The organism is Pseudomonas sp. NEEL19, assembly GCF_028751975.1.
In the GTDB taxonomy this organism is placed as follows: domain Bacteria; phylum Pseudomonadota; class Gammaproteobacteria; order Pseudomonadales; family Pseudomonadaceae; genus Aquipseudomonas; species Aquipseudomonas juntendi.
Genome location: NZ_CP081491.1, coordinates 339919 through 567992 on the forward strand (window position 1 = coordinate 339919; position 228074 = coordinate 567992).

Genomic DNA, 228074 nt, shown 5'->3' on the forward strand with positions numbered 1-228074 from the left:
TTCACCCGCGATGGCGATGAGTGGGTGCGCTTTCGCCTGGCGACCAAGGACGCCGATGGCAAAGTTTACGAGCACAAGGTCTCGCGTATCAGCAAGATCAAAGGGCGGGCCGATGAGGAAGACGAAGGGGATACGCCAGAAGTTTCCAAGCGCCCGGTGGTCGACCTGCAGTTGTGCCTGGGTGACGTGAAACGCACTGTTGAAGTGAACCTGGTGGACCGCAGCAACTTCAACTACCCGCTGTTGATTGGCTCCAAGGCGCTGCGCGAGTTCAAGGCGGCGGTCAACCCAGCGAAGAAATTTACTGCTGGCAACCCAGACTGCTGATACGTAGCTTGAGGGAGGGCAAACAGCTCGGGCGCTGATTGGGTCAGGATTGGGCAGTTGTTTCCTGTGGTACCCAGGTGAGGCCTTCGCGGGCACGCCCGCTCCCACAGGTACTGCACAGCTTTCGAATACTGTGCTGTCCCTGTGGGAGCGGGCGTGCCCGCGAAGAGGCCCTTCAGCCCTGCGGAGAAGTGGCGACCATCGACGGCCGCTTGCTCACCTCGGCATACCACGCGGCCAGCCCGGGCTGGTGCTCGCGCCAGCCGAGCTCGGGCTGACGCAGGTCCAGATACCCCAGCGCACAGGCCACGCCAATCGCCGCCAGGTCGAACCCGGACATCAGCTCAGGCAAATGCTCCTGCTCCAGGTTGGCCAGGCTACGGCGAATCTTGTCGCCCTGCGCCTGCAGCCAACCGTCCCAGCGCTTGTCTTCAGGCCGCAGGAAGCTTTCATAACGGCACGATACCGCTGCATCCAGGACCGCATCGGCCTGCGACACCAGCGTCAGGCGCCGCCAGCGCGCCGAGCCTTCGCGTGGCAGCAGCGGCAGGCCGACGTGCTGCTGGTCGAGGTACTCACAGATCACCCGGCTGTCGTGCAGCACGGTGCCGTCTTCCAGGCGCAGCGCCGGGATCTTGCCGATCGGGTTGTCCTGGTTCAGCTGCGGGTCGCCGCTCACCGGGCTGATGTTGACCGGCTGTAGCTGCACCCGCTGCAACTGGCCGGTTTCGTGCAGCACAACCATCACCTTGCGCACGAACGGCGACAAGGGCGAGTGGAACAGCGTCATCGTGCTCATGCTTCAGTTACCTTGCAGGCTGGGTGGCAGGCACACGCCGGTACCGCCGATGCCGCAATAGCCGTCCGGGTTCTTGGCCAGGTACTGCTGGTGGTAGGCCTCGGCGAAGTACACCGTCGGTGCCTGGTCGATTTCGGTGGTGATTTCGCCGAACCCGGCCTTGCTCAGCTCGGCCTGGAAGGCGTCACGGCTGGCCTTGGCCTGTTCCAGCTGTTCCGGGCTGGTGCAGTAGATGGCCGAGCGGTATTGGGTGCCGACATCGTTACCCTGGCGCATGCCCTGGGTCGGGTTGTGCAGCTCCCAGAACATCGCCAGCAGCTCGCGGTAGCTGACCTTGTCCTTGTCGAACACCACCAGCACTACTTCGGTGTGGCCGGTCAGGCCCGAGCAGACCTCTTCGTAGGTTGGGTTCGGGGTGAAGCCGCCGGCGTAGCCCACCACGGTGCTGACCACCCCTTCGCGCTGCCAGAAACGGCGCTCGGCACCCCAGAAGCAGCCCAGGCCGAAGATGGCGAAGTCGATGCTGCCTTCGAAGAACGGGCCGAGCAATGGGGTGTCCTTGAAGACGTAGTGGAACTCGGGCAGGCTCATTGGCGTTTCGCGGCCAGGCAGGGCCTGTTCCGCGGTAGGCATGACGTTTTTGTTCACCAGGATTTCCGAACGCAGGACCATGGCCGTTCCTCTGTGTTTAATCAGTTGGATAGGTGTTGGGGCTTTCGCGGGCATGCCCGCTCCCACAGGATGAACGTTGTGGGGAACCTGTGGGGGCGGGCGTGCCCGCGAAGGGGCCCGAATGGCTTCTATAGTGCCCGAGGTTTACGCCGCTGTCAGGCCACCGGTCCACGCGGATAGCGCTTCAACCGCTCGGCCAGCTCGCGCCCCGGGATCGGCCGGTCGAACAGGTAGCCCTGGCCCACATCACACCGGTGCCTGCGCAAGAATGCCAGCTGCTCCGGGGTTTCGATGCCCTCGGCCACCACCTTCAGCTTCAGGTTGTGGGCCATGGCGATCACTGCCGAGGTGATTTCCATGTCGTCCTGGTTGTCGGGGATCTCGTTGATGAAGCTACGGTCGATCTTGAGGATGTCGATCGGAAACTTCTTGAGGTAGCTCAGCGACGAGTAGCCGGTGCCAAAGTCGTCCATGGCCAGGGTCAGCCCCAGGGCCTTGAGTTCCTCCAGCTGGCGGTGGGTGTCTTCGCTGGCTTCCAGCAGCAAGCCTTCGGTCAGCTCCAGCTCCAGCAGGTGCGGGGGCAGGGCTTCTTCCTTGAGGATACTGCTGATCGACGCCACCAGGTCCGGGTCGGAAAACTGCTTGGGCGACAGGTTGATGGCCACATGTAGGTTGCCCATGCCAGCGGCGCGCAATTCCTGGCTCATGCGGCAGGACTGGCGCACGACCCACTTGCCAATGGGGATGATCAGGCCGGTTTCCTCGGCCACGCTGATGAACTGGTCCGGGCGGATCATGCCGCGCTCGGGGTGGTTCCAGCGCAGCAGCGCCTCCAGGCCCAGCAGGCGACCGCTGCGCAGGCACAGCTTGGGCTGGTAGAACACCTCCAGCTCGTTCTGGGTCAGCGCGCGCCGCAGGTTGTTCTCGACGAACAGCTTGTAGCTGGCCTCGGCATTGAGCACTTCGGTGAACACCTGCACCTGGTGCTTGCCGTTGGCCTTGGCCTTGTGCAGCGCCAGGCCGGCGTTTTTCATCAGGCTGGCCGGGTCGCTGCCGTGCAAGGGTGCATAGGCCAGGCCGACCGAGGCGGTAACGTTGATCAACTGGTTGTCGACGAACATCGGCTTGTCGAGGGTGCGCAGCAACTGCAAGGCCACGCCCTGGCCATCTTCCAGGATGGTGTTGTCCAGCAGCACGGCGAACTCGTTGCTGGCAAAGCGTGCCAGGATACCGCCGCTGTGCAGGCTGTTGCGCAGGCGCCGGGCCAGGCTGATGAGCAGCTTGTCGCCGGTCTGATGGCCAAGGCTGTCGTTGATGCGCTTGAAGTTGTCGATGTCTACCAGCAGCAGGCACATCGAGTGTTCGCCGTCGCGGGCAAAGCGCTCATCCAGGCTGCGAATGAACGCCGGGCGGTTGCCCAGGTTGGTCAGGTTGTCGGTGTACGCCAGGCGTTCGATGCGCTGCTGCGCCAGTTTGGTCTGGGTGATGTCTTCATAGATGCCGATGTAGTGGGTCAGCTCACGGTTGTCGCCGTACACCTTGGAAATCGACAGCTGCCCCCAGTAGGGCTCGAGGTTCTTGCGCCGGCTCTTGAATTCGCCTTGCCAGCTGTTGCCCATGGCCAGGCTCGACGGTGAGTCGAACAACAACTCATTGAGGTTTTCCAGCGCCGGCAGCTCGCCGAGGTGGCGGCCTTGTACTTCGTCGGTGCTGTACTGGGTAATGGCGGTAAAGCTTGGGTTGACGTACTCCACCCGGCCATCGCGGTTGACCAGCAGGAACGCGCTGGCGCTTTGTTCGACCGCACGCTGGAACAGGTGCAGGGCGTTGGCTGCAGCGCGGCGGTTGTGGTTGGTGATGACCTGGGCGAACTGGTCGGCCAGTTCGCCGGCGAAGGCGATTTCATCCGACTGCCAGGCTCGCGGCTGACCGGTCTGTTCCAGGCACAGCACACCCACCACCTGGCCGTCGACACGAATGCTGGCGTCGAGCATGGCCTTGTTTTCCGGGCACAGACTTCGTGCCAGCTCACGGGTGCGCGGATCATGGCCGGCGTTATGGGCATCGATGGCGCGGCTGGCGTGCAGCGCGTCGAGGTAGTCCGGGAAACGGCTGGCGTCGATGGCTTCGGGGCGGCGGTGTTCCTGGGTGTCGCGTTTCCACGCGGTGATCGGCTCCAGGCGCTGATCTTCCAGGTGCCAGATGCTGGCGCTGTCGACGTTGTAGATTTCGCAAGCGCTCTGGGTGATCAGCTGGGCGGCTTCCAGCAGCGAGTTTTCGGCACTGTAACGTTGGCGGGCCAAACGCAGGATCAGGTCCTGCTGGCCGCGCACGCGTTCCAGGTGCTCAAGTTGCTCCTGCTGGGCGCGCTGGTTCAGTTGCAGGGCCAACTGCAGGCGGTTGTTGCGCGACTCCAGGTCGTTGGCATCCTGCTCGGCGGCGTCGTGCGGCTGGTCGTCGAGCACGCTCAGGTAGCCACGCAGCAGCAGGCGGTTGTGCTGCTTGTAGGCTTCACCCGCCTCCAGCAGGCGCAGTGCGGTATTGGGCGTATGCAGGGTATAGCGCACCCGGTAGTAACCGCGCTGGGCCAGTTGCTGCTGGATCTCGTCGTGCAGGCGGTAGCGTGCCTCGGGCTCCATCAGGCTGGCGTAGGGCGCATCGAACTGTGCGCACAAGGTGCCGGCATGCAGGCCGAACTGCCGCTCGCAGGCTGGGTCCAGGTAAAGCATGGCCCAGCTGGCTTCGTTGAGCCTTTCGAAACGCAGCATGCCCAGCCGCGAGGGCACGGGTAACTGCGTGACGACCTCGGCCGCCACACGGCTGGCGGCATCGGGTTGGCTTTTCATCGAAGACTCGCTTGAAGAGGGAATGCTGCGTAGGGCCGCTGCGGGTCTGGCAAGGTTGCATCATGTGCCGAGGGCTGGCAAGCAGCCATGTGTGATGCCGTGTAGGGGTTATCGGCGGTCTGGCCGGAATCTGTAGTTTGGCCTGGTTTTTCGGCGGGCAAAAAAAGCCCCGCCAATCGACGGGGTTGAGGTACGAGCGTGGCAGCTCGAAAAAGGAACTGCCCCTGCATGCAGGGGCAGTGGGCCGCCTTACAGCAGCATGGTGCGGATGTCGCCCAGCACGTCGCCCAGGCGCTTGGTGAAGCGCGCGGCGGCAGCGCCGTTGATCACACGGTGATCGTAGGACAGCGACAGTGGCAGCATCAGCTTGGGCTGGAAGGCCTTGCCATCCCAGACCGGCTGCATGGTCGCCTTGGACACGCCAAGGATCGCCACTTCCGGCGCGTTGACGATCGGCGTGAAGCCGGTGCCGCCAATGTGGCCGAGGCTGGAGATGGTGAAGCAGGCGCCCTGCATCTCGTCCGCCGAGAGCTTCTTGGTACGGGCTTTTTCAGCCAGTGCCGCAGCTTCGGCAGCCAGTTGCAGCAGGCTCTTCTGGTCGACGTTCTTGATCACCGGGACCAGCAGGCCGTCCGGGGTGTCCACGGCGAAGCCGATGTGCACGTACTTCTTGCGGATGATGGCCTTGCCGCTTGGCGCCAGCGAGCTGTTGAAGTCTGGCAGTTCCTTGAGCAGGAATGCGCAGGCCTTGAGCAGCAGTGGCAGCACGGTCAGCTTCACGCCAGCCTTTTCGGCCACGGCCTTCTGCGCCACGCGGAAGGCTTCCAGCTCGGTGATGTCGGCGGAGTCGAACTGGGTCACGTGCGGCACGTTCAGCCAGCTGCGGTGCAGGTTGGCGGCACCGACCTGCATCAGGCGGGTCAGGGCCACTTCTTCCACTTCACCGAACTTGCTGAAGTCCACGGCAGGGATCGGCGGGATGCCGGCGCCACCGGTCGCGCCGGCAGCTGCCGGGGCGCTCGATGCCTTTTGCATCATCGCTTTGACGTAGACCTGCACGTCTTCCTTCAGGATGCGGCCGTGCGGGCCGGTGGCCGCGACTGCGCCCAGGTCGACACCGAATTCACGGGCCAGTTGGCGCACCGCCGGGCCTGCGTGGACCTTGGCGTTGCTACCGGCAGCCGGCGCGGTGGTAGCCGGCGCAGGGGCTGCCGCAGCAGGTGCGGCAGCCGGGGCAGCCTCAGCCTTGGCCGGGGCAGCGGCGGCAGGTGCCGGGGCAGCAGCAGGTGCTGCGCCAGCGACCTTCAGCTTGAAGATCAGGTCGCCAGTGCCGACTTCGTCTTCCAGCTTGCACAGGACTTCTTCGACCACGCCAGCAGCTGGCGACGGGATTTCCATGGAGGCCTTGTCGGACTCTAGGGTAATCAGCGACTGGTCGGCTTCGACGGTGTCGCCGACCTTGACCAGTACTTCGATGATCTTGGCTTTGCCCGACGAACCGATGTCTGGCACGTGGATGTCCTGCACGGCGGCGGCAGCCGGTGCAGCCGCTGCCGCTGGGGCAGGGGCGGCTTCAGCGGCCGGCGCCGGGGCTGCAGCCTCGGCCGGTGCAGCGGCTGGCGCCTCAGGGGCCGCAGCAGCGGCGCCCTCGGCTTCCAGCACCAGCAGTTCGTCGCCTTCTTTCAGGCGGTCGCCCAGCTTGACCTTCAGCTCCTTGATGACACCGGCCTTGGGCGCCGGGATCTCCATGGAGGCCTTGTCGGACTCCAGGGTCAGCAGGCTCTGGTCAGCCTCGATACGGTCACCGACCTTGACGAACAGCTCGATGATTTCACCTTCACCGCTGCCGATGTCAGGTACGCGAATGAGTTCGCTCACTTAAAAATACTCCTCAGCAGTCCAGTGGGTTGCGCTTGTCCGGGTCGATGCCGAACTTGACGATAGCGTCTGCAACAACCTTGGGTTCGATCTCGCCACGGTCAGCCAGGGCTTCCAGGGCAGCCAGCACCACGAAGTGGCGGTCAACTTCGAAGAAGTGACGCAGCTTCTTGCGGCTGTCGCTGCGACCGTAACCGTCGGTACCCAGGACCTTGAACTCTTTGCTCGGTACCCACTGGCGAATCTGCTCGGCGAACAGCTTCATGTAGTCGGTAGAGGCAATGACCGGGCCTTTGCGACCGGCCAGGCACTGCTCGACGTAGGTCGCTTGTGGCTTCTGGCCAGGCTTCAGGCGGTTGGCGCGCTCTACGGCCAGGCCGTCGCGACGCAGTTCGTTGAAGCTGGTGACGCTCCACACGTCGGCACCGACGTTGAACTCTTCACGCAGGATCTTCGCCGCCTCGCGCACTTCGCGCAGGATGGTGCCGGAGCCCATCAGCTGTACGTGGTGTGCCGCTTCGCGGGTGTCTTCTTCGAGCAGGTACATGCCCTTGATGATGCCTTCCTCGACACCGGCCGGCATGGCTGGCTGCTGGTAGGATTCGTTCATCACGGTGATGTAGTAGAAGATGTCCTGTTGCTCTTCGGTCATCTTCTTCATGCCGTCCTGGATGATCACCGCCAGCTCGTAGCCGTAGGTTGGATCGTAGGTGCGGCAGTTCGGGATGGTGCCCGCCATCATGTGGCTGTGACCGTCTTCGTGCTGCAGGCCTTCACCGTTGAGGGTGGTGCGGCCGGCAGTACCGCCGATCAGGAAGCCACGGGTGCGGCTGTCGCCAGCGGCCCAGGCCAGGTCGCCGATACGCTGGAAGCCGAACATCGAGTAGAAGATGTAGAACGGCAGCATCGGCTGGTTGTGGCAGCTGTACGAGGTACCGGCAGCGATGAACGACGACATGGCGCCGGCTTCGTTGATGCCTTCTTCCAGGATCTGGCCCTTCTTGTCCTCGCGGTAGAACATCACCTGGTCTTTGTCGACTGGCTCATAGAGCTGGCCGACCGACGAGTAGATACCCAGCTGGCGGAACATGCCTTCCATACCGAAGGTACGGGCTTCGTCCGGGATGATCGGCACGATGCGCTGGCCGATGTCCTTGTCCTTGACCAGCTGCGCCAGAATACGCACGAAGGCCATGGTGGTGGAGATTTCGCGGTCGCCCGAGCCGTCCAGGATCGCTTTCAGCGTTTCCAGCGGCGGGGTTGGCACGCTGAAGCTCTTGGCGCGGCGCTGAGGTACGAAACCGCCCAGGGCAGCACGGCGCTCGGCCAGGTACTTGGCTTCGGCAGAACCTTCTTCCGGCTTGTAGAACGGCAGGTTCTCGAGGTCGGCATCCTTGACCGGGATGTCGAAGCGGTCACGGAAGTGACGCAGGCTGTCGACGTCGACCTTCTTGGTGTTGTGCGCGGTGTTCTTGGCTTCGCCGGCACCGGTACCGTAACCCTTGATGGTCTTGGCCAGGATGACGGTCGGCTGCTCTTTGTGGTTCACCGCCTGGTGGTAAGCCGCGTAGACCTTGTACGGGTCGTGGCCGCCACGGTTGAGCTTCCAGATCTCGTCATCGGACAGGTCTTCGACCATGGCCTTGAGTTCCGGGGTGTTGAAGAAGTTCTCACGAACGTACGCGCCGTCTTTGGCTTTGTAGTTCTGGTACTCGCCGTCGATGACTTCGTCCATGCGGCGCTGCAGGGCACCGTTGGTGTCCTTGGCCAGCAGTGGGTCCCAGAAGCGGCCCCAGACGACTTTGTTGACGTTCCAGCCACCGCCACGGAATACGCCTTCGAGTTCCTGGATGATCTTGCCGTTGCCGCGAACCGGGCCGTCGAGGCGCTGCAGGTTGCAGTTGATGACGAAGATCAGGTTGTCCAGCTTCTCGCGGCCGGCCAGGGCGATTGCACCCAGCGATTCCGGCTCGTCGCACTCGCCGTCGCCCATGAAGCACCAGACTTTCTGCTTGCCGGCAGGGATGAAGCCGCGCGCTTCCAGGTACTTCATGAAGCGGGCCTGGTAGATGGCCTGGATCGGGCCCAGACCCATCGAAACGGTCGGGAACTGCCAGAAGTCAGGCATCAGCCATGGGTGCGGGTACGAAGACAGACCGTTGCCGTCCACTTCCTGGCGGAAGTTGTTCATCTGCTCTTCGCTGATGCGGCCTTCCATGAAGGCGCGGGCGTAGACGCCTGGGGAAGCGTGGCCCTGGAAGAAGATCAGGTCGCCGCCGTGTTCTTCGGTCGGGGCCTGGAAGAAGTAGTTGAAGCCGATGTCGTACAGGGTGGCGCTGGAGGCGAAGCTGGAGATGTGTCCGCCCAGGTCCGAGTCTTTCAGGTTGGTACGCATGACCATGGCCAGGGCGTTCCAACGCACCATCGAGCGAATGCGGCGTTCCATGAACAGGTCGCCAGGCATGCGTGCTTCGTGGGTGACAGGGATGGTGTTGCGGTATGGCGTGGTGATCGCATACGGCAGCTGGGAACCACTACGGGTGGCCAGCTCGCCCATACGGGTCATCAGGTAATGAGCGCGGTCTTCGCCTTCTTTGTCGAGGACCGACTCCAGGGCATCCAGCCATTCCTGGGTTTCGATTGGATCGAGGTCTTGCATGGCTTGCTCCAGGGCGGAAAGGCAACCAGAATCGATTGCCTGAGATTGCGACTGGCCTTATGGGCAGACGTCGTGAATTCTTGGATTACCGGGGTGTCGTCCGGCGCGTTGTAGTTTTACTACATTTGCTTGCGCATTTCATGCTTTTACACGACACGAGTAGTAGTAAAACTACAATTGTGCGACGTTTGGTCGCACGTTGGCTTGTGAGGAAAAACGTTCATGTTGGTTGGCATTGTGTCGCGAACGGGTGTTTCTTGATGTTTGTTGCCAATTTTGCATTTTTTTCAGCTATTTCCAACTTTTGTACGACAGTCCAACCGTGGTCCGGCTTCCCCTTGGCCGCTTTTTTCCCTCTATTTCACGCCGATCAAGGATAGACCATGCGCCTACCTTTGCCCTCCGATCTGCCTGCCAGCTTGCAGCCGCTGGTTTCTCGCAACCAGCAGTTCCTGCGCGATGCCGTGGCGGCTCACCCCGAACTGGACCTGAACGATTGCAGTGCGGCCCAGCGGCACCAGTTCGACCAGGTGGCCGCGGCCAGCGACTTCGTGCTGGGCGTGGCCCAGCGCGACCCGGCCATGCTGTTTGCCCTGCTGGCCAGCGGTGAGCTGGAACGGCGCTATGCCCCGGGGGAGCTGCGCGGGCAAATTGCCGCGGCGGCGCAGGCGGCGCAAAGCGAAGAGGAACTGGCGCGCAACCTGCGCCGCGCGCGCAACCGGCAGCAAGTGCGCATCATCTGGCGTGACATTACCCGCCAGGCGGAACTTGGCGAAACCTGCCGCGACCTGTCAGACCTGGCCGATGCCTGCATCGACGAAGCCTACCAATGGCTTTACCCGCGCCACTGCCAGCAATTCGGGACGCCCATCGGCAACCGCAGTGGCCAGCCGCAGCACATGGTTGTGCTGGGCATGGGCAAGCTGGGCGCGGTCGAACTCAACCTGTCCTCGGACATCGACCTGATCTTCGGTTTCCCCGAGGGCGGTGAAACCGAAGGGGTCAAGCGCTCGCTGGACAACCAGGAGTTCTTTACCCGCCTGGGCCAGCGCCTGATCAAGGCATTGGACCCGGTGACCGTCGACGGCTTCGTATTCCGCGTCGACATGCGGTTGCGCCCTTACGGCTCTGCCGGGGCCCTGGTGCTCAGCTTCAATGCCCTGGAGCAGTATTACCAGGACCAGGGGCGCGACTGGGAACGCTACGCCATGATCAAGGCTCGGGTGGTGGCCGGCGATCAGGCTGCTGGCGCGCAGTTGCAGGAAATGCTGCGCCCGTTCGTGTACCGCCGCTACCTGGACTTTTCCGCCATCGAAGCGCTGCGCACCATGAAGCAGTTGATCCAGCAGGAAGTCCGGCGCAAGGGCATGGCCGACAACATCAAGCTCGGTGCTGGCGGCATTCGTGAGGTCGAGTTCATCGCCCAGGCGTTCCAGCTGATCCACGGTGGGCGTGACCTCAGCCTGCAGCAGCGGCCATTGCTCAAGGTGCTGGCCACCCTCGAAGGCCAGGGCTACCTGCCGCCGGCAGTGGTGGCTGAGCTGCGCGAAGGCTATGAGTTCCTGCGTTATACCGAGCACGCCATCCAGGCCATCGCCGACCGCCAGACACAGATGCTGCCCGAGGGCGAGACCGATCAGGCGCGGGTCGCCTTCATGCTTGGCTTTGCCGACTGGCAGAGCTTCCATGACCAGCTGACGTACTGGCGTGGCCGCATCGACTGGCATTTCCGCCAGGTCATTGCCGACCCGGACGATGAAGACGGTGAAGGCGAGCTGGTGGTGGGCGGCGAATGGTCGCCGCTGTGGGAGCAGGCCCAGGATGAGGAAGCGGCTGGTCGCCAGCTGGAGGAGGCCGGTTTCAAGGCGCCTGTGGACGCTCTGCGGCGCCTGGCCGCGTTGCGCTCAAGCCCGCAGCTGCGCTCCATGCAACGCATCGGGCGCGAGCGCCTGGATGCCTTTATTCCACGCTTGCTGGCGCAAGCGGTGGAGCACGACAACCCCGACCTGGTACTCGAGCGGGTATTGCCGCTGGTAGAGGCGGTGGCGCGGCGTTCGGCCTACCTGGTGCTGCTGACGGAAAACCCGGGTGCACTGCGCCAACTGTTGACCCTGTGCGCCGCCAGCCCCTGGATCGCCGAGCAGATGGCCCGCTACCCGCTGCTGCTCGATGAGTTGCTCAATGAGGGCCGCCTGTTCAGCCCCCCACTGGCGCCAGAGCTGGCCAGCGAACTGCGCGAGCGCCTGACGCGCATCCCCGAAGACGACCTTGAGCAGCAGATGGAGGCGCTGCGCCATTTCAAGCTGGCCCACAGCCTGCGCGTGGCGGCCTCGGAAATCAGCGGCAACCTGCCCTTGATGAAAGTCAGCGACTACCTGACCTGGCTGGCCGAGGCTATCCTCGACCAGGTGCTGGCGCTGGCCTGGCGCCAGACCGTGGCCCGCCACGGTCAGCCCAAGCGCAGTGACGGCAGCCTGTGCGACCCGGGGTTCATCATCATCGGCTACGGCAAGATGGGTGGGCTGGAACTGGGCCACGGCTCGGACCTGGACCTGGTGTTCATCCACGATGGCGACCCGCAGGCGGAAACCGACGGGGCCAAGCCGATCGACAGTGCGCAGTTCTTTACCCGCCTTGGCCAACGCATCATTCACCTGCTGACCACCCAGACCAACTCGGGCCAGCTGTATGACGTGGACATGCGCCTGCGCCCGTCAGGTGCTTCGGGCCTGCTGGTCAGTTCGCTGGGGGCCTTCGAGCGCTACCAGCAGAACGAAGCCTGGACCTGGGAGCACCAGGCCCTGGTGCGGGCCCGTGTGCTGGTCGGTTGCAAGCAGGTGGGGGCTGCCTTCGAGAGCGTTCGCGCCAAGGTGCTGGGCCAGGCCCGTGACCTTGGGAAGCTGCGCAGCGAAGTGAGCGAAATGCGCGCCAAGATGCGTGACAACCTGGGCACCAAGGCCACCGCCGCCGGGACTGCAGGCAATGCCTTCGAGGCTGGCATGCCGTTCGATATCAAGCAGGATGCCGGCGGTATCGTCGATATCGAATTTATGGTGCAATACGCCGCTTTGGCCTGGGGCCACGAGCACCCGGCCATACTCCGATGGACCGATAACATCCGCATTCTGGAAGAGCTGGAGCAGGCAGGTTTGCTGCCGGCCAGTGACGCGGTGCTGTTGCGTGAAGTGTACAAGGCGTACCGCTCGGCCTCGCACCGCCAGGCCCTGCAGAAACAGGCCGGGGTGATCGATGCGGCGCAGTTTGCCGATGAACGCCGTGAGGTGCGGCGGATCTGGGGTGAGCTGGGTTTGACTTGAGAATGTTGGGGCCGCGTTGCGGCCCATCGCGACACAAGGCCGCTCCTACAGGAGAACGTATTCCCTTGTAGGAGCGGCCTTGTGTCGCGATGGGCTGCAAAGCAGCCCCAAAGGCTCATGCTTCACCACCGGTGGTACACTGTCCGCCACATAGCCTGAATATAAAGAGGGGAGGCCAGGCTGAACCGCAGCCTGTAGCCTCCCCGAGCGTTTCTGGACTAAGCATGAGAATACTGATCATTGGCCCCAGCTGGGTCGGCGACATGGTGATGGCGCAGACCTTGTTCCAGTGCCTGAAACAGCAGCACCCCGACTGCGTGATCGACGTGCTGGCACCCGAGTGGAGCCGGCCGATCCTCGAACGCATGCCCGAAGTGCGCCAGGCCTTGAGCTTTCCGCTCGGCCACGGCGCACTGGAGCTGGCCACGCGGCGGCGTATCGGCAAGTCCCTGGCCGGCCAGTACGATCAGGCCATCCTGCTGCCCAACTCGTTGAAGTCGGCGCTGGTCCCCTTCTTCGCCGGCATTCCCAAACGCACCGGCTGGCGCGGCGAAATGCGTTTCGGCCTGCTCAATGACGTGCGCAAGCTGGACAAGGCCCGCTACCCGCTGATGATCGAGCGTTTCATGGCCCTGGCCTACGCCCCTGGTGCCGAATTGCCGCAACCGTACCCGCGCCCGCACCTGCAAATCGAAGCCCAGAGCCGCGAGGCCGCCTTGGCCAAGTTCGGCCTGGAGCTCGACCGCCCGGTACTGGCGCTGTGCCCCGGTGCCGAGTTTGGCGAGGCCAAGCGCTGGCCGGCCGAACACTATGCCGCCGTGGCGGATGCGATGATCCGCCAGGGCTGGCAGGTATGGCTGTTCGGCTCGAAAAACGACCACCCGGTGGGCGAGCAGATCCGCGACCGGCTGATCCCGGGGTTGCGCGAAGAGTCGGCCAACCTGGCTGGCGAAACCTCGCTGGCCGAGGCTATTGACCTGATGTCGTGCGCGCAGGCCGTGGTGTCCAACGACTCGGGGCTGATGCACGTGGCGGCTGCGCTCAACCGCCCGCTGGTGGCCGTGTATGGCTCCACCTCGCCCGGCTTCACCCCGCCGCTGGCCGAACAGGTGGAGGTGGTGCGCACCGGTATCGAGTGCAGCCCGTGCTTTGACCGCACCTGCCGCTTCGGCCACTACAATTGCCTGCGCCTGCTGGAGCCCGGTAAAGTCATCGCCGCCCTGCACAGCCTGAGCGGGCCGGACCTGATTGATGCCGCGGCCGAGGTCGACTAAGTGCGGGTACTGATCATCAAGACCTCATCCCTGGGTGACGTGATCCATACCCTGCCGGCACTGACCGATGCCGCCCATGCGCTCCCGGGCATCCGGTTCGACTGGGTGGTGGAAGAAGGCTTCGCCGAAATCCCCAGCTGGCACCCGGCGGTCGACCAGGTCATCCCGGTGGCCATCCGCCGCTGGCGCAAGAACCTTTGGCAAACCCTCAAGAGCGGCGAGTGGAAGGCCTTCAAGCAGCGCTTACGCGCGCGCAAGTACGACCTGGTGATCGATGCCCAGGGCCTGGTCAAGTCGGCCTGGCTCACCCGCTACGTGAAGGCCCCGGTGGCTGGCCTGGACCGCTACTCGGCCCGTGAAGGCTGGGCCAGCCGCTTTTATGACCGGCGCCTGTCGGTTGCTACCGGCCAGCATGCGGTCGAGCGGGTGCGCCAGCTGTTCGCCATGGCCCTGGCCTACGACCTGCCCGAAGGCATCGGCAACTACGGCCTGGACCTCGAGCGCCTGCAACTGCCGCCAGCGGCGCCCTATGTCGTGTTCCTGCATGGCACCACCTGGGCGACCAAGCACTGGCCGGAAGCCTACTGGCGCGAATTGGCCGAGCGCATGGGCCGGCGCAAGCTGGAGGTGCGCCTGCCGTGGGGCAACCCGGCGGAGAAGGCGCGGGCCGAGCGCATTGCCCAAGGCTTGAACAATTGCCAGGTGCTCCCCAAATTGAACCTTGCCGGTGTTGCCCGCGTGCTGGCAGCGGCAAAGGCCTGCGTGGCGGTCGATACCGGCCTGGGCCACCTGGCCGCGGCACTCGATGTGCCGACCATTTCGTTATTCGGCCCGACCAACCCGGGCCTGACCGGCGCCTACGGACGGACCCAGATTCACCAGGCCAGCGACTGGCCCTGCGCGCCCTGCCTGCAGAAGAAGTGCACCTACAAACCGAGCGCCGATGACCTGGCCCGGTTCGATCTCAAACGCGAGTGGCCACTGTGCTTCACTCGCCTGAATCCCGAGCATGTGGCGAGCCGCTTGAGCGCGTTGCTGCTGGCTGAGGATGTCCGTTGATGCAACTGGCTTTCGTGCTTTACAAATATTTCCCCTTTGGCGGGCTGCAACGCGACTTCATGCGCATTGCCCTGGAGTGCCAGAAGCGCGGCCACCAGATCCGTGTGTACACGTTGATCTGGGAGGGCGACATTCCCCCAGGCTTCGAGGTGCTGGTGGCGCCGGTCAAGGCGGTCTTCAACCACCGGCGCAACGAGAAGCTCAGTGCCTGGATGGCCGCCGACCTGGCCAAGCGCCCGGTCGACCGCCTGATCGGCTTCAACAAGATGCCGGGGCTGGACGTGTACTACGCCGCCGACGGCTGCTTCGAGGACAAGGCGCAAACCCTGCGTGGCGGCCTGTACCGCCGTTGGGGCCGCTACCGGCACTTTGCCGAGTACGAGCGTGCGGTGTTCGCCAAGGACGCGCATACCGAAGTGCTGATGATTTCCGAAGTGCAGCAGCCGCTGTTCATCAAGCATTACGGCACCCCGCTGGAGCGCTTCCACCTGTTGCCGCCGGGCATTTCCCAGGACCGCCGCGCGCCGGCCAATGCCGCCGAGATTCGCGCCGAGTTCCGCAAGGAGTTCAACCTGGGCGAGGGTGACCTGCTGCTGGTGCAGATCGGCTCGGGTTTCAAGACCAAGGGCGTGGACCGCAGCCTCAAGGCGCTGGCGGCACTGCCGTCGGCGCTGCGCAGGCGCACCCGGTTGATGGTCATCGGCCAGGACGACCCCAAGGTATTCCAGCTGCAAAGCGCTACCCTGGGCCTGGGCGACCAGGTGCAGTTCCTCAAGGGCCGTAGCGACATCCCGCGCTTCCTGCTGGGTGCCGACGTGCTGATTCACCCGGCGTATAACGAAAACACCGGTACAGTGCTGCTCGAAGCGCTGGTGGCCGGTTTGCCGGTGCTGGTGTCCAGGGTGTGCGGCTATGCCCATTACATTGCCGAAGCCGACAGTGGCCTGGTGCTGGACGAGCCGTTCGAGCAGGACCAGCTCAACAGCTACCTGCAGCGCATGCTGGAAGACCCGCAGGCCCGCGCCAGTTGGTCGCGCAACGGCCTGGCATTCGCCGAAACCGCCGATCTGTACAGCATGCCGCAGCATGCTGCCGACGTGATCCTGGGGCAGAAAACCGCATGAAGCTGATACTGGCCGAACCCTTCAAACACCTGTGGGCTGGGCGCGATGCCTTCGACGCCGTGGAGGCGCTGCAAGGTGAGGTCTATCGCGAACTCGAAGGCCGCCGCACGCTGCGTACCGAGGTGGCTGGCGAGGGCTTTTTCGTCAAGATCCACCGCGGTATCGGCTGGGGCGAGATCTTCAAGAACCTGCTGACCGCGAAGCTGCCGGTGCTCGGTGCCGGCCAGGAGTGGCAGGCGATCCAGCGTTTGCATGAAGTGGGCGTGCCGACCATGACCGCGGTCGCCTACGGTGAGCGCGGCAGCAACCCAGCCGCGCAGCATTCGTTCATCATCACCGAAGAGCTGGCGCCGACCATCAGCCTGGAAGACTTCAGCATCGACTGGGCCAGGCAGCCGCCCGAGCCGCGCCTGAAGCATGCGCTGATCGCCGAGGTGGCGAAAATGACCGGCGGCATGCACCGCGCCGGGGTCAACCACCGCGACTGCTACATCTGCCACTTCCTGCTGCACACCGACCGCCCGGTGACGGCGGATGATTTCAAACTGTCGGTGATCGACCTGCACCGCGCGCAAACCCGGGCGACAATCAGCCGGCGTTGGCGTGACAAGGACCTGGCGGCGCTGTACTTCTCGGCGCTGGACATCGGCCTTACCCAACGCGACAAATTGCGCTTCCTGCGCGCTTACTTCCAGCGCCCGCTGCGGCAAGTCCTCAAGGACGAAGCCGCGCTGCTGGCCTGGCTGGAGCGCAAGGCGCAGAAACTCTACGATCGCAAGCAACGCTATGGGGATGCACTCTAATGGCGAGTTGGACACTGGCGCCGGGTTACCAACACCTGGCGGCGGACTTCGGCAGCCTCGATGCGGTATTTGCCATTCAGGGCGAACGCCTGACCCGCGACCCGCTCAGCGAGGTGGTGCGCATCGAGCGTGATGGGGTCAACTATTACGTCAAGCGGTACACCGGTGCCGGCAAGCACATGCGCCGCTACCTGGGCCGGCCGCGCATCAAGGCCGAATGGCAGAACCTCAAGCAGTTCGCCAAGTGGGGCATTCCCACCGCCGAAGTGGTGGCCTGGGGCCTGGAGCGCAATGGCCTGGCTTTTGGCCGCGGGGCGATGATCACCCGCGAGCTACCCAACACCGAAGACCTGTCGGCACTGGCCGAGCGCAACGATGCACGGCTGGCCGATCGCACCTGGGTCGACCATATCAGCCGCCAGTTGGCCCGCCATACCCGGGTGATGCACGAACACCGTTTCGCCCACAACGACCTGAAGTGGCGCAACCTGCTGGTCGATGACCACGGCACGCTGTTCTTCATCGACTGCCCCACCGGCGATTTCTGGCGCGGGTTCATGTGGCGGCACCGGCTGATCAAAGACCTGGCCTGCCTCGACAAGGTGGCCAAGTACCACCTCTCGGCTACCCAGCGCCTGCGTTTCTACCTGCAGTACCGTGACCGTAACCGGCTTGATGCGCGCGACAAGAAACGCATCCGTCAGGTACTGGGCTTTTTCGAGGGAAGGGAATGACCGACTACCTGGCCAGCGCGGAACTCGCGCTGCTCAAACGCCATGGGCTGGATGACTTCGAGGCGCTGTGGGCGCTGCAACTGGACGCCGTGGACGAGCCCAACACCGGCCGTGGTGGCTGGAGCAGCGTGTTCCGCCTGGAGCTCGAAGGCAAGGGGTACTACCTCAAGCGCCAGTGCGACTACCTGACCCGAACCCTGCACCGGCCGTTTGGCGAGCCAACCTTCGCCCGCGAATTCCGCAATATCAGCCGTTATCAGAAGTTGCACATTCCGGCCTTGCAGGCGGTGTTCTACGGTGAGCGCAAGCAGGGCGGCCAGCACCGGGCGATTCTGATGACCCGTGCCCTGGACACGTGGGCCGACCTCGACAGCCTGCTGGGCCAATGGCCGCAGTTGGGCGAGGCCGAGCGCAACGGCATCCTGCAGGCGTGCGGCCAGCTGGCGCGTACCCTGCACGGTGCCGGCCAGGTGCACGGCTGCTTCTACCCCAAGCACATCTTTCTGCGCCAGCGCCGCGAGGGTTGGGACGCCCAACTGATCGACCTTGAAAAGACCCGGCCGTTGCTGTTCGGCATGCGTGACCGCCTCAAAGACCTGGAGCCGCTGCTACGCCGCGCCCGGGCCTGGAGCGAGGCGGATGTCCGCACCTTGCTGGCCAGCTACCTGGCGCAACCCGCCGAAGGCACGCTGGTCGACACCTGGCTGCAACGCCTGACGCAACGCCGTCGTGAAAAAGAGGCCCGCTGATGCGTTTGTCTGAACTCAAGGCTGCCGGGCGTAGCCCGTCGCTGCCGCTGACCCTGACCTTGGCCGATGCCGCCGGCAGCGCCGACCTGCAACTGCTCAGCCTGTTGCGTGTACTACCGGGCCAGCGCTATGTCGGCGCCGGTGTGTGGCGCGGGACGCCAGTACTGGCCAAGTTGTTGGTGGGTGCTAACGCGGCGCGGCATTTCCAGCGCGAATTGCAGGGCGTGAAGCTGTTGGCCGGGCAGGGGCTGACCACGCCCAGGCTGCTGGCCGACGGGCTCAGGGAAGGCGAAGGTGGCTGGCTGCTGTTCGAATTCCTCGACGGTGCCCAAAGCCTGGCCGATGCCTGGGGCGCGGTGGAAAACCTGCCGGTGCTGGCCGACGCGCAGCATCAGGTGCTGGGTGAGGCGCTGACGGCCGTGGCGCACATGCACGCCAAGGGCCTTTGGCAGGAAGACCTGCACCTGGACAACCTGCTGCGCCACGCCGGCAAGCTTTACCTGATCGATGGCGCCGGCATCAAGGCCGAAACCCCTGGCCAGCAACTGTCGCGCCCGCGGGTGCTGGAAAACCTCGGGGTATTCTTCGCCCAGTTGCCCAAGCGCCTGGAGCCGTTCATCGAAGAGTTGCTGGTGCATTACCTGCTGGCCAATGCCGAGCACGCGCTGCCACTGGAAGCCTTGCAGAAGCAGGTGGACAAGGTGCGCAGCTGGCGGCAGAAGGACTACCTGGAAAAGGCCGGGCGCGAATGCAGCCTGTTCAGCGTCCAGCGCAACTTGTCGGGCTTGCGTGCGGTTCGCCGCAGCGAGGTGGGCGCCATGCTGCCAGTGCTGGAACAGGCCGATGCCTTGATCGACCAAGGCCACCTGTACAAGACCGGTGGCGCCGCCAGTGTGGCGCGTATCGAGGTGAATGGCCGGCAGTTGGTGCTGAAACGCTACAACATCAAGAACACCGCGCACTGGCTCAAGCGCTTCTGGCGCCCGAGCCGGGCCTGGCATTCGTGGATCGAAGGGCACCGCCTGGAGTTTCTCGACATCGCCACGCCACGCCCCTTGGCGGTGCTGGAGCAGCGGGTGCTGGGCCTGCGCAGCCGTGCCTACCTGGTCACCGAGTATGTCGATGGCCCAGACCTGACCGCGTGCTTTGCGCCCTACGTGGAAAGTGGCGAGGCACCGCAAGAACAGCTCGATGCGTTGGTGCAGGTGATGCAGCAACTGATCCGCGAACGCATCAGCCACGGCGACTTCAAGGGGCACAACCTGTTCTGGGACAACGGGCGCTGGTCGCTGATCGACCTGGACGCCATGTGCCAGCATGCCACCCAGCTCAGCTTCGCCCCCGCCTATGCCCGCGACCGGGCACGGCTGCTGCGCAACTGGCCAAGTGGCAGTGCCTTGCATCAGCGGTTGGACGGGCTGTTGCCGCGGCTTACCGAATAACAGTCTGGAAACGCCAGCCAGTCACTGCTTCGGCCGGGCTGGCGAACCCGGATGCGCCACTGGTCCCCCTGCCAACGCACAATGGCCCAGGCGATGGGCCTGCGGTCCGGTTGCCCGGGCATCAGCAAATGGTAATGGTTGTCCAGCAAGTGCGCGCGCAGCGGCAACGCCTGGCTGCCTGCGACCAGAAAGTACTCCCGGCCCAGGCGGTACAGCCCAGCGGTGTCGGTTGGCTCGGCGCCAGCCGGGTACGTGGGCAGTTGGCACGCTTCGAACAGCGCCTGCAAGTCGGGTAGCCCGTCATGCCACAGCACCACCGAGTCCACTACCCATTCGCCGTCTTCGCGGCGTTTGACCGGTACCTTGGTATAGGCGTCCGGCATCCGCGGGTCTACTACACGCCAGCGGTAGCCGTCGAAAGCGACCTGGTACGTAGCCCCGCTGGCATCCCTGATGTAGTAGAAGCTCAGGCCAGGGTACGGCGAGGGTTGCTCGTAGATACCTTCTTTGTGAATGCCATCGACGCGGTAACGCAGTTTTTCACGGTTGATGTTCACGCTTGCCGAAGGCGGCAACTTCAGCGGTGGAGGCGAGGGTATTCCACGCAACGCGCGGCGCATCACGGTTGTTCCACCCAGGTTGTTGACGGCGTCGTTGGCGTAGGTGAAGGCGTCGACGATGTGTTTCAACACGTCAACGCGTTGCCCTTGTTTGAAGGCCTTGTGCGCATCGATCACCGACAGGATCGAACGCCCCAACGATACCGCCACCAGTGCCCGGTTGGGCAACACGAAGCTGATCAAGTCCAGAATGAGCGTCAGCCCGCGCAAGCCGAGCTCGCCCAGCAGTTCCCGCCGGGTATTGGTGCTGGCATCGACCGCGGCCAGCATGGCATTCACTTCAGCGAGGTAGCGGGCCTGGTGGAAATCGCCGGTGATCGTCGGGCGTAGTACATGGGGCCCCATGCCGCCTTTGGTCAGCCATAGCTCGATTTGCTCACGGTCGGCCAGCGGCAGGCGGTCTTTCAGGTAATCGCGCAGGGCAGGTTGTTTGCGCAGGGTCTTGAGCATGTGCCGGGTATTGCGAAACTCACGCCAGGCACGGCGGTCGGGGGCGTCCGGGGTGTAGACGATGAAGCGGGCGAAGCCTGGGCTGTCTGGGGTGACCAGCATGATGCCTTGCAGCGTATGCCCACCGATCAGCAACTGGCGCACGCTCAGTTGCGCTACGTCTGCCTGTTGGCGGGCATGGCTTTGCGGGTATTCGAGCAAGGTGGTGATCCAGGTGAACCCGCGCTCGAACGGGTCTTCGAGAAGGTGGCCGGCATAGTGCGCCTTGGCCGCTTCGGCGCGCATGCGCGCATGGCTGATGGCGACATAACTGTCCTGCCGCCACTGTGCCTGCGGCGATGTCAGCAAGTGGGTGCGCAAGTACTGGCTGTAGCTTTCACCCACATCCAGCTCACGGACCAGCTGCTTGACCTGGCTTGGGCTGACGCCATCGACGGTCACGCCCTGCTTGTCGTGCACCCTCGCCGTCAACCAGTAGTCGATATCGAGCAAGCTGACGTTGATCAGCGCCAGCTCGTCGATGCGGTAGGTCTGCTGGACCAGCTCGATGCTGTCGCCAACCTGCGGGCGGCTGGCGACGGGTATCCACGGGCCGGTGATGCTGGGCGGCAACACGGGGCCTATGGGCCTGGCCAGGGTGACACTGACATACAGGCCGAGCGGGTCGATATCCAGCTGGTGACGTTGGCGCAGTTGCGTGCGCAGGCGTTCACGCGTCCAGGCGAGCAGGCCATTGTGGTCGACGAATTGCTCAAGGCTGAGGATACCGGGTGCCGCCGCCTTGTCGATGGCGATCACCAGCTCTTGCAGGGTTTGCATGATGTGCGTGAGGCCCTGTGCCGAGGCGTTTTTCAGCCAGGCTGGCGAGTTGCGCTCCAGCAGCAGACCGTAGCGTGTCTGTAGCGCAGAGCGGCTGTCGGCCCATGGCAGCAGATCGGCGGCCGCGGTCAGGTCCGCTGTCAGCTTGGGCCAGTCCACCGTCGCCTGCTGCGCAGCTTCCTGCCAGGCCTGGGTCAGCGCGGCGTGCTGGCCGTCGATCAAGGCCTGAACCTGCGCCTGGATCATGTCCTCGTTGAACCATTCATAGCGCAGGCGCTCGGCGTTGCGGGCGTTGTCGCGGTCGTGTTCGTTGCTCATGTGCCGCAGCAGTGGCCGGCTTTGCTGCACGTCGTCCAGGCGTTCGCAAAGCTCGGTGTGCAGCTCGGCAAGGCTATCGAATGATTCGATGCCATGGGACAGGCTGCACAGCAGCGCGTAGTCGGTGGTGTTGCGAGGGTCTGGCATGCGGCCCTCGGGCCCGCCTTCGACGATCACGAAGGTGCCGGGCAGGTAGCTCCGCCAATTGGGTGTGGTGATGTCCAGTACGGGGCGGTAGATCTGCGGCCGTTGCGCGGCTGGTAAATGCTGGCGCTGCGAGGGCAGCGGCCTGTTGGCGCAGCAGGTGACCAGCTCGGCATGGCTCGAACCCAGCGTGTGGTCATCGCTGCGCAACGCGATTTGCGCCAGCAGTTGCTGGCGCAGCAGCGTAGCCAGGCGTGCCCGCCGGCTATCACCGCTCGCGGTGCCAAGCCAGTACTGCGCAAGGTCGGCGAAGTAGCGCTGCCGTGCGTTCAGCAGCGGCAGCGACGGGTCGGGCGCTGGGGGTGGGGTGAGCAGGGCGCTCAGTTGCGCATCAAAGGACTTGAAGTGTGTCAGGCTCATGGCGGGCTCCACGGTGAACAGGCCATGCAGCTTGGTGCCAGCTGGTGATACAGGCGTGTTAGCTGTTTACCTCATTTGCCGCTCAGGCCACGGAACCCGAGCCAGGCCGGAATGCCCAGCCCCAGCCAGGCCAGGGCGTCCCAGGCGCCGTCCCCGAGCAGCGCGGCGAACAGGCCGGCTGCGCCCAGTGCGGCGATGAGCCCAGGCCAGGCGAAGATCTGCCTGGTGCTGCGTGACGTGTGGCTCACGGGCGCGCCCCCCTGCTGCTGCGCAGCTTGGTCCACCACAGGTAGAGGCCGCTGCCGAGCACGATGATGGTCAGCACGTCCAGTGCTGCCCACAGCACCTGCATGGGCCGCCCGCCGTAGTCGCCAAAATGCAGGGGTTGCGACAGGCCCATGGCATCCATGTACCAGGGGCGTTCGCCGACGGCGGTCACTTGCAGCGTGCGTGCATCGATCAGGACCGGGGTCAGCAGGTGCGAAGTGAGGTGCGTGGCACCTTTCATGAACACCGCGTAGTGGTGCTCACTGGAGAAGCGTGTACCGGGGAAGGCGATGAAGTCTGGGCGCATGCCGGGGGCGGCCTGTTCGGCGATGGCCAGCAGGTCGCTGGCCGCAGCGCGTTCGCCCAGCGGTGGGGCGTTGCGGTAGGGGGCCACCATCGCCGCCAGGCTGTCGTTGCGCCAGGCAGCGATCACCAGGTCGGACAGGGCGCTGACCACGCCGGTTACACCGACAGTCAGTGCCCAGGCCAAGGTGACGATGCCGATCAGGTTATGCAGGTCGAGCCAGCGCAGGCGCCGGGATTTGTCGTGGCGCACGCTGGCGAAGCCCAGCCGGCGCATGAACGGGGCGTACAGCACGGTGCCGGACACGATCGCGACGACGAACAGCACGCCCATGAAGGCCAGCAGCAACTTGCCCGGCAGGCCGGCGAACATGTCCACGTGCAGGCGCAGCATCAGCATCATGAAGCCACCGTTGGCGGCGGGCATGGCTACCGCTTCGCCTGTGCGGGCGTCGAGCATGAAGGTGTGCGACAGGTTGGGCTCGGTACCGGCGGTGGCGGCGGTGATGGCCACCACGCCGTCGGGTTGGTCTTCTTCATAGCCAAAGTACTGCATGACCTCGCCGGGGCGGTGCTGCTCGGCCTTGAGCACCAGCTGTTGCAGGTCGAGGTGCGGGGTGCCGGGCGGCATTTCGCGCAGTTCGGCGGCGTCGCCCAGCAGGTGTTCGAGTTCGTGGTGGAAGATCAGCGGCAGGCCGGTGAGGGCGAGCAACAGCAGGAACAGGGTACAGACCAGGCTGCTCCAGGTGTGGACCGCTGACCAGCGGCGGATGGTTGGGCTTTTCATCACGGTACCGTTTTTTGCCTGAGGAATTGGAGGGGGCCGCAACGCGGCCCCGGCTCACTCAGAACTTGTAGGTGGCGCTGGCCACGACACTCCGCTCGTCGCCGTAGTAGCAGTAGTACGAGTCACAGGTGGAGAGGTAGTCCTTGTCCAGCAGGTTGGTCGCATTGAGCGCGACCGACGCCCCTTTCAGGCTGTTGTCCAGGCGGCCCAGGTCGTAATGCACCGAGGCATCGAACACCGTGTAGGCATTGGCCTTGCCCAGCCAGGTGTTGCCTTGGTCACCATAGGTATTACCGGTGTAGCGTGCCCCCAGGCCGATGCCGAAGCCGTCCAGTACGCCCGAGTGGAAGGTATAGTCGCCCCACACCGAGGCCTGCTGGTTAGGCATCAGTTGCAGGCGGTTGCCCTTGAACTGACCATCCTGCACTTCGGATTTGGCTAGGGTGTAGGCGGCAATTACCTTCAGGTTGTCGGTAACGTCGGAAACCGCTTCAAGCTCCAGGCCGCGGACTTTCACTTCGCCGGTCTGGCTGGTGACACTGGTGTTGCCGTCGTTGCTGGTGACCAGCACATTCTTTTGAGTCAGGTCATACACCGCGGCCGAGAGCAACGTATTTGAACCGGGGGGCTGGTATTTGACACCCAGTTCCCACTGCTTGCCTTCGGTTGGTTTGAACGACTTCAGTGGGTCCGCATCGGCCTTGCTGGCGGGCTGGAAAGATTCTGCATAGGACAGGTAAGGCACAAACCCCGAATCGAAGACGTAACTGATCGCCGCGTTGCCGCTGAAGTTACTGTCGCGCTGGGTGTTGGTAGCGTCGCCTTTGTTGAAGAACGTTGTACCGGTGTGTACCCAGTCCTCCCGACCACCCAAGGTCAGCCGCCAGTTGCCCAGCGCCATCTGGTCCTGCACGTACAGGCCGGTCTGAATGGTTTTCTGGTCGTAGTCGTAGTAGGCAGTGGAACGGTCCGGTCTGCTGATCGGCAAACCGTAGACCGGGTCGTTGACATTGATGGGCGGCGCAGCGCCATAGATCGTCAGGAAATTGTTGTTGGTACGTTGGTGGTCCAGGCCGAGCAGCAAGGTGTGGCTGATGGCGCCTGTGCTGAAATCACCCTGAAAGTTGTTGTCGACGGCGAACTGGCTGATGTCCTCGTCAACGTTGGTGGTACTACGCCCCACGTTGCCTTGGTCGTCCACGACCATGCCGAACTCCGGCAAGTAGCTGTTGACGGTGATCGTCTGGAACGACAGCTCGGACTTGGTATAGCGCAAGTTTTGCCGGAACTGCCACACGTCGTTGAAACGGTGCTCGAACGCGTAGCCCAGCGCGTAGTAGGTACGGTCGTAGAATTCGTAATTCGGGTCACCCAGGTTCTTGTGGTGCGAGATCTTGCCGAACGGCATGTTGATCTTGGTGCCCTGGATCGGTCGGAACTGGCTGGTGACCCCGGTATCGTCGCGGGTGAACTGGGAGAGGAAGGTCAGCGAGGTATCTTCGTCCACGTTCCAGGTCAGGCTCGGGGCGATGTTGTAGCGCTTGTTGTCGATGTGATCGACCTGCGTACCGCTGTCACGGATCACACCGCTCACGCCATACAGCAAGCGGCCGTCGTCATCGATCTTGCCGGTGCTGGCGAAGTTGATCTGGCGGTGGTTGTCACTGCCATATTGCAGTTCGATTTCATGCGCGCTTTCGGCTTGCGGGCGGCGGCTGACCATGTCCAGCAGGCCGCCGGGTGGGGTCTGGCCATAGACCGAAGAAGCCGGGCCGCGCAGCAGCGCCAGGCGGTCGAGGTTCCAGGTTTCGGCTTTCGGGTTGGCGTACACGCCACGTGGCAACGGCAGGCCATCCAGGAACTGGGTGGGCTCGAAGCCGCGCACACGCATCCAGTCATAGCGGGTGTCGCTGCCGAAGCTGGCAGAGACGATGCCTGGCATATAGCGCACGGCGTCGTCGAGGCTATGCACGCCGCGGTCTTTCATCTGCTCGCGGGTCGCCACGGAAATGGACCGTGGGACTTCGACCAGGGCGGTGTCGGTCTTGGTGCCGGCGGCCGTGCGCTGGGCCAGGTAGCCGTCGACCGGGCCCCATGCACTTTCACTGGCGCTGCTGGCGTTCACGGTAATTTCCGGCAAGGCCAGGCTGCCCTCCGGCACCGCGACCAGGCTGTAGCTGCCCGCGCTGCTCTGCTGCAATTGCAGGCCGCTGCCCAGCAGCGCTGCCTGCAGGGCGCCGAGCCCGTCATAGCGGCCGTTGACCGGCGCCGACGTGCGACCACTGACCAGCGCCGGGTTCAGGGCCAGGGCGATGCCGGCCTGGCTGGCGATCTGGTTCAGGGCAGTGGCCAGCGGTGCACTGGGCAGGTTGTAGGCGCGCAGCGCGGATTGCTCGGCGGCGAACAAGGCAGGGCTGACCAGCGGCGCGGCCATGCCGATGGCCAGGGCCATCAGGCTGGGGCGCAGGATACGATCTACGGCACGGGACATGCGGCGGTTCCTCGACGGGTAAGTGCTTGCTGCATCCTTGCCGAGCGAGAATCGAAAAGTGACAGGGCGAATCTGAAAAAAAGTGAGAATTGTTTGTAAGAGCAGGGGCGCCTGCGATCAGGCTGCTACAGCGCTACCTGGGCGTGACCTTCACCCACCACTGGGTATGCCGCTCGACCTTCACCGGCAGCACCGGCTCCAGTGAGGCCAGTGCCAGGTCGGTATCGGTCAGCGGGAAGCTGCCGCTTACCCGCAGGTCGGCGACTGCTGCATCCACGCCCAGGTAGCCGATGCGGTACTTGCCCAGCACCGCCAGCAAGTCGCCAAGGCGTACGTCGTCGACCACCAGCATGCCGCGCGTCCAGGCATCGGCACCGGCCGGCACTGCGCTGACCTGGCCCAGGCCATCGGCATGCATCAGCACCTGCTGGCCTTCGCGCAACACCTGCTCGTCACCGCTGTTATGCGGCATGGCCGCGACCGACGCTTGCAACACTTCAAGGCGCGTGCCTGCGGCTTCACGACGTACCGGGAAGCGCGTGCCCAGTGGGCGCAAGCGGCCATCGTCGGTGCGCACCAGCAGCGGGCGTGGGTCCTGGTGGCCGGTATCGACCGAGATTTCACCCTGGTGCAGCACGATCACCCGTTGCGCACCGGCGTAGTCGATGTCTACCGCGGTGTGGGTATTGAGGCTCAACAGGGTGCCGTCGGCCAGGCGCAAGGTGCGCAACTCGCCGGTGGCGGTACGCTGGTCGGCAAGCCAGTAGCTTGGCGCCAGTGACGGTGCGCCGACCCAGACCAGCAGCGAGCCGAGCAGGAACATGCCGGCCAGGCCGCCGCCGACCTTGCCGATGCGTCGGCGCAGGCTGGCGCGCGACTGCAGCAACGCCTGGCGCGCCGGGCCGGCGGCTGCGCTGAGCCGCTGGTCCATGGCGCCGAGCTGTCGCCAGGCGCGCGCGTGTTCTTCGCTGGCGGCATGCCAGCGCATGAACTCGCCACGTTCGGCAGGGCTGTCGCTGCCGCCGTCGAGGTTGAGTTTCCAGGCAATGGCAGCTTCCAGTACACGCGACGAGACCGGTGCGTTGCTCACGTCGGCTCCCCGTACAGGGCCACGTAGCACTGGCGCATACCCTGGGCGAGGTACTGGCGCACCCGCGACACCGAAACGCCCAGGCGCTCGGCGATTTCGGCATGGCCCATGCCATCCAGGCGGTTGTGCAGGAACGCCGCGCGGGCTTTGCTCGACAGCTTGCCAAGCAGGCGGTCGATGGCTTTGAGGTCTTCCAGAATCAGGTGCTGTACTTCGGGGGAGGGGTGTTCGGCTTCCGGCACCAGTGCCAGTTCCGCGAGGTAGGCCTGTTCCAGTGCGGCGCGCCGGAAGTGGTCGAACATCAGCCCCTTGGCCACGGCTGCAAGAAAGGCACGCGGTTCGCGGGGCGAGGCCAGCTGCTCGCGGCCTAGCAGGCGCACGAAGGTGTCCTGGCTCAGGTCTTCGGCACGTTGGCGGCAGGCCATGTTGCGTTGCAACCAGGCGAGCAGCCAGCCGCGGTGATCGCGGTACAGCGTACCAACCAGATCGGCGTGTGGGCTCTGTGCAGAAGGCAAGCAGCGTCCCCCCGGAACGTATGCATTAACTAACGATAATTATTCGCGATTGTTGCAGAGGGGAGGGGGTGGGTGCAATGGACGCTTATCGGTTCGCCTGCATGGGGTTGGCCAAGGGCCTGCGGTTTCACCGGCGCTGCGTAGCCCTGGCCTCACATGCCATGGCTCTGCACCTTGCGTCGCCGCCAGCCGCGCAGGCGCTGTTCCAGTTGCAGCGGGCTGTCCAGTTGTTGGCGCCGGGCCTGGCTGAACAGGATCAGCACAAGTTCTGCGGTGACCTGGGCATCAGCGCTGGCGTGGTGGCGTTCTTCCACCTGCAGCCCAAAGCGCGCCACCCAGTCATCCAGGCCGGCCTCGCGCAGAACCGTGTCGGGGTTGAGCATCGGCGCCAGCTCGGCCACATCCAGAAACGGCGACTGCAAGCGGTAACCCAGGCTTTCTTTCAATGCCCGCGCCAGCATGCGCTGGTCGAACGGAGCATGGAATGCCAGCACCGGGCTATCGCCAATGAAGTCGAGCAGGTCCAGCAAGGCTTCAGCGGGCTCGCAACCGGCGGCCAGGGCGCTTGGCCCTAGCCCGTGAATCAGCACGCTGGCGTTGGTTTTCAGCAGTGGCCGCTGCAGGGTGCGTTCGAATTGCTGGGCAAAGTCGATGGCCCCGTCCTCGATGGCCACTGCGCCGATCGACAGTACCTGATCACGGTTGGGGTTGAGCCCGCTGGTTTCCAGGTCCAGCACCACCCAGCGCTGCTCACGCAACGTGCACACACCCAGGGGCGCAGGTTTAGGCTGCCGGGCCAGGCGCTGGCGCGTGGCAGGGTCCAGCGCGGGTGTGCCGGGGCGCAGCCAGGCGAACAGACTCATAACTGGTACCGCAGGGCCAGGCTGCTTTGCAGGCGCTGGGCCTGGCGCAGGGACTCGCGCAGGATACGCCGGTCCAGGTGGTTGAGGCTGTCCGGGTCGAGCCGGTTGGAATACGGCAGGTTGGCGCGGGTCTGGCGTTGATGCTGTTGCATGCGGGTCTGCTGGATGAAGTGATACGCCTCTTCATAGGCCGCGCCGTCCAGTGCTTCGATCACCCCTTTGGCGACCAACTGGCGCAGGCGCTCCAGGGTATTGCAGGCGCCGATGCCGTTGGCCAGCGCCAGCAGCCGGGCACCATCGACGAAGGGCGTCAGGCCCTGGACCTTCAGGTCGAGGGTGGCCGCCTTGTCACTGCCTTGGCGGGTCAGCACGAACTCGCGCAGGCGGCCCACTGGCGGGCGCTGGCGCAGGGCGTTTTCCGCCATCATGCGCTGGAATATACGGTTGTCGGCCACCTGCGCCAGCACGCCTTGGCGCAGCTGCTCGCAGCCCTGCTCGTCGCCCCACACCACCCGCAGGTCGAAGTAGATGCTTGAGCCCAGCAGGTTTTCCGGGCTGGCTTCGCGGACAAAACCGGCAAAGCGCCGCGCCCACTCGGCACGCGACAGGCACAGCGCAGGGTTGCCGGCCATGATATTGCCCGCACACAAGGTGAAGCCACACTGGGCCAGGCACTGGTTGATGTACTGCGCCAGCGGCAGCAGGCGGGCACGTACGGCATCGGCCTCGGTGCTGTCTACCGCCTCGAAAAGGATGCCGTTGTCCTGGTCGGTGTGCAGGGTCTGTTCGCGACGCCCTTCGCTGCCAAAGCACAGCCAGCTGAAAGGCACCCCAGGGTCGCCGCGTTCAGCCAGGGCCAGTTCGATGACCCGGCACACGGTATGGTCGTTGAGCAGGGTGATGATCTGGGTGATCTGGGTGGACGAGGCGCCGTGGGCGAGCATCCGTTCGACCAGTTGGCTGATCTCGCCGCGCAGCGAGACCAGGCTGTCCAGCCGCGGTGCATGGCGAATGGTGCGCGCCAGGTGCACCAGGTCGACCCGTTGCAGCGAGAACAGGTCGCGCTCCGAAACCACGCCACACAGCCGGCCGTTTTCCACCAGGCACACGTGGGCAATGTGCCGCTCGGTCATTGCCATGGCTGCGTCGAAAGCACTGGCCTGTGGGCTGAGGTAGAACGGCTTGGCGGTCATGTGCCGGGCAATCGGCGCACCCAGCTCGGCGTCCGCCGCGGCCACCACCTGGCGCAGGTCGCGCAGGGTGAAGATGCCGGTGGGGTAGCGCTGCGTGTCAACCACGACGATGCTGCCCACCTGCTGCTCGTGCATCAGCCGCACGGCTTCGCGCAGCGGCGTATCCGCGCTGCACACCACCGGGTGCCGCATGGCCAGTTCGCCCAGCGGCGTGTTCAGCGAGTACTGGGTACCCAGGGTTTCCACCGCACGCTGGCGAACCTGCTGGTTCACCTGGTCGAGCAGGCTGCTTACCCCGCGCAGGGCAAAATCCCGAAACACTTCAGACATCGAGAACACGCGGATGAACGCTGCCTTGTTCAGTTGCAGGCAGAAGGTGTCTTCGCCGGCCAGATGCTCGGTGCGGGTGGCCCGTTCGCCGAGCAGGGCGGCCAGCGGGAAGCACTCGCCGCTGGTGATTTCGAAGGTGGTTTCGACCCCCGGTTTCACCAGGTGCTGACGCTCGCCCACCACCCGGCCCTGCTTGACGATGTAGAAATGCTCGACCGGCCCGTCTGCCGGCTTGACGATGCTTTCGCCGCTGGCATAGAAGCGCAGCTGGCACTGCTCCACCAAGTAGGCCAGGTGGCTGTGTTCCATCTGGTTGAACGGCGGAAAGCGCTGCAGAAACTGCAGCGTGCCCTGAATGTTCTGCAGCACTGCGGTCCTGCCCGCCTGGCTGTAGGCGTCCTTTTTGCTCATGAAACCGACCGTATCGCTATGCCGAACTATATATATCTATATATAGGTGCCGGCCATGTTGTTCTCTGCCTCCATGGTCGGCTTGCGGCGGGGTGGTGCCCATTGGACGTAAGTCTATGAGCACACCTGTCAAAGACCCGACGAAAGGCGAACCGGGTTACGCAAGTTCTGCGGTCCTATGGCTGAAGCGGAATTTTTTTGACGAGATGGCCATGCCTGAGCAAATCGATATTCTAAGCGACGAAGAGCGCGAGGCATTGGGTATGGCCAGTGCGCCGGTGGTCGTAAAGCCGTTGGTGCTGGTGGTGGACGACAACGCGGTGAACCGTGAAGCGTTGATCCTGTACCTGAAAAGCCGGGGCATTGAGTGTGTGGGCGCGGACGGGGCCGAGGAGGCCAGGTTGTACCTGCATTTCCAGCAGCGCATCGGTTTGATGATTACCGATTTGCGCATGCAGCCAGAGGATGGGCTGGAGCTGATCCGCAAGATTCGCGAGTCGGAGCGGGCAGCGTTGTCGATCATCGTCGTGTCGGGCGACACCGATGTGGCAGAGGCGGTGGACGTGATGCACCTGGGGGTGGTGGACTTCCTGCTCAAGCCGGTGAACCTGGACAAGTTGCTGGAACTGGTGAAGAAAGAGCTGAAAATTGATTGAGGCAGAGAGGGGCTGCTTTGCAGCCCTATCGCGACACAAGGCCGCTCCTACAGGTGCAGCGCAAGTTTTGATATTTGCGATATCCCTGTAGGAGCGGCCTTGTGTCGCGATAGGGCCGCAAAGCGGCCCCCGTACGCAGGTGTGAACTTACAACCCGTTACGCGCCTTGTACTCGCGACGACGGCGGTGCAGCACTGGCTCGGTATAGCCATTGGGCTGCTTGCCACCTTCGACCACCAGCTCCACAGCCGCCTGGAACGCAATGTTGTCGTCGAAGTTCGGTGCCATCGGGCGGTACAGAGGGTCAGCGGCGTTCTGCTGGTCGACCACCACCGCCATACGCTTGAGGCTTTCCAGCACCTGCGCCTGGCTGACCACGCCGTGGCGCAGCCAGTTGGCCAGCAGTTGCGCGGAGATGCGCAGGGTGGCGCGGTCTTCCATCAGGCCGACGTTGTTGATGTCTGGCACCTTCGAGCAACCGACACCCTGGTCGATCCAGCGCACGACATAGCCGAGGATGCCCTGGGCATTGTTGTCCAGCTCGTTGCGGATCTCTTCCTCCGACCAGTTGGTGTCGGCGGCCAGCGGGATGGCCAGGATATCGTCCACCGACGCCGGGGTGCGCGAGGCCAGTTCACGCTGGCGTGCCTGTACGTCCACCTTGTGGTAGTGCAGGGCATGCAGGGTGGCCGCAGTTGGCGACGGCACCCAGGCGGTGTTGGCACCGGCCAGCGGGTGGGCGATCTTCTGCTCGAGCATGGCGGCCATCAGGTCGGGCATGGCCCACATGCCTTTGCCGATCTGCGCACGGCCTTGCAGGCCGGTCGCCAGGCCGACATCGACGTTGTTGTTCTCGTAGGCACCGATCCACTTCTCGTTCTTCATGGCACCTTTGCGCACCACGGCGCCGGCCTCCATCGAGGTGTGAATTTCATCGCCCGTGCGGTCGAGGAAGCCGGTGTTGATGAACGCGACGCGCTCGGCAGCGGCCTTGATGCAGGACTTGAGGTTGACCGTGGTCCGGCGCTCCTCGTCCATGATGCCGACCTTCACGGTGTTGCGCGGCATGCCCAGCAGGTCTTCGACCTGGCTGAAAATCTCGGCGGCAAACGCCACTTCCTCAGGGCCATGCATCTTCGGCTTGACGATGTACACGCTGCCACTGCGGGTATTCTTGCGGCTGGTGTTGCCATTGAGGTTGTGCAGGGCGATCAGGTTGGTGAACAGGCCATCCTGGATGCCTTCCGGAATTTCGTTGCCCTGGGCGTCGAGAATTGCCGGGTTGGTCATCAGGTGGCCAACGTTACGCACGAACAGCAGCGAACGGCCGTGCAGGGTCACGCTGCCACCGTTGGGCGCAGCGTACTCGCGGTCGGGGTTCATGGTGCGGGTGAAGGTCTTGCCACCTTTGCTCACGCTTTCGGCCAGGTCGCCCTTCATCAGGCCCAGCCAGTTGCGGTAGACGATGACCTTGTCGTCGGCATCGACGGCGGCGACCGAGTCTTCGCAGTCCATGATGGTGGTCAGTGCCGACTCCATCAGGATGTCTTTGACGCCAGCGGCGTCGGTGCTGCCGACCGGTGTGTTGGCATCGACCTGGATTTCGAAATGCAGGCCGTTGTGTTTCAGCAGCACGGCAGTCGGTGCCGCGGCGTCGCCCTGGAAGCCGATCAGCTGGGCGTCGTCACGCAGGCCGGTGTTGGTGCCGCCCTTCAGGGTGACCACCAGCTTGCCAGCTTCGATGCGGTAGGCGGTGGAGTCGACGTGCGACCCAGCCGCCAGGGGCGCGGCTTCGTCAAGGAAGGCGCGGGCGAAAGCGATCACCTTGTCGCCACGCACTTTGTTGTAACCCTGGCCTTTTTCGGCGCCGCCTTCATCGCTGATGGCATCGGTGCCGTACAGCGCGTCGTACAGCGAACCCCAACGGGCGTTGGCGGCGTTGAGGGCAAAACGGGCATTCATCACCGGCACGACCAGCTGCGGGCCGGCCATATGGGCGATTTCTTCGTCCACGTTCTGGGTGGTGGCCTGGAAATCGTCGGCTTGTGGCAGCAGGTAGCCGATTTCCTGGAGGAATGCTTTGTAGGCTGCGGCGTCGTGGGCCTGGCCTTTGCGTGCCTGATGGTAGGCGTCGATCTTGGCTTGCAGCTCGTCGCGCTTGGCGAGCAGGGCTTTGTTCTTTGGAGCGAGGTCATTGATGATCTTCTCTGCACCCGCCCAGAACTGCTCGGCGACGATGCCGGTCCCGGGGATGGCTTCGTTGTTCACGAAGTCGTACAGGACCTTGGCGACCTGAAGGCCACCGACTTGAACGTATCCAGTCATTGCTTGCCTCACTCTGCTCAGCTATTTCGCTCTTCTGTATTAAGCCTGTAGCGCTTCTCTAAACACGTACCAGTACTTGCCCCCGGGGAGGACCCCGAGCGCGGCTGGGTGCAGCCCGCCAGACTGGCTGGCAGACAGTGTGCGTATTTTCACAGGCGCCTTGGCAGACATCCAAACGACGTTTTGTAGTCCGCGCCACGGGATACTACATGAAGCAGTAGACGGGGCAAATCAGACTAAAAGCGCCGTTGTGCGACCCATTGGTCGCGTATGGTCACGCTGGGAGCAGGTATGTTCGCAAAAAAAGGGTGGATTGTTCCAGATAAATCTTGAAACAGTACACGATTGGCTGTGCGGATTGCCCTGCGGCAGGTTGCCGCGCCTTGCCTATACTGAGCCGATCCCCTGATTTTCTGCGCTTGGCGCGGTTCGACACGAGGAACGGCTTGTGGATCATCTTGTACTGACTGTTATCGCCCCTGACAAGGCCGGCCAGGTGGAACGTGTTGCGCAGTGCATCGCAGACCACAGCGGCAACTGGCTGGAAAGCCGCATGTCGCGTATGGCCGGGCAGTTTGCCGGGATCCTGCGGGTGGCGGTGCCGGTTGAACATCACGATGGGCTGGTGGCGGCGTTGCAGGGGCTGGCCCAGTACGACATTCGTGTGCTGGTTGCAGAGAGCGGGGTGGAACCCTCGTGTACCTGGAAGCCGATTGCCATGGAACTGGTCGGCAATGACCGGCCGGGGATCGTGCGGGACATCACTCGTTTGCTGGCGGAGTTGCAGGTGAACGTGGAACGGTTCACGACAGAAGTGCGGCCGGCACCGATGAGCAGCGAGCCGCTGTTCCATGCCGATGCCTTGTTGGCCTTGCCCCTGGCCTTGCCGCTGGACGAGCTGCAGCAGCGGCTGGAGAGTCTGGCGGATGACTTGATGGTGGAGTTGCGGTTGCGGGCGGAGGATTGAGTGGATTGGCCGGGGGCCGCTTTGCGGCCCATCGCGACGCAAGGCCGCTCCTACAGGGGATTTGGTAAAGACATCCCTTGCGGTTATCCCAGTATCACGGGGAAGGCCCTGTGGATAACCTGGGGGTTCACCTCCCTAGCCCAGGCAATGCGCCCGTTGCAGAGGTTTGCTCAAAAAACACCCAAAATCCAGCAGCTTGTGCACAAAGCACGGGGACGAGGGTGTGGATAACCTTTGGAGATGTCTCTGCAGGCCAGGTACTCCATGGCCTGCAGAGTTTTGATCGTTTTTTGATCAGGCGCGCTTGCGCAAACTTAGCCAGGCATCCACGCTGTAAATGGCCAAGCCAGCCCAGATGAACATGAAGGCTACCAGGGTGCTGGAGGACAAATGCTCATCGAACAGCAGCACCGCCTGCAGCAGTACCAGGGTTGGCGCCAGGTATTGCAGGAAGCCGAGGGTGGTGTAGGGCAGGTGCCGTGCTGCGGCGTTGAAGCACACCAGCGGTACCAGGGTCACCGGCCCCGCAGCCATCAGCCAGAGCGCTTCGCTGCTGGTGTAGAACGCGCCTTGTGCACTCATGGCCGTTGGGTGCAGCAGCAACCAGCCCAGGGCCAGCGGTACCAGCATCCAGGTTTCCACGACCAACCCCGGCAGCGCCGCAACCGGGGCCTGTTTGCGGATCAGCCCGTAGAAGCCAAAGCTCAGCGCCAGCGCCAGCGACACCCAGGGCAGGCTGCCCACCTGCCACACCTGCTGGGCCACGCCAACTGCAGCCATGCCCACTGCCAGCCATTGCAGGCGGCGCAGCCGCTCGCCCAGCAGCAGCATGCCCAGCAGCACGTTGATCAGCGGGTTGATGTAGTAACCCAGGCTGGCCTCGAGCATGCGCCCGTTGTTGACCGACCACACATAGGTCAGCCAGTTGAAGGCGATCAGCGCCCCGCTCAGGGCCAGGACCCCCAGTCGGCGCGGGTTGTCGCGCAGCTCGCGCCACCAGCCGGGGTGTTTCCACAGCAGTAGCAGCAGCGAGCCGAACAGTGCCGACCAAAGCACCCGGTGGACGATGATCTCCACCGCCGGGACGCTCTGGATTGCCTTGAAGTAAATCGGGAACAGGCCCCAGATGATGTAGGCGCTCAGGCCCAATAGATACCCGCGACGCGGGTTTGCGGCGTGCATGCAGAATCCTTGCTTAGGTAGCTAAATAAAGCGACCCCTATTGTAGACAGAGGCGTGCACCCTTTTAGAACAATTTCAGCGGGGCTTCATCCAGCGCCGCCATTTGTTCGCGCAGGGCGAGGATCTGATCGCCCCAATAGCGCGGCTGGCCGAACCAGGGGAAGCTGGGCGGGAATGCCGGGTCATCCCAGCGCCGCGCCAGCCACGCGCTGTAATGCAACTGGCGCAGCGCCCGCAGCGGTTCGATCAGGGCCAGCTCGCGCGGGTCGAAATCGTGGAACTCGTTGTAGCCGTCGATCAGTTCGGCCAACTGCCCCAGGCGCTCCTGGCGGTCGCCGGCCAGCATCATCCACAGGTCTTGTACGGCGGGGCCCATGCGGCAGTCGTCGAGGTCGACCACGTGGTACACGTCTTCGCGGTGCATCAGGTTGCCGGGGTGCAGGTCGCCATGCAGGCGGATGAGCTGGTGCGGGGTGCGGGCGTAGATGTCCTCGACCCGCTTGAGCAGGTCGCGGGCGACTGACGCGTACGCCGGCAGCAGCTCGCGGGGTACAAAGCCCCCATCGAGCACAGTGTTCAGCGAGGCATGGCCGAAACTGTCCACAGTCAGCGCTTCACGGTGAGCGAACGGTTTGCAGGCGCCGACGGCATGCAGGCGGCCAAGCAGTTGCCCCAGGCGGTAGAGCTGGTCGAGGTTGCCAGGCTCCGGGGCATGGCCGCCACGGCGCGGGAACAACGTGAAGCGAAAGCCCTGGTGCTCGAACAAGGTACGGCCGGCGTGCTGCATGGGCGCTACGACCGGCACTTCGCAATCGGCCAGTTCAGCGGTAAAGCTGTGTTCTTCGAGGATGGCCGCATCGCTCCAGCGGCCAGGCCGGTAGAACTTGGCGATCAGCGGCTGCGCCCCCTCGATGCCCACCTGGTAGACGCGGTTCTCGTAGCTGTTCAGTGCCAGCACCCGGGCATCGCTGAGAAAGCCGAGGCTTTCCACGGCGTCCAGGACCAGGTCAGGGGTGAGGGTATCGAACGGATGGGACATGGGAGCTCCGGGGGTATACGGCATGGGCTCCATGGTACAGGGTTATCCCTGTAGCGTACCCGTAGGGTTTACCCGCGAACCGCCTGCGCCACAGTCGGCCTAGGCAGGCACCCCGAGCAACACATAGGCAGGGTGGAACTGAACCCGTACCTGCTGGCCGGCCAACCAACCCGCCTCTGCCATGGCACACAGCGTTTGCCCGTTGCCCAGCGCCAACCGGACTTCATTGGGCCCGTCGGCCTCCACCAGCACGTCTTCCACCGTGGCCCGCAGGCAATTGCTCCCCGCTTCAGGCTTGTCCCCCTCGGCCAGCAACTGCACCCAGCCTGCCTTGAGTAGTGCCACCACCCTGCTGCCCAAGGTCAGCTCCAACCGCGCGGTGCTGTCGTGGGTGATCAGCGCGTCGATCTCCAGCCCGCCACCCAGCGCCAGGCTGACCCGGTCATAGCGGCCCTCACGGCGCAGGCCGCTGACCTGGCCCTGCAGCTGGTTGCGCGCGCTGGTGCGTAGCATCAGGCGCCCAAGCAAGTCGAGGTCGCTGGACTCTTCCGCGGCCTCGAGAATTTGCGCCTGCAGGGCCTGCAGCCTTTGGTACAGGCGCAATATGCGCTGACCCTCCACCGACAGCCGGGCGCCCCCACCCCCACGCCCGCCAGTGCTGCGCTCGACCAAGGGCTGACTGGCCAGGTTGTTGAGCTCATCGATGGCGTCCCAGGCTGCCTTGTAGCTGATGCCCGCCGCCTTGGCCGCACGGGTGATCGAGCCTTGCTCGGCAATGTGCTGCAGCAGTGCGATGCGCTGCGGGCGCCGGGCGATGTGCTGGGTGAGTAGAGTGGGCAAGGGCATGGGCATCCGGTCGCTGTAGGGGCCTGGGGCGAATAGTGTGGCGTAGCGGCAGGGTTATACATACCCCGGCTTTGGCGTACGCGCCAGGCAATACACATCCACCCGCTGTGCCCCGGCTTTGCGCAACACCTGGGCAATGGCCTGGGCGGTAGCGCCAGTGGTCAACACGTCATCGACGATGGCGACGTGCTTGCCAGGCAGGTCACCGGCGACCGCAAACGCCTGGCGCAGATTGCGCCGCCTGCCTTTGGCACTCAACCGCTGCTGCGCGGGGGTTTCCCGAGTGCGCAGCAGTACCCGCTCATCGCACGGTATGCCCACGTGCGACGCCAGCCAGCGGGCCAGCAGCCCGGCCTGGTTGAACCCACGCTCGCGCAGTCGACGCCTGGCCGTGGGCACAGGCAACAGCAGTTCAGGGCGTGGCAGCCCCTCGGCATAGCGGTAGCGTAGCCCTTGCCCAAGCAACTCGGCCATCAAACGCCCCAACGGCCACTGCCGGTTGTGCTTGAAGCGGCTGATCAATGTGTCGACCGGAAAGCCGAAATGCCACAGGGCAAAGACCTGTTCGAACGCCGGCAAGCAGCGGCTGCACTGGGCGCAGGCGAGGCCGGCCATGGGCAGTGGCAGGGCGCAGTAGCGGCAATGGTCGCCCAGCCAGGGCAACTCTTGCTCACAACCGACGCACAGCGGGTAGTGTTGCCCGGCAGGCGCGTCGCACAATAAACAGATATGGTTAATAAGTGAGCACTTGTAAACCAGTCGTTTCCAGTTGAGTTGACAGTTCATAGGCCATCCGTGACTATGCGAGTTATCCGTGATGCGCTGGCGGGCTTTCCTGTCCCCGCGCCAGCTTAAGCCTAAACAAGGAAACGCCGATGAGCGCCAGCACAACTGCAACAACACGTCACGACTGGTCCCTGGCCGAGGTCAAGGCCCTGTTCCAGCAGCCTTTCAATGACTTGCTGTTCCAGGCGCAGACGGTGCACCGCGCGCATTTCGACCCCAACCGCGTGCAGGTTTCGACGTTGCTGTCGATCAAGACCGGGGCCTGCCCGGAAGATTGCAAATATTGTCCACAGTCCGGCCACTACAACACCGGGCTGGAAAAACAGAAGTTGATGGAAGTGCAGAAGGTGCTGGAAGAAGCAGCGCGCGCCAAAGCCATTGGCTCGACCCGCTTCTGCATGGGCGCGGCGTGGAAGCACCCGTCGGCCAAAGACATGCCTTATGTGCTGGAGATGGTCAAAGGGGTGAAGGCCTTGGGCCTGGAAACCTGCATGACCCTGGGCAAGCTCGACCAGGAACAGACCCAGGCCCTGGCCCAGGCAGGCCTCGACTACTACAACCACAACCTCGACACCTCGCCGGAGTTCTACGGCAGCATCATCACTACGCGCACCTACAGCGAGCGCCTGCAGACCCTGGCCTACGTGCGCGATGCGGGCATGAAGATTTGCTCGGGCGGCATCCTGGGCATGGGCGAGTCGCTGGACGACCGCGCCGGGCTGCTGATCCAGCTGGCCAACCTGCCCGAACACCCCGAGTCGGTGCCGATCAACATGCTGGTCAAGGTGGCCGGTACGCCGCTGGCCGAGGAGGAAGATGTCGACCCGTTCGACTTCATTCGCATGCTGGCCGTAGCCCGCCTGTTGATGCCCAAGTCGCATGTGCGCCTGTCTGCTGGCCGTGAGCAGATGAACGAGCAGATGCAGGCCCTGGCCTTCATGGCCGGTGCCAACTCGATTTTCTACGGTGAAAAACTGCTGACCACTGCCAACCCGCAGGCTGACAAGGACATGCAGCTGTTCGCGCGCCTGGGCATCAAGCCTGAAGCACGCGAGGAGCACGCCGACGAAGTGCACCAGGCCGCCATCGAGCAGGCGCTGGTCGAGCAGCGTAGCAGCGAGATGTTCTACAACGCCGCGACCGCCTGAGATGGCTTTCGACCTGGCCGCGCGCCTCGCCGAACGGCGCGCTGCAGACCTGTACCGGCAACGGCCACTGCTGGAAAGCCCGCAGGGCCCGGAGGTGGTGGTCGACGGCCAGCGCTTGCTGGCCTTCTGCAGCAACGATTACCTGGGCCTGGCCAACCACCCCGAGGTAGTTGATGCCTGGCAAGCCGGTGCCGAGCGCTGGGGTGTCGGTGGCGGTGCGTCGCACCTGGTGATCGGCCATAGCACACCACACCACCAGGTCGAAGAGGCGCTGGCTGAACTGACGGGGCGCCCACGTGCGCTGCTGTTTTCCACCGGCTACATGGCCAACCTGGGCGCCATCACCGCGCTGGTGGGGCAGGGCGACACGGTGCTGCAGGACCGCCTGAACCATGCCTCGCTGCTCGATGGCGGGCTGCTCAGCGGTGCGCGGTTCAACCGCTACCTGCACAACGACCCGGCCAGCCTGGCCAGCCGCCTGGACAAGGCCGTTGGCAATACCCTGGTGGTCACTGACGGTGTGTTCAGCATGGACGGCGACCTAGCCGACCTGCCGGCCCTGGCCGAGGTCGCCCGGGCCCGGGGTGCCTGGCTGATGGTGGACGATGCCCATGGCCTGGGCACCCTTGGCGCTCAGGGCGGTGGTATCGTCGAGCACTTCGGCCTGGGCGTGGACGATGTACCGGTGCTGATCGGTACGCTGGGCAAGGCCTGCGGTACTTCCGGTGCCTTTGTTGCCGGGAGCGAGGAACTGATCGAGGCGCTGGTGCAATTCGCCCGCCCCTACATCTACACCACCAGCCAGCCACCGGCACTGGCCTGCGCCACGCTGAAGAGCCTGGAGCTGCTGCGCCGCGAGAGCTGGCGCCGCGAGCACCTGGCCGCGTTGATTCGCCAGTTCCGTGAAGGCGCGCAGCAGATCGGCCTGGAACTGATGGACAGCCCCACACCGATCCAGCCGATCGTGATTGGCGACAGCGCGCAGGCCTTGCGCCTGTCGCGCATGTTGCGCGAGCGCGGCTTGCTGGTCACCGCCATCCGCCCACCGACCGTACCGGCGGGCAGTGCCCGTTTGCGCGTAACACTGAGCGCCGCCCACAGCCAGGCGCAGGTGCAGCTATTGTTGAATGCATTGGCCGAGTGTTATCCACAATTGGAGAACGCCGATGCGTAATCGCCTTGTACTACTGCCCGGCTGGGGCCTGGGCACAGCCGCACTGGAACCGCTGGCCGCCAGCCTGCGCGCCCAGGACCCCCGTCTGCAGGTAGAGCTGATGCCCCTTCCGGAATTGCCCCACAGCGATGTTGAGGCCTGGCTTGAGCACCTCGACCGTAAATTGCCGGGCGATGTCTGGCTAGGTGGCTGGTCGTTGGGCGGCATGCTCGCCAGCGCCCTGGCACACAAGCGTGGCGACCACTGCTGCGGCTTGCTCACCCTGGCCAGCAACCCCAGTTTCGTTGCCCGTGGTGACTGGCCGCATGGCATGGCCGAAGACACCTTCGGCACCTTCCTCGACGGCTGCCGCAGCCATACCCAAGTCACCCTGAAGCGCTTTCGCAGCTTGTGCAGCGATGGCGCCCAGCAGCCGCGTACCCTGCTGCGCCAGCTGGGTGTCGGCGTACCGGACACCGACCCTCTGTACCTCGCCACCGGCCTTGAAGTGCTGGCCAAGCTGGATACCCGCGAAGCCCTGCAGGCTTACGGCGGCCCGCAACTGCACCTGTTCGCCGGCAGCGATGCGCTGGTGCCGGCCGAGGCAGCCAAGGCCTTGAGCGAGCTGCTGCCTGATGTGGAAGTGGGCCTGGTAGAAGACAGTTCCCACGCCTTCTTGCTGGAGTACCCGCAAGAGCTGGCGGCGGGCATCAAGAGTTTCCTGCATGAGAGTGGCGATGACTGACCTTTCCTGTCCGACCCTGCCCGGCGCTTTGCCCGACAAACGCCAGGTAGCGGCTTCGTTCTCCCGCGCTGCAGCCAGCTACGACAGCGTAGCCGCGTTGCAGCGCGCCGTGGGCTTGAGCCTGTTGGGGCAAATGCCGGCAGGCTGGCAGCCATTGCGCTGGCTGGACCTGGGCAGCGGTACCGGCCATTTCAGCCGTATCCTGGCCGAGCGGTTCGCCCAGTCCAGCGGTGTGGCGGTGGATATCGCCGAAGGCATGCTGCGCCATGCCCGCAATGAACAACGCGGGGCGCACTACCACGTGGCCGGCGACGCCGAGCGTTTGCCATTGCGCGATGCCAGCGTCGACCTGGTGTTCACCAGCCTGGCCGTGCAATGGTGCGACCAGTTCGCCAGTGTGCTGGCCGAAGCGCTGCGGGTACTGCGCCCGGGCGGCGTGCTGGCCTTCAGCAGCCTGTGCGTAGGTACCCTCGACGAACTGCGTGCCAGCTGGCAGGCGGTGGACGGCCTGGTGCATGTAAACCGCTTCCGCCGTTTCGAGGACTACCAGCGCCTGTGTGCCGCCAGCGGTTTTGAGCAGCTTGAGCTGCATCGCTCTGCGCATGTGCTGCATTACCCGGACGTACGCAGCCTGACCCACGAACTGAAGGCGTTGGGGGCGCACAATCTCAACCCTGGGCGACCGTCCGGGTTGACTGGCCGGGCACGCATGCAGGGCCTGCTGCAGGCGTACGAGGCATTTCGCCAGCCTGCCGGGCTGCCAGCCACCTATCAGGTGGTCTATGGTGTGTTGCGCAAGCCACAGGTGTAAGGGGAGCGAGATGAGCAAGGCCTATTTCATCGCCGGTACCGATACCGATGTCGGCAAGACCACGGTCGCGGCCGGTTTGCTGCATGCGGCGCGGTTGCAAGGCTTGAGCACCCTGGGTGCCAAGCCGGTGGCCTCTGGGTGCACGATGACCCCCAACGGCTTACGCAACAGCGACGCCCAGGCGCTGATTGATGAAAGCACCATCAAGTTGCCCTATGGGCAGGTCAACCCGTTTGCCTTCGAGCCTGCAATTGCGCCGCATGTGGCCGCCCGCGAGGCGGGAGTGACTTTGGAGGTGGCAGAGTTGCTGGCGGCCATGCGCAATGTGCTGCAACAAAATGCCGATTTCACGTTGGTAGAGGGGGCTGGGGGCTGGCGTGTGCCGCTTTCGGGGCTGGAGAACCTTTCAGATCTGGCGGTGGCCCTGCAGTTGCCGGTGATTCTGGTGGTGGGGGTGCGGCTGGGGTGTATCAGCCATGCCTTGCTCAGCGCCGAGGCGATCGAGCGCGACGGGCTGCAGTTGGCAGGCTGGGTCGCGAACATCATCGAGCCGCGCACTTCACGGCTGGAAGAGAACCTGGCCAGCCTGGCCGAGCGCTTGCCAGCGCCTTGCCTGGGGCGGGTGCCCAAGCTGAAGCAGGCCAGTGCAGACAAGGTGGCTGAGCATTTGCAGCTGGATCTGCTGGATTAGGTGCTGGAATACTCAGGGCCTATCAACTGGCACCGGGCCATTAGCGATTTAAACGGGCCTTTTTACCGACGGCCTGTTTTAATGGGCTGTGTTCCTATCCAGCGTCAATGGAGTCCTGACATGGAAATCACCGGTAGCTCCGCCTATTACGCGGGCCTGAGCGCTATACAAGCCGGCCAGAACCGCGTCGATCAGGCCGCCAGCCAGATCGCCAACACCACCGCCGAACGTACCGCCACCAGCCAGTCCAGCGACTTCCAGGCCGAACGCCTGCGTGCGGTCGACCGCAGCCAGCAGATGGACCTGGCCACCAGCCTGGTGCAGCAGGCGGTCGGCAAGACCGAAGTCGAACTTGGCGTAAAGGTCGTCAAGGCATCCGACGAAATGCTCGGCCGGATCATCGATACCTACGCCTGACAGAGCGCCGATTTCGAATAACACATAGCCCCTGTGGGAGCGGGCGTGCCCGCGAAAGCGTCAGCTCAGGCAACCCCATTGCCTGGTCGGGCCCTTTCGCCGACATGCCCGCTCCCACAGGGTATTGTTTTTATTGAGATTGGCATAAACGCCATTTTTCGTGGCGTAAATGGCACTATCGTCCCTCCTTGACAGAAGCCGGAGCTAAACGTAAGTTTCAAACAACTGTTTGACAGACGCCGCGGCGCACGCGGGTCACCCCACAGAACTCACCTAGAGGTTCATCGCAATGCCTGACTACAAAGCCCCCTTGCGTGATATCCGCTTCGTTCGCGACGAGCTGCTCGGCTACGAGGCGCACTATCAGAGCCTGCCGGGTTGCCAGGACGCAACGCCCGACATGGTCGACGCGATTCTTGAAGAAGGTGCGAAGTTCTGTGAGCAGGTGCTGGCGCCGCTGAACCGTGTGGGTGACCAGGAAGGCTGCACCTGGAGCGAGTCGGGCGTGAAAACCCCAACCGGCTTCAAGGCGGCTTACGAACAATTCGTCGAAGGCGGCTGGCCCAGCCTGGCACATGACGTGGAGCACGGCGGCCAGGGCCTGCCAGAGTCGCTGGGCCTGGCCCTGAGCGAGATGGTCGGTGGTGCGAACTGGTCGTGGGGCATGTACCCGGGCCTGTCCCACGGCGCCATGAACACCATTTCTGCACACGGCACCGCCGAGCAGCAGCACACCTACCTGACCAAGCTGGTGTCCGGCGAATGGACCGGCACCATGTGCCTGACCGAGCCACACTGCGGTACCGACCTGGGCATGCTGCGCACCAAGGCCGAACCGCAGGCTGACGGCAGCTACAAGGTGTCGGGCACCAAGATCTTCATTTCCGCCGGTGAGCACGACATGGCCGAGAACATCGTGCATATCGTTCTCGCGCGCCTGCCGGATGCACCGGCCGGTACCAAGGGCATTTCGCTGTTCATCGTGCCGAAGTTCCTGCCCAATGCCCAAGGCGGTGTGGGTGAGCGCAATGGCGTGAGCTGCGGCTCGATCGAACACAAGATGGGCATCCACGGCAACGCCACCTGCGTGATGAACTTCGATGGCGCCACCGGCTACCTGATCGGCCCGGCCAACAAAGGCCTGAACTGCATGTTCACCTTCATGAACACCGCGCGCCTGGGTACCGCGCTGCAGGGCCTGGCCCACGCCGAAGTCGCGTTCCAGGGTGGCCTGAAGTACGCCCGCGAGCGGTTGCAGATGCGCTCCCTGACCGGCCCCAAGGCACCGGACAAGGCCGCCGACCCGATCATCGTCCACCCGGACGTGCGCCGCATGCTGCTGACCATGAAAGCGTTCGCCGAGGGCAACCGCGCGATGGTCTACTTCACCGCCAAGCAGGTGGACATCGTCAAGTACAGCCAGGATGAAGAAGAGCGCAAGAAGGCCGATGCCCTGCTGGCCTTCCTCACCCCAATCGCCAAGGCGTTCATGACCGAAGTCGGTTTCGAAGCGGCCAACCACGGCGTGCAGATCTATGGCGGCCACGGCTTCATCGCCGAGTGGGGCATGGAGCAGAACGTGCGTGATAGCCGTATCTCGATGCTGTACGAGGGCACCACGGGCATCCAGGCCCTCGACCTGCTCGGCCGCAAGGTGCTGATGACCCAGGGCGAAGCGCTGAAGGGCTTCACCAAGATCGTGCACAAGTTCTGCCAGGCGCAGGAAGGTGTCGAGGCGGTCAAGGAGTTCGTCGAGCCGCTGGCAGCCATCAACAAGGAATGGGGCGAGCTGACCATGAAAGTGGGCATGGCTGCCATGAAAGACCGCGAAGAAGTGGGTGCGGCCTCGGTCGATTACGTGATGTATTCCGGCTACGCCTGCCTGGCCTACTTCTGGGCCGACATCGCCCGCCTGGCCGCTGAAAAGCTGGCCGCCGGCACCAGCGAAGCGGCGTTCTACACCGCCAAGCTGCAGACCGCGCGCTTCTACTTCCAGCGCATCCTGCCGCGTACCCGCACGCATGTGGCGGCCATGCTGTCGGGCGCCAACAACCTGATGGACATGGACGAAGAGAGCTTCGGCCTGGCGTACTGATTCAGCCGCTGTTGCAGAACCCGCCTGCCCTCACCGGCAGGCGGGTTTTTTTTTGTACAGGCCCAGGCCACTCGACAACACCCTGGCCGATTTGAAATTCAACTGTTCGGCTACGCTGCCGATGAAATAAGGGCACAATGCCACTATTGATCTGCCGGGTCGGAGATTACCCTTGTTTCGTTTTAACGCTGTACGTGCCAGCCACTTCCTGCCCTCGCTGCTGCTGCTGTTGGCAGGGCTCGCCGCAGCTTATGTGAGAGACCTCAGTGTGTTTTTCACATCGCTGTTCAATGTTCTGCCCACCTTGGTGCTGCTGCTGGGTGGCGCTTACTGCGCGGTGTATCGTCGGCAACGTGAGCTGTTTCTGATGCTTACGGTATACATCGCCTACTTTCTTCTCGACACCCAGACCGACTTCTACCGCGACCACGGCCGTGTGCGCGAGGATGCAGCGGTGGTCTTCCACCTGGTATGCCTGCTGTTGCCGGCATTGTTCGGCCTGTATGGTGCCTGGCAGGAGCGCACCCACCTGCTGCAGGACCTGGTGGCCCGTGGCGCCGTGCTGTTTGCCGTGGGCAGCGTGGCAGTGGCCCTTGAGCAAAGCTACCCCAAGGCGCTGCTGACCTGGCTGGCGGAGATTCGCTGGCCGACCTTGCATGGCCAGTGGATGAGCCTGATCCAGTTGGCCTACCCGCTGTTCGCGGGGGTGTTCATCCTGCTGGTGGTGCAGTACCTGCGCGCGCCGAGGCCGTTGCACGCGGCCCAGATCATCGGCCTGCTGGGCATTTTCTGGATGCTGCCGCAAACGTTCATCCTGCCGTTCACGCTGAACATCATGTGCAGCCAGGTGATGTTGATGATCGCCGCAGCGGTTGCGCACGAGGCCTACCAGATGGCCTTCCGCGACGAGCTGACCGGTTTGCCCGGCCGGCGTGCGTTGAACGAGCGCATGCAGCGGCTGGGTCGCAACTATGTCATCGCCATGACCGACGTTGACCACTTCAAGAAATTCAACGACACCCACGGTCACGATGTCGGCGATCAGGTCCTGCGCCTGGTGGCCAGCCGTTTGGCCAAGGTCACCGGCGGTGGGCGTGCCTACCGCTATGGAGGGGAGGAGTTCGCCCTGGTGTTCGCCGGCAAGACCGCCGAGGAGTGCGTGCCCCATGTGGAAGCGGTGCGCGAGGTGATCGCCAACTATGTGATGCACCTGCGCGACAAGCACAGCCGCCCGCAAGACGATACCACCGGGCGCCAACGCCGCGCCGGCAGTAGCGGCGGCACGGTCTCGGTCACCATCAGCATTGGCGTTGCCGAGCGCCAGGCTGATCACCGCAACCCCGAAGCGGTGCTCAAGTCGGCCGACCAGGCGCTCTACAACGCCAAAGGCGCAGGGCGCAATTGTGTGGTGGTGCATGGCCAGCAATCGCGGCGTGGGGCTGTACGTACTGCGTGACCAAAATAGACTAAGCGGTCTATTGATGACCCTATGTCTCGTAAATGTTGTTCGGTTACACTGGCATCAACCCCAGTGTCGCGGTACCCCGAGACCGCCCAGCCCCCACTTGCGAGAGGTTGTCATGGCTGACTATAAAGCGCCCGTGCGCGACATGCGCTTCGTACTGAATGAAGTGTTCAACGTGGCTGAGCAGTGGGCGCAGTTGCCCGGGCTGGCCGAAGTCGTCGATGCCGATACGGCCATGGCCGTACTGGAGGAGGCTGGCAAGGTGACCGCCAAGACCATCGCACCGCTCAGCCGCGCGGCCGATGAAGAGGGCTGCCACTGGGACAATGGCGCGGTGCGCACACCGGCCGGCTTCATCGAGGCCTACAACACCTACGCCGCAGGTGGCTGGGTGGGCGTGGGTGGCGACCCGCTGTTTGGCGGCATGGGTATGCCCAAGGCCATTTCGGCGCAGGTCGAGGAAATGGTCAATGCCTCGAGCCTGGCCTTTGGCCTGTACCCGATGCTGACCGCCGGCGCCTGCTTGTCGATCAACGCCCACGCCAGCGAGGCGCTGAAGGAAAAGTACCTGCCCAACATGTACGCCGGTGTATGGGCTGGCTCCATGTGCCTGACCGAACCGCATGCGGGTACCGACCTCGGCATCATCCGCACCAAGGCCGAGCCACAGGCGGACGGCAGCTACAAGGTCAGCGGCACCAAGATCTTCATCACCGGCGGCGAGCACGACCTGACCGAGAACATCATCCACCTGGTGCTGGCCAAGTTGCCGGATGCGCCGGCTGGGCCGAAGGGCATCTCGCTGTTCCTGGTGCCCAAGTTCATGGTGAACGAGGATGGCAGCCTCGGTGCGCGCAACCCGGCCACCTGTGGCTCCATCGAGCACAAGATGGGCATTCAGGCGTCGGCTACCTGCGTCATGAACTTCGACGAGGCTGTGGGCTATATCGTCGGTGAGCCGAACAAAGGCCTGGCAGCCATGTTCACCATGATGAACTACGAGCGCCTGGGGGTGGGTATACAGGGGCTGGCGACGGCCGAGCGTTCCTACCAGAATGCCGTGGAGTACGCGCGCGACCGTTTGCAAAGCCGTGCCCCCACCGGCCCACAAGCCAAGGACAAAGCCGCCGACCCGATCATCGTCCACCCGGATGTGCGGCGCATGCTGTTGACCATGAAGGCACTCATCGAGGGTGGCCGCGCGTTTTCCACCTATGTGGCCATGCAGTTAGACAGTGCCAAGTACAGCGAAGACCCTGGCGTGCGCAAACGCAGCGAAGAGCTGGTGGCATTGCTTACGCCGGTGGCCAAGGCCTTCCTGACCGACCTGGGCCTGGAGTGCGCGGTGCACGGCCAACAAGTCTTCGGCGGGCATGGCTACATCCGTGAATGGGGCCAGGAGCAACTGGTGCGTGATGTGCGCATCACCCAGATCTACGAGGGCACCAACGGCATTCAGGCCCTCGACCTGATGGGCCGCAAGGTGGTGGCCAGCGGCGGCGCCTACTACACGCTGTTCTCCGACGAAATTCGCCAGTTCATGGCCAGTGCGGGTAGCGAGCTGGATGAGTTCACCCGCCCACTGGGTGCTGCGCTCGGCCAGCTGGATGGGCTGACTGAATGGGTACTGCAGCAGGCCAAGGGCAACCCGAATGAAATTGGCGCAGCATCGGTCGAGTACCTGCATGCCTTCGGTTATGTCGCCTATGGCTACATGTGGGCATTGATGGCGCGGGCGGCGAAGGCGGGTGAGGGCGACGAGGCGTTCTATTCGGGCAAGCTGGGCACGGCGCGGTTCTACTTCGCGCGCTTGCTGCCACGGGTGGACTCGCTGGTGGCCTCGGTGAAGGCGGGCAGTGAGTCGCTTTACCTGCTGGATGCCGAGCAGTTCTAGCTGATTCAGGGGCCGCACAGCGGCCCCTGTGCTTCGCGTATCTGCGAATGCCTCTCTTGTGTAAGCCTTTTCCTACACAACGTGGTGACTTTTCACCACTGTTCTCAGATTGGATCCACGGTTAGTCTTTACCACATGGACGTTGCGCAGGAAGCGCAAAGGACAGATCAAGGATGGCGACGAAGGACCACCTGCCAGGATGGCGGGGCGATACGGATGTCACAGGGAAACAGTCTGGAAAACCCCGCTTCGGCGGGGTTTTCTTTGCGCGCGTGTTTTATCAGGCCAGCACATCCAGCGGTGATGCGCCCAGCTGTCGCGCGTCCGTCTCTTCTTCCAGCAGCGTACGCAGCAGTTCGACCGATGCCTGCTGGCGCTGGGCATCGCGGAACACCAGCCCCACCTTCAACGGTACACGCGGCTCGCTCAGCGGCTTCCACAACAGCCCTGGGTCGTCCTCGGCGGCGTCTTTGGCCCGGCCTGGCAGAATGGTTGCCAGCGCGGTGTGCGCCAGGCTGTCGAGAATACCCGCCATGTTGTTCATCTCGGCCTGCACCTGCGGCCGCCGCCCCTGGCTGGCTAACTGGGCCTGCCAGATCTGGCGGATCTGAAACTCCTCGCCCAGCATCAGCATGGGCAACTCGGCCGCCTGGCGGATGGACACCTTCTTGAAATCCTTCAGTGGGTGGGTGGCGGGTATCACCAATTGCAGCTCGTCCTCGTACAGCAACAGGCCATGCAGGCCGGGCTGGCGTGGCGGCAGGTAGCTGATGCCGATGTCCAGGTTACCGCTGAGCAGGCGCCGCTCGATCTCCAGCCCCGATAACTCGTAGATCTGCACCACCAGGTGGGGTTGGGCCTTGCGCAGCCGTTCGAGCAATTGCGGCACCAGGCTGGGGCGTACCGTTTGCAGCACACCGATGGCCAAGGTGCGCAAAGACTGGCCCTGGAAGTTGCGCATGGCCTCGTGGGCGCGCTGCAGGCCATCGAGCAGCGGCAGGGCATGGTTGTACAGGGTATGGGCCGCCAGGGTCGGCAGCAGGCGCTTGTTGCTGCGCTCGAACAGGCTCAGGTCCAGGCTGTGTTCCAGTTGGCGGATCTGTTGTGAAAGCGCTGGCTGTGAAAGCGACAGGCGCTCGGCGGCGCGGCCGACGTGGCCCTCTTCGTACACCGCGACGAAATAACGCAGTTGGCGAAAATACATAAGTAATGCTTATCAAAAATGCTGGAAAATCGAAATGGCCGTAACCCCTCTTGGCGCCTAGTCTATCGCCGTATTCCAACGGGTTACAGCGCTGAATCAGTCGATTGTTACCGTGGATGAGAAACACTTTTGATAGGCAAGACAAAATAATGAGCGGCGGCGCCAAGACCGCCCTGTGCTCGCCCCTTACCGTGCATTGGCTGGAGCCCCGATGAACCTGTTCAACCTGCGCCGCTCGGCCCCGACCGCCGCGGCCGAGCCCAAGCCTGTGCCGGTGCGTGTGCCACCTGCTGCCGAGTTGTCGCGTGACTGCCTGATGCCCGGGACCGAACGGCCTGCGCAGGTGTTCGTGCGCGGGCAGGGCTCCTGGTTGTGGGACGATGCCGGGCATGCCTACCTGGACTTCACCCAGGGCGGCGCAGTGAATAGCCTGGGCCATAGCCCCAGCGTGCTGGTCAAGGCGTTGGGCAGCCAGGCCCAGGCGCTGATCAACCCAGGCGCGGGGTTTCATAGCCGTGGCCTGCTGGCGCTGGCCAACCGCCTGTGCCAGAGCACCGGTAGCGACCAGGCCTACCTGCTCAACAGCGGTGCCGAAGCCTGTGAAGGGGCGATCAAGCTGGCGCGCAAGTGGGGCCAACTCCACCGCAATGGCGCCTATCACATCATCACCGCCAGCCAGGCCTGCCATGGCCGCAGCCTGGGCGCGCTGTCGGCGTCCGACCCATTGCCCTGCAACCGCTGTGAACCGGGCCTGCCCGGGTTCAGCAAGGTGCCGTTCAATGACCTGGCGGCGCTGCACGCCGAAGTGGATTCGCGCACTGTGGCCATCATGCTGGAGCCGGTGCAGGGCGAGGCTGGGGTGATTCTGGCGACCCGCGAATACCTCAAGGGCGTGGAAAGCCTTTGTCGTGAGCTGGGCATCCTGCTGATCCTCGATGAGGTACAGACCGGCATCGGGCGCTGCGGGGCGTTGCTGGCCGAAGAGACCTATGGCGTGCGTGCCGACATCATCACCCTGGGTAAAGGCCTGGGCGGTGGTGTGCCATTGGCCGCGTTGCTGGCCCGCGGTACGGCGTGCTGCGCCGAACCGGGCGAGCTGGAGGGCAGCCACCACGGCAATGCGCTGATGTGCGCTGCGGGCCTGGCCGTGCTGGACACCGTACTGGAACCCGGCTTCTTCGGCCAGGTGCAGGACCACGGCCGCCACCTGCGCGACGGCCTGAGCCGCCTGGCTGGGCGTTATGGCCAGGGCGAAGTACGCGGGCAAGGGCTGCTGTGGGCGCTGCAGCTGAAGGAAAACCAGGCGCGCGAACTGGTGGCTGCCGCCCTGCACGAAGGCTTGCTGCTCAACGCCCCACAAGCGGATGTGGTGCGTTTCTCTCCGGCGCTGACCGTGAGCAAGGGCAATATCGACGAAATGCTGCTGCGCCTGGCACGCGCCTTTGCCCGCTTGCATGCGCAGCAGCATGCGCGCCGCGAAGTGTCGGCGTAAGTGGCACGTTAACCAATTCTACGAACCGTCTGGCGTTCCTGCGCATCGCCCCTGGCCTGTTACATTCGGCCCGGGGCGTTTTTTTTGCCTGTGGAACCTCCAGGACCAGCGGCTAGTCTGTGTTGTAACCCCTTCAGGAGAGACTCGCATGGACTTTATCCGCATCATCATCGCCATTATCTTGCCGCCGCTCGGGGTGTTTCTGCAGGTTGGGTTTGGCGGGGCGTTCTGGCTGAACATTCTGCTGACCCTGCTGGGGTACATTCCAGGGATCGTGCATGCGGTGTACATCATCGCCAAGCGTTAGCCTGCCCAGGCTTCATTACCGGCAAGCCGGGCTCCCACAGGTTGGTGCAGTGTTCATAGCCTTCGCTGTACCTGTGGGAGCTGGCTTGCCGGCGATTGGGCTGCAAAGCAGCCCCCAAGGCTCAGCCTTCAAACACCCGGCAATAGAACTTCCACTCTTCTTCCAGCGCATGCGCCAGGTTCTGCGCCTTGCGGAACCCATGCCGTTCGCCCGCGTAGAAGTGCCCTTGCGCCTCGATCCCGTTAGCCTGCAACGCCGCCAGCATCGACCGGGTCTGCTCTGGCACCACCACCGCATCCAGCTCGCCCTGGAAGAAGATTACCGGCACCCTGATCTGCCCTGCATGCAGCAGCGGCGTGCGTTGGCGGTAGCGCTCGGCATCCAGGGCGGGGTCGCCAATCAGCCAGTCCAGGTAATCACCCTCGAACTTGTGCGTGGCACGCCCTAGCGCTATCGGGTCGCTGACCCCGTACAGGCTGGCACCGGCACGGAACACGTCATGGAACGCCAAGGCGCAGAGCGTGGTATAGCCCCCCGCGCTGCCACCGCGGATGAACGCCTTGCGTGGGTCGACCAGGCCCTGTGCTGCCAGGTGCCGGACCGCTGCACAGGCGTCGGCCACATCGCTCTCACCCCAGCGCAGGTGCAGTGCCTGGCGGTACGCCCGGCCATAGCCGGTGCTGCCCCGGTAGTTCAGGTCGGCCACGGCAAAGCCGCGCTGGGTCCAGTACTGGATGCGCGGGTCGAGCACCGGGTAGCAGGCCGATGTCGGGCCGCCGTGGATGAACACCACCAGCGGTGCGGCCCCCTGCGAACGGGCCGCCGGGTAGAAGAAGCCATGCGCCTGCTCACCATCACTGGCGTAGTGGAACGCCTGTGGCAGGCTGACGTGGTCGGCTGGCAGCACTTCGGCCCCACCGGCCAGCACGCGAACCTCGTGGTTGCTGCGGTCGATGGCAATCACCGCCGGCGGGCTGATGGGCGAGGCGGCGATGGCATAGAGGTGGTCGCCGTCGATGGCCAGGTTGCGAAAGCGGGTGTAGGCACTGGCGAAGCGCTCGGTGCGGCCATCGGCCCCGCGCACCCCCAGTTGGCCGAAGCCGTTTTCGAACCAGCTGGCCAGGTAGCTGTGTGGGCCCAATGGCAACCAGGTGCAGGTGCCCAGCTGCCAGGGGGCCGCTGCGTGGTCTGCCTGCTCGGCAGGCATCGCCTGCCACTGGCCATCGACTTCGCCCCAGGGTTGCCAGAACCCATTGCGGTCGGACAGGCAGTACAGCCGGCCTTCGCCATCGAAACGCGGCTGCTGCAGCGATTCCTCGGCAGCCGCCACGCACTGCGCGGGCAACCAGTGGCCACTGGCATCGCGCGTACGGCACATCAACCGGGTCACGGTCCATGGCTGTGCCGGGCGGTCCCATTCGATCCACGCCAGGCGCTGGCCGTCGCCACTCACCGTCGGTGCAGCATAGAAGTCGGCGCCTTCGGCAAGCACTTCGCAGCCGCCGTCGCGCAGCGCGACCAGGCGATGTTCGACCTGGTCGGCGTGGCGTTCTTCAACCGCCAGTACCTGGCCGTCGTGCCATTGCACATCGCCATAACGGCAGTTGGCATTCTGCGTCAGGGCCCGCGGTTCCAGGTCGTCCAGCGGTTGGGTATAGACCTGCTGGTCCTGCTCGTTGACGAACACCAACCCGTCGCCGCCCAAGCAGAAACTGCCACCGCCATACTCGTAGACCCGGCTGCGCACGCTGAAGCCATCCGGGGTCAGGCAGCGGGCCTGGCAGTACAACCAGTGCCAGATGCGGCAAGCCCCATCGGCTGGGCGGAATTCCAGCCAGAACAGCCCGTCGGCACTGACCTTGAGTTCGGCAAAGTCGGTGCCGGCTGCCACGGCCTGGGCCGCGCTGAATTCAGCCGCGGGCGATGACACGGGAGTTACGTTCATTGCGGAAGGTCATCTGTTCAATGGCGAGCTGGGCGCTTTCGGCCTCCTCGCGGGCCTTGAGAATGATGCCGTGGTCGGCCGACTTGGCGCACACCGGGTCGGCGTTGCGGGCGTCGCCGGTCAGCATGAAGGCCTGGCAGCGGCAGCCGCCGAAGTCCTTTTCCTTTTCGTCGCAGGAGCGGCACGGTTCGCGCATCCACTCGTAGCCACGGAAGCGGTTGAAGCCGAACGACTCGTACCAGATGTGGTGCAGGTCGTGCTCACGCACATTAGGGAACTGCACCGGCAGCTGGCGGGCCCCATGGCAGGGCAGTGCAGTACCGTCAGGTGTGATGGTGAGGAACAGGTTGCCCCAGCCATTCATGCAGGCCTTGGGGCGCTCTTCGTAGTAGTCCGGGGTGACGAAGATCAGCTTGCACGGGTTGCCTTCGGCCTTGAGTTTTGCGCGGTACTCGTTGGTGATGCGCTCGGCACGCTCCAATTGCGCGCGCGTTGGCAGCAGGCCAAGGCGGTTGAGGTGTGCCCAGCCATAGAACTGGCAGGTGGCAAGCTCGACGAAGTCAGCTTCCAGCGCGATGCACAGCTCGATGATGCGGTCGATCTTGTCGATGTTGTGCCGGTGGGTGACGAAGTTGAGCACCATCGGGTAGCCGTGGGCCTTCACTGCGCGGGCCATTTCCAGCTTTTGCGCAAAGGCCTTCTTCGAGCCGGCCAGCAGGTTGTTGACCTGCTCGTCGCTGGCCTGGAAGCTGATTTGGATATGATCCAGGCCGGCCTCCTTGAATTCGGCGATGCGCGCCTCGTTCAGGCCAATGCCGGAGGTGATCAGGTTGGTGTAGTAACCCAGCCGGCGGGCCTCGCCAATCAGCTCGGCCAGGTCCTGGCGCACCAGCGGCTCACCCCCGGAAAAGCCGATTTGCGCGGCGCCCATCTGGCGTGCCTCGGCCATGACCTTGAACCATTGTTCGGTGCTCAGCTCCTGGCCCTGGGCGGCAAAGTCCAGCGGGTTGGAGCAGTACGGGCACTGCAGCGGGCAACGGTAGGTCAGCTCGGCCAGCAGCCACAGCGGCAAGCCCACAGCGGGCGTGGGCGGCAACTCAGGCGAGGACGATCCAGTGTTCGGCACGGGCTACCTCCATGAACTGCTCGATGTCCTCGGCTACCTGGGGCACGCCGGGGAATTGCTGTTCGAGTTCGTTGATGATCGCTGCAACATCGCGCTGGCCATCGATCAGCCCACCGATCAGGCTGGCGCTGTCATTTAGCTTGATCATGCCTTCAGGGTAGAGCAGCACATGGCCTTTCTGCGCCGGTTCGTACTGGAAGCGGTAGCCGGGGCGCCAGTTCGGTACTTGGTTACGGTCGAAACTCATAGGGTGATCCCCTTGTGCCACACCCGGTCCTGGGTGACGGAGTGATAGGGCGGGCGGTTCAGCTCGTAGGCCATGCTCATGGCGTCGAGCATGCTCCAGAGGATATCCAGCTTGAACTGCAGTATTTCCAGCATACGCTCCTGGCCCGCGCGGGTGGTGTAATGCTGCAGGGTAATGGCCAGGCCGTGCTCCACGTCACGCCGGGCCTGGCCCAGGCGGGTACGGAAGTACTCGTAGCCGGCCGGGTCGATCCACGGGTAGTGTTGCGGCCAGCTGTCCAGGCGCGACTGGTGGATTTGCGGGGCGAACAGTTCGGTCAGCGAACTGCTGGCCGCTTCCTGCCAGCTGGCGCGGCGGGCGAAGTTGACGTAGGCGTCTACGGCAAAGCGCACGCCGGGCAGTACCAGCTCTTGCGAGCGCAACTGGTCGGGGTCCAGCCCCACCGCCTGGCCCAGGCGCAGCCAGGCCTCGATACCGCCGTCTTCGCCTGGGGCACCGTCGTGGTCGAGCAGGCGCTGTATCCACTCGCGGCGTACTTCGCGGTCGGGGCAGTTGGCCAGGATCGCGGCATCCTTCATGGGGATGTTGACCTGATAGTAGAAGCGGTTCGCGACCCAGCCCTGGATCTGCTCGCGGCTGGCCCGGCCCTGGTACATCGCCACATGATAGGGGTGATGGATATGGTAAAAGGCGCCCTTGGCGCGCAGGGCCTGCTCGAACTCGGCAGGGGACATCGGCAGTGCATCGCTCATTCGGCTGGCTCCTGTAAAACGCTTGACTGGCCTGGCAACTCACCCCTGTGGGTGCGGGCATGCCCGCGAACACCGGCCAAGCCGATGCCATGAACTGTATTGGCTGCTTCGCGGGCATGCCCGCTCCCACAGGGGTTCAGTGTCGTCTGGCCGTCTGTATTTACAACTCGATACTCATGCCATCGAAGGCCACTTCCACGCCCCGGCGCAGTACTTCGGCGCGTTCGGGCGATGCTTCATCAAGTATCGGGTTGGTGTTGTTGATGTGGATAAGCACTTTGCGCTGGCGCGGGAAGCCATCGAGCACTTCCAGCATGCCGCCGGGGCCGTTCTGCGCCAGGTGGCCCATCTCGCGCCCGGTGCGGGTACCAACGCCACGGCGCTGCATTTCATCGTCTTCCCACAAGGTGCCGTCGACCAGCAGGCAGTCGGCGCCGTGCATCATCGTCAGCAGCTTTTCATCGACCTGGCCCAGGCCAGGGGCGTAGAACAGCTTGCCGCCGGTACGGGTATCTTCGACCAGCAAGCCAAGGTTGTCGCCCGGGTGGGGGTCGAAGCGGTGCGGCGAGTAGGGCGGTGCGGCGCTGCGCAGCGGGAAGGGCGTGAAGCGCAGGTTGGGGCAGGCGTCGATCACAAAGCTGCCTTCGAGCTCGATGCGGTTCCACTGCAGCCCACCGTTCCAGTGGCTGAGCATGTTGAACAGGGGGAAGCCGGTGGTCAGGTCCTGGTGGACCATGTCGGTGCACCACACCTGGTGCGGGCAGCCTTCGCGCAGGCTGAGCAGCCCGGTGGTGTGGTCGATCTGGCTGTCCAGCAGCACGATGGCGTTGATGCCGGTATCGCGCAGGGCCCGGGCTGGCTGCATGGGCGCAAAGGCTTGCAGCTGCGCGCGAATGTCGGGCGAGGCATTGCACAGTACCCAGTGCACGCCGTCGTCGGACAGGGCGATGGACGACTGGGTGCGCGCCGTTGCGCGCAGGGTGCCGTCACGGTAACCCTTGCAGTTGACGCAATTGCAGTTCCACTGCGGGAACCCGCCACCGGCGGCGGAGCCGAGAACCTGGATATACATGGCCACTCTCTATGCTGTGCGAAATCCGTATCTTGAAAACGAAAACGCCCCGGCAGGCCGAGGCGTGGAACCGTAAGCCGGGCTTAGCGGTTAGCGAAGTACATGGTGACTTCGAAGCCGATACGCAGATCAGTGTAAGCAGGTTTGGTCCACATGGAGTTACTCCTTCCGGATGGGTTTTGGTTTGCTCAGCTACTACTTGGGTACCGCCATGCGCAGGAGGTTCCCAGAACTGGGATTGCGCTATCTTACAAGAAAAATTTGTACTGAAAGGTTAATTATTCGAAAAGTGCCATTGCACTTTGCGTAACAATCATGGGCTTTCGCCGTGCCAGGAAGTGTCTGGCGCGGCAGCGTTGGCCAGGCAAAGCCAGACAGCCCGCGTATCGAGCAGGTTGCTGAGCAACTGGTCCAGATCCGTCTGCCGCGTGTTCAGGATAGACCTGCGCAGGCCATCGAGCTGGCCTGGTTGTGTAGCCAGGTGTGTCTGCCATGCCCACTCGGTGACCTCCGCGTTGGCCATGGCCGGCTCGGCAAATTGGTCGGCCAAGGCCTGGCGAACCCCGGCGTCAAGGGTAACGCCCTGGCGCAGCAGGGCCGTCAGGTGGTCAAGGACCTGAACCTGGCCAGTGTGCGGAGACTGCACACCGAACAACAGGCCACCCACGCCCTCGATCTGGCGAAAGGCACTGAATACCGCGTAGCCCAGTTGCAGTTCCACCCGCAGCCTTTGGTACACCGGCCCTTGCAGTAATTGGGCGAGCAGGCGGCCGCAGGCTTCGTCTGCCGCAGGCAGTGGGCAAAACAGCAACAGGGCATGTTCACTGCCGGGGGCGCTAACGTGGTACCAGCGCTTGCTGGCCCAGCTGGGTGCTGGCGTAGGCCGCGCACCTTGGCCGGGGCACTGCTGCAAGGCAACACCCAGTGCGCCCAGCGCCCTGGCGTCGAAGCCCGTGGCCAAGCCTTGCCACTGCGATTGCTGCCACAGGCTTGCGAGGTGCTGCTGCCCCACCGAGCAATCCGTCGTTGTTTCAGGCAGGCCACCGGCTACCGCATCCGGCAGTTGCTGCAGCAACAGGCGGATGGGTATCAATGCCGGGGGCTGCGCGGCGCTGGCTTGCCAGCAGCTGGCAGGCGGTTCGCGCAGCAACCCCAAGGCCTGTTGCGTTGTGCGCAGCACCGCCGCTGGCAGCCCGGCGCAGCGCAGCTGCCAGTAAGCGCCGGCACTGGTGAATTGCAGTTGCACCGAGGCGCGTTCACAACGTTCTTGCAACGGCGCCAGGGCCTGTTCGAGCACCCGTTTCAGCGGCTGGCGCAAGGGCGAAGGCACCTGCCAGCGCAGGTACAGCGCCGCGTACTGGCGCGAGGCCGGGAGCTGGCCACTGATGGTCAGCGCCGCCGGCAGCGGCTGCGGGTTGGCATTGGGCCGTTCGGCACTGAGCATCGGGTCGGCTGGCGGCAATTGCCAATGGCCGCACTCGGCGCAGGGCAAATCATCAAGCAGCGCATCCAGCGCGTGCAGGCCTTGGGCATCCAGTTGGGCGAACGGCCGGCCTGCGCTGTCCCGGCGGGCCAGCTCCAGTGCGCTTGCGCTGTGCGCGCGGCTGCGCTGCAACGCACCGAACTGCTGGTTCAGCGAACGGCGGTCGGCTTGGCGCATGAAACTGAACCAGCCGTGCAGCAGGTCGCGGGCTTCGTCCGGGCAGGCGTTGGCACTGAGCTTGAGGTCGAGGTGCCACAGCAACTGACCGGCGAATGCATACAGTGTTTCAGCTTTGAAACTGTGCAGCCAGCCACGCTCACGCAGGGTGCCCAGCCAGGTCCCGGGGCGGCTGTCTTCAAGGCCGGTGGTCAGCAGTTCCAGCGCCTGCTCGGCGCCACTTGGGAGCTGCTGGTGCGTGAACACCAGCGGGTCGGCCGCTGCCGACAGGCAGGGTGGCTGCGCCTGAGCCACAGGCTGCCCCGCAGCGAATAGCCCGGCATGTTGGCGGCCGATTCGCTCCAGCTCATCCAGCGGTTGTGGGCCGCACAGGCTCAAGGTGATCTGCCCGCCTTGGTAGAAGCGCCGGTGAAAACCGCCGAGCGCTTGCTGGAAGCGCGGATCCTGCAGGGCCAGGGTGTAACGGTTGCCGGCATGGAATGCGCCCAGCGGATGGCCAGGCGCGGCCGCTTGCAGCAAGGCGAACTGCTGCTGGGCCTGCGGGTTGCGGGCCCAGGCGATGAACTCGGCGTGAATCACCTCGCGTTCGCGGCGCTGGCGCTCGCTGCCCAGGTCGGGTTCGGCAAGCATCTGGCACAGGCGCTCAAGGCCGCCGGCCAAAGCACTGGGTGGCACTTCGAAGAAAAAGTCGGTAGTACGTTCGCGGGTGCTGGCGTTGACTTGGCCGCCGAGGGTTTGCACGTAGCGCATCAAGCCATCGTTCAGCGCAAAGCGGGAGGTACCGAGGAAGAACAGGTGTTCGAGAAAGTGCGCCAGGCCGGGCCATTTGGCGGGGGCATCGTGGCTGCCCGCGTGCACCCGCAGTGCGGCCGCCGAGCGCTTCAGGCGCGGGGCGTGGCGCAGGGTCAGCTGCAGGCCGTTGGCGAGGGTCAGGTGGCGGGTGGCGTCAGGCATGGGGGGCTCCGGTTGCTCGGTTTCCATGCTAAACCATTTGTTCCCAGGCCCGGCCCCTTCGCGGGCGAGCCCGCTCCCACAGGTACTGCACAGGGCTTGAAGTTCACGCGGTCGATGTGGGAGCCGGCTTGCCTGCGAATGGGCCGCAAAGCGGCCCCCGTCAGCCTTGACGCAAGTGCAGCTCCTGGCGCAGATCGCTCAGGTAGGGGAAGGCTGCGCGCCCCTGCACCACCCGCTCATGCTCAAGTTCGGCCAGCAACAGGCATTCATCGTGCCCGGCCATCGCCAGCAGGCTGCCGTCCGGGCCGATGATGCTGCTTTGCCCGCAATACTGGATCTGCCCTTCTGCCCCGCAGTAGTTGGCATACACCAGATAACACTGGTTCTCCTGCGCCCGCGCCCGCACGGTCACCTGGCAGGTGAAATCGTAGGGCGCCATGTTCGCCGTTGGCACCAGAATCAGCTCGGCGCCGTCCAGTGCCAGGCGCCGGGCGTTCTCCGGGAACTCGATGTCGTAGCAGATCAGCAGGCCGACCTTCCACCCCTCCAGCTGTACCACCGGGAAGTGATCGGGGCCGGGGCTGAACATCGAACGGTCCAGTTCGCCGAACAAGTGGGTCTTGCGGTAGTTGCCCAGGCTGCGCCCATGGGCGTCGATCAATTGCACGCTGTTGTAGATCGCCCCGTCCTCGCCGCGCTCCGGGTAGCCGTAGACAATGGCGATGCGGTACGCCTGGGCGATTTCCACCACCGCCATGGCTGCCGGACCATCGGCCGCCTCGGCCAGGTGCTCCACCTGAGCCAGGCCAATGTTGTAGCCGCTGAGGAACATTTCCGGGCACACCAGCAACTGCGCGCCACGTTCAACTGCCAGCTGCGCCTGCTGGCGCAGCCGTTGCAGGTTGCCGGGTACATCCAGCGGCTGGGGATGGCCCTGGAACAGAGCAATGCGCATGTTGCCTCCTGCGTGTCAGTCGGCCAGGGCGATCGGGCCGATTTCGTCGAACACGTCGCCAGGGCCTGGGTTGTCGGGGTGGGTACGGCCACCGAAGTGGTTCATGATACCCCACACCGCATTCAGTGAAGTCTGCACCGCGCCCTCGACCCAGGCAGGTGTCCACGACACGTCGTCCCCGGCGATGAACATGCCGCGCTGTTCGGCGGGCATGTCCTGCTGCATGAAGTGCGCGTACATGCGCTGGTTGTAGCGGTAGTGGCCCGGCAATGCACCCTTGAAGGCGCCGAGGAAGTACGGGTCGGCTTCCCAGGACACGGTGATCGGGTCGCCGATGATGTGCCCGGCAATGTCGGTTTTCGGGTAGATCTTCTTCAGCGCATCCAGGGCCAGTTGTACGCGCTTTTCCACCGGGTGCGGCAGCATCTTCAACGCATCGCTCATCCACGCGTAGGACAGGCAGATCACCCCCGGTTTGTGGTCACCGTTATCGAACAGGTATGTGCCGCGGGTGAGGCGGTCGGTAAGGGTCATGCTCATCAGGTCGCGGCCGGTTTGCGGGTCTTTGTCCTTCCAGAACGGCCGGTCGACCATGACGAAGGTCTTCGAGGACTGCATGTAGCGGGTCCGGTCCAGGGCCATCCACATTTTTTGCGAGAACAGCGATTCCTCGCAGTCGATCTGCGTGGTCAGCAGCCAGGTCTGGCAGGTGGTGAGCACGGCACTGTAGTGGCGGGTGTCACCCCAGTTGTCGGTAACCGCCAGGCGCCCGTCGGCTGCGCGGGCGATACGTTTTACACCGGTACGCGGCGCGCCGCCGTGCAGTGCGCTAAGGCTGGTGCCCTGTGGCCAGTGCACGCAGCGCTCCGGTACATGGCGCCAGATACCTTGTGGCACCTGCTCAACGCCGCCGACTACCAGGTGCTGATGGTCGTCGCAGTTGGTCATGACCACGCGGAAAATTTCCAGCATCGAGTTGGGGAAGTCCGAGTCCCACCCGCCCGTGCCGAAGCCGACCTGGCCGAACACCTCGCGGTGCTGGAAGCTCAGCTTGGCGAACGAGCGCGAGGTGGCGACGAAGTCATAGAAGGTGCGGTCGTCCCACAGCGGTACCAGCTTGTTCCACAGCTCTTTCAGGCGGGTGACATCTCGGTCGCGGATGGCTTGCTGGATGTCGGAGAACTGGGCACCGCTTTCCAGCGCATCGGCCCAGGCGTCGGCCACTTCATGGAACAGTTGCGGCAGGTCGGCGGCCTTCTCGGCGTAGTAGGTCTGGCCCTCCAGGTCGATCACCGTACTGCCCGACGCCGGGGTCAGCGGGTTGGGAAAAGGCTTGGTTTCCAGGCCTAGCTTGTCCACATAGTGGTAGAAGGCAGTGGACGACACCGGGAAGCGCATGCCGCCGAGTTCGGCCACGATCCCGTCGGTGCCGTTGAAGGCTTGCGAGCGCAGCCGGCCGCCAAGCTTGGAGGCCTCGTAGACCACCGGCTTGAGGCCCAGCTTCATCAGCTCGTACGCCGCCACCAGGCCGGCGATGCCCGCACCTACGATGGCCACCTCTTCACCGTGGCGTTCAGCCGGGATACTGCCAAGGCCTGCCGGGTGTTCAAGCCAGTCGTCGAAAGCGAAGGGAAAGTCCGGGCCAAAGATGGTGATCGGCTTCTTGCCGTCGGCGGGGTGGCGGTTTTTCTTGTTCATGAAGTGACCTTGCCAGAGGGGCTGCGCGGGGAGCAGAGCCTGAGTATAGGAGATGCCTGGTGGTCATTTTAGGGACAGCGGGGTTCGTAATTAAGATGCAGAGTGTTGTCTTAATGTCGTTTTCTGAGTCGAAATCTATTTTAAAAAATACATTATGACGAACACTTGCCCGTTGTAGGAGCGGCCTTGTGTCGCGAAAGGGCCGCAAAGCGGCCCCGGCAACATCTGCTGTATGCACAAATCCTGGGGGCGCTTCGCCCCCCTTTCGCGACACAAGGCCGCTCCTACAACGGGCTGTGTAGCACTTGCGATCTGGGTGATCAGATACGTCCTACATCCATGACTTGAGATAAAGAATTACCCTACACCCGCTATAGCCCCGGTCTGGCTGCGCGGAAAATGTCTCAGGGTTAACTTCACCGGGTCGCCGTTCTAAGGGCGACTGGGTGTGAGAACCCATCATTCAACTTCGCACCAAGGCTTGTGTCATGGCAGCCGTGCGCGGGCAGGCTTTGGCCTGGCCGGATTTCCAAGTTGGCCGGTTCTCACCCCGTGCATGGCTGCCACCTATTTCCCGTGAGAAGGAGTCGGTAGGCAGTTTCCTCAAGGCTCAATTTGGGAATTGCATCATGAAACAGACGGACTCTGACCGACCCGAAAAACTCAAACCCACCGCCGAAAAGCCCTTCTGCAACTGCGAAGCCAGCCACCCGCCGCTCTTCGCCATCCGCCCCGGCATCGACGCCGCCGACGCCTTGGTCCACGCCTGTCTGCTAGCCCGTGGCCTCAACCAGATTGCCTCTGACTACGCGCAACACCACGCCCCCGAGCGCAGCCGTGACATTGTGTGGTCGATGCAGCATTCTGCCGAAAGCCTGTCGGCCATCCTTGATGGCCTGCTCGACGGTCAGGAAGCCTGACCGCCAGCCCCCTCACAGCGGCTGACCGCGGTCCACCTTGCTGCTGAGGATGATCGACGTGGTGGTTTTCTCCACCCCGTCGACACTGCCGATCTGGTCAAGCAACTGGTCCAGTTGCTCGGGTGAGTCCGTGCGCAGCCAAGCCACGTAGTCGAATTCGCCGCTTACCGCGCACAACTGCTGCACTTGCCCCATGGCACTCAAACGCCGCACCACGTCCTTGCCGGAGCGCGGTTGCACCTTGATCCCCACATACGCTTGCAGCCCGCCACCGATCACACTTTGCCCAAGGCGCACGCCATAACCGGCAATGACCTTGGTCTTCTCCAGCCGCTCCAGGCGCGAGTTGACCGTGGTACGGGCGATACCCAGCTGGCGAGCGAGGTTGGCCACGCTTTCACGGGCGTTGATCTGCAGCAGGGCGATCAGCTGGCGATCGATTTCATCCAGGGTGATAAGGCGGGCATCCGACATGGCGAGTCTCTACGGTTGGCCCGCTAGCCTAGCCAGCCAATGCCAATCAGGGCAAGGCCAGCCGCTGCCGACGCGGCCCCTGTAGGAGCGGCCTTGTGTCGCGAAAGGGGTGCGTAGCGCCCCCAGGATTTGTGCATCAAGCAGATATCGCCGAGGCCAGAGCATGCTCCGAAGCATATTGCCAGGCATGAAAAAGCCGCGCATTCGCGCGGCTTTTCAGTAGCTGGTGGGCCCACACGGACTCGAACCGTGGACCAAAGGATTATGAGTTCGGTATGAACGCCGATATCTAAGCAAAACCTTACCATCGTAAGCGTAAGTACAGCAAGGGCACAGTAGCGGGCGAAGCGATGTTTAGCGTAGATTCGCGAAATAGGAAGGAACCTACCACTGTACCTCAGCTGTACCGGTGAGAGGTCTTGACGAAAACAGCAGTGGTAAGACTTGGTCGTGGGAGCTAGCTTGGAATTTTCAACGGTTGTGCAGCCTCAGCGACAGCTGGGCATCGAAATCAGCGACCTGCTGGAAGCGGGTCCGTTGAAGCGTCTGTGCTTGGTCTCAGCATTCGTGGGGCTTAGGGCAATTTTACGTTTACGAGACTCGATTATCGAGCAGAAGGAAAGCGGCGCTGAGGTTGTCATCATCGTTGGAATAGACCTCGGGGGGACCACAAAAGAGGTTCTAGAGGAGCTTTTACGATGGGGGTGCCAGGTTTATGTGGCGCACAATGCTGTACCGAGAGCAACTTTCCATCCCAAGTGTTACATTTTTGAGGCAGAGGACAATGCGGTCGCTTATGTAGGTTCTAATAACCTAACCGATGGCGGCATGTACTCCAACTACGAGGTTGCTGCCGAATATAGCTTTGACCTGCCAGCAGACGCAGGGGCCTATAGTGATTTTTTGCAGCAGCTTTCGCCTATAACTTCCCCAGCGCAAGATATAATTCAAGAGCTGACAGCGGAATTGATAGCTGCGCTGGTGAGAAGGAATCAAATACCCACCCAGGCCGAGATTGGAGAGTTACGGAAGCGACAACGTATTGTTGTTCGCCGGGGAAGTGACGTCCCAGAGAACCCCTTCCCATCCGTGCCGACTCCTAGAGCACCATTGCTAGATAAAGCACTCCGTGGTGAAAATGACACAACGGGTGAAGCTCCAGAGGTCAATGGGGAAGGCGAAGGTCTGCCTCCTGTTGATCTCGCAACTGTGGCCAAATCTCTCGTGTGGCAGAAAAAATTACCTGCCACAGACTCTTTGCAAGTGAAGCCAGGCACTAAGCATGTAGGCGGCGTACGCTTGGTGCAAGCCAAATTTCGGGGGGGTGATGGAGAGGTTATTGATCAAACCACTTACTTTAGAGAACTGTTTGACGGTTATAAGTGGGAGCGAGAAGAGGGGCGGCATAGGAAGGCGGATCAGGAACACACGTTCATCCCAATGCGTTTGGTCATTGATGAGATCAACTATGGTGTGCGCAATTTTGAGGTCAGTCACAAGCCTGATGGTGAAGCAGGACAAGATAACTACACTACAATTTTAAGGTGGGGTCGAGATCTGAATGGTTTCATACAGGAGCAGAATATAACCGGAAAAGTTCTGCGACTGTATGAAACCGTTGGGGATGAGGCTGATTACCTAATAGATATCAGGGATCAGTGATCTTCCGATCCCTTTCGCTGCCTGCGATTCTTCAGTGATACCCAAGCATCAAAGAGCTCCTCCCCTTGATGCTTGGTGAAGCCTGCTAGTTCAAGAACTTTTAATCCGTGGCTCGTTAGCACGTCTGTCATGCTTCCAGTTCGGACGAGAGTATCTAGCCGCTGTATATCCAAATTGCTATTTGTAGGTATTGGTATTAAAAGCTTTTCAATTTCCGACGGAACGAGCTCGAGCACTCCGCCACCGTAGGTTCTACCTTCAAGTTCTGCAGAGAGTGCGGTCAAAGGATTTAGGAATGCCGTCACAAGATCCTGGGCATCTACAAATTTTGACGAAATTCGGTAAGCCGTATCAGTAGTATACGCTTCTGCAGAATTCAGGATTAATCTCGGAACATCATGAGACCTTTTCAACATGCCGATTTGGCTGCTTGAAACGGACGGCACGGTATACCAATATTTTCTGATACGGGTTTTGTATCGAGTATGCAGATCCTGCGCAATACCAATTTTTAGGTAGTCGGCCACCTCGCTGTATTTATCTGCGCTTCCTTCGGGGAACCATAGAAAATTAGACGGCAAACCTTTTTTTCTGTTTTCGGTGTGTTGTCTGTCGTCGTAAATCACCCCTGGACAATGCTCGCTTCTGCCAAACATAGGGTGCGACCAACTGCTCAGTCGGTGTGCTTTTACAGTTTCGTCATTTACGAGAAAAAAACTATTGGCCCCGGTGACAATGCCTACATCGACCTTTGCAATACTCTTAAAACGGTGAACCGTCTCGAATTGCTCGGCAGCGTCAAGGAGCTCTAGAGACGACTTGCTGAGAAACGCTTTAGTCCACTTCCCCTCTACCGTCCGCCCATTTATTGCGTTGACAGAATTAAAGATGGCCGTAGGGCTCTGCGTTAGGAACTGATCACCTCTAACTTGAACTAAACCTAGGCCGTGACCATAGTCAGATTCCGATAATTTTTTTTCGGCCATTAAAATCACGGCCCCTTGCAATGTCCCTTCGAACCAGATTTCTTCTGGATCAATGATCACGATTTTCTTGCAAAGATGCCCGAGAAGAGTTCGCAGGGACTGCGCGTGTAGAACGTGAATAATTTCCGAAGGGATCACCATCCCTAAGCGGCCACCGGGCTTTAACATTGCAATAGCTGCCATTACAAATGGCACCCACGCATTCGTGTGCTTAGTGAACTTACAGTTTAGCTGCTTAAAAATTGCTTCCGCTAAGTCCTGAAACTCCGATGGTAGGTATTGGTACCGTATGAATGGCGGGTTGCCAATAACTGCATCATATTCCTGATTGTTCATCGTGAGTTCGTCAAGAGCAACTCTCAGAAAGTCAGTGTTTTTGATGCGAGCGGAAATGTTCTTTTGGCCTGCAAGGATAGCTGCCTTTTTGGCTTCAATAGGATCGAGCTCGAAAGCCTTAACTGTGATGGACTCATCAAAGCCAGCATCAGCTAAAGCAGCAAAAAAGGCCCCGTCCCCACAGCTAGGTTCTAAAAACGTCTTCGCGTTTGACTCTTTCATCCAACGGGTGATGAATGTTGCAATTTTTACGGGCGTGTAATAGCCGCCGCGCAGTTTCTGTGCGCTTTCGTTAGCCATGAAATTCATGCTGGGTTTTTGCTCTTCAAGGAGTCTGGTAGCGATGAATATTGGTTTGAACCAAACTCAAGCATGTGCTCTTCAGCAGACTTTATAAACCAATCTTTCAGCGTCATTCCCTGTGCAGAAAGTGCCGAATAGAGGCGGTTCTTAAGCTCCACTTCTACCTCGATGACGATGCGCCCCGAGCTTCCCTTTGCCATGCTAGTGCTCCAAAAAATTTCCATGTAATGTAACATATGTTATGTGACATGGGTAGGGTTTTTGGCTGTCGATAGCCTACAGAGGCTGGTGATGCCCTGTGCGAGGCAGCGCTTGGCTGCTGCGAAAGCGCTGTCTGTCGTGTAAGGCGCTATCCCATCAGAGCTAATAGCAGCTATAGGTCGAGATCCCAGATATCGTTAGAAGATGCAAATGCCTCGAGTAAGTAATCTAGTGCGACTTCTTTTTCATTTGATGAGCCTACCTTGAATATTTCCTGGCAGAGCTCGAAAGCGTAATCGGGTTTCGAGCGAAACTCATTAATCATAAATTCTCGGTGACTGATATCTTTCATTGGTTCGGTTCTTCTCGTAAAGGATTCGCCCCATAATTTCTGTAGTGCTGCATTGCAGCCTTCGGAATTCGACAATGAGATCGTTGAAAGAGCTTCGGGGTATAGCTCCATTATCGGCTAGCGAAATTTTGAGAATGCCAGAAATACGTCCAAGATCTCCGTTTATCTTAGCTAGCTTCTCTATCGCTCCAAGGTCTGCTCTTGATCTGACGCGAATATTCATACCAAGCGCTCGCAGATAGGCTGAGCGGGACATGCCAGCATCGTTGGCACGTTCAGTTATCATCTCTTTTTCTTGTTCAGTGCCCCACACCTCAATCGGCCTTCCGCGCCTCCGAGGTGTGGCCTTACCTTTGGTGCAGTCTGTCATTGATTGTGCTCCTGTTGTCACTTTCACCCTTAGACGCGGCAGCGGTTGCGTGCCTCGCAGAGCAAGATCCGTTGAGCCGAAGGCGAATAAGGGTAGGTGGTGTGGGGGAGCAAGCGCAGCTTGTGGACCCACAACACACATCTTGCCGTCTTGTTGTAAGCGATTAAAGGAAATATAAAACGCAAAATCTACCATCTGCATTAACTTTCAATAAATTGCTTAAGTTGCCTTGAGTTGCCTTGAGTTGCCTATAGTTGCATATAGTTGCGTTTGATTTAATTAGTTTTAGATGTGTAGTCATTTCGTGTTTTCTTAGACTTTCATTCGTGCTAAAACCAACTGCATTAGTAGGAGGAAAGCCGATGCGAAGTGATAGTCTAAAGCGTATCAAGAGAAGAGCTGGGCGCGCCGAATTCTTCTCGATCAGGGAGGAGTTGGAAACGAAAATACTGCTTGGTCACACACTCAAAAATCTTTATGCCGAATATGTGGATAGATTTAGTTTTGGATATGTTCAGTTCACACGATACGTATCTCGCTACTGCAAGAAATCAAGGTCATTTGTCATGACAGGCTCACATTGGGGGCAAAAATGAAGCAAGCATTTAGATCAATAGCTGTAGCTACTATTTTTCTTCTCACGCAGCAGAACGCTTTCGCTATCTACTGCGCAAATTGTTCTACATTTTATCAGCAAATGTTTGAATATGCGGAGCAGGTCAACACGGCGCTGAACACGGCCGAACAGTTACAAACGCAGATTCAGCAGTATCAAAACATGGTAACTCAGGGCACGGGCTTGCCAGATTCGATGTTCGGCAGCATCGCGGCGGACTTAAAAAACGCGGTCAATATCTATAACCGCTCGCAGGCTCTGGGCCGCCAAATCCAGAACATGGACTCTCAGTTCCACACGGCTTTTCCCGGCTTCGAGTACTACCTGAATCAAGCAGCGAACTCGGCAGAGGTCCCGGCGCAGGATCGCTATAAGAAGTGGTCGCAACAGGGCCGCGACAACGTGAAAACGGCGATGGAAGCGACGAACCTCAATACCAGCACCTTCGAGTCCGAGGACGCTCAGCTAAACCGAATGGTGGCTCGTTCGCAGTCAGCCGTTGGTCGGATGCAGGCGATTCAGGCGGGCAATGAAATTGCCTCGCAGAACGTGCAGCAACTGCAAAAGCTGCGCGACTTGCTGGCCACGCAAATCAACATGCAGGGCAACTACATGGCTCAGCAAGGCGACCGGAAGGCTGTCAGCGAAGCAGCGGAACAACAATTCGAGGCCAGGAAAAATAACTGGGGACCTTCGGAGGATTTTTAACCATGTTTATTTCTAAGATTTTTATTGCTGTGTTGTGCATCGCTTCTGCTCTTGGTGGTGCTTTTGTGTCCGGTGTCGTGGTGTCCATCAACACTATATGCGAGATTGCTGAACGGCCTACGCCGACTGACGCTGATAAAAAATTCGAAGCCCGGAAAAACATCTGGGGATCATCTGAGGATTTCTAACTATGCAACGTTCAGCATTTATCGCGTTCATCGGTGCGGCGCTACTGTTTTCGGTCGGCACTGCTGCCGCAGCAGGAGATATAACCCAGGGCAATGAAATGAATGGTCTTTTGCGGATGCTATATGACGCCGCAAGTGAATGGTCACCACGTCTCCAGGGCTATGCACTCAAATTACTGGGCTCCCTTGCACTAATCCAGCTAGTGTGGACGTTCATGCCTCTAGTCATGAAACAAGCTGACCTAGGCGAGATTGTTGGTGAACTAATCCGTTTCTTCATGGCAGTCGGCTTTTTCTACGCCATTATTGAGCATTCCGTTCCTTGGGCGACAGCAGCAGTTAATAGCTTCCGGGAAGCGGCGGGAACGGCCAGCGGTTTGGGTCGAGCGATTCAGCCGGGTGATATGTTTGCAGTGGCTGTCGATTTCTCACGCACTATCGTAGAGGGAATCTCTGTTTTCTCTCCGGGTAAAGCGATCCTCATTGCGATTGTTGGCTGTTTAGTTTTATTGTGTTTCGCATTCATCGCGGCATTCATGTTTGTGACGCTTGTAGAGTCGTATGTCATCATCAACGCCTCCGTGCTGTTCTATGGTTTTGGTGGTTCGCAGTGGACACGCGATTTTGCTATCGCTCCGCTCCGATTCGTTATTGCAGTTGGCGCTAAGCTGTTCGTCCTAACCTTGATCGTAGGAATTATCGTCACTTCCGCGAAGTCGTGGTTAGCAGCATATACCAACGACGAAGCGTCATTGATGACATTGGCGGGCTTGGCTCTGGTATGCGCTTATCTGACTAAAACTATTCCCGAATTGATCGGTGGGATGATTAGTGGCACGTCGATGGGCGGCGGCTCGGCAATCGGTGGTATGGCGGCGGCCGGTGCGGCTGGTGCTGCGGCGGCCATTGCAACCTTTGCAACAGCAGGTGCCGCAGCTCCAGCGGCGGCAGCGATTGGTGCGGGCGGGAGTACCGCAGGCGCTGCCGGTGCGGCTGGCGGCCTTGCCGGCTCGCTCAACTCCAGCATCGCTGCCGGTGCTACCTCGGCCGGTGTGGCGGCCACCTCTGCCGGCGGCGCAGCGTCATCCGTAGGTATTGGCACCAGTACCGGCGGTGGGGTCGCCGCGAAGGTTGCGAGTTCGACCGGCTCACGTTTAGGTGGCAGCACTGCTAGTTCGACACAATCGGCTGCACCTACGCAGCCCAGCAGCGGCGTACAGCCGGCCGCCAGACAGGCAGGGAAGGCTGCGCAGGGCAACGACGAAAAAGACCCGCAAGCGACACCAAAAGGGGGATCTGTCAGCGCCGGTAACGCGCTTTCGCAATCGGCCAATGGTGGCGCAAAGATGCTTGGCGTGATGGCCTCGATGGCAGTGCCGGGTATGGAGAATGCGCACTCACTGTCTCTTGGTGCGGGATCTTCGCCGGCTATTCCTGACGGTGCTAGCTCGATCATTCCAGCCAATGGCGCGGAAACAATCGCGGAAGCTGCGCAAACAGAATCTAACGTCATCCGTCCAGCCTCGGACGCAAGCCCCCCTGCAAGTCGACTAGCCTCGTTCAATGTGCCCGGCATGGCCTCAAACAACCACACCTCGGAGAAATAACCATGATGGACATACTGATGTTCGCTGGATTCGTAGTAATCGTATCGACGTTTGCCATCTGCATGTGGGCGCTCGGTCGATGGCTGCGTAGCAAGGGCTACGGGCCGCAACTCGATAGGTTGGATCGTCAGTACACGGCCTTGCAGCTTCGAGTAAGCCCACTCGCCTTGTCGGCTTCCTATCGCATGTTTGCCGGCGCACAGGCTATAAATCGCCTGCCTTTGCTGGGCAGCAAGAATAGCGCAGCCCTGAATCAGCAGGCGTTGCTGGCCATCCAGGCCGCGCAGGAAGCACAGAAGCAGCAGAAAGCACAGAAGTAAGAGAGACCTGCCACTGCCACGGCTCTCTATCCAGCACTGCTATGCAAATCTATGAATTGAGAGCGTTTTTCATAGATAGATAGCACATAAGGGGAGTTCTCCCAACCAAGCTTCATATTTAGTCTTTCGGCTTAAAAGTCCTACACCAGTTGAGCAGAATATGTCTTGTCAAATAGTTGAAGGTGTGTAAATTGATAGGAACATCTCTCTCTTTCCATTCTCGACTTAACCAGTCTTTCTCTTTCTCGATATTAGGTTTTTCCTCGAATTTAATTGGTGCCTTGGACATTAATGATGGAAAACGTTGACCCGTATGAAGATAGTTTGATCTATGACCATAAACAGTTGATAGGATTTTTTTTATATTTTCCAAACTCCAGATGACACGAGCATCTATATCATCAGGTCTGCTGCAAGGCTCACCCGGCAAGTGGCGAAGACAAAAGCCAATAAATTTAGAGGTGGCTTTAAGGGTAGGGGCAACAATAGGGGCGACTTTATGTACTACGGTGGGGTCGGCGCAGTTTTGTAGAGTTTCATATAAGGATGGAAAGCTATCTTTTAATACTTGTTCGGGTGATATTTCAAACTCGGGTTCAACCACAGCAGCTGTTTCAAGAGCTGAAACCATTAAAATCCAACTCAGATTCGGATCATGGTCCACCATGTCAAGGGCATCCTTGTACAAACATGCGGATCGTATAAATGCTTTGTAGCGATCCGGCGTTGCAAATTCAAGGCTTTCCAGGGTTGATAGATGGCCCTCTGACGGTGAGCAAATTGCCGCCGTGACGTCTGGAAGAATAGGAAAAAGTTCTGCAGTGTGCAGACCGGGAGGTGAGAATTGTTCTGAAAAACAAGGTTCTCCGTACGGGTCACCGAATTTAGAGTTTGGAGGATTAAATCTTCTGCTAATGCCGGCACAAAAAACTTTGATACCTAATCCTATCGATATAAGACCAGAGATCTCGTCACCTACATGGGCATCAAAACTCAATGTTTCTTGTTGCTCTTTTTTTGAAGAGTTATTTATAAAGAGACGCACCCTTGCGGTTATGAGCGTCTGAGCAATATCGTCTTTTGCTATGCTATTGAAGATGAATGTATAGGGTCCAATTTTAACTTCGCTACACAAAATTGCATTAGGCGCAAATAGCTGGTACTCCTCCATCATAAACCAATTAGTAGTTTTGGATGAGCTCCAATTTTCCAGTGACCAGGGTAATAAATTATTCGACATTTCGACTTCCTTGGCTTTATGAGACTATTCACCTAAGACGGGTGAGGTAGAGATAAACTGGGGGCGCATTACTAGTGCGCGGTTAGTCATTGACTATAGAAAATTATTAGTAAGAATCGGCTATGCTATATTCATCCTGCATAATTTAAAAGCATTTTGGCGGCTGTGCGTCGTTCTGGTTGGTCGTTCGCTACTAGACCTTTACTTTTTGTGTGTCCTCGGATGCCGCAGACGGCGCGATGCACTTGGTGGTTTTGGTGGTAGGTGTTCGACGGTGCCGCCCTTCCTTTTGGTGCACAACGGCCGTAGGCCGACCAAGAGCAGCAGGCGATGAGCTGCGCCATCAAGGCGCGGAGCTTAGCGCCCATGATGGAGATTCTTAGAGAATCTTGGATGGAATCTGCGAGCGGCCCGCAAAGGCCCGCCGGTGCTGGGTTTTCAGAAACTGGCGGGGTGCCGTTAAACAGGGGATTGGATACTGTTAAACGGGGGGATGGGTGCCGTTAAACAGGGCGGCGCAGCGTTAAACTCGGATGCCTTGGGTCGCCCGATCTCCCATTTGCCCTTAGCATACTCGTTCAGTCTCCAACCAACGGTAGCAAGCTCGACCAACGCCTTGCGTGCTGTCTGGCGGCGTTTTTTGATGGTATTCAGGTTCGTCGGTTCATCCGGCCAAACATAGCCGCATAACGTGTTCAGCTCTACCCGCCCTGACTTGCCGAGGTCGATCCAGCCGCACAGTCGCTGATGAATCAGACGGGCAGGATCGGTCTGTAGCTTCCTGACTTCGGCCATGTCTATGCGGATGTGCTGCCCTCCCATGATTGCGCGCGCAATAAGAGGGTTCAATGCTACATACAGCTTGCCCTGCTGCTCATCACTTGCGTACTCGGACAGCAAACGGAAGCCCTGCCGCTTGCTTCCATTTTGCGCAATGATAGAGACTTTCCAGAGCCTCTCAATGCAATCGCGTACTGGCCTCGTATTATCTATGTCCGCATACCCAACCTCACGGGCCAGCGACCGATAACTACCCTTGACCACCATCGCATCCTGCTGGACGGCTTCCCACTTAGGTTCGAGAAATAGCCTGAGCTGACGACCGGCTTCGGTCTGAGGGTCGGGAGAAAGTACAAGGCCAGAAGGCCCAGCCATTGCTACCAGTCCTTGCAGAATGCGGAGATCGTCGGCCCCCAATGGTTCCGGCCCGCTGAACTCGATGCGCTTGCCGTTACCGTAGTCATACGCAACGTCCAGCTTATTGCGCTTGCGTTCGCCACGTTTGAGGCTACGGAACAGGCCGGGTGCAAGACAATGCACCGGGTCGTGCCGGGCATGAGTCAACTCATGCTTGCTCACGTTGACGCCCTTTTCCGCTGTCCTGCTTGACGTTCAACAACTCCACCGGCATCAAAACGCCGCCGTCGCGGCGTTCATACCATTGCTCATGCGGTGCAGCGTCGTAATTCTGTTTGCTGACACCAAAGCGGACAAAGAAGCCGCGCCGGTCGTTGCCGATGGGCTGACGGTCATAGGCGCGGTCGCTGAGGCTCTGGGCCTCGTCCTCTGTCATCTTCGCAACGAAGCCACACCAACGGGCATTGTCGATTAGAGCAGATGCGCCACGTGCTGCCTGCTGTTGATCCGTCTGCCCTTCGCGGGCACTGCCCTTGCTGACATGGTGAAGGTACAAAACTGAGGCCCCAGTGCAGGTCGCAACATGCTCAAGCGTGGCGACGAGTCTTGCCATATCGCCATTGCTGTTCTCGTCCTTGTCATGAATGCGGCTCAGGGTATCCAATACTATCAATCGGCTGCCTTCACAAAACTCAATTAAGCGAACAAGGTGCCGTTCATCCATGACGTTCAGGCGTTTGCCCATGAGCGGCTCCACGATGAGGTTCTGAGCGATTGCGCAACGAGCGTCTCTGTTCAGGTGGTGGCCTATCGCATGAATACGGCGCACTAACGCAACGTTCGGGTCTTCGCCTGCGAGATAGACCACCTTTCCGGTTAGTGCTGGAGAGAGCCCAACAAGGTCGCCTCCGGCAACGCTGCACGCGACAGACATGGCTGCCTCGAGCGCCCAGTAGCTCTTGCCGGTGGCTCCTGGGGCGATTAACGCCCCTACCGTGCCTGCAAGGAAGCCAGGCCATATGAAATCAAGCTGCGGGGGAGGAGTTTCGAAAGCTGCGGCTAGATCGATAGCCATCAAATACGCCCGCCATCTTCGAAGGAGTCGGTGCTAAGGGCTTCAGCAATTTGAGAGGTCCGGAAGTAGACCCTGCGGCCTATCTTCAGGCGGGCTCTGTTGATGGGGAGGGTCCAAGGGTTTTGCGTTCTCAGGCTGATTCTTAGGCCATCTGGTGAACGATCCAAAATCGTCGCCAACTGAGGCAAGCTCAATAGCGGTCCAAATCGCTCCAAAAGGTTTTCTTCGATGCCCATCGCTCATCTCCATTTCTGATCGGATTTATCCGTATCGTAGGGAGTGCACTGGTTGATAACATTCTTTTAATTGGTCATTATGGTTGACATGAGCGCAAGTGAAACAGAAATCCCAGTCTGGCCCAACTGTTCACCGATCATGGAAGCGGCGGTGCGAGAGCTCGTCGCCAACTGGCGGCCGTACTCAAGCAGCGCGAGACGTTTTCCGATACGCAGGCTGGTTGAGCAACTGATCGACCCGGCTATCGCGCTGCTGTGTGTCGATGCGGTGTTCCAGCGATACATGTTGGGTGCACCGGGAACTACCGCCCTGAGTGATCTGATCCATTCAATTCACTACAAGGGAGCTATGCAGGCTCAGCGAGTTCTGATCCGACAGTACATGAGTGCGACGCGTCATACTGGAGAGGAATCGAGAGAAGTGATCGGGACGCTTGAAACATTGGTGGAGGTAATCGGAGCGTGCGGCCGCAAGCGTCCAGCTCGCTCACGATGTACCGTTGAGGGCGTAACTCAAAATGCGCAGCGCAACAGAGACTTTTGTGAGGTGTGCGGGCAGCCGTCTGAACTCGCTCGTCTGATCAATACAGGTGATTGGCCAGAAAGCGCCGATACCGACTACGCACTGCACCTCAGTAGTCGGTATTGCGCTTCCCATCGACCTCGGCATGCTGATGGGACTTGGAACCCGCAGTATCAACGGGCAAAGCGCTCAAAGAATCTCTTTAATCTCGAACTGGCCCGGCTCACAGAACAAAGTGCTCAGCGCACTCCGTCACCGAAGCATGACACTCCTGCTGCCGAACTTTTTGCTTTCCATATCACGCATGGCAACGGTTTTACCGCTGCAGATGAAGGTGCACTGCGGGAGCAAGCGCGCCTTATGATTGATGCTCGCCTGACGGACGCCAAGAAACAGATGCTGATTCTTCGGGCGTCCGGTTTGAACCAGAGCGAGATTGCTCGGAGGATGGGTATCAGTCGTCAGGCAGTGTCGAAGGCGCTGGGGTCGATTCCTTCTTCTCTCCAGTTCGCCGACGCGCCAAAACATCCAGTTCATTGACTAAATCTTCAGCTCGTAGATGGGTGTAACGCCGGAGCATTTGCATTGATCTGTGGCCGCTGATGGCGGCGACCTTTTGGTCGCTGAGGCCACCTTCTACTAAACGGCTGACGGCTTCATGACGCAAGTCATGGAACCTGAAATCGGCCAGACCGAGATTTTTCTTGATGTCTAACCAAACCTTGTTGAAGTTGTAGGGGCGACGTTTACCGTCTTTGCCAGGTTCACCGAAGAAAACCAAATCAGAGTCGAGTGGACGAATCGGGTTGGCCAATGCCTCGCGGAAAGCGGCAGTGGCATCGGTTGTCAGTGGGACGGTTCGAGGCTGTGTGTTTTTGGTATCAAGCAGGCGGACGATACGGCGCGCTACATCCACCTGACCGCGGCGCAGGGTAGTGATTTCGGAAGAGCGCATGCCAGTTTCTAGTGCGATGCGCACGATCCAATTCAGCATGGGATTGCTGTGCTTTTTAACCGCAGCAATGAGTTTGCGCTCTTCATCAGCGGTAAGGCGGCGGTCACGTCCTTCTCCTGGGCTTGGCTTTCTGATGTTCAGCACAGGATTGAACGTTAGGCCTAACCCCCATTCTTGAATGGCCACCGTGAACAGGTGGCTCAGCAGCGCTAGCTCCAAGCGCACCGTATTGTTGCTGGTTGGCTGACCGCGTGTGGTAAAAGTGGAGAGACGCTTATCCCGGTAATCGGCTATCACTTCGGCAGAAAGTGCAGCGAGCGAGTATTTACCCAGCCCATTGATTAACTGCTTCGCCTTGGTGGTCTCCGCCCGCTGAGTCGTTGGTTTCTTCGTCGGCGTGATTTCCCTGAGATATCGCTGCAAGGCTTTTTCTAGCGTCAGTCGCTCGGACCCGCTGCGCTGGATATACACACCCCGCACCATTTCATCTTCGGTGCGTCGTGACCAATCTTCGGCGTCGCGTTTGGTGCGGAAGGTTTTGGCGTTGGTCGGCCATCCGGTCTTGCGGATGACGGCCTTCCAGGTGCCGGCAGGGGTTTTGACGATTGTGGCCATCTGAAGGACTCCAAAGGCGTGCAAGCGAAGCCGCACTGTACCTAATTTGTACCTTCGGACCATAGGACTGATCCGGCTGCCACAAACCCAAAAAGCCGAAAGCCGCGTACTACGCGGCTTTGAGTTTGGTGGGCCCACACGGACTCGAACCGTGGACCAAAGGATTATGAGTCCTCTGCTCTAACCGACTGAGCTATAGGCCCTCAGTAAGTGCCCGGATTATAACGAGGGTTTCGCACCTGTGCCATCTGAAAGATCCGATAGTGCTATGCGAAGGAACGAAGCGGCGAATTCCTCTGGCGGCAGTGGCAGGCTGACGATGTAGCCCTGGATCTGCTCGCAGCCTTCCGCTGCCAGGAAACGCTGCTGCGCCTGGTTTTCCACCCCTTCGGCAATGATGGTCAATTGCATGCTGCGGCCCAGCGCGATGATCGCCCGGGCGATGGCTGCATCGTGGGGGTCGTCAGGCAGGCCGCGGATGAACGACTTGTCGATCTTGAGGATATCCAGCGGCAGGCGCTTGAGGTAACTCAGCGATGAATAGCCCGTGCCGAAGTCGTCAATGGCCAACTGCACGCCCAGTTTCTTCAACTGGTGGAGCACGACCAAGGCTTCTTCGGCCTGGCTCATGATGAAGTTCTCGGTAATTTCCAACTGCAGGTCGCCCGCCTTCAGGCCGTAGGTCTTGAGTAATTGCTCGATGCGCTTGGCCAGGCCGTGATGGCGCAACTGGGCGCCAGCCAGGTTGATCGAAAGCGGGCCGAACGCTTCATAGTCCCGCTTCCAGCGATGCATCTGCCGGCAGGCCTGCTCCAGTACCCAGTCACCCAACTGCAGGATGGTGCCGTTCTCTTCGGCCAGGTGGATGAAGTGCTCGGGCGGCACTTCACCGAAGGTCGGGTGGCTCCAGCGGATCAGTGCTTCGGCGCCGACCAGGCTCTGGGTCTTGAGGCTGAGCTTGGGCTGGAAGCACAGGCTCATTTCATTGCGCTCCACGGCGCGGCGCAGTTCATGCTCCAGGGCAATGCGTTCGCTGGCCTGGGCGGTGAGGTCGCGGGTGTAGGCTTCGACGCGGTTGCGGCCCTTGGCCTTGGAGCGGTACATGGCGGCATCGGCGTTGCGGATCAGCGTGGCAACGTCGCTGCCGTCTTGTGGATAAAGGCTGATGCCAATGCTGGCGCTGGTGAAGAACTCGTGTTCGCCAGCCTGGAACGGTGCGTTGAAGCAAGCCAGCAGCTTGTTGGCGATGGAGCTGGCGTCGCTGGGCTTGTGCAGGCCGGGCAGCAGGATGATGAACTCGTCGCCACCCAGGCGGGCCACGGTGTCGACGTCGCGTACCTGCTCTTTCAGGCGCTGGGCGATGCCTTTGAGCAGCAGGTCGCCGACCGGGTGGCCGAGGCTGTCGTTGATATGCTTGAAGCGGTCAAGGTCAAGGAACAGCACCGCACCCTGGCGGTTGGACACCTGCGCACAGGCCAGTGCAGCCTGCAGGCGGTTCTCGAACAAGGCGCGGTTGGGCAGGCCGGTCAGTGGGTCGTGGTGGGCTTGGTAGTCGAGTTTGGCCTGGGCATGCTTGAGGCTGGAAATATCAGCGAACACCGCGACGAAATGGGTGATTTCGCGCTCGGTGTTGCGCACCGCGCTGATGGTCAGCCAGCTGGGGTAAAGCTCCCCGCTCTTGCGTTTGTTGAAGATCTCGCCTTGCCAGTGGCCTTCAGCGGTCAACTGGTGCCACATGGCGGCGTAGAAGGCACTGTCGTGCTGGCCGGAGGCGAGCAGGCGCGGGGTTTGGCCGAGAGCTTCGATTTCGCTGTAGCCGGTAATTTCGCTGAACGCACGGTTGACCGCACTGATGCGCTGGTCGATGTCGGTAATCAGTACGCCCTCGGCAGTGTTCTCGAATACCGTGGCGGCCAGTTGCAGTTTTTCCTGCATGAGGTGGCGTTCGGTAATGTCGCGGGCAATGGTCAGCATGCAGTCGATCCCGGCAATCGGCAGTGGCCTTGCTGAGAGCTCGCACAAGCGGATTTGCCCGTCGCTGCGGCGAATGTGGCAAGTGAAATCACGCACGAAGCCGTCGCGGTTCAACTGGTCGACCAGGCGTTTGCGCTCGTTGAGGTCGACCCAGATGCCAAGGTCCAGCGACGTCTGGTCGATGGTCGGGTTTAGATCGTAGCCGGTCAGGCGGCAGAAGCCTTCGTTCACCTCCAGCAGCAAGCCGTCACTCTGGCGTGACAGCAGCAGCCCGTCGGGTGAGGCATGGAAAGCTTTGGCGAATTTTTCTTCAGAGGTTTGCAGTTGCTGCTGGGTTTCCTTGAGCTGGCTGATGTCGCGTACCGCCACTACCAACGCGGGGGTGCCGTCGAGCTCGAAGGTTTCCGCCGAGGTCAGGCCGGTAAACAATTGGCCATTGCTGCGACGGAAGGTCATTTCCAGGTTGCGGATACCGCCTTGGTGCAGGCGCTCCAGCACCCGTGGTCCGCTGCCTTCTACGCCCCACAGGTTGAGCTCGGTAGCGGTACGGCCGATCACCTGGTCCGGCACCAGGCCGATCTGTTCCTCGAACGCCTCGTTCACCTCCAGCAGGCAGCCATCGCTGTGGCGGGCGATAAGCAGGATGTCGGGGCATTGCTGGAACACCGAGGCGAATTTTTGCTCGGACAACCGCAGGGCGTCCTCGGTGCGCTTGGTTTCGCTGATGTCGATCATCAGGCCGCGCATCACGGGGTGGTGGCCATGTTCGATCATGCTGACGATGTTGCGTACCCAAAGCGCTTGGCCGTCGGCGCGGATGACTCGGTAGTCGAGGCTGTGGTCGCGCCCAGCGGCGGTTTCGCTGTCGCAGTACGCCTGGGCCCAAAGGGCATCTTCCGGGTGCAGTATGCTGCGCCAGAAGCCCGGTTTCAGCCAGTCGGTCAGCGGGTAGCCGAGCAGGCCCTCGGCGTGGGGTGACACATAGCTGTAGGTATAGTCGTTCGCGTCGGCTTCCCAGGCAATGGCTGAAAGGCTTTCGACCAGCCCACGGTAGTGGTATTCGCTGCTGCGCAGCTCCTGCTCCAGGGCAATGCGGCGGGAAATTTCCGAGCTGAGCCGGCGGTTGATGCGGATGACAATGGCCAGTACGCCCATCAGGAACAGCACGGTTGGCAGGCCGTACACCAGCAAGTCGGACCAGAACATCCGCTGGTCGACCACATTGCCCACCCAGCGCTGCTGGATCTCGCTGATTTCGCCGCTGCTCATGTCGGCCATCACTTTGTCGAGAATGCCGACCAGTACGGGATTGTTGCGCGGCACGGCCATGGCCAGTTGATAGCGATAGGGCGTTTCACCGCTGACATACAGGCCATCGAGCTTCAGCTGGCGCAGGCTCCAAATACTCGATGCCAAGTCCCCGACCACAGCATCCACCTGGTCGGTGGCCAAGGCCTGCAGTGCCGAGCTGACGTTAGGCAGTGCCACCAGGTTGAGGTCTGGGTGGTGGGTGCGCAGCAACTCATGTGGCGCATAATTTTCGACCACGGCAATTTTCAGCCCATACAGGTCTTGCAGGTTGCGCGGTTGAGCGCCGCCCTTGTGGGCGAGGATCACGATGGGAAAGTCCAGGTATGGCCGGGTGAAGGACAGGTAGGCCTGGCGTTCTGGCGTCGACATGATGCCGGGCAGTAAGTCGATTCGGTTTTCGCGTGCCTGTGCCAATACCTCGGTCCAGTTACTGGGCTCGACCGGTTTCAGTGTCACGCCCAGGCGTTGCTGGATCTTGGCGATGTAATCGGCGGCCAATCCCTGGTAGCGGCCCTCCTGGTCGCGAAACTCGAACGGCGGCCAGGAGGCATCTACGCCCAGGCTCAGCTGCGGGTGGGCAGCCAGCCAGGCTTGCTCCTCGTCTGTCAGGGTAAGGGCGCCGGCCGTTGTGTTCCAGACAATCAGGATCAGCAACAGGATGGCCGGCTTCAGGGGCATGACGGCCTCGCTTTCAGGTGGTCTGAAGTCGAGTGTAGACGGGCATTGCTGCTGATGTGGGGAAGAACAAGAGGCCTTTTGTCAGATAGAACAGGGCCTTGCGCCAATGCCGGGGCGGCGTGGCGTATGGCACCGGCTTTGTCGGTGTTCGCGGCTGAAGCCGTAACCACAGGGGATCGCACATGCCCCCGGCCTGGGCCTAATGCGAGTCAGTTAAGAAATTTGGGGTCGCTTTGCGACCCTTCGCGGGCACGCCCGCTCCCACAGGGGATCGCGCATTTCTTGAGTGGGAGCGGGCGTGCCCGCGAAGGGCTGCAAAGCAGCCCCAGTAACGCTTAACTAACAGGCATTAGGCCTGCCGGGATTTGTTCATCACTCGTCGAGGAAGGAGCGCAGGTGCTCGCTGCGCGTCGGGTGGCGCAATTTGCGCAACGCCTTGGCTTCGATCTGACGGATCCGCTCACGGGTCACGTCAAACTGCTTGCCTACCTCTTCAAGGGTATGGTCGGTGTTCATGTCGATACCGAAACGCATGCGTAGCACCTTGGCTTCGCGTGCGGTCAGGCCCGAGAGCACGTCACGGGTGGCTTCTTTCAGGCTCTCGACCGTGGCTACATCGATCGGGGACTGCATGGTCGAGTCCTCGATGAAGTCGCCCAGGTGCGAGTCTTCGTCGTCACCGATCGGGGTTTCCATGGAAATCGGCTCTTTGGCGATTTTCAACACCTTGCGGATCTTGTCCTCAGGCATTTCCATGCGCTCACCCAGCTCTTCCGGGGTCGGTTCGCGACCCATTTCCTGCAGCATCTGCCGGGAAATACGGTTGAGCTTGTTGATCGTCTCGATCATGTGCACCGGAATACGAATGGTGCGAGCCTGGTCAGCGATCGAACGGGTGATTGCCTGGCGAATCCACCAGGTGGCGTAGGTCGAGAACTTGTAACCACGACGGTATTCGAACTTGTCCACCGCCTTCATCAAGCCGATGTTGCCTTCCTGGATCAGGTCGAGGAACTGCAGGCCACGGTTGGTGTACTTCTTGGCGATGGAGATAACCAGACGCAGGTTCGCCTCGACCATTTCTTTCTTGGCGCGGCGGGCCTTGGCTTCACCGATCGACATGCGACGGTTGATTTCCTTGATCTCGGCAACGGTCAGGCCGGTTTCGGTCTCAAGGTCGATCAGCTTTTGCTGGCAAGCGACGATGGCGGCGTCCTTTTCACCCAGGGCAGCAGCCCATTTGGTGTTGCGCTTTGCCAGGTCACCGCTCCAGGTCTGGTCGGTTTCGTTGCTTGGGAACATGCGCAGGAAGTCGGCGCGCGGCATGCGGGCGTCACGCACGCACAGCTGCATGATGGCGCGTTCTTGCTGGCGCAGACGGCTCAAGGCGTCACGCACGCGCTCGACCAGTACCTCGAACTGCTTCGGTACCAGTTTGATCGGCATGAACAGGTCAGCCAGGGCCTGTAGGGCCTCGATGCTTTCCTTGTGGTTGCGACCGTGTTTCTTCAGAACCTTGTTGGTGACCTGAAGCTGGTCGTTGACCGCACCGAAACGCTGTGCGGCGACAACGGGGTCGGGACCGCTTTCGGTCTCTTCTTCGTCGTCACTGCCTTCGCTTTCTTCGTCTTCCTCGTCCGACTCTTCCTTGGCCGCTGGGGCCTTGGCGCCGATGACCGGCACCTCGTCGGTAGGCGCTGCGATATTGTCGTCAGGGTCGATGTAACCGCTGAGAACATCGGACAGGCGGCCACCTTCGACGGTGACACGGTCATATTCGCCGAGAATGTAATCGACAGTGCCCGGGAAGTGGGCGATGGCGCCCATGACTTCACGAATGCCTTCCTCGATACGCTTGGCGATTTCGATCTCGCCTTCGCGGGTCAGCAGCTCGACCGTACCCATTTCGCGCATGTACATGCGCACCGGGTCGGTCGTGCGGCCGATATCGGTTTCAACTGCCGCCAACGCAGCAGCGGCTTCTTCGGCCGCGGCTTCGTCGGTGTCGGCTTCCGCCAACAGAAGGGCATCCGCATCCGGAGCACTCTCGAATACGTTGATCCCCATGTCGTTGATCATGCGGATGATGTCTTCCACCTGTTCCGGATCTGAAATATCCTCAGGCAGGTGGTCGTTGACCTCCGCGTAAGTCAGGTAGCCCTGCTCACGACCGCGGGTGATCAACTCTTTGATACGAGACTGCTGTTGCGCTTTTCCGGACATAACACCCTATCCACTGAAGGTCTTGGCGGGCAAAAAACAAGCCGAGGATTATACCCGAGCATGGGCCTCACGCGCCAGATGAGGTCGGCGTTTGTGCGGGAACATTCCGGCTCAGCAAGGCGAGGAGCTGGGTTTTTTCCTCGCTGGTCAATTCGCTTTGACGTGATTTCCTGAGCAGTTGTTCCAGGCTGCGCTCGCGTTGGCGGGCGGACAAGCTAGTAATGGTGTCGAAAAACTGTTGTTCAAGGTTGTCGGCCACGATCAGCCATTCCTTTTCTGCCAAGGCCCGCAGCAGGCGACCCTGTTCGGTGCCATGCCAGCGTGCAATCAGCTGCATTGAGCTTAGCCCAGGGTTTTTCTGTGCGGCTTCGATCAATGCCACCAGCAGCTGGCTGTACAGGTGCTCTTCGTCGGCGAAATGGCTGGCATCTTCCACCTTGCCCGCAAGCAGCGGGTGGTGCAGCAAGGTGCGCAGGGCCGCCAGGGTAGGTGGTTCGACCGGCGCCGGCACCCGTGGTGGCGCTTCATCGCGCTGCCAGTTTTTCCCGCCCTTGCGGTTCTTGTCCCATGGTTTGTCGCCCCACGGCTTCTTGCCGCCGCCCTTGTTGGGCTTCCAGGCCTGCTCCTGCTGGAACGGCGCCGGCTCGAACTGCGGCATGTCACCATAGTCGGGGGTGTAGCTGGCCATGGCGTCGTAATCGTAGCCAGGGTCGTAGTCCGGCATGCTGGTGGGCGCGGGTGCCTGCTGGGCCAGTTGCCCGACCTGTTGAGGGTCGAGGCCGGTGATTTCTTTCAGGCGGTTGCGCATCAGCTGGCGCAGGTTGGCGCCGGGAATCTTTTCGATCAACGGTGCGGCCAGGGTCGCCATGTGGGCCTTGCCTTCCAGCGAGCGCGGGTCGGCTTCGACGCCCAGTTGCTCGAAGAAGTAGTCGGCCAGCGGCTGGGCGTGCTGGTTGATGCGGGCCATGAAAGCGTCGGTGCCTTCGGCGCGTACCAGGCTGTCTGGGTCTTCGCCTTCAGGCAGGAATAGGAAGCGCGCCCGACGGCCGTCCTGCAGGTTGGGCAGCGCCGATTCCAGCGCGCGCCATGCCGCTTTGCGCCCGGCCTGGTCGCCGTCGAAGCAGAACAGCACGCTGGGCACCACGCGGAACAGGCGCTTGAGGTGTTCTTCGCTGGTGGCCGTGCCAAGGGTGGCCACGGCATTGCGCAAGCCTTGCTGGGCGAGGGCGATGACATCCATATAGCCCTCGACAACGATGATTTCGTCGAGGTTGCGGTTGTGCTTGCGCGCCTCGTACAACCCGTACAGTTCCTGGCCCTTGTGGAATACCGGGGTTTCCGGGGAGTTCAGGTACTTGGGTTTGTCGTCGCCGAGCACCCGGCCACCGAAGGCGATGATGCGCCCGCGGCTGTCACGGATGGGGAACATTACCCGGTCGCGGAAGCGATCGTAGCGCTTGCCGCTTTCGGCGTTCTCGATCAGCAGGCCGGCATCGATCATCACCTTCTGCTGCAGGGCGTCGGCGCCTAGGTGCTTGAGCAGGTTGTCCCAGCCGGGCGGGGCGAAGCCCAGGCAGAAATCGCGGGCAATTTCCCCGGACAGGCCACGGCCTTTGAGGTAGTCCACCGCCGCCTTGCGGGTCGGGTGGCTGCGCAACGCCTGGCGGTAGAACTCGGAGGCTGCATCCAGCAGTGGGTATAGTGGCGAATCGGTGGGCTGGCGTGGCTTGTTGTCACGGCGACCTTGTTCGCGGGGCACTTCCATGCCGGCGGCGCGGGCCAGCTCCTCGACGGCCTGGGGGAAATCCAGGTTGTCGTGGTCCATGACAAAGCCCAGGGCGTTGCCACCGGCGCCGCAGCCGAAGCAGTAGTAGAACTGCTTGTCGGGGCTGACCGTAAAGGAAGGGGTTTTTTCCTTGTGGAACGGGCAGCAGGCGGAGTAGTTCTTGCCGGTTTTTTTCAGCTGGACGCGCGAACTCACCACATCGACGATGTCGAGGCGGTTGATCAGGTCGTCAATGAAGCTCTGGGGAATCAGCCCGGCCATGGCAGTCTCGTCATCTGGCAACTGGCAAGTCTAATCGCTCGCGCGCCGAATGGGGCGGGTGCCGCTTGATATGGTGCGAGGAAATGTGTGCTCGCCGCCGGCCACTAGGGGCCCGTCAGTCTGACGTGCACGTCTGGTCATGGAACAGCGAAGACCAGCTCTGACGTTTCAGGCAGGTTGCCCGTATGCAGTTCGCGTGAAGCTTGTGCGGGGCCTTGGGCTGGCTGCCCAAGTGTAAAACGACCACTGCCATCGCCCGGCGTTAGCCGGGCAGGGCAGAAGCTTTGCGTTGAACGCCTGTATTAGTACAGACGAACGGCGCGGCGCTGTTCGCGCTGAACTTTCTTGGCGTGACGCTTAACAGCAGCAGCTGCTTTGCGCTTACGCTCTGCGGTCGGCTTCTCGTAAAACTCGCGGCTACGAACTTCAGCCAGTACACCGGCTTTTTCGCAGGAGCGCTTGAAACGACGCAGAGCTACGTCGAAGGGTTCGTTCTCTTTAACTTTGACGGCTGGCATCCAGGGCTACCTTAATTCATTACCGGGGTAGACGTGCTCCTGGCAAAACAAAGGTGTGCTGGAGAACGTCGGTTTTCAAGGGTTGCGGATGTTAACCCTTAGCAAGCCGGAATGCAAAGCCTCTGATCGAAAACCGCTGGTCGGCACTCGGCACGGGGACTATCATGCGCGGCTTCGAATTCAGCCCCCACAAGGGACGAGCCCATGCTAGTACTGGGATTGGAAACATCCTGCGACGAAACTGGCGTCGCATTATACGACAGCGAACGCGGTTTGTTGGCCGACGCGCTGTTCAGCCAGATCGACCTGCACCGCGTGTTTGGCGGTGTGGTGCCCGAGCTTGCCTCGCGTGACCACGTCAAGCGCATGCTGCCCCTCATCCGCCAGGTGCTGGACGAGGCGGGCTGTGTCGCTACCGAAATCGACGCCATCGCCTATACCGCCGGCCCTGGCCTGGTCGGGGCCTTGCTGGTGGGGGCGTCGTGCGCCCAGGCCCTGGCATTTGCCTGGGACATTCCGGCAATTGGCGTACACCACATGGAAGGCCACCTGCTGGCGCCCATGCTGGAAGAAAACCCGCCCGAGTTTCCGTTCGTCGCTTTGTTGGTGTCCGGCGGCCATACCCAGTTGGTTCGGGTGGATGGCATCGGCCAATACGAGCTGCTGGGCGAGAGCCTGGACGATGCCGCTGGCGAAGCTTTCGACAAGACCGCCAAGCTGATTGGCCTGAATTACCCGGGTGGCCCGGAAATCGCGCGCCTGGCCGAGCAGGGCGTGCCGGGGCGCTTTGTGTTCCCCAGGCCGATGACCGATCGCCCTGGCCTGGAGTTCAGCTTCAGTGGCCTGAAGACGTTCGCCCTGAACACCTGGCAGCAGTGCAAGAATGCTGGTGACGACGGCGAGCAAACCCGTTGCGACGTGTCGCTGGCATTCCAGCAGGCCGTGGTAGAGACTTTGACCATCAAGTGCAAGCGGGCCCTCAAGCAGACGGGCCTCAAGCGCCTGGTCATCGCCGGTGGCGTAAGTGCCAACAAGGCCTTGCGCGCCTCGCTGGAAGAGATGCTGGCCGGCATGAAAGGCAACGTGTATTACGCGCGGCCGCAGTTCTGCACCGACAATGGCGCGATGATCGCCTATGCCGGCTGCCAGCGGCTGCTGGCCGGGCAGCAGCAGGGCCTGGGGATCAGCGTGCAGGCACGCTGGCCGATGGAGCAATTGCCACCGCTGTAATGGTGGGCGGCAAGGTTCAGAAGTGGCGCTCGCGCCCGGCAAACAGATCGCGCAGGTTGCTGCGGTGGCTCCAGACGATCAAGGCGGTGAGCACCGTGATCGGCAGCAGGGCTTCCGGCTCGCGCCAGGCCAGCAATGGCAAGGTCAGCGGGGTGGCGATCAGCGCGGCCAGCGAGCTGGTACGGGTGAGGTAGAAAATCAGCAGCCAGGCGCCAACCGCCAGCAGCGCGGCGGGGAAATACAGGCCCATGAGCATGCCGGCCGCCGTCGCCACGCCCTTGCCACCCTGGAAGCGGAAGTACACTGGAAACAGGTGGCCCAGTACTGCATACACGCCTACCCAGGCCTGTTCTTGCAGGTCCAGCCCGGCGAGGCGGGCGACCAATACTGGCAGCAGGCCCTTGCACAGGTCGCCAAGCAGGGTCAGGATCGCCATTTTACGGCCTGCCAGGCGTAGCATGTTGGTAGCGCCGGCATTGCCTGAACCACTGGAACGCGGGTCCGGGCTGCCTGAGAGGCGGCTGAGAACAATGGCGAAGGACAGCGAGCCGAGCAGGTAGGCGAGCAACGCCAGTAACCAAAACATGCTAACTATTCCGGGCGAGGACGCCCTGATTCTAACGGCGCCAGTCGCCCTTGTCGTGCTGTGGAGAGAAGTGCTTGGACAGAGTGTTCATCGAAGGCCTGGAAGTCGATACCGTTATCGGTGCCTATGACTGGGAGCGGGATATTCGCCAGTGCTTGCGCCTGGACTTGAGCTTTGCCTGGGACAACCGCCCCGCGGCGGCCGGCGACGACCTGAACCTGGCCCTGGATTACGCCAGCGTTTCGGCGCGTATCCAGGCATTCGCCGAGCAGGCCCGTTTCGAGCTGGTGGAAACTTTTGCCGAGCGCCTGGTGGCTGCCTTGATGGAAGAGTTCCACATCCCGTGGGTGCGGTTGAAGCTGACCAAGCCTGGCGCGGTGCCGGCGGCCCGTGGCGGTGTTGGCGTGGAGATCGAGCGCGGATGTCTCTGAGCACGGTTTACCTGGGCCTTGGCAGCAATGTCGACCGTGAGGCGCATTTGTGTGCCGGGCTTGATGCGTTGGCCGCGATTCTCACCGACATGCGCTGCTCTCCGGCTTTCGAAAGCGAGGCGGTGGGTATCAAGAGCGGGCCATTCATCAATTTCGTGGTCAGCGGGCAAACCGCGCTGCCGTTGATCGAACTGGACCGCCGGCTGAAGTTCATCGAGGCCGACAATGGCCGTTATGCGCCTGACCGCAAAGGGTTGCCGCTGGATATCGACGTGCTGATGTATGACGACCTGCATGGCAACTTCGATGGGCTGGTACTGCCCCGGGCAGAGATCTTGAAGAACGCCTTCGTGTTATGGCCGCTGTCGCTGCTGGCGCCGGAACTGGTGCATCCGGGGGCAGGCAAAACCATGGCGCAGTTGTGGCAGGACGCGCAGATCGACCAGGTGCTGGCCCCGGTGGCCTTTGAGTGGCGTGGGTTGCAGTTGACGCCGGCGTAAGCCTGTTCCGGCCTTTTCGCGGCTGCCCGCGAACACCGGCGCAGCCGGTGCCATCCACCGCGTCGCCTGCTTCGCGGGCTTGCCCGCTCCCACAGGTGAATCGCGCAGGCTTTACAAATTTTGAGAAAGACAGTTGCTCCTGCAAGTACGGCGGCAACTCCAAGCCAGCGCAGACCCCCTGTGGGAGCGGGCATGCCCGCGAACACCGGCGGTGCCGGTGCCAGACACCGCGTCGCCTGCTTCGCGGGCTTGCCCGCTCCTACAGGTGAATCGCGCAGGCTTTTCAAATTTTGAGAAAGACAGTTGCTCCTGCATGTACGGCGGCAACTCCAAGCCAGCGCAGACCCCCTGTGGGAGCGGGCATGCCCGCGAACACCGGCGCAGCCGGTGCCATCCACCGCGTCGCCTGCTTCGCGGGCTTGCCCGCTCCCACAGGTGAATCGCGCAGGCTTTTCAAATTTTGAGAAAGACAGTTGCTCCTGCAAGTACGGCGGCAACTCCAAGCCAGCGCAGACCCCTATGGGAGCGGCTTTAGCCGCGAAAGGGCCGGTAGCACTAGCAGTGCCGGTAAGCCTCAAGCGCTTTCAGCCGCTGCGCTTTGAGCGCTTCGCCCAGTGCCTGGCCAGTCAGCCCAGCCTGCACAAGCGGCTTCACATCCACCGCCCGCGCCGCTGCCGCAGCGCCACGCAAGTACTCGCCCTGTGGATAACCCGCTTTGCCATTCCCCAGTGCGGCCATCTCGCAGGCAGCCAGGAAATCCTCAAACCGCTGCGGGCGCCGGTACACATCGAACTTCTGCAACAGCGCCAGCAGTGACATGGCAGGCAGCTGCAGCGCCTGATCAGCCTGCACCAGGCACTCACCCGTCAGCAGGGCCAGCTCCTGGCATTCCCGCGGCGCCTTGAGGCGCTGGTTGACGGTTTTGATCGAGGCGGGGGGCAACTGGTGCAACAGGCAGGCCCAGCGCACGTGCAGGGGCTGGTGATGCGCAGCTGCTTGTTCCAGCGCAGCCAGGGCTTGGGGGGCGCTATCAAGCTCAGGCAACAGTTCCCGGAGGGCGGCGCACGCATGCAGGACCTGGAAGAACACCTGCGGCTGCGCCTCCATCAGCGCGCGCTCGATCTCCTTCCAGCTGCGCTCTGCAGTCAAGGCCTGCAATTCGCCCGAGGCACTGATCTGGCGCATCAGCTCCAGGGTTTCATCGGCGACCCGAAAGCCCAAGGGTGCATAGCGCGCAGCAAAGCGCGCCACCCGCAGCACACGCAGCGGGTCTTCAGCGAACGCTGGGGAAACGTGGCGTAACAGGCGTTGGTCCAGGTCCCGCGCGCCCTGGTAAGGGTCATGAACCTGCCCGGCCTCATCCTCGGCCATGGCATTGATGGTCAGGTCGCGGCGGATCAGGTCTTCTTCCAGGGTTACGTCGGGGCTGGCATGGAAGGTGAAGCCACCGTAGCCGCGCCCGCTTTTGCGTTCGGTACGGGCCAGGGCGTATTCCTCGCCGGTTTTCGGGTGCAGGAATACCGGGAAGTCGGCGCCGACCGGGCGGTAACCCTTGGCCAGCATTTCTTCGACGCTGGCACCGACCACCAGCCAGTCGATATCGCTGACCGGTCGGCCGAGCAGGCGGTCACGTACGGCACCCCCAACCTTGTAAATGTGCATGAGCAACTCTCCATAACTGCCGACAGGATAACCCGTCGGCAGTCATGGCGTGGCTTCAGAGATGGTGAATCACAGCCAGGTCCATGCGGCCGTATTCACCGCCCTCGCCGTGGTCGCCGCGTGGCGGCATGTGGTGGGTCTTGACCACCTGGTCGCCTTGCACGGTCTCCAGGTGGATATCGAAGCCCCACAGCCGATGCAGGTGCTTGAGCACTTCGTCGGTCGAGTCGCCGAGCGGTTTTCGGTTGTGCTGCTGGTGACGCAGGGTGAGGGAGCGATCCCCTCGGCGGTCGACACTCCAGATCTGCACGTTCGGCTCACGGTTGCCCAGGTTGTACTGGGCTGCCAGTTGCTCGCGAATGAGCCGGTAGCCCGACTCGTCGTGAATGGCCGGCACCAGCAGATCGTCCCGTTGGTCATCATCGAGAATGCTGAACAGCTTGAGGTCGCGCATCACCTTGGGTGACAGGTATTGCAGGATGAAACTCTCGTCCTTGAAGCTGCTCATGGCGAACTTGATGGTAGAAAGCCAATCACTGCCGGCAATGTCGGGGAACCAGTGGCGATCCTCTTCGGTTGGGTTCTCGCACATGCGGCGGATGTCGGTGTACATCGCAAAGCCCAGCGCGTAAGGGTTGATGCCGCTGTAGTACGGGCTGTCGAACCCAGGCTGGAACACCACACTGGTATGCGACTGCAGAAACTCCATCATGAAGCCTTCGGTTATCAGCCCCTCGTCATACAAGTCGTTCATCAGGGTGTAGTGCCAGAAGGTTGCCCAGCCTTCGTTCATCACCTGGGTCTGGCGCTGCGGGTAGAAATACTGGGCTATCTTGCGCACGATGCGCACCACTTCCCGTTGCCAGGGTTCCAGCAGCGGGGCGTTCTTTTCGATGAAGTACAGGATGTTTTCCTGCGGCTCGGCGGGGAAGCGCCCTTCATCGCGGTCATTGCCCTTGTCGGCGCTTTTCGGGATGGTCCGCCACAGGTCGTTGATCTGCCGCTGCAGGTGTTCCTCGCGCTCCTGTTGCCGGCGCCGCTCCTCTTCGGCGGAAATAGGGTAGGGCCGCTTGTAGCGGTCTACGCCGTAGTTCATCAGGGCATGGCAGGAGTCGATCAGGTCTTCCACGGCGTCGATGCCGTGGCGTTCCTCGCACTGCGCGATGTACTGCTTGGCGAACACCAGGTAGTCGATGATCGAGCTGGCATCCGTCCAGGTGCGGAACAGGTAGTTGCCTTTGAAGAAGCTGTTATGCCCATAGCAGGCATGGGCGATCACCAGTGCCTGCATGCACATGGTGTTCTCTTCCATCAGGTAAGCGATGCAGGGGTCGGAGTTGATCACGATCTCGTAGGCCAGGCCCATCTGGCCACGGCTATAGGACTTTTCCGTGCTGAGGAACTGCTTGCCGTAGGACCAGTGGTGATAGCCCAGCGGCATGCCGACGGAAGCGTAGGCGTCCATCATCTGCTCGGCCGTGATCACCTCGATCTGGTTGGGGTAGGTGTCCAGGGCGTAGCGCTCGGCCAGGCGGCTGATTTCCCGGTCGTAGGTCTGGATCAGTTCGAACGTCCATTCGGACCCGGTGGAAATGGGTTGGCGTCTCTGTGCTCTGGCGGTCATGTGGCTAACCTGCGCTGGAAGAGTTCACGGAAGACCGGGTAGATGTCGCCGGCCGATACCAGCTGCTGTTGGGCAAACGTGTCGGGGAAGGCCTCGCCGATGCGTTCGTATTCGTACCACAGCGCCTGGTGCTCACGGGGGGTGATTTCGACGTAAGTGTAGTACTGCACGTGCGGCATGATCTGCTTGGCCAGGATATCGCGGCAGATTGGCGAGTCGTCGTTCCAGTTGTCGCCGTCGGACGCCTGGGCAGCATAGATGTTCCAGTCACTGGCCGGGTAGCGTTCAGCCATGATCTCCTGCATTAGCTTGAGTGCGCTGGAAACGATGGTGCCCCCGGTTTCCCGCGAGTAGAAAAATTCTTCCTCGTCCACTTCGCGGGCACTGGTGTGGTGGCGAATGAACACGACTTCGATGCGGTCGTAATTACGCTTGAGGAACAGATACAGCAGGATGAAGAAGCGCTTGGCGATGTCTTTGGTCGCCTGGGTCATCGAACCGGACACGTCCATCAGGCAGAACATCACCGCCTTTGAACTTGGGTTGGGTTGCTTGACCAGCAGGTTGTACTTGAGGTCGAAGGTGTCGAGAAACGGCAGGCGGTTGATGCGTGCCTTGAGGCGCTCGATTTCCTGTTCGATTTCCTGGATATCGGTGAAATTGTCCGGTTCCTCTACGCGCAGGCGCGCCAGCTCTTTCTGTGCTTCGCGCAGCAGGGCACGGCTGCTGCCGGTCAGGGCGATACGTCGGGCGTGGGCCGAGCGCAGGGTGCGCACGATGTTGATGCGCGACGGGTTGCCTTCGTTGGCGATACCGGCGCGCACAGTTTTGAAGGTGTCGGCACCGGTCAGGTGGCGTTTGACCAGGTTGGGCAATTCAAGGTCTTCGAACATGAATTCGAGGAACTCTTCCTGGGTGATCTGAAAGACGAATTCGTCCATGCCTTCGCCGGAGTTGCCGGCCTTGCCACGGCCGCCGCCACCCCCGCCGCCGCCTTGCGGCCTGGGTATGTGTTCACCGGCAGTGAACTCCTTGTTGCCGGGGTGCACGATGGTCTGTTTGCCCCCGCGGCCGTGGTGCAGCACCGGCTCGTCGATATCACGCCCGGGAATGCTGATCTGTTCGCCGTGTTCCATGTCCATGATGGAGCGGCGGCTTACCGCCTCTTCGACGGCCTTCTTGATGTGTTCGCGGTACCGCCGCAGGAAGCGCTGGCGGTTGACCGTGCTCTTGTTCTTGCCGTTCAGGCGGCGGTCTATAACGTAGCTCATGGTCCCTCCGGTAGCTGGAGCAGCTGCAAGCCACAAGCCCTGGACGCCAAGCGGTAAGCTTCAAGCTGCAAGTAAAAGCAGCCATCGCTGCCGCAGATGCTGGCGCCTGACATGCGCCGGCGCCAGCCAGCTTGTGGCTTGCAGCTTGTAGCTTGGCACTAGGCGGCTTGCCGCTTTATTGCGATTTCCTGACCCGCAGGTACCACTCCGACAGCAGGCGCACCTGCTTGTCGGTATAACCACGCTCCACCATTCGGGTGACGAAGTCGTTGTGTTTCTTCTGGTCCTCTTTGCTGGCTTTGGCATTGAAGCTGATGACCGGCAGCAGGTCTTCGGTGTTGGAGAACATTTTCTTCTCGATCACCACCCGCAGTTTTTCGTAGCTCAGCCAGCTTGGGTTCTTGCCATTGTTGTTGGCGCGTGCGCGCAGTACGAAGTTGACGATCTCGTTGCGGAAGTCTTTCGGGTTGCTGATGCCGGCCGGCTTCTCGATTTTCTCCAGCTCTTCGTTGAGCGCGATGCGGTTGAGGATCTCGCCGGTTTCCGGGTCGCGGTATTCCTGGTCCTGGATCCAGAAGTCGGCGTACAGCACATAGCGGTCGAAGATGTTCTGGCCGTATTCGCTGTAGGACTCCAGGTACGCTGTCTGGATCTCCTTGCCGATGAACTCGATGTAGCGCGGCGCCAGGTACTCCTTCAGATAACGCAGGTAGCGCTCGCGCACTTCGGCAGGGAACTGTTCCTGTTCGATCTGCTGCTCCAGCACATACAACAGGTGCACCGGGTTGGCGGCAATTTCGTGTGGGTCGAAGTTGAACACCTTGGACAGGATCTTGAAGGCAAAGCGGGTCGACAGGCCATTCATGCCCTCGTCGACGCCGGCCGAGTCGCGGTATTCCTGGATCGACTTGGCCTTCGGATCGGTGTCCTTGAGGTTTTCACCATCGTACACGCGCATTTTCGAATAGATATTGGAGTTTTCAGGCTCTTTAAGCCGCGACAGCACCGTGAATTGCGCCAGCATTTTCAGCGTGTCCGGTGCGCAATGGGCCTTGGACAGCGAACTGTTGACCAGCAACTTGTCGTAGATCCTGATTTCGTCGCTGACACGCAAGCAGTACGGCACTTTGACGATGTAGATCCGGTCGATGAACGCTTCGTTGTTCTTGTTGTTACGGAAGGTGTGCCACTCCGATTCGTTGGAGTGGGCCAGCAGGATGCCGGTGTACGGGATGGCCCCGAGGCCTTCGGTACTGTTGTAGTTACCTTCCTGGGTGGCGGTGAGCAAGGGGTGCAGGACCTTGATCGGCGCCTTGAACATTTCCACGAATTCCATCAGGCCCTGGTTGGCCCGGCACAGTGCCCCCGAGTAGCTGTAGGCGTCGGCGTCGTTCTGTGGGTATTCCTCGAGCTTGCGAATGTCGACCTTGCCGACCAGGGCAGAGATGTCCTGGTTGTTTTCATCGCCCGGTTCGGTCTTGGCGATGGCGATCTGGTTGAGGATGGAAGGGTAGAGCTTGACCACTTTGAATTTGGAAATATCGCCGCCGAACTCCTGCAGCCGCTTGGTTGCCCAGGGCGACATGATGGTGTTGAGGTAGCGCCGCGGGATGCCGAACTCTTCCTCGAGAATGGCCCCGTCTTCGGTGGCGTTGAACAGGCCCAATGGCGATTCGAACACCGGTGAGCCCTTGATGGCGTAGAACGGTACGCGCTCCATCAGCTGCTTGAGTTTTTCCGCCAGCGACGATTTACCGCCACCTACCGGGCCCAGCAGGTAGAGGATCTGTTTCTTTTCCTCCAGGCCTTGGGCGGCGTGGCGGAAGTAGGACACGATCTGGTCGATGCACTCTTCCATGCCATGGAAGTCGGCAAAGGCTGGATAGCGGCGGATCACCTTGTTGGAAAAAATGCGCGACAGCCTGGAGTTGGTAGAGGTGTCGATCAGCTCTGGCTCACCGATGGCCAGCAACAGCCGTTCGGCCGCCGATGCGTAGGCACTGCGATCCTCTTTGCACAGCTCGAGGTACTCCTGCAGCGAGAGTTCTTCCTGGCGCGTTGACTCGAAACGTTGTTGGAAGTGGCTAAAAATACTCATGACGTCACCTCGCTCGATACGTGGAGACGACGCCGGATCAGTCAGCTGATGCTGGCAAGCAACCGGGTTCGCCAGTTGCTCTATACCCCCCAGAACACCCTGTTACGCTACCGATGACCCGCACGCCGGTGTACCGGCTCTCCCCTTTTTTGGATGGCCTGAGCTTAAGCGTAGTTGGTTATCTGCAAGGTCAAGGGGCGAGGAGTGCAGAAGTTACGAACGACCGTTCGTCAGGTAAGCCGCAAGCCCGCGCAGGGCGCGGGCTGCAGTAAAAATGAAAAAATTTATTCGGCAGCGCCTTGGGCTGTCTCGGCCGGGTAGGTGGTGCGCCACAGTTCAAAACCACCGTCGACGCTGTACACGTCGGAGAAGCCCTGGCCTACCAGGTAGGCGGCAGCGCTCTGGCTGGAGTTGCCGTGGTAGCAGACCACCAGGGTGGGGGCGTCGAGGTCGGCATTGCGGATGAACTCGGCGACCGAATGGTTATCCAGATGCCGGGCGCCGGTAATGTGGCCGGCAGCAAAGGCTTGCGAGTCACGGATATCGACCACGACCGCACCTTCTTGCTTGCGAAGCTCCAAGGCCTGCTCGGGAGGGATGCGCTTGAATTCGCTCATGGGTACTACTTCCTTCAGGTGTGGTCATTGAGTGTAGTGGGTTGTGCCGGCTGGCGCAGGGTGCCGTCGGCGGCGCAGTCGCAGCGGTGGTATTGGCCGCTGTCGAGGTTGTACAGGGTCATGGCGCCGCCCCACACGCAGCCGGTGTCCAGGGCGATGACGTCAGGCTGGTCGACGCGCCCTTCAAGGGCGGCCCAGTGGCCGAAGATGATCTTCACGTGCCGCGAGCGGCGGTCCTTGTGGGCAAACCAGGGTTTGTAGCCTTTGGGCGCGGTGCCCAGGCCTTCCTTGCTTTTCAGGTCGAGTTTGCCTTCTGCGGTGCAGAAGCGCATGCGCGTGAAGTAGTTGGTGATGACCCGCAGGCGCTCGATACCGGTGAGGTTCTTGCTCCACTTGTTCGGTTCGTTGCCGTACATGCCATCCAAGTACAACTTCAGGCGAGTGTCATCGCGCAGCACCTGTTCCACCTCGTCTGCCAGCTTCAGGGCTTGCCCGAGCGTCCACTGCGGCGGGATGCCGGCATGAACCATGGCAACGCCCCGCGCCTCATCGTAGTGCAGCAGCTTTTGCTGGCGCAGCCAGTCGAACAACTGATCCGCATCTGGCGCTTCGATGATCTCGCGCAAAGTGTCGCTTTTCTTCAGGCGCTCGACGTTGTGCCAGGCGGCCAGCAGGTGCAGGTCGTGGTTGCCCAGCACGCAGACCAGGGACTGGCGCATGGAGTACAGAAAGCGCAGCGTTTGCAGTGACTCGGGGCCGCGGTTGACCAGGTCGCCCACCAGCCATAGGCGGTCCACGGCGGGATCGAAGCGTACGCGTTCGAGCAGGCATTTGAGTGGCTGCAGGCAGCCCTGCAGGTCGCCGACGGCGTAAGTGGCCATCAGTGCAGGGCCCCGGGCACCGCCAGGCGAAACGGGGCGATCTCGGCATCGAAACGTTTACCGTCTTCGGCAAACATCTGGTAGCTGCCCTGCATGGTGCCTACGCGGGTGCTGATGACAGCCCCGCTGCTGTAGGTGTGGCTCTGGCCCGGCTCGATATTGGGCTGCTGGCCGACCACCCCGGCGCCGCGCACTTCTTCGACCTTGCCGTCACCGTTGGTGATCAGCCAGTGGCGCGACAGCAGTTTGGCTTTCAGCGAGCCGTTGTTCTGCACAGTGATGGTGTAGGCGAAAGCGAAACGACTGTTTTCTGGGTCGGATTGCTCTTTGAGGTAGCGGGTCACGACGCTGACGTCGATTTGATAGCGGGGGTCGGACATGCAAGGGCCTTGGGCGAACTGACGCAATAATGCAGTCTAGGCCATTGGCGGGGGGGAGGGCCAGCGGTGGAAGGGCTTGGGGATTTGTGTTGCCTGTGCTGGCCTCTTCGAGGGCAAGCCCGCTCCCACAGGATTCCACCCCATTTGAGTGGGTGATTTACCTGTGGGAGCGGGCATGCCCGCGAAGAGGTCGAATCAGGCTTCGGGCTGATCGGCCAACTGATCGGCCAGGCGCACGAAGGCGGCCAGGTCCAGCTGCTCCGGGCGCAGGCTGCCATCCACGCCGGCAGCTTCGATGGCCGCGCTGTCGAGCAGGCCCTTCATGGTGTTGCGCAGTGTCTTGCGGCGCTGGTTGAACGCTTCACGCACCACCCGCTCCAGCAGTTGTGCATCTTTGGCCGGGTGAGGCAGCACTTCGTGCGGCACCAGCCGCACGATGGCCGAATCCACTTTCGGTGGCGGGTTGAACGCCCCAGGGCCAACGTTGAACAGGTGTTCCACGCGGCAGTGGTACTGCACCATGATCGACAACCGCCCCCAATCACCACCGCCAGGGCCGGCGGCCATGCGCTCGACCACTTCCTTCTGCAGCATGAAGTGCATGTCGCGGATCAGCCCGGCATGGCTGAGCAGGTGGAAGATCAGCGGCGTGGAGATGTTATAGGGCAGGTTACCCACCACCTTGAGGCTGCGCGGCGGGACGCCCAGCTGGTTGAAGTCGAACTTCAGGGCGTCGCCCTGGTGCAGGCGGAAATTGCTGCGGTCAGCGAACTTGTGCTGCAGGATCGGCACCAGGTCCTTGTCCAGCTCGACCACGTCCAGTTGCGCGCCGCTGCCCAGCAGGCCCTCGGTCAGGGCGCCCTGGCCCGGGCCGATTTCAAGCAGGTGTTCGCCAGGCTTGGCGTGGATAGCGCGCAGGATACGGTCGATGATGCCGGCGTCGTGCAGGAAGTTCTGGCCGAAGCGCTTGCGCGCCCGGTGTTGGTATTGCTCGTTCATGGTCGGTTCTCGGCCATCTGGTAGGCGGTTTCCAGCGCGACGCGCAGGCTGCCGGTGTCGACCTTGCCGCTGCCGGCCAGGTCCAGGGCGGTGCCGTGGTCAACCGAGGTACGGATGATCGGCAGGCCCAAGGTCACGTTCACGGCCGCACCAAAACCCTTGTACTTGAGTACGGGCAGGCCTTGGTCGTGGTACATCGCCAGCACCGCGTCGCAGTGCTCCAGATATTTGGGGGTAAACAGGGTATCGGCCGGCAGCGGCCCGCGCAGGTCCATGCCTTCGGCGCGCAGGCGGGCCAGGGTCGGCTCGATGATGTCGATTTCTTCGCGGCCCAGGTGGCCGCCTTCACCGGCATGCGGGTTGAGGCCGCACACCAGGATGCGTGGGGCGGTGATGCCGAACTTGTCGCGCATGTCTGCATGCAGGATGCGGGTAACCCGCTCGACGCGCTCGGCAGTGATGGCGTCGGCGATGTCCCGCAGCGGCAGGTGGGTGGTAACCAGGGCCACGCGCAGGCCGCGGGTAGCCAGCATCATCACCACTTGTGCGGTTTGGGTCAGTTCGGCGAGGAATTCGGTGTGCCCGGAAAAGGCGATGCCGCTCTCGTTGATCACCCCCTTGTGCACGGGGGCGGTGATCATCCCGGCGAAGTGCCCGTCCAGGCAGCCCTGGCCAGCACGGGTCAGGGTTTGCAGCACGAACGCGGCGTTGGCCGTGTCGAGCTGGCCCGGTGTTACCGGGGCCGCCAGCGGTGTATCCCAGACATACAGGCTGCCCGCTGGCGCTGGCTGCTCGGGCCAGTGGCCCGGGGCAACCGGCAACAGGTCGACAGCCAGCCCCAGCTGGGTGGCCCGCTCGGCGAGCAGGTCACGGCTGGTGATGGCAATCAGGGGGTGGGGCTGGGCGTCTGCGGCGAGCAGCAGGCACAGGTCAGGACCTATGCCTGCCGGCTCGCCGGGGGTGACGGCGAAGCGCAGGGGCTTCACTGGGCGGCCTGGTCGGCGCCAGGCAGCTTGATTTCAACGTAGGCTTCGTCGCGAATCTGGCGCAGCCAGGTTTGCAGCTCTTCGTCGTATTTGCGGTTACGCAGCACGTTCAGGGCCTGTTGCTCACGCGCCTGCTCGGTGCTGTCGGTGGCCCGACGGCCCAGTACTTCCAGCACGTGCCAGCCATACTGGGTTTTGAACGGCTTGGTCACGACGCCTTGCTGGGCGTTGGCCATCTGCTCGCGGAACTCCGGCACCAGGCTGTTCGGGTCGACCCAGTTGAGGTCACCGCCGTTGAGCGCTGAGCCCGGGTCTTCCGAGTAGCTTTTCGCCAGTTCGGCGAAGTCTTCGCCGTTCTTGATGCGTTCGTACAGGCGCTCGGCCAGCTGCTCGGTGGCCGCGTCGCTGCGGATCTCGCTTGGCTTGATCAGGATGTGGCGCACATGCACTTCGTCGCGCAGCACGTTCTCGCTGCCGCCACGCTTCTCTTCCAGCTTGAGGATGATGAAGCCATTGGGGATGCGGATCGGCTGGGTGATTTCACCCACCGGCATGCTGCTGAGCATCTTGGCGAAGTCTGGTGGCAGCTGGGCCGCTTTACGCCAACCCATCTCGCCGCCTTCCAGGGCGTTTTCGCTGGCGGAGCGGGCGATGGCCAGTTGGCCGAAGTCCGCGCCTTGCTTGAGCTGCTGGTACACCTCGCCCACCTGGCGTGCAGCCTTCTGAATGTCTGCCGAGTTGGCCGCCTCCGGGGTGGGGATCAGGATGTTGGCCAGGCGGTACTCTTCCGACATCTGCATCTTGCCCATGTCGGAGTTGAGGAAGTTCTTCACTTCCTGCTCCGACACCTGGATGCGCTCGGCCACGCGGCGTTGGCGCACGCGGCTGATGATCATCTCGCGCTTGACCTGGTCGCGGGCGTCGTCGAACGACAGGCCGTCATGGGCCAACGCTGCGCGGAACTGGTCCAGCGACATGCCGTTGCGCTGGGCAATGGTGCCGATGGCCTGGTTCAGTTCTTCGTCGGTGATGCGAATGCCGGAGCGTTCGCCAATCTGCAGTTGCAGGTTTTCGACGATCAGGCGTTCCAGTACCTGCTGTTCCAGGGCGCCGGCGGGCGGCACGCTGCCGCCGCGCTTGGCGATGGTTTGCTGAACCTCATGCACGCGCTGGTCCAGCTGGCTTTGCATGACCACGTCGTTGTCGACGATGGCCACCACGCGATCAAGCGGCTGTACCGCGGCATGCACCGCGCCACTCAGCAAAGCGACGCCCAGCAGCACTGGGCGCAGTCGATCAATAAGCTTGGTCTTCACGTTCACGGTAACCTTGAATGCCTTGGTCGAGGAAAGATTCGACCTTGTTGCCAACTACACCACCGAGGCCTTTCAGGACGATCTGAAGGAAGACACCGTGGTCGCCTTTTTCGTTCTGCGGAAGGGCCTGGCTGAAATCGTCGTAGTCGATCCAGTAGCGGTTGACCAGACGCAGCTTCCAGCAGCAGTTGTCGTATTCGAAACCACCCATGGCTTCCAGGGTGCGGTTGCGGTTGTAGTCATGCTGCCAGCGGGCAATCACGCTCCACTGTGGCACGATCGGCCAGATGACCGAGAAATCGTGCTGCTGGATCTTGTAGTAATCCTTGATGTAGTTCGGATCGCCTGGGGTGCCATAGTCACCGCCGCCCACCTTCCAGGTACCCGTTGTCGAGTCGTAGGCGATGGTGTCGTTACGGTAGCGGTAGCCGAGGTTGACGATCTTGTTCGGGTTGTCTTCAGGCTGGTAGTGGAACATCGCACTGCCCGAGCGGGTGCTGCGGCTGTCCGGGTCCCAGTTGAAGTCCGAATTGAAGCGCCAGTCGCGGTTGAAGTAGTAGTTGTACACCAGGGCGTACGGCGATACGTCGGACTGCGAGTCTTTGCGGGTGCGGTAGTCGATACCCGGCAACTGTACCTTGCGGTCTTTGAAGTAGTAGGCCTGGCCGATGCTGAAGTTCTGGCGCTCGAAGCCGTTGTCTTCGATCCAGCGGGTGGTGACACCCAGCGACAGCTTGTTCTCGTCGCCGATGCGGTCGGTGCCGCTGAAGCGGTTGTCGCGGAACAGCGAATCGTAGCTGAACAGGGTTTCGCCCGTATCGAACAGCGGGATGTCCTTCTGGTCCTTGTACGGGACGTACAGGTAGAACATGCGCGGTTCGAGGGTTTGACGGTAGTTGTTGCCGAACAGCGAGGTATTGCGGTCGAAGTACAGGCCGCTGTCGACGCTGAAGATCGGTACATCGCGGCTTACGGAGCTGTCGTAGCTGCCGTAGGCGGCTGGATTTGCAGCTTCCAGGGCGATTGCATCGGCCTTGCCTTTGCTGTCGAGGTCCAGGTCGTACTGGGTGTAGGCATATTTCAGCTTGGGCGTCAGGAACCCATAGCTGGCCGTCATCGGGTAGCTGATGGACGGCGCCACATTCAGGCGCGTGCCGTTGGCCCGCTCGATACCTTGAATGTTTTGATCAAGGCGACGACCTGCTGCCCCGGCCGAGAAGTCCGGGTTGCCGTCTTTGTCGCGGACAAAGTCATTCTTCAGGTCACGTTCAAAGCGTACCGCTTCGGTCTCGTAACCCAGGTTCAGGCCGCCTGGCTGGAATGGCAGGGTACCGTTGAGGGTCAGCTGCGGCAGGCGGTCATACGGCGTGATCTGCGAAATGGTCGCCATTTCGTAGGCATGCACGTTCAGGCGCGCGGTGTAGCTGTCGCCACGGTAGGTCAGCGCGCCCTGCTGGTTCAGCACGTCGCGGCTTTCCACGCCGATCTGGTCGGACTCCAGGTCCTGGAAGTAGAACGGGTCGCTGATGTCGGTGTAGTCCACCTCGCTCATCAGGCGTTCGTCCAGGCCACCCTTGTGCTGCCAGTTGACCATCCAGCGCTGGTCTTTGTAGTCCGTCTGGTCTTTGCGGTCGTCGTTCTTGTCGTTCAGGTACGCGCCGCCGAACTGGCCTTCGCTGGACTTGGTCAGGTAGCGGAACTCGCCTTCCATCAGCAAGCCGCGCTTGGTCATGTAGCGCGGGTACAACGTGGCGTCGTAGTTCGGCGCCAGGTTGAAGTAGTACGGCGTGACCAGCATGAAGCCGGTGTCGCTGCTGCTGCTGAACGAAGGTGGCAGGAAGCCGGACTGGCGACGATCGTCAATCGGGAAGTAGATGTACGGTGTGTAGAACACCGGGAAATCCTTGACCCGCAGGGTGACGTTGGTCGCGGTGCCGAAGCCGGTGGCCGGGTTCAGGGTGATGTTGTTGCCCTTCAGCTGCCAGGCGTTGCTGCCCGGTTCGCAGGTGGTGTACGTACCGTCCTTGAGGCGGATGATGGCGTTTTCGCCACGCTTGGCGTACAGGGCGCTGCCGCGGATATGCGACTTGTGCATCACGTATTCGGCGTTGTCGACCTGTGCTTCGCCCGTGTCGAGCTGAATCTGTGCCTGGTCACCGACTACCAGCGAGCCGTTGTCACGGATCTTGACGTTGCCTTTGAGCTCGCCACGGTTTTCGGCCTGATACAGGTTGGCCTCGTCCGCTTCGGCCTGCATGCTGCCCTGGCGCATGACCACGTCACCGGCGAGGGTAGCGATCTGCTGCTCCTGCTGGTACTTGGACACCTTGGCATTGATGTAGGTTGGCGACTCGTCCTTGGGCGTGGTGTCGGCCATGCCTGGGCGAGTTGGCTCGATGTAGGCGCCACCGCAGTACGGGCCGGTTTCGGCCAGCTGTGCAGCAGTGAGCTTTTCACGCGGCACCCAGTCGAGGTGGCTGTAGTCTTCGCTGCGCGACTTCAGGCCGCGGCCTTTGGCCTCGGTGACCAGCATCGGCCGGTCCGCAGTTTCGCCTTCGCTCGCGGCTTCGGTGCCGCCGCTGACGGCGGCACCTTCGTGCACCGGGCGTGGCGGCAGGTTGCTGGCTGGGGTCTTGGGCTTGCAGTCCCAGCCGCCGGCGGCGGACACTTGGCAGTCAAACTGCTCGGCTGCCACCACGTACGATGTGGCCAGAGGTTGCAGGGCCAGCAGACCGCCGGTGACCAGCAACGGAAACTTTCTACGAAACGCGGGGGATTTCAATGCCATCTTATTAGTCCGGGCTTCCTGCGTGCCATCTGCCCGCGTGTGGGGCCGCACGCCTCTCGATGGTCTGAAAAAGATGCTGGATAATAAAGCATGACCCGCTTGACGGCTAGGGCCGTCGGAGACCCTTGTAATGCCTGAACACGATGTACGCCTGCAACAGCTGACGGTCTGGCTCGCCGAGCAGCTCGATGAACTTTTCCGCAGCAAGGCTTGGGGCGAGGTGCCCGAAGGCCGCCTGACCGCGGCCAGCAGCGATGCCAGCTTCCGCCGTTACTTCCGCTGGCAGGGGGCTGGGCGCAGCTTCGTGGTCATGGACGCGCCCCCGCCGCAGGAGAACTGCCGACCGTTCGTCGCCATCGACCACCTGCTGGCCAGTGCCGGTGTGAATGTGCCGCAGATCCACGCCCAGGACCTGGAGCGCGGGTTCCTGCTGCTGGGTGACCTGGGTCACCAGACATACCTGGATATCATTGATGCCGATAATGCCGACAGCCTGTTCGCCGACGCCATCGAGGCGTTGCTGAAGTTCCAGCGCCTGCCGATGGACGCCCAGTTGCCCAGCTACGACGACGCCCTGCTGCGCCGCGAGGTTGAACTGTTCCCCGAATGGTACGTAGGGCGCGAGCTTGGCCTGGCCCTCAACGATAGCCAGAAAGCTGCCTGGCAGCGCATCAGCCAACTGTTGATCGACAGCGCCCTGGCCCAGCCGAAAGTGCTGGTGCACCGCGACTACATGCCGCGCAACCTGATGCAGAGCACCCCGAACCCTGGCGTGCTGGACTTCCAGGATGCGGTGTACGGCCCGGTCACCTACGACATTACCTGCCTGTTCAAGGATGCCTTCCTCACCTGGCCACAGGCGCGCGTCGAAGGCTGGTTGCGTGCCTATTGGGAGCGGGCAGTGGCGGCCGGTATCCCGGTTCATGCTGAGTTCGAGGCGTTCCAGCGTGCCAGCGACCTGATGGGCGTGCAGCGCCATTTGAAGGTGATCGGCATTTTTGCCCGTATCTGCCACCGCGACGGCAAGCCGCGCTACCTGGGCGACGTGCCGCGTTTCTTCGCCTATATAGAAGAAGTGATCGGTCGCCGGCCCGAATTGGCGGAGCTGGGTGAGCTGATTGCCGAGCTGCAAGCCGGAGCGCGTGCATGAAGGCAATGATCCTGGCGGCGGGGAAGGGTGAACGCATGCGCCCGCTGACGCTGCATACCCCCAAACCGTTGGTTCCGGTCGCCGGCCAGCCGCTGATCGAGTACCACCTGCGTGCGCTGGCGGCTGCGGGTGTCCGCGAAGTGGTGATCAACCATGCCTGGCTCGGCCAGCAGATCGAAGAGCACCTGGGCGATGGCGGCCGCTTCGGCCTGCGCATTTGCTACTCGCCGGAGGGTGAGCCGCTGGAAACCGGCGGCGGCATCTTCAAGGCGCTGCCTTTGCTGGGCGACGCTCCCTTCCTGCTGGTGAACGGCGATGTCTGGACCGACTACGACTTCACCCGCCTGCAGGCCCCCCTGCAAGGCCTGGCGCACCTGGTGCTGGTCGATAACCCTGGCCACCATGGCCGTGGCGACTTCCGCCTGGCGGACGGGCAGGTGGTCGATGGCGACGACGCGCCGGGTACGCTGACGTTCAGTGGTATCTCGGTCCTGCACCCGGCGCTGTTCGCGGGTTGCCAGGCTGGTGCCTTCAAACTGGCGCCGTTGTTGCGCCAGGCCATGGCGGCTGGCCGGGTCACGGGCGAGCACTACCGCGGGCACTGGGTGGACGTCGGTACGCTCGAGCGCCTGGCCGAGGCCGAGCGGCTGATCGGCGAGCGCGCCTGACATGTGGTGGCCAGGCACACTGATTGGCGCTGGCGCGGGCTTTGCCGTGGCCAACATCCCCGGGGCGCTGTTGGGGCTGCTGCTCGGCCAGGCCCTCGACCGCCGCTTGCGCTTGCAGGGCTGGGATGACATGCGCGACCGCCTGAGCGGGCGCCCGGCGCTGGCTGACGATGAGTTGCTGTTCGTGATGCTGGGGCGCCTGGCCAAGAGCGATGGCCGGGTGGCCGAGCAGCATATCCAGCAGGCGCGCCAGGAAATGTCGCGGCTGGACCTGGCGGAGCCGGCCCGCTTGCGCGCCATCAAGGCGTTCAACCGTGGCAAGGCCGGCAAGGACCGGCTTGGCGGCCACTTGCGGCGGATTCGCGAACAGCCGCATGCGGCCGAAGGCACCTTGCGCGCCTGTTGGCGCATGGTCTGGGCCGACGGCAAGATGGGCAACAAGGAGCGTGAGCTGCTGCTGGACTGGGGGCAGAAGCTGGGCCTGAGCCGGCGCCAGGTGCAGGCCATGTCGGTGGAATACGAGCCGCGCAGGGCTGCCCGGCCGGAAGGGCTGGCCATGACCTATGCGGCGGCGTTGCGCTTGCTGGCGGTAGAGGCGGACACCGAAGCTGACAAGGTCAAGCAGGCGTATCGCCGGCTGGTCAGCCGGCATCACCCGGACAAACTGGCAGGCACCGGCGCCAGCGAGGCACAGGTGCGTGAAGCGACCGAGCGCACGCGGGAGTTGCACCAGGCCTATGCCATGATCCGCAAGCGGCGGGGCCTTTGAGGGCCTCATCGCCGGCAAGCCAGCCCTCATAGAACAATGCATAACTTATTGATTTAGCAGGGTCCTTGTGGGAGCGGTCATTTCGAACCGCCGCGAACACCGGCGTAGCCGGTGCCAGCCACCGCGCTGGATTCTTCGCGGGCACGCCCGCTCCCACAGGTAATACACAACGCCTGAATATTGTGGCCTACCTGTAGGGGCAACCTTACCCTTGCGGGTTCATCCAGCCTCGCACGCGGCGGAACAACTGCTCTTGCTCGGCGGCCTGGTTGCCTGGCATGGCGATCAGCGACAACTGCCGGTACTGGCTGTCTTTCTGCCGCTTGCTGGCCTGCAAGCGCAGCGCGGCGGCGCTGCGGTCAGCACTGCGGGTGGCGTAGTAGATGTCGGCGGTGGGCACCTTCAACGTCGGCGCCAGGCTTTCCAGATCATGCTCCACGCGCGCCGGCGTCTGCGCCGCCACCATGACCAGCTTGTGCACCTGCGGCGGCTGTTTTTCGCTTAGGTAGCGGGCTGCCCAGTACGCACCGCTGCCATGGCCGATCAGCACGATGCTGCGGGCATTGCGCTGCTGGGCAAACGCCACGGCAGCATCCAGGCGGGCGAAAATCCGCTCGGCATCGGCCGGGTCGCTCTGTTCGCTGGCCAGTTCGGCATCGGTGCTTTCTGCGGTGTCGGCATCGGCGGCGGTGGCCTGGGCGACATTGGCATTGGCGTCGGCTGGCACATCCTTGACCGGTGCACGCTCACCCTGGGTTTGGTCCGTTGCGGCCTTGGGCTTGGCTTCTACCCGGGCTTGCGGGCTGTCGGCGAGCAGGTCAGGCATGCTTATGCTCAGGCTGTGCCAGCCGACATCCGGGAATTTTTGCCGCAGCGGGCCAACGGCATTTGGCCAGTCTGCGTTTTCGCCGGCACCCGGCACGATGATCACGGCACCTTGCGGATCACTGTCGTTGGCCGGCTTCCACAACGCCAGGAAACTGTCGGCACCTGCCTGTAGCGTCTGTTGCTCGGCCTTGGGTACCAGCCGCTCGAGTGCCAGGGCATCCTCTTGGCTGCGCTCGAGCAGCGGCGGGCGCGGTGTTTCGGCTGCCGGTGCCGCATTGGCCGCCGGCGGTGTTTCGGCATCGGCGGCCAAGGCGCCGAGTGGCAGGAGCGAAGCCAGGCAGCACATTGCCAGCGTCGTGCGATAAAGTGTGGACATGCGTCAACCCAAGGCCAGAATGATACCGGCAGCCTAATAGTATTTGCCCGTGACGGCCATGCTGCATGGCCGCCTTGCCAAGACGAGCGTATAGATGAAGCGAGTGCGTCGCCTGTTGGTTATCGGCTGCTTGTGGCTGCCCTTGATTGCATTTGCCCGGCCCGAGGCGCCGGCCACTGTTGCGCTCGAGCCGGCCCAGCAGCAGTGGTTGGACGCGCACCGGAGCCTGCGTGTGGGCCTGGTGCTGCAAGCGCCCTATGCTCAATTCGACCGGCGCCTGCAGCAGTTGTACGGTGCCAACGTCGAATTGGTCAGCAACCTGGCACACGTGCTGCGCCTGGACCTGACCTGGCGCCACTTCAGTGACCAGGCCAGCCTGGAGCATGCCCTGCAGAACGGCGAAATCGACTTCGCTCCCGGCCTTACCCAGACCCCGGCCAGCCTGCGCCTGTGGTTGTTCAGCGACCCGTACATGCGCGTGCCGCAATTGGTGGTAGGGCCACGCACTGGGGCCATGGCGGTGGAGCTGGAAAAGCTCGATCGCGAGCAGCGCGTTGCCGTGCGCATGCCCAGCCAACTGGCAGAGTACTTGCGCGGTAACTACAGCAACCTGAACCTGCAGGGGGTGCCCAGCGAGCGCGAGGCCTTGCAACTGGTGGTGGGCGGCCAGGCCAGCTTCGCCGTGCTGGACGAGGCGCAACTCAGCCGCCTGTCACGCGAGAGCGAGTTCGGTGAGCTGGCCGTGGTGGGCGATATTGGCCTGCCGCAGTTGCTGCGGCTGGGCTCGCGGCGTGACTGGCCGGTGTTGGCCGATGTGCTCGAACAAGGCTTGCAGGCCCTGCCTGCCAAGGAGCTGGAGCAACTGCACCAGCGCTGGTTGCAGCCCAAGTACCCGCGCCTGAGCGAGTCGCCCGGTTTCTGGCAGAACCTGGCGTTGCTGTTCGGCCTGCTGCTGCTGTGCGCCCTGGCTACCCTGCTATGGCAACGCCGGCAACAGCGCCAGCTGGAGCGCAGCCTGCTGGCTGCGCGGGAAAGCCTGGTGGAGCGCCAGGTGCGTGAAGAGGCCCTGCGCCTGAGCCAGTTCGCGATTGACCAGAGTACGGTGGGTATTCTGTGGGTCAACTGGGACAGCCATGTCCGGTACGCCAACCACGCCGCTGAACGCATGCTCGGTTATGCCGAAGGCGAGCTTCTGGAGCGGCCGCTGAGCGACTTCGAGCCGAGCCTGAGCATGGACCGCTGGCTGGAGCTGTGGAAAGGCGCCCGCGCCGGGGCTGGCGGTGTAGGTCAGTTCGAGGCGCAGTGCAAGCGCGCGGACCACAGCTTGCTGCCGGTCGAGCTGTCGTTGAGCTTCTTGCGCTTTCGCGACTCGGAGTACCTGGTGGTGTACCTGGCCGACGTTACCGAACGGCACCGGGCCTTGGCGGCTTTACGCGAAAGCGAGGCGCGGCTAAAGGGCATTGCCGGCAACGTGCCGGGGCTGGTGTTCCGCCTGGAGCGGGACCCGGCCGAGGGCGAGCTGGAGTTCCCCTATATCAGTGAAGGTAGCGAGGCCCTGGTCGGGTATGCGCCCAGCGAGATCCAGCACCCGCAAATGGGCCTGCGCAACCTGGTACACCCCGATGACCGCGCCGATTACCACCGGGTCCAGGACCTGGCCCTGGCCAGCGACCAGGACTGGTCCTGGCAGGGACGTATTCTCACCCGCCAGGGTGAACAGCGCTGGGCCGACATCAAGGCCAGTACCCGGCACCTGGGCAACGGTCAGGTGGTATGGGACGGCGTGGTGTGGGATATCACCCAGGGCAAGCGCGCCGAACTGGCGCTGGCCAAGTCACAGGAGCAGCTGCGCGAGCTGTCGGCCCACCTGGAAAGCGTGCGCGAGGAAGAGAAGGCTCGCATCGCCCGCGAAGTGCATGATGAGCTGGGGCAGATGCTGACCGTGCTCAAGCTGGAAGTGTCGATGTGCGAGCTGGCGTTTGCCGAGCTGGACCCGGGGCTCAACGAGCGCCTGGCCAGCATGAAGCGCTTGATCGCCCAGTTGTTCCAGTTGGTGCGTGATGTGGCCACTGCCCTGCGCCCGCCGATCCTCGACGCGGGCATCGCCTCGGCCATCGAGTGGCAGGCCAGGCGCTTCGAAGCCCGTACGCAAATCCCCTGCCTGGTGCAGGTACCGGATAATCTGCCAGCATTGAGTGACGCCAAGGCCACCGGGCTGTTCCGCATTCTGCAGGAGGCGTTGACCAATGTGATGCGCCATGCCCAGGCGCACAGCGTGGAAATCGAGCTGGTTCATCAGGGCGGGCAGTTACGCCTGACAGTCAGTGATGATGGCCAGGGCTTTTGCCGTGAGCAGACCCGGCCCACCTCGTTTGGCCTGGTCGGCGTACGCGAGCGGGTACTGATGTTGGGCGGCAGCATGGTGCTGGACAGTCAGCCGGGCGAGGGCACCAGCCTGAGCGTGGCCATACCGTTGGAGTAGGAGAGCAAACGTGATTCGAGTGCTGGTGGCCGAAGACCACACCATTGTCCGTGAAGGCATCAAGCAGTTGATTAGCCTGGCCAAGGACATGCAGGTGGTGGGGGAGGCCGGGAATGGCGAGCAGTTGCTCGAGACCCTGCGGCATACGCCGTGCGAAGTGGTGCTGCTGGATATCTCGATGCCTGGCGTGAGCGGGCTGGAGGCGATCCCGCGGATTCGCGCGCTGTTCGACGCGCCGGCGATCCTGATGCTGTCGATGCATGACGAGGCGCAAATGGCCGCGCGGGCGCTGAAGGCCGGTGCGGCGGGCTATGCCACCAAGGACAGTGACCCGGCGCTACTGCTGACGGCGATTCGCCGGGTGGCTGCTGGCGGGCGCTATATCGACCCGGCGTTGGCTGACCGCATGGTGTTCGAAGTGGGCCTGACCGAGTCGCGGCCGTTGCACACCCTGCTCTCGGAGCGGGAGTTTTCCGTGTTCGAGCGCCTGGCCCAGGGCGCCAACGTCAATGACATTGCCCAGCAACTGGCGCTGTCGAGCAAGACCATCAGTACACACAAGGCGCGGCTGATGCAGAAGCTGAAGGTGAACTCGCTGGCGGAGCTTGTGAAGTACGCCATGGAGCACAAGCTGGTCTGATTGCGACCCCGGCGGTATCTGCGGTGCAGCGGGAATTCTCGGGCCGCTGCGCGCACCATCGAGACACAAGGCAGCCCCCCAGGGGCAAGGCTGTTCTGAACGCGCCATCCTTGTAGGGCAATCCCTACATCAAATCTTCCATCCGGATGATGGCATTCTCTCAGCACCCCCGATTTTCCGGCGCTTGCGCCTCTTTTACGCTTTGCCCACGCAGTCATCCAACAAGAAGGTGCAGGCATGAGCGAGGCGAAGTCGAACGCTGCAACCAGCGAAACGCTGGTCAGCTTCCGTGGTGTGCAGAAGAGCTACGACGGCGAGTCGCTGATCGTCAAAGACCTTAACTTGGATATCCGCAAGGGCGAATTCCTCACCCTGCTTGGCCCTTCTGGCTCCGGCAAGACCACCAGCCTGATGATGCTGGCGGGGTTCGAAACCCCTACCGCCGGGGAAATCCACCTGTCCGGGCGCTCGATCAACAATGTACCGCCGCACAAGCGTGATATCGGCATGGTGTTCCAGAACTATGCGCTGTTCCCGCACATGACGGTTGCGGAAAACCTGGCCTTCCCGCTGACCGTACGCAATTTGAGCAAGACCGATATCAGCGAACGGGTCAAGCGCGTGCTGAACATGGTGCAACTGGATGCCTTTGCCAAGCGCTACCCCGGCCAGCTTTCTGGCGGCCAGCAACAGCGCGTGGCGTTGGCCCGGGCGCTGGTGTTCGAGCCCCAGTTGGTGCTGATGGACGAGCCGCTCGGGGCACTGGACAAGCAGCTGCGTGAGCACATGCAGATGGAGATCAAGCACATTCACCAGCGCCTGGGGGTGACCGTGGTGTACGTGACCCACGATCAGGGCGAAGCGCTGACCATGTCTGACCGGGTGGCGGTATTCCACCAGGGTGAGATCCAGCAGATCGCCGACCCGCGCACGCTGTACGAGGAACCCTGCAACACCTTCGTCGCCAATTTCATCGGCGAGAACAACCGCCTCAACGGCACGCTGCTGGCCAGCGACGGCAAGCGCTGCCAGGTGCAGCTGCCGCGCGGCGAGCGGATCGAGGCACTGGCAGTGAATGTCGGCCAGGCCGGCGAACCGGTCACCCTGTCCATCCGCCCCGAGCGGGTACGCCTGAACGGCCACAGTGAAAGCTGCGCGAACCGCTTCTCGGGCCGGGTGGCGGAGTTCATCTACCTGGGCGACCACGTGCGGGTGCGCCTGGAAGTTTGCGGCAAGGGCGATTTCTTCGTGAAACAGCCCATTGCCGAACTCGACCCGGCCCTGGCCGTGGGCGATGTGGTACCGCTGGGCTGGGAGGTGGAGCACGCCCGCGCGCTCGATCCGATTGCCGAAGCCCATTGATGGATTGCTTCACCAACCCTGTACTGTGGAGAGAACAAGAATGCGCAAGCAGTTGAAACTGACCGCCCTGGCCCTGGGGCTGTTCACCGCCGGCCAGGCCATGGCCGCAGACCTCACCGTGGTCTCGTTCGGCGGGGCCAACAAGGCCGCCCAGGTCAAGGCGTTCTACGAGCCGTGGGAAAAGGCCGGGCATGGCAAGATCGTCGCAGGCGAGTACAACGGCGAAATGGCCAAGGTCAAAGCCATGGTCGATACCAAGAGCGTGTCGTGGAACCTGGTGGAGGTGGAGTCGCCAGAGTTGGCCCGCGGCTGTGACGAGGGCATGTTCGAAGAGATCGACCCCGCCCTGTTCGGCAACGAAGCCGATTACGTGCCGGGCGCCATCCAGCCTTGTGGCGTGGGCTTCTTCGTCTGGTCCACGGTATTGGCCTACAACGCGGACAAGCTCAAGACCGCACCGACCAGCTGGGCCGACTTCTGGGACACCAAGAAATTCCCTGGCAAGCGCGGCTTGCGCAAGGGCGCCAAGTACACCCTGGAATTCGCCCTGATGGCCGACGGCGTGGCGCCCAAGGACGTTTACCAGGTGCTGGGTACCAAAGAGGGCGTGGACCGCGCCTTCAAGAAGCTCGACGAACTCAAGCCAAGCATCCAGTGGTGGGAAGCGGGTGCCCAGCCACCTCAGTACCTGGCCTCGGGTGACGTGGTCATGAGCTCGGCCTACAACGGCCGCATCGCGGCGGTGCAGAAGGAAAGCAACCTCAAGGTGGTGTGGAATGGCGGCATCTATGACTTCGATGCCTGGGCCATCCCGAAAGGTGCCAAGGATGCCGACCAGGCGAAGAAATTCATCGCCTTCAGCGTGCAGCCTGAGCAGCAGAAGATCTACTCCGAGAACATCGCCTACGGCCCGGCCAATTCCAAGGCAGTGAGCCTGCTGTCGGACGAGGTGAAGAAAGACATGCCGACCACGCCTGAGAACATTGCCAACCAGGTGCAGATCGACGTGGCCTTCTGGGCCGACAACAGCGAGCAGCTGGAGCAACGCTTCAACGCCTGGGCGGCGAAGAAGTAACCGACCAGCGCAAGGGGCCGCTATGCGGCCCCAATTTCAGTTCGTATCGCGGAGTTTGCCATGGCCATTGCAGTGCCACTCAAAGAAGGCGCAGGTCAAAGTCTGAAGCAGCGCCTCAAGCATGCCGAGCGGGTCAACCGCTGGAAGGCGCAAGCGCTGATCGCGCCGCTGGCGCTGTTCCTTCTGCTGGTGTTCCTGGTGCCGATCGCGGCGCTGCTGTACAAGAGCGTCGGCAACCCGGAGGTGGTCGGTGGCCTGCCGCGCACGGTCGACGTCATCAGCCAGTGGGACGGCAAGAGCCTGCCTGGCGAGGACGTGTACAAGGCGCTGAGCCAGGACCTGGCCGAGTCGCGCAAGAACCAGACCCTGGGCGACCTGTCCAAACGCCTGAACATGGAACTGGCCGGCTACCGCAGCTTGCTGGCCAAGACGGCGCGCGCATTGCCGTTCAAGAGCGAGCCCGCCTCTTACAAGGATGCCCTGCAGGCCCTGGACGAACGTTGGGGCGACCCGGCCTACTGGCAGGCGATCCGCCGCAACACCAGCACGCTGACCCCGTTCTACCTGCTGGCTTCGCTGGACCACCGTATCGATGACCTTGGCGAACTGGCCAAGGCTACCCCGGACCAGGCCATTTACCTGGATATCTTTGCCCGCACCCTGTGGATGGGCGTGGTGATCACCGCCATCTGCCTGGTGCTGGCCTACCCGCTGGCGTACCTGCTGGCCAACCTGCCGACCCGGCAGAGCAACCTGTTGATGATTCTGGTGTTGCTGCCGTTCTGGACCTCGATCCTGGTGCGGGTGGCAGCGTGGATCGTACTGCTGCAGTCGGGCGGGCTGATCAACAGTGCGCTGATGGCCATGGGCATCATCGACCAGCCGCTGGAACTGGTGTTCAACCGCACCGGCGTTTACATCTCGATGGTGCACATTCTGCTGCCGTTCATGATCCTGCCGCTGTACAGCGTGATGAAAGGCATTTCGCCAAGCTACATGCGCGCGGCGATTTCGCTGGGTTGCCACCCGTTCGCCAGTTTCTGGCGGGTGTACTTCCCCCAGACGTATGCCGGTGTCGGCGCCGGCTGCCTGCTGGTATTCATCCTGGCCATTGGTTACTACATCACCCCGGCACTGCTGGGTAGCCCGAACGACCAGATGGTCAGCTACTTCGTGGCCTTCTATACCAACACCAGCATCAACTGGGGCATGGCCACCGCACTGGGCGGGCTGTTGCTGCTGGCGACCGTGCTGCTGTACCTGATCTATAGCTGGCTGGTCGGCGCCAGCCGCCTGCGCCTGAGCTGAGGAGCCTTGTCATGCTGAGCCCTTACATGTCGCCCGTGGAGCGGGTGTGGTTCTACAGCCTGCGCATTCTTTGCGGCCTGATTCTGCTGTTCCTGATCTTGCCGGTGCTGGTGATCGTGCCCTTGTCGTTCAACAGTGGCAGCTTCCTGGTGTACCCGCTGCAGGGCTTCTCGTTGCAGTGGTACCAGGACTTCTTCAACTCGGCCGAATGGATGCGGGCGCTGAAGAACAGCATCATCGTTGCCCCTGCGGCCACGGTGCTGGCCATGGTGTTCGGCACATTGGCGGCCATCGGCCTGACCCGCGGTGATTTTCCCGGCAAGTCGCTGGTGATGGCACTGGTGATTTCGCCGATGGTGGTGCCGGTGGTGATCATCGGGGTGGCCAGCTATCTGTTCTTTGCCCCGCTGGGCATGGGCAACAGCTTCACCTCGCTGATTCTGGTGCATGCGGTGCTGGGCGTGCCGTTCGTCATCATCACGGTGTCGGCAACCTTGCAGGGCTTCAACTACAACCTGGTGCGCGCGGCAGCCAGCCTGGGCGCTTCGCCCCTGCTGACCTTCCGCCGGGTGACCCTGCCGCTGATCGCTCCCGGGGTGATTTCGGGCGCGCTGTTCGCCTTTGCCACGTCGTTCGATGAGGTCGTTGTGACCCTGTTCCTCGCCGGCCCGGAGCAGGCGACCCTGCCGCGGCAGATGTTCAGCGGTATTCGCGAGAACCTGAGCCCGACCATCGCTGCCGCGGCGACATTGCTGATTGCGTTTTCGGTGATCTTGCTGCTGACCCTGGAGTGGCTGCGCGGGCGTAGCGAGAAGCTGAGAACGCAGCAGCCTGGCTGATTTTTCAGTAGCTGTATGGGCCCTATCGCCGGCAAGCCGGCTCCCACAGCGTTCTGCACAAGAGTCATGCCATGCAGAAACCTGTGGAGATCCCATGTGGGAGCCGGCTTGCCGGCGATAGGGCCCGTACAGGCACTACAAGGCTTTTGGTCACTGGTCGACACCCATTGATACCAATCAGCCCTCACCCCCGTTGCCTGAGTTACAATGCGCGCCACCGTGATTCTGCCAACAGGTGCGCCATGCAGCCCTACGCTATTGCCCCCTCCATTCTTTCTGCCGATTTCGCCCGCTTGGGCGAGGATGTCGACAAGGTACTGGCGGCGGGTGCCGACATCGTCCACTTCGATGTCATGGACAACCACTACGTTCCCAACCTGACCATCGGCCCGATGGTGTGCACTGCCCTGCGCAAGTATGGCGTCACCGCCCCGATCGATGTGCACCTGATGGTCAGCCCGGTCGATCGCATCATCGGCGACTTCATCGAAGCCGGCGCCACCTACATCACCTTCCACCCGGAAGCTTCGCAGCACATCGACCGTTCGCTGCAACTGATCAAGGACGGCGGCTGCAAGGCCGGGCTGGTGTTCAACCCGGCCACCAGCCTGGACGCCTTGAAGTACGTCATGGACAAGATCGACATGGTGCTGCTGATGAGCGTCAACCCGGGTTTCGGCGGGCAGAAGTTCATCCCTGGCACACTCGACAAGCTGCGTGAAGCGCGTGCGTTGATCGACGCCAGTGGCCGTGATATCCGCCTGGAAATCGACGGTGGCGTCAACGTCAACAACATCCGCGAGATCGCTGCCGCTGGCGCCGACACGTTCGTGGCCGGCTCGGCGATCTTCAATGCCCCGGACTACCAGGAAGTCATCGCCAAAATGCGCGCCGAACTGGCCCAGGCTCGCCCATGAGTGGCTTCGAGCAGCTGTTTCCGGGGACGCTCCCCAGGCTGGTGATGTTCGATCTGGACGGTACCCTGATCGATTCCGTGCCAGACCTGGCCGCCGCCGTGGACCGCATGCTGCTCGAACTGGGGCGCCCGCCTGCTGGCCTTGAGGCGGTACGCCAATGGGTCGGCAATGGCGCCCAGGTGCTTGTGCGCCGCGCCCTGGCCGGTGGCATCGAGCATGAAACCGTGGACGATGCGCTGGCTGAACAGGGCTTGGCGCTGTTCATGGAGGCCTACGCCGAAAGCCATGAGCTCACCGTGGTTTACCCCGGGGTCAAGGACACCCTGCGCTGGCTGCACAAGCAGGGCGTGGAAATGGCCTTGATCACCAACAAACCGGAGCGCTTCGTCGCGCCCTTGCTGGACCAGATGAAGATCGGCCGGTATTTCCGCTGGATCATCGGCGGTGACACCCTGCCACAGAAAAAGCCCGACCCGGCGGCGCTGCTGTTCGTCATGCAAATGGCGGGCGTGAGCCCGCAACAGTCGCTGTTTGTCGGCGACTCGCGCAGCGACGTGCAGGCGGCCAAGGCGGCCGGGGTGCAGTGCGTGGGGCTGACCTACGGCTACAACCATGGCCGGCCCATCAAGGACGAGTCGCCAAGCCTGGTGATCGACGATCTGCGTGCATTGCTGCCCGGTTGCGCAGACCCGGCCACTGGGATAACGTTGGCGGACCTTCAAGCCTCAGCAGACAGAGAGTCCACCGTGGCGGTTACTGGCAAATTCTGGATGAAAGTCATCAAGGCCTTGGCCCGTTGGCGTTGGCGCGCCTGACTTCAGCCTGCCGGCGCGTGCCGGCCCGTCCGTTTGCCTGACCCATTGCTGCTTGCCACGAGGCTACTCATGAACCACGAAGAATTCCTGCGCCTGGCTGCTGCCGGCTATAACCGCATTCCCCTGGCCTGCGAAACCCTGGCCGACTTCGATACGCCGCTGTCGATCTACCTGAAGCTGGCCGACCAAGCCAACTCGTACCTGCTCGAATCGGTGCAGGGCGGCGAGAAATGGGGCCGTTACTCGATGATCGGCCTGCCCTCGCGGACGGTGATGCGGGTGCACGGCTATCACGTCAGCATCCTGCAGGACGGTGTCGAGGTTGAACGCCACGATGTCGAAGACCCGCTGGCCTTTGTCGAGACGTTCAAGGAGCGCTACAAGGTCGCCGACATTCCCGGCCTGCCACGTTTCAATGGCGGCCTGGTCGGTTACTTCGGCTACGACTGCGTGCGCTATGTGGAAAAGCGCCTGGGGGCCAGCCCGAACCCAGACCCGCTGGGTGTGCCCGACATTCTGCTGATGGTCTCGGACGCGGTCGTGGTATTCGACAACCTGGCCGGCAAGATGCACGCCATCGTGCTGGTAGACCCTGCGCAAGATCAGGCTTTCGAGCAAGGCCAGGCGCGCCTGCAAGACTTGCTGGAAACCCTGCGCCAGCCTATTACCCCCCGCCGAGGCCTGGACCTGAGCGGCCCGCAGGCTGCCGAGCCGGCATTCCGCTCCAGCTACACCCGTGAGGACTACGAAAGCGCCGTTGGCCGCATCAAGGAATACATCCTGGCTGGCGACTGCATGCAGGTGGTGCCGTCACAACGTATGTCGATCGACTTCAAGGCGGCGCCAATCGACCTCTATCGCGCTTTGCGCTGCTTCAACCCGACGCCTTACATGTACTTCTTCAATTTTGGCGACTTCCACGTGGTTGGCAGCTCGCCAGAAGTGCTGGTGCGGGTCGAGGACAACCTGGTCACCGTGCGCCCGATTGCCGGTACCCGCCCGCGTGGCGCAACCGAAGAGGCCGACCGTGCGCTGGAAGACGACCTGCTGTCGGACGACAAAGAGATCGCCGAGCACCTGATGCTGATCGACCTGGGCCGCAACGATGTCGGCCGGGTGTCCTCCACGGGCAGCGTACGCCTGACCGAGAAGATGGTGATCGAGCGCTACTCCAACGTCATGCACATTGTTTCCAACGTCACCGGCCACTTGCGCGAAGGGCTGACGGCGATGGATGCACTGCGCGCGATCCTGCCGGCCGGTACCCTTTCGGGGGCGCCGAAGATCCGTGCAATGGAGATCATCGACGAACTGGAGCCGGTCAAGCGTGGTGTATATGGCGGTGCCGTGGGGTACTTCGCCTGGAATGGCAACATGGATACCGCCATTGCCATTCGTACGGCGGTGATCAAGGACGGCGAGCTGCATGTGCAGGCAGGTGGCGGTATCGTTGCCGACTCGGTGCCGGCGCTGGAGTGGGAAGAAACCATCAACAAGCGCCGGGCGATGTTCCGTGCGGTGGCCTTGGCTGAGCAGACTTGCGCCAAATAATTCACTAGCCTCTGGGCTGCCGCCTGCAAGGAATCGCATTCACGGCGATTGCGCTTCCCTGTAGGAGCGGCCTTGTGTCGCGAAAGGGCCGCAAAGCGGCCCCAGCCAGCTAGAAATCGACGCTAACCCCCAGACTCACCCCCTGCTGCGTCAGCTCATCACTCTTGCGCCAATTGTAGTTGCCGCGCAAATGCACCCCCGCCACCACTTCATGGCTTACCCCCAGGCTGGCCCGGGTCAGGTCGCTGTGCGGCGTATACCCGGTCAGGGTAAAGTCATTCGCCGGCAAGCTGGTCAGGTGCATGGTCACGTCCTGCTGGTCATCCTCGAACTCATGCTCTTGCGCCACCTCGGCGAACAGCCGGGTAGAGGGCAGCACCTGCACGTTGCCCAGCAGCCCCACGCCCAGGCGGCGAGACGTGCGCTCCTGGTCATCGAAACCCAGGGCTGTGGAGCGCCCGCTCTTCTCGTCGTAGCCGTCCACCTTGACCCGCGCATAGTCGGCGCTGATGAACGGCGCCAGTTGCCAGTTGCTGCTGTCCGCCGCCAGGTTGTAGCCCAGCCGTGCGGACATCGCCCAGGCTTCACCGTCGGTGTCGCCCTTTTCGCTACGCTCGTTCACACCCAGGGCAAAGGTGCGCTTGAGGTCGCTGTAGTCCAGGTGCCCGGCTGTCAGCGCTGCATCGGCCCACCAGCGGTCCTGCCGGTACTGGGCGAAGGCGCTGGCCAGGTAGCTGTCGAGCTTGTAGTCCGAATCTTGCGCGCCTGCTTCCAGTTTCTGCCGGTAGACGCCGCCCGTGAGCCCCAGGCGCCAGGCATCGTTCAGGCGGTAGCTGCCACCGACGGTCAGGTTGTACCCCCGGCCATCGCCGCTGGCCGCGCTGCCCTGGCTGTCGAAGTCCAGGTCCTGGGCGCCGCTGCTGACAAACGCTTGCCACTGGCCGATCGCTTGCCATGGCGTTTGCCATTGGCTACGCAATTCATCCTGGTGGGCACGCAGGCTGGCGTGCGCCATTTCCGGCAGCAGGGACAGTTCCCATGGCGCGGACAGGATCGAGTAGGCGTAATCGGCAATCAGTTGCTGGCCGGCGATGGTCGGGTGCACCGAATCGTTGAACAGTAGCCGGGTCGGGTCTGGCGTGGTGCCGTCGATGCCATGGACCGGGTTGCCCACGCAGCCTTGCCCGCTGTAGCAAGTGCCGACCAGGTTCTGGTCAGGTGCCAGGCCGAACTGGCTGGGGCTGGCCAAGGCCTCGCTCAGCAATACAGGGATGTTCAGGGGGATGACGTGGGCATCGATCTGCCTCAGCTGGCCCAGCAGCGATTGATTGAACGCCCCGGACAGCAACGAGAGCGGGTTCTGTTGCGGCGTGCCGCTGAAGTTCGGTGTTTGGCCAAGGTCGGGTAGCAGCCAGACCATGATGTAGCGTGCGCCGCCCTGTTGCAGGGCCTGAGCGCTGGCGGCCAGCCGAGCACCGGCCGCCACTGCGTCGGCCGGGCTGTTGACCAGGCCTTGCAGAAAGTCGTTGCCGCCGCCGGTCAGGTAGTACAGGGCATTGGGGTCGGCGCGCAGCCCGTTGGCCAGGTAGCCAGGCTTCTCTCGCAACACCGTCCCGGCGCCTGGGTTGCCGGGTGGAATGACGGTTCTGGAGGTTTCGGTGATCGAATCAAGAATCTGTTGCGTGGTGTAGCCCCCTACCGCCCAGTTGTTGCCGTCGGGGCGTACACCGACCGAGGTGGAGGGGTTCAGCGCATTGGGGTCTATGCCCAAACGGCCACCGAGGATCATCGGCGACACCGGGGCAAAATTGCCATCGGCATCACGGTTGGTGAAGCGGGCGCCGGAGGTGCCACCTGTCAGGTCGGGGAACTGCCCGGCATCTGCCAGGCTGTCGCCGAATACGATCAGCGTGGAATAGGGCGAGGGGGTGGCAAAGGCCTGGCTGCAGGCCAGGGCTAATGAAGCGAAGGCAAAGCGCAAAAGTGGAGCTTTTCTCATCGCGGAACATCCTTTTCTTTGTTTTTATGAGAACAACCTGATCGACATTAGCAAATCGTGGGGCTTCGCTCCCAAGTCCATTCGTTTCCCCGTGTTTACAGGCATATTGCGCCCGCCGCGCCGGTAGGCTACTGTGCCGTGACGTATGAGCGAGACCTACCCTGTGTTGATCGTCAGCAAACTCTTGATGCGCGTAATCAAGGCCCACGCCCGTTGGCGTTGGCGCGCCTGACTTTATCCCCTGCCGGCCAGTCCGGCCCGCCCCTGTTTGCCTTCCTGTTCCTCGCCCTCAAGTGGCACAGCCACCGCTATGGCGGGCAGAGGGAGGTTCGAATTTGAAGTCAGTAAGTTCAAGAGGTTTAACACCATGTTACTGATGATCGACAACTACGACTCATTTACTTACAACGTTGTGCAGTACCTTGGCGAGCTGGGTGCCGAGGTCAAGGTCGTTCGCAATGACGAACTGACCATTGCGCAGATCGAAGCCCTGAACCCCGAGCGGATCGTCGTCTCCCCTGGCCCGTGCACGCCGAGCGAGGCGGGCGTGTCCATCGAGGCCATCCTGCATTTCGCCGGCAAGCTGCCGATCCTCGGCGTATGCCTGGGCCACCAGTCCATCGGCCAGGCCTTTGGCGGTGACGTGGTCCGGGCTCGCCAGGTGATGCATGGCAAGACCAGCCCGGTACTCCACCGCGACCGCGGCGTGTTTGCCGGCCTCAACAACCCGCTGACGGTGACCCGCTACCACTCGCTGGTGGTCAAGCGCGACACCCTGCCTGACTGCCTGGAAGTGACCGCCTGGACGGCCCATGCAGATGGTTCGGTTGACGAGATCATGGGCCTGCGCCACAAAACGCTGAACATCGAAGGGGTGCAGTTCCACCCTGAGTCGATCCTTACCGAGCAGGGCCACGAGCTGTTCGCCAACTTCCTCAAGCAGACCGGCGGCCGCCGCTAAGGATTGAATATGGATATCAAAAGCGCGCTGAGCCGTATCGTTGGCCAGCTGGATCTTTCGACCGAAGAAATGCGCGATGTGATGCGCCAGATCATGACAGGCCAGTGCAGCGAGGCGCAGATCGGCGCCTTCCTGATGGGCATGCGCATGAAAAGCGAGAGCATCGACGAGATCGTGGGCGCGGTATCGGTGATGCGCGAGCTGGCCGACAAGGTCGAACTGCAGAGCCTGGAGGGTGTGGTGGATATCGTCGGTACCGGCGGTGACGGTGCCAACATCTTCAACGTTTCCACCGCTTCGTCGTTCGTGCTGGCGGCGGCGGGCTGCCCAGTGGCCAAGCATGGCAACCGCGCGGTGTCGGGCAAGAGCGGCAGTGCCGACTTGCTGGAAGCTGCCGGTATCTATCTGAACCTGACACCAACGCAGGTGGGCCGCTGCATCGACAGCCTGGGGATCGGCTTCATGTTCGCGCAAAGCCATCACTCGGCAATGAAGCACGCCGCTGGCCCGCGCCGCGAGCTGGGTATGCGTACCCTGTTCAACATGCTCGGCCCGCTTACGAATCCGGCCGGTGTGAAACACCAGGTGGTCGGCGTGTTCGCTCAGGCCCTGTGCCGGCCGTTGGCCGAGGTGCTGCAGCGCCTGGGCAGCAAGCATGTGCTGGTGGTGCACTCGAAGGATGGCCTGGATGAGTTCAGCCTGGCTGCCCCCACCTTTGTGGCCGAGCTGAAGAACGACCAGATCACCGAATACTGGGTCGAGCCGGAAGACCTCGGGATGAAAAGCCAGAGCCTGCATGGCCTGGCCGTTGAGAGCCCGCAGGCGTCACTGGAACTGATCCGTGATGCACTGGGCCGCCGCAAGACTGAAAACGGCCAGAAAGCTGCCGAGATGATCGTGCTCAATGCCGGTGCGGCGCTGTACGCCGCTGACCATGCCATGAGCCTGAAAGCCGGGGTGGAACTGGCCCATGACGTACTGCACACCGGCCTGGCCTGGGAAAAGCTGCAGGAATTGGGTGCATTTACTGCAGTATTCAAGGTGGAGAACGAAGCATGAGCGTGCCGACGGTGCTGGAAAAGATCATTGCCCGCAAGTTCCAGGAAGTGGCCGAGCGCAGCGCGCGGGTCAGCCTTCACGAACTGGAGGGCCTGGCCAAGGCCGCTGACGCTCCCCGGGGCTTTGCCAATGCCCTGATCGAGCAGGCCAAGCGCAAGCAGCCTGCGGTGATTGCCGAAATCAAGAAGGCCTCGCCCAGCAAGGGCGTGATCCGTGAAGACTTCAGGCCGGCGGAAATCGCTGTCAGCTATGAGAAGGGCGGTGCTACCTGCCTGTCGGTGCTGACCGATGTGGACTACTTCCTGGGTGCCGATGAGTACTTGCAGCAGGCTCGTGCGGCAGTTTCCCTGCCCGTGATCCGCAAGGATTTCATGATCGACCCCTACCAGATCGTCGAGGCGCGGGCCTTGGGTGCGGACTGCGTGCTGCTGATCGTGTCGGCGCTGGATGACGTGAAGTTGGCCGAACTGGCCGCCACCGCCAAGGACGTCGGCCTCGATGTACTGGTAGAAGTGCACGATGGCGATGAGCTGGAGCGTGCGCTGAAAACCCTGGATACACCGCTGGTGGGCGTGAACAACCGCAACCTGCACACCTTTGAAGTCAGCCTGGAAACCACCCTCGACCTGCTGCCGCGCATACCGCGTGATCGCCTGGCAGTTACCGAGAGCGGTATCTTGAACCGGGCCGATGTCGAGCTGATGGCGATCAACGACGTTTATTCGTTCCTGGTGGGTGAGGCATTCATGCGCGCCGAACAACCTGGGCTGGAGCTGCAGCGGCTGTTCTTCCCGGACCAGGTGAAGAAAACTGTTCAGCAACTGGATTGATTGCAATGAAGCCGGCGTGATTGCCGGCTTTTTTACAGGCCCGGCAAGAGGCCCTTGAAAACAACAACCAAGGTGGAGCAATGAGCGATCAACCCCTGGCCCTGACCGTCGAGCAGGGCTTGCACGCCGAGCAGGACCTGCTGGCCGCCGTTTGCCGCGGCGAACGCGAGAGTGGTGTGCTGTTCTGGCGCCCCACTGACCATGCCTTGGTCATGCCCCGGCGCATGAGCCGGTTGGCCAATTTCGAAACAGCCTGCGCAGAGCTGGCGATCGCCGGCTGGCCGGTACTGTTGCGTGAAACCGGTGGTGAGCCGGTACCGCAGTCGCATGCCACCGTGAACGTGGCGCTGGTCTATGCCGCGCCGCGCAGCGAAGGCGACCATGGCCGCATTGAAACCGCTTATGAGCGCCTGTGCCTGCCACTGTGCGATGTGTTGCGCGAGTGGGGCGGGGTAGCGTCGGTAGGGGAAATCGACGGCGCCTTTTGCGATGGCCGCTACAACGTCAACCTCAATGGCCGTAAGCTGGTCGGTACCGCCCAGCGCTGGCGCCAGGGCCTGGGCGGTAAACGCCCGGTGGTACTGGTGCACGGCGCGTTGTTGCTGGACAACGAACGTGAGGCGATGGTGGCGGCGGTCAACCGTTTCAACGAGTGCTGCGAGCTTGAGCAGCGTTGCCGCGCCGACGCACACATTGCCTTGCACGAAGTGGCGCCCGCAGTGCCCTGGTTCCAGCGCCTCTCGCAAGCTTACGCCAAGGTCTTGGCCGACCTGCCCAGGGATTAGCGGGTACCGTAGACCACCATGGTCTTGCCTTTGACATGGACCAGGCTGCGCTCTTCGAGGTCTTTGAGCACGCGGCCGACCATTTCCCGCGAGCAACCGACGATGCGGCCGATTTCCTGGCGGGTGATCTTGATCTGCATGCCATCCGGATGGGTCATGGCGTCGGGCTGCTTGCACAGCTCCAGCAGGCAGCGGGCGACGCGGCCGGTTACGTCGAAGAACGCCAGGTCGCCGACCTTGCGTGTGGTGTTACGAAGGCGTTGGGCCATCTGGCTGCCCAGGGCGTAGAGAATTTCCGGGTCCTGGCGCGCCACTTCGCGAAATTTCTCGTAACTGATCTCGGCCACTTCGCATTCCGTCTTCGCCCGTACCCAGGCGCTGCGCTGCTGCTCACCGTCAACGGGCTCGAACAGCCCCAGCTCGCCAAAGAAATCGCCCGGGTTGAGGTAGGCGATGATCATTTCATGACCGTCATCGTCTTCGATGATGATGGTGACCGACCCCTTGATGATGAACGACAGTGTTTCGGCCCGGTCGCCAGCGCAGATAATGTTGCTTTTTGCGGTGAAGCGGCGGCGCTGGCAGTGCACCAGCAACTTATCGATGTTCTTGATCTTTGCGGGTAGGGCAGAGGCAACCATCACGAAGTCCTGTTCGATACGAGGCTTGGGTATTTTTGTAAATCGACGGCGGCAGGCGCCAGTCATTTGGCGCCAGCTTATCAGACACTACAAGATGTTTCGGTACTAAACCGAGTCCTCTCGTACTTTTCCCACAGCCACACAAGGTCTAAGCTGACACCCTTTTCCGAATATCAGGAGTCCAGGTAGATGAAGGCACGTATCCAGTGGGCCGGTGAGGCAATGTTTCTCGGCGAATCGGGCAGCGGCCATGTCGTCGTGATGGATGGCCCGCCCGAGGCCGGCGGCCGCAACCTGGGTGTGCGCCCTATGGAGATGCTGCTGTTGGGGTTGGGTGGCTGCAGCAGCTTTGACGTGGTCAGCATTCTGAAGAAGTCGCGCCAGGCGGTGGAGAGCTGCGAGGCGTTTCTGGAAGCCGAGCGCGCCAGTGAAGACCCGAAAGTGTTCACCAAGATCCACATGAACTTCGTCGTTAAGGGGCGCGGGCTGAAAGAAGCGCAGGTCAAGCGCGCGGTAGAGCTGTCGGCAGAGAAGTACTGCTCTGCGTCGATCATGCTCGAGCGTGCCGGGGTCGAGATTACCCACGGGTACGAGATTGTAGAGTTGGGTTGAAGCCGGGTTTTTTGGGGCCGCCAAGCGGCCCCGATACCATCAGCTGCGCAGTGCCGGTAATGCAGAGCGAAGCCATGCCGGCAAGCCGCTGCGCATTGCGCGGCTCAACCGCTCCCGGCGCTTCTGGTAGACCAGCCCCAGCCAGATGACCCCCAGCCCGATCAGCGTCACCACGACCGGGAACAGCAGCGATTGCGCGAATACCTCATACGCCAGGTAGCCCAGGTAGGCCGCAACCCCCAGCGCGCCGAACACCATGAACACCGGCCGGCGCAGCAGCACTGCCATGCCCATCAGCGCAATGTTTATCAGGCAGTACAGCGCCTTGCCCGGCTCGCTGCCGCTGTCCAGTAGCGTCAGCCCGCCCCAGAATGCCGCCAACCCTGCCAGGTACCCCCAGCGGGCATAGTCCTCGTGTGTACGGCCGTCCACCAGCAGGAACACCACCAGCATTCCCAGGCCGAACCACAGCGAAACCTCACGGCGCTGCTCCCAGCTGAACGGCGAGCCGAAGAACCACTCAGTCAGGTCCATCGACATGAACCATAGGGCCACGGCGATCGGCATGACGATGAACGGGTAGGGGATCAACCGGAGCATCAGCAAACCGGCCACTACCGTGGCCGCCTCCATCGCCAGCCAGCCGCCTTGCACGTAGGTGTAGTAGTGGTGGTAGTTGGCCTGGGTGTCATCCATTGGCCACCAACCCGCCAAGCGTTCGATGGCGAACACTGCCAGTGGCACGATACTGACCGCGACGGCGGCCAGTACCCCGGCGGCTACGGGTTGCGCATGCCGCTGCAAGTTGAGGGCAAACAAGGTGATCAGCCCGATGTACAGGCTGGCGATGACCAGCAGTGCGGCGTCGCCGATGCTCATCCAGGCCTCGGTGAGCAACCAGCCCATGGCGGCCATGATCAGCATGGCGCCGAAGTAGAAGGCGACATGGGCCAGCTGAAAGGTACCGCGTGCTGGCGGTTGCTGGCGCAGGAACGCCAGCAGGGCCTGGTCCTGGCCAGGCTGGAGAACGCCGGCTTGCACGGCTCGCGCCAGGTCCTTGGCGTCGATTCGGTCCGTCATGGGGCAGCCTTCAGATGCGGTAGGTGCTCTTGGTCATGACCTTGGCCAGCAAGCTCATACCGAAGCGCACAGGAGCAGGGAAACGGTAGCCACCGGCTTCCAGGGCGGACTCGGCGTGCTGCTCTTCGTCGACGCGCATCTGCTCGAGAATGGCGCGGGACTTTTCGTCTTCTTGCGGCAACTGCTCAAGGTGTTCGTCCAGGTGCTTGCATACCTGGTGCTCGGTGGCGGCGACGAAACCCAGGCTGACCTTGTCGCTGACCAGCCCGGCCAGTGCGCCAATGCCGAAGGACATGCCATAAAACAGGGGGTTGAGCACGCTTGGGTGGCTGTTCAACTGGCGAATGCGTTGCTCGCACCACGCCAGGTGGTCGATTTCTTCCTCGGCGGCATGCTCCATGGCCTTGCGCACTTCGGGCAGCTTCGCCGTCAGGGCCTGACCCTGGTACAGCGCCTGGGCGCAGACTTCACCGGTATGGTTGATGCGCATCAGGCCGGCAATGTGGCGGGTCTGCTGTTCGTCCAGGTTGGCGTCTGGCTGGATGATGGCCGGTGACGGCCGGGCGGGTTGGCCGCTGAAGGGCAGCAAGGTGCGCATGGCGGTATCGGCCTGCAGCAACAAGCGGTCGAGCGGCGAGTAGTGACGTTCGGTAGCCATCGGGCACCTCCGCAAGAATGTGCCCGACAGTTTACCGCAATAGCGGCGGGGTCGCTTGCCGTGGATCAGCCCGGCGGCCAGTTCATCTGGCGCTGGCCGAGCACGTGCATATGGATATGGTAGACGGTCTGGCCGCCTTTGGGGTTGCAGTTCATTACCACGCGGAAGCCTTCCTCGCAGCCTTGTTCGACTGCCAGGCGCTGGGCAGTGAACAGGATGTGGCCTGCCAGGGCCTTGTCCTCTTCTGTGAGGTGATTGAGGGTAGGAATGTGCTTTTTCGGGATGACCAGGAAATGCACCGGCGCCGCGGGAGCAATGTCCTTGAACGCCAGGACCTGGTCGTCTTCGTAGATGATATCCGCCGGAATTTCCCGGTTGATGATTTTGAGGAATAGATCGTCCACAGCACTGCTCCATGGTGAAGGTCGGGCCGAGTGTACTCAGCCAAGCGCCAATCGCCCAGTGGCTATTCCATGCCGGCCGGGCAATAGCGGCGGTGAATGGCGCCGGCCAGTTTGCGTACCAGCCAGCGTGGCAGCAGACGGGGGGCGAAGGCCAGCCAGCGGTTGCGCCGCCCTGGCATGATCAGGGCGCGGTTCTTGTCCAGCGCCCGCACCGTGTACAGGGCCACTTCCTCGGGGCTCAGGCAGCGTGGCTTGCCATCCAGGCGGGGGATGCGCCGCCGTGCAGAGCATACCGGGCCGGGGCACAGTACCGAGACTTTGATGCCGGCGCGCTTGAGCTCCTCGCGCAGTGCCTGGGAAAAGCTCAGCACGTAAGCTTTGCTGGCGGCATAGGCCGCCATCCACGGCCCAGGTGCGACCCCGGCCAGGCCTGCAACGTTGAGGATCTGCCCGCCACCCTGCACGGCCATCAGGTTGCCGATTGCATGGCATAGCCGGCTCATGGCCAGCACGTTGACCTCGAGCAGGTCTTGCTCGTCAGCCCACTCATGGGCCAGGAACGGGCCGTAGGTGCGCAAACCGGCGCAGTTGACCAGCAGGTCGATGCGCCGCTCGCCTTCTTCCAGCTCCAGCACGAAACCTGACAGGCGCAGCGGCTGGCTGAGGTCGCAGGCGCGGAACAGTACCTCTACGCCAAAGCGTTGGGTCAGCTCGAGGGCGACCGGTTCCAGCGTTTCGCGCTGGCGTGCCACCAGGATCAGGTTGCGTCCACGCCGTGCCAGCGCTTCCGCCAGGGCCAGGCCCAGGCCGCTGGAAGCACCAGTGATCATGGCGTAACGGGACATGCAAGGCTCCTGGGGGCGGAAGAGGGCGCCTAGTGTACAGCTTGCCCGTGCCAGGTGCTGCGTTTTGCTACAAGGCCCGGGGGCCAATGGCCTGGCAGCGGGGCAGGGCTTGCTGATAGTTGAGGTGGCTATGTCAGAACGGCTTGACCACCACCAGAATCACGATGCCCAGCAGGATGAGCACGGGCACTTCGTTGAACCAGCGATAGTAGACGTGGCTGCGTGTGTTGGTGCCGCTGGCGAAGCGTTTGCGCTGGGCGCCACACACGTGATGGTAGCCGGTGAGCAGGATTACCAGGGTCAGCTTGGCATGCAGCCAGCCCTGGCTCAGCCAGCCGGGGTTGAGGTAGAGCATCCAGGCGCCAAACACATAGGTGGCGACCATTGCCGGGTTCATGATGCCGCGGTAGAGCTTGCGCTCCATGGTCACGAAGCGTTCCTGGCTGATGCTGTCCTGGCTCTGGGCGTGGTACACGAACAGCCGCGGCAGATAGAACAGGCCGGCGAACCAGCAGACTACGCTGACGATATGCAGCGCTTTGATCCATAGGTAAAGCATGGAGGGTGTTCCTTCAGGTAATCACGGTCGTCAGATAGTAGTGGTCGGGCGCCGGAAGGGACACCCGAAGAGTTGTTACAGGCGCCTCGCGCCCCTATTATCGTGCGCTTTCCAGACGGCTCGTTGATAAGGGGCAAGCGTTATGATCAAGGTCGGTATTGTTGGCGGCACCGGTTACACCGGCGTCGAACTGTTGCGTCTGCTGGCACAGCATCCACAGGCCGAAGTGGCGGTCATCACTTCGCGCTCGGAGGCGGGCGTGGCGGTGGCAGACATGTACCCGAACCTGCGCGGCCACTATGACGGGCTGGCGTTCAGCGTACCCGACAGCAAGGCCCTGGCTGCTTGCGACGTCGTGTTCTTCGCCACACCGCATGGCGTTGCCCACGCACTGGCCGGCGAATTGCTGGCGGCGGGTACCAAGGTGATCGACCTGTCGGCTGACTTCCGTCTGCAGGATGCCACCGAGTGGGGCAAGTGGTACGGTCAGCCGCATGGCGCGCCTGAACTGCTCAAGGATGCCGTGTATGGCCTGCCGGAAGTGAACCGCGAGAAGATTCGCCAGGCGCGCCTGATTGCCGTGCCGGGTTGCTACCCGACCGCCACCCAGCTCGGTTTCCTGCCGCTACTGGAAGCGGGCCTGGCCGACCCCGCGCGGCTGATCGCCGACTGCAAGTCGGGTGTCAGCGGCGCCGGGCGTGGTGCGGCAGTGGGTTCGTTGTTTTGCGAAGCCGGTGAAAGCATGAAGGCCTATGCCGTCAAGGGGCATCGCCACCTGCCGGAAATCAGCCAGGGCCTGCGCCAGGCGGCCGGCAAGGACATCGGCCTGACGTTCGTGCCGCACCTGACACCGATGATCCGTGGTATCCACGCCACCCTGTACGCGAACGTGGCCGATACTTCGGTCGACCTGCAGGCGCTGTTCGAGAAACGCTACGCCGATGAGCCGTTCGTCGACGTGATGCCGGCCGGTAGCCACCCGGAAACCCGCAGCGTGCGCGGTGCCAACGTTTGCCGCATTGCCGTTCATCGCCCGCAGGGCGGGGACCTGGTAGTGGTGCTGTCGGTGATCGACAACCTGGTGAAGGGGGCTTCGGGGCAGGCAGTGCAGAACCTCAACATCCTGTTTGGCCTGGATGAGCGCATGGGCCTGTCCCACGCAGGCCTGCTGCCGTGACAGACGCCGCGAGCAACACCCCTGCGGGTGGAGCTTGCGGCGTGTAGGTTGTCGCTTGCGGCTTACGTATTGTTGACCAATTTTCTCGGGAAAGCGGATAATGCGCGTCATCGAGAGTTATATGGCGGCTACCGCGCCGGGAGAATCAACATGAGCGTCGAAACCTTCACCCCTACCGGCCTGGAATTCACCCATGGCGCAGCCCAGAAGGTGAAGAACCTGGTCAATGAGGAAGGCAATGAACGTCTGAAACTGCGGGTGTTCGTGACCGGTGGCGGTTGCTCGGGCTTTCAGTACGGCTTCACCTTCGACGAAGACGTGGCTGAAGACGACACCATCGTCGAGCGCGAAGGCGTTTCCTTGGTGGTCGACCCGATGAGCTTCCAGTACCTGGCCGGTGCCGAAGTGGACTACCAGGAAGGCCTGGAAGGTTCGCGCTTTGTGATCAAGAACCCGAATGCGACCACCACCTGCGGTTGCGGGTCGTCGTTCTCGATCTGAGTTCGAGCCGATACGAAAACGCCGCGCAACTGCGCGGCGTTTTGCTTTCTGACCTGGGTGTCATGCCGGGTAGATTGCACCGAGTACGCGCAGGCCCCTGGCGGCAGTGACGCTGGGGCGGTTGGCGGCGATGCCCTCCAGGCAGCAATGGGCCAGCCAGGCAAAGGCCATGGCTTCGACCCAGTCAGGGTCTACGCCATGGGCGCTGGTGCTTGTAACACGTGCAGTGGGCAGTAGTTGGCCGAGGCGGGCCATCAGCGCGCCGTTGCGGGCGCCTCCGCCGCAGACCAACAGTGCTTGCGTGCCTTGTTGCGCGTTTTCCAGTGAGTCGATGATACTGCGTGCGGTCAGCTCCAGCAGTGTTGCCTGCACGTCCTCGTCGCGGTAGGCGGGCAGCCCGGCGAGGTGGCGGTCGAGCCAAGGCAGGTTGAACACCTCGCGCCCGGTACTCTTGGGGCCGCTGCCCGCGAAGAACGGGTCGCTCATCAATGCGTGCAGCAAATCGGCCTGCACCACGCCGGTGGCAGCCCAGGCACCGTCGGCATCGTAGGCCTGGCCGCGTTTGCGTTCGACCCAGGCATCCAGCAATACATTGCCTGGACCACAATCAAAGCCACGCACTGGCGCATCCCGCTCAATCAGGCTGAGGTTGCTGAAACCGCCCACATTGAGAATCGCTACCCGTTGGCCCAGGTGGCTGAACAGGGTTTCGTGGAAGGCCGGGACAAGTGGTGCGCCTTGCCCGCCGGCGGCCACATCGCGGCGGCGGAAGTCGGCTACCACGCTGATACCAGTAAGCTCGGCGAGCAGCGCGGGGTTACCGATCTGTACGGTGAAGCCGCGGGCGGGTTCGTGACGGACCGTCTGACCATGGCTACCAATGGCGCGTATGGCGTCAGCCTGCAGGCCCTGCTGAGCGAGCAGCTGGCGTATACCCTCGGCCGCAAGGGTGGCCCAGTGATTTTCCGCCAATGCTGCCCGGGCGATTTCGTCAGGGCCGCTGCTGCACAGGGCAAGCAAGTCCTGGCGCAGGCTGGCGGGCATTGGCAGGTAGAGCGTGGCGAGCAGTTCAAGCTGCTCGCCTTGTTCGACCAAGGCGATGTCCAGGCCATCCAGGCTGGTGCCGGACATCACCCCCAAGTAAAGCGCCATGGCTTAGCGCTTGTTCGCGGCGAGCAGGGTGGCCTTTTCCTGATCCATGCGGGCGATCAGTGGCTGGCTCTGCTGCAAGAAGCGTTGACGCTCGTTCTTGGCGATCGGGTCGGCCATTGGCACCTTCTGGCTCAGGGGGTCGACATGCACGCCGTTGACCTGGAACTCATAGTGAAGATGAGGCCCGGTGGAAAGGCCGGTGGTGCCGATGTAACCGATGATCTGGCCCTGCTTGACGGTGCTACCGGTCTTGATGCCTTTGGCAAAGCCCTGCATGTGGCCATACAGCGTCTTGTAGCGGTTACCGTGCTGGATGATCACGGTGTTGCCGTAGCCGCCGCGGCGCCCGGCCAGTTCGATGCGGCCGTCGCCTGCTGCCTTGATAGGCGTGCCGCGTGGGGCTGCGTAGTCAACGCCCTTGTGCGCGCGAATCTTGTTCAGGATCGGGTGCTTGCGGCCGGCGGAGAAGCGCGAACTGATACGAGCGAAGTCCACCGGGGTGCGGATGAAGGCTTTGCGCAGGCTGTTGCCGTCGGCAGTGTAGTAGGTAGTGTTGCCCTGCTTGTTGGTGTAGCGCACGGCAGTGTAGGTTTTGCCACGGTTGGTGAAGCGCGCCGAAAGGATATTGCCCGTGCCGACGACCTTGCCATCCATCACCTTCTGCTCGTAGACCACGTCGAACTCGTCGCCTGGGCGAATATCCTGGGCGAAGTCGATGTCGTAGCCCAGCACGCGCGCCATGTCCATGGTCATGCTGTGGGAAAGGCCGGCACGCTGGGCAGATGCTGACAGCGAGCTTTTGATTACCCCGTGGGCATAGGCAGTACGCACCACCGGCTTGCTGATTTCACGGTTGAAGGTAAAGCCTTTGGCGCTTTTGCTCAGGCTGATGGTTTCCAGGTTGCTGACCTTGCTGTGCAGGCTGGCCAGTTGGCCATCCTTGTCGAGTTCGAACTGCAGGACCTGGCCGTGCTTGAGTTGGGTGAACTGCTTGGCCTGCTTGTTGCTGGCCAGCAGGTCGTGCACGGCATTGGCTGGCAGGCCGACCTTGGCGAAGAGCGTGGACAGGGTATCGCCGCGCGCTACGGTAACTTCGCGGTGGCCTGGTTGCTTGGCGGCTTCGGCAACCTGTTTGGCGTCTTGCGTTGGCTGCTCGGCTTTCTGGGTTTCGGGTGTGGCTGCTTCTATCTGGGCGAAAGGTGAGCCTTGCTCACCCTGTGCCTGCACCATGGGGGCAGCGCGGGCTTCGTCCTTCAATTGTTCGGCAGGGCTTTCCAGCTCGAGGTTGAGGGTGGTTTTCTTGGCTTCCACTTCGCTGGACGGAAATACCAGCAAAGCCAGGCTGAGCAGGGCGGCAATGCCGCTGGCGGCCAACAGGTGGCTCTTCGGATAAAGCGGTGGCGCTTTAGGCGGTTCGTTGGTCATGGGTAAGGTGACTTTGAAAAAGGTGAAATGGAATAGATGAATGACATGATGAAGATGAAATAACTGTATAAAATATAACCAAATCCACTTTCACGCAAGGGCGCGTAGACGTCGCAAGCCTGTGCCCGGGTCACATTCCTTTGCAAAACTTGTATTTGACGGCCGATCTTGTATGGTTGGCTCCCCCTGAATCTGAGCCTTGCGGGTTTGTCTATGAAGTCGGTTGAAGAGCAGCTGGCGCTTATCAAGCGCGGTGCGGAAGAAGTACTGGTCGAGTCGGAACTGGTTGAGAAGCTCAAGCGCGGCCAGCCTCTGCGCATCAAGGCCGGCTTCGACCCGACCGCCCCGGACCTGCACCTGGGGCACACGGTGCTGATCAACAAGCTGCGTCAGTTCCAGGAGCTGGGCCATCAGGTCATCTTCCTGATCGGCGACTTCACCGGCATGATCGGCGACCCAAGCGGCAAGAGCGCAACGCGTCCGCCGCTGACTCGTGAGCAGGTGCTGGACAATGCCGAGACCTACAAGCAGCAGGTGTTCAAGATTCTTGATCCGGCCAAGACCGAAGTCGCCTTCAACTCCACCTGGATGGACAAGCTGACCCCGGCCGACTTCATTCGCCTGGCCTCGCAGTACACTGTGGCGCGCATGCTCGAGCGCGATGACTTCGACAAGCGCTACACCACCAACCAGCCGATTGCCATTCACGAGTTTCTCTACCCGTTGGTGCAGGGCTACGATTCGGTCGCGCTGAAGGCAGACGTCGAGCTGGGTGGTACCGATCAGAAGTTCAACCTGCTGATGGGGCGTGAGCTGCAGCGGGCCTATGGCCAGGAAGCGCAGAACATCGTGACCATGCCGTTGCTCGAAGGGCTGGACGGTGTGAAGAAAATGTCCAAGTCGCTGGGCAACTATGTCGGTATCCAGGAAGCGCCGGGGGTGATGTACAGCAAGCTGGTGTCGATCCCGGATACGCTCATGTGGCGTTACTTCGAGCTGCTGAGCTTCCGCTCCATGGAAGAGATCGAGCAGTTCCGCGCCGATGTGGCCAATGGCGCCAACCCACGAGACATCAAGATCAAGCTGGCGGAAGAGATTGTCGCGCGTTTCCATGGTGAGGAGGCTGCCGCCAATGCGCACCGTGCTGCGGGCAACCGTATGAAAGAAGGCGAGCTGCCTGAAGACCTGCCGGAGGTAGAGGTGGTTTCGGCGGAAGACCTGCCTATCGCTGCGGTTCTGAACCGTGCTGGCCTGGTGAAGAACTCGGCGCAGGCGCGTGACTTGCTGAGTGCTGGTGCAGTGAAAGTGGATGGTGTGGTGGTCGACAAGGATTTCCTGTTTGTTCTGGGTGCTACGCATGTGTGCCAGGCGGGTAAGAAGTCCTTCGGGCGGGTTACGCTGAAGGCTGAGTGATTGCCTGGCGGTGTACCTATATAGAAGCGGGGAGGCCGAAAGGCCTCCCCGCTTTGCTTTTTAAGCGGCCTGAAAGTTTATTTGAATTAAAGGTTGACGCCCTCTCGAATCCCCTTATAATGCGCCCCACTTCCAGCGACAACGGAACGACAAACTCCTTGAAATTCAATGAGTTAAACGATTCGGAAGGCGCTGCAAGGGCTACGATCGAATGATCGAATGCGGTTGAGATGATGGTTGACAGCGCTTCTAAACGCTGTATGATTCGCCTCCCGCTACGAGAGATCGCAGCGAGTCAAGTGTTTGAAGCTAAACGAGTTTCTCGCAAAAAACTTCAAAATAAACGCTTGACAGCAAATGAGGAAAGCGTAGAATGCGCGCCTCGGTTGAGACGAAACACTCTTAGCCAACCGCTCTTTAACAAATCGAATCAAGCAATTCGTGTGGGTGCTTGTGAGTACGGACTGATAGTCAAAAAGATTATCAGCATCACAAGTGGCCATGCGAGAAATCACATAGTCATTTGAGATTGCTGAGCCAAGTTTAGGGTTTCTTAAAAACCCAAGCAGTATTGAACTGAAGAGTTTGATCATGGCTCAGATTGAACGCTGGCGGCAGGCCTAACACATGCAAGTCGAGCGGATGACGGGAGCTTGCTCCTTGATTCAGCGGCGGACGGGTGAGTAATGCCTAGGAATCTGCCTGGTAGTGGGGGACAACGTTTCGAAAGGAACGCTAATACCGCATACGTCCTACGGGAGAAAGCAGGGGACCTTCGGGCCTTGCGCTATCAGATGAGCCTAGGTCGGATTAGCTTGTTGGTGAGGTAATGGCTCACCAAGGCGACGATCCGTAACTGGTCTGAGAGGATGATCAGTCACACTGGAACTGAGACACGGTCCAGACTCCTACGGGAGGCAGCAGTGGGGAATATTGGACAATGGGCGAAAGCCTGATCCAGCCATGCCGCGTGTGTGAAGAAGGTCTTCGGATTGTAAAGCACTTTAAGTTGGGAGGAAGGGCAGTAAGTTAATACCTTGCTGTTTTGACGTTACCGACAGAATAAGCACCGGCTAACTCTGTGCCAGCAGCCGCGGTAATACAGAGGGTGCAAGCGTTAATCGGAATTACTGGGCGTAAAGCGCGCGTAGGTGGTTTGTTAAGTTGGATGTGAAAGCCCCGGGCTCAACCTGGGAACTGCATCCAAAACTGGCAAGCTAGAGTACGGTAGAGGGTGGTGGAATTTCCTGTGTAGCGGTGAAATGCGTAGATATAGGAAGGAACACCAGTGGCGAAGGCGACCACCTGGACTGATACTGACACTGAGGTGCGAAAGCGTGGGGAGCAAACAGGATTAGATACCCTGGTAGTCCACGCCGTAAACGATGTCAACTAGCCGTTGGAATCCTTGAGATTTTAGTGGCGCAGCTAACGCATTAAGTTGACCGCCTGGGGAGTACGGCCGCAAGGTTAAAACTCAAATGAATTGACGGGGGCCCGCACAAGCGGTGGAGCATGTGGTTTAATTCGAAGCAACGCGAAGAACCTTACCAGGCCTTGACATGCAGAGAACTTTCCAGAGATGGATTGGTGCCTTCGGGAACTCTGACACAGGTGCTGCATGGCTGTCGTCAGCTCGTGTCGTGAGATGTTGGGTTAAGTCCCGTAACGAGCGCAACCCTTGTCCTTAGTTACCAGCGCGTTATGGTGGGCACTCTAAGGAGACTGCCGGTGACAAACCGGAGGAAGGTGGGGATGACGTCAAGTCATCATGGCCCTTACGGCCTGGGCTACACACGTGCTACAATGGTCGGTACAGAGGGTTGCCAAGCCGCGAGGTGGAGCTAATCTCACAAAACCGATCGTAGTCCGGATCGCAGTCTGCAACTCGACTGCGTGAAGTCGGAATCGCTAGTAATCGCGAATCAGAATGTCGCGGTGAATACGTTCCCGGGCCTTGTACACACCGCCCGTCACACCATGGGAGTGGGTTGCACCAGAAGTAGCTAGTCTAACCTTCGGGGGGACGGTTACCACGGTGTGATTCATGACTGGGGTGAAGTCGTAACAAGGTAGCCGTAGGGGAACCTGCGGCTGGATCACCTCCTTAATCGACGACATCAGCCTACTGATGAGCTCCCACACGAATTGCTTGATTCATTGTAAAAGACGATCAAGACCCAAAGTTATACCATTAGGTCTGTAGCTCAGTTGGTTAGAGCGCACCCCTGATAAGGGTGAGGTCGGCAGTTCAAATCTGCCCAGACCTACCATTTTTGGTTGGAATGTTGAGCACCCCATGCCTCTGGATAAAGAGTGGTGAGGACGGCTCTTCTGCAGTTCAAATCTGCCCAGGCCTACCATTACATGGTTCAGCCGTAGAATACGGGGCCATAGCTCAGCTGGGAGAGCGCCTGCCTTGCACGCAGGAGGTCAGCGGTTCGATCCCGCTTGGCTCCACCACTTTCTGCGGTAGATGTTGCTCCTGCTCAGAAATTAGAAATGAACATTCGTTGATGAATGTTGATTTCTGACTTTTGTCAGATCGTTCTTTAAAAATTCGGATATGTGATAGATATAGACTGACACGCACTTTCACTGGTGTGTGATCAGGCTAAGGTAAAATTTGTGAGTTCTGCTCTTAACTGAGCGAAATGCGAATTTTCGGCGAATGTCGTCTTCACAGTATAACCAGATTGCTTGGGGTTATATGGTCAAGTGAAGAAGCGCATACGGTGGATGCCTTGGCAGTCAGAGGCGATGAAAGACGTGGTAGCCTGCGATAAGCTTTGGGGAGTCGGCAAACAGACTGTGATCCAGAGATCTCTGAATGGGGGAACCCACTCAGCATAAGCTGAGTATCTTGTACTGAATACATAGGTGCAAGAGGCGAACCAGGGGAACTGAAACATCTAAGTACCCTGAGGAAAAGAAATCAACCGAGATTCCCTTAGTAGTGGCGAGCGAACGGGGACCAGCCCTTAAGTTGGTTTGAGATTAGTGGAACGCTCTGGAAAGTGCGGCCATAGTGGGTGATAGCCCCGTACACGAAAATCTCTTATCAATGAAATCGAGTAGGACGGAGCACGAGAAACTTTGTCTGAATATGGGGGGACCATCCTCCAAGGCTAAATACTACTGACTGACCGATAGTGAACCAGTACCGTGAGGGAAAGGCGAAAAGAACCCCGGAGAGGGGAGTGAAATAGAACCTGAAACCGTATGCGTACAAGCAGTGGGAGCCTACTTTGTTAGGTGACTGCGTACCTTTTGTATAATGGGTCAGCGACTTATATTCAGTGGCGAGCTTAACCGAATAGGGGAGGCGTAGCGAAAGCGAGTCTTAATAGGGCGTTTAGTCGCTGGGTATAGACCCGAAACCGGGCGATCTATCCATGGGCAGGTTGAAGGTTAGGTAACACTGACTGGAGGACCGAACCGACTACCGTTGAAAAGTTAGCGGATGACCTGTGGATCGGAGTGAAAGGCTAATCAAGCTCGGAGATAGCTGGTTCTCCTCGAAAGCTATTTAGGTAGCGCCTCATGTATCACTGTAGGGGGTAGAGCACTGTTTCGGCTAGGGGGTCATCCCGACTTACCAAACCGATGCAAACTCCGAATACCTACAAGTGCCGAGCATGGGAGACACACGGCGGGTGCTAACGTCCGTCGTGAAAAGGGAAACAACCCAGACCGTCAGCTAAGGTCCCAAAGTCATGGTTAAGTGGGAAACGATGTGGGAAGGCTTAGACAGCTAGGAGGTTGGCTTAGAAGCAGCCACCCTTTAAAGAAAGCGTAATAGCTCACTAGTCGAGTCGGCCTGCGCGGAAGATGTAACGGGGCTCAAACCATGCACCGAAGCTACGGGTATCATCTTATGATGATGCGGTAGAGGAGCGTTCTGTAAGCCTGTGAAGGTGAGTTGAGAAGCTTGCTGGAGGTATCAGAAGTGCGAATGCTGACATGAGTAACGACAATGCGAGTGAAAAACTCGCACGCCGAAAGACCAAGGTTTCCTGCGCAACGTTAATCGACGCAGGGTTAGTCGGTCCCTAAGGCGAGGCTGAAAAGCGTAGTCGATGGAAAACAGGTTAATATTCCTGTACTTCCAGTTATTGCGATGGAGGGACGGAGAAGGTTAGGCCAGCCTGGCGTTGGTTGTCCAGGTTTAAGGTGGTAGGCTGAAATCTTAGGCAAATCCGGGATTTCAAGGCCGAGAGCTGATGACGAGTTGCCTTTAGGCGACGAAGTGGTTGATACCATGCTTCCAAGAAAAGCTCCTAAGCTTCAGATAACTGGGAACCGTACCCCAAACCGACACAGGTGGTTAGGTAGAGAATACCAAGGCGCTTGAGAGAACTCGGGTGAAGGAACTAGGCAAAATGGCACCGTAACTTCGGGAGAAGGTGCGCCGGCGAGGGTGAAGGACTTGCTCCGTAAGCTCATGCCGGTCGAAGATACCAGGCCGCTGCGACTGTTTATTAAAAACACAGCACTCTGCAAACACGAAAGTGGACGTATAGGGTGTGACGCCTGCCCGGTGCCGGAAGGTTAATTGATGGGGTTAGCGCAAGCGAAGCTCTTGATCGAAGCCCCGGTAAACGGCGGCCGTAACTATAACGGTCCTAAGGTAGCGAAATTCCTTGTCGGGTAAGTTCCGACCTGCACGAATGGCGTAACGATGGCGGCGCTGTCTCCACCCGAGACTCAGTGAAATTGAAATCGCTGTGAAGATGCAGTGTATCCGCGGCTAGACGGAAAGACCCCGTGAACCTTTACTATAGCTTTGCACTGGACTTTGAATTTGCTTGTGTAGGATAGGTGGGAGGCTTTGAAGTGGGGACGCCAGTTCTCATGGAGCCATCCTTGAAATACCACCCTGGCAACTTTGAGGTTCTAACTCAGGTCCGTTATCCGGATCGAGGACAGTGTATGGTGGGTAGTTTGACTGGGGCGGTCTCCTCCCAAAGAGTAACGGAGGAGTACGAAGGTGCGCTCAGACCGGTCGGAAATCGGTCGTAGAGTATAAAGGCAAAAGCGCGCTTGACTGCGAGACAAACACGTCGAGCAGGTACGAAAGTAGGTCTTAGTGATCCGGTGGTTCTGTATGGAAGGGCCATCGCTCAACGGATAAAAGGTACTCCGGGGATAACAGGCTGATACCGCCCAAGAGTTCATATCGACGGCGGTGTTTGGCACCTCGATGTCGGCTCATCACATCCTGGGGCTGAAGCCGGTCCCAAGGGTATGGCTGTTCGCCATTTAAAGTGGTACGCGAGCTGGGTTTAGAACGTCGTGAGACAGTTCGGTCCCTATCTGCCGTGGACGTTTGAGATTTGAGAGGGGCTGCTCCTAGTACGAGAGGACCGGAGTGGACGAACCTCTGGTGTTCCGGTTGTCACGCCAGTGGCATTGCCGGGTAGCTATGTTCGGAAGAGATAACCGCTGAAAGCATCTAAGCGGGAAACTTGCCTCAAGATGAGATCTCACTGGGATCTTGAATCCCCTAAAGGGCCGTCGAAGACTACGACGTTGATAGGTTGGGTGTGTAAGCGCTGTGAGGCGTTGAGCTAACCAATACTAATTGCCCGTGAGGCTTGACCATATAACACCCAAGCAATTTGCTGACGCAGATTGCGGTGGTGAAGATGGCATGAACCGAAAGTTCGCAACGCATCACAAACATCACATATCCGGATTCGCTGGGCTGTCCATCTGGACATTCTGGCTACAGAATTTCTTGACGACCATAGAGCATTGGAACCACCTGATCCCATCCCGAACTCAGTAGTGAAACGATGCATCGCCGATGGTAGTGTGGGGTTTCCCCATGTGAGAGTAGGTCATCGTCAAGATTCATTTCGCAAAACCCCTATCTGCACATGCAGGTAGGGGTTTTGTCTTTGTGCTCCAAAAAAGTCTCCTGCCTCACAACAATCCCTGTGGGAGCGGGCGTGCCCGCGAACACCGGCGCAGCCGGAGCCATCACAGCGCCTGCTCCTCGGCGCCATTATCGTCAGGCTGAGCGTTTCAGCCCGAGGCATTCGGCCCTTTTCCTATGCAATCCCCCAGCCCATAGCTATCATGCCTGCCTTATTCCAAGTCGAGACTGGCATGCTGAAGTTGTTGAATCTCCTCAAGGACGGCCGGTTCCATTCCGGAGAAGCTCTGGGGGCGGCCCTAGGGGTGAGTCGTAGCGCCGTTTGGAAGCAGCTGCAGCACCTGGAGAGTGAACTGAACCTCACCATTCACAAAGTTCGTGGGCGTGGTTACCAATTGGCTGCGCCGCTGGTGTTGCTCGAGGCACAAGCAATCGCCGGGTTCGCCGAAGGCGAGCAGTGGCCAGTATTCATCCACGACACGATCGACTCGACCAACGCCGAAGGCCTGCGCATGGCGGGTGAGGGCCAGGCAGCACCCTTTTTGGTTTTGGCCGAGCGCCAGAGCGCTGGCCGTGGCCGACGTGGTCGGCAATGGGTCAGTCCGTTTGCCGAGAACCTGTACTACAGCCTGGTGCTGCGGGTTGACGGCGGCATGCGCCAGCTTGAAGGCTTGAGCTTGGTGGTAGGGTTGGCAGTAATGCGCACCTTGCAGGGCTTTGGTGTAAAGGACGTAGGGCTGAAGTGGCCTAACGATGTCCTGGTTCGCGGGATGAAGATCACCGGCATTCTGCTGGAACTGGTAGGAGATCCAGCCGATGTCTGCCATGTTGTGCTGGGTGTCGGCATCAATGTGAACATGCAGGCGAACGAGCAGGTCGACCAGCAGTGGACGTCGATGCGACGCGAGCTGGGTGGGGCAATAGACCGGAATCACCTGGTGGCGTCGCTAACCCAGCATTTGCAGCATGAACTGGCACGTCATCGGCGCTATGGTTTCGCTGCATTCCAGGAGGAATGGGAGCAGGCGCACCTTTGGCAAGGCCGGAGTGTATCGCTGATTGCCGGTAACACACGTATTGATGGTGTTGTTCTTGGCGTCGACGGGCAAGGCGGCTTGCGCCTTGAGGTGGATGGAGTGGAGAAGAGCTTCAGCGGTGGTGAGCTCAGTTTGAGGTTGCGTGATGATTCTTGAGCTCGATTGCGGAAACAGCTTTATCAAATGGCGGGTCATCCATGTCGCCGACGCAGTGATCGAGGGCGGCGGGATTGTCGACTCCGATCAGGCATTGGTGGCCGAAGTGGCCGCACTCGCCTCGGTGCGTCTTACCGGCTGTCGCATTGTAAGTGTGCGTAGCGAGGAAGAGACCGATGCGCTTTGCGCGGTTATCGCCCAGGCCTTTGCCGTTCAGGCCCGGGTAGCGCACCCTGCCCGGGAAATGGCAGGCGTGCGCAACGGTTATGAGGATTATCAGCGTTTGGGAATGGATCGCTGGCTGGCCGCATTAGGTGCATTTCATGTTGCCAAAGGGGCTTGCCTAGTCATCGATTTGGGGACTGCTGCAAAAGCCGACTTCGTGGCTGCGGATGGCGAGCACCTGGGCGGGTATATCTGCCCCGGCATGCCGTTGATGCGCAGTCAGTTGCGCACCCACACCCGGCGCATTCGTTATGACGATGCCTCCGCCGAGCGCGCGTTGACCAGCCTGTTGCCAGGGCGCTCAACCGTCGAGGCAGTCGAGCGCGGTTGTGTTCTGATGCTGCAGGGTTTTGCCCGCACGCAGCTCGAGCAGGCACGCGCCCTGTGGGGTGAAGATTTCACCGTATTCCTCACTGGGGGCGATGCGCCGCTAGTGAGGGAGGCCGTGCCCCAGGCGCGTGTCGTGCCCGACCTGGTGTTCGTGGGGCTGGCCATGGCTTGTCCATTGGATTGAGGTGCCTATGCGTTGGTTGTTTCTGCTGTTACTGGTGCTCAACGTCTTCTACTACGTGTGGCATCAGCAGGAAGCCCCGCTGAAGGTCAAGGAAGTCGCCCCCTTGTCTCTGTACAAGGGGAGTCAGCAAGAAATCCGGCTTTTGCGTGAAACGGGTGTATCAACACCCCCGAAGCGCCGGGATGAATGCCTGGTAATCGGTGGGGTAATGGCGCTGGCGCAGCTCGAAGCCCTGCGCCAGCGCCTGCTTAGCCTCGATATTGCGACGTTGCCGGTGGTAGGGCAGTTGCCTGGTGCCGATGGTCGTTGGCTCAAGGTAGCCCCGGAAAGCGAGCGATTGCTGGATGAAACGGTGCTCTCATCTCTTTCCAATGATTTCAAAGACTTAAAACATAAAATTATTTTCTGCCAGGGTATTGCAACCGACGAATAGCTTGATAGAATGGCGCCCGCTTCACAGGGAACACCACTTAGGTGGTAGAGCTGGAAGCGGTGTCAAAGCAGCTAAGTTTCAGATTTGATTGAAAAAATTTGAAAAAACGCTTGACACTAGGACGGCAGACAAATAGAATGCCGGCCACATCTGGAGGGATTCCCGAGCGGTCAAAGGGGACGGACTGTAAATCCGTTGCGAGAGCTTCGAAGGTTCGAATCCTTCTCCCTCCACCAGTTTTAGCGAGAGCCGCAAGCTCCGCGGGTATAGTTTAGTGGTAGAACCTCAGCCTTCCAAGCTGATGATGCGGGTTCGATTCCCGCTACCCGCTCCAAGTTTGCTGGATTTTGCACAAAGTGTTTCGCTCTTGTAGCTCAGTTGGTAGAGCACACCCTTGGTAAGGGTGAGGTCAGCGGTTCAAATCCGCTCAAGAGCTCCATACAAACAAGGCAGATATGAAAATATCTGCCTTTGTTTTATCAGCGCAAGACTATTCTTCTGCGAGGGTTGTATCGATGGCTAAGGAAAAGTTTGATCGTTCCCTTCCCCACGTTAACGTCGGCACCATCGGCCACGTTGACCACGGTAAGACCACTCTGACCGCAGCTCTGACTCGCGTCTGCTCCGAAGTTTTCGGTTCGGCAGTCGTTGAGTTCGACAAGATTGACTCGGCTCCGGAAGAAAAAGCGCGCGGTATTACCATCAACACCGCTCACGTCGAGTACAACTCGAACATTCGTCACTACGCTCACGTTGACTGCCCAGGTCACGCTGACTACGTGAAGAACATGATCACCGGTGCTGCCCAGATGGACGGCGCGATCCTGGTTTGCTCGGCCGCCGATGGTCCGATGCCACAAACCCGTGAGCACATCCTGCTGTCCCGTCAGGTTGGCGTTCCGTACATCGTGGTCTTCCTGAACAAGGCTGACCTGGTAGACGACGCTGAGCTGCTGGAACTGGTCGAGATGGAAGTTCGCGACCTGCTGTCCACCTACGACTTCCCAGGCGACGACACCCCGATCATCATCGGTTCGGCTCGTATGGCGCTGGAAGGCAAAGACGACAACGAAATGGGCACTACCGCTGTCAAGAAGCTGGTAGAAACTCTGGATGCCTACATCCCTGAGCCAGTTCGTGCCATCGACCAGCCATTCCTGATGCCAATCGAAGACGTATTCTCGATCTCGGGTCGTGGTACCGTTGTGACCGGCCGTATCGAGCGTGGTATCGTCCGCGTTCAGGATCCGCTGGAAATCGTTGGTCTGCGTGACACCACCACCACCACCTGCACCGGTGTTGAGATGTTCCGCAAGCTGCTGGACGAAGGTCGTGCTGGCGAGAACTGCGGCGTTCTGCTGCGTGGTACCAAGCGTGACGACGTTGAGCGTGGCCAGGTTCTGGTCAAGCCAGGTTCGGTCAAGCCGCACACCAAGTTCACCGCAGAAGTCTACGTTCTGTCGAAGGAAGAAGGCGGCCGTCACACTCCGTTCTTCAAAGGCTACCGTCCTCAGTTCTACTTCCGTACCACTGACGTGACCGGTAACTGCGAACTGCCGGAAGGCGTTGAAATGGTAATGCCAGGTGACAACATTCAGATGACTGTTACCCTGATCAAGACCATCGCAATGGAAGACGGTCTGCGCTTCGCTATCCGTGAAGGCGGTCGTACCGTCGGCGCCGGCGTCGTAGCAAAAATTATTGAATAAGTAGTTGATTTACTTGATCAGGCCGGTATAATGGCCGGCCTGATACAGCGTTACAGGTCAGTAGCTCAATTGGCAGAGCGACGGTCTCCAAAACCGTAGGTTGGGGGTTCGATTCCCTCCTGACCTGCCATTTCACCTCGGTGTGATGGCTTTCTTCTTACAGGATCCTCCTCGATGACCCCCAAAACTGAAGCCCAAGAATCGCGTTTTGATCTGTTCAAGTGGCTGGCTGTAGTGGCTTTGGTGGTTGTTGGCGTAGTGGGTAACCAGTATTACTCCGCCTCCCCAATCCTGTATCGCGTTCTCGCACTTCTCGTCCTGGCTGCTGTCGCGGGCTTTGTAGCTCTGCAGACTGCGAAGGGCAAGTCGTTCTTTACGTTGGCGAAGGAAGCTCGTGCCGAGATTCGTAAAGTCGTGTGGCCGACCCGCCAGGAAACCACCCAGACCACGCTGATTGTCGTGGCTGTTGTGCTGGTTATGGCACTGCTGCTGTGGGGGCTCGACTCCCTGCTCGGCTGGGCGGTCTCCCTGATCGTTGGCTAAAGGTGTCCCGTGGCTAAGCGTTGGTATGTTGTGCATGCTTACTCGGGTTACGAGAAGCATGTGATGCGCTCCCTGATTGAGCGTGTCAAGCTGGCTGGCATGGAAGACGGTTTCGGCGAGATCTTGGTTCCGACCGAAGAAGTCGTCGAAATGCGTAACGGCCAGAAGCGCAAAAGTGAGCGCAAATTCTTCCCTGGCTATGTGCTGGTCCAGATGGAGATGAACGAAGGGACTTGGCACTTGGTCAAGGACACCCCTCGTGTGATGGGCTTTATTGGTGGTACTGCAGACAAGCCTGCGCCGATCACTGATAAAGAAGCCGAGGCTATCCTGCGTCGCGTTGCCGATGGTAGCGACAAGCCGAAGCCGAAGACGCTGTTCGAGCCAGGTGAAGTGGTTCGTGTCATTGACGGTCCGTTCGCTGACTTCAATGGTAGTGTCGAAGAGGTTAACTACGAAAAGAGCCGCCTGCAGGTTGCAGTGCTCATTTTCGGTCGCTCTACTCCGGTGGAGCTCGAGTTCAGCCAGGTCGAAAAGGTCTAGGCGGACAAAGCATCCCATACCCCGCAGCCCTGTGTGCTGCGGGGTTTTGTCGTCACTGGGATAAAACGCAAGTCATCCGGGGAGCCAGCAGGCGTTCGTACCCGATTTTGGAGTAGCTCATGGCTAAGAAGATTCAGGCTTACATCAAGCTGCAAGTTAAGGCCGGCCAGGCCAACCCAAGCCCACCCGTTGGTCCAGCACTGGGTCAACATGGTGTGAACATCATGGAATTCTGCAAGGCCTTCAACGCCCGTACCCAGGGTCAAGAAGCCGGCCTGCCGACTCCAGTGATCATCACTGTCTACAGCGACCGTAGCTTCACCTTCGAGACCAAGAGCACCCCTGCCTCGGTTCTGCTGAAGAAAGCTGCTGGCCTGACCAGTGGTTCGGCTCGCCCGAACACCGTTAAAGTCGGTACCGTTACCCGTGCTCAGCTGGAAGACATCGCGAAAGCCAAACAGGCTGACCTGACTGCCGCTGACCTGGACGCTGCTGTACGCACCATCGCTGGCTCTGCCCGCAGCATGGGCCTGAACGTGGAGGGTGTGTAATGGCTAAGCTGACCAAACGCCAAAAGGCAATCGCCGAGAAAATCGAAGCAGGCAAGGCCTACAACTTCGAAGAAGCGGCAACTCTGCTGGCCTCGCTGCCTGCTGCCAAGTTCGTCGAATCCTACGACATCGCCGTAAACCTCGGTGTTGACCCGCGTAAATCCGACCAGGTCGTACGTAGCGCTACTGTGCTGCCGCACGGCACTGGCAAGACTGTTCGCGTTGCCGTTTTCACCCAGGGCCCAGCTGCTGAAGCTGCTCTGGCTGCAGGCGCTGACCGCGTAGGTATGGACGATCTGGCTGCCGAAATGAAAGGCGGCGACCTGAACTATGACGTCGTCATCGCATCGCCTGATGCCATGCGCGTTGTAGGTCAGCTGGGTCAGGTTCTGGGTCCTCGCGGCCTGATGCCTAACCCGAAAGTTGGTACCGTGACTCCAGACGTAGCCACTGCCGTGAAAAACGCCAAGGCTGGTCAGGTTCGCTACCGTACCGACAAGAACGGTATCATCCACACCTCCGTTGGCAAGGTCGGCTTTGAAGCTGGCAAGCTGAAGGAAAACGTTGAAGCCCTGATCGCTGACCTGAAGCGTATCAAGCCAGCTTCTTCGAAAGGTATCTACGTTAAGCGCGTTACCCTGAGCACCACCATGGGCCCAGGTCTGGTCATCGATCAGAGCTCGCTGAACGTGTAAGAACATGGTGGTGCGACATGTCGCGCCACCAGCAAAAATTGGGGTCCCTGCCTGGCGGGGGCTATCCAAGACCGTAGGCGGCGCAAGCCTTAAAAACCCAGCCCACGCAGATGGTGCTCCCGATTCGTTACCGAATCAGACACCAAAACGACATCAGGCTTCGGCCAGATGAAACGGTAAAAACCAGGAGTAAACCCGTGGCAATTAAACTCGAAGACAAGAAGGCCATCGTCGCTGAAGTCAACGAGGCTGCCAAAGTCGCTCTGTCCGCTGTCGTGGCTGATGCCCGTGGTGTGACTGTAGGCGCAATGACCGGACTCCGTAAAGAGGCCCGCGAAGCTGGCGTTTATGTACGTGTCGTACGTAACACCCTGCTCAAGCGCGCTGTTGAAGGCACCGAATTTTCGATCCTCAACGACGCGTTCAAAGGCCCGACCCTGATTGCTTTCTCCAACGAACACCCGGGCGCTGCTGCTCGTCTGTTCAAAGAGTTCGCCAAGGGTCAGGACAAGTTCGAGATCAAGGCAGCTGCGTTTGACGGCAATTTCATTGCAGCGAACCAGATCGACGTGTTGGCTACCCTGCCGACCCGCGACGAAGCTATTGCGAAACTGATGAGCGTTATTCAAGGCGCCACCAGCAAGCTGGCTCGTACTCTGGCAGCCATTCGCGACCAGAAAGAAGCTACCGCCGCCTAAGGCGTGCGAATTCTTTCAAAATCATACGTTTAATTTGATGGCTGCGTAGGCTGTCACCCCAATACAGGATTTAAGTCATGTCCCTGACTAACGAACAAATCATCGAAGCAATCGGCCAGAAAACCGTTCTGGAAGTTGTTGAGCTGATCAAAGCAATGGAAGAAACCTTCGGCGTTACCGCTGCTGTTGCCGCTGCTGGCCCAGCTGCTGCTGCTGCCGTTGTTGAAGAGCAGACCGAGTTCAACGTTGTTCTGGTTGAAGCTGGCGACAAGAAAGTGAACGTGATCAAAGCCGTTCGCGAGCTGACCGGTCTGGGCCTGAAAGAAGCCAAAGAGAAAGTCGATGGCGCTCCTCAGGTTGTAGCTGAAGGCGTTTCGAAAGAAGCCGCTGAAGACGCTAAGAAGAAGCTGGAAGAAGCAGGCGCTAAAGTCGAGCTGAAGTAATCTCGACCTTGCGATGCCAGCCTGAGCGTTGAGCAAAAGGCTGATGGCTGGTGGCTTATGCCACCGGCCTTTTTCCGTTATTGGTGGCCGGTCATGCCGGCCCCGATAACAAGCTGCAAGACACCCATGTGGGTGGCGCAAACCAAGGGGTTTGCACGATTTTCTGGCTGCTCCCGCCGGGAGAAGCCAAACAAGCAGGTGACCAAGCTGGGGAACGCTGATGGCTTACTCATACACTGAGAAAAAACGTATCCGCAAGGACTTTAGCAAGTTGCCGGACGTCATGGATGTGCCTTACCTCCTGGCCATCCAGCTGGATTCGTATCGCGAATTCCTGCAAGCGGGAGCATCCAAGGATAACTTCCGCGACGTCGGCCTGCACGCGGCCTTCAAATCGGTATTCCCGATCATCAGCTACTCCGGCAATGCTGCCCTGGAGTACGTAGGCTATCGCCTGGGCGAACCCGCCTTCGATGTGAAGGAATGTGTCCTGCGTGGTGTGACCTTCGCGGTACCACTGCGGGTCAAGGTGCGCCTGATCATCTTCGACAAGGAATCGTCGAACAAAGCGATCAAGGACATCAAAGAGCAAGAAGTCTACATGGGTGAAATCCCCCTGATGACTGAAAACGGTACCTTCGTAATCAACGGTACCGAGCGTGTGATCGTTTCCCAGCTGCACCGTTCGCCTGGTGTGTTCTTCGACCACGACCGTGGCAAGACCCACAGCTCCGGCAAGCTGCTGTACTCCGCTCGCATCATCCCTTACCGCGGCTCCTGGCTGGACTTCGAGTTCGACCCGAAGGACTGCGTGTTCGTGCGTATCGACCGTCGCCGCAAACTGCCGGCCTCGGTGCTGCTGCGTGCCCTGGGCTACAGCACTGAAGAAGTGCTGAACACCTTCTACACCACCAACGTGTTCCACATTTCCGGCGAAAAACTCAGCCTGGAACTGGTGCCACAGCGTCTGCGTGGTGAAGTTGCTGTCATGGACATCCATGACGAAACCGGCAAAGTCATCGTCGAGCAAGGCCGCCGTATTACCGCGCGCCACATCAACCAGATCGAGAAAGCCGGCGTCAAGCAGCTGGACGTTCCTATGGAATACGTCCTGGGCCGCACCACCGCCAAGGCTATCGTGCATCCGGCTACCGGTGAGATCCTCGCCGAGTGCAACACCGAGATGACCACCGAGCTGCTGATCAAGGTCGCCAAGGCGCAGGTTGTCCGTATCGAGACCCTGTACACCAACGACATCGACTGCGGTCCGTTCATCTCCGACACGCTGAAGATCGACACCACCAGCAACCAGCTGGAAGCCCTGGTCGAAATCTACCGCATGATGCGTCCAGGCGAGCCGCCGACCAAGGACGCCGCCGAGACCCTGTTCAACAACCTGTTCTTCAGCGCCGAGCGTTACGATCTGTCCGCCGTTGGCCGCATGAAGTTCAACCGTCGTATCGGTCGTACCGAGATCGAGGGTTCGGGCGTGCTGAGCAAGGAAGATATCGTCGAGGTCCTGAAGACCCTGGTCGATATCCGTAACGGCAAAGGCATTGTCGACGACATCGACCACCTGGGTAACCGTCGCGTTCGTTGCGTCGGCGAGATGGCCGAGAACCAGTTCCGCGTTGGCCTGGTGCGTGTAGAGCGCGCGGTCAAGGAACGTCTGTCGATGGCGGAAAGCGAAGGCCTGATGCCGCAAGACCTGATCAACGCCAAGCCAGTTGCGGCGGCGGTGAAAGAGTTCTTCGGTTCCAGCCAGCTGTCCCAGTTCATGGACCAGAACAACCCGCTCTCCGAGATCACCCACAAGCGCCGCGTCTCTGCACTCGGCCCTGGCGGTCTGACCCGTGAGCGTGCTGGCTTTGAAGTCCGTGACGTGCACCCGACCCACTACGGCCGTGTGTGCCCGATCGAGACCCCTGAAGGTCCGAACATCGGTCTGATCAACTCCCTGGCAGCCTATGCCCGCACCAACCAGTACGGCTTCCTGGAAAGCCCGTACCGCGTGGTGAAAGAAGGTGTGGTCAGCGACGACATCGTGTTCCTGTCGGCCATTGAAGAAGCCGATCACGTCATCGCCCAGGCTTCGGCCGCGATGAACGACAAGAAGCAGCTGATCGATGAGCTGGTAGCGGTCCGTCACCTGAACGAGTTCACCGTCAAGGCGCCGGAAGACGTCACCCTGATGGACGTTTCGCCGAAGCAGGTTGTTTCCGTCGCTGCCTCGCTGATCCCGTTCCTCGAGCACGACGACGCCAACCGTGCATTGATGGGTTCGAACATGCAGCGTCAGGCTGTACCGACCCTGCGTGCCGACAAGCCGCTGGTAGGTACCGGCATGGAGCGCAACGTTGCCCGTGACTCCGGTGTCTGCGTGGTTGCTCGCCGCGGTGGCGTGATCGACTCGGTCGACGCCAGCCGTATCGTCGTTCGCGTCAATGACGATGAAGTCGAGACCGGTGAAGCCGGTGTGGACATCTACAACCTGACCAAGTACACCCGTTCCAACCAGAACACCTGCATCAACCAGCGTCCGCTGGTCAGCAAGGGTGACAAGGTTCAGCGCAGCGACATCATGGCCGACGGCCCGTCCACCGACATGGGTGAGCTGGCACTGGGTCAGAACATGCGTATCGCCTTCATGGCGTGGAACGGCTTCAACTTCGAAGACTCCATCTGCCTGTCCGAACGTGTGGTGCAGGAAGACCGCTTCACCACGATCCACATTCAGGAACTGACCTGTGTGGCGCGTGATACCAAGCTTGGCCCAGAGGAAATCACTGCGGACATCCCGAACGTGGGTGAAGCCGCACTGAACAAGCTGGACGAAGCCGGTATCGTCTACGTGGGTGCGGAAGTCGGCGCGGGTGACATCCTGGTCGGTAAAGTTACGCCAAAAGGCGAAACCCAGCTGACTCCGGAAGAAAAACTGCTGCGCGCCATCTTCGGCGAAAAAGCCAGCGACGTTAAGGACACTTCCCTGCGCGTGCCAACCGGCACCAAGGGCACTGTCATCGACGTACAGGTCTTCACCCGTGATGGCGTCGAGCGCGACAGCCGCGCCCTGGCCATCGAGAAGATGCAGCTGGACGAGATCCGCAAGGACCTCAACGAAGAGTTCCGCATCGTCGAAGGCGCAACCTTCGAGCGTCTGCGTTCTGCCCTGAACGGCCAGGTGGTCGACGGTGGCGCGGGCCTGAAGAAAGGCACCGTGATCTCCGACGAAGTACTGGACGGTCTGGAGCACGGCCAGTGGTTCAAGCTGCGCATGGCTGAAGATGCACTGAACGAGCAGCTGGAAAAGGCTCAGCAGTACATCGTTGACCGTCGCCGTCTGCTGGACGACAAGTTCGAAGACAAGAAGCGCAAGCTGCAGCAGGGCGATGACCTGGCACCAGGCGTACTGAAGATCGTCAAGGTGTACCTGGCAATCCGCCGTCGCATCCAGCCGGGTGACAAGATGGCCGGCCGTCACGGTAACAAAGGTGTTGTCTCGGTTATCATGCCGGTTGAAGACATGCCGCACGACGCCAACGGTACTCCGGTCGACGTCGTACTGAACCCGCTGGGCGTACCTTCGCGTATGAACGTTGGTCAGATCCTCGAAACCCACCTGGGCCTTGCGGCCAAAGGCCTGGGCGAGAAGATCGACCGCATGCTCGAAGAGCAGCGCAAAGCCGCTGAGCTGCGTGTGTTCCTGACCGAGGTCTACAACGAGATCGGTGGTCGTCAGGAAAACCTCGACGAGTTCTCCGACGCCGAGATCCTGGCCCTGGCGCACAACCTGAAGAAAGGTGTGCCTATGGCCACTCCGGTCTTCGATGGTGCCAAGGAGCGCGAGATCAAGGCCATGCTGAAACTGGCAGACCTGCCAGAAAGCGGCCAGATGGTGCTGTTCGATGGCCGTACCGGCAACAAGTTCGAGCGTCCGGTGACCGTTGGTTACATGTACATGCTCAAGCTGAACCACTTGGTGGACGACAAGATGCACGCGCGTTCCACTGGTTCCTACAGCCTGGTTACCCAGCAGCCGCTGGGTGGTAAGGCGCAGTTCGGTGGTCAGCGTTTCGGGGAGATGGAAGTGTGGGCGCTGGAAGCATACGGCGCGGCATACACCCTGCAAGAAATGCTCACAGTGAAGTCGGACGACGTGAACGGCCGTACCAAGATGTACAAGAACATCGTGGATGGCGATCACCGTATGGAGCCGGGCATGCCCGAGTCCTTCAACGTGTTGATCAAAGAGATCCGTTCCCTCGGTATCGATATCGATCTGGAAACCGAATAACACGTGACGCGAAGGGGAGTGGGGCAGGTAATGCCCGCTCCCTGCTCCGCCAGGAGGAAAGGCCTTGAAAGACCTACTGAATTTGCTGAAAAACCAGGGTCAAGTCGAAGAGTTCGACGCCATCCGCATCGGTCTGGCGTCGCCTGAAATGATCCGTTCGTGGTCGTTCGGTGAAGTTAAGAAGCCGGAAACCATCAACTACCGTACGTTCAAGCCTGAGCGTGACGGCCTGTTCTGCGCCAAGATCTTTGGCCCAGTCAAGGACTACGAGTGCCTGTGCGGCAAGTACAAGCGCCTCAAGCACCGTGGCGTAATCTGCGAGAAGTGCGGCGTTGAAGTTGCCCTGGCCAAAGTGCGTCGTGAGCGCATGGCGCACATCGAGCTGGCCTCGCCGGTCGCCCACATCTGGTTCCTGAAGTCGCTGCCGTCCCGTATCGGCCTGCTGATGGACATGACCCTGCGTGACATCGAGCGCGTGCTCTACTTCGAGAGCTACGTCGTTATCGACCCGGGCATGACCACCCTGGAAAAGGGCCAGCTGCTGAACGACGAGCAGTACTTCGAAGCGCTGGAAGAGTTCGGTGACGACTTCGATGCCCGCATGGGTGCCGAGGCTGTCCGCGAACTGCTGCACGCTATCGACCTGGAGCACGAGATCGGCCGCCTGCGCGAAGAAATTCCGCAGACCAACTCGGAAACCAAGATCAAGAAGCTGTCCAAGCGCCTGAAGCTGATGGAAGCTTTCCAGGGCTCGGGCAACCTGCCTGAGTGGATGGTGCTGACCGTTCTGCCAGTACTGCCGCCGGACCTGCGTCCGCTGGTACCGCTGGATGGTGGCCGCTTCGCGACCTCCGACCTGAACGACCTGTATCGTCGGGTGATCAACCGTAACAACCGTCTGAAGCGCCTGCTGGATCTGTCGGCGCCGGACATCATCGTGCGCAACGAAAAGCGCATGCTGCAGGAAGCGGTCGACGCCCTGCTGGACAACGGCCGTCGCGGTCGCGCCATCACTGGCTCGAACAAGCGTCCGCTGAAGTCCCTGGCCGACATGATCAAAGGTAAGCAAGGTCGCTTCCGTCAGAACTTGCTCGGTAAGCGTGTGGACTACTCCGGCCGTTCGGTAATTACCGTAGGCCCGACCCTGCGTCTGCACCAGTGCGGTCTGCCGAAGAAGATGGCCCTCGAGCTGTTCAAGCCGTTCATTTTCGGCAAGCTGGAAATGCGTGGTCTGGCGACCACCATCAAGGCTGCCAAGAAGATGGTCGAGCGCGAGCTGCCAGAGGTATGGGACGTTCTCGCCGAGGTGATCCGCGAACACCCCGTACTGCTCAACCGTGCGCCAACCCTGCACCGTCTGGGTATCCAGGCCTTTGAACCGGTTCTGATCGAAGGTAAAGCCATCCAGCTGCACCCGCTGGTCTGCGCCGCGTACAACGCCGACTTCGACGGTGACCAGATGGCTGTTCACGTGCCGCTGACGCTGGAAGCCCAGCTCGAAGCGCGCGCGCTGATGATGTCGACCAACAACATTCTGTCGCCAGCCAACGGTGAGCCAATCATCGTTCCGTCGCAGGACGTTGTACTGGGTCTGTACTACATGACCCGTGAGGCCATCAATGCCAAGGGCGAAGGTCGCGTATTCGCCGACCTGCAGGAAGTCGACCGCGTATTCCGCGCCGGCGAAGCTGCCCTGCACGCGAAAATCAAGGTTCGTATCAACGAAACCGTGAAAGAGCGTGATGGTTCGGTGGTCAAGAACACCCGTATCGTCGACACCACCGTCGGCCGTGCGCTGCTGTTCCAGGTTGTACCGGCAGGCCTGCCGTACGATGTGGTCAACCAGCCAATGAAGAAAAAGGCGATCTCCAAGCTGATCAACCAGTGCTACCGCGTGGTTGGTCTGAAAGAGACCGTCATCTTTGCTGACCAGTTGATGTACACCGGTTTCGCCTACTCGACCATTTCCGGTGTTTCCATCGGTGTTAACGACTTCGTTATCCCGGACGAGAAAGCCCGCATCATCGGTAACGCTACCGATGAAGTGAAGGAAATCGAGAGCCAGTACGCCTCCGGCCTGGTAACCCAGGGCGAGAAGTACAACAAGGTCATCGACTTGTGGTCCAAGGCGAACGACGAAGTGTCCAAGGCGATGATGGCCAACCTCTCGAAAGAGAAGGTCATCGACCGCGAGGGCAAGGAAGTCGAGCAAGAGTCCTTCAACTCGATGTACATGATGGCTGACTCGGGTGCGCGGGGTTCCGCAGCACAGATCCGTCAGCTGGCTGGTATGCGTGGCCTGATGGCCAAGCCGGACGGCTCGATCATCGAAACGCCGATCACCGCGAACTTCCGTGAAGGTCTGAGCGTACTCCAGTACTTCATCTCGACCCACGGTGCTCGTAAGGGTCTGGCGGATACCGCCTTGAAGACTGCGAACTCGGGTTACCTGACGCGTCGTCTGGTAGACGTTGCCCAGGATCTGGTGGTTACCGAGATCGACTGCGGCACCGACCAAGGCCTGCTGATGACCCCGCACATCGAAGGCGGCGACGTTGTAGAGCCGCTGGGTGAGCGTGTACTGGGTCGTGTCATCGCCCGCGACGTGTTCAAGCCAGGCACCGAGGACGTCATCGTTCCGGCCGGCACCCTGGTCGACGAGCAGTGGGTCGAGTTCATCGAGCTGAACAGCATCGACGAAGTGATCGTGCGTTCGCCGATCAACTGCGAAACCCGCTACGGCATCTGCGCCAAGTGCTACGGTCGTGATCTGGCTCGCGGTCACCAGGTGAACATCGGTGAAGCTGTCGGCGTTATCGCTGCACAGTCGATCGGTGAGCCGGGTACCCAGCTGACCATGCGTACGTTCCACATCGGTGGTGCTGCAAGCCGTACTTCGGCTGCCGACAGCGTCCAGGTGAAGAACGGCGGTATGGTGCGTCTGCACAACCTGAAGCAGGTCGAGCGTGCCGACGGCAACCTGGTTGCCGTATCGCGTTCCGGTGAGTTGGCCATTGCCGACGAATTCGGCCGTGAGCGTGAGCGCTACAAGCTGCCTTACGGTGCAGTGATTTCGGTCAAGGAAGGTGAAAAGGTCGAAGCTGGCGCCATCGTCGCCAAGTGGGACCCGCACACCCACCCGATCGTTACCGAGCTGAAAGGTACCGTGACCTTCGTGGGCATGGAAGAAAACATCACCATCAAGCGTCAGACCGATGAACTGACCGGCTTGACCAACATTGAAGTACTGGACGTGAAGGATCGCCCTGCCGCAGGCAAGGAAATCCGTCCGGCAATCAAGATGGTCGATGCCGCTGGCAAGGATCTGTACCTGCCAGGTACTGACGTACCTGCCCAGTACTTCCTGCCGGCCAACGCCCTCGTGGGTGTGGCTGACGGTGCCCAGATCGGTGTTGGTGACGTTATTGCGCGTATTCCGCAAGAAACGTCGAAGACCCGTGACATCACCGGTGGTCTGCCGCGCGTTGCCGACCTGTTCGAAGCGCGTCGTCCGAAAGAAGCCTCGATTCTGGCTGAAGTCAGTGGCACCATCGCATTCGGTAAAGAGACCAAGGGCAAGCGTCGCCTGGTGATCACGCCGACCGACGGTAGCGATCCGTACGAAGAGCTGATTCCGAAGTGGCGCCACCTGAACGTGTTCGAAGGTGAGCAGGTAAACCGCGGTGAAGTTATCTCCGACGGCCCGAGCGATCCGCACGACATCCTGCGTCTGCTGGGTGTCAGCGCGCTGGCGAAGTACATCGTCAACGAGATCCAGGACGTTTACCGTCTGCAAGGCGTGAAGATCAACGACAAGCACATCGAGACCATCCTGCGTCAGATGCTGCGCAAGGTCGAGATCTCCGAGTCGGGCGATTCCAGCTTCATCAAGGGCGACCAGATGGAACTGACCCAGGTACTGGTAGAGAACGAGCGTCTCGCCAGCGAGGACAAGTTCATCTCCAAGTTCACCCGTGTGCTGCTGGGTATCACCAAGGCCTCGCTGTCGACCGAGTCGTTCATCTCCGCGGCTTCCTTCCAGGAAACCACCCGCGTACTGACCGAAGCGGCGGTAACCGGCAAGCGCGACTACCTGCGCGGCCTGAAGGAGAACGTGGTTGTGGGTCGTTTGATCCCGGCCGGTACTGGTCTGGCTTACCACAGCGAGCGCAAGCGTCGCCGTGATGCCGACAAACCGTTGCGTGTCAGCGCCAGTGAGGTGGAAGCCGCACTGACCGAAGCGCTGAATTCCAGCGGTAACTAAGTCCAGGGCGGGGCCCCGGCTACCCTCGAACGGGCATCGGTGACATGAAATGTTGCCGATGATCGGGCGAGGAGGGCCGGGGCCTTGTCTTGACTGGGTGCAAGATCCTCTTTAGACTTTTGTACCCTTAAATTTGGTGAGGCTCCGTCTCGCCAATTTTTGGCTTTCTTGCAAGACAATAGAGTCGCAAGACAATCAGTGGAGCTAGTAGATGGCAACTATCAACCAGCTGGTACGTCAGCCGCGTAAGCGTTCGGTCGAGAAGTCCGACGTTCCTGCGCTGCAGAACTGCCCGCAACGTCGTGGCGTGTGCACCCGTGTGTACACCACCACGCCGAAAAAACCTAACTCGGCACTGCGTAAAGTATGCCGTGTGCGTCTGACCAACGGTTTCGAGGTTTCCTCGTACATCGGTGGTGAAGGCCACAACCTGCAAGAGCACAGCGTCGTCCTGATCCGTGGCGGCCGTGTAAAAGACTTGCCAGGTGTTCGTTACCACACCGTTCGCGGCTCTCTGGATACTTCGGGCGTCAAAGGCCGTAACCAGGGTCGTTCGAAATACGGTACCAAGCGTCCGAAGTAATCGGCCGTTTGCAGACATCCATTTTTTTGAGTCGATAAGAGTAAGGTCGGGCAGGGGTCGAAGACCCGCGTCCCGGGCTAACCTGAAGACCGTTTGAGGGCTTATCATGCCAAGACGTCGTGTAGCAGCAAAACGTGAGATCCTTGACGATCCGAAGTACGGATCCCAGATCCTCGCCAAGTTCATGAACCACGTGATGGAAAGCGGCAAGAAGGCCGTAGCCGAGCGCATCGTTTACGGTGCCCTGGATACCGTCAAAGCACGCAAGAACAGCGACCCCCTGGAAATCTTCGAGAAAGCTCTCGACGCCATCGCTCCGCTGGTCGAAGTCAAGTCCCGCCGTGTAGGCGGTGCTACTTACCAGGTTCCGGTTGAAGTTCGTCCATCCCGTCGTAACGCTCTGGCAATGCGCTGGCTCGTAGACTACGCCCGCAAGCGCGGCGAGAAGTCGATGGCTCTGCGTCTGGCCGGCGAACTGCTGGATGCTGCCGAAGGCAAGGGTGCTGCAGTCAAGAAGCGTGAAGACGTGCACCGTATGGCTGAAGCCAACAAAGCGTTCTCGCACTACCGCTTCTAATTCAAGCATCAATCATTTTGCGAGGGCTTTATGGCTCGTACTACAGCAATTAACCGCTACCGTAACATCGGTATCTGTGCCCACGTTGACGCGGGCAAGACTACCACTACCGAGCGGATCCTGTTCTACACAGGTCTGAGCCACAAGATGGGCGAGGTGCATGACGGCGCCGCGACCACCGACTGGATGGTGCAGGAGCAGGAGCGCGGTATCACCATTACCTCCGCTGCCGTTACCACCTTCTGGAAAGGTTCCCGTGGTCAGTACGACAACTACCGCGTAAACGTCATCGATACCCCCGGCCACGTTGACTTCACCATTGAAGTAGAGCGTTCGCTGCGCGTACTCGACGGCGCGGTCGTTGTGTTCTGCGGTACCTCCGGCGTTGAGCCGCAGTCCGAAACCGTATGGCGTCAGGCCAACAAGTACGGCGTTCCACGTGTTGTCTACGTGAACAAGATGGACCGTGCCGGTGCCAACTTCCTGCGCGTTGTAGGTCAGATCAAGAACCGTCTGGGTCACACCCCGGTTCCGGTCCAGCTGGCCATCGGTGCAGAAGATGACTTCCAGGGTCAGGTTGACCTGATCAAGATGAAAGCCATCTACTGGAACGACGACGACAAAGGCACCACCTACCGCGAGGAAGAAATTCCTGCCGAGCTGGTGGACCTGGCCAACGAATGGCGCAGCAACATGGTCGAGGCTGCTGCCGAGGCCAACGAAGAGCTGATGAACAAGTACCTTGAAGAAGGTGACCTGTCCGTCGAAGACATCAAGGCTGGTCTGCGCGCCCGTACCCTGGCGAGCGAGATCGTTCCTGCTGTCTGCGGTTCTTCGTTCAAGAACAAGGGCGTTCCCCTGGTTCTCGATGCCGTCATTGACTACCTGCCTGCGCCAACCGAGATCCCTGCGATCAAGGGTATCCACCCTGATCTGATCGACGTGCCGAAGGATGAAGTCAAGCCAGAACAGTACGACGAGCGTCCTGCTGACGACAACGAGCCGTTCTCGGCTCTGGCGTTCAAGATCGCTACCGACCCGTTCGTGGGCACCCTGACCTTCGTCCGCGTTTACTCGGGCTTCCTGACCTCTGGTGACTCCGTCATCAACTCGGTCAAGGGCAAGAAAGAGCGCGTTGGCCGTATGGTGCAGATGCACGCCAACCAGCGTGAAGAGATCAAGGAAGTACGTGCAGGCGACATCGCTGCTCTGATCGGGATGAAGGACGTCACCACCGGTGATACCCTGTGCAACCTCGACAAGCCGATCATCCTTGAGCGTATGGACTTCCCTGAGCCGGTAATTTCGCTCTCCGTAGAGCCGAAAACCAAGGCTGACCAGGAGAAGATGGGTATCGCACTGGGCAAGCTGGCCCAGGAAGACCCGTCGTTCCGCGTCAAGACCGACGAAGAAACCGGCCAGACCATCATCTCCGGTATGGGTGAGCTGCACCTGGACATCCTCGTTGACCGCATGAAGCGCGAATTCAACGTCGAGTGCAACGTCGGCAAGCCGCAGGTTTCGTACCGCGAGAAGATCACCAAGTCCAACGTCGAGATCGAAGGCAAGTTCGTTCGTCAGTCGGGTGGTCGTGGTCAGTTCGGTCACTGCTGGATCCGTTTCTCGGAGCCAGACGTCGACGAGAAGGGCAACATCACCGAAGGTCTGGTCTTCACCAACGAAGTCGTTGGTGGTGTGATTCCGAAGGAATTCATCGCCCCGATCCAGAAGGGTATCGAAGAGCAGATGAAAAACGGCGTTGTTGCCGGCTATCCGCTGCTCGGCCTGAAGGCTACAGTGTTCGACGGTTCGTACCACGACGTCGACTCCAACGAAATGGCGTTCAAGATCGCCGCTTCGATGGCGACCAAGCAACTGGCCCAGAAGGGCGGTGGCGTGGTGCTTGAGCCGATCATGAAGGTCGAAGTTGTAACCCCGGAAGATTACCTGGGTGACGTGATGGGTGACCTGAGCCGTCGTCGCGGGATGATCCAGGGTAATGAAGACTCGGTGTCCGGCAAGGTAATCACTGCTGAGGTACCACTCGGAGAAATGTTCGGTTACGCAACCGACGTTCGTTCCATGTCTCAGGGTCGCGCAAGCTACTCCATGGAATTCTCCAAATACGCCGAAGCTCCGTCGAACATCGTCGAAGCACTCGTTAAAAAACAAGGCTAATCCCCTTTAGGCAAGAGGTTCACTGTCGTGGCTAAAGAAAAATTTGATCGTTCCCTTCCCCACGTTAACGTCGGCACCATCGGCCACGTTGACCACGGTAAGACCACTCTGACCGCAGCTCTGACTCGCGTCTGCTCCGAAGTTTTCGGTTCGGCAGTCGTTGAGTTCGACAAGATCGACTCGGCTCCGGAAGAAAAAGCGCGCGGTATTACCATCAACACCGCTCACGTCGAGTACAACTCGAACATTCGTCACTACGCTCACGTTGACTGCCCAGGTCACGCTGACTACGTGAAGAACATGATCACCGGTGCTGCCCAGATGGACGGCGCGATCCTGGTTTGCTCGGCCGCCGATGGTCCGATGCCACAAACCCGTGAGCACATCCTGCTGTCCCGTCAGGTTGGCGTTCCGTACATCGTGGTCTTCCTGAACAAGGCTGACCTGGTAGACGACGCTGAGCTGCTGGAACTGGTCGAGATGGAAGTTCGCGACCTGCTGTCCACCTACGACTTCCCAGGCGACGACACCCCGATCATCATCGGTTCGGCTCGTATGGCGCTGGAAGGCAAAGACGACAACGAAATGGGCACTACCGCTGTCAAGAAGCTGGTAGAAACTCTGGATGCCTACATCCCTGAGCCAGTTCGTGCCATCGACCAGCCATTCTTGATGCCAATCGAAGACGTATTCTCGATCTCGGGTCGTGGTACCGTTGTGACCGGCCGTATCGAGCGTGGTATCGTCCGCGTTCAGGATCCGCTGGAAATCGTTGGTCTGCGTGACACCACCACCACCACCTGCACCGGTGTTGAGATGTTCCGCAAGCTGCTGGACGAAGGTCGTGCTGGCGAGAACTGCGGCGTTCTGCTGCGTGGTACCAAGCGTGACGACGTTGAGCGTGGCCAGGTTCTGGTCAAGCCAGGTTCGGTCAAGCCGCACACCAAGTTCACCGCAGAAGTCTACGTTCTGTCGAAGGAAGAAGGCGGCCGTCACACTCCGTTCTTCAAAGGCTACCGTCCTCAGTTCTACTTCCGTACCACTGACGTGACCGGTAACTGCGAACTGCCGGAAGGCGTTGAAATGGTAATGCCAGGTGACAACATTCAGATGACTGTTACCCTGATCAAGACCATCGCAATGGAAGACGGTCTGCGCTTCGCTATCCGTGAAGGCGGTCGTACCGTCGGCGCCGGCGTCGTAGCCAAAATCATCGAGTAATCTCTCGACCGATTGAAAAAACCCCCGCTCAGCGGGGGTTTTTTTTATTGGGTTGACACTAAATGGGGGCGTCTATAGAATCACGCCTCCTTTTAGCGGGCGTAGTGCGTCCGTTGGGAACAGCCTGGAGTCTGAAATCCAATGCAAAATCAGCAAATCCGTATCAGGTTGAAGGCTTTCGACCATCGCCTGATCGACCAATCCACCCAGGAAATCGTGGAAACCGCGAAACGTACTGGTGCACAAGTGCGTGGTCCAATTCCACTGCCTACCCGCAAAGAGCGTTTCACCGTTCTGGTTTCCCCGCACGTCAACAAAGACGCGCGTGACCAGTACGAGATCCGCACTCATAAGCGTGTTCTGGACATCGTCCAGCCAACGGATAAAACCGTTGATGCGCTGATGAAGCTTGATCTGGCGGCAGGTGTGGAAGTACAGATCAGCCTCGGCTAAGACTTCGGTCTAGTCGTGTAACGCTCTGAAATGGGCGGCCATAGCGGGTGAAAGCCCCGTACACTCATGAGGTTTACAACATGACTATTGGTGTAATCGGTCGCAAGTGCGGTATGACCCGCATTTTCACCGAAGAAGGTGTCTCCATTCCGGTCACGGTCATTGAGATCGAGCCGAATCGCGTCACCCAGTTCAAAACTGAAGAAACCGATGGCTACCGTGCAGTGCAAGTCACTGTCGGCGAGCGTCGTGCTTCGCGTGTGACTGCCGCTCAGGCAGGCCACTTCGCCAAGGCCAACGTTGCCGCTGGTCGCGGTGTTTGGGAGTTCCGTCTTGAAGAAGGCGATTTCCAGGCTGGCGATCTGATCAAAGCTGAACTCTTCACTGCAGGCCAGCTGGTTGACGTTACTGGTCAGTCCAAAGGTAAAGGCTTTGCCGGTACCATCAAGCGCTGGAACTTCCGTGGTCAGGACAACACCCACGGTAACTCCGTGTCGCACCGTGTTCCTGGTTCCATCGGCCAGTGCCAGACTCCTGGTCGTGTGTTCAAGGGCAAGAAAATGTCCGGTCACATGGGCGCCGAGCGCGTGACTGTTCAGTCCCTGGAAGTAGTTCGCGTAGACGCTGAACGCAACCTGCTGCTGATCAAAGGTGCCGTACCTGGCGCTACTGGTGGCGACGTGGTTGTACGTCCAGCTGTCAAGGCTCGCGGTTAAGGGGAAACTGACATGCAACTTAATGTAAATGACGCTCAGGCGATCGAAGTTTCCGAACTGACTTTCGGTGGCGAATTCAACGAGACGCTGGTTCACCAAGCAGTCGTGGCCTACATGGCTGGCGGCCGTCAGGGTACCAAGCAGCAGAAGACCCGTTCCGACGTGGCTGGTGGCGGTAAGCGCCCATGGCGTCAGAAGGGTACTGGCCGTGCTCGTGCTGGTACCACTCGTGGTCCGATCTGGCGTGGCGGTGGTGTAACCTTCGCAGCTCGCCCTCAAGATCACTCGCAGAAGCTCAACAAGAAGATGTACCGCGCAGCACTGCGCTCCATCCTCGCTGAGCTGGTGCGTAGCGACCGTCTGGTCGTGGTTCAGGACTTCGCTGTTGAAGCGCCAAAAACCAAAGATCTGCTGAACAAGCTGAACGGCATGGGTCTGAGCGATGTTTTGATCGTTTCCGACGCTGTTGATCAGAACCTGTACCTGGCTGCTCGTAACCTGCCGCACGTCGATGTACGTGACGTACAAGGTTCCGACCCGGTCAGTCTGATCGCATACGAGAAAGTGTTGATCACTGTCTCGGCCGTGAAGAAATTCGAGGAGCTGCTGGGATGAACCAGGAACGCGTATTCAAAGTCCTCCTTGGCCCGCACGTTTCCGAGAAGGCTACCGTTCTGGCTGAGAAAAAAGGCCAGTTCGTATTCAAGGTTGCTACCGATGCAACCAAGCTGGAAATCAAGAAAGCTGTCGAAGGCCTGTTCAACGTAAAAGTTGAAAACGTGTCGACTGTTAACGTTCTGGGTAAAACCAAGCGTACCGCACGTGGTCTGGGCAAGCGTAATGACTGGAAGAAGGCGATCGTCTCCCTTCAGCCAGGCCAAGATCTCGATTTCAGCAGCAGTGCTGAGTAAGGAAGGGGTGCATCATGGCAATCGTTAAATGCAAACCGACTTCCCCTGGCCGCCGTTTCGTGGTCAAGGTGGTCAACAAGGAGCTGCACAAAGGCGCTCCTCACGCACCGCTGATCGAGAAAAAATCGAAGTCTGGTGGTCGTAACAACAATGGCCGCATTACCACTCGTCACGTTGGTGGTGGTCATAAGCAGCATTACCGTCTGGTCGACTTCCGTCGCAACGACAAAGATGGCATCCCAGCCACTGTCGAGCGTATCGAATACGACCCGAACCGTACTGCTCACATCGCCCTGCTGTGCTACGCAGACGGTGAGCGTCGCTACATCATCGCCCCTAAAGGCGTGAGCGCTGGCGACCAGCTGATCGCAGGCGCACTGGCCCCAATCAAGGCCGGTAACTCCCTGCAGCTGCGCAACATTCCAGTAGGTAGCACCATCCACGGCATCGAACTGAAGCCGGGTAAAGGTGCACAGATCGCTCGTTCCGCTGGTGCTTCGGCTCAGCTGATCGCTCGCGAAGGTGTCTACGTGACCCTGCGTCTGCGCTCTGGTGAAATGCGTAAAGTCCTGGCTGAGTGCCGTGCGACCCTGGGCGAAGTCTCGAACTCCGAGCACAGCCTGCGTTCGCTGGGTAAAGCTGGTGCCAAACGCTGGCGCGGCGTTCGCCCAACCGTTCGTGGTGTTGCCATGAACCCGGTTGACCACCCACACGGTGGTGGTGAAGGTCGTACCTCCGGTGGTCGTCATCCGGTATCGCCATGGGGCTTCCCAACCAAGGGTGCTAAAACCCGTGGTAATAAGCGTACCGACAACATGATCGTCCGTCGTCGCAAGTAACTAGAGGGATACGACAGTGCCACGTTCTCTGAAAAAAGGTCCTTTTATCGATCTTCACCTGCTGAAGAAGGTCGAAGTGGCGGTGGAGAAGAATGATCGCAAGCCAGTTAAAACCTGGTCGCGTCGTTCGATGATCCTGCCACAAATGGTCGGTCTGACCATCGCGGTACACAACGGTCGTCAACATGTCCCAGTTCTGGTGAACGAAGACATGGTCGGCCACAAACTGGGCGAGTTCGCCGGTACCCGCACCTATCGCGGGCACGTGGCTGACAAGAAAGCCAAGCGTTAAGGGGTAAGGAAATGGAAGTAGCCGCTAAGTTGTCGGGCGCTCGAATCTCCGCCCAGAAAGCCCGCTTGGTCGCCGACCAGATCCGCGGGAAGAAGGTGGGCGAAGCGCTCAACCTGTTGGCCTTCAGCAGCAAAAAAGCTGCTGAAATCATGAAGAAAGTCCTCGAGTCGGCCGTAGCCAACGCCGAACACAACGAAGGCGCAGACGTTGATGACCTGAAGGTCTCCACCGTCTTCGTCAACGAAGGGCGTTCGCTGAAGCGCATCATGCCACGTGCCAAAGGCCGTGCTGATCGCATCGTCAAGCGGTCTTGCCATATCACTGTCAAGGTTGCGGACAAGTAACGGAGTCGATCAGATGGGTCAGAAAGTACATCCCACTGGCATTCGCCTGGGAATCGTCAAGGAGCACACCTCCGTCTGGTACGCAGACGGTGCTACTTACGCAGATTACCTGTTGAAGGATCTGAAAACGCGTGAGTACCTCCAAGACAAACTAAAAAGCGCGTCCGTAAGCCGTATCGATATTCATCGTCCGGCTCAAACTGCACGCATCACCATCCACACCGCTCGTCCAGGTATCGTTATCGGGAAGAAAGGTGAAGATGTCGAGAAGCTGCGTCAGGACCTGACCAAGCAGATGGGTGTGCCTGTGCACATCAACATCGAAGAGATCCGCAAGCCGGAACTCGACGCTATGCTGGTTGCGCAGAGCGTAGCTCAGCAGCTGGAACGCCGCGTAATGTTCCGTCGCGCCATGAAGCGCGCCGTACAGAACGCCATGCGTATTGGTGCCAAGGGCATCAAGATCCAGGTGAGCGGTCGTCTCGGCGGTGCTGAGATTGCTCGTACCGAGTGGTATCGCGAAGGTCGTGTGCCACTGCACACCCTGCGTGCCGATATCGACTACAACACCTACGAAGCTCACACCACTTACGGTGTGATCGGTGTGAAGGTTTGGATCTTCAAAGGCGAAGTTATTGGTGGTCGCCAAGAAGAACTGAAACCACAAGCACCAGCGCCTCGTAAAAAAGCTGCTAAGTAAGGGGTACGCCAAATGTTGCAACCAAAGCGTACAAAATTCCGCAAGCAGATGACTGGCCACAACCGTGGTCTGGCACTGCGCGGTAGCAAAGTCAGCTTCGGCGAATTCGCCCTGAAAGCTGTTGCTCGCGGTCGCCTCACCGCTCGCCAGATCGAGTCCGCACGTCGTGCGCTGACCCGTCACGTTAAGCGTGGCGGCAAGATCTGGATCCGTGTGTTCCCGGACAAGCCGATCTCCAAGAAGCCTCTCGAGGTTCGTATGGGTAAAGGTAAGGGTTCCGTGGAGTACTGGGTTGCCCAGATCCAGCCAGGCAAAGTCCTGTACGAGATCGAGGGTGTTTCTGAAGAGCTGGCGCGCGAAGCTTTCGCCCTGGCTGCTGCAAAGCTGCCTCTCGCCACCTCCTTTGTTAAGCGGACGGTGATGTGATGAAAGCGAATGAACTTCGTGAAAAATCGGCACAGCAACTGAACGAGCAACTGCTCGGCTTGCTGCGCGACCAGTTCAATCTGCGTATGCAGAAAGCAACTGGCCAGTTGGGGCAGTCGCACCTGCTCTCGCAAGTTAAGCGTGACATCGCTCGCGTGAAAACTGTGCTCAACCAGCAGGCAGGTAAGTGATCATGGCTGAAGCTGAAAAAACCGTCCGTACGCTGACTGGCCGTGTCGTCAGCGACAAAATGGACAAGACCATCACCGTTCTGATCGAGCGTCGCGTCAAGCACCCGATCTACGGTAAATACGTTAAGCGTTCGACTAAGCTGCACGCGCACGACGAAACCAACCAGTGCAAAATCGGCGACAAGGTTTCCATTACCGAAACCCGTCCGCTGGCCAAGACCAAGTCCTGGGCACTGGTTGAAGTCCTCGAACGCGCTGTTGAAGTCTAAGGGCTAGGGGTCGGAGAAATTTTATGATTCAGACTCAATCCATGCTCGATGTGGCCGATAACAGCGGCGCTCGTCGCGTCATGTGCATCAAGGTGCTCGGCGGCTCGCACCGCCGTTACGCCGGCATCGGTGACATCATCAAAGTAACCGTCAAGGAAGCAATTCCGCGCGGTAAGGTCAAAAAAGGCCAGGTGATGACTGCTGTTGTCGTCCGTACCCGTCACGGTGTACGTCGCGCTGACGGTTCCATCATTCGTTTCGACGGCAACGCTGCTGTTCTGCTGAACACCAAGCAAGAGCCGATCGGCACTCGCATCTTCGGGCCAGTGACCCGTGAACTTCGTACCGAGAAGTTCATGAAGATCGTCTCGCTCGCCCCTGAAGTGCTGTAAGGAGATCCGACATGCAAAAGATTCGTCGTGACGACGAGATCATCGTGATCGCCGGCAAAGACAAAGGTAAGCGCGGTAAGGTGCTGAAGGTTCTGGCTGATGACCGTCTGGTTATCGGTGGCGTGAACCTGGTCAAGCGTCATACCAAGCCTAACCCGATGGCGGGCGTACAGGGCGGTATCGTCGAGAAAGAAGCGCCTCTGCACGCTTCCAACGTTGCCATCTTCAACGGTGAAACCAACAAGGCTGATCGCGTTGGCTTCAAAGTAGAAGACGGTAAAAAAATTCGTGTCTTCAAGTCGACCCAAAAAGCGGTTGATGCTTGAACACTGCTAGGTAGAAGACCATGGCACGACTGAAAGAGATTTACCGGAACGAAATCGCTCCTAAGCTTAAGGAAGAACTTAAGCTGTCGAACGTGATGGAAGTTCCGCGCGTTACCAAGATCACCCTGAACATGGGTCTGGGCGAAGCGATCGGCGACAAGAAAGTCATCGAGCACGCTGTTGCCGACCTGGAAAAGATCACCGGTCAAAAGCCGGTTGTGACTTTCGCTCGCAAGTCCATCGCTGGCTTCAAAGTCCGCGAAGGCTGGCCGATCGGCGTCAAGGTGACCCTGCGTAGCGACAAGATGTACGAATTCCTGGACCGCCTGCTGGCGATCTCCCTGCCTCGGGTCCGCGACTTCCGCGGCCTGAATGCCAAGTCCTTCGATGGCCGTGGCAACTACAGCATGGGCGTGAAAGAGCAGATCATCTTCCCGGAAATCGACTACGACAAGATCGATGCTCTGCGCGGTTTGGACATCACCCTGACCACCACTGCTCGTTCGGACGACGAAGGCCGCGCTCTGCTGCGTGCTTTCAAGTTCCCGTTCCGCAACTGATTGGAGTAGGAAAATGGCCAAGAAGAGCATGAAAAACCGCGAGCTGAAGCGTCAGCTCACGGTAGCCAAGTTCGCTAAGAAGCGTGCTGAACTGAAAGCGACCATCGTCAACGTCAACGCCTCTCCTGAAGAGCGTTTCGCTGCCGTAGTCGCTCTGCAGAAGCAGCCACGCGACGCTAGCGCTTCGCGCCTGCGCAACCGTTGCCGCCTGACCGGTCGTCCTCACGGTGTATACCGTAAGTTCGGCCTGGGCCGTAACATGCTGCGTCAAGCTGCAATGCGCGGTGACGTACCAGGTCTGGTCAAGGCCTCCTGGTAATCGCTGCAGGCAAGATCCCGGCGCAAGGGGAGCAATCTTCCGACCGCCGGTGACCTTGCCATCAAACAAGCCCCTACATGGGGCTTGTTTCGTTTCTACCTTGTGTCTAGAATGACCGGCTCACCTGAGCCTGGGGTTTTCCCCTGCCTGTTCGGGTGGTTGTGATAGCCGCAAGGCTAATAATTCTTGTATCAGGAGCATCTAGCCCATGAGTATGCAGGACCCGTTAGCGGACATGCTAACTCGCATCCGTAATGCCCAGATGGCTGAAAAGTCCGTCGTAAGCATGCCTTCCTCCACCCTGAAGGTCGCGGTTGCCAAAGTTCTGAAAGACGAAGGTTACATCGCTGGCTACCAGGTAACTGGTGAGGCCAAGCCTTCCCTGTCGATCGAACTGAAGTATTTCGAAGGCCGTCCGGTCATCGAAGAACTGAAGCGCTCCAGCCGTCCAGGCCTGCGCCAGTACAAGTCCGTCGCAGAACTGCCGAAAGTACGTGGCGGTCTGGGCGTGTCTATCGTCTCCACCAACAAAGGTGTGATGACTGATCGCGCTGCGCGCGCTGCCGGTGTCGGCGGCGAAGTTCTGTGCACAGTGTTCTAAGGGGAGATAGGCATGTCTCGCGTCGCTAAGAACCCCGTTAAGCTGCCAGCAGGCGTCGAAGTCAAATTCGCCGGCCAGCAGCTTTCGGTGAAGGGTGCCAAAGGCACTCTCGAACTGAACGTTCACTCGTCTGTTGAAGTTACCGAAGAATCTGGCGAGCTGCGTTTCGTCGCTCGCAACGGTGACCAGCAAGCTCGCGCCATGGCCGGTACCACCCGCGCTCTGGTGAACAACATGGTCCAAGGCGTAAGCCAAGGCTTCGAGCGCAAGCTCCAGCTGGTCGGTGTTGGTTACAAGGCACAGGCTAAAGGCACCGTCCTGAACCTGGCTCTGGGCTTCTCGCACCCAGTGGACTACGAACTGCCAGCCGGTATTACCGCTGAAACTCCAAGCCAGACCGACATCCTGATCAAGGGTATCGACAAGCAGCTGGTGGGTCAGGTGGCCGCTGAAATCCGCGACTTCCGTCCGCCAGAGCCTTACAAAGGTAAAGGTGTGCGTTACGCGGACGAAGTAGTCCGTCGTAAAGAAGCCAAGAAGAAGTAGGGCCTAGTAAATGACCGACAAAAAAGTTATTCGACTGCGTCGCGCTCGCAAAGCACGTCTCAAGATGCACGAACTCGAAGTCGTGCGCCTGTGCGTGTTCCGCTCCTCGCAGCACATCTACGCCCAGGTCATTTCGGCCGACGGCAGCAAGGTTCTGGCAAGCGCCTCGACCTTGGACAAAGAACTGCGTGATGGCGCCACTGGCAACATCGACGCGGCCACTAAGGTTGGCAAGCTGGTAGCTGAGCGTGCGAAAGCCGCCGGTGTATCTCAAGTTGCCTTTGACCGTTCCGGCTTCAAGTACCATGGCCGCGTCAAAGCGCTGGCTGATGCTGCTCGTGAAGGCGGGCTGGAGTTCTAAGTTATGGCAAATAACGATCAAAAGCGCGACGAAGGCTACATCGAGAAGCTGGTTCAAGTTAACCGCGTTGCCAAAACCGTAAAAGGCGGCCGTATCTTCACCTTCACCGCGCTGACCGTGGTAGGTGATGGTAAAGGTCGTGTCGGCTTCGGCCGTGGCAAATCGCGCGAAGTACCAGCCGCGATCCAGAAAGCCATGGAAGCTGCCCGTCGCAACATGATCCAGGTTGACCTGAAGGGCACTACCCTGCAGTACGCCACCAAGGCTGCCCACGGCGCCTCGAAGGTTTACATGCAGCCTGCTTCGGAAGGTACCGGTATCATCGCCGGTGGCGCAATGCGTGCTGTCCTGGAAGTTGCTGGTGTTCAGAACGTTCTGGCCAAGTGCTACGGTTCGACCAACCCAGTGAACGTGGTTTACGCCACCTTCAAGGGTCTGAAAGCCATGCAATCTCCTGAATCCATTGCTGCCAAGCGCGGCAAGAGCGTCGAGGAGATCTTCTGATCATGGCAACCGTAAAAGTAACGCTGATCAAGAGCGTCTCGGGCCGTCTGCCTAACCACAAACTGTGTGTTAAAGGCCTGGGTCTGCGTCGCATCGGTCACACTGTAGAAGTCCAGGATACTCCCGAGAACCGCGGGATGATCAACAAGGCTTACTACATGCTGAAGGTCGAGGGCTAATCGATGAAACTCAATGATCTGAGTCCAGCGCCGGGTTCCCGTCGCGAGAAGCATCGTCCAGGTCGTGGTATCGGTAGCGGTCTGGGTAAGACCGGCGGCCGTGGCCACAAAGGTCAGACTTCCCGTTCGGGTGGTTCGATCGCTCCTGGCTTCGAAGGCGGTCAACAGCCGCTGCACCGTCGTCTGCCGAAATTCGGCTTCGTTTCCCTGAAAGCCATGGACCGCGCTGAAGTGCGTCTGTCCGAGCTGGCCAAAGTGGAAGGCGACGTGATCTCCGTGCAATCCCTGAAGGATGCCAACGTGATCAACCAGCACATTCAGCGTGTGAAAATCATGCTGTCTGGCGAAGTTACTCGCGCAGTCACCATCAAGGGTATCGCAGCCACCAAGGGTGCGCGTGCGGCTATCGAAGCAGCTGGCGGCAAATTCGAGGAATAAATGGCTAAGCAAGGTGCTCTCTCTTCGCTCGGTAAGGGCGGGATGTCGGAACTCTGGGCTCGTCTGCGCTTTCTGTTCATGGCGATCATCGTCTATCGGATAGGCGCACATATCCCGGTACCTGGCATCAATCCGGACCGTCTGGCGGATCTGTTTCGGCAGAATGAGGGGACCATTCTTAGCTTGTTCAACATGTTTTCCGGTGGCGCGCTCGAGCGCATGAGCATCTTTGCACTGGGGATCATGCCGTACATCTCGGCATCGATCATCATGCAGCTGATGACTGCGGTCAGCCCGCAACTGGAGCAGTTGAAGAAGGAAGGTGAAGCTGGCCGTCGCAAGATCAGCCAGTACACCCGCTACGGCACCGTTATCCTGGCACTGGTTCAAGCCATTGGCATGTCCATTGGCCTGGCCAACCAGGGCGTGGCGTTTTCTGTAGGCCTGGGCTTCCATGTCGTCGCCGTCTCCACCTTCGTGGCGGGCGCGATGTTCATGATGTGGCTGGGCGAGCAGATCACCGAGCGCGGTGTGGGCAACGGTATCTCGATGTTGATCTTCGCGGGTATCGTTGCCGGTCTTCCGAGAGCAATCGGGCAGTCTTTCGAGTCTGCACGCACAGGCGATATCAACATTTTCGCCCTGGTCGCAATCGGTTTGCTGGCAGTAGCGATTATCGGTTTCGTGGTGTTCATTGAGCGTGGTCAGCGTCGTATCGCCGTTCACTACGCCAAGCGTCAGCAGGGCCGCAAGGTCTTCGCTGCGCAGACCAGCCACTTGCCGTTGAAGGTGAACATGGCGGGGGTTATCCCGGCCATTTTCGCGAGCAGCATTTTGCTGTTCCCGGCTTCGCTGGGTGCCTGGTTCGGTCAGTCCGAAGGTATGGGCTGGCTGCAGGACATCTCGCAGTCGATCGCTCCTGGTCAGCCGTTGAACATTCTGCTGTTTAGTGCGGGGATCATTTTCTTCTGCTTCTTCTACACAGCGTTGATGTTCAACCCGAAAGACGTAGCGGAAAACCTGAAGAAGTCCGGTGCCTTTATTCCGGGTATCCGTCCTGGTGAGCAGTCGGCGCGCTACATTGATGGCGTACTGACCCGTTTGACCATGTTCGGTGCTCTTTACATGATGGCCGTCTGCCTTCTGCCCCAGTTCCTGGTGGTGGCAGCAAATGTGCCGTTCTACCTTGGCGGGACCTCGTTGCTGATTGTGGTAGTGGTTGTGATGGACTTCATGTCCCAAGTACAATCGCACCTCGTTTCGCACCAGTACGAATCCCTGATGAAGAAAGCCAACCTGAAAGGCTACGGTGGCAGCGGCCTGCTGCGCTGATACGCCCCTAAGGTTCGAGGAGTCGGTAATGAAAGTTCGTGCATCGGTGAAAAAGCTGTGCCGTAACTGCAAGATCATCCGTCGCGAAGGCGTCGTACGAGTGATCTGCAGCGCGGAACCGCGTCACAAACAGCGCCAAGGCTGAGTGTGATCTGCGCTTCAAACCCAGCAGCTAGTGTGCTGCTGGGTTGATTATTCGTTTCTACAGCGATATTATCTCGCGCCCTATTTCTTGGCTTCCGGGGCGTAGGTAGCTGTCAATTGGAGTCCCACTGAATGGCCCGTATTGCAGGCGTCAACATTCCAGATAACAAGCATACTGTTATCTCGCTGACCTACATCTATGGTGTCGGTCGCACAACTGCACAGAAGATCTGTGTAGACGCTGGTGTAAACCCAGCCGCAAAGATCAAGGATCTGAGCGACGAGCAAATCGAAACCCTGCGTGGCGAAGTCGCGAAGTTCACCACTGAAGGTGACCTGCGTCGTGACGTCAACATGAAGATCAAGCGCTTGATGGACCTGGGTTGCTACCGCGGCCTGCGTCATCGTAAAGGTCTGCCGGTTCGCGGTCAGCGCACCAAGACCAACGCACGCACCCGTAAGGGCCCGCGTAAGCCGATCCGCAAGTAATCGCCCAGGAATATAGACATGGCAAAACCTGCTGCTCGTCCTCGTAAAAAAGTTAAAAAGACAGTGGTTGATGGCATCGCCCACATCCATGCATCTTTCAACAACACCATCGTGACCATCACCGACCGTCAGGGCAATGCTTTGTCCTGGGCGACCTCCGGTGGTTCGGGTTTCCGTGGTTCGCGCAAATCCACCCCGTTCGCAGCTCAGATTGCTGCTGAGCGTGCTGGTCAAGCTGCGCTGGAATACGGTCTGAAAAACCTCGACGTAAACGTCAAGGGTCCAGGTCCAGGTCGTGAGTCCGCCGTTCGTGCATTGAACAGCTGCGGCTACAAGATCGCCAGCATCACCGACGTGACGCCTATCCCGCACAACGGGTGCCGTCCGCCGAAGAAGCGTCGCGTGTAATCAGGAGACAGAAGAATGGCACGTTACATTGGTCCAAAATGCAAACTGTCTCGTCGTGAAGGCACTGACCTGTTCCTGAAGAGCGGCGTTCGCGCTCTGGAATCGAAGTGCAACATCGAAGCAGCCCCAGGTATCCACGGCCAGCGCCGTGGCCGTCAGTCCGACTACGGCACCCAGCTGCGTGAGAAACAAAAAGTTCGTCGTATCTACGGTGTTCTGGAGCGTCAGTTCCGCGGTTACTACCAAGCTGCTGCCTCGAAAAAAGGCGCAACCGGTGAGAACCTGCTGCAACTGCTCGAGTGCCGTCTGGATAACGTCGTTTACCGTATGGGCTTCGGCTCGACTCGTTCCGAGTCCCGTCAGCTGGTTTCGCACAAAGCGATCAGCGTCAACGGTAAAACTGTAAACATTCCATCCTACCAAGTTCGTCCGGGTGACGTGGTCGCGGTTCGCGAGAAGTCGCTGAGCCAGCTGCGCATTGTTCAAGCCCTTGAACTCTGCGCCCAGCGTGGCCGCGTTGAGTGGGTTGACGTGGATGCTGCCAAAAAGTCGGGCGTTTTCAAGAACGTTCCTGCTCGCAGCGACCTGTCTGCCGACATCAACGAGAACCTGATTGTCGAGCTCTACTCCAAGTAAGGGCTAGAAAATAGGTGCATCCATGCAGATTTCGGTAAATGAGTTCCTGACTCCCCGCCATATTGATGTGCAGGTAGTCAGTCCGACCCGCGCCAAGATTACGCTCGAGCCTCTCGAGCGTGGTTTCGGCCATACCCTGGGCAACGCGCTGCGCCGCATCCTGTTGTCCTCCATGCCTGGCTGTGCAGTAGTCGAGGCCGAGATCGATGGCGTACTCCATGAGTACTCCGCGATCGAAGGTGTTCAGGAAGACGTCATTGAAATCCTGTTGAACCTGAAAGGCCTGGCTATCAAACTGCACGGTCGTGACGAAGTTACGCTGACCTTGTCGAAAAAGGGTTCGGGGGTGGTTACCGCTGCCGATATTCAGCTGGATCACGATGTCGAGATCGTCAACCCCGATCACGTAATCGCGAACCTGGCGTCGAACGGCGCCCTGAACATGAAGCTCACTGTAGCTCGTGGTCGTGGTTACGAGCCGGCCGACTCCCGTCAAACCGACGAAGACGAAAGCCGTAGCATTGGCCGTCTGCAGTTGGACGCTTCGTTCAGCCCGGTGCGTCGTATCGCCTATGTGGTCGAGAACGCCCGTGTTGAACAGCGTACCAACCTGGACAAACTGGTCATTGATCTGGAAACCAACGGCACCCTGGACCCTGAAGAGGCTATCCGCCGCGCTGCGACCATCCTGCAACAGCAGTTGGCCGCGTTCGTCGACCTCAAAGGTGATAGCGAGCCTGTCGTAGTCGAGCAGGAAGACGAGATCGATCCGATCCTGCTGCGTCCGGTTGACGACCTGGAACTGACTGTACGTTCGGCCAACTGCCTGAAGGCGGAGAACATCTACTACATCGGCGACCTGATTCAGCGTACCGAAGTAGAGCTGTTGAAAACTCCTAACCTCGGCAAGAAGTCCCTGACTGAAATCAAGGACGTCCTGGCCTCTCGTGGTCTGTCTCTCGGCATGCGCCTCGACAACTGGCCGCCTGCAAGTCTTAAGAAAGACGACAAGGCGACCGCCTGATCGTCGTAATCACCGAACGTAGTGTTTGGTAAGGAATGAATCATGCGTCATCGTAAAAGTGGACGTCACCTGAGCCGTACCAGCTCTCACCGCAAGGCTATGTTCCAGAACATGGCAGTGTCGTTGATCGAGCACGAGCTAATCAAAACCACCCTGCCGAAAGCCAAGGAACTGCGCCGCGTTGCCGAGCCGCTGATCACCCTGGCCAAGGAAGACAGCGTTGCTAACCGTCGTCTGGCCTTCGACCGTACCCGTTCGAAGTCCGCTGTTGGCAAACTGTTCAACGACCTGGGCAAGCGTTACGCCACCCGTCAGGGCGGCTACCTGCGCATCCTGAAGTGCGGTTTCCGCGCTGGCGACAACGCGCCTATGGCGTACGTCGAGCTGGTTGATCGTCCGGTCGGCGGTGCTGTAGAAGCTGCTGAGTAAGACGTTCTGTCTGCTACAAAGAACCGGGCCTAGTGCCCGGTTTTTTGTGCATGCAGCTATTGTGTATTTCTATTGATTCAAGTCATCTAATGAATTTGTTCTGGCGGCCTGGCGCATCGATACTCTCCCCATAGCCGATCAGCCGGCGTTCGAAGACCGATAAGGAGAGCCCATGAGCAAGACTCTTACCACCGCCAGCGGTGCACCAGTAGCCGACAACCAGAACTCCCGCTCCGCCGGCCCACGTGGCCCATTGTTGCTCGACGACTTCCACCTCATCGAGAAGCTCGCCCATTTCAATCGTGAGAACATTCCGGAGCGCCGCGTACACGCCAAGGGTTCGGGTGCGTACGGCACCTTCACCGTCACCCGCGATATAACGGCCTACACCAGCGCCAAGCTTTTCGGCGAAATCGGCAAGCAAACCGAAACCTTCCTGCGTTTTTCCACCGTCGGTGGCGAGCGTGGTTCAGCCGATACCGAGCGTGACCCGCGCGGCTTCGCTGTAAAGTTTTACACCGAAGAAGGCAACTGGGACATTGTGGGCAACAACACCCCCGTGTTCTTCATTCGCGACCCGTTGAAGTTCCCGGACTTTATCCACACCCAGAAGCGCCACCCACAGACCAACCTCAAGAATGCCCAGATGATGTGGGACTTCTGGTCGTATTCGCCTGAAGCGCTGCATCAGGTGACCATTCTGTTCTCGGATAGAGGCATCCCGGATGGCTATCGCCATATGCACGGCTTTGGCAGCCACACCTACAGCCTGATCAACCAGAAAGGCGAGCGCACCTGGGTGAAGTGGCACTTCAAGACCCAGCAAGGCATCAAGAACCTCGCCCCCGCAGAAGCGGCGCGCCTGGCCGGTACCGATCCGGACTATGCTCAGCGCGACTTGTTTGCAGCCATCGAGCGTGGTGACTACCCGCGTTGGACCGTGTGCATGCAGGTCATGAGCGAAGCGGAGGCGGCGAGCCGTGAGGAAAACCCGTTCGACGTCACCAAAACCTGGTCGCAGAAGGACTACCCGCTGATCGAGGTGGGGGTGCTGGAGCTTAACCGGAACCCGCTCAACTATTTCGCTGAAGTCGAGCAAGCAGCGTTTGGGCCTAGCAACATGGTGCCTGGCGTTGGTCTGTCACCCGACCGCATGCTGCAGGGCCGCGTATTCGCCTACGCTGACGCCCACCGCTACCGTGTCGGTACCAACCACCAGCAACTGCCGGTGAATGCACCGCGCTGCGCTGTGAACAGCTACCAGCGCGACGGCTCCATGGCGGCCGGCAGTTATGGTGCGGCGCCGAATTACGAGCCTAACAGCTACGCCGACGCACCCAAGCAGTCACCGCGTCACGCTGAACCTGCACTGGCGCTCACCGGTGCAGCGGACCGCCATGATCACCGTGAGGACAACGACTACTACAGCCACGCCGGCGCGCTGTTCCGCTTGATGAGCAACGAGCAGAAGGCGCTGCTGATCAGCAACATCGCCGGGGCCATGGCAGGGGTCAGTGACGATGTCATCCAGCGCCAGTTGCAGTATTTCTTCATGGCTGACCCGGCCTATGGCGAAGGTATCGCCAAGGCGTTGGGCGTGAATCTCGCTTAACTCGAAGTGATAAGAAGAACCGCCCTCATTTGGGCGGTTTTTCAATGAATATCACTACTGTTTAGCCGATTTTTTGCCCGGATTCCGCCTTTTTCAGTGACCTTCGGCAAAAGCTGGTTCACACTATGCGGCATAGAAGCTTCCACATGGAGAAACAGGGCGATGCAAGGCCATCCGGACGTAATCAACTACCTCGTCACGCTGCTGAAGGGCGAACTGGCGGCACGCGACCAGTACTTCATTCATTCGCGCATGTACGAAGACTGGGGCCTGTCCAAACTCTACGAGCGTATCAACCACGAGATGGAAGAAGAGGCGCAACACGCTGATGCGCTGATGCGTCGTATCCTCATGCTGGAGGGTACGCCTGACATGCGTGCAGACGACCTGGAAGTCGGCAGCACCGTGCCGGAAATGATCGAAGCCGACCTCAAGCTTGAATACAAAGTGCGCGCTGCGTTGTGCAAAGGCATCGAGTTGTGCGAATTGCACAAGGACTATGTCAGCCGCGACATTCTGCGTGCGCAGTTGGCCGACACTGAAGAAGATCATACCTACTGGCTGGAAAAGCAGCAGGGGCTGATCAAGGCCATTGGCCTGGAAAATTACCTGCAATCGCAGATGTAAGAGCCGGGGGCTGCTTTGCAGCCCATCGCGACACAAGGCCGCTCCTACGGGCGATCGCGCAACCCAAAGGTTCATGCGATCGCCTGTAGGAGCGGCCTTGTGTCGCGATGGGGCGCAAAGCGCCCCCAAATTCCTTAGGCCCGATCCCGCTCCAGCAGCGGTTTCAGGTAATGCCCGGTATACGACTGTTTCATCTCGCTCAGTTCTTCCGGCGTACCGCAGGCAATGATCTGCCCACCCTTGGAGCCACCCTCTGGCCCCAGGTCCACCAGCCAGTCGGCCGTCTTGATCACATCCAGGTTGTGCTCGATCACCACCACGGTGTTGCCGTGGTCGCGCAGGCGGTGCAGCACGTCCAGCAACTGCTGAATATCGGCAAAGTGCAGGCCAGTGGTCGGCTCGTCGAGGATATACAGGGTCTTGCCGGTGTCACGCTTGGACAGCTCGCGGGACAGCTTGACCCGTTGCGCCTCGCCGCCGGACAGGGTGGTCGCCGACTGCCCCAGCTTGATGTAGGACAAACCCACGTCCATCAGTGTTTGCAGCTTGCGCGCCAACGCCGGCACCGCATCGAAGAACTCGCGGGCATCCTCGATTGTCATCTCCAGCACCTCGTGGATGTTCTTGCCCTTGTACTTGATCTCCAGGGTCTCGCGGTTGTAGCGCTTGCTCTTGCACACGTCGCAGGGTACGTAGATGTCCGGCAGGAAGTGCATTTCCACCTTGATCAAGCCATCGCCCTGGCAGGCCTCGCAGCGGCCGCCCTTGACGTTGAACGAGAAGCGCCCGGGGCCATAACCGCGGGAGCGCGACTCGGGCACGCCGGAGAACAGCTCACGGATCGGAGTAAAAATGCCGGTGTAGGTAGCCGGGTTCGAGCGCGGGGTACGGCCAATCGGGCTCTGGTCGATATCCACTACCTTGTCCAGGTGCTGCAGGCCGTCCATGCTGCTATGCGGCGCCGCCTCGATGCTGCTCGCGCCATTCAGGGCGGTCGCTGCCAGCGGGTACAGGGTGTTGTTGATCAGCGTCGACTTGCCCGAGCCAGATACCCCGGTCACGCACGTCAACAAGCCAATCGGCACCTCGAGGTCAACATTCTGCAGGTTGTTGCCGCGCGCCCCCTTCAGCTTGAGTTGCAGCTTCTTGTTGCGCGGCGTGCGCTTGGCGGGCACGACGATCTTCTTGCGCCCCGACAGGTATTTGCCCGTCAGCGAGTCAGGATGGTCCATGACCTCCTGCGGCGACCCCTCGGCAACGATCTGCCCGCCATGTACGCCCGCACCTGGGCCGATGTCCACTACGTAGTCCGCCAGGCGGATGGCGTCTTCATCATGCTCCACCACAATGACCGTGTTACCCAGGTCGCGCAGGTGATTGAGCGTCGCCAGCAGGCGGTCGTTGTCGCGTTGATGAAGGCCGATCGACGGTTCGTCGAGAATGTACATCACCCCCACCAGGCCTGCGCCGATCTGGCTGGCCAGGCGGATACGCTGGGCCTCGCCCCCCGACAAGGTGTCGGCACTGCGGTCCAGGGTGAGGTAGTCGAGGCCTACGTTGACCAGGAACTGCAGGCGTTCGCAGATTTCCTTGAGGATTTTCGAGGCAATTTCGCCGCGGCGACCGGTCAGGGTCAGTTCGGCAAAATAGCTGCTGGCATCGCCAATGGGCAGGTTGGTGACCGCCGGCAGGGTTTTCTCGCCAACCCACACGTGGCGCGCTTCGCGACGCAGGCGGGTGCCGCGGCAGTCCGGGCAGGGCTGGGTGCCGAGGAACTTGGCCAGTTCTTCACGCACGGTGGCCGATTCGGTCTCGCGGTAGCGGCGCTCCAGGTTCGGCACAATGCCTTCGAACGGATGCGAGCGCTTGACGATATCGCCGCGGTCGTTGAGGTACTTGAAGTCGACACTGTGCTTGCCGCTGCCTTGCAGGATCACCTTCTGGTGTTCGGCAGACAGCTCGCCAAACGGCTCTTCCAGGCTGAAGCCATAGTGCGCCGCCAGTGAGCCGAGCATCTGGAAGTAGTACACGTTGCGGCGGTCCCAGCCGCGGATGGCACCCTCGGCCAAGGTAAGCTCGGCATTGACCAGGCGCTTGGTGTCGAAGAACTGCTTCACACCCAGGCCGTCGCAAGTCGGGCAGGCACCCGCCGGGTTGTTGAAGGAAAACAGCTTGGGCTCCAGCTCGCTGATCGCGTGGCCGCACACCGGGCAAGCGAAACGGGCGGAGAAGATCGTCTCTTCGCCTTGCTCATCGTCCATCGGTGCCACCAGGGCAATCCCGTCGGCCAGTTTCAGCGCAGTTTCGAACGATTCGGCCAGGCGCTGCTGCAGGTCGGCGCGCACCTTGAAGCGGTCCACTACCACATCGATGCTGTGCTTCTTCTGCTTGTCCAGCTTGGGCAACTCATCAAGCTCATAGAGCTTGCCGTTGACCCGGGCGCGCACGAAACCCTGCGCGCGCATTTCATCGAACACTGCCAGGTGCTCGCCCTTGCGCTCGCGCACTACCGGCGCCAGAAGCATCAGCTTGCTGCCTTCGGGGCGCTCCAGCACCAGGTCGACCATCTGGCTGACGGTTTGCGCCTCCAGCGGAATGTCGTGGTCCGGGCAGCGTGGGGTACCGACGCGAGCGTACAGCAGGCGCAGGTAGTCGTAGATCTCGGTGATGGTGCCGACCGTCGAGCGCGGGTTATGCGACGTCGATTTCTGTTCGATGGAGATTGCCGGGGACAGACCTTCGATGGTGTCGACGTCGGGCTTTTCCATCATCGACAGGAATTGCCGGGCGTAGGCCGACAACGATTCCACGTAGCGGCGCTGGCCTTCGGCGTACAGGGTATCGAACGCCAGCGAAGACTTGCCGGAACCGGACAGGCCGGTGATCACGATCAGCTTGTCCCGGGGCAAGGTCAGGTCGATGTTCTTCAGGTTGTGGGTACGTGCCCCACGAATCAGGATCTTGTCCACTGCGGCCTCGCTTGGCGGGCATAAACAAAGAATTATACGGCCCCCTGCCAGTACGCGGCAAAGCGTCGCGTAGATGCCGTCAAGCTGTCGGACTGATAGAATCGCCGCCGGTTCACACGAGGTTACGCCATGCATGACACCCACAACGAGCGCATGAGCAGCAGCGAAACCCGCGCTGCTGGTGGCCTGGCCCTGGTCTTTGCCTTTCGTATGCTGGGCATGTTCATGGTCTTGCCGGTACTGGCCACCTACGGCATGGACCTGGCCGGTGCCACACCTGCGTTGATTGGCCTGGCCATCGGGGCCTATGGCCTGACCCAGGCGGTATTGCAGATTCCGTTCGGGATGATTTCCGACCGCATCGGGCGGCGCCCGATCATCTACCTGGGGTTGGTGATCTTTGCCTTGGGCAGTGTCCTGGCGGCCCAGGCCGACTCTATCTGGGGGGTGATCGCGGGGCGCATCCTGCAAGGTGCCGGGGCAATTTCGGCTGCCGTCATGGCGCTGCTCTCGGACCTGACCCGTGAACAACACCGGACCAAGGCCATGGCCATGATCGGCATGAGCATCGGCCTGTCGTTTGCCGTGGCCATGGTCGTCGGGCCACTGCTGACAAGTGCCTTTGGTTTGTCAGGATTGTTCCTTGCCACTGCCGGGCTTGCCCTGGTCGGCATCCTGCTGATCGCCTTCGTCGTGCCCAGTACCCACAGCCTTCTGCAGCACCGCGAGTCGGGTGTGGCGCGCAAGGCACTCGGCCCGACCCTGCGTCATCCGGACCTTTTGCGCCTGGACGTGAGCATCTTCGTGCTGCATGCCGTCCTCATGGCCAGCTTCGTCGCGTTGCCCCTGGCCTTCGTCGAGCGTGGCGGGCTGCCAAAAGAGCAGCACTGGTGGGTCTACCTGACCGCACTGTTCATCTCATTTTTTGCAATGGTGCCGTTCATCATCTACGGCGAAAAAAAGCGCAAGATGAAGCGTGTGTTGGCCGGAGCAGTCAGTGTCTTGCTGCTGACAGAGATATACTTCTGGGAGTGGGCTGACGGTTTGCGCGGACTGGTGATTGGCACCGTGGTATTCTTTACCGCATTCAACCTGCTGGAGGCCTCGCTGCCTTCGCTGGTGAGCAAGGTGTCGCCTGCCGGTGGCAAGGGCACGGCAATGGGGGTTTATTCCACCAGCCAGTTCCTTGGTGCGGCACTGGGTGGAATTCTGGGTGGCTGGCTGTTCCAGCACGGTGGGTTGGACACGGTATTCCTCGGCTGCGCGGTATTGTGTGCAATCTGGCTGATCGTCGCGTTGTCCATGAACGAGCCGCCGTATGTGACCAGCTTGCGCATGCCGCTGACGCCAGAGGCAGCCCGGGAAGCCGGCCTGACCGAGCGACTGATGGCCGTGCCGGGTGTGACCGACGCTGTGGTGGTTGCTGAAGAAGCTGCCATCTATATCAAACTGGATACGAAAATTTTGGACCGTGCGACCCTCGAGCGACTGGTGAATCCAGCCTCTTCGGCGTGCGAAGCCTAGGAGAACGTTATGGCCCGTGGGGTTAACAAAGTCATTCTGGTCGGCACTTGTGGCCAGGATCCCGAAGTCCGCTACCTGCCCAACGGTAACGCCGTGACCAACCTGAGCCTGGCTACCAGCGAGCAGTGGACCGACAAGCAGTCGGGCCAGAAGGTCGAGCGTACCGAGTGGCACCGTGTGTCGCTGTTCGGCAAGGTTGCCGAAATTGCCGGTGAGTACCTGCGTAAAGGTTCGCAGTGCTACATCGAAGGCAAGCTGCAGACCCGCGAGTGGGAAAAAGATGGCATCAAGCGTTACACCACCGAGATCATCGTCGACATCAACGGCACCATGCAGCTGCTCGGCGGGCGCCCGCAGGGCCAGCAGCAAGGCGGTGATCCGTACAACCAGGGTGGCGGCAACTACAACCAGGGTGGTGGTCAACAGCAGTACAACCAGGCCCCGCCGCGCCAGCAGGCCCAGCGCCCGCAACAGGCCCCTCAGCGCCCGGCGCCACAGCAGCCAGCGCCTCAGCCGGCTGCTGACTTCGATAGCTTCGATGACGATATTCCGTTCTGATCAGAACATCAGGCGGCTAGCGAAACCAGAAACCCAGGGCCTTGGCCCTGGGTTTTTTTATGAATGCGGCAGGCCAGCGCAGTCACCTTAGAGGGTGCTTTCACCACCCAGTTCTTCAAGCGCCACCCGGGTGAACTGCGCATCCAGCTCCGGCGTTGCGCCACTGATGCCGATGCCACCGATGTGCATGCCATTCTTGTCCATGATTGGCAGGCCTCCCTCCAGCAAGGTGAGCCCCGGCAACGATGCATAGGGTTTAGCCGGGTGTGCAGGGCGGTGTTCGCCAGAGGTGGGTGAGGCCAAGGGGAAGCGGGCAGAAGTCTCAGCCTTGAGTTGCGCCAGCTTGATACTGGCTTTGTCTGCGCCGTCCATACGGTGGAAATACTTGGGCTTACCGTGGTTGTCGATGATGCTGATGACGATCGCATGGCCTTGGGCCATGGCCGCCAGTTCGGCGGCTGCCGCCATGTTTCGCGCTTGTTGCGAGGTGAGCGACGAAGCTGCTTCGTCCGAAGTGGCTGCAGAAGCGGGTGCGACGATGGCAGTACCGGCGATCAGCAGGCTCAGCAGCAGAGGCTTGGTGTTCATGGGGACAGGTCCTTTGTCGGAATTTTCCTCAATCTAGTAACTTTCTGGGCGGAGTTATGTAGTCCATTTCCGAAAGTGATGAGCCCAGTAACCCGGCATAGTGCTCTCTACCTGACACATGTCATCGCACCTTCTCGATTCTTGACTAGTCTTATCCATTGGCGAGCAGAATTTGGCCCGCCACCGTGACTACCAAGAGGCGCCGGCAATGTTTCGTGCGTCCAAACCTGATCAGGAGTGCACGATGGACCTGAACCGTCGGCAATTCTTCAAGGTCGCCGCTATCGGCCTTGGAGGCTCGAGCCTGGCGGCGTTGGGCATGGCCCCCACGCCAGCCTTTGCCGAGCAGGTGCGCCACTTCAAGCTGGCGCACACCAAAGAGACCCGAAATACCTGCCCGTACTGTTCGGTCGGCTGCGGCCTGATCCTGTACAGCCAGGGCGATGCGGGCAAGAACGTCAAACAGAACATCATTCATATCGAAGGTGACGCCGACCACCCGGTCAACCGCGGCACCCTCTGTCCGAAAGGTGCCGGCCTGTTGGACTTTATCCACAGCCCGAGCCGCCTGCAGTACCCAGAGGTGCGCAAGCCTGGCAGCCAGGAATGGGTACGGGTCAGCTGGGACGAGGCCCTGGACCGCGTTGCCGACCTGATGAAGCAGGACCGTGACGCCAACTTCATCGAGAAGAACGCCCAGGGGCAAACCGTCAACCGCTGGCTCACCACCGGTTTTCTCGCTGCCTCCGCCGCCTCCAGCGAGGCGGGCTACCTGACCCACAAGGTCATCCGCGCAACAGGCATGCTGGGGTTCGATAACCAAGCACGTGTCTGACATGGCCCGACGGTGGCAAGTCTTGCCCCGACGTACGGCCGTGGCGCCATGACCAACCACTGGTCAGATATCGCCAACGCGAATCTGGTCCTGGTGATGGGTGGCAACGCAGCAGAAGCGCATCCGTGCGGCTTCAAATGGGTGACCGAGGCCAAAGCGCACAACAAGGCGCGGCTTATCGTGGTCGACCCGCGATTTACCCGAACGGCTTCGGTGGCCGACTACTACGCGCCAATCCGTACCGGTACCGACATCGCCTTCATGGGTGGGCTGATCAACTACCTGCTGAGCAACGACAAGATCCAGCACGAATACGTGCGCAATTACACCGACGTGTCGTTCATCGTCAAAGAGAACTATGGCTTCGAAGACGGGCTGTTCAGCGGCTACGACGAGGCCAAGCGCGTGTACGCCGACAAGTCCGGCTGGGGATATGAGCTAGGTGAGGACGGCTACGCCAAGGTCGACCCCACACTGCAGCACCCGCGCTGCGTGTTCCAGCTGATGAAGCAGCACTACAGCCGCTATACCCCGGCGTTGGCGAGCATGACCTGTGGCATGCCGCAGGACGCCATGATGAAAGTCTGGGAAGAGATCGCCAGCTGCTCGGTACCGGGCAAGACCATGACGATTCTCTACGCCCTGGGTTGGACGCAACACTCTATCGGTGCGCAAATCATCCGCAGTGCCGCCATGGTGCAGTTGCTGCTGGGTAACGTGGGCATGCCTGGTGGTGGGGTCAACGCGTTGCGCGGCCACTCCAACATCCAGGGCCTCACCGACCTTGGCCTGCTGTCCAATTCGCTGCCGGGCTACCTGACCCTGGCCGGTGACGCCGAGCAGGATTACGCAGCCTATATCGACAAGCGCGCCTCCAAACCGCTGCGCCCGGGGCAGCTGTCTTACTGGCAGAACTACGGCAAGTTCCATGTCAGCCTGATGAAGGCCTGGTACGGTGCCAACGCCACGGCTGAAAACAACTGGGGCTATGACTGGCTGCCCAAGCTCGATGTGCCGGCTTACGATGTGCTGCGCATGTTCGAGATGATGGGGCAGGGCAAGGTCAACGGCTACATGTGCCAAGGCTTCAACCCGATCGCCGCGCTGCCGGACAAGAACCGCGTCACTGCGGCTTTGGCCAAGCTCAAGTGGCTGGTGGTCATGGACCCGCTCGCCACCGAAACCTCGGAGTTCTGGCGCAACATGGGGCCGTTCAACGACGTGGACACGGCCAATATCCAGACCGAAGTGATCCGCCTGCCCACCACCTGCTTCGCTGAGGAAGATGGCTCGCTGGTCAACAGCAGCCGCTGGCTGCAGTGGCACTGGAAAGGTGCCGACGGGCCGGGCGAAACCCGCACCGACGTGCAGATCATGAGCGAGCTGTTCCTGCGCCTGCGTCAGCGTTACCAGACCGAGGGCGGTACCTACCCTGATGCGATCATGAACATCAGCTGGCCGTACAAGATTGCTGATGAGCCATCCCCCGAGGAACTGGCCAAGGAAATGAACGGCTGGGCGGTCACCGACCTTACCGATGCTGCCGGTGCAGCCCTCAAGGCTGGCCAGCAATTGTCGGGCTTCGGTCAACTCAAGGACGATGGCAGCACGGCATCGGGTTGTTGGATCTTTGCCGGCTGCTGGACCGAGCAGGGCAACCAGATGGCTCGCCGCGATAACAGCGACCCGTACGGCATGCACCAGGTGCAGAACTGGGCCTGGGCTTGGCCGGCCAACCGCCGCATCCTCTACAACCGTGCCTCCAGCGACCCGCAAGGTCAGCCTTGGGATCCGGAAAAGAAACGCCTGGTGTGGTGGAACGGCAAGACCTGGACCGGAACCGACGTGCCCGACTTCAAGGTCGACTCGCCACCCGAGGCGGGGATGAACCCGTTCATCATGAACCCCGAGGGCGTGGCGCGGTTCTTCGCCATCGACAAGATGGCCGAAGGCCCGTTCCCCGAGCACTACGAGCCGTTCGAAACGCCGATTGGCATCAACCCGCTGCACCCGCAGAACAAGAAGGCGATCAGCAACCCGGCCGGGCGCATCTTCGACTCGGTATGGGACACCCTCGGCAAGCACGATGAATTCCCGTACGCGGCGACCACCTACCGGCTGACCGAGCACTTCCACTTCTGGAGCAAGCATTGCCGGCTCAACGCCATCGCCCAGCCCGAGCAGTTCGTCGAGATCGGCGAGGTGCTGGCCAATGAAAAAGGCATCAAGGCTGGCGACCGGGTGCGGGTGTCGAGCAAGCGTGGCCATATCGACGCGGTGGCGGTCGTGACCAAGCGGATTCGCCCGCTGCAGGTCAACAACCAGACCGTGCACCAGATCGGCATTCCGCTGCACTGGGGCTTCACCGGCGCAACCCGGCATGGCTACCTGACCAACACCCTGGTGCCATTCCTGGGTGACGGCAACACGCAGACGCCAGAGTCCAAGTCGTTCCTCGTCAAAGTGGAGAAACTCTGATGGCCAGCCAAGACATCATCGCCCGCTCGGCCACCACCACCGTGCCGCCCTCGGTACGCCAGCAGCAGGAAGTCGCCAAGCTGATCGACACCACCAAGTGCATCGGCTGCAAGGCTTGCCAGGTGGCGTGTTCGGAGTGGAACGAACTGCGTGACGAGGTCGGCCACAACCACGGCACCTACGACAATCCCCAGGACCTCACTGCCGAGACCTGGACGCTGATGCGCTTTACCGAGCACGAGCGCGACGACGGCAACCTGGAATGGCTGATCCGCAAGGACGGCTGTATGCATTGTGCCGAGCCAGGCTGCCTCAAGGCGTGCCCAAGCCCAGGGGCGATCATCAAGCATGCCAACGGTATCGTCGACTTCAACCAGGACCACTGCATTGGCTGTGGCTATTGCATCACCGGCTGCCCGTTTAACATTCCGCGCATCTCGCAGAAAGACCACAAGGCGTACAAGTGCACCCTGTGCTCCGACCGCGTGACCGTGGGCCTGGAGCCGGCTTGTGTGAAAACCTGCCCGACCGGGGCAATTGTGTTCGGCACCAAGGACGAGATGAAGGTGCATGCCGCCGAGCGCATCGTCGACCTGAAATCGCGTGGCTACGACAACGCCGGGTTGTATGACCCGGATGGCGTCGGCGGTACCCACGTGATGTACGTGTTGCACCATGCTGATACCCCCAAGCTGTATGCCGGCCTGCCGGACCAGCCGGTGATCAGCCCGCTGGTGGGGTTGTGGAAGGGCTTTACCAAGCCCCTGGCCTTGTTGGCGATGGGCGCAGCGGTGCTGGCCGGGTTCTTCCACTATGTGCGGGTCGGGCCTCAGCGGGTGGAGGAGGACGAACACCCGGCCGCAGCCGACCCGAGCGTGCAGACAGTGGACCCTGCAGTGCATGTCTATGATCCGAGCAAGCCCGGTGGGCAAGGGGAGCAGCGGCCATGAACGACAACAAACCCATCTTGCGTTACAACGCCAACGAGCGCAGCAACCACTGGCTGGTGGCGATCCTGTTCTTTCTCGCCGGGCTGTCGGGGTTGGCGCTGTTTCACCCGGCACTGTTCTGGCTTAGCAACTTGTTTGGCGGTGGGCCGTGGACGCGCATCCTGCACCCGTTTCTGGGGGTGGCGATGTTCGTGTTCTTCGTTGGCTTGGTGGTGCGCTTCTGGCGGGCCAACTTCATCACCGCGAATGATCGCCTCTGGCTGCGGCGGGTTGACCGGGTAATGCGTAACCAGGAGGAGGGCGTACCGCCAATGGGCAAGTACAACGCCGGGCAGAAGCTGCTGTTCTGGACCCTGCTGGTGTGCATGCTGGTCTTGCTGGTCAGTGGTGTGGTGATCTGGCGAGCGTATTTCAGCCACTGGTTCGGCATCGAGGTAATTCGCCTGTCGGCGTTGCTGCATGCACTGGCGGCCTTCGTGCTGATCCTCAGCATTATCGTGCACATCTACGCCGGTATCTGGATCAAAGGCTCGATTGGCGCCATGCTGCACGGCTGGGTAAGCCGCGCCTGGGCACGCAAGCACCATGAACTGTGGTACCGCGAAGTGACTGGCGACAAGCCGCCGAGTCATCACGGACGAAAAGAAGGATGAGCGCTTGAGCACGATACTCGAACCTGGGCAGATCGAAGCGTCGGCGGTGATGCCGCCGTTTCTGCACCTGCCGCCGGCCAACCTGTTTGAAGTGCGGGCTGCGCGTTTGGACACGCTGGCCCAGGGCAATGCCCTGGGCGACTACCTGAGGCTGGTTGCGCGGTTGTGCCGTGTGCAGCAGCAGCTTGTGGATAACCCCCCTGGCGCCCTGCCGGTGGCTGAGGCGCGCCAGCGCCTGTGCATAAGCCATGGTTTGCCGCCGCTGGCGGCAGACAGCCTGGTACGTGACGGGGCTTGGCTGGTCTGGTTGCAGGCCTTGCTCGGTCACTTTGGCGACGACCCCCATGGTCCGTTGGCGGAGGCCTTGCAGGTCCTGCGTGACAGTGATGACAACCAGCGCAAAGGCTGGGGGTTCGCGTTGCTGGCAGGGCAGTATGACGCGGTGCCGGCCGCACTGGTGCCATTGCTCGGGGCTGCGTTGCAGGCGGCCTGGTCCAGTTGGCTGCTGGCATTGCCGGCGCCTGAACTCAAACCCGCTGGCAGCCTGGCCCAGTGCCCGGCCTGCGGCTCGCCGGCGATGGCCGGGGTGGTACGCAACCGTGGCAAGCACAACGGCCTGCGCTATATGGTGTGCTCGTTGTGTGCCTGTGAATGGCATGTGGTGCGGGTCAAGTGCGTGTACTGCGAGTCGAGCAAGGACTTGCGCTATACCAGCCTTGATAATGACCGCCATTTACCCGGCAAGGCGCCCCTACGGGCCGAGTGCTGCCCGGGGTGTGAAAGCTACCTCAAGCAGAACTACCTCGAAAACGACGCAGCGGCCGAGCCCTTGGCCGACGACCTGGCCAGCCTTGCGCTGGACATGCGCCTGGACGAGGAAGGTTTTCATCGCCTGGCGCCCAACCTGATGCTTGCGCCCGGTTAGTGGGTGAGTGTCTACACTGAAAAACCGAGTCGCCTGCTTCGCGGGTGAACCCCTTCCTTAAAGACCTGGTACAGGATCAGACACCTGCGCAGCCTTTTTTGAAGGTCGGCTCACCCGCGAACAGGCCAGTACCGACGACGGATCAATCCTAGGTAGTACCGCATGTCCAACAGCCTCGCCAGCGACACCCCACGCTTGCCGTCCATCGACACCCTCCTGCGCCATCCGGCCTGCCTCCCACTGATCGACCGCCACGGCCGCGATGCGGTCTTGAGCGCCCTGCGCCAATTGCTGGACGACCTGCGGGAGCCCGCGCGCAGCGGCCAGCTCAGTGCCGCCGAACTGTCTCTCGAGATCCTTCTGGGCCGCGCCGGCGAACGTCTGGCCGCCCAGCAACGCAGCCAGGTACGCCGAGTGTTCAACCTCACCGGCACCGTGCTGCATACCAACCTCGGCCGTGCCCTGCTGCCGGAAGAAGCCATCGAGGCGATGCAGACCGCCGCCCGCTACCCGCTCAACCTGGAGTTCGACCTGGCCAGCGGCAAGCGTGGTGACCGCGACGACCTGATCGAGGGCCTTATCCGCGAGCTGACCGGCGCCGAGGCGGTTACCGTGGTCAACAACAATGCCGCGGCGGTACTGCTGGCGCTCAACAGCCTGGGTGCGCGCAAGGAGGGCATTATCTCGCGCGGCGAACTGATCGAGATCGGTGGCGCCTTCCGCATCCCGGACATCATGGCCCGCGCCGGGGTGAAGCTGCACGAGATCGGCACCACCAACCGTACCCATGCCCGCGATTACGAGGCTGCCATTGGCCCGCGAACCGGGTTACTGATGCGCGTGCACTGCAGCAACTACAGCATTCAAGGTTTCACCACCCAGGTGCCGACCGCCGAGCTGGCGCGAATCGCCCACCAGCATGACCTGCCACTGCTCGAAGACCTCGGCAGCGGTAGTTTGCTCGATCTCACCCGCTGGGGCCTGCCGGCCGAGCCCACGGTGCGCCAGGCCCTGGCTGATGGCGCCGATCTGGTGACCTTCAGTGGCGACAAGCTGCTGGGCGGCCCGCAGGCCGGGATCATCGTCGGGCGCAAGGCATTGATCGCCAGGATCAAGAAAAACCCGCTCAAGCGTGCGCTGCGGGTCGACAAGATCACCCTGGCGGCACTCGAAGCGGTGCTGGCGCTGTACCGCAACCCGGACCGGTTGGCCGAGCGCCTGCCCAGTTTGCGCTTGTTGACCCGTGGCCAGGCCGATATCCAGGCCCAGGCCGAACGCCTGCTGCCAGACCTCCAGGCCCGCCTTGGTGCGCAATGGGTCGTCAGCGTAGAACCTGCGCTGGGCATGATAGGCAGTGGCAGCCAGCCGGTTGCGCGCCTGCCCAGTGCCGCGCTGTGCCTGCGCCCGCAGGTGTCAAAGAAGTTGCGCGGGCGCAGCCTGCATGTGCTGGAGCGCGCCCTGCGGGGCCTGCCGGTGCCAGTGCTTGGTCGCATCGACGACGACGCGCTATGGCTGGACCTGCGCCAGCTGGACGACGAAGCCCAATGGCTGGCGCAATTGCCGGCGTTGCAGTTGGGGCCCGTGCAGTGATCGTTGGTACCGCCGGCCACATCGACCATGGCAAGACCGCACTGCTGAAGGCATTGACCGGCCAGGCCGGTGACCTGCGCCAGGAAGAGCGTGAGCGGGGCATGACCATCGACCTGGGTTACCGCTACGCGGCGCTGGCCGAAGGGGCACCGCTGACGGGCTTCATCGATGTGCCGGGCCACGAGCGGTTTATCCACAACATGCTGGCCGGGGCCCATGGCATAGACGTGGTGCTGCTGGTGGTGGCGGCAGACGATGGCGTCATGCCGCAGACACGTGAGCACCTGGCAATCATCGAGCTGTTGGGTATCCCCCAGGCACTGGTGGCGATCAGCAAGTGCGACCGCGTCGAGCCGGCGCGCCTGGCCCAGGTGCAGGCGCAGGTCAATGAGCTGCTGGCGCCAGGGCCCTATGCCGGGGCGCGGCAGTTCCCGGTGTCGAGCCTTGGCGGGGAGGGCATCGACGCGTTGCGCCAAGCCTTGCTGCAGGCGCAAACCGCTGTGCGGCAACGCAGTGCGCAAGGCGGTTTTCGCCTGGCTATCGACCGCGCCTTCGCCGTTACCGGTGCGGGGGTGGTGGTGACTGGCACGGCGCTGGCCGGTCGGGTGAGTGCCGGCGATACCCTGGTCCTGGGCAAGGCCGGCAAGGCGGTGCGGGTGCGGGGCCTGCATGCACAAAACCAGGCCGCGCTGGTAGCGCAGGCCGGCCAGAGAGTGGCGCTCAACATCGCAGCCGAACGCCTGAGCGCAGAGCAGGTTCACCGTGGCGACTGGCTGCTGCCGCAGTGGCTGCACGCGCCCAGTGTTCGGGTGGATATCGAGTTGACCCTGCTGCCGGGCGAGCTGCGGGCGTTCGAGCACTTCAGTGCCGTGCATGTGCACCTCGGCACCCAGGACGTGACGGCCCGTGTCGCGTTGCTGGAAGGTGAAACCCTGGCCGCCGGCCAGCGCATGTTTGCCCAGTTACTGCTCAATGCGCCGTTGCAGGCCGTGCATGGCGACCGCCTGGTGCTGCGTGACCAGCGTGCTCAGCGCACCTTGGGCGGCGGCAGGGTACTCGATCCGTTTGCCCCCAGCCGCCAGCGCCGCAGCCCCGAGCGTCTACGCCAGCTGCAGGCGCTGCGGGATGCCCAGGGCCTGGAGCAGGCGCTGCCGGCACTGCTGGCCAGTGCGCCCGGTGGTATCGACCCACAGCGCCTTGAGCGGCAGTTCAATCGCCTGCGCGAAACCTGGCAGCTACCGGCGAACGTGTTGGTGGTGGCCACGCGGCAGGGCCAGCTGCTGTTCGCCAGCGCCCAGTGGCAGGCGCTGAAACGGCAGGTGCTGGCGCAACTTGCCCGCTTCCACGAGCAAGAACCCGATCAGCTGGGCCCCGACCGTGACCGCCTGCGGCGCTTTACTGCACTGCCGTTGGAGCGGCCTGCGTTTGTCAGCCTGCTTGAGGAACTGCTAGAGGAAGGGGCGATTGCCGCCAGTGGCCCCTGGCTGCATTTACCGGATCACAAGGTCCAGTTGAGTGAAGCCGACGAGGCACTGTGGGCGCGCCTGCAGCCCAGGTTGCTGGCGGGGCAGTTCGACCCGCCCTGGGTCAGGACATTGGCGGCAGAAGAGAACTGCCTTGAAGCCGACGTTCGTTTGTTGTTGCGCAAGCTGGCGCGTTTGGGCGTGGTGCACCAGGTGGTGCGCGACCTGTTCTACCCCGCAGCGACGCTACAGCGCATGGCAGAGCTGCTGCTGGGGCAGGCGGGTGGCACTTCAGTAGTGCAGGTTGCTGCGTTTCGCGATATGTTGGGCATCGGTCGCAAGCGCAGTGTGCAGATTCTGGAATACTTCGACCGCATCGGCCTGACCCGCAGGGTGGCCGAGCAGCGTCACATTCGCGCTGACAGCGCCCTCGCCCAGCAGTACGCCAGGCACTGAGTTCAAGGAAGGCAATCGCGCCCGGTGGCGCGGCCGGGCTTCAAACCCGGTTGGGGACGGCAGCCGTTCCCGGGCAGGTTCGACTCCCGCTGCCTTCCGCCATCTTCTTTTCTTGCCCGGGCGAGTTGCGGGCAGCGCCTACGCCCGCTCCCCACACAGGTCCAGGGCAAACCAGCGTTCTGCTGATTCCACATCCAACCCTGCACCCAGCAGCGCAACCATCTTGCCCAGCGCTGCCTCGCGGGTCATGCCGCCGCCACTGACCAGGCCCGCGCTACGCAGTCGGTTGCCTGCCGCATAGGTATCGAATACCACTGAGCCTTCAGGGCATTGGCTGATTGCCGCCAGCAGCACCCCGCGCTGGCGCGCTGCACGCAGTACCTCGAGCAACGCCAGGTCATCCGACGGCCCGGTACCACTGCCATAGCACTCCAGCAGCAAGCCTTGCACGCCGCTGCCCAGCAAGGCCTGCAGATGGCTGGCCTGCAGCCCCGGGAACACGGGCACTACCGCCAGGTTGACCGGCTGGCGCGGCTGGCGGTAATCCAGCTCGGCCGGGATGGCTGCCGCACGCTGGCTGTCGCGATGCCGCGGCAGGGCAACGAACGCATCGAACGCTTCACTGCGCAACTTGGTAGCCTGGCAACCGTGCACCAGCTGCCCATGGAAGTACAGCTGCACGCCGTCTTCCAGCCCTTGTTCGAACAGGCGCAGCGCGCCACACAGGTTGGGCCAGGCGTCGCTGTCGGGGGCGCCGGCCGGCAGCATCGAACCGGTCAGCAGTACCGGCACGGGCAAGCCCAGCAGCAGGAACGACAAGGCAGCCGCGCTATAGGCCAGGCTATCGGTGCCGTGCAGCACCAGCACCCCATCATGGCCAGCGTCCACCGCCGTGACGATGGCGTCACGCATGGCCAGCCAGTTGTGCTGTTGCATGTTGGCGCTGTCCAGCAGCGGGTTCAGCTCTTGCAGGGTCCACTGCAGCTGGGGGGCATCGGACAGTTGCGCGAAGTGTTCACGCATCCGCCCGTCGAAACCGCCGGCCGGTGCCAGGCCCTCCGGGGTTTCGAGCATGCCGATGGTGCCACCGGTATAGAGAACGAGAAGATTCTTGACTGCACGCATGGAAAGCATCCGTGGCGGTGAGCGGAGAAAAAAGCCGCCCACGGACGGGGCGGCTTGGGCAGGGCAGGATATCAGCGCTGTGGCTGGGCCTGGACGGCTGCTTTGTCAGCGGCTGTTTCCAGCTGAGGGTTGGCTGGCCAGGCGTTGCGGTCCAGGTCCAGGTCGGCGAACTTGGTCGAATCGAACACTGGCTGCTTGATACCGGCCTTGCGCTGGTCGTCGTAGTCGCGCATCACCCGCAGGCCAATCTTGAACAACAGGGCCAGGGCGATCAGGTTGACGAAGGCCAGGCAGGTCATGGTGATGTCGGCGAAGGCGAACACGGTCGACAGGTCTTGCATCGAACCCCACACCACCAGCGCCAGTACCAGGCCACGGAACACCATCAGTACCACGCGGTTGCGGCTGAGGAACTGCAGGCTGTTCTCGCCCAGGTAATAGTTGTAGAGAATGCAGGTGAACACGAACAGCGACAGCGCAACGCTGACGAACACGCGGCCCCAGTCACCCACCACCGCGGCCAGCGAGTTCTGGGTCAGGACAATGCCGTCGCCCTCGAAGCCTGGGGTGTAGAAGCCCGACAGCAGGATCAGCAGTGCGGTGCAGGTGCAGATCACGAAGGTGTCGAGGAACACGCTGAAGGCCTGGACCACGCCCTGCGCGCCCGGGTGTTTCACTGCCGCCACGGCCGCAACGTTCGGTGCACTGCCCAAGCCTGCTTCGTTGGCGAACACGCCCCGCTTCACGCCCATGACGATGGCGCTGCCGAGCAGGCCGCCAAACGCAGGGTCAAGGCCGAAGGCGCTTTTGAAGATGGTTTCCAGCATGGCGGGTACGTGGTCGATCTGGGTGCCGATCACGTACAGGGTCACGCCGATGTAGGCCAGGGTCTTGACCGGCACCAGCAGGTCCGAGACCGCCGCGATGCGCTTGATGCCACCGATGAAGGTGATGGCCAGCAGCACGGCCAGCACCAGCCCGGTGTGGCTTGGCTTGAAGTCGAAGGCATTTTGCAGCGAATGGGTAACGGTGTACGACTGCAGGCCGATGAAGGCGAAGCCGTAGGTCACCAGCAGCAGGATCGAGAACACGATGGCCATGCTTTTCAGCTTCAGGCCATGCTGGATGTAGTAGGCCGGGCCGCCACGGTACAAGCCGTCGCCATCGGCGCGTTTGTACACCTGGGCCAGGGTACATTCGAAGAAACTGCTGGCCATGCCGACCAGGGCAGTGACCCACATCCAGAACACCGCGCCAGGGCCGCCCAGGGTCACGGCAATGCCGACCCCGGCGATGTTACCGGCGCCCACGCGGCCAGCCAGGCTCAGCATCAGGGCCTGGAAGGAGCTCAACTGGCCTGCCTGGCCACGCAGCGATTCCTTGAACACGGCGAACATGTGGCCGAAATGGCGGAACTGTACGAACCGCGAACGGATGGTGAAGTAACCGCCGAGACCGACGATCAGCACGATGAGGAGTTTCCCCGAGAGGAAATCGTTGAGTGCTTCGAGCATTGGAAAATGACCTCGATTCTTATTCTTCGTGTGGATTGATCAGCGGACGGCAGGCGCACCGCTATTCGTTGGGGCGCATGGTTGGCCATGACAAGAGTCGTTACAATTTCGCGGGTTGCTCTGACTTGATGCGACTTGATGCTACAATGGCGTCATTCGCGTCACCTGGATTCTGCACATGAGTGAGCATTTCGCTACCAACCTCAAACTGGCTTGCAGCCACTACCGCTCTATTTCCGAAGTTTGCCGCCAGCTCTCGATCAACCGAGCGCAGTTCAACAAGTACCTCAGCGGGCAGAGCCGTCCGACGGCTTTCAACCTGAAACGCATCGGTGATTTCTTTGGTGTCGAGGATTACGAGCTGAACCTGCCTGCCGAGCAGTTCGCCCGCCTGATCGGTGCCCGCGTCTCGACCCTGGTCGAACAACCCAGCGACCCGATCAGTGAACTGTTCCGCCCGCTGCATGAGCACGCCGGCAACCTGTCGCGGTATTGCGGTTATTACTTCGAGTATTCGAACTGCATGTCGGTGCCTGGCACGATCCTGGTGTCGCTGGTGCACCTGTGGGAAGAGCGGGGGCGTTTTCTGTTCGAGCGCCAGGAGCGGCAGGAGCGCTCCAGCGCCACGGACCTGCATGCTGAAGTCCGTTGTCGCTATCTGGGCGCGGCGTTTCAGTTGCAGGACCGGGTATTCCTCATCGACTACGAGTCGCTGACCTTCAACGAAATGAGCCAGACCATCCTGATTCCCAGCTTCAAAAGCCGGATCACCCGCCTGAACGGCCTGAAGGCCGGGGTTTCCAGCGGCGACCGGCGCAACCCGGCCTGCACACGGGTGGTGTGGGAGTACCTGGGTGAGGAGATCAATCGCATCAATGCCTACCGACAGGTCAAACTGTACCGCCCGGATGATCCGCGTATAGATGATGACGTCAGGGCACGGCTGAGCGTGGGGCCGTTGCGCAACAGTTTGTTTGAGATTGAATAGGCGGTTTGCCTCATTAAACCCTGTGGTTGGACTTCCCCGCCCGGAAACCGCAAAATGACCCACTTTCCTTAATCAACCTCTCCGGATCTGCTGACTCTATGCGTATGCGCCTAATGCTGTTGGGTGGTGGCAATGCCCTCGGGCAAGCGCTGATTCGTCTTGGGGCCGAGGAGGACATCGCATTCCTGGCGCCGCGCCCGCCCGAGAACGGCTGGACGCCGGCGAGCCTGACCCAGTTGCTTGACGACCATCGCCCCGATGCCCTGGTGAACCTGGCCTATTACTTCGACTGGTTCCAGGCCGAGTCGGTCAGCGAGCCGCGCCTGGCGCAGCAGGAGCGGGCAGTCGAGCGGCTGGCAGAGCTGTGCCAGCACCACCAGATCACCCTGGTGCAGCCTTCCAGCTACCGGGTATTCGATGGCTCGCGGGCCACTGCCTACAGCGAGAAGGACGAGCCCGTACCCCTGGGGCTGCGTGGCCAGGCCTTGTGGCGGATCGAGCAGAGCGTGCGTGCGGCGTGCCCGCAACATGTGCTGCTGCGCTTTGGCTGGTTGTTGGACGAAAGCATCGATGGCTCGCTCGGTCGTTTCCTGACCCGTGCCGAGCAACCGGCCGAGTTGCTGCTGGCCGATGACCGGCGCGGCAATCCCACACCTGTGGACGATGCGGCCCGGGTGATCCTGTCTGTGCTCAAGCAACTCGATTGCAACGCGCCGCTATGGGGCACCTACCATTACGCCGGCAACGAGGCGACCACGCCGTTGGTGTTGGGCCAGGCGATCCTGGCCGAGGCCGGCCAATATCGCCAGCTGGCAGTGCAGGCACCCACGGCGCAAGCGCATGCCGCGCGGCCGGATGCCAGCGAAGAGCCGCAGCATGCCGTATTGGCCTGCAAGAAAATTCTTCATACCTTTGGCATCAAGCCGCGTGCCTGGCGCGCCGGCTTGCCGCCCCTACTGGACCGTTTCTACCGCCATGGCTGATGCCCCCATCCTGATCACCGGCGGTGCCGGCTTCATTGGTTCCCACCTGTGCGATGCGTTGTTGGACAAAGGCTACGCCGTACGCATTCTCGATGACTTGTCCACTGGCCGGCGGGACAACCTGCAGGTCGACCACCCACGGCTGGAACTGATCGAAGGCGATGTCGCCGATGCTGCTCTGGTCATGCGGGCTGCGGCAGGTTGCAGTGCCGTGGTGCACCTGGCCGCAGTGGCTTCGGTGCAGGCCTCGGTCGAAGATCCGGTGCGTACCCACCAGAGCAATTTCATCGGCACCCTCAATGTTTGTGAAGCCATGCGCGTGCACGGTCTGCGCCGGGTGGTGTTCGCCTCCAGTGCCGCCGTGTACGGCAACAATGGCGAGGGCGAGTCGATCGCCGAGGATACGCCCAAGGCACCGCTGACGCCCTATGCCGTGGACAAGCTGGCCAGTGAGCAATACCTGGACTTCTACCGCCGTCAGCACGGGCTGGAGCCGGTGGTGTTCCGCTTCTTCAATATTTTCGGGCCTCGCCAGGACCCGTCCTCGCCCTATTCCGGGGTTATCAGCATCTTTTGCGAGCGTGCTGTGCAGGGCCTGCCGATCACCGTGTATGGGGATGGCGAGCAGACCCGCGATTTCCTGTATGTAGGCGACCTCGTGCAAGTGATGGTGCAGGCACTGGAGCAGCCGCAGGTCGAGGAGGGTGCGGTGAACATCGGCCTCAACCAGGCAACGTCGATCAACCAGATGCTCGCGGCGCTGCAGAAAGTCGTGGGCAGCTTGCCAGCGGTGACCTACGCGGCGGCGCGTGCCGGTGATATTCGCCATTCGCGGGCCGATAACCAGCGCTTGCTGGCGCGGTTTGCATTCCCGCAGGCTACGCCGATGGTCGAGGGGCTGGCCCGGCTACTGGGTAAAAGCTGAAGTCACGGGCCAAGCGTTGCCCTGCCTGCACGGCCTGTAGGAGCAACTGTCTTTCTCAAAATTTGAAAAGCCTGCGCGATTCATTGTGGGAGCGGGCGTGCCCGCGAAGCAGGCGACGCGGTGTCTGGCACCGGCTGCGCCTGTGTTCGCGGGCACGCCCGCTCCCACAGGAACCGTGTGATCTTCGAGTCCTGCATTTTGGCTGTTGATCTACACCCTCTTCGGCTGAGGCAACACCAGATCCCTCTCTCAAGACACAAGCGGCCTTGTGTCGCGACAGGGCTGCGCAGCAGCCCCAGGATCAGCCATGGCGCACCACCTTGCGCACGCAGTCCTCGGGGTTCAACATCCGCCCATCCAGGCTTCTCACCTGTAACGGTTCAAGCCCCTGCCCGCTGCCGGCGTCCACCAGCGCTGAACGCGTTTCACCCGCCTCGAAAAGATACCGTTCCCCCCATTGCCGCAAACCCACCACCAGCGGAAATACCGCGCGCCCTTTCCCAGTCAGCACATATTCCTTGTAGGCACTGCCATCCGAGGCTGGCTGCAGCTCCAGCAAACCGCTTTCCACCAGCCACTTGAGCCGTGAGGCGAGGATGTTCTTCGCCAGCCCCAGATTCTTCTGAAACTCACTGAAGCGACGCAAGCCATCAAAAGCATCGCGAAGGATCATCAGCGCCCAGCGGTCACCCAGCACTTCCAAGGCCCGGGCGACGGGGCATTGCGCGTTGTTTGCATCGAGCATGGAGGCTCCTTGTCCTGAATGACTGGTTGCAGATTAAAACCACGTTTGTTAAATAGCCAGCAGGTAGTTTCAAAATGAAACCAGATTGACGAGGTCGGGCCATGCAACCTTCACTGACACGCTGGATAACGCTACTGCTTGCCACTGCCAGCGGCATGGCGGTGGCAACGGTGTACTTTGCGCAACCGTTGCTGGACTCGATGGCTGCCGACTTGGGGGTAGCGCGGCAGCAGATTGGTTGGGTGGTTGGTGCGACCCAGGCGGGCTACGCCTTGGGCTTGCTGTTGGTCGTGCCGCTGGGTGACCGGGTGAACCGCAAGCGCCTGCTGCTGGGCCAACTGCTGTTCTCGGCGCTGGCGCTGACGGCTGTCGGCATGGCGCCGAACTGGGCGGTGTTGCTGCTGGCGTTGACCATCACCGGGCTGATGGCCGTGATGGTGCAATTGATGGTGGCGCACGCTGCCAGCCTGGCCGCCCCCGGTCAGCAAGGGCAGGCGGTAGGTACCGTCACCAGTGGCGTGGTACTGGGTATTTTGCTGGCGCGGCTGGTCTCCGGCGGGCTGGCTGACCTGGCAGGTTGGCGCTGCGTGTACTGGGTGGCTGCAAGCCTGTTGGTGGCGCTGGCCGCAGTGATGTGGCGCAGCTTGCCCGCCGTGCCTGCAACCCGGCATCGCACCAGCTTCCGCGCACTGATCGCCGGCCAGTTCAGCCTTTACCGGCACGACCGGCTGCTAGGTCAGCGTGGCGTGTTTGGCGGGTTGATCTTCGCTGCATTCAGCGTGCTGTGGAGTGCCATGGTAATGCCCCTCAGCGCTGCGCCATTGGCGTTCAGCCATACCGAGGTCGGTCTGTTCGGCCTAGCAGGTGTAGCGGGCACGTTGGCCGCATCGCGTGCCGGGCGCTTGGCCGACCAGGGGCAGGGTGAGCGGACCACGGGGCTGGCGCTGTTGCTGCTGACGCTTTCATGGCTGCCCGCGGCCATGCTCGGGCAATCCGTGATGGCCTTTGTCCTCGGCGTGCTGATGCTGGATTTTGCCGTGCAGGCGGTGCATGTCACCAACCAGACGGTGTTGGTGGCCGGGCGTGGCGAAATGGCCAGCCGCCTGATTGCGGCCTACATGTGCTGTTATTCGCTGGGGAGCGGGGTGGGGGCGGTGCTGGCGAACTGGTGTTATGCGCACTGGGGTTGGGTAGCGGTGTGCGGCCTGGGCATGGCCATCAGCGCGGCGGCCCTGGCTTATTGGCTGTGGCTGCAACGCGCAAGGGCGGCCGAAGCCGCCCTGCAGTGTTCCGGTCAGAACTTGTAGCCTAGGCCGACCATGTACACCCATGGGTCGACATCCACGTCGACCTTGGTCTTGCTGTAGCCCAGCGCGGTGGGGCCGTTGACGCTGGCCTTGGTGTCGATGTCCACATACCAGACCGCGGCGTTGACCAGCAGGTTGTCCGTGAGCATGTAGTCCATGCCCAACTGGCCGGCGATACCCACCGAGTCTTGTAGCTTCAGGTTGCTGAAGCCCTGCTGCTTGCGGGCGCTGCTGAGGTCTTCATCGAAGAACAGGGTGTAGTTGATACCTACGCCGGCATACGGCTGGAACTTGGAGTTCGGTTCCATCGGGTAGTACTGCAGCGACAGTGTTGGCGGCAGTTGCTTGATGTCGGCCAGCTTGCCGTCCAGCCCGCCACCCAGGCCTTTTACGCCTACGGTGTGCTTGAACGGCGTAGCCGCCAGCAGCTCCAGGCCAACGTGGTCGGTGAGCATGTAGGCGAAGGCCAGGCCCAGCTGGGTGTCGCTGTCCAGTGTCGCCTTGGTGCCCGAAACCTTGTTGCCGTCGAATTTCAGGTCGCTGCTGCTCTCATTCGGCGCAGTGGTGATTGCACCGGCGCGAACGATGACATCACCCGCCTGGTGGGCGTGGGCAACAGGGGCGGCGAAGGCCAGTGCCGCGAATGCGGCCCCGAGCAAGGACTTGTTCATGGAAGCTCCCAGAGGACGTTAATAATCGAGTAGTCCAATGGTACGGATGGGTCTAAACAGAATGTTTGACCCAGCTCAACGAAGCGTCTTCATGAACCGGTAATAGCGCTCACTTCAGCTCATAAGCGTAGATTTTTTCGGCTTCCATCTGGTAGCCGGCATCGGCCAGTTCGCTGCTGGAGGCTTTGACCTGCATTTTTCCCTCGATCCAGTAGGGTTGATAAAGGTCTTCGACGCGCACGCCCATTTCGCTGAAAATGTGCACGATCTGGTTCGAGGGCGGTGGCGGCACATGGATGCACGCGCCGTAGTAAGGCACCAGCAGAAACTCGGTGGTGCGCCCCTCCTCGCTGACTTCCAGCGGCACAATATACCCGGGCAGTTTGACCTGCTGGCCATCGAGGCTTTTCACCACCGGCGCGTTCGGCGCCTGCTGCCGGGCTGCTGGCGCAGACTCGGCGGCCAGGGCGTTGCTCAATTGCGACATGTCGTGCAAGGGGGTGAGTTGCGGTGGAATGACCGGGGCGCCTTCCGGGATCAGCGCTGGCCAGTCGAGCTCCCTGGGTTCGGCGGCCCACAGCGGCATCGCTGCCACAAGCAGCAGGATCAGCAGCTTTTGCAGTGCCGGCTTCTTCGCGGGTGAACCCGCACCTACACGGGGAACGCGACCCGATGTAGGAGCGGGTTTACCCGCGAAGCAGGCGGTGAGGTGTTTGATCATTACGCGCACTCATAGGTGTATGGACAGGCCATCGGCCAACGACTGCCGATAGGCGCGCCACGCTGGTACGCTGCCCATCAGCAGTGCAGCCCCCAGGATGATAGCCAGCAAGCTCCATTCATGAGCGCTCGGCAGCGCCAGCGGCAAGTACAAACCATAGTTGGCCTGTACATACCCCTGTGCCAAGGCGATACCCGCATACAGCAAGCCCAGCCCGGCGACGATGCCGACTGCCGCCAGTGACAGCGCCTCCAGCACCAGCAGCCCGGCGATATGCCACGGCCTGGCCCCTACGGAACGCAAGATCGCCATCTCCCGGCGGCGTTCGTTGAGGCTGGTGAGAATGGCCGTGAGCATGCCGATCAGGCCCGTGAGCACAACGAACAGCGAAACCACGAACAAGGCTTGTTCGGCCGTGCCCATCAGGCTCCACAGCTCCTGCAAGGCAACGCCAGGCAGGATCGCCAGCAGCGGTTCGTTGCGGTACTCGTTGATTTCCCGCTGCAGGCTGAACGTGGCGATCTTGTTGTTCAGGCCCAGCATGAACGCCGTGATGGCGGCAGGTTGCAGGTCCATGCTCCGTGCTTGCTCGGCGCTGATGCGCCCGGCGCCACGTGCCGGCACGCCATTGTGCCAGTCGATATGGATCGCCTCCATGCCGCCCAGGCTGATGTGCAGGGTGCGGTCGACCGGTGTGCCGGTACGCTTGAGCACGCCCACCACGGTGAACGGTTTGTCGTCATGCTTGACCAGGCTGATTGCGGCCACACCGTGCGCCAGCACCAGCTTGTCCCCCAGCTTGTAATGCAGTGCCTCGGCCACTTCGGCACCCAGTACCACCTCGAACGGGTCACTGGCGAATTCGCGGCCCTGGTTCAGCTGCAGGTGCTGTTTGCGGCCGTACTGGTAATGCTCGAAGTAGTCGGCAGTGGTGCCCATTACCCGGTAGCCGCGGTGCGAGTCGCCCAGCGAGATCGGAATCGCCCACTTCACCCGTGGGTCATGGGCGTAGTGCTGAAAACTGTCCCAGCGGATGTTGTTGGTGGCGTTGCCGATCCGGAATACCGAATACAGCAGCAGGTTCACCGAGCCCGAGCGCGCGCCCACGATCAGGTCGGTACCGCTGATGGTACTGGCGAAGCTGGCACGGGCCTCGGTCCGCACCCGCTCCACGGCCAATAGCAGGCATACCGACAGGGCGATGGCAAAGGCCGTGAGAAAAGCGGTGAAACGGCGGTTGGCCAGGCTGGCCAGGGCAAGGCGGAGCAGGTACATCAGGCCTCCACGGGCTTGGCGGCACGGTTGAGTTCGGCCAGCGACAGGTGGCGATCGAACAGCGGCGCCAGGCTCTGGTCGTGGCTGACGAACAGCAGGCTGGCACCAGCGGCGCGGCACTCGTCGAACAGCAGGCGGATGAACACCTCACGGGTGTCGGCGTCCAGCGCCGAGGTCGGCTCGTCGGCGATCACCAGCTCGGGCTGACCGATCAACGCGCGGGCTGCGGCAACCCGCTGTTGCTGGCCTATCGACAGGCTGTCGGCACGGCGTGCCAGCAGTGCCGGGTCGCCCAGCCCCAGGTGGGCGAGCAGTTCGCCTGCCGCCTGGTGGACACTGCCATGGCGCTGGATGGCCCGTTCCGCCCGGCTGCGGGAGAAGCGGCATGGCAGTTCGACGTTCTCCCTTACCGACAGGAAGGGCAGCAAGTTGAACTGCTGGAAGATATAGCCGGTGTGGTCGACGCGGAACCGGTCGCGTGCACCTTGGCCCAGCGCGGCCAGGTCCTGGCCAAGCAGCCGGATTCGCCCTTGGTCCGCTCGGTTCACCCCGCCCAGCAGGCCCAGCAGGGTGGTCTTGCCACTGCCGCTGGGGCCTTTGAGAAACAGGGCCTCACCGGCTTGCAGGCGAAACGCCGGGATGTCCAGCAGTGGCGCCTGGCCTGGCCAGGCGAACACCAGGTCCTGCAGTTCAATCAGTGCCTGATTCATCTCAGAACGCGACCATGGCCTTGGCGGGCGAGGTTTCGACACCTTTCTGGCCGTTGGGGCCGATCAGTTGCACGTTGATTTTCTGCGTGGCCGGGAAGGCTTTGTACAGGGGGGCCAGGTCCAGCTGGGTGAGTTTCTCCGGGGTGGCGCATGTCAACTGGTAGTGGGCATTGATGTCGCTGTGCATGTGGCCCTTCTCATGCTCGTCACCGTCGTCGTCCGCTTTGGCGGCGTCACCGAACAACGGGCTTTCCAGCGCTTGCTGGTCTTCCTTGCAGCCGGCTGCCGAGGCCAGGCCGAAGAGCTTCAACGGTTGTTCCAGCTGCTGGCGCACCGCGGCAACCTTGGCCTTGTCGGCGTCGCTGCTGGCAGCGTGCTCGAAACCAACCAGGTTCATGGCGGGGCTGTCCAGCTCCAGTTCCAGGGTATTGCCGTCGAGCACGACATTGAGCTTGGCCACGCCGTGTTCATGCGCGCCCAGGGTGCCATGGGCGTGGTCGTGATCATGGTCATGGTCTTCGTGGGCATGGGCCACGGCCAGTGGCAGCAAAGCGAAGGGCAGGGCGAGCAACAGGCGACGCATGGGAGGCTCCGGGGCGGGCTGGATGATTGGGTTATGTTATAACAACTTTTCTGCGTCCTGCCAGCCCGCATGGCGCAGGTTTCATCTTGGGGTAGCATGGGCCATCGACCTTGCTCAAGGAATGCATCGTGAGAATTCGTGGACAGATTGGTGAATGGCCGGTGGACCTGACCATCGAGCTTGAGCCTGAGGAGTGGGCGCAGTTGGGGCGGCAGGCCGAGGTGCCGGCGGCGGCGCATCCCGTTGCGGCGGCCCCGGTGGCTGCGCCACGGCAGGATGACGGGCAATGGACGGCGGCGCGCGAGGTGTTGCGCCTGGCGGGGCAGATGAGCGGGCCGCAATTGCTCGACCGGCTGGAAGGGCTGGCCGGCAGTACAGCGGCGGGCAAGCGGCTACTGGTGCGTTTGCGCCACAGCAGTGAGGTGAAGGTGGAAAACGGTGGGGATGCACCGGTTTATCACTGGGTTGGATAAACCGGTGTTGAGGTCCACCTTGTGGGAGCGGGCGTGCCCGCGAACGAGGGCGAAGCCCTCGCCATCAGCTTCAGGTCAGAACATCGCCGCCGACAGCTTGCGACGATAAACCCCAACCAGCGGGTGATCGCCACCCAGCAGTTCAAAGACCTGCAGCATCGCCTTCTGCGGCAGCCCATTGTCATAGCTGCGGTTACGCTGGAACAGCTTCAGCAACCCTTCCAGCGCCGCCTCATACTGCTGGCGCGCCAACTGCTGGACGCTCAGCTGGTAGGCGGCTTCATCATCCTCAGGGTTCTGGGCCAGGCGGCTTTTCAGCTCCGCCACTTCCGGTAGGCTGGCCGCTTGGCGCAGGAAGGTCAGCTGGGCCTTGGCGCCGGCCAGTGCGGCCTTGTGCTCATCGCTCTTGACCGCGTCCAGTACCACCTGCGCTTCCCCCAGCTCGCCACGTTCGGCCAGGCAGCGGGCGTACAGGATCAGCGCTTCGGCATTGCTGTTGTCTTCACCCAGCAGGGCCTGCAACAACGCTTCTGCTTCGGCGAAACGGCTTTCGGCGAACAGCGCCTTGGCCTGTTCCAGCGGCGATGCCTGCGGTGCGGCAGGCATTTGCACGTGCGGCTCGAGCATGGCGCGGATCGCCGATTCCGGCTGGGCACCGGCAAAGCCGTCCACCGGCTGGCCGTCCTTGAACAGCACAACGGTCGGCAGGCTGCGAATGCCGAACTGGGCGACCACCTGTTGTTCCACGTCGCAGTTGATCTTGGCCAGCAGCAGTTCGCCCTGGTAGCCCTCGGCGATCTTCGCCAGCAAGGGCATCAGTGCCTTGCATGGCGCACACCACTCGGCCCAGAAATCTACCAGCACCGGTTTGTGGAAGGAGTTCTCGATCACCAGCTGCTGGAAGGTGGCATCGGTAGCGTCGAAAATGTAAGGCGTGTCTTGGCTCATTGCGCTTCTCGCAAACTCGTGAATACCACCACTATAAGGTGTCGCGGCTGGCGTGGTACAGGCTGACCCGGCGGAATTCGTGCGGCTCGGCCAGGTCGGGCAGGGTCAGCGCTTCTAGCACCCCCAACTGCTGGTAGAGCGGGTGGCTGAAGTCGCGTACCCGCGAGTCGGCCACCAGGGCCTGGCGACCACGGCCAAGAAAAGCATCCAGAAGCGGCAGGTTGGCTCGGTCGTACAGCACGTCGGCGACCAGGATCAAGTCGAAGCGGTCGTCCTCGGCGAAGAAGTCGTCGCTGTAGCCCAGTTGCACCCCGTTCAGCGCGGCATTCGCGCGGCAGGCTTGCAGGGCCAGTGGGTCCAGGTCGCAGGCCACCACCTCCCGGGCACCCGCGCGGGCGGCAGCGATGCCGGCAATGCCGGACCCGGCGCCAAAGTCCAGCACCCGCTTGCCGGCCACCCATTCCGGGCGCTCGGCCAGGTAACGGGCCATGGCCAGGCCACTGGCCCAGCAGAAGCTCCAGTAGGGCGGGTCTTCGAGAATGCGCCGGGTTTCGTCGCTGCTGAAGGCGCGGTCCATGTTCTGGTCGTCGATCAGCCACAGTTTCAAGGCGCAGCCGGGCAGTTCGCTGACGACCAGCCGCGCTTCACCGATCAGGCCGCTGAGGGCCTGCTGCAGGGCGAGCGGTGCCACTCAGGGCGCCTTCTCGAAACGTAGCGGCCCGGTGGCCTGGGTCTGCGCCTGAGTGATGCGCAGGGGCGGCAGGTGCATGATCAGCTGGCCGGAGCGGCTGGCGCGGCCACGCAATTCCACGCGTGCGCCGGCCGGGAAGGCTTCGGGGTTGAAGCGCAGTTGGTAGGGCAGGGCCTGGCCGGTAGCGGTCAGGTTGCTGCTGGCCAGCAGGCGCTGCGGGCGGTCGCGTTCGTCGATCACCAGCAACGCCAGTTCCACGTCGGCGCCGGCCGGGATTTCCAGCAAAGTGCCGCTCAATTCGCGCTGGTAGGCCGGAAGCGGGCCGGGCGCTTCGGTGGTTTTGGCCACGCGGGCCGGTGCCGGCGCAACGGAGGTATCGGTCTTCGGCCTGTCGCTGCCGCAGGCGGCGAGCAGGGCGGCGCAGCACAGCACGACGAGCGCTCGGTAGTGCATGGAGGAGTCCTTAACGGGCAGATTTCCCATGGATGTTAACCCCTTTGGCTTGTCTTGCCAGTGCAATGCGCTACCATGGCCCTCCCTTTTTTTGTTGCCTGCCACCATGCACTGTCCCTTTTGCGGTGCCAACGACACCAAGGTCATCGACTCTCGCCTCGTCGCCGAGGGCGAGCAGGTGCGCCGCCGCCGCGAATGCGTGGCCTGTGGCGAGCGCTTCACCACCTTCGAAACCGCCGAGCTGGTGCTGCCCCGGCTGATCAAGCAAGACGGCACGCGCCAGCCTTTCGACGAAGACAAGCTGCGTGCCGGCATGCAGCGGGCGCTGGAAAAACGCCCGGTCAGCGTCGAGCGCCTGGAAGCGGCGCTGGCGCACATCAAGAGCCGCCTGCGTGCCACTGGCGAGCGCGAAGTCAAGTCGCTGGTGGTGGGTGAAATGGTCATGGCCGAGCTGCGCAAGCTCGATGAGGTGGCCTACATCCGCTTTGCCTCGGTGTACCGGCGCTTCCAGGACCTCGACGAGTTCCGTGAAGAAATCGACCGCCTGGCCCGCGAGCCGGCCAAAGAGTGAACATGCCCAGCCAAGCCGCGATTCTTGACGCCCACTACATGGCGCGTGCGCTGGAGCTGGCGCGCAGAGGCCTGTTCACCACCCACCCGAATCCCCGCGTAGGCTGCGTGATCGTGCGCGACGGCGAAGTGGTCGGGGAGGGCTGGCACGTGCGCGCCGGTGAGCCACATGCCGAAGTGCATGCCCTGCGCCAGGCCGGGGAACGCGCCCGCGGCGCGTGTGCCTATGTCACCTTGGAGCCTTGCAGCCACCATGGCCGCACGCCCCCGTGCGCCGAAGCGCTGGTCAAGGCGGGTGTGGCCCGGGTGGTAGCGGCCATGCAGGACCCTAACCCGCAAGTGGCAGGGCGGGGGCTGCGGCGCCTGGCCGAGGCCGGCATCGAAGTGGCCAGTGGTGTGCTCGAGGCCGAGGCCCGCGCCCTAAACCCGGGCTTTCTCAAGCGCATGGAGCATGGCGTGCCGTACGTGCGCGCCAAGCTGGCCATGAGCCTTGACGGCCGTACCGCCATGGCCAGTGGTGAAAGCCAGTGGATCACCGGCCCGGCCGCGCGCTCGGCCGTACAGCGCCTGCGCGCCCGCTCCAGCGTGGTGCTGACCAGCGCCGCCAGCGTGCTGGCCGACAACGCGCGCATGACCGTACGGGGCAGCGAGTTGGGCCTGGATGCCGAGACCACCGCCCTGGCCCTCAGCCGCCCACCACTGCGCGTGTTGGTCGATGGCCGCCTGCGCCTGCCGCTGGATGCGCCATTCTTCCAGGCCGGGCCGGCCCTGGTGGTAACAGCTGTCGCAGATGACCCCGGTTATGCCGCTGCCGGCCACGAACTGCTCTGCCTGCCGGGTGACAATGGCCAGGTAGACCTGGCGGCGCTGCTGCATGCCCTGGGCGCGCGTGGCGTCAACGAAGTGCTGCTGGAAGCCGGTGCCAGCCTGGTCGGTGCCTTTGCCCGCCTTGGCCTGGTGGACGAGTACCAGTTGTTCGTCGCCGGTACCTTCCTCGGCTCCCATGCCCGCCCATTGCTGGACTGGCCAATGGAGCGGATGAGTGAAGCACCGCGGCTGAAAATTACCGAAATGCGCGCAGTGGGCGATGACTGGCGGGTCACAGCCGTGCCCCTGCCGGCGCCCGGCGTATAATGCCGGGCTTGCCCCGTGCAAACCGTTTTGAGGAAGACCCCATGTTCACCGGCATCATCGAATCCATTGGCAGCATCCGCAGCCTGACCCCCAAGGGCGGCGACGTTCGCGTCTACGTCGAAACCGGCAAGCTGGACCTGGGTGACGTCAAGCTGGGCGACAGCATCGCCGTCAACGGCGTGTGCCTGACCGCCGTGGAACTGCCTGGTGACGGCTTCTGGGCCGACGTCAGCGTCGAAACCCTCAAGCGCACTGCCTTCATCGACCTCAAGAGCGGCAGCAAGGTCAACCTGGAAAAAGCCCTGACCCCTACTACCCGCCTTGGCGGGCACCTGGTCAGCGGCCATGTCGACGGGGTGGGTGAAATCATCTCGCGCAGCGATAACGCCCGCGCCATCCAGTTCCGCGTACGCGCACCGAAGGAGCTGGCCAAGTACATCGCCCACAAGGGCTCGATCACCGTCGACGGCACCAGCCTGACGGTCAACGAAGTCAATGGCGCCGAGTTCGAGCTGACCATTGTCCCGCACACCCTGTCCGAAACCATCATGGCCGACTACCGCGCAGGGCGTCGGGTGAACCTTGAGGTCGATCTGCTGGCCCGTTACCTGGAGCGCTTGCTGCTGGGTGACAAGGCCGCCGAACCGAGCAAGGGCAGTGGCATTACCGAAAGCTTCCTGGCCGCCAACGGCTTCTTGAAATCCTGATTGAGAAGGGGGTGCCGCGTGGCGCTCAACAGCATCGAAGAACTGGTCGAAGACATCCGCCAGGGTAAAATGGTCATCCTCATGGATGACGAAGACCGCGAGAACGAAGGCGACATCATCATGGCCGCCGAGTGCTGCCAGCCCGAACACATCAACTTCATGGCCAAGCATGCCCGTGGGCTGATCTGCATGCCGATGACCCGTGAGCGTTGCGAAACGCTGAAGCTGCCATTGATGGCGCCGCGCAACGGCTCGGGCTTTGGCACCAAGTTCACCGTGTCGATCGAAGCCGCCGAAGGCGTCACCACCGGCATCTCCGCCGCCGACCGCGCGCGCACCGTGCAAGCCGCTGCTGCCCGGGACGCCAAGGCCGAAGACATCGTCAGCCCTGGCCACATCTTCCCGCTGATGGCCCAGCCTGGCGGCACCCTGGCGCGTGCCGGCCACACCGAAGCGGCGTGCGACCTGGCGCGCATGGCCGGTTTCGAGCCAAGCGGCGTGATCTGCGAAGTGATGAACGACGACGGCACCATGTCGCGCCGCGCCGAGCTGGAAGTCTTTGCTGCCGAGCATGGCCTGAAGATCGGCACCATCGCCGACCTGATCCACTACCGCATGATTCACGAGCGCACCGTGCAACGGGTGTCCGAGCAACCGGTAGAGAGCGAGCTGGGTGAGTTCAACCTGGTCACCTACCGCGATGCAGTGGAAGGCGACGTGCACATGGCCCTGACCCTGGGCAAGATCTGCGCCGAAGAGCCGACCCTGGTGCGGGTACACAACATGGACCCGCTGCGCGACCTGCTGCTGGTCAAGCAACCGGGCCGCTGGAGCCTGCGCGCGGCCATGGCGGCCGTGGCCGAAGCCGGCAGCGGCGTGGTCCTGCTGCTGGGCCACCCGCTGGACGGCGACGTGCTGTTGGCGCACATCCGCGAAAGCGCCGGCGACCTACCGGCCAAGGCACCGACCACCTACAGCACCGTGGGTGCTGGCTCGCAGATCCTGCGCGACCTCGGGGTGCGCAAGATGCGCCTGATGAGTTCGCCAATGAAGTTCAACGCGATATCCGGATTCGATCTGGAAGTTGTAGAATACGTGCCCTCCGAGTGACTTGAGGCGGCAATGACGCCCCCAGCTCGAGTCCAGACCCCTGTCGAGGCCGCTTGCAAGCGGCCTCGCTCTTGAATATGAGAATATCGGAATGACCCTGAAGACCATCGAAGGTACCTTCATCGCCCCCAAAGGTCGCTATGCTTTGGTGGTTGGCCGCTTCAACAGCTTCGTTGTCGAAAGCCTGGTAAGCGGTGCTGTTGACGCCCTGGTTCGCCACGGTGTCAGCGAAAGCGACATCACCATCATCCGTGCCCCGGGTGCATTCGAAATTCCGCTGGTGGCACAGAAGGTCGCCCAGCAAGGCGCCTACGACGCGATCATCGCCCTGGGCGCCGTGATCCGTGGCGGTACCCCGCACTTCGAATACGTGGCGGGCGAATGCACCAAGGGCCTGGCCCAGGTGTCCATGGAGTTCGGTGTTCCGGTGGCTTTCGGCGTACTGACCGTCGATTCCATCGAGCAGGCCATCGAGCGTTCCGGCACCAAGGCTGGCAACAAAGGTGCTGAAGCTGCCCTGTCCGCTCTGGAAATGGTCAGCCTGCTGGCGCAGTTGGAGGCCAAGTGATTAGCGACGAAAGCGATCGTTTCAACCCGCGCGATCCAAAACCTGCGGATGCCGGCAAGCCTTCCAAGAGCGCCAAGCGTCGCGAAGCCCGCAAGCTTGCTACCCAGGCCCTCTATCAATGGCACATGGCCCAGCATTCGCTGAACGAGATCGAAGCGCAGTTCCGGGTGGATAACGATTTCACCGATGTCGACGGTGCCTATTTCCGCGAGATCCTGCATGGGGTCCCGGCAGTCAAGGACGAAATCGACAAAGCACTGGCCCCGTGCATGACCATTGCCCTGGACGAGCTCGACCCTGTGGAACTGGCCGTGCTGCGGCTGTCCACCTGGGAGCTGATCAAGCGCGTCGATGTACCGTACCGTGTGGTCATCAACGAAGGCGTGGAGCTGGCCAAGGTCTTCGGTGCTACCGACGGTCACAAGTTCGTCAACGGTGTACTCGACAAGCTTGCCCCGTCCCTGCGTGAAGCAGAAGTCAAGGCGAACAAGCGCTGATCCCGGCGCTGCCTGGCCATGGGTGAATTCGAGCTGATCAACCATTACTTCGCTGCCGCGCCCTGTGCGCAAGGCGGCGAAGGCGTGGCCCTGGGGATCGGCGACGATTGCGCCTTGCTCGACCTTCCCCCCGGTGAACAATTGGCGGTGTCGACCGACACGCTGGTGGCCGGGGTGCATTTCCCTGCCGTTTGCGACCCGCAACTGCTGGGCCAGCGGTCGCTGGCCGTGGCGGCCAGTGACCTGGCCGCCATGGGTGCGACCCCGATCGGCTTCACCCTTGCCCTGACCCTGCCAAGCGTTGGCCCGGACTGGCTTGCAGCCTACGCCAACGGCCTGAGCCGCATGGCGCACCGCTGCCGCATGAGCCTGATTGGCGGCGACACCACCCGTGGCCCATTGAGCATCACCGTGACCGTGTTCGGCCGGGTGCCGGCTGGCCAGGCGTTGCGCCGCAGCGGTGCGCGGCCAGGCGACTTGCTGTGTGTTGGCGGCACCCTGGGCAAGGCCGCCGGTGCCTTGCCGCTGGTACTGGGCGAGCGCCAGGCGCCTGCCGAGCTGGCCGAGCCGCTGCTGGCCCATTACTGGTCGCCGATGCCGCAGCTCACCCTGGGCACATGGCTGCGGGGCAGGGCCACGGCGGCGCTCGACGTCTCCGATGGCCTGCTGGCCGATTGCGGGCATATCGCCAAGGCGTCCGGGGTGGCACTTGAGGTGAACCTGGCCCAGGTGCCAGTGTCTCCTGCCTTGCAGGCATTCCTTGGCCACGAGGCGGCACTGCAGGCAGCACTCACCGGTGGCGATGATTACGTACTGGCCTTCACCTTGCCGCCTGCAGCACTGCCGCCCCTGGCCGAGCTTGGCTTCATCGAGGTACACACCATTGGTCGTGTGCTGCAAGGTCGCGGTGTGACCCTGCGCGACGCACAGGGCCAGGACATCACCCCCGCCCAGCGGGGCTATCAACACTTTAGGGAGACACCGTGACCGATCACCCCAATCAGGTGCCTGCGGAGTTCGTTCCGCCTTCGGTCTGGCGCAACCCATGGCACTTCATCGCGTTCGGCTTTGGTTCCGGCACCTTGCCCAAGGCGCCAGGTACCTGGGGCTCGCTGGTGGCCATACCGTTCATCCCCCTGTGGCAGATGCTGCCCGACTGGGGCTACTGGCTGTTGCTGGGCATCAGCATGCTGTTCGGCATCTGGCTGTGCGGCAAGGTCGCCAATGACTTGCGTGTGCACGATCATGAAGGCATTGTCTGGGATGAAATCGTTGGCATGTGGATCACCCTCTGGCTGGTGCCGGAAGGCTGGCAGTGGCTGCTGGCGGGGTTCCTGATGTTCCGTTTCTTCGACATCCTCAAGCCGTGGCCCATCCGCTGGATCGACCGCCATGTGCACGGGGGCGTCGGCATCATGCTCGACGATATCCTGGCCGGTGTGTTCGCCTGGCTGGGCATGCAGGTTCTGGTATGGGCGGTTGCCTGAAACAGGGAGCGCGTGAATGGCCATGAGGGTTGTGCTGCTGGCGATGCTGCTGAGTGTCGCCCCGTGGGCGGTGGCTGCCGAAGGCCTGCCAAAGCAGATCCAGCTGGTCAGCGAGGAGTGGATCGACTACACCAATGCTGACGGTACCGGCGTTGCCTGGGACGTTCTGCGCAAGGTGTTCGAGCCGGCCGGGGTCAAGGTGGTGACCCAAAGCGCACCCTACAGCCGCGCGGTCGGGCTGGTGAAACGTGGCGAGGCGGATGCCTGGGTCGGCTCCTACAAGGAAGAGAACGACAACAACCTGTACCCGCGCTGGCACTTCGATATGGATCATATCTATGCGCTGGGGCTGGCCAGCAAGCCTGTGCCCACGTCGCAGAATGTGGGCAAGTACCGCTTGGCCTGGGTACGTGGCTACGACTACGGCAGCTACTTGCCCGATGTGCATGAGTTCCGTGAAATCCAGCGCCGCGAAGGCATCCTGCCGATGCTGGAGCATGACCGTGTGGACTTCTATATCGATTCCCAGACTGAAGTCGATTACGTACTGAACCAGTCATCGCAGCCCGAACGCTTTCGCCGCACCCACGTGGCCGAGCTGCCGCTGTACCTGGCCTTTGCCCGCAACGACCAGGCCAAGGCCCTGCGCGACCTGTTCGACAAGCGCATGGCCGAGCTGGTACGCAGTGGCGAGCTGAAGCCGATTTTCGAGCACTGGCGGCAACCGTATCCGTTCACTGCGGATAGCAAACCGCACTGAGGCCGGGCCTGCCTGGCCCAAGTATCGAACTTTTCGATCTTACCCCGCGGTATTCAGCCAGCCCATAGTGTGCAACCTGCTGATACAATCGGCTCACGAGATATGTCCCACTTTTTCCAGGAGCACAACGTGCCCGTCGTCTTTGTTGCCGCCTCTAAACTCCCGACGCCCTTCGCGACCTTCACCATGCATGGCTTTCTTGATGAAGCCACCGGCCGGGAGCATGTGGTGCTCAGCCTGGGTGACATCGCGGATGGTCAGCCGGTGCTGGGGCGCCTGCATTCCGAATGCCTGACCGGCGATGCCCTGTTCAGCCAGCGCTGCGACTGCGGCTCGCAGCTGGAGGCCGCACTGCAGGCAATCGCCCGCGAGGGCCGCGGCGTATTGCTGTACCTGCGCCAGGAAGGCCGTGGCATTGGCCTGCTGAACAAGATTCGTGCCTACGAGTTGCAGGACGGCGGGGCGGACACCGTGGAAGCCAACGAGCGCCTGGGGTTTGCCGCCGACCAGCGTGACTACGCCATGTGCCTGCCCATGCTCGAACACCTGGGCGTGAAGGCGCTGCGGCTGATGACCAACAACCCACGCAAGGTCAAAGCCCTGACCGACATGAGCATCGTGGTCGCCGAGCGTGTACCGCTGCATACCGGGCATAACCCGCACAACCGCTACTACCTGGCAACCAAGGCCGGCAAGCTTGGCCACATGCTGGGCAACGAACACCAGGGCGAGGTGCCCCAGGCGTGACCCGCGCCCAGGTCAAGCGGCGGCTGGCGCTGGCCTGGTGGCAGTACCTGGCGGTGGGCCTGCTGCCGCTGCCGGTCATGAGCTGGGCTTTTGGCGGCGGTGAGGCGCTGGTGCCGATTCTGGCCATGCCGTTGTTCATTGCCGGCGCGGCCACCATGTTCCTCAGCCTGCCCCGTTTCGGTGCCTACAAGCGTGCACTCATCGCCACCTCGAAAGCCCTGGGTACTGCTGAAGAGCCTGCCGCGTGGATCGAGCTGGCACGGGTACGGCGCCTGGCCATGTTGTACGCCTGCTTCCCGGCCTGGGTGGCGGCCCTGTCTGTAGGGGTCGGTCTTGAAGCGGTGCCGCAGATCCTGTTGGCGATATCCACCGTGGTGGTGTTGTCCCTCTACCGCATTCCACGACAGCTCGGCTGATGCGCCTGCTGCCTGGCCTGCTGGCACTGTTCGCCTGTGCCGCGCTGGCTGGCGAACCCTTGCGAGTGGTCAGCCTGGCGCCTTCGATGACGGAAATCATGCTCGAACTGCAGGCCGATGACCTGCTGGTGGGTGTGCTTGATGGGGGCGAACGGCCAAATGCGTTGCGCGATTTGCCCTCGGTAGGCCGCCAAGGCCAGCTGAACATGGAGCGCATGCTGAGCCTGCGCCCCGACCTGTTGCTGCTGTGGCCAGGCAGCGTGCCGCCAGCGCAACGCGAGCAGCTCAAACGCCTGGGTATCACGACCTTCAGCGCCGAACCCCATGACCTGGACCAGCTCATCGAGCAGATCGCCGCGATTGGCGAGCGCGTCGGCCGTGCCGAGCAAGGGCAGCAGTATGCCCGGGCCCTGCGCGAGCGGTTGCGGCAACTGCGCCAGCAGTACCGACGTGACGAGCCCTTGCAGGTGTTCTACCAGGTGTGGGATCGGCCTTTGTACACCCTTGGTGGCCGCCAGGTGGTGAGCGACGCACTGGCCGTATGCGGGGCGCGCAATGTGTTTGCCGACCTCAGCCAACCGGCGCCGCAGGTGAGTGTGGAGTCGGTGTTGCTACGCAACCCCCAGGTCATCCTGGCCGGTGACCAGGCGCAGTTGACCCGCTGGCTGGCCTGGCCGCAGTTGCGCGCCGTTGCCCACGCCGGTTTGCTGGTGGTACCCGATAAAGGCCTGGAGCGCCCGAGCGGGCAAATGATTGAAGCCACCGCCCGCTTGTGTGCGTTGCTGGCCGCTAAAGCCCCGGCGTCCACGTCACGCTGAACAGCACTGTGCGGCCTTCTTCGCGGTAGCTGTATGGGCTTCCATCGAAGCTGTACATGGCTCGGCTGTAGCGCTTATCCAGCAAGTTGTCGAGCTTCAGTTCAAGCCGAACATCCGCTGTCAGGCGCATGCCGCCACGTAGGCCGACTAGCCCGTAGCCACCTATTCGCTCGTTGTTCGATGGGTCATCGTAGCTGCTGCTGACTGCCTGCCAGTTCGCGCCCACACTGAAGCGTTCGAACTGACGATCCAAGTCAAGATTCAAAGTGCGTCGAGCGCGTCGTTGCAGAGTTTGTCCGCTTTGGCGGTCTCGGGGATCAATAATGCTTACCCCCAGCTGAGCGGTCCAGCCAGCCCATACCTGCTGCAACGACAACTCAACGCCATTGATGCGGGCATTGTCTACATTGCCAGGACGGTTGACTGTCGGGTCGTAGTTGATCGCGTCGCGCAGGTCGGTGCGATACAGCGAGGCCTCCAGGCGCGTATGACTTGCCAGTTGGCTGCGCCACTGCAGCTCATAACTCTTCGAATGCTCGGGGCGCAGGTCCTTGTTACCGTACTGTACGTCGTAGAGGTCGTTGAAAGTAGGGGCGCGGAACCCTTCACTGTAGGACATCACTATGTCGTTGCGGATGTTCAGCGGGACGGTAAGGCTGGCATTCCAGGTGGTCTGATCGCCGTACTGTTGGTTGCGGTCGTTGCGTACACCGAGCTCGCTCGAGAAGCCTTCCCCGCTAAAGCGGTACTGGGCGAAGGCGGCGCGGTTCCAACGGCTGCCCTCGCTGAAGTTGGCCGTGCCGTGGAAGCGGTCCTCATACCAATCGCCACCGATCATCAGTTGGTTACGTTCGTCGATGCTGAGATCGTTCTGCCAGGTGAGCTGATCACGATAGGTATTGTAGGTGAAGCGCTGGTCGCTGAGCTTGTCGCGTTTGTCGTCGCGGTTTTCGCTGTGACCCAGTTCCAGGCGTGAGTGCCAGAAGTCGTTGAATTGAGCGTCGAACCAAGAGCTCAGGCTGCTGACGCTGAAATCGGTATAGGGCTGTTGTGGGTAACTCTGCCAAGTGGCCTCATTCAGTCGCCCGTATGGATTGTCGTATTCACTGCGGCCACGGCTGTCGAGCAGGTTGACCCCGGCCTCGAAGCGCTCGCTGAAGGTGTGGCTCAGGCTCAGGTTGAAGGACTGGTTACGGTAGGCATCATGGTCGCCGTCACTGGCGAAGGATGGGCCAGTCGAATCGATGCCGGCTGTTTCATCCAGGCTGGCACCGAGGTTGAAGCGGGTCGCGTCGTTGCCGCCGGCAAGCCCCAGGCTACGCTGGACGGTCTGGTGGCTGCCTGCCGCGATGCGCAGCCGCGGCTGCAGGCCGGGCGTGTTGCTGCGGCGGGTGAAGATCTGGATCACCCCGCCGATGGCATCGCTGCCGTACACCGCCGAGCGCGAGCCACGCAGCACTTCCACCCGTTCGATCTGGTCAACGTCGAGGAACTGCAGGCCGCTGTCGCCCGAAGTGGCGTTGGCAATGCGTACGCCATCCACCAGCACCAGGCTTTGCGCCGCCTTGGTACCGCGTATGAAGATGCCCGGCAGGCTGCCACGGCCGCCAGTGGGGGCCACTTGCACGCCGGGTACGCGGCTTAGCAGGTCGGTGACGCTGGTGGGTTGCAGGCGGTCGATGTCGGCGCGGGTGAAGACCGTGTTGGCGGCGCTGGTGGCGGTGCGTGACTCGACCTGGCGGCTGGCGCTGATCAGCACGTCGGGGAGCTTCAGCGCGTCATCGCGTTCGGCGGCGATTAACAATGTGGGGGCGCAGAGTAGCGCGGCACAGGCAGATTTCTTCATAAGCAGTACCATTTTGCGAGGGCGGCGCCCTCGATCGCGACACAAGGCCGCTCCTACAGGTATTGCACAAACCGGTAGAGCGGCGCGGTCTCTGTAGGAGCGGCCTTGTGTCGCGAAAGGGCCGCAAGGCGGCCCCGGGGATTACAAGCCGAGCTTGGCCATGCGGGCTTTCACCGAAGCCTCAATCCCGGCCGCATCCAGCCCGCACTCGGCCAGCATCTGTGCCGGCTTGGCATGTTCGACGTAGATATCAGGCAGGCCCAGGTGCAGCAGTGGCTTGACCACGGCCTGGCTGGCCAGGAACTCGCCTACCGCAGCGCCAGCGCCACCCATGATGGCGTTCTCTTCGACGGTGACCAGCAGCTCATGGCTGCCAGCCAGTTCCAGCACCAGGGCTTCGTCCAGAGGTTTGACGAAGCGCATGTCGACCACGGTGGCATTGATCTGCTCGGCAACCTGCATGGCCTCTGCCAACTGCACGCCGAACACCAGCAGGGCGACTGTCTGGCCTTGGCGGCGGACCACGCCCTTGCCGATTTGCAGCGGCTCTAGGTCGCCGCTGATCGGCGCGTTCGGGCCGGTGCCGCGGGGGTAGCGCACGGCAGCCGGGCCGTTGTACAGGTGGCCGGTGCTGAGCATCTTGCGCAGCTCGTTCTCGTCGCTGGGGGTCATCACCAGCATGCCCGGGATGCAGCGCAGATAAGACAGGTCGTAGCTACCCGCATGGGTCGGCCCGTCTTCGCCCACCAGCCCGGCGCGGTCGATGGCGAACAGCACATCGAGGTTCTGCACCGCCACATCGTGGATGAGCTGGTCGTAGGCGCGCTGCAGGAAGGTGGAGTAGATCGCCACCACGGGCTTGCTGCCCTCGCAGGCCATGCCGGCTGCCAGGGTGACGGCGTGCTGCTCGGCGATCGCCACATCGAAGTAGCGTTGCGGGTAGCGCTCGCTGAAATCGACCAGGTCGGAGCCTTCTTTCATCGCCGGGGTGATGCCCACCAGGCGGTTGTCGGCAGCGGCCATGTCGCACAGCCACTGGCCGAACACCGCGGAGTATTTCGGCCCGCTGGCCTTCTTCGGCGCGACAGGCTTGTCGGCGGGCTCCAGCTTGGTAATGGCGTGGTAGCCGATAGGGTCGAGTTCGGCGGGGGCGAAGCCCTTGCCCTTCTTGGTCACCACGTGCAGGAACTGCGGGCCCTTCAGGTCACGCATGTTGCGCAAGGTGGCGATCATGGTGGGCAGGTCATGGCCGTCGATCGGGCCGATGTAGTTCCAGCCCAGCTCTTCGAACAGTGTGCCCGGCACCAGCATACCCTTGGCGTACTCTTCGGTGCGCCGGGCGATTTCCCAGGCACCGGGCAGGCGCGACAGCACTTTCTTGCTGCCTTCGCGCATGCTTGCGTAGGTGCGGCTGGACAGGATTTTGGCCAGGTAGTTGGAGAGGCCGCCGACATTGCGCGAAATCGACATGTCGTTGTCGTTGAGGATCACCAGCATGTCGGCATTGACTTCCTGGGCGTGGTTCAACGCCTCGAAGGCCATGCCGGCGGTGAGGGCGCCATCACCGATCACGGCGATCGACTTGCGCGCGCTGTTCTGCAGGCGGGCGGCAATGGCCATGCCCAGCGCTGCGCTGATCGAGGTACTGGAGTGGCCCACGCCAAAGGTGTCGTACTCGCTTTCGCTACGGCGCGGGAAGGCGGCGATACCGTCCTTCTGGCGCAGGCTGAGCATGCGGTTACGGCGCCCGGTCAGAATCTTGTGCGGGTAGGCCTGGTGGCCCACGTCCCACACCAGCCGGTCGTCCGGGGTGTCGAACACGTAGTGCAGGGCGATGGTCAGTTCGATCACGCCCAGGCCGGCACCAAAATGCCCACCGGTCTGCCCCACGGTATACAGCAGCTCCTGGCGCAACTCGTCGGCCAGGGTCTCCAGGTCGGCTTCGGCCAACCGGCGCAGGCCGGCAGGCGTGTCAGCGCGGTCGAGCAACGGCGTGACCGGGCGTTCGCGGGGAATCTCTTGAAACGTCGTGGGCATCAGGCGAGTCGTTATAGGTGTGTGAAGACGCGGCAGTTTACCCCATTGTGGGAAAAGTGCCCATTCGACCACTGCTTGTGACACCCCAATGGCGCGGGTATCCGTGCTTAGTTGCGGCGCTCGACGATATAGCGCGCCAGTGCCCGCAGCGGCTCGGCTTTTTCGCCGAACCCTTCCAGTGCGACCAGCGCCTGGTCGCGCAGTTCGATCGCATAGGCCTTGGCCGCGTCCAGGCCCAGCAGGGCAGGGTAGGTCGGTTTGTCACGGGCGATGTCTGCCCCTTGGCGTTTGCCCAGGGTGGCGGTGTCGCCTTCCACGTCGAGGATGTCGTCCTGAACCTGGAATGCCAGGCCAATGGCCTGTGCATAAGTTTGCAGGGCGTCCAGTTGCTGCTGGCCGGCACGGGCGCTGGCCAGTGCCCCCAGGCGCACGCTGGCTTCGATCAGGGCGCCGGTCTTGTGCCTGTGCATGAATGCCAGTGCCCGCTGGTCGAGCTTCAGCCCGACCGAGCCAAGGTCGATGGCCTGGCCGCCCACCATGCCGGCTGGGCCGGCGGCCGTGGCCAGGGCCTGGACCATGGCCAGGCGGACGCTGTCGGCTTGCGGGCTGAGGTGCGGATCGAGCAGGGCGCTGAACGCCAGGCTCTGCAACCCGTCACCGGCCAGGATGGCGCAGGCTTCGTCGAAGGCCTTGTGCGTGGTGGGCTGGCCCCGGCGCAGGTCGTCGTCATCCATGGCAGGCAGGTCGTCATGCACCAGCGAGTAGGCATGGATCAGCTCCACCGCACAGGCCGCGCCGTTGGCCTGTTCGGCCGGGGCACCCAGGGCTTCGCACGCGGCGTAGGCCAGCAGTGGCCGCACGCGTTTGCCGCCGTTCATCACGCTGTAGCGCATGGCGGCATAGAGGCGTTCGAGTTCTTTGGTCGGGGCGACGAACAGCGGTTCGAGGGCTGCATCCACCCGCCTCTGGCAACTGGCCTGGTAGCTGCCGATCATGCTTCGGGCTCCGCGTCGAAGGGCTGGGCAGCCAGCTCGCCGTCACGCTCCAGCAGAATTTGCACCTTCTGCTCGGCCTGGGCCAGGGCACCTTGGCATTCTCGGGTCAGCGCGATGCCTTGCTCGAAAGCGGCCAGCGACTCTTCCAGCGACAACTCGCCGTTCTCCAGGCGCTCGACCAGTGTTTGCAGGTCTGCGAGGGATTGCTCGAAATCAAGGGAGGATTTTTTGCGGGCCATGGCGACTGTCTCGGAGGCATTCAGAACGGCGCGACACTAGCAGAGCAGGGCGGGGGGAGCAAACTTCCGGGTCCGTGAGGTTGGTTTCACAGGCCCTTTCGCGGGCACGCCCGCTCCCACAGGTCCATCACAGCCTTCAAGCGCTGCGCAATACCTGTGGGAGCGGGCGTGCCCGCGAATTGGGCCTGTCAGGCCGGCTCGGCTTCCAGCGCCACCATCGCCTCCCGGTACCGCGCCAGCTCTTCAATGGTGAGCACCGGCAGATTGTACTGCCGCGCGTACACCGCCACCTGTTCGCCACGGGCCATGGTCCCGTCCGGGTTCATCAGTTCGCACAGCACCGCCGCCGGGCGCAGGCCGGCAAGGCGGGCCAGGTCCACCGAACCTTCGGTATGCCCGCGGCGGGTCAGCACGCCGCCATTGCGCGCACGCAGCGGGAACACATGCCCCGGGCTGACGATATGACGCTGTTCGGCGCTGGAACGCAGTGCCGCAGCAATGGTGGTGAGGCGGTCCTGGGCAGAAACCCCGGTGGTGATCCCTTCGGCCGCCTCGATGGTGACGGTGAAGCCGGTGCCATGGCGGGCCTGGTTGTTCTGCACCATGGGCGCCAGTTGCAACGCATCGACGGTGGCTTCGTCCAGGCACAGGCAGACGATACCGCTGCAATCGCGAATCATCATGGCCATGGTTTGCAGCGTAATGTTTTCGGCGGCGGCAATGATGTCCGCCTCGTCTTCGCGGTCGTCATCGTCCAGCAACAGGACAGGGCGCCCAGCCTTGAAGGCGGCGATGGCGGCGGAAACATTGGGGTAGTGCGCGTGGTGCTGGGTGGACATGAAACGCTCCTCGTGAATGATCGATGAACGTCTCGGGGCGAACAAAATGCGTGCGCAGGGGCGCCCGGATGGCCCCCGCCTGACGCCTTCTTTCATCCGGACTATGACCGTCGGCTCTGGAGTTGCACCAGATCTGCTGACCCCCGGCATGGCCGGGGCGCTCGCGGGCTCATCTTTCGATTTACCGCCGGTGGGGACTTTCACCCCGCCCTGAAGACCGCCACAGCATACCGCACGTGGCCACCCCGCTGGCAAGCCGCGGTTCTACGACCTTTGGCGGTAGCGTGGGGCGGGCGTTGTGGAAGGTGCTGACAGGCTTACCGCGACATCCCTTCAATCACCTGCTTCAGCGAAGCCGGCAACATAGGCCCATGCCCCAACCCGGCAAACCGCTCGAAACGAACCTGCAAGCCTGGCACCCTGGCCAGGCTTGCCACCAGCTCACGCGCCGGCCGCTCGACATCGCCTTGCACCTGCGTGCGCGGGTTCGCCGGCTCTTCACTGCCACGCATCAGCAACAGCCGCGGCCGGCTGCTTCCCAGGCGCTGCTCGAGCCCCTGTGCCTCACCCACGATCGCGCCGTCGTGCCACCATAGCGAAGGGCTGGCAGCCGCATAGTCGCTGAATGACCAAGGCCGGGTGAAAAGCGCATGCAAAACGGCCAGCCCGCCATAGGAATGCCCCCACAATGTCTGCCGTTGCAGGTCGATCGGTGCCACATCTGCCACCATCGCCCGCATGCGCCCGGTCAGCAGGTCCAGGAAAACGTCGGCACCGCCACTGGGCGCTCCGGTCAGTGGGTCAAGCTGTTCAGCCTGGCCAGGCACCGCCGGGGTGTAATCCCGGGTGCGCCCGGCACGGTCGATACGCTGCTCGGTCTGGTACCCCACCGCCACCAGCAATGGTGCCTGCCCTGCGGCAAGCCGGCCCAGCTGCTGGCCATCCAGTGCGCCCAGCGCGGCATTGCCATCGAGCATCCACAGCACCGGGTAGCCCGCCGCTGGCGCCGGCTGGTTCGGTTTGCCGACCCACAGCCGGTAATGCCGCTGGCCGTCGGCCGAGTCCAGGTCGAGCTGAGTGAAGCGGTAGGCCAGGTCATGGCGCTGCAGCAGTGAGGTGTCCATCTTCTGCTCATGGTCGGGCTGCGCAAGGGCAACATGAGCAGCAAGCGGCTGTGCCAGGCACAGTGCCATCGTCACGGCCAGGGTCAACTTGCTCATCAGGCATCTCTTCAGGGCTTTGCAGGCGCGCAAAGCGGGAACAGCAAGATGATAATCAGTCCTGATTGAGGGTAAAGCGCATTAACTTTCTAAACAGTCCCGGGCCGCCGGCAAGGTCATGTGCAGGCACAGGCCTGGGTGGCCATTGCTGGCCCACAAGCGGCCACCCTGCAGTTCGATGGCGCGGCGGGCGATGGCCAGGCCCAGGCCAAAGCCAGCGCCACTTTCGGTCAGCCGCTGGTAAGGCTGGAAGATGCGCTCCAGGTCGGCGTGCGCGACCCCCGGCCCCTGGTCACTCAGGCGCAGGTGCCAGTAATCCCCCTCGCGCCAGCCATCCAGGCTGACCCGGCCTTCGGCGGGCGAGTGGCGAACGGCATTGCGGATCAGGTTTTCCAGGGCCTGGGCCAGGCTGTCGAGGTTGGCCTGCACCCGGCACGCGGTGCCCAGCGAACAAGGCAGGCGGCTTGGCGCCCAGCCACTTTCGAAACAGACGTCCTGGCACAAGGCTTCCCAGACGGCCACCATCAGCACCGGCTCGGTCGGCAGGCTGGGCTGTTCGGTGTCCAGCCAGGCCAGGTCCAGGGTGTCCTCCAGCAGCTTTTGCATGTCGGCGACTTCGCGGTCCAGGCGCTCGCGCAACTGCGGCGGCGGCAAGTCGCTGTCATGGGCGATGCGCAGCCGCGCCAACGGCGTGCGCAGCTCGTGGGACAGCGTACGCAGCAGCAGGCGCTGTTGCTCCAGGCTCTGGCGCAGGCGTACCGCCATGTGCTCGAAGGCTTGGGCCAGCTCACCCAGCTCATCGCGGCGCTCCTGCAACGGCAGCGCGGGGCTGTCGAGGTCGTCGGCCCGCAAGGCGTCGGCCCGGTCCCGCAGGCGGTTCAGGGGAACTACCAGATGGCGGTACAGGGCCAGGCCCAGCAACAGGGCAAGCAGGGTGGGGGCGACCCCATGGGTGATCAGGTGGGTCCAGGGCGTAAGGCCAGTGGGTAGCAGGCGTTCGGGTAATTGCATCACCAGCCGGCCGTTTTCGGGGTGTTGCGGGAACGCGATGCTGACGTACGGCAGTTCGTCCTGCAGGCGCCGGCTCATGGGCCAGTTCAGCTTGCGCATGAAGGTAAGGTGGCTGGCCTCCTCGGCGCTCAGTGGCGTGATGCCCAGGCTTTGCAGGTGGGGGCCGATCAAGGCTGCCCAGGTGCCTTCGGTACGTTGCAGCTGCCTGCGCCAGGCTTCGGCGCCCGTGGCGCCGCCTTGGTTCCAGGCGTGTTCGGCCTGTTGCGCGTAGCGCGCCAGGTATTGCTGGTCAGCCGGCGACAGGAAGTAGGTACTGCGTTCCACCGACAGCCCCCAGGTCCAGATCAGCCAGGTCAGCAGCAGACAGAAACCGACCTGCAACAGCGCCAGTTTCCACAGCAGGGGATGCCGCCGCATCAGGGCTGGTCCGTGTCTATCAGGATGTACCCTTGGCCCCTGACCGCCTGGATCTGCAGGTGCTGGGCGCTGATGTCGGCCAGCTTGCGGCGCAAGTTGCACACATGCACATCCAGGCCACGGTCCAGGCGCGTGTAGGCGCGGTGCAGCACGGTCTGGTAGAGGAAAGGTTTGCTCAACGCCTCGCCGGGGTGAGCCCGCAGCGTGGCCAGCAGGCGGAATTCGGATGCGGTCAGCCCGGCAGGCCTGCCCTGGTGAAGGGCGTCCTGGCGTTCATGGTCCAGCATCACTGCCCCCCCATCGGCCCGCAACGCCGGCCCGCGGTCGAGCGCCACGCGCCGCAGCAGGGCATCGACCCGGGCGTCGAGTTCGGCCAGGCTGAACGGCTTGGGCAGGTAATCGTCCGCGCCCCGGGTGAAGCCACTGATGCGATCCTGTTCGGCCCCCAGCGCCGACATCAGCATCACTGGCACCGCTTGCTGGTGGCGCAGTTCGTCCAGCAGGCTGAGGCCGTCGATGCCCGGCAGCATGATGTCCAGCAAAACCAGGTCGAAGCGTGATTGCCGTATGGCATTCAGGGCCTGGCTGCCATTGGCGCAGGCCAGCACCTGAAACCCACGGTTGAGGAAATGGCGTTCCAGGTCCTGGCGCAGGCGTGGGTCGTCTTCGGCAAGGAGCAGTGAGGTGGGCACGTTGAGCCTTGAATGAGAATTCCTATCAGTTAGCCATCATCCCATTGACCGTGGGGCGAGGGCAACGCCGCAATGTGTTAAGAAGGTTAATCATGCTGCACCCCGGTTTTCGCTCCGGTATCTTCCGCAAAAAGCAATTTCTGTCGTTTGCGAGTTATTATCAATTGGGCGAGGGTGTGTCATGAGCGGTTTGAACAGTGTGGGGGGGCCCGCGACGGGTGCGGGGCTGGCTGGTAGTAGGGCTGCTGGCGCCCTTTTCGGTATCGGCACTGGCTGAAACGGTAGCGACGCAGGCGGCCGGTGGTAGCAACTCGCTCGACCTGCCGGCACTGACCATCGAGGGCAACCGCCTGTACGACATGCTGCCTTCGGAGCAAACCGGCGGCTACAGTGTCGATGCTGCAACCGTGGGCACCAAGACCCCGGCGGCGCTCAAGGACATCCCGCAGTCGATCACCGTGTACACCCAGGATTACGTCAAGGATCGCCAATTCGTGCACCTGGATGACCTGGCCAAGTACACCGCCGGCCTGCGGACCCTGACCAACGACAGTGGCCGCTCATCCATCTATGCCCGTGGCTACGAGTACAGCGAGTTCAATATCGACGGGCTACCGGCGCCCATGGCCAGCATCTTCGGTACTGTGCCGTCGTTGGCAGCGTTCGACCGGGTCGAAATCATGCGCGGCCCGGCGGGGCTGTTCAGCAGCACCAGCGAGCTGGGCGGCATCGTGAACATGGTGCGCAAGCGCCCCACCGCCGAGTTCCAGGGCCACGTCGAAGGCAGCTATGGCACATGGGACACCAACCACGAAGAACTCGACCTGAGCGGGCCGCTCGACGATGCGGGTCGTGTGCGTGGGCGCTTCATCGCTTCGCGTGATGACACCAATGGCGAGGTCGACTACAACGCCAACACCAGCAATAGCTACTATGGCGCCCTGGACATCGACCTGAGCGACGCTACTGCCGTGTCGTTCGGCCTGATGCACGAAGTGAAGAACATCACCCCGCATAATGGCTACCCGGCCACCTTGTCGGGTGAGGTGCCCGACTTCAGCCATTCACGCTTCCTCGGGGCCGACTGGAACTACTTCGACGGCAAGACCACCGACCTGGTCGCCGAACTGACCCACCGCTTCGACAACGGCGGTTACGGCCGTATTGCCGCCCGTGGCTCCCACCGCGACACCCAGTACCTGTACGCCTTCACCGCCACCAACGCCACTACCGGTGGCAATTCCGAGCGTGCCAGCGCCCGCGATTTCACGCAGGACACCTACTCGCTGGACGCCAGCTACAGCCAGCCGTTCGAGACCTTCGGCCAAGTCAGCGAGTTCGTGGTCGGCAGCGACTACAAGAACTACGACACCGAGTACCTCAATGGCACGACCAACCTGGGCGCCATCAACGTCAACACCTACTCGCCAAAGCAGTTTGCCAAGCCGTCGCCCAACTACAGCACCGAAACCGGTATGCAGGAAGAGGAATATGGCCTGTACTCCAAGGTTACCTTCCGCCCCGTCGAGCGCCTGGCGCTGATCGCCGGCGGGCGTTTCAGCTGGTACCGCGGTGACTTCTACACCACCACCCTCGGCAGTGGCGCCAGCACCAACGACAGCAAGCGCGTCGACGGCCACTTCACCCCTTACGGCGGCGTGGTCTACGACCTCACCGACACCCACGCGCTGTACGCCAGTTATTCGCAGGTGTTCAAGCCGCAGTCAGCCACCGACAGCAGCGGCCGGGTGCTGAAGCCGCGGGAAGGCGAGCAGTATGAATTCGGCTTGAAAAGCAGCTACTTCGGGGGCGACCTGAACACGCGGTTGTCGGTATTCCGCCTGACCGACAAGCACCGTGCTACCACCCTGTACGACGCCGATGGCGTGGCGACCACCGACTCGGTAGCCGCCGGTAAAACCCGGGTCAAGGGCGCGGAAGTGGAAGTAAGCGGCAAGCTGACGCCGAACTGGGAACTGCTGGCCGGCTACACCTGGATGGAAACCGAAACCGTCAAGGGCGACGCCGAGACCACGTTCTTCATCATGCCGCGCAACCAGGCCTCATTGTGGAGCAAGTACACCATCAGCCAAGGCCCGTTGAACGGCCTGGCAATCGGGGGCGGTATTTCGGCGATGAGCAACTTTTACGCCGAGAACGGTGGCGTGCGCATCGATGCGCCAGGGTATGCCACGGTGGATGCGATGCTGTCGTACCCGGTCACTTCGCAGCTGACCGCCACATTCAACGTCAACAACCTGTTCGACCGCGATTACTTGTCGCGCGTGGGCTCGACGTCGACCTTCAACTTCTATGGGCCGTCGCGCAGCATGATGGTGGGCGCGCGCTATGACTTCTGAGGGTTGCTCTGGCTGAAAGCGCTCTGCCCGGGCGGGCAGGCGAGTATGCGGGGGCATTAAAAAGCCGGCTTGTGGCCGGCTTCTCGGGGACGCTTCCGACTAATTTATGGTAAGCCGCAATCGCCTTAACTGTGTGGCCATCAAGGGCCTGGAAGAGATGGCAGACACCCGTGTGAGATGTCGCCGAGCCCTCTGGACTGCGGCTTGCGCCGGTCGGGGCTGAATGTGCGGCGTAGCATACAAGGGCACGCTCTGGATGCCCAGCAAAAAATGGCACAGGTTGTTTCAACCGGGCCGCTGCTGGCGAAAATACGACCAGTGGAACACCCAGCCAAGCACTTCCAGGCCCTGCGCCTGGCGCTGCGCCGGGGTATAGCGCTCAACCGCATAGTTGCGCCGGTCATGGCTGTGCAGGTACAGCGTGCCATGTTGGCCGAGGCTGAGGGTATTCACCCTCAGCGCGCCGTTGTGCAGCACGGCGTAGGTTTCGCCCTCGAACACCTGGGTCATGCTCACGTCGATCACCAGCACCGCCTCCTGCGGGATCAGCGGCAGCATGTTGCTGTCGGGCATCGTCACGCTGATTGCATCGTCGGCCCGAACCCCCAACCCCTGCAGCGCTTTTGCCGGCAGGCGCAGGTGTTTGCTGGCGACTGGGCTGAGCAGGCCGTCATGCAGTTCGTAGTACGGCACCTTGACCAGCCGGCCATGGTCCACCAGCAGCGGGGACGGCGCGGGCGTGTGCAACTTTCGCGGCCGGGCGTTGCGCAGGATCGGGCTGGGGTGCTTGGGCCCTTCGCCCGTGTGCAGCCAGCGGCGATGCACACAGAACAGGTCGGCCATTTCGTCCAGCCGTGCCAGGGGTACGCCGCGCTTGACCCAATTGTTGACGTGCTGCGGTGTGACGCCGCGTTGGGCAGCGAAATCGGAAGGGGTAAGGCCGCATTCGTGAAGCAGGGCCCTGAGGCGGTCACCGGAGGTCTTCATGCCAGCGAGTGTAGCGGCGCGGTGCCAGCAAGGATATCAACTTGATGTTGACGGGGCTTGTATGAAAAGTGGCTGGTTGTAGGGCACAGCTGTAGGGCTGTGTAGGAGTATTCGCCGAGCACAGCGATTGGCCATAAAAAAACCCCGCCATGGCGGGGTTCTTCCTGCAACCGGTATCAGCCCTTGTAGGCAGCGACCGATTTGGTGATCGCGGCACGGGCAGCGTCAGCGCCTTCCCAGCCTTCGATCTTGACCCACTTGCCCTTCTCGAGGTCTTTGTAGTTGGCAAAGAAGTGCTCGATCTGCTGAATCAGCAGGGCTGGCAGGTCGGTGTATTCCTTCACGTCGACGTACAGCTGCGACAGCTTGTCGTGAGGAACCGCGATGACCTTGGCGTCGCCGCCGCCGTCGTCGGTCATGTTCAGTACGCCAACCGGGCGGGCGCGGATAACCGAGCCTGGGGCGACCGGGTACGGGGTAACGACCAGCACGTCGAGCGGATCACCGTCGTCCGCCAGGGTGTTCGGGATGAAGCCGTAGTTGGCTGGGTAGAACATCGGGGTAGCCATGAAGCGGTCGACGAACAGCGTGTCGCTGTCCTTGTCGATCTCGTATTTGATCGGCGCGTGGTTGGCCGGGATCTCGATGGCGACGTAGATGTCGTTCGGCAGGTCTTTGCCCGCCGGAATCTTGCTGTAGCTCATTGGGCAGTGCCCCCGTGTTTGACCAAAAAAGTGGCGGC

211 protein-coding genes, 8 tRNA genes, 3 rRNA genes and 1 riboswitch (1 of these 223 running past the window's edge) are annotated in these 228074 nt (G+C 61.5%); of the genes, 135 read left to right on the forward strand and 87 right to left on the reverse strand.

Annotation, left to right across the window (positions count from 1 at the left end):
* On the forward strand, positions 1-327 hold the 3' portion of the coding sequence (gene rloA2 / locus K4A76_RS01525; RefSeq protein WP_274411395.1) for a retropepsin-like aspartic peptidase RloA2. Its footprint begins 174 nt before the window's first position; 327 of the gene's 501 nt are visible here — the last part of the coding sequence; the start codon falls outside the window, past its left edge; it ends in the stop codon at positions 325-327.
* 175 nt (positions 328-502) lie between these two features.
* On the opposite strand, the gene K4A76_RS01530 is transcribed toward rloA2, so the two are convergent.
* The 5 genes from K4A76_RS01530 to aceE form a co-directional block, all read right to left on the reverse strand.
* Positions 503-1126: a glutathione S-transferase gene (locus K4A76_RS01530; protein ID WP_054913393.1), complete on the reverse strand. Its 624-nt coding sequence runs from the start codon at positions 1124-1126 to the stop codon at positions 503-505.
* Positions 1127-1129: 3 nt separating this feature from the next.
* A complete protein-coding gene (gene msrA / locus K4A76_RS01535; RefSeq protein WP_054904284.1) occupies positions 1130-1798 on the reverse strand; it encodes a peptide-methionine (S)-S-oxide reductase MsrA in 669 nt (222 codons plus the stop codon).
* A 155-nt stretch (positions 1799-1953) separates the two neighbouring features.
* Complete coding sequence (locus K4A76_RS01540) at positions 1954-4644, reverse strand: putative bifunctional diguanylate cyclase/phosphodiesterase (RefSeq protein WP_115293277.1); 2691 nt, start codon at positions 4642-4644, stop codon at positions 1954-1956.
* Positions 4645-4893: 249 nt separating this feature from the next.
* On the reverse strand, positions 4894-6522 hold the full coding sequence (gene aceF, locus K4A76_RS01545) for a dihydrolipoyllysine-residue acetyltransferase (protein WP_274411396.1): 1629 nt from the start codon (positions 6520-6522) through the stop codon (positions 4894-4896).
* Between the two features lie 13 nt (positions 6523-6535).
* On the reverse strand, positions 6536-9181 hold the full coding sequence (gene aceE / locus K4A76_RS01550; RefSeq protein WP_274411397.1) for a pyruvate dehydrogenase (acetyl-transferring), homodimeric type: 2646 nt from the start codon (positions 9179-9181) through the stop codon (positions 6536-6538).
* Between the two features lie 383 nt (positions 9182-9564).
* On the opposite strand from aceE, the gene glnE reads away from it, so the two are divergent.
* The 8 genes from glnE to K4A76_RS01590 all read left to right on the forward strand — a co-directional run bounded on the left by glnE (position 9565) and on the right by K4A76_RS01590 (position 19683).
* Complete coding sequence (gene glnE / locus K4A76_RS01555; protein ID WP_274411398.1) at positions 9565-12498, forward strand: bifunctional [glutamate--ammonia ligase]-adenylyl-L-tyrosine phosphorylase/[glutamate--ammonia-ligase] adenylyltransferase; 2934 nt, start codon at positions 9565-9567, stop codon at positions 12496-12498.
* A 224-nt stretch (positions 12499-12722) separates the two neighbouring features.
* Positions 12723-13772, forward strand: coding sequence for a lipopolysaccharide heptosyltransferase II (waaF, locus tag K4A76_RS01560; RefSeq protein ID WP_054913389.1), 1050 nt, complete (start codon positions 12723-12725; stop codon positions 13770-13772).
* Positions 13773-14831, forward strand: a complete 1059-nt coding sequence (waaC, locus tag K4A76_RS01565) for a lipopolysaccharide heptosyltransferase I (protein WP_029885035.1) — start codon at positions 13773-13775, stop codon at positions 14829-14831.
* Positions 14831-15955, forward strand: a complete 1125-nt coding sequence (locus tag K4A76_RS01570) for a glycosyltransferase family 4 protein (RefSeq protein ID WP_274411399.1) — start codon at positions 14831-14833, stop codon at positions 15953-15955. The genes waaC and K4A76_RS01570 overlap by 1 nt, the downstream gene beginning before the upstream one ends.
* Positions 15952-16758: a lipopolysaccharide core heptose(I) kinase RfaP gene (rfaP, locus tag K4A76_RS01575; RefSeq protein ID WP_029885033.1), complete on the forward strand. Its 807-nt coding sequence runs from the start codon at positions 15952-15954 to the stop codon at positions 16756-16758. The genes K4A76_RS01570 and rfaP overlap by 4 nt, the downstream gene beginning before the upstream one ends.
* Entirely contained in the window at positions 16758-17492 is a 735-nt protein-coding gene (locus K4A76_RS01580; protein ID WP_054913386.1) for a lipopolysaccharide kinase InaA family protein, read from the forward strand. The genes rfaP and K4A76_RS01580 overlap by 1 nt, the downstream gene beginning before the upstream one ends.
* The gene (locus K4A76_RS01585) at positions 17489-18241 is read left to right on the forward strand and encodes a lipopolysaccharide kinase InaA family protein (RefSeq protein WP_029885031.1); all 753 of its coding nucleotides are present in this window, start codon (positions 17489-17491) and stop codon (positions 18239-18241) included. Before K4A76_RS01580 ends, K4A76_RS01585 begins: the two co-directional genes overlap by 4 nt.
* Positions 18241-19683, forward strand: coding sequence for a lipopolysaccharide kinase InaA family protein (locus tag K4A76_RS01590; RefSeq protein WP_274411400.1), 1443 nt, complete (start codon positions 18241-18243; stop codon positions 19681-19683). Before K4A76_RS01585 ends, K4A76_RS01590 begins: the two co-directional genes overlap by 1 nt.
* On the opposite strand, the gene K4A76_RS01595 is transcribed toward K4A76_RS01590, so the two are convergent.
* From K4A76_RS01595 to K4A76_RS01630, 8 genes are all read right to left on the reverse strand, one after another.
* Positions 19644-22454 carry a dermonecrotic toxin domain-containing protein gene (locus K4A76_RS01595; protein ID WP_274411401.1) on the reverse strand — a complete coding sequence of 937 codons (2811 nt, stop codon included), beginning with the start codon at positions 22452-22454 and terminating at the stop codon, positions 19644-19646. The genes K4A76_RS01590 and K4A76_RS01595 overlap by 40 nt on opposite strands.
* Before the next feature lie 71 nt (positions 22455-22525).
* Positions 22526-22702, reverse strand: a complete 177-nt coding sequence (locus tag K4A76_RS01600) for a hypothetical protein (RefSeq protein ID WP_009683340.1) — start codon at positions 22700-22702, stop codon at positions 22526-22528.
* On the reverse strand, positions 22699-23811 hold the full coding sequence (locus K4A76_RS01605) for a PepSY-associated TM helix domain-containing protein (RefSeq protein WP_274411402.1): 1113 nt from the start codon (positions 23809-23811) through the stop codon (positions 22699-22701). Before K4A76_RS01605 ends, K4A76_RS01600 begins: the two co-directional genes overlap by 4 nt.
* Positions 23812-23869: 58 nt before the next feature.
* Positions 23870-26302: a TonB-dependent siderophore receptor gene (locus K4A76_RS01610; RefSeq protein ID WP_274411403.1), complete on the reverse strand. Its 2433-nt coding sequence runs from the start codon at positions 26300-26302 to the stop codon at positions 23870-23872.
* A gap of 133 nt (positions 26303-26435) precedes the next feature.
* The gene (locus K4A76_RS01615) at positions 26436-27392 is read right to left on the reverse strand and encodes a FecR domain-containing protein (protein ID WP_274411404.1); all 957 of its coding nucleotides are present in this window, start codon (positions 27390-27392) and stop codon (positions 26436-26438) included.
* Entirely contained in the window at positions 27389-27907 is a 519-nt protein-coding gene (locus tag K4A76_RS01620; RefSeq protein WP_029885025.1) for an RNA polymerase sigma factor, read from the reverse strand. The genes K4A76_RS01615 and K4A76_RS01620 overlap by 4 nt, the downstream gene beginning before the upstream one ends.
* A 152-nt stretch (positions 27908-28059) precedes the next feature.
* Positions 28060-28770, reverse strand: a complete 711-nt coding sequence (locus tag K4A76_RS01625) for a 3'-5' exonuclease (RefSeq protein WP_173887379.1) — start codon at positions 28768-28770, stop codon at positions 28060-28062.
* Positions 28767-30704: a putative nucleotidyltransferase substrate binding domain-containing protein gene (locus K4A76_RS01630; RefSeq protein ID WP_274411405.1), complete on the reverse strand. Its 1938-nt coding sequence runs from the start codon at positions 30702-30704 to the stop codon at positions 28767-28769. The genes K4A76_RS01625 and K4A76_RS01630 overlap by 4 nt, the downstream gene beginning before the upstream one ends.
* 116 nt (positions 30705-30820) lie before the next feature.
* Between K4A76_RS01630 and K4A76_RS01635 the strand changes: the two genes are divergently transcribed.
* Entirely contained in the window at positions 30821-31360 is a 540-nt protein-coding gene (locus K4A76_RS01635) for a response regulator (protein WP_274411406.1), read from the forward strand.
* A 147-nt stretch (positions 31361-31507) separates the two neighbouring features.
* On the opposite strand, the gene K4A76_RS01640 is transcribed toward K4A76_RS01635, so the two are convergent.
* Positions 31508-33685 (reverse strand): malate synthase G, encoded by a 2178-nt coding sequence (locus K4A76_RS01640; protein ID WP_274411407.1) that lies wholly within the window; start codon positions 33683-33685, stop codon positions 31508-31510.
* A 448-nt stretch (positions 33686-34133) separates the two neighbouring features.
* Between K4A76_RS01640 and K4A76_RS01645 the strand changes: the two genes are divergently transcribed.
* Entirely contained in the window at positions 34134-34652 is a 519-nt protein-coding gene (locus K4A76_RS01645) for a glycine cleavage system protein R (RefSeq protein WP_274411408.1), read from the forward strand.
* A gap of 294 nt (positions 34653-34946) precedes the next feature.
* Here K4A76_RS01645 and rarD read toward each other — a convergent pair whose 3' ends face one another.
* The 4 genes from rarD to K4A76_RS01665 form a co-directional block, all read right to left on the reverse strand.
* Positions 34947-35834, reverse strand: a complete 888-nt coding sequence (gene rarD, locus K4A76_RS01650; RefSeq protein WP_029886359.1) for an EamA family transporter RarD — start codon at positions 35832-35834, stop codon at positions 34947-34949.
* A gap of 64 nt (positions 35835-35898) precedes the next feature.
* Positions 35899-36873, reverse strand: coding sequence for a serine/threonine protein kinase (locus K4A76_RS01655; protein ID WP_009681525.1), 975 nt, complete (start codon positions 36871-36873; stop codon positions 35899-35901).
* Positions 36874-36972: 99 nt separating this feature from the next.
* Positions 36973-37719, reverse strand: a complete 747-nt coding sequence (locus tag K4A76_RS01660; RefSeq protein ID WP_274411409.1) for a TOBE domain-containing protein — start codon at positions 37717-37719, stop codon at positions 36973-36975.
* A gap of 54 nt (positions 37720-37773) precedes the next feature.
* A complete protein-coding gene (locus K4A76_RS01665) occupies positions 37774-38505 on the reverse strand; it encodes a ComF family protein (protein WP_274411410.1) in 732 nt (243 codons plus the stop codon).
* An 89-nt stretch (positions 38506-38594) separates the two neighbouring features.
* Between K4A76_RS01665 and bioB the strand changes: the two genes are divergently transcribed.
* The 9 genes from bioB (at position 38595) to K4A76_RS01710 (ending at position 48924) form a co-directional block, all read left to right on the forward strand.
* Complete coding sequence (bioB, locus tag K4A76_RS01670) at positions 38595-39653, forward strand: biotin synthase BioB (RefSeq protein ID WP_009681528.1); 1059 nt, start codon at positions 38595-38597, stop codon at positions 39651-39653.
* Position 39654: 1 nt separating this feature from the next.
* Positions 39655-40827, forward strand: a complete 1173-nt coding sequence (bioF, locus tag K4A76_RS01675) for an 8-amino-7-oxononanoate synthase (protein ID WP_274411411.1) — start codon at positions 39655-39657, stop codon at positions 40825-40827.
* Positions 40820-41551, forward strand: coding sequence for an alpha/beta fold hydrolase (locus K4A76_RS01680; RefSeq protein WP_274411412.1), 732 nt, complete (start codon positions 40820-40822; stop codon positions 41549-41551). The genes bioF and K4A76_RS01680 overlap by 8 nt, the downstream gene beginning before the upstream one ends.
* On the forward strand, positions 41544-42362 hold the full coding sequence (gene bioC / locus K4A76_RS01685) for a malonyl-ACP O-methyltransferase BioC (RefSeq protein ID WP_182365254.1): 819 nt from the start codon (positions 41544-41546) through the stop codon (positions 42360-42362). Before K4A76_RS01680 ends, bioC begins: the two co-directional genes overlap by 8 nt.
* 10 nt (positions 42363-42372) lie before the next feature.
* Positions 42373-43053 carry a dethiobiotin synthase gene (gene bioD, locus K4A76_RS01690; RefSeq protein ID WP_054912556.1) on the forward strand — a complete coding sequence of 227 codons (681 nt, stop codon included), beginning with the start codon at positions 42373-42375 and terminating at the stop codon, positions 43051-43053.
* 120 nt (positions 43054-43173) lie between these two features.
* Positions 43174-43470: a pyrroloquinoline quinone biosynthesis protein PqqE gene (locus K4A76_RS01695; RefSeq protein WP_274411413.1), complete on the forward strand. Its 297-nt coding sequence runs from the start codon at positions 43174-43176 to the stop codon at positions 43468-43470.
* A 289-nt stretch (positions 43471-43759) separates the two neighbouring features.
* Complete coding sequence (locus K4A76_RS01700; protein ID WP_054912557.1) at positions 43760-45565, forward strand: phenylacyl-CoA dehydrogenase; 1806 nt, start codon at positions 43760-43762, stop codon at positions 45563-45565.
* Between the two features lie 172 nt (positions 45566-45737).
* The gene (locus tag K4A76_RS01705) at positions 45738-47021 is read left to right on the forward strand and encodes a GGDEF domain-containing protein (protein ID WP_274411414.1); all 1284 of its coding nucleotides are present in this window, start codon (positions 45738-45740) and stop codon (positions 47019-47021) included.
* 124 nt (positions 47022-47145) lie between these two features.
* Positions 47146-48924 (forward strand): acyl-CoA dehydrogenase C-terminal domain-containing protein, encoded by a 1779-nt coding sequence (locus K4A76_RS01710; RefSeq protein WP_274411415.1) that lies wholly within the window; start codon positions 47146-47148, stop codon positions 48922-48924.
* 280 nt (positions 48925-49204) lie between these two features.
* Here K4A76_RS01710 and K4A76_RS01715 read toward each other — a convergent pair whose 3' ends face one another.
* Entirely contained in the window at positions 49205-50128 is a 924-nt protein-coding gene (locus tag K4A76_RS01715; RefSeq protein WP_274411416.1) for a LysR family transcriptional regulator, read from the reverse strand.
* A 211-nt stretch (positions 50129-50339) separates the two neighbouring features.
* Between K4A76_RS01715 and K4A76_RS01720 the strand changes: the two genes are divergently transcribed.
* Both K4A76_RS01720 and K4A76_RS01725 read left to right on the forward strand, forming a co-directional pair.
* The gene (locus tag K4A76_RS01720) at positions 50340-51620 is read left to right on the forward strand and encodes an aspartate aminotransferase family protein (protein ID WP_274411417.1); all 1281 of its coding nucleotides are present in this window, start codon (positions 50340-50342) and stop codon (positions 51618-51620) included.
* A gap of 148 nt (positions 51621-51768) precedes the next feature.
* Positions 51769-51927, forward strand: a complete 159-nt coding sequence (locus K4A76_RS01725) for a YqaE/Pmp3 family membrane protein (protein ID WP_009681539.1) — start codon at positions 51769-51771, stop codon at positions 51925-51927.
* 121 nt (positions 51928-52048) lie between these two features.
* On the opposite strand, the gene K4A76_RS01730 is transcribed toward K4A76_RS01725, so the two are convergent.
* The 9 genes from K4A76_RS01730 to K4A76_RS01770 form a co-directional block, all read right to left on the reverse strand.
* The gene (locus K4A76_RS01730) at positions 52049-53872 is read right to left on the reverse strand and encodes an alpha/beta hydrolase family protein (protein WP_274411418.1); all 1824 of its coding nucleotides are present in this window, start codon (positions 53870-53872) and stop codon (positions 52049-52051) included.
* Positions 53838-54998, reverse strand: a complete 1161-nt coding sequence (gene pqqE / locus K4A76_RS01735) for a pyrroloquinoline quinone biosynthesis protein PqqE (RefSeq protein WP_249414319.1) — start codon at positions 54996-54998, stop codon at positions 53838-53840. The genes K4A76_RS01730 and pqqE overlap by 35 nt, the downstream gene beginning before the upstream one ends.
* On the reverse strand, positions 54970-55245 hold the full coding sequence (gene pqqD / locus K4A76_RS01740; RefSeq protein ID WP_009682813.1) for a pyrroloquinoline quinone biosynthesis peptide chaperone PqqD: 276 nt from the start codon (positions 55243-55245) through the stop codon (positions 54970-54972). Before pqqD ends, pqqE begins: the two co-directional genes overlap by 29 nt.
* On the reverse strand, positions 55242-55997 hold the full coding sequence (gene pqqC, locus K4A76_RS01745) for a pyrroloquinoline-quinone synthase PqqC (protein ID WP_009682812.1): 756 nt from the start codon (positions 55995-55997) through the stop codon (positions 55242-55244). Before pqqC ends, pqqD begins: the two co-directional genes overlap by 4 nt.
* A gap of 160 nt (positions 55998-56157) precedes the next feature.
* Positions 56158-57069, reverse strand: coding sequence for a pyrroloquinoline quinone biosynthesis protein PqqB (gene pqqB / locus K4A76_RS01750; protein WP_274411419.1), 912 nt, complete (start codon positions 57067-57069; stop codon positions 56158-56160).
* Between the two features lie 83 nt (positions 57070-57152).
* Positions 57153-57224 (reverse strand): pyrroloquinoline quinone precursor peptide PqqA, encoded by a 72-nt coding sequence (gene pqqA / locus K4A76_RS01755; protein ID WP_003243383.1) that lies wholly within the window; start codon positions 57222-57224, stop codon positions 57153-57155.
* 158 nt (positions 57225-57382) lie between these two features.
* Positions 57383-59683 (reverse strand): pyrroloquinoline quinone biosynthesis protein PqqF, encoded by a 2301-nt coding sequence (gene pqqF / locus K4A76_RS01760; RefSeq protein WP_274411420.1) that lies wholly within the window; start codon positions 59681-59683, stop codon positions 57383-57385.
* A 160-nt stretch (positions 59684-59843) separates the two neighbouring features.
* Positions 59844-60638 carry a carbon-nitrogen hydrolase family protein gene (locus tag K4A76_RS01765; protein ID WP_054904258.1) on the reverse strand — a complete coding sequence of 265 codons (795 nt, stop codon included), beginning with the start codon at positions 60636-60638 and terminating at the stop codon, positions 59844-59846.
* 15 nt (positions 60639-60653) lie between these two features.
* Positions 60654-62336, reverse strand: coding sequence for a flavin monoamine oxidase family protein (locus K4A76_RS01770; protein WP_029887890.1), 1683 nt, complete (start codon positions 62334-62336; stop codon positions 60654-60656).
* A gap of 629 nt (positions 62337-62965) precedes the next feature.
* On the opposite strand from K4A76_RS01770, the gene K4A76_RS01775 reads away from it, so the two are divergent.
* Positions 62966-63256 carry a hypothetical protein gene (locus tag K4A76_RS01775; protein WP_033690402.1) on the forward strand — a complete coding sequence of 97 codons (291 nt, stop codon included), beginning with the start codon at positions 62966-62968 and terminating at the stop codon, positions 63254-63256.
* A 12-nt stretch (positions 63257-63268) separates the two neighbouring features.
* Here the strand turns inward: K4A76_RS01775 and K4A76_RS01780 are convergent, their stop codons facing one another.
* Positions 63269-63730: an Lrp/AsnC family transcriptional regulator gene (locus K4A76_RS01780; RefSeq protein ID WP_029887892.1), complete on the reverse strand. Its 462-nt coding sequence runs from the start codon at positions 63728-63730 to the stop codon at positions 63269-63271.
* A gap of 462 nt (positions 63731-64192) precedes the next feature.
* Between K4A76_RS01780 and K4A76_RS01785 the strand changes: the two genes are divergently transcribed.
* Positions 64193-65392, forward strand: coding sequence for a phospholipase D family protein (locus K4A76_RS01785; protein ID WP_274411421.1), 1200 nt, complete (start codon positions 64193-64195; stop codon positions 65390-65392).
* Here the strand turns inward: K4A76_RS01785 and K4A76_RS01790 are convergent.
* From K4A76_RS01790 to K4A76_RS01800, 3 genes are all read right to left on the reverse strand, one after another.
* Positions 65386-67014, reverse strand: coding sequence for an Eco57I restriction-modification methylase domain-containing protein (locus K4A76_RS01790; RefSeq protein ID WP_274411422.1), 1629 nt, complete (start codon positions 67012-67014; stop codon positions 65386-65388). The two genes, K4A76_RS01785 and K4A76_RS01790, sit on opposite strands and share 7 nt — an antisense overlap.
* A gap of 5 nt (positions 67015-67019) precedes the next feature.
* A complete protein-coding gene (locus tag K4A76_RS01795; protein WP_274411423.1) occupies positions 67020-67217 on the reverse strand; it encodes a hypothetical protein in 198 nt (65 codons plus the stop codon).
* A gap of 318 nt (positions 67218-67535) precedes the next feature.
* A complete protein-coding gene (locus K4A76_RS01800) occupies positions 67536-68141 on the reverse strand; it encodes a plasmid mobilization protein (RefSeq protein WP_274411424.1) in 606 nt (201 codons plus the stop codon).
* A gap of 161 nt (positions 68142-68302) precedes the next feature.
* Between K4A76_RS01800 and K4A76_RS23810 the strand changes: the two genes are divergently transcribed.
* Genes K4A76_RS23810 through K4A76_RS01820 form a run of 5 tightly spaced genes read left to right on the forward strand, consistent with a single transcriptional unit; the run spans position 68303 to position 71379 of the window.
* Positions 68303-68536, forward strand: coding sequence for a TraK family protein (locus K4A76_RS23810; RefSeq protein WP_443218409.1), 234 nt, complete (start codon positions 68303-68305; stop codon positions 68534-68536).
* Positions 68533-69264 (forward strand): P-type conjugative transfer protein TrbJ, encoded by a 732-nt coding sequence (trbJ, locus tag K4A76_RS01805; RefSeq protein ID WP_274411425.1) that lies wholly within the window; start codon positions 68533-68535, stop codon positions 69262-69264. The genes K4A76_RS23810 and trbJ overlap by 4 nt, the downstream gene beginning before the upstream one ends.
* A 2-nt stretch (positions 69265-69266) precedes the next feature.
* On the forward strand, positions 69267-69452 hold the full coding sequence (locus tag K4A76_RS01810) for a hypothetical protein (RefSeq protein WP_274411426.1): 186 nt from the start codon (positions 69267-69269) through the stop codon (positions 69450-69452).
* A 2-nt stretch (positions 69453-69454) separates the two neighbouring features.
* Entirely contained in the window at positions 69455-71059 is a 1605-nt protein-coding gene (gene trbL / locus K4A76_RS01815; protein WP_274411427.1) for a P-type conjugative transfer protein TrbL, read from the forward strand.
* Between the two features lie 2 nt (positions 71060-71061).
* Positions 71062-71379 (forward strand): hypothetical protein, encoded by a 318-nt coding sequence (locus K4A76_RS01820; protein WP_274411428.1) that lies wholly within the window; start codon positions 71062-71064, stop codon positions 71377-71379.
* 118 nt (positions 71380-71497) lie between these two features.
* Here the strand turns inward: K4A76_RS01820 and K4A76_RS01825 are convergent, their stop codons facing one another.
* The 4 genes from K4A76_RS01825 to K4A76_RS01840 all read right to left on the reverse strand — a co-directional run bounded on the left by K4A76_RS01825 (position 71498) and on the right by K4A76_RS01840 (position 75067).
* Entirely contained in the window at positions 71498-72619 is a 1122-nt protein-coding gene (locus tag K4A76_RS01825) for a hypothetical protein (protein ID WP_274411429.1), read from the reverse strand.
* Between the two features lie 459 nt (positions 72620-73078).
* Positions 73079-73978, reverse strand: coding sequence for a replication protein C, IncQ-type (gene repC / locus K4A76_RS01830; protein ID WP_274411430.1), 900 nt, complete (start codon positions 73976-73978; stop codon positions 73079-73081).
* Positions 73965-74831: a helicase RepA family protein gene (locus tag K4A76_RS01835; RefSeq protein ID WP_274411431.1), complete on the reverse strand. Its 867-nt coding sequence runs from the start codon at positions 74829-74831 to the stop codon at positions 73965-73967. Before K4A76_RS01835 ends, repC begins: the two co-directional genes overlap by 14 nt.
* Positions 74831-75067, reverse strand: a complete 237-nt coding sequence (locus K4A76_RS01840; protein ID WP_274411432.1) for a DNA-binding protein — start codon at positions 75065-75067, stop codon at positions 74831-74833. Before K4A76_RS01840 ends, K4A76_RS01835 begins: the two co-directional genes overlap by 1 nt.
* Before the next feature lie 88 nt (positions 75068-75155).
* On the opposite strand from K4A76_RS01840, the gene K4A76_RS01845 reads away from it, so the two are divergent.
* The gene (locus K4A76_RS01845; protein WP_274411433.1) at positions 75156-76130 is read left to right on the forward strand and encodes a LuxR family transcriptional regulator; all 975 of its coding nucleotides are present in this window, start codon (positions 75156-75158) and stop codon (positions 76128-76130) included.
* Here the strand turns inward: K4A76_RS01845 and K4A76_RS01850 are convergent.
* From K4A76_RS01850 to rpsU, 6 genes are all read right to left on the reverse strand, one after another.
* On the reverse strand, positions 76045-77160 hold the full coding sequence (locus K4A76_RS01850; RefSeq protein ID WP_274411434.1) for a site-specific integrase: 1116 nt from the start codon (positions 77158-77160) through the stop codon (positions 76045-76047). The two genes, K4A76_RS01845 and K4A76_RS01850, sit on opposite strands and share 86 nt — an antisense overlap.
* 126 nt (positions 77161-77286) lie before the next feature.
* Positions 77287-77363, reverse strand: a tRNA-Ile gene (locus K4A76_RS01855).
* A gap of 16 nt (positions 77364-77379) precedes the next feature.
* Positions 77380-81123 (reverse strand): bifunctional diguanylate cyclase/phosphodiesterase, encoded by a 3744-nt coding sequence (locus K4A76_RS01860; RefSeq protein ID WP_274411435.1) that lies wholly within the window; start codon positions 81121-81123, stop codon positions 77380-77382.
* A gap of 372 nt (positions 81124-81495) precedes the next feature.
* A complete protein-coding gene (rpoD, locus tag K4A76_RS01865) occupies positions 81496-83346 on the reverse strand; it encodes an RNA polymerase sigma factor RpoD (protein WP_182389893.1) in 1851 nt (616 codons plus the stop codon).
* Positions 83347-83413: 67 nt separating this feature from the next.
* Entirely contained in the window at positions 83414-85393 is a 1980-nt protein-coding gene (gene dnaG / locus K4A76_RS01870; protein WP_274411436.1) for a DNA primase, read from the reverse strand.
* 302 nt (positions 85394-85695) lie between these two features.
* Positions 85696-85911 (reverse strand): 30S ribosomal protein S21, encoded by a 216-nt coding sequence (gene rpsU, locus K4A76_RS01875; protein ID WP_003255575.1) that lies wholly within the window; start codon positions 85909-85911, stop codon positions 85696-85698.
* Positions 85912-86115: 204 nt separating this feature from the next.
* On the opposite strand from rpsU, the gene tsaD reads away from it, so the two are divergent.
* Entirely contained in the window at positions 86116-87141 is a 1026-nt protein-coding gene (gene tsaD / locus K4A76_RS01880) for a tRNA (adenosine(37)-N6)-threonylcarbamoyltransferase complex transferase subunit TsaD (protein ID WP_009682801.1), read from the forward strand.
* Between the two features lie 16 nt (positions 87142-87157).
* Here the strand turns inward: tsaD and plsY are convergent, their stop codons facing one another.
* Complete coding sequence (gene plsY, locus K4A76_RS01885; RefSeq protein ID WP_274411437.1) at positions 87158-87727, reverse strand: glycerol-3-phosphate 1-O-acyltransferase PlsY; 570 nt, start codon at positions 87725-87727, stop codon at positions 87158-87160.
* A 74-nt stretch (positions 87728-87801) separates the two neighbouring features.
* Here plsY and folB point away from each other — a divergent pair, with 74 nt between their 5' ends.
* On the forward strand, positions 87802-88158 hold the full coding sequence (gene folB, locus K4A76_RS01890) for a dihydroneopterin aldolase (RefSeq protein ID WP_009682799.1): 357 nt from the start codon (positions 87802-87804) through the stop codon (positions 88156-88158).
* Positions 88149-88658: a 2-amino-4-hydroxy-6-hydroxymethyldihydropteridine diphosphokinase gene (gene folK / locus K4A76_RS01895; RefSeq protein ID WP_274411438.1), complete on the forward strand. Its 510-nt coding sequence runs from the start codon at positions 88149-88151 to the stop codon at positions 88656-88658. The genes folB and folK overlap by 10 nt, the downstream gene beginning before the upstream one ends.
* Positions 88659-89213: 555 nt before the next feature.
* On the opposite strand, the gene K4A76_RS01900 is transcribed toward folK, so the two are convergent.
* The 11 genes from K4A76_RS01900 to K4A76_RS01950 form a co-directional block, all read right to left on the reverse strand.
* Positions 89214-90320 carry a multifunctional CCA tRNA nucleotidyl transferase/2'3'-cyclic phosphodiesterase/2'nucleotidase/phosphatase gene (locus K4A76_RS01900; RefSeq protein WP_274411439.1) on the reverse strand — a complete coding sequence of 369 codons (1107 nt, stop codon included), beginning with the start codon at positions 90318-90320 and terminating at the stop codon, positions 89214-89216.
* Between the two features lie 55 nt (positions 90321-90375).
* Positions 90376-91944: a SpoVR family protein gene (locus K4A76_RS01905; protein WP_274411440.1), complete on the reverse strand. Its 1569-nt coding sequence runs from the start codon at positions 91942-91944 to the stop codon at positions 90376-90378.
* Complete coding sequence (locus K4A76_RS01910) at positions 91941-93215, reverse strand: YeaH/YhbH family protein (protein ID WP_110679005.1); 1275 nt, start codon at positions 93213-93215, stop codon at positions 91941-91943. Before K4A76_RS01910 ends, K4A76_RS01905 begins: the two co-directional genes overlap by 4 nt.
* Before the next feature lie 175 nt (positions 93216-93390).
* The gene (locus K4A76_RS01915) at positions 93391-95313 is read right to left on the reverse strand and encodes a PrkA family serine protein kinase (protein WP_009685233.1); all 1923 of its coding nucleotides are present in this window, start codon (positions 95311-95313) and stop codon (positions 93391-93393) included.
* A gap of 284 nt (positions 95314-95597) precedes the next feature.
* Positions 95598-95930, reverse strand: coding sequence for a thiosulfate sulfurtransferase GlpE (gene glpE, locus K4A76_RS01920; protein ID WP_009685234.1), 333 nt, complete (start codon positions 95928-95930; stop codon positions 95598-95600).
* Positions 95931-95944: 14 nt separating this feature from the next.
* Positions 95945-96811, reverse strand: a complete 867-nt coding sequence (locus K4A76_RS01925) for a symmetrical bis(5'-nucleosyl)-tetraphosphatase (protein WP_009685235.1) — start codon at positions 96809-96811, stop codon at positions 95945-95947.
* The gene (gene apaG / locus K4A76_RS01930; protein WP_029885942.1) at positions 96811-97191 is read right to left on the reverse strand and encodes a Co2+/Mg2+ efflux protein ApaG; all 381 of its coding nucleotides are present in this window, start codon (positions 97189-97191) and stop codon (positions 96811-96813) included. The genes K4A76_RS01925 and apaG overlap by 1 nt, the downstream gene beginning before the upstream one ends.
* A 195-nt stretch (positions 97192-97386) precedes the next feature.
* Positions 97387-98190, reverse strand: coding sequence for a 16S rRNA (adenine(1518)-N(6)/adenine(1519)-N(6))-dimethyltransferase RsmA (rsmA, locus tag K4A76_RS01935; RefSeq protein WP_029885943.1), 804 nt, complete (start codon positions 98188-98190; stop codon positions 97387-97389).
* A complete protein-coding gene (pdxA, locus tag K4A76_RS01940; RefSeq protein ID WP_054911840.1) occupies positions 98187-99176 on the reverse strand; it encodes a 4-hydroxythreonine-4-phosphate dehydrogenase PdxA in 990 nt (329 codons plus the stop codon). Before pdxA ends, rsmA begins: the two co-directional genes overlap by 4 nt.
* Complete coding sequence (surA, locus tag K4A76_RS01945) at positions 99173-100492, reverse strand: peptidylprolyl isomerase SurA (protein ID WP_033690895.1); 1320 nt, start codon at positions 100490-100492, stop codon at positions 99173-99175. The genes pdxA and surA overlap by 4 nt, the downstream gene beginning before the upstream one ends.
* Positions 100473-103280: an LPS-assembly protein LptD gene (locus K4A76_RS01950; RefSeq protein ID WP_274411441.1), complete on the reverse strand. Its 2808-nt coding sequence runs from the start codon at positions 103278-103280 to the stop codon at positions 100473-100475. Before K4A76_RS01950 ends, surA begins: the two co-directional genes overlap by 20 nt.
* Before the next feature lie 130 nt (positions 103281-103410).
* Between K4A76_RS01950 and K4A76_RS01955 the strand changes: the two genes are divergently transcribed.
* From K4A76_RS01955 to K4A76_RS01965, 3 genes are read left to right on the forward strand one after another with little or no spacing between them, the layout of a single operon-like run.
* Positions 103411-104430 (forward strand): aminoglycoside phosphotransferase family protein, encoded by a 1020-nt coding sequence (locus tag K4A76_RS01955; protein ID WP_274411442.1) that lies wholly within the window; start codon positions 103411-103413, stop codon positions 104428-104430.
* Positions 104427-105098, forward strand: a complete 672-nt coding sequence (murU, locus tag K4A76_RS01960; protein ID WP_274411443.1) for an N-acetylmuramate alpha-1-phosphate uridylyltransferase MurU — start codon at positions 104427-104429, stop codon at positions 105096-105098. Before K4A76_RS01955 ends, murU begins: the two co-directional genes overlap by 4 nt.
* 1 nt (position 105099) lies before the next feature.
* Positions 105100-105867, forward strand: a complete 768-nt coding sequence (locus K4A76_RS01965) for a TerB family tellurite resistance protein (RefSeq protein ID WP_009685244.1) — start codon at positions 105100-105102, stop codon at positions 105865-105867.
* 205 nt (positions 105868-106072) lie between these two features.
* Here the strand turns inward: K4A76_RS01965 and K4A76_RS01970 are convergent, their stop codons facing one another.
* Entirely contained in the window at positions 106073-107071 is a 999-nt protein-coding gene (locus tag K4A76_RS01970; RefSeq protein ID WP_274411444.1) for an alpha/beta hydrolase family protein, read from the reverse strand.
* 94 nt (positions 107072-107165) lie between these two features.
* Between K4A76_RS01970 and K4A76_RS01975 the strand changes: the two genes are divergently transcribed.
* The 9 genes from K4A76_RS01975 to trpE all read left to right on the forward strand — a co-directional run bounded on the left by K4A76_RS01975 (position 107166) and on the right by trpE (position 118060).
* Positions 107166-109553 carry a PAS domain-containing sensor histidine kinase gene (locus K4A76_RS01975; protein WP_274411445.1) on the forward strand — a complete coding sequence of 796 codons (2388 nt, stop codon included), beginning with the start codon at positions 107166-107168 and terminating at the stop codon, positions 109551-109553.
* A 10-nt stretch (positions 109554-109563) separates the two neighbouring features.
* On the forward strand, positions 109564-110193 hold the full coding sequence (locus tag K4A76_RS01980; protein ID WP_274411446.1) for a response regulator: 630 nt from the start codon (positions 109564-109566) through the stop codon (positions 110191-110193).
* Positions 110194-110430: 237 nt separating this feature from the next.
* A complete protein-coding gene (locus K4A76_RS01985; RefSeq protein WP_274411447.1) occupies positions 110431-111555 on the forward strand; it encodes an ABC transporter ATP-binding protein in 1125 nt (374 codons plus the stop codon).
* Between the two features lie 40 nt (positions 111556-111595).
* On the forward strand, positions 111596-112630 hold the full coding sequence (locus K4A76_RS01990; RefSeq protein ID WP_054911833.1) for an ABC transporter substrate-binding protein: 1035 nt from the start codon (positions 111596-111598) through the stop codon (positions 112628-112630).
* Between the two features lie 60 nt (positions 112631-112690).
* Entirely contained in the window at positions 112691-113938 is a 1248-nt protein-coding gene (locus tag K4A76_RS01995; RefSeq protein WP_009685250.1) for an ABC transporter permease, read from the forward strand.
* A gap of 11 nt (positions 113939-113949) precedes the next feature.
* Positions 113950-114777 carry an ABC transporter permease gene (locus K4A76_RS02000; protein ID WP_029885953.1) on the forward strand — a complete coding sequence of 276 codons (828 nt, stop codon included), beginning with the start codon at positions 113950-113952 and terminating at the stop codon, positions 114775-114777.
* A 242-nt stretch (positions 114778-115019) separates the two neighbouring features.
* Entirely contained in the window at positions 115020-115694 is a 675-nt protein-coding gene (gene rpe / locus K4A76_RS02005) for a ribulose-phosphate 3-epimerase (protein WP_029885954.1), read from the forward strand.
* Positions 115691-116509, forward strand: a complete 819-nt coding sequence (locus tag K4A76_RS02010; RefSeq protein WP_029885955.1) for a phosphoglycolate phosphatase — start codon at positions 115691-115693, stop codon at positions 116507-116509. The genes rpe and K4A76_RS02010 overlap by 4 nt, the downstream gene beginning before the upstream one ends.
* A 69-nt stretch (positions 116510-116578) precedes the next feature.
* Entirely contained in the window at positions 116579-118060 is a 1482-nt protein-coding gene (trpE, locus tag K4A76_RS02015) for an anthranilate synthase component I (protein WP_054911831.1), read from the forward strand.
* A gap of 109 nt (positions 118061-118169) precedes the next feature.
* On the opposite strand, the gene estP is transcribed toward trpE, so the two are convergent.
* Positions 118170-120059, reverse strand: coding sequence for an esterase EstP (estP, locus tag K4A76_RS02020; protein ID WP_274411448.1), 1890 nt, complete (start codon positions 120057-120059; stop codon positions 118170-118172).
* 367 nt (positions 120060-120426) lie between these two features.
* Here estP and K4A76_RS02025 point away from each other — a divergent pair, with 367 nt between their 5' ends.
* From K4A76_RS02025 to K4A76_RS02040, 4 genes are all read left to right on the forward strand, one after another.
* Positions 120427-121020: an aminodeoxychorismate/anthranilate synthase component II gene (locus K4A76_RS02025; protein WP_274411449.1), complete on the forward strand. Its 594-nt coding sequence runs from the start codon at positions 120427-120429 to the stop codon at positions 121018-121020.
* Between the two features lie 9 nt (positions 121021-121029).
* Positions 121030-122079, forward strand: coding sequence for an anthranilate phosphoribosyltransferase (gene trpD / locus K4A76_RS02030; protein ID WP_029887380.1), 1050 nt, complete (start codon positions 121030-121032; stop codon positions 122077-122079).
* Positions 122076-122909, forward strand: coding sequence for an indole-3-glycerol phosphate synthase TrpC (trpC, locus tag K4A76_RS02035; RefSeq protein WP_274411450.1), 834 nt, complete (start codon positions 122076-122078; stop codon positions 122907-122909). The genes trpD and trpC overlap by 4 nt, the downstream gene beginning before the upstream one ends.
* Before the next feature lie 80 nt (positions 122910-122989).
* A complete protein-coding gene (locus tag K4A76_RS02040; RefSeq protein ID WP_054911826.1) occupies positions 122990-123694 on the forward strand; it encodes a lipoate--protein ligase family protein in 705 nt (234 codons plus the stop codon).
* Here K4A76_RS02040 and crp read toward each other — a convergent pair.
* Entirely contained in the window at positions 123691-124335 is a 645-nt protein-coding gene (gene crp / locus K4A76_RS02045) for a cAMP-activated global transcriptional regulator CRP (RefSeq protein ID WP_173887427.1), read from the reverse strand. The two genes, K4A76_RS02040 and crp, sit on opposite strands and share 4 nt — an antisense overlap.
* A 189-nt stretch (positions 124336-124524) precedes the next feature.
* Here crp and K4A76_RS02050 point away from each other — a divergent pair, with 189 nt between their 5' ends.
* The gene (locus K4A76_RS02050; RefSeq protein WP_004376171.1) at positions 124525-124947 is read left to right on the forward strand and encodes an OsmC family protein; all 423 of its coding nucleotides are present in this window, start codon (positions 124525-124527) and stop codon (positions 124945-124947) included.
* Between the two features lie 39 nt (positions 124948-124986).
* On the opposite strand, the gene K4A76_RS02055 is transcribed toward K4A76_RS02050, so the two are convergent.
* The 5 genes from K4A76_RS02055 to hemJ all read right to left on the reverse strand — a co-directional run bounded on the left by K4A76_RS02055 (position 124987) and on the right by hemJ (position 128493).
* Positions 124987-126027, reverse strand: coding sequence for a DUF2157 domain-containing protein (locus K4A76_RS02055; RefSeq protein ID WP_274411451.1), 1041 nt, complete (start codon positions 126025-126027; stop codon positions 124987-124989).
* A gap of 10 nt (positions 126028-126037) precedes the next feature.
* The gene (coq7, locus tag K4A76_RS02060; RefSeq protein WP_029887376.1) at positions 126038-126685 is read right to left on the reverse strand and encodes a 2-polyprenyl-3-methyl-6-methoxy-1,4-benzoquinone monooxygenase; all 648 of its coding nucleotides are present in this window, start codon (positions 126683-126685) and stop codon (positions 126038-126040) included.
* A gap of 65 nt (positions 126686-126750) precedes the next feature.
* A complete protein-coding gene (locus K4A76_RS02065; RefSeq protein ID WP_054906028.1) occupies positions 126751-127089 on the reverse strand; it encodes a histidine triad nucleotide-binding protein in 339 nt (112 codons plus the stop codon).
* 62 nt (positions 127090-127151) lie between these two features.
* The gene (locus K4A76_RS02070; protein ID WP_054911822.1) at positions 127152-127934 is read right to left on the reverse strand and encodes an SDR family NAD(P)-dependent oxidoreductase; all 783 of its coding nucleotides are present in this window, start codon (positions 127932-127934) and stop codon (positions 127152-127154) included.
* Positions 127935-128067: 133 nt separating this feature from the next.
* The gene (gene hemJ / locus K4A76_RS02075) at positions 128068-128493 is read right to left on the reverse strand and encodes a protoporphyrinogen oxidase HemJ (protein ID WP_009681263.1); all 426 of its coding nucleotides are present in this window, start codon (positions 128491-128493) and stop codon (positions 128068-128070) included.
* 142 nt (positions 128494-128635) lie between these two features.
* Between hemJ and argC the strand changes: the two genes are divergently transcribed.
* Together argC and erpA are read left to right on the forward strand one after the other, a co-directional pair.
* Complete coding sequence (argC, locus tag K4A76_RS02080; protein WP_009681264.1) at positions 128636-129670, forward strand: N-acetyl-gamma-glutamyl-phosphate reductase; 1035 nt, start codon at positions 128636-128638, stop codon at positions 129668-129670.
* A 150-nt stretch (positions 129671-129820) separates the two neighbouring features.
* Positions 129821-130171 carry an iron-sulfur cluster insertion protein ErpA gene (gene erpA, locus K4A76_RS02085; RefSeq protein WP_173887432.1) on the forward strand — a complete coding sequence of 117 codons (351 nt, stop codon included), beginning with the start codon at positions 129821-129823 and terminating at the stop codon, positions 130169-130171.
* 60 nt (positions 130172-130231) lie between these two features.
* On the opposite strand, the gene K4A76_RS02090 is transcribed toward erpA, so the two are convergent.
* Together K4A76_RS02090 and K4A76_RS02095 are read right to left on the reverse strand one after the other, a co-directional pair.
* Positions 130232-131323: an anhydro-N-acetylmuramic acid kinase gene (locus K4A76_RS02090; RefSeq protein ID WP_274411452.1), complete on the reverse strand. Its 1092-nt coding sequence runs from the start codon at positions 131321-131323 to the stop codon at positions 130232-130234.
* A 3-nt stretch (positions 131324-131326) separates the two neighbouring features.
* A complete protein-coding gene (locus K4A76_RS02095) occupies positions 131327-132748 on the reverse strand; it encodes a peptidoglycan DD-metalloendopeptidase family protein (protein ID WP_009681266.1) in 1422 nt (473 codons plus the stop codon).
* Between the two features lie 213 nt (positions 132749-132961).
* Here K4A76_RS02095 and tyrS point away from each other — a divergent pair, with 213 nt between their 5' ends.
* From tyrS to bfr, 56 genes are all read left to right on the forward strand, one after another.
* Positions 132962-134161: a tyrosine--tRNA ligase gene (gene tyrS, locus K4A76_RS02100; RefSeq protein ID WP_236186215.1), complete on the forward strand. Its 1200-nt coding sequence runs from the start codon at positions 132962-132964 to the stop codon at positions 134159-134161.
* A 573-nt stretch (positions 134162-134734) separates the two neighbouring features.
* A 16S ribosomal RNA gene (locus K4A76_RS02105) occupies positions 134735-136271 on the forward strand.
* 86 nt (positions 136272-136357) lie between these two features.
* Positions 136358-136434, forward strand: a tRNA-Ile gene (locus K4A76_RS02110).
* A 114-nt stretch (positions 136435-136548) separates the two neighbouring features.
* Positions 136549-136624, forward strand: a tRNA-Ala gene (locus tag K4A76_RS02115).
* 249 nt (positions 136625-136873) lie between these two features.
* Positions 136874-139766, forward strand: a 23S ribosomal RNA gene (locus tag K4A76_RS02120).
* 134 nt (positions 139767-139900) lie between these two features.
* Positions 139901-140016 (forward strand): 5S ribosomal RNA (rrf, locus tag K4A76_RS02125).
* The 16S, 23S and 5S rRNA genes sit together here with 2 tRNA genes alongside, the layout of an rRNA operon.
* Before the next feature lie 259 nt (positions 140017-140275).
* The gene (gene birA, locus K4A76_RS02130) at positions 140276-141235 is read left to right on the forward strand and encodes a bifunctional biotin--[acetyl-CoA-carboxylase] ligase/biotin operon repressor BirA (protein WP_054906288.1); all 960 of its coding nucleotides are present in this window, start codon (positions 140276-140278) and stop codon (positions 141233-141235) included.
* A complete protein-coding gene (locus K4A76_RS02135; protein WP_009681393.1) occupies positions 141225-141974 on the forward strand; it encodes a pantothenate kinase in 750 nt (249 codons plus the stop codon). Before birA ends, K4A76_RS02135 begins: the two co-directional genes overlap by 11 nt.
* A gap of 7 nt (positions 141975-141981) precedes the next feature.
* Positions 141982-142407 (forward strand): hypothetical protein, encoded by a 426-nt coding sequence (locus K4A76_RS02140; RefSeq protein WP_274411453.1) that lies wholly within the window; start codon positions 141982-141984, stop codon positions 142405-142407.
* Positions 142408-142559: 152 nt separating this feature from the next.
* A tRNA-Tyr gene (locus K4A76_RS02145) sits at positions 142560-142643 on the forward strand.
* A gap of 24 nt (positions 142644-142667) precedes the next feature.
* Positions 142668-142741, forward strand: a tRNA-Gly gene (locus tag K4A76_RS02150).
* A 29-nt stretch (positions 142742-142770) separates the two neighbouring features.
* Positions 142771-142846: transfer RNA gene (locus K4A76_RS02155), tRNA-Thr, on the forward strand.
* A 76-nt stretch (positions 142847-142922) separates the two neighbouring features.
* Positions 142923-144116: an elongation factor Tu gene (tuf, locus tag K4A76_RS02160; protein WP_010951775.1), complete on the forward strand. Its 1194-nt coding sequence runs from the start codon at positions 142923-142925 to the stop codon at positions 144114-144116.
* 54 nt (positions 144117-144170) lie between these two features.
* A tRNA-Trp gene (locus tag K4A76_RS02165) sits at positions 144171-144246 on the forward strand.
* Positions 144247-144290: 44 nt separating this feature from the next.
* Complete coding sequence (gene secE / locus K4A76_RS02170) at positions 144291-144659, forward strand: preprotein translocase subunit SecE (RefSeq protein ID WP_009681243.1); 369 nt, start codon at positions 144291-144293, stop codon at positions 144657-144659.
* 9 nt (positions 144660-144668) lie between these two features.
* Positions 144669-145202, forward strand: coding sequence for a transcription termination/antitermination protein NusG (nusG, locus tag K4A76_RS02175; RefSeq protein WP_003255501.1), 534 nt, complete (start codon positions 144669-144671; stop codon positions 145200-145202).
* Positions 145203-145321: 119 nt separating this feature from the next.
* Positions 145322-145753 carry a 50S ribosomal protein L11 gene (gene rplK / locus K4A76_RS02180; protein ID WP_003255500.1) on the forward strand — a complete coding sequence of 144 codons (432 nt, stop codon included), beginning with the start codon at positions 145322-145324 and terminating at the stop codon, positions 145751-145753.
* A complete protein-coding gene (gene rplA, locus K4A76_RS02185) occupies positions 145753-146448 on the forward strand; it encodes a 50S ribosomal protein L1 (RefSeq protein ID WP_009681244.1) in 696 nt (231 codons plus the stop codon). Before rplK ends, rplA begins: the two co-directional genes overlap by 1 nt.
* A gap of 197 nt (positions 146449-146645) precedes the next feature.
* Positions 146646-147146, forward strand: coding sequence for a 50S ribosomal protein L10 (gene rplJ, locus K4A76_RS02190; RefSeq protein WP_009681245.1), 501 nt, complete (start codon positions 146646-146648; stop codon positions 147144-147146).
* Positions 147147-147223: 77 nt separating this feature from the next.
* Positions 147224-147589, forward strand: coding sequence for a 50S ribosomal protein L7/L12 (gene rplL / locus K4A76_RS02195; protein ID WP_003255496.1), 366 nt, complete (start codon positions 147224-147226; stop codon positions 147587-147589).
* Positions 147590-147809: 220 nt separating this feature from the next.
* Positions 147810-151883 carry a DNA-directed RNA polymerase subunit beta gene (gene rpoB, locus K4A76_RS02200; protein ID WP_009681246.1) on the forward strand — a complete coding sequence of 1358 codons (4074 nt, stop codon included), beginning with the start codon at positions 147810-147812 and terminating at the stop codon, positions 151881-151883.
* Between the two features lie 64 nt (positions 151884-151947).
* The gene (gene rpoC, locus K4A76_RS02205) at positions 151948-156147 is read left to right on the forward strand and encodes a DNA-directed RNA polymerase subunit beta' (RefSeq protein WP_054913552.1); all 4200 of its coding nucleotides are present in this window, start codon (positions 151948-151950) and stop codon (positions 156145-156147) included.
* 211 nt (positions 156148-156358) lie between these two features.
* Positions 156359-156730, forward strand: a complete 372-nt coding sequence (rpsL, locus tag K4A76_RS02210; RefSeq protein WP_003255492.1) for a 30S ribosomal protein S12 — start codon at positions 156359-156361, stop codon at positions 156728-156730.
* A gap of 106 nt (positions 156731-156836) precedes the next feature.
* Complete coding sequence (gene rpsG, locus K4A76_RS02215) at positions 156837-157307, forward strand: 30S ribosomal protein S7 (protein ID WP_003246741.1); 471 nt, start codon at positions 156837-156839, stop codon at positions 157305-157307.
* A 30-nt stretch (positions 157308-157337) separates the two neighbouring features.
* The gene (fusA, locus tag K4A76_RS02220; RefSeq protein ID WP_054913551.1) at positions 157338-159485 is read left to right on the forward strand and encodes an elongation factor G; all 2148 of its coding nucleotides are present in this window, start codon (positions 157338-157340) and stop codon (positions 159483-159485) included.
* A 27-nt stretch (positions 159486-159512) separates the two neighbouring features.
* Complete coding sequence (tuf, locus tag K4A76_RS02225) at positions 159513-160706, forward strand: elongation factor Tu (protein WP_010951775.1); 1194 nt, start codon at positions 159513-159515, stop codon at positions 160704-160706.
* A 141-nt stretch (positions 160707-160847) separates the two neighbouring features.
* Complete coding sequence (gene rpsJ / locus K4A76_RS02230; RefSeq protein ID WP_003186070.1) at positions 160848-161159, forward strand: 30S ribosomal protein S10; 312 nt, start codon at positions 160848-160850, stop codon at positions 161157-161159.
* An 80-nt stretch (positions 161160-161239) separates the two neighbouring features.
* Positions 161240-161875 (forward strand): 50S ribosomal protein L3, encoded by a 636-nt coding sequence (rplC, locus tag K4A76_RS02235; protein WP_003255486.1) that lies wholly within the window; start codon positions 161240-161242, stop codon positions 161873-161875.
* 12 nt (positions 161876-161887) lie between these two features.
* The gene (gene rplD, locus K4A76_RS02240) at positions 161888-162490 is read left to right on the forward strand and encodes a 50S ribosomal protein L4 (protein ID WP_003255485.1); all 603 of its coding nucleotides are present in this window, start codon (positions 161888-161890) and stop codon (positions 162488-162490) included.
* The gene (gene rplW, locus K4A76_RS02245; RefSeq protein WP_003255484.1) at positions 162487-162786 is read left to right on the forward strand and encodes a 50S ribosomal protein L23; all 300 of its coding nucleotides are present in this window, start codon (positions 162487-162489) and stop codon (positions 162784-162786) included. Before rplD ends, rplW begins: the two co-directional genes overlap by 4 nt.
* A gap of 14 nt (positions 162787-162800) precedes the next feature.
* Positions 162801-163625: a 50S ribosomal protein L2 gene (gene rplB, locus K4A76_RS02250; RefSeq protein ID WP_003255483.1), complete on the forward strand. Its 825-nt coding sequence runs from the start codon at positions 162801-162803 to the stop codon at positions 163623-163625.
* A gap of 16 nt (positions 163626-163641) precedes the next feature.
* Positions 163642-163917 (forward strand): 30S ribosomal protein S19, encoded by a 276-nt coding sequence (gene rpsS / locus K4A76_RS02255; protein WP_003255482.1) that lies wholly within the window; start codon positions 163642-163644, stop codon positions 163915-163917.
* An 11-nt stretch (positions 163918-163928) separates the two neighbouring features.
* A complete protein-coding gene (rplV, locus tag K4A76_RS02260; protein WP_003103908.1) occupies positions 163929-164261 on the forward strand; it encodes a 50S ribosomal protein L22 in 333 nt (110 codons plus the stop codon).
* A gap of 13 nt (positions 164262-164274) precedes the next feature.
* Entirely contained in the window at positions 164275-164961 is a 687-nt protein-coding gene (gene rpsC, locus K4A76_RS02265) for a 30S ribosomal protein S3 (RefSeq protein WP_003255481.1), read from the forward strand.
* Between the two features lie 12 nt (positions 164962-164973).
* Positions 164974-165387 carry a 50S ribosomal protein L16 gene (gene rplP, locus K4A76_RS02270; RefSeq protein WP_003255479.1) on the forward strand — a complete coding sequence of 138 codons (414 nt, stop codon included), beginning with the start codon at positions 164974-164976 and terminating at the stop codon, positions 165385-165387.
* A complete protein-coding gene (gene rpmC / locus K4A76_RS02275; RefSeq protein WP_002555481.1) occupies positions 165387-165578 on the forward strand; it encodes a 50S ribosomal protein L29 in 192 nt (63 codons plus the stop codon). The genes rplP and rpmC overlap by 1 nt, the downstream gene beginning before the upstream one ends.
* A 2-nt stretch (positions 165579-165580) precedes the next feature.
* Positions 165581-165847: a 30S ribosomal protein S17 gene (gene rpsQ, locus K4A76_RS02280; RefSeq protein ID WP_023534981.1), complete on the forward strand. Its 267-nt coding sequence runs from the start codon at positions 165581-165583 to the stop codon at positions 165845-165847.
* Between the two features lie 23 nt (positions 165848-165870).
* Positions 165871-166239 carry a 50S ribosomal protein L14 gene (gene rplN / locus K4A76_RS02285; protein WP_008089810.1) on the forward strand — a complete coding sequence of 123 codons (369 nt, stop codon included), beginning with the start codon at positions 165871-165873 and terminating at the stop codon, positions 166237-166239.
* Positions 166240-166250: 11 nt separating this feature from the next.
* The gene (gene rplX / locus K4A76_RS02290; RefSeq protein ID WP_003255476.1) at positions 166251-166565 is read left to right on the forward strand and encodes a 50S ribosomal protein L24; all 315 of its coding nucleotides are present in this window, start codon (positions 166251-166253) and stop codon (positions 166563-166565) included.
* 20 nt (positions 166566-166585) lie between these two features.
* On the forward strand, positions 166586-167125 hold the full coding sequence (rplE, locus tag K4A76_RS02295) for a 50S ribosomal protein L5 (protein WP_003255474.1): 540 nt from the start codon (positions 166586-166588) through the stop codon (positions 167123-167125).
* A 13-nt stretch (positions 167126-167138) separates the two neighbouring features.
* Positions 167139-167444, forward strand: a complete 306-nt coding sequence (rpsN, locus tag K4A76_RS02300; protein WP_009681970.1) for a 30S ribosomal protein S14 — start codon at positions 167139-167141, stop codon at positions 167442-167444.
* A gap of 208 nt (positions 167445-167652) precedes the next feature.
* On the forward strand, positions 167653-168045 hold the full coding sequence (rpsH, locus tag K4A76_RS02305) for a 30S ribosomal protein S8 (RefSeq protein ID WP_009681971.1): 393 nt from the start codon (positions 167653-167655) through the stop codon (positions 168043-168045).
* A 12-nt stretch (positions 168046-168057) separates the two neighbouring features.
* A complete protein-coding gene (gene rplF / locus K4A76_RS02310) occupies positions 168058-168591 on the forward strand; it encodes a 50S ribosomal protein L6 (RefSeq protein ID WP_009681972.1) in 534 nt (177 codons plus the stop codon).
* Between the two features lie 10 nt (positions 168592-168601).
* Complete coding sequence (gene rplR / locus K4A76_RS02315) at positions 168602-168952, forward strand: 50S ribosomal protein L18 (RefSeq protein WP_009681973.1); 351 nt, start codon at positions 168602-168604, stop codon at positions 168950-168952.
* 3 nt (positions 168953-168955) lie between these two features.
* Complete coding sequence (gene rpsE, locus K4A76_RS02320; protein ID WP_003255465.1) at positions 168956-169456, forward strand: 30S ribosomal protein S5; 501 nt, start codon at positions 168956-168958, stop codon at positions 169454-169456.
* Between the two features lie 2 nt (positions 169457-169458).
* Positions 169459-169635, forward strand: coding sequence for a 50S ribosomal protein L30 (gene rpmD / locus K4A76_RS02325; RefSeq protein ID WP_003255463.1), 177 nt, complete (start codon positions 169459-169461; stop codon positions 169633-169635).
* Positions 169636-169638: 3 nt separating this feature from the next.
* Entirely contained in the window at positions 169639-170073 is a 435-nt protein-coding gene (gene rplO, locus K4A76_RS02330; RefSeq protein WP_003255461.1) for a 50S ribosomal protein L15, read from the forward strand.
* The gene (secY, locus tag K4A76_RS02335) at positions 170074-171405 is read left to right on the forward strand and encodes a preprotein translocase subunit SecY (protein ID WP_003257108.1); all 1332 of its coding nucleotides are present in this window, start codon (positions 170074-170076) and stop codon (positions 171403-171405) included. It abuts the gene before it with no gap.
* Between the two features lie 28 nt (positions 171406-171433).
* Entirely contained in the window at positions 171434-171550 is a 117-nt protein-coding gene (gene rpmJ, locus K4A76_RS02340; protein WP_002555468.1) for a 50S ribosomal protein L36, read from the forward strand.
* Between the two features lie 131 nt (positions 171551-171681).
* Positions 171682-172038 (forward strand): 30S ribosomal protein S13, encoded by a 357-nt coding sequence (gene rpsM, locus K4A76_RS02345; protein WP_009681976.1) that lies wholly within the window; start codon positions 171682-171684, stop codon positions 172036-172038.
* 18 nt (positions 172039-172056) lie between these two features.
* A complete protein-coding gene (gene rpsK, locus K4A76_RS02350; RefSeq protein ID WP_003255454.1) occupies positions 172057-172446 on the forward strand; it encodes a 30S ribosomal protein S11 in 390 nt (129 codons plus the stop codon).
* A 15-nt stretch (positions 172447-172461) separates the two neighbouring features.
* The gene (gene rpsD, locus K4A76_RS02355; protein ID WP_009681977.1) at positions 172462-173082 is read left to right on the forward strand and encodes a 30S ribosomal protein S4; all 621 of its coding nucleotides are present in this window, start codon (positions 172462-172464) and stop codon (positions 173080-173082) included.
* 22 nt (positions 173083-173104) lie between these two features.
* Complete coding sequence (locus tag K4A76_RS02360; protein ID WP_003255452.1) at positions 173105-174106, forward strand: DNA-directed RNA polymerase subunit alpha; 1002 nt, start codon at positions 173105-173107, stop codon at positions 174104-174106.
* Between the two features lie 42 nt (positions 174107-174148).
* A complete protein-coding gene (rplQ, locus tag K4A76_RS02365; RefSeq protein WP_003255451.1) occupies positions 174149-174535 on the forward strand; it encodes a 50S ribosomal protein L17 in 387 nt (128 codons plus the stop codon).
* A 172-nt stretch (positions 174536-174707) separates the two neighbouring features.
* Complete coding sequence (locus K4A76_RS02370; protein WP_274411454.1) at positions 174708-176147, forward strand: catalase; 1440 nt, start codon at positions 174708-174710, stop codon at positions 176145-176147.
* A 162-nt stretch (positions 176148-176309) separates the two neighbouring features.
* Complete coding sequence (gene bfr, locus K4A76_RS02375; protein WP_009681979.1) at positions 176310-176774, forward strand: bacterioferritin; 465 nt, start codon at positions 176310-176312, stop codon at positions 176772-176774.
* A gap of 134 nt (positions 176775-176908) precedes the next feature.
* Here bfr and uvrA read toward each other — a convergent pair whose 3' ends face one another.
* The gene (uvrA, locus tag K4A76_RS02380) at positions 176909-179743 is read right to left on the reverse strand and encodes an excinuclease ABC subunit UvrA (RefSeq protein WP_029885054.1); all 2835 of its coding nucleotides are present in this window, start codon (positions 179741-179743) and stop codon (positions 176909-176911) included.
* Between the two features lie 129 nt (positions 179744-179872).
* Here uvrA and K4A76_RS02385 point away from each other — a divergent pair, with 129 nt between their 5' ends.
* Together K4A76_RS02385 and K4A76_RS02390 are read left to right on the forward strand one after the other, a co-directional pair.
* A complete protein-coding gene (locus K4A76_RS02385; RefSeq protein WP_009681966.1) occupies positions 179873-181267 on the forward strand; it encodes an MFS transporter in 1395 nt (464 codons plus the stop codon).
* A gap of 9 nt (positions 181268-181276) precedes the next feature.
* Entirely contained in the window at positions 181277-181825 is a 549-nt protein-coding gene (locus K4A76_RS02390; protein WP_009681967.1) for a single-stranded DNA-binding protein, read from the forward strand.
* Between the two features lie 87 nt (positions 181826-181912).
* On the opposite strand, the gene K4A76_RS02395 is transcribed toward K4A76_RS02390, so the two are convergent.
* Positions 181913-182413 carry a GlcG/HbpS family heme-binding protein gene (locus K4A76_RS02395; RefSeq protein ID WP_274411455.1) on the reverse strand — a complete coding sequence of 167 codons (501 nt, stop codon included), beginning with the start codon at positions 182411-182413 and terminating at the stop codon, positions 181913-181915.
* A 244-nt stretch (positions 182414-182657) separates the two neighbouring features.
* Between K4A76_RS02395 and fdnG the strand changes: the two genes are divergently transcribed.
* The 7 genes from fdnG to K4A76_RS02430 all read left to right on the forward strand — a co-directional run bounded on the left by fdnG (position 182658) and on the right by K4A76_RS02430 (position 191865).
* Positions 182658-185726, forward strand: a complete 3069-nt coding sequence (gene fdnG, locus K4A76_RS02400; RefSeq protein ID WP_146226816.1) for a formate dehydrogenase-N subunit alpha — start codon at positions 182658-182660, stop codon at positions 185724-185726.
* Positions 185726-186676, forward strand: coding sequence for a formate dehydrogenase subunit beta (gene fdxH, locus K4A76_RS02405; RefSeq protein ID WP_009685687.1), 951 nt, complete (start codon positions 185726-185728; stop codon positions 186674-186676). Before fdnG ends, fdxH begins: the two co-directional genes overlap by 1 nt.
* On the forward strand, positions 186673-187329 hold the full coding sequence (locus tag K4A76_RS02410) for a formate dehydrogenase subunit gamma (RefSeq protein ID WP_274411456.1): 657 nt from the start codon (positions 186673-186675) through the stop codon (positions 187327-187329). The genes fdxH and K4A76_RS02410 overlap by 4 nt, the downstream gene beginning before the upstream one ends.
* Positions 187330-187333: 4 nt before the next feature.
* The gene (gene fdhE / locus K4A76_RS02415) at positions 187334-188254 is read left to right on the forward strand and encodes a formate dehydrogenase accessory protein FdhE (protein ID WP_274411457.1); all 921 of its coding nucleotides are present in this window, start codon (positions 187334-187336) and stop codon (positions 188252-188254) included.
* 162 nt (positions 188255-188416) lie between these two features.
* Positions 188417-189844, forward strand: a complete 1428-nt coding sequence (selA, locus tag K4A76_RS02420; protein ID WP_009685690.1) for an L-seryl-tRNA(Sec) selenium transferase — start codon at positions 188417-188419, stop codon at positions 189842-189844.
* The gene (selB, locus tag K4A76_RS02425; RefSeq protein ID WP_274412257.1) at positions 189841-191763 is read left to right on the forward strand and encodes a selenocysteine-specific translation elongation factor; all 1923 of its coding nucleotides are present in this window, start codon (positions 189841-189843) and stop codon (positions 191761-191763) included. The genes selA and selB overlap by 4 nt, the downstream gene beginning before the upstream one ends.
* A 6-nt stretch (positions 191764-191769) precedes the next feature.
* Positions 191770-191865 (forward strand) — tRNA-Sec (locus tag K4A76_RS02430).
* 36 nt (positions 191866-191901) lie between these two features.
* Here K4A76_RS02430 and K4A76_RS02435 read toward each other — a convergent pair.
* The gene (locus tag K4A76_RS02435; RefSeq protein WP_443218410.1) at positions 191902-192888 is read right to left on the reverse strand and encodes an asparaginase; all 987 of its coding nucleotides are present in this window, start codon (positions 192886-192888) and stop codon (positions 191902-191904) included.
* 71 nt (positions 192889-192959) lie between these two features.
* Entirely contained in the window at positions 192960-194402 is a 1443-nt protein-coding gene (locus K4A76_RS02440) for an alanine/glycine:cation symporter family protein (RefSeq protein ID WP_110676885.1), read from the reverse strand.
* A gap of 178 nt (positions 194403-194580) precedes the next feature.
* On the opposite strand from K4A76_RS02440, the gene K4A76_RS02445 reads away from it, so the two are divergent.
* The 3 genes from K4A76_RS02445 to K4A76_RS02455 all read left to right on the forward strand — a co-directional run bounded on the left by K4A76_RS02445 (position 194581) and on the right by K4A76_RS02455 (position 197298).
* Positions 194581-195390 carry a helix-turn-helix domain-containing protein gene (locus K4A76_RS02445; RefSeq protein WP_274411459.1) on the forward strand — a complete coding sequence of 270 codons (810 nt, stop codon included), beginning with the start codon at positions 194581-194583 and terminating at the stop codon, positions 195388-195390.
* Positions 195391-195488: 98 nt separating this feature from the next.
* Positions 195489-196373, forward strand: coding sequence for a sugar nucleotide-binding protein (locus K4A76_RS02450; RefSeq protein WP_082416229.1), 885 nt, complete (start codon positions 195489-195491; stop codon positions 196371-196373).
* Positions 196366-197298 (forward strand): NAD-dependent epimerase/dehydratase family protein, encoded by a 933-nt coding sequence (locus K4A76_RS02455; RefSeq protein ID WP_054913705.1) that lies wholly within the window; start codon positions 196366-196368, stop codon positions 197296-197298. The genes K4A76_RS02450 and K4A76_RS02455 overlap by 8 nt, the downstream gene beginning before the upstream one ends.
* A gap of 301 nt (positions 197299-197599) precedes the next feature.
* Here the strand turns inward: K4A76_RS02455 and K4A76_RS02460 are convergent, their stop codons facing one another.
* Positions 197600-198043 (reverse strand): winged helix-turn-helix transcriptional regulator, encoded by a 444-nt coding sequence (locus K4A76_RS02460; RefSeq protein ID WP_125855112.1) that lies wholly within the window; start codon positions 198041-198043, stop codon positions 197600-197602.
* A gap of 101 nt (positions 198044-198144) precedes the next feature.
* Here K4A76_RS02460 and K4A76_RS02465 point away from each other — a divergent pair, with 101 nt between their 5' ends.
* Positions 198145-199350 carry an MFS transporter gene (locus K4A76_RS02465; protein ID WP_274411460.1) on the forward strand — a complete coding sequence of 402 codons (1206 nt, stop codon included), beginning with the start codon at positions 198145-198147 and terminating at the stop codon, positions 199348-199350.
* Here K4A76_RS02465 and K4A76_RS02470 read toward each other — a convergent pair.
* The 5 genes from K4A76_RS02470 to K4A76_RS02490 all read right to left on the reverse strand — a co-directional run bounded on the left by K4A76_RS02470 (position 199338) and on the right by K4A76_RS02490 (position 203310).
* Entirely contained in the window at positions 199338-200021 is a 684-nt protein-coding gene (locus tag K4A76_RS02470) for an OmpW/AlkL family protein (RefSeq protein WP_009685701.1), read from the reverse strand. The two genes, K4A76_RS02465 and K4A76_RS02470, sit on opposite strands and share 13 nt — an antisense overlap.
* 109 nt (positions 200022-200130) lie before the next feature.
* Positions 200131-200643, reverse strand: coding sequence for a DUF3299 domain-containing protein (locus K4A76_RS02475; protein WP_274412258.1), 513 nt, complete (start codon positions 200641-200643; stop codon positions 200131-200133).
* A gap of 108 nt (positions 200644-200751) precedes the next feature.
* Positions 200752-202017, reverse strand: coding sequence for an ABC transporter permease (locus tag K4A76_RS02480; protein WP_274411461.1), 1266 nt, complete (start codon positions 202015-202017; stop codon positions 200752-200754).
* Positions 202017-202727, reverse strand: a complete 711-nt coding sequence (locus K4A76_RS02485) for an ABC transporter ATP-binding protein (RefSeq protein WP_274411462.1) — start codon at positions 202725-202727, stop codon at positions 202017-202019. Before K4A76_RS02485 ends, K4A76_RS02480 begins: the two co-directional genes overlap by 1 nt.
* A 1-nt stretch (position 202728) precedes the next feature.
* On the reverse strand, positions 202729-203310 hold the full coding sequence (locus tag K4A76_RS02490) for a DUF2796 domain-containing protein (RefSeq protein WP_182366128.1): 582 nt from the start codon (positions 203308-203310) through the stop codon (positions 202729-202731).
* A 128-nt stretch (positions 203311-203438) separates the two neighbouring features.
* Between K4A76_RS02490 and K4A76_RS02495 the strand changes: the two genes are divergently transcribed.
* Positions 203439-203783 carry a hypothetical protein gene (locus tag K4A76_RS02495; protein WP_274411463.1) on the forward strand — a complete coding sequence of 115 codons (345 nt, stop codon included), beginning with the start codon at positions 203439-203441 and terminating at the stop codon, positions 203781-203783.
* A gap of 75 nt (positions 203784-203858) precedes the next feature.
* On the opposite strand, the gene trxA is transcribed toward K4A76_RS02495, so the two are convergent.
* Genes trxA through K4A76_RS02510 form a run of 3 tightly spaced genes read right to left on the reverse strand, consistent with a single transcriptional unit; the run spans position 203859 to position 205875 of the window.
* Positions 203859-204731 (reverse strand): thioredoxin, encoded by an 873-nt coding sequence (trxA, locus tag K4A76_RS02500; RefSeq protein WP_009685707.1) that lies wholly within the window; start codon positions 204729-204731, stop codon positions 203859-203861.
* Between the two features lie 31 nt (positions 204732-204762).
* Complete coding sequence (locus K4A76_RS02505; protein ID WP_009685708.1) at positions 204763-205422, reverse strand: class I SAM-dependent methyltransferase; 660 nt, start codon at positions 205420-205422, stop codon at positions 204763-204765.
* Positions 205423-205875, reverse strand: coding sequence for a YbaY family lipoprotein (locus K4A76_RS02510; protein ID WP_110676907.1), 453 nt, complete (start codon positions 205873-205875; stop codon positions 205423-205425).
* 106 nt (positions 205876-205981) lie between these two features.
* On the opposite strand from K4A76_RS02510, the gene nrdR reads away from it, so the two are divergent.
* The 12 genes from nrdR (at position 205982) to K4A76_RS02570 (ending at position 214689) form a co-directional block, all read left to right on the forward strand.
* Positions 205982-206446 carry a transcriptional regulator NrdR gene (gene nrdR, locus K4A76_RS02515; RefSeq protein ID WP_009685710.1) on the forward strand — a complete coding sequence of 155 codons (465 nt, stop codon included), beginning with the start codon at positions 205982-205984 and terminating at the stop codon, positions 206444-206446.
* 2 nt (positions 206447-206448) lie between these two features.
* Positions 206449-207579: a bifunctional diaminohydroxyphosphoribosylaminopyrimidine deaminase/5-amino-6-(5-phosphoribosylamino)uracil reductase RibD gene (gene ribD / locus K4A76_RS02520; RefSeq protein ID WP_274411464.1), complete on the forward strand. Its 1131-nt coding sequence runs from the start codon at positions 206449-206451 to the stop codon at positions 207577-207579.
* 41 nt (positions 207580-207620) lie between these two features.
* Positions 207621-208286: a riboflavin synthase gene (locus K4A76_RS02525; RefSeq protein ID WP_009685712.1), complete on the forward strand. Its 666-nt coding sequence runs from the start codon at positions 207621-207623 to the stop codon at positions 208284-208286.
* Positions 208287-208304: 18 nt separating this feature from the next.
* Entirely contained in the window at positions 208305-209396 is a 1092-nt protein-coding gene (ribBA, locus tag K4A76_RS02530; protein WP_029886265.1) for a bifunctional 3,4-dihydroxy-2-butanone-4-phosphate synthase/GTP cyclohydrolase II, read from the forward strand.
* Between the two features lie 91 nt (positions 209397-209487).
* Positions 209488-209964 carry a 6,7-dimethyl-8-ribityllumazine synthase gene (ribH, locus tag K4A76_RS02535; protein WP_003255395.1) on the forward strand — a complete coding sequence of 159 codons (477 nt, stop codon included), beginning with the start codon at positions 209488-209490 and terminating at the stop codon, positions 209962-209964.
* Positions 209961-210461, forward strand: coding sequence for a transcription antitermination factor NusB (gene nusB, locus K4A76_RS02540; RefSeq protein WP_009685714.1), 501 nt, complete (start codon positions 209961-209963; stop codon positions 210459-210461). The genes ribH and nusB overlap by 4 nt, the downstream gene beginning before the upstream one ends.
* Positions 210462-210479: 18 nt before the next feature.
* Positions 210480-211448: a thiamine-phosphate kinase gene (gene thiL, locus K4A76_RS02545; RefSeq protein WP_009685715.1), complete on the forward strand. Its 969-nt coding sequence runs from the start codon at positions 210480-210482 to the stop codon at positions 211446-211448.
* A complete protein-coding gene (locus K4A76_RS02550; protein ID WP_009685716.1) occupies positions 211445-211948 on the forward strand; it encodes a phosphatidylglycerophosphatase A family protein in 504 nt (167 codons plus the stop codon). The genes thiL and K4A76_RS02550 overlap by 4 nt, the downstream gene beginning before the upstream one ends.
* Before the next feature lie 16 nt (positions 211949-211964).
* Positions 211965-212708 carry a substrate-binding periplasmic protein gene (locus K4A76_RS02555; RefSeq protein ID WP_274411465.1) on the forward strand — a complete coding sequence of 248 codons (744 nt, stop codon included), beginning with the start codon at positions 211965-211967 and terminating at the stop codon, positions 212706-212708.
* 129 nt (positions 212709-212837) lie between these two features.
* Complete coding sequence (ribA, locus tag K4A76_RS02560) at positions 212838-213455, forward strand: GTP cyclohydrolase II (RefSeq protein ID WP_029886268.1); 618 nt, start codon at positions 212838-212840, stop codon at positions 213453-213455.
* A complete protein-coding gene (locus K4A76_RS02565; RefSeq protein WP_054914242.1) occupies positions 213452-213871 on the forward strand; it encodes a hypothetical protein in 420 nt (139 codons plus the stop codon). Before ribA ends, K4A76_RS02565 begins: the two co-directional genes overlap by 4 nt.
* Positions 213871-214689: a cobalamin-binding protein gene (locus K4A76_RS02570; RefSeq protein WP_274411466.1), complete on the forward strand. Its 819-nt coding sequence runs from the start codon at positions 213871-213873 to the stop codon at positions 214687-214689. Before K4A76_RS02565 ends, K4A76_RS02570 begins: the two co-directional genes overlap by 1 nt.
* Here the strand turns inward: K4A76_RS02570 and K4A76_RS02575 are convergent.
* From K4A76_RS02575 to K4A76_RS02610, 8 genes are all read right to left on the reverse strand, one after another.
* Positions 214661-216535, reverse strand: coding sequence for a TonB-dependent receptor plug domain-containing protein (locus K4A76_RS02575; protein WP_274411467.1), 1875 nt, complete (start codon positions 216533-216535; stop codon positions 214661-214663). The genes K4A76_RS02570 and K4A76_RS02575 overlap by 29 nt on opposite strands.
* A 141-nt stretch (positions 216536-216676) precedes the next feature.
* Positions 216677-218572 carry a 1-deoxy-D-xylulose-5-phosphate synthase gene (dxs, locus tag K4A76_RS02580; protein ID WP_054914203.1) on the reverse strand — a complete coding sequence of 632 codons (1896 nt, stop codon included), beginning with the start codon at positions 218570-218572 and terminating at the stop codon, positions 216677-216679.
* A gap of 107 nt (positions 218573-218679) precedes the next feature.
* The gene (gene ispA, locus K4A76_RS02585; protein ID WP_009685725.1) at positions 218680-219567 is read right to left on the reverse strand and encodes a (2E,6E)-farnesyl diphosphate synthase; all 888 of its coding nucleotides are present in this window, start codon (positions 219565-219567) and stop codon (positions 218680-218682) included.
* Positions 219564-219806 (reverse strand): exodeoxyribonuclease VII small subunit, encoded by a 243-nt coding sequence (locus tag K4A76_RS02590; protein WP_009685726.1) that lies wholly within the window; start codon positions 219804-219806, stop codon positions 219564-219566. The genes ispA and K4A76_RS02590 overlap by 4 nt, the downstream gene beginning before the upstream one ends.
* Before the next feature lie 188 nt (positions 219807-219994).
* Positions 219995-220645: a 3,4-dihydroxy-2-butanone-4-phosphate synthase gene (ribB, locus tag K4A76_RS02595; RefSeq protein ID WP_054913680.1), complete on the reverse strand. Its 651-nt coding sequence runs from the start codon at positions 220643-220645 to the stop codon at positions 219995-219997.
* Positions 220646-220725: 80 nt separating this feature from the next.
* A riboswitch (FMN riboswitch) is annotated at positions 220726-220867 on the reverse strand.
* A 95-nt stretch (positions 220868-220962) separates the two neighbouring features.
* Complete coding sequence (locus tag K4A76_RS02600; RefSeq protein ID WP_182390321.1) at positions 220963-221865, reverse strand: alpha/beta hydrolase; 903 nt, start codon at positions 221863-221865, stop codon at positions 220963-220965.
* Positions 221866-221946: 81 nt separating this feature from the next.
* Complete coding sequence (locus K4A76_RS02605; RefSeq protein WP_274411468.1) at positions 221947-223293, reverse strand: HAMP domain-containing sensor histidine kinase; 1347 nt, start codon at positions 223291-223293, stop codon at positions 221947-221949.
* Entirely contained in the window at positions 223293-223985 is a 693-nt protein-coding gene (locus K4A76_RS02610; protein ID WP_029886276.1) for a response regulator transcription factor, read from the reverse strand. Before K4A76_RS02610 ends, K4A76_RS02605 begins: the two co-directional genes overlap by 1 nt.
* Positions 223986-224203: 218 nt before the next feature.
* On the opposite strand from K4A76_RS02610, the gene K4A76_RS02615 reads away from it, so the two are divergent.
* Entirely contained in the window at positions 224204-226345 is a 2142-nt protein-coding gene (locus tag K4A76_RS02615) for a TonB-dependent siderophore receptor (protein WP_274411469.1), read from the forward strand.
* Positions 226346-226630: 285 nt separating this feature from the next.
* Here the strand turns inward: K4A76_RS02615 and K4A76_RS02620 are convergent, their stop codons facing one another.
* Both K4A76_RS02620 and ppa read right to left on the reverse strand, forming a co-directional pair.
* Positions 226631-227332 (reverse strand): XRE family transcriptional regulator, encoded by a 702-nt coding sequence (locus tag K4A76_RS02620; RefSeq protein ID WP_274411470.1) that lies wholly within the window; start codon positions 227330-227332, stop codon positions 226631-226633.
* A 176-nt stretch (positions 227333-227508) separates the two neighbouring features.
* Complete coding sequence (ppa, locus tag K4A76_RS02625; protein ID WP_003255365.1) at positions 227509-228036, reverse strand: inorganic diphosphatase; 528 nt, start codon at positions 228034-228036, stop codon at positions 227509-227511.
* Positions 228037-228074: the final 38 nt, after the last annotated feature.

What these genes read in the sequence shown, in the direction of transcription:
- trbL (WP_274411427.1), top strand. Translation starts at nt 69,455, where the DNA reads ATGCAACGTTCAGCATTTATCGCGTTCATCGGTGCGGCGCTACTGTTT.
- rarD (WP_029886359.1), bottom strand. Translation starts at nt 35,834, where the DNA reads ATGCACGCCGCAAACCCGCGTCGCGGGTATCTATTGGGCCTGAGCGCC.
- trpD (WP_029887380.1), top strand. Translation starts at nt 121,030, where the DNA reads ATGGATATCAAAAGCGCGCTGAGCCGTATCGTTGGCCAGCTGGATCTT.
- K4A76_RS01820 (WP_274411428.1), top strand. Translation starts at nt 71,062, where the DNA reads ATGATGGACATACTGATGTTCGCTGGATTCGTAGTAATCGTATCGACG.
- rpsD (WP_009681977.1), top strand. Translation starts at nt 172,462, where the DNA reads ATGGCACGTTACATTGGTCCAAAATGCAAACTGTCTCGTCGTGAAGGC.
- crp (WP_173887427.1), bottom strand. Translation starts at nt 124,335, where the DNA reads ATGGTTGCCTCTGCCCTACCCGCAAAGATCAAGAACATCGATAAGTTG.
- fdxH (WP_009685687.1), top strand. Translation starts at nt 185,726, where the DNA reads ATGGCCAGCCAAGACATCATCGCCCGCTCGGCCACCACCACCGTGCCG.
- rplO (WP_003255461.1), top strand. Translation starts at nt 169,639, where the DNA reads ATGAAACTCAATGATCTGAGTCCAGCGCCGGGTTCCCGTCGCGAGAAG.
- rsmA (WP_029885943.1), bottom strand. Translation starts at nt 98,190, where the DNA reads ATGAACGAGCAATACCAACACCGGGCGCGCAAGCGCTTCGGCCAGAAC.
- K4A76_RS02465 (WP_274411460.1), top strand. Translation starts at nt 198,145, where the DNA reads ATGCAACCTTCACTGACACGCTGGATAACGCTACTGCTTGCCACTGCC.
- ppa (WP_003255365.1), bottom strand. Translation starts at nt 228,036, where the DNA reads ATGAGCTACAGCAAGATTCCGGCGGGCAAAGACCTGCCGAACGACATC.
- rplX (WP_003255476.1), top strand. Translation starts at nt 166,251, where the DNA reads ATGCAAAAGATTCGTCGTGACGACGAGATCATCGTGATCGCCGGCAAA.
- rplC (WP_003255486.1), top strand. Translation starts at nt 161,240, where the DNA reads ATGACTATTGGTGTAATCGGTCGCAAGTGCGGTATGACCCGCATTTTC.
- K4A76_RS02140 (WP_274411453.1), top strand. Translation starts at nt 141,982, where the DNA reads ATGCGTTGGTTGTTTCTGCTGTTACTGGTGCTCAACGTCTTCTACTAC.
- K4A76_RS01810 (WP_274411426.1), top strand. Translation starts at nt 69,267, where the DNA reads ATGTTTATTTCTAAGATTTTTATTGCTGTGTTGTGCATCGCTTCTGCT.
- msrA (WP_054904284.1), bottom strand. Translation starts at nt 1,798, where the DNA reads ATGGTCCTGCGTTCGGAAATCCTGGTGAACAAAAACGTCATGCCTACC.
- rpsJ (WP_003186070.1), top strand. Translation starts at nt 160,848, where the DNA reads ATGCAAAATCAGCAAATCCGTATCAGGTTGAAGGCTTTCGACCATCGC.
- rplD (WP_003255485.1), top strand. Translation starts at nt 161,888, where the DNA reads ATGCAACTTAATGTAAATGACGCTCAGGCGATCGAAGTTTCCGAACTG.
- K4A76_RS02055 (WP_274411451.1), bottom strand. Translation starts at nt 126,027, where the DNA reads ATGACGGACCGAATCGACGCCAAGGACCTGGCGCGAGCCGTGCAAGCC.
- K4A76_RS02385 (WP_009681966.1), top strand. Translation starts at nt 179,873, where the DNA reads ATGCATGACACCCACAACGAGCGCATGAGCAGCAGCGAAACCCGCGCT.
- rplN (WP_008089810.1), top strand. Translation starts at nt 165,871, where the DNA reads ATGATTCAGACTCAATCCATGCTCGATGTGGCCGATAACAGCGGCGCT.
- K4A76_RS02395 (WP_274411455.1), bottom strand. Translation starts at nt 182,413, where the DNA reads ATGAACACCAAGCCTCTGCTGCTGAGCCTGCTGATCGCCGGTACTGCC.
- rplB (WP_003255483.1), top strand. Translation starts at nt 162,801, where the DNA reads ATGGCAATCGTTAAATGCAAACCGACTTCCCCTGGCCGCCGTTTCGTG.
- pqqC (WP_009682812.1), bottom strand. Translation starts at nt 55,997, where the DNA reads ATGAGCGATGCACTGCCGATGTCCCCTGCCGAGTTCGAGCAGGCCCTG.
- rplV (WP_003103908.1), top strand. Translation starts at nt 163,929, where the DNA reads ATGGAAGTAGCCGCTAAGTTGTCGGGCGCTCGAATCTCCGCCCAGAAA.
- pqqB (WP_274411419.1), bottom strand. Translation starts at nt 57,069, where the DNA reads ATGTATATCCAGGTTCTCGGCTCCGCCGCCGGTGGCGGGTTCCCGCAG.
- rplA (WP_009681244.1), top strand. Translation starts at nt 145,753, where the DNA reads ATGGCTAAGCTGACCAAACGCCAAAAGGCAATCGCCGAGAAAATCGAA.
- rpoD (WP_182389893.1), bottom strand. Translation starts at nt 83,346, where the DNA reads ATGTCCGGAAAAGCGCAACAGCAGTCTCGTATCAAAGAGTTGATCACC.
- glpE (WP_009685234.1), bottom strand. Translation starts at nt 95,930, where the DNA reads ATGAGCGAATTCAAGCGCATCCCTCCCGAGCAGGCCTTGGAGCTTCGC.
- K4A76_RS01700 (WP_054912557.1), top strand. Translation starts at nt 43,760, where the DNA reads ATGCCTGACTACAAAGCCCCCTTGCGTGATATCCGCTTCGTTCGCGAC.
- rpsK (WP_003255454.1), top strand. Translation starts at nt 172,057, where the DNA reads ATGGCAAAACCTGCTGCTCGTCCTCGTAAAAAAGTTAAAAAGACAGTG.
- K4A76_RS23810 (WP_443218409.1), top strand. Translation starts at nt 68,303, where the DNA reads ATGCGAAGTGATAGTCTAAAGCGTATCAAGAGAAGAGCTGGGCGCGCC.
- rpoB (WP_009681246.1), top strand. Translation starts at nt 147,810, where the DNA reads ATGGCTTACTCATACACTGAGAAAAAACGTATCCGCAAGGACTTTAGC.
- K4A76_RS02450 (WP_082416229.1), top strand. Translation starts at nt 195,489, where the DNA reads ATGCGTATGCGCCTAATGCTGTTGGGTGGTGGCAATGCCCTCGGGCAA.
- rpsH (WP_009681971.1), top strand. Translation starts at nt 167,653, where the DNA reads ATGAGTATGCAGGACCCGTTAGCGGACATGCTAACTCGCATCCGTAAT.
- plsY (WP_274411437.1), bottom strand. Translation starts at nt 87,727, where the DNA reads ATGTTTTGGTTACTGGCGTTGCTCGCCTACCTGCTCGGCTCGCTGTCC.
- rplP (WP_003255479.1), top strand. Translation starts at nt 164,974, where the DNA reads ATGTTGCAACCAAAGCGTACAAAATTCCGCAAGCAGATGACTGGCCAC.
- rpsM (WP_009681976.1), top strand. Translation starts at nt 171,682, where the DNA reads ATGGCCCGTATTGCAGGCGTCAACATTCCAGATAACAAGCATACTGTT.
- K4A76_RS01635 (WP_274411406.1), top strand. Translation starts at nt 30,821, where the DNA reads ATGAGCACACCTGTCAAAGACCCGACGAAAGGCGAACCGGGTTACGCA.
- K4A76_RS01970 (WP_274411444.1), bottom strand. Translation starts at nt 107,071, where the DNA reads ATGTCCACACTTTATCGCACGACGCTGGCAATGTGCTGCCTGGCTTCG.
- rplQ (WP_003255451.1), top strand. Translation starts at nt 174,149, where the DNA reads ATGCGTCATCGTAAAAGTGGACGTCACCTGAGCCGTACCAGCTCTCAC.
- tsaD (WP_009682801.1), top strand. Translation starts at nt 86,116, where the DNA reads ATGCTAGTACTGGGATTGGAAACATCCTGCGACGAAACTGGCGTCGCA.
- K4A76_RS01990 (WP_054911833.1), top strand. Translation starts at nt 111,596, where the DNA reads ATGCGCAAGCAGTTGAAACTGACCGCCCTGGCCCTGGGGCTGTTCACC.
- bfr (WP_009681979.1), top strand. Translation starts at nt 176,310, where the DNA reads ATGCAAGGCCATCCGGACGTAATCAACTACCTCGTCACGCTGCTGAAG.
- rpsQ (WP_023534981.1), top strand. Translation starts at nt 165,581, where the DNA reads ATGGCTGAAGCTGAAAAAACCGTCCGTACGCTGACTGGCCGTGTCGTC.
- K4A76_RS01530 (WP_054913393.1), bottom strand. Translation starts at nt 1,126, where the DNA reads ATGAGCACGATGACGCTGTTCCACTCGCCCTTGTCGCCGTTCGTGCGC.
- tyrS (WP_236186215.1), top strand. Translation starts at nt 132,962, where the DNA reads ATGAAGTCGGTTGAAGAGCAGCTGGCGCTTATCAAGCGCGGTGCGGAA.
- K4A76_RS01800 (WP_274411424.1), bottom strand. Translation starts at nt 68,141, where the DNA reads ATGCAGATGGTAGATTTTGCGTTTTATATTTCCTTTAATCGCTTACAA.
- fusA (WP_054913551.1), top strand. Translation starts at nt 157,338, where the DNA reads ATGGCTCGTACTACAGCAATTAACCGCTACCGTAACATCGGTATCTGT.
- K4A76_RS01720 (WP_274411417.1), top strand. Translation starts at nt 50,340, where the DNA reads ATGAACCTGTTCAACCTGCGCCGCTCGGCCCCGACCGCCGCGGCCGAG.
- K4A76_RS02600 (WP_182390321.1), bottom strand. Translation starts at nt 221,865, where the DNA reads ATGAGCAAGTTGACCCTGGCCGTGACGATGGCACTGTGCCTGGCACAG.
- K4A76_RS01640 (WP_274411407.1), bottom strand. Translation starts at nt 33,685, where the DNA reads ATGACTGGATACGTTCAAGTCGGTGGCCTTCAGGTCGCCAAGGTCCTG.
- K4A76_RS02070 (WP_054911822.1), bottom strand. Translation starts at nt 127,934, where the DNA reads ATGTCCCGTTACGCCATGATCACTGGTGCTTCCAGCGGCCTGGGCCTG.
- K4A76_RS01570 (WP_274411399.1), top strand. Translation starts at nt 14,831, where the DNA reads ATGCAACTGGCTTTCGTGCTTTACAAATATTTCCCCTTTGGCGGGCTG.
- K4A76_RS01590 (WP_274411400.1), top strand. Translation starts at nt 18,241, where the DNA reads ATGCGTTTGTCTGAACTCAAGGCTGCCGGGCGTAGCCCGTCGCTGCCG.
- K4A76_RS01850 (WP_274411434.1), bottom strand. Translation starts at nt 77,160, where the DNA reads ATGGCCACAATCGTCAAAACCCCTGCCGGCACCTGGAAGGCCGTCATC.
- selA (WP_009685690.1), top strand. Translation starts at nt 188,417, where the DNA reads ATGTCCAACAGCCTCGCCAGCGACACCCCACGCTTGCCGTCCATCGAC.
- bioD (WP_054912556.1), top strand. Translation starts at nt 42,373, where the DNA reads ATGAGCAAGGCCTATTTCATCGCCGGTACCGATACCGATGTCGGCAAG.
- glnE (WP_274411398.1), top strand. Translation starts at nt 9,565, where the DNA reads ATGCGCCTACCTTTGCCCTCCGATCTGCCTGCCAGCTTGCAGCCGCTG.
- K4A76_RS02470 (WP_009685701.1), bottom strand. Translation starts at nt 200,021, where the DNA reads ATGAACAAGTCCTTGCTCGGGGCCGCATTCGCGGCACTGGCCTTCGCC.
- K4A76_RS02445 (WP_274411459.1), top strand. Translation starts at nt 194,581, where the DNA reads ATGAGTGAGCATTTCGCTACCAACCTCAAACTGGCTTGCAGCCACTAC.
- rpe (WP_029885954.1), top strand. Translation starts at nt 115,020, where the DNA reads ATGCAGCCCTACGCTATTGCCCCCTCCATTCTTTCTGCCGATTTCGCC.
- rpsN (WP_009681970.1), top strand. Translation starts at nt 167,139, where the DNA reads ATGGCCAAGAAGAGCATGAAAAACCGCGAGCTGAAGCGTCAGCTCACG.
- rplK (WP_003255500.1), top strand. Translation starts at nt 145,322, where the DNA reads ATGGCTAAGAAGATTCAGGCTTACATCAAGCTGCAAGTTAAGGCCGGC.
- K4A76_RS01605 (WP_274411402.1), bottom strand. Translation starts at nt 23,811, where the DNA reads ATGAAAAGCCCAACCATCCGCCGCTGGTCAGCGGTCCACACCTGGAGC.
- rpmC (WP_002555481.1), top strand. Translation starts at nt 165,387, where the DNA reads ATGAAAGCGAATGAACTTCGTGAAAAATCGGCACAGCAACTGAACGAG.
- ispA (WP_009685725.1), bottom strand. Translation starts at nt 219,567, where the DNA reads ATGATCGGCAGCTACCAGGCCAGTTGCCAGAGGCGGGTGGATGCAGCC.
- K4A76_RS01790 (WP_274411422.1), bottom strand. Translation starts at nt 67,014, where the DNA reads ATGGCTAACGAAAGCGCACAGAAACTGCGCGGCGGCTATTACACGCCC.
- K4A76_RS02575 (WP_274411467.1), bottom strand. Translation starts at nt 216,535, where the DNA reads ATGAAGAAATCTGCCTGTGCCGCGCTACTCTGCGCCCCCACATTGTTA.
- K4A76_RS01825 (WP_274411429.1), bottom strand. Translation starts at nt 72,619, where the DNA reads ATGTCGAATAATTTATTACCCTGGTCACTGGAAAATTGGAGCTCATCC.
- K4A76_RS02590 (WP_009685726.1), bottom strand. Translation starts at nt 219,806, where the DNA reads ATGGCCCGCAAAAAATCCTCCCTTGATTTCGAGCAATCCCTCGCAGAC.
- K4A76_RS01975 (WP_274411445.1), top strand. Translation starts at nt 107,166, where the DNA reads ATGAAGCGAGTGCGTCGCCTGTTGGTTATCGGCTGCTTGTGGCTGCCC.
- pqqF (WP_274411420.1), bottom strand. Translation starts at nt 59,683, where the DNA reads ATGCCTGACGCCACCCGCCACCTGACCCTCGCCAACGGCCTGCAGCTG.
- K4A76_RS02485 (WP_274411462.1), bottom strand. Translation starts at nt 202,727, where the DNA reads ATGAATCAGGCACTGATTGAACTGCAGGACCTGGTGTTCGCCTGGCCA.
- folK (WP_274411438.1), top strand. Translation starts at nt 88,149, where the DNA reads ATGTCTCTGAGCACGGTTTACCTGGGCCTTGGCAGCAATGTCGACCGT.
- K4A76_RS01585 (WP_029885031.1), top strand. Translation starts at nt 17,489, where the DNA reads ATGACCGACTACCTGGCCAGCGCGGAACTCGCGCTGCTCAAACGCCAT.
- K4A76_RS02025 (WP_274411449.1), top strand. Translation starts at nt 120,427, where the DNA reads ATGTTACTGATGATCGACAACTACGACTCATTTACTTACAACGTTGTG.
- rplR (WP_009681973.1), top strand. Translation starts at nt 168,602, where the DNA reads ATGACCGACAAAAAAGTTATTCGACTGCGTCGCGCTCGCAAAGCACGT.
- K4A76_RS02360 (WP_003255452.1), top strand. Translation starts at nt 173,105, where the DNA reads ATGCAGATTTCGGTAAATGAGTTCCTGACTCCCCGCCATATTGATGTG.
- waaF (WP_054913389.1), top strand. Translation starts at nt 12,723, where the DNA reads ATGAGAATACTGATCATTGGCCCCAGCTGGGTCGGCGACATGGTGATG.
- K4A76_RS01905 (WP_274411440.1), bottom strand. Translation starts at nt 91,944, where the DNA reads ATGACCGCCAGAGCACAGAGACGCCAACCCATTTCCACCGGGTCCGAA.
- K4A76_RS02135 (WP_009681393.1), top strand. Translation starts at nt 141,225, where the DNA reads ATGATTCTTGAGCTCGATTGCGGAAACAGCTTTATCAAATGGCGGGTC.
- K4A76_RS01770 (WP_029887890.1), bottom strand. Translation starts at nt 62,336, where the DNA reads ATGAACAAGAAAAACCGCCACCCCGCCGACGGCAAGAAGCCGATCACC.
- K4A76_RS02455 (WP_054913705.1), top strand. Translation starts at nt 196,366, where the DNA reads ATGGCTGATGCCCCCATCCTGATCACCGGCGGTGCCGGCTTCATTGGT.
- thiL (WP_009685715.1), top strand. Translation starts at nt 210,480, where the DNA reads ATGGGTGAATTCGAGCTGATCAACCATTACTTCGCTGCCGCGCCCTGT.
- rplL (WP_003255496.1), top strand. Translation starts at nt 147,224, where the DNA reads ATGTCCCTGACTAACGAACAAATCATCGAAGCAATCGGCCAGAAAACC.
- K4A76_RS02370 (WP_274411454.1), top strand. Translation starts at nt 174,708, where the DNA reads ATGAGCAAGACTCTTACCACCGCCAGCGGTGCACCAGTAGCCGACAAC.
- tuf (WP_010951775.1), top strand. Translation starts at nt 142,923, where the DNA reads ATGGCTAAGGAAAAGTTTGATCGTTCCCTTCCCCACGTTAACGTCGGC.
- rplW (WP_003255484.1), top strand. Translation starts at nt 162,487, where the DNA reads ATGAACCAGGAACGCGTATTCAAAGTCCTCCTTGGCCCGCACGTTTCC.
- K4A76_RS01950 (WP_274411441.1), bottom strand. Translation starts at nt 103,280, where the DNA reads ATGGCATTGAAATCCCCCGCGTTTCGTAGAAAGTTTCCGTTGCTGGTC.
- K4A76_RS02525 (WP_009685712.1), top strand. Translation starts at nt 207,621, where the DNA reads ATGTTCACCGGCATCATCGAATCCATTGGCAGCATCCGCAGCCTGACC.
- trbJ (WP_274411425.1), top strand. Translation starts at nt 68,533, where the DNA reads ATGAAGCAAGCATTTAGATCAATAGCTGTAGCTACTATTTTTCTTCTC.
- K4A76_RS01840 (WP_274411432.1), bottom strand. Translation starts at nt 75,067, where the DNA reads ATGGGCATCGAAGAAAACCTTTTGGAGCGATTTGGACCGCTATTGAGC.
- K4A76_RS01795 (WP_274411423.1), bottom strand. Translation starts at nt 67,217, where the DNA reads ATGGCAAAGGGAAGCTCGGGGCGCATCGTCATCGAGGTAGAAGTGGAG.
- rplF (WP_009681972.1), top strand. Translation starts at nt 168,058, where the DNA reads ATGTCTCGCGTCGCTAAGAACCCCGTTAAGCTGCCAGCAGGCGTCGAA.
- K4A76_RS01725 (WP_009681539.1), top strand. Translation starts at nt 51,769, where the DNA reads ATGGACTTTATCCGCATCATCATCGCCATTATCTTGCCGCCGCTCGGG.
- K4A76_RS02390 (WP_009681967.1), top strand. Translation starts at nt 181,277, where the DNA reads ATGGCCCGTGGGGTTAACAAAGTCATTCTGGTCGGCACTTGTGGCCAG.
- K4A76_RS01715 (WP_274411416.1), bottom strand. Translation starts at nt 50,128, where the DNA reads ATGTATTTTCGCCAACTGCGTTATTTCGTCGCGGTGTACGAAGAGGGC.
- rpsC (WP_003255481.1), top strand. Translation starts at nt 164,275, where the DNA reads ATGGGTCAGAAAGTACATCCCACTGGCATTCGCCTGGGAATCGTCAAG.
- trxA (WP_009685707.1), bottom strand. Translation starts at nt 204,731, where the DNA reads ATGAGCCAAGACACGCCTTACATTTTCGACGCTACCGATGCCACCTTC.
- secY (WP_003257108.1), top strand. Translation starts at nt 170,074, where the DNA reads ATGGCTAAGCAAGGTGCTCTCTCTTCGCTCGGTAAGGGCGGGATGTCG.
- ribB (WP_054913680.1), bottom strand. Translation starts at nt 220,645, where the DNA reads ATGTCCACCCAGCACCACGCGCACTACCCCAATGTTTCCGCCGCCATC.
- K4A76_RS01955 (WP_274411442.1), top strand. Translation starts at nt 103,411, where the DNA reads ATGCCTGAACACGATGTACGCCTGCAACAGCTGACGGTCTGGCTCGCC.
- rpmJ (WP_002555468.1), top strand. Translation starts at nt 171,434, where the DNA reads ATGAAAGTTCGTGCATCGGTGAAAAAGCTGTGCCGTAACTGCAAGATC.
- K4A76_RS01610 (WP_274411403.1), bottom strand. Translation starts at nt 26,302, where the DNA reads ATGTCCCGTGCCGTAGATCGTATCCTGCGCCCCAGCCTGATGGCCCTG.
- bioB (WP_009681528.1), top strand. Translation starts at nt 38,595, where the DNA reads ATGAGCGCCAGCACAACTGCAACAACACGTCACGACTGGTCCCTGGCC.
- argC (WP_009681264.1), top strand. Translation starts at nt 128,636, where the DNA reads ATGATCAAGGTCGGTATTGTTGGCGGCACCGGTTACACCGGCGTCGAA.
- trpC (WP_274411450.1), top strand. Translation starts at nt 122,076, where the DNA reads ATGAGCGTGCCGACGGTGCTGGAAAAGATCATTGCCCGCAAGTTCCAG.
- K4A76_RS01765 (WP_054904258.1), bottom strand. Translation starts at nt 60,638, where the DNA reads ATGCGCATTGCTCTGTTCCAGGGCCATCCCCAGCCGCTGGATGTACCC.
- bioC (WP_182365254.1), top strand. Translation starts at nt 41,544, where the DNA reads ATGACTGACCTTTCCTGTCCGACCCTGCCCGGCGCTTTGCCCGACAAA.
- dnaG (WP_274411436.1), bottom strand. Translation starts at nt 85,393, where the DNA reads ATGGCCGGGCTGATTCCCCAGAGCTTCATTGACGACCTGATCAACCGC.
- secE (WP_009681243.1), top strand. Translation starts at nt 144,291, where the DNA reads ATGACCCCCAAAACTGAAGCCCAAGAATCGCGTTTTGATCTGTTCAAG.
- K4A76_RS02555 (WP_274411465.1), top strand. Translation starts at nt 211,965, where the DNA reads ATGGCCATGAGGGTTGTGCTGCTGGCGATGCTGCTGAGTGTCGCCCCG.
- rpmD (WP_003255463.1), top strand. Translation starts at nt 169,459, where the DNA reads ATGGCAACCGTAAAAGTAACGCTGATCAAGAGCGTCTCGGGCCGTCTG.
- birA (WP_054906288.1), top strand. Translation starts at nt 140,276, where the DNA reads ATGCTGAAGTTGTTGAATCTCCTCAAGGACGGCCGGTTCCATTCCGGA.
- K4A76_RS02435 (WP_443218410.1), bottom strand. Translation starts at nt 192,888, where the DNA reads ATGCGTGCAGTCAAGAATCTTCTCGTTCTCTATACCGGTGGCACCATC.
- K4A76_RS02570 (WP_274411466.1), top strand. Translation starts at nt 213,871, where the DNA reads ATGCGCCTGCTGCCTGGCCTGCTGGCACTGTTCGCCTGTGCCGCGCTG.
- K4A76_RS02040 (WP_054911826.1), top strand. Translation starts at nt 122,990, where the DNA reads ATGAGCGATCAACCCCTGGCCCTGACCGTCGAGCAGGGCTTGCACGCC.
- K4A76_RS01630 (WP_274411405.1), bottom strand. Translation starts at nt 30,704, where the DNA reads ATGAGCAAAAAGGACGCCTACAGCCAGGCGGGCAGGACCGCAGTGCTG.
- K4A76_RS02480 (WP_274411461.1), bottom strand. Translation starts at nt 202,017, where the DNA reads ATGTACCTGCTCCGCCTTGCCCTGGCCAGCCTGGCCAACCGCCGTTTC.
- K4A76_RS01835 (WP_274411431.1), bottom strand. Translation starts at nt 74,831, where the DNA reads ATGGCTATCGATCTAGCCGCAGCTTTCGAAACTCCTCCCCCGCAGCTT.
- K4A76_RS01845 (WP_274411433.1), top strand. Translation starts at nt 75,156, where the DNA reads ATGAGCGCAAGTGAAACAGAAATCCCAGTCTGGCCCAACTGTTCACCG.
- erpA (WP_173887432.1), top strand. Translation starts at nt 129,821, where the DNA reads ATGAGCGTCGAAACCTTCACCCCTACCGGCCTGGAATTCACCCATGGC.
- aceE (WP_274411397.1), bottom strand. Translation starts at nt 9,181, where the DNA reads ATGCAAGACCTCGATCCAATCGAAACCCAGGAATGGCTGGATGCCCTG.
- murU (WP_274411443.1), top strand. Translation starts at nt 104,427, where the DNA reads ATGAAGGCAATGATCCTGGCGGCGGGGAAGGGTGAACGCATGCGCCCG.
- K4A76_RS02620 (WP_274411470.1), bottom strand. Translation starts at nt 227,332, where the DNA reads ATGAAGACCTCCGGTGACCGCCTCAGGGCCCTGCTTCACGAATGCGGC.
- K4A76_RS01775 (WP_033690402.1), top strand. Translation starts at nt 62,966, where the DNA reads ATGAAACAGACGGACTCTGACCGACCCGAAAAACTCAAACCCACCGCC.
- rpsU (WP_003255575.1), bottom strand. Translation starts at nt 85,911, where the DNA reads ATGCCAGCCGTCAAAGTTAAAGAGAACGAACCCTTCGACGTAGCTCTG.
- pqqD (WP_009682813.1), bottom strand. Translation starts at nt 55,245, where the DNA reads ATGAGTTTCGACCGTAACCAAGTACCGAACTGGCGCCCCGGCTACCGC.
- ribD (WP_274411464.1), top strand. Translation starts at nt 206,449, where the DNA reads ATGCCCAGCCAAGCCGCGATTCTTGACGCCCACTACATGGCGCGTGCG.
- K4A76_RS02010 (WP_029885955.1), top strand. Translation starts at nt 115,691, where the DNA reads ATGAGTGGCTTCGAGCAGCTGTTTCCGGGGACGCTCCCCAGGCTGGTG.
- trpE (WP_054911831.1), top strand. Translation starts at nt 116,579, where the DNA reads ATGAACCACGAAGAATTCCTGCGCCTGGCTGCTGCCGGCTATAACCGC.
- rfaP (WP_029885033.1), top strand. Translation starts at nt 15,952, where the DNA reads ATGAAGCTGATACTGGCCGAACCCTTCAAACACCTGTGGGCTGGGCGC.
- K4A76_RS01860 (WP_274411435.1), bottom strand. Translation starts at nt 81,123, where the DNA reads ATGCCCCTGAAGCCGGCCATCCTGTTGCTGATCCTGATTGTCTGGAAC.
- K4A76_RS01915 (WP_009685233.1), bottom strand. Translation starts at nt 95,313, where the DNA reads ATGAGTATTTTTAGCCACTTCCAACAACGTTTCGAGTCAACGCGCCAG.
- K4A76_RS02490 (WP_182366128.1), bottom strand. Translation starts at nt 203,310, where the DNA reads ATGCGTCGCCTGTTGCTCGCCCTGCCCTTCGCTTTGCTGCCACTGGCC.
- apaG (WP_029885942.1), bottom strand. Translation starts at nt 97,191, where the DNA reads ATGTCCGACCCCCGCTATCAAATCGACGTCAGCGTCGTGACCCGCTAC.
- K4A76_RS01660 (WP_274411409.1), bottom strand. Translation starts at nt 37,719, where the DNA reads ATGCCCTTGCCCACTCTACTCACCCAGCACATCGCCCGGCGCCCGCAG.
- K4A76_RS01910 (WP_110679005.1), bottom strand. Translation starts at nt 93,215, where the DNA reads ATGAGCTACGTTATAGACCGCCGCCTGAACGGCAAGAACAAGAGCACG.
- K4A76_RS02095 (WP_009681266.1), bottom strand. Translation starts at nt 132,748, where the DNA reads ATGACCAACGAACCGCCTAAAGCGCCACCGCTTTATCCGAAGAGCCAC.
- K4A76_RS02605 (WP_274411468.1), bottom strand. Translation starts at nt 223,293, where the DNA reads ATGCGGCGGCATCCCCTGCTGTGGAAACTGGCGCTGTTGCAGGTCGGT.
- K4A76_RS01625 (WP_173887379.1), bottom strand. Translation starts at nt 28,770, where the DNA reads ATGAGTCTGTTCGCCTGGCTGCGCCCCGGCACACCCGCGCTGGACCCT.
- K4A76_RS02510 (WP_110676907.1), bottom strand. Translation starts at nt 205,875, where the DNA reads ATGCACTACCGAGCGCTCGTCGTGCTGTGCTGCGCCGCCCTGCTCGCC.
- rpsE (WP_003255465.1), top strand. Translation starts at nt 168,956, where the DNA reads ATGGCAAATAACGATCAAAAGCGCGACGAAGGCTACATCGAGAAGCTG.
- nrdR (WP_009685710.1), top strand. Translation starts at nt 205,982, where the DNA reads ATGCACTGTCCCTTTTGCGGTGCCAACGACACCAAGGTCATCGACTCT.
- hemJ (WP_009681263.1), bottom strand. Translation starts at nt 128,493, where the DNA reads ATGCTTTACCTATGGATCAAAGCGCTGCATATCGTCAGCGTAGTCTGC.
- K4A76_RS02050 (WP_004376171.1), top strand. Translation starts at nt 124,525, where the DNA reads ATGAAGGCACGTATCCAGTGGGCCGGTGAGGCAATGTTTCTCGGCGAA.
- rpsG (WP_003246741.1), top strand. Translation starts at nt 156,837, where the DNA reads ATGCCAAGACGTCGTGTAGCAGCAAAACGTGAGATCCTTGACGATCCG.
- K4A76_RS02000 (WP_029885953.1), top strand. Translation starts at nt 113,950, where the DNA reads ATGCTGAGCCCTTACATGTCGCCCGTGGAGCGGGTGTGGTTCTACAGC.
- ribH (WP_003255395.1), top strand. Translation starts at nt 209,488, where the DNA reads ATGACCCTGAAGACCATCGAAGGTACCTTCATCGCCCCCAAAGGTCGC.
- K4A76_RS01985 (WP_274411447.1), top strand. Translation starts at nt 110,431, where the DNA reads ATGAGCGAGGCGAAGTCGAACGCTGCAACCAGCGAAACGCTGGTCAGC.
- rplE (WP_003255474.1), top strand. Translation starts at nt 166,586, where the DNA reads ATGGCACGACTGAAAGAGATTTACCGGAACGAAATCGCTCCTAAGCTT.
- K4A76_RS01580 (WP_054913386.1), top strand. Translation starts at nt 16,758, where the DNA reads ATGGCGAGTTGGACACTGGCGCCGGGTTACCAACACCTGGCGGCGGAC.
- bioF (WP_274411411.1), top strand. Translation starts at nt 39,655, where the DNA reads ATGGCTTTCGACCTGGCCGCGCGCCTCGCCGAACGGCGCGCTGCAGAC.
- K4A76_RS02410 (WP_274411456.1), top strand. Translation starts at nt 186,673, where the DNA reads ATGAACGACAACAAACCCATCTTGCGTTACAACGCCAACGAGCGCAGC.
- K4A76_RS01665 (WP_274411410.1), bottom strand. Translation starts at nt 38,505, where the DNA reads ATGAACTGTCAACTCAACTGGAAACGACTGGTTTACAAGTGCTCACTT.
- K4A76_RS02090 (WP_274411452.1), bottom strand. Translation starts at nt 131,323, where the DNA reads ATGGCGCTTTACTTGGGGGTGATGTCCGGCACCAGCCTGGATGGCCTG.
- K4A76_RS01995 (WP_009685250.1), top strand. Translation starts at nt 112,691, where the DNA reads ATGGCCATTGCAGTGCCACTCAAAGAAGGCGCAGGTCAAAGTCTGAAG.
- K4A76_RS01655 (WP_009681525.1), bottom strand. Translation starts at nt 36,873, where the DNA reads ATGTCCCATCCGTTCGATACCCTCACCCCTGACCTGGTCCTGGACGCC.
- K4A76_RS01680 (WP_274411412.1), top strand. Translation starts at nt 40,820, where the DNA reads ATGCGTAATCGCCTTGTACTACTGCCCGGCTGGGGCCTGGGCACAGCC.
- K4A76_RS01965 (WP_009685244.1), top strand. Translation starts at nt 105,100, where the DNA reads ATGTGGTGGCCAGGCACACTGATTGGCGCTGGCGCGGGCTTTGCCGTG.
- coq7 (WP_029887376.1), bottom strand. Translation starts at nt 126,685, where the DNA reads ATGGCTACCGAACGTCACTACTCGCCGCTCGACCGCTTGTTGCTGCAG.
- K4A76_RS02460 (WP_125855112.1), bottom strand. Translation starts at nt 198,043, where the DNA reads ATGCTCGATGCAAACAACGCGCAATGCCCCGTCGCCCGGGCCTTGGAA.
- rpsL (WP_003255492.1), top strand. Translation starts at nt 156,359, where the DNA reads ATGGCAACTATCAACCAGCTGGTACGTCAGCCGCGTAAGCGTTCGGTC.
- K4A76_RS01595 (WP_274411401.1), bottom strand. Translation starts at nt 22,454, where the DNA reads ATGAGCCTGACACACTTCAAGTCCTTTGATGCGCAACTGAGCGCCCTG.
- K4A76_RS02440 (WP_110676885.1), bottom strand. Translation starts at nt 194,402, where the DNA reads ATGCTCGAAGCACTCAACGATTTCCTCTCGGGGAAACTCCTCATCGTG.
- K4A76_RS01540 (WP_115293277.1), bottom strand. Translation starts at nt 4,644, where the DNA reads ATGAAAAGCCAACCCGATGCCGCCAGCCGTGTGGCGGCCGAGGTCGTC.
- K4A76_RS01780 (WP_029887892.1), bottom strand. Translation starts at nt 63,730, where the DNA reads ATGTCGGATGCCCGCCTTATCACCCTGGATGAAATCGATCGCCAGCTG.
- dxs (WP_054914203.1), bottom strand. Translation starts at nt 218,572, where the DNA reads ATGCCCACGACGTTTCAAGAGATTCCCCGCGAACGCCCGGTCACGCCG.
- K4A76_RS01695 (WP_274411413.1), top strand. Translation starts at nt 43,174, where the DNA reads ATGGAAATCACCGGTAGCTCCGCCTATTACGCGGGCCTGAGCGCTATA.
- K4A76_RS01710 (WP_274411415.1), top strand. Translation starts at nt 47,146, where the DNA reads ATGGCTGACTATAAAGCGCCCGTGCGCGACATGCGCTTCGTACTGAAT.
- K4A76_RS01900 (WP_274411439.1), bottom strand. Translation starts at nt 90,320, where the DNA reads ATGCACATTTACAAGGTTGGGGGTGCCGTACGTGACCGCCTGCTCGGC.
- estP (WP_274411448.1), bottom strand. Translation starts at nt 120,059, where the DNA reads ATGAGAAAAGCTCCACTTTTGCGCTTTGCCTTCGCTTCATTAGCCCTG.
- K4A76_RS01925 (WP_009685235.1), bottom strand. Translation starts at nt 96,811, where the DNA reads ATGGCCACTTACGCCGTCGGCGACCTGCAGGGCTGCCTGCAGCCACTC.
- K4A76_RS01730 (WP_274411418.1), bottom strand. Translation starts at nt 53,872, where the DNA reads ATGAACGTAACTCCCGTGTCATCGCCCGCGGCTGAATTCAGCGCGGCC.